194 protein-coding genes, 1 tRNA gene, 2 rRNA genes and 6 pseudogenes (2 of these 203 cut by a window edge) are annotated in these 224807 nt (G+C 63.5%); 109 read left to right on the top strand and 94 right to left on the bottom strand.

Translation table 11 applies throughout. The features are described 5' to 3' along the window. The 4 genes from ACZ1JC_RS03675 to ACZ1JC_RS03660 all read left to right on the top strand — a co-directional run. A 23S ribosomal RNA gene (locus ACZ1JC_RS03675) occupies positions 1 to 241 on the top strand (it extends 2552 nt beyond the left edge of the window). A 139-nt stretch (positions 242 to 380) separates the two neighbouring features. Continuing rightward, positions 381 to 495, top strand: a 5S ribosomal RNA gene (gene rrf, locus ACZ1JC_RS03670). A gap of 204 nt (positions 496 to 699) precedes the next feature. Then, a tRNA-Met gene (locus tag ACZ1JC_RS03665) sits at positions 700 to 776 on the top strand. Positions 777 to 835: 59 nt separating this feature from the next. Further along, complete coding sequence (locus ACZ1JC_RS03660; RefSeq protein ID WP_465139259.1) at positions 836 to 1087, top strand: hypothetical protein; 252 nt, start codon at positions 836 to 838, stop codon at positions 1085 to 1087. Between the two features lie 102 nt (positions 1088 to 1189). Here ACZ1JC_RS03660 and ACZ1JC_RS03655 read toward each other — a convergent pair whose 3' ends face one another. Beyond that, a complete protein-coding gene (locus ACZ1JC_RS03655) occupies positions 1190 to 1531 on the bottom strand; it encodes a metalloregulator ArsR/SmtB family transcription factor (protein ID WP_465139260.1) in 342 nt (113 codons plus the stop codon). Positions 1532 to 1753: 222 nt separating this feature from the next. Here ACZ1JC_RS03655 and ACZ1JC_RS03650 point away from each other — a divergent pair, with 222 nt between their 5' ends. The 5 genes from ACZ1JC_RS03650 to ACZ1JC_RS03630 all read left to right on the top strand — a co-directional run bounded on the left by ACZ1JC_RS03650 (position 1754) and on the right by ACZ1JC_RS03630 (position 7228). Continuing rightward, positions 1754 to 2548 (top strand): acyl-CoA desaturase, encoded by a 795-nt coding sequence (locus ACZ1JC_RS03650; protein ID WP_465139261.1) that lies wholly within the window; start codon positions 1754 to 1756, stop codon positions 2546 to 2548. A gap of 3 nt (positions 2549 to 2551) precedes the next feature. Continuing rightward, positions 2552 to 3883: an SRPBCC family protein gene (locus tag ACZ1JC_RS03645; RefSeq protein ID WP_465139262.1), complete on the top strand. Its 1332-nt coding sequence runs from the start codon at positions 2552 to 2554 to the stop codon at positions 3881 to 3883. A 77-nt stretch (positions 3884 to 3960) separates the two neighbouring features. Beyond that, positions 3961 to 5193, top strand: coding sequence for an FAD-dependent oxidoreductase (locus tag ACZ1JC_RS03640; RefSeq protein ID WP_465139263.1), 1233 nt, complete (start codon positions 3961 to 3963; stop codon positions 5191 to 5193). After that, positions 5190 to 5606 (top strand): thiol-disulfide oxidoreductase DCC family protein, encoded by a 417-nt coding sequence (locus tag ACZ1JC_RS03635; RefSeq protein WP_465139264.1) that lies wholly within the window; start codon positions 5190 to 5192, stop codon positions 5604 to 5606. The genes ACZ1JC_RS03640 and ACZ1JC_RS03635 overlap by 4 nt, the downstream gene beginning before the upstream one ends. Further along, positions 5603 to 7228: a DUF4166 domain-containing protein gene (locus tag ACZ1JC_RS03630; protein WP_465139265.1), complete on the top strand. Its 1626-nt coding sequence runs from the start codon at positions 5603 to 5605 to the stop codon at positions 7226 to 7228. Before ACZ1JC_RS03635 ends, ACZ1JC_RS03630 begins: the two co-directional genes overlap by 4 nt. Positions 7229 to 7367: 139 nt before the next feature. Here the strand turns inward: ACZ1JC_RS03630 and ACZ1JC_RS03625 are convergent, their stop codons facing one another. The 4 genes from ACZ1JC_RS03625 to ACZ1JC_RS03610 form a co-directional block, all read right to left on the bottom strand. Continuing rightward, positions 7368 to 8276 carry an alpha/beta hydrolase gene (locus tag ACZ1JC_RS03625; protein ID WP_465139266.1) on the bottom strand — a complete coding sequence of 303 codons (909 nt, stop codon included), beginning with the start codon at positions 8274 to 8276 and terminating at the stop codon, positions 7368 to 7370. A 617-nt stretch (positions 8277 to 8893) separates the two neighbouring features. After that, positions 8894 to 10486, bottom strand: coding sequence for a sensor histidine kinase (locus ACZ1JC_RS03620; protein WP_465139267.1), 1593 nt, complete (start codon positions 10484 to 10486; stop codon positions 8894 to 8896). After that, on the bottom strand, positions 10483 to 11214 hold the full coding sequence (locus tag ACZ1JC_RS03615) for a response regulator transcription factor (protein WP_465139268.1): 732 nt from the start codon (positions 11212 to 11214) through the stop codon (positions 10483 to 10485). Before ACZ1JC_RS03615 ends, ACZ1JC_RS03620 begins: the two co-directional genes overlap by 4 nt. A 22-nt stretch (positions 11215 to 11236) precedes the next feature. Further along, complete coding sequence (locus ACZ1JC_RS03610) at positions 11237 to 12841, bottom strand: DUF4153 domain-containing protein (protein WP_465139269.1); 1605 nt, start codon at positions 12839 to 12841, stop codon at positions 11237 to 11239. A 256-nt stretch (positions 12842 to 13097) separates the two neighbouring features. Here ACZ1JC_RS03610 and ACZ1JC_RS03605 point away from each other — a divergent pair, with 256 nt between their 5' ends. Then, positions 13098 to 14639 (top strand): vWA domain-containing protein, encoded by a 1542-nt coding sequence (locus ACZ1JC_RS03605; RefSeq protein ID WP_465139270.1) that lies wholly within the window; start codon positions 13098 to 13100, stop codon positions 14637 to 14639. Between the two features lie 118 nt (positions 14640 to 14757). Here ACZ1JC_RS03605 and ACZ1JC_RS03600 read toward each other — a convergent pair whose 3' ends face one another. Then, positions 14758 to 17340 carry a TonB-dependent receptor gene (locus ACZ1JC_RS03600; RefSeq protein ID WP_465139271.1) on the bottom strand — a complete coding sequence of 861 codons (2583 nt, stop codon included), beginning with the start codon at positions 17338 to 17340 and terminating at the stop codon, positions 14758 to 14760. A 211-nt stretch (positions 17341 to 17551) separates the two neighbouring features. Between ACZ1JC_RS03600 and ACZ1JC_RS03595 the strand changes: the two genes are divergently transcribed. Together ACZ1JC_RS03595 and ACZ1JC_RS03590 are read left to right on the top strand one after the other, a co-directional pair. Beyond that, on the top strand, positions 17552 to 18181 hold the full coding sequence (locus ACZ1JC_RS03595; RefSeq protein ID WP_465139272.1) for a M17 family peptidase N-terminal domain-containing protein: 630 nt from the start codon (positions 17552 to 17554) through the stop codon (positions 18179 to 18181). Between the two features lie 111 nt (positions 18182 to 18292). Continuing rightward, positions 18293 to 19825 (top strand): catalase, encoded by a 1533-nt coding sequence (locus ACZ1JC_RS03590; protein WP_465139273.1) that lies wholly within the window; start codon positions 18293 to 18295, stop codon positions 19823 to 19825. Between the two features lie 99 nt (positions 19826 to 19924). Here ACZ1JC_RS03590 and ACZ1JC_RS03585 read toward each other — a convergent pair whose 3' ends face one another. Beyond that, entirely contained in the window at positions 19925 to 20554 is a 630-nt protein-coding gene (locus tag ACZ1JC_RS03585) for a response regulator transcription factor (protein ID WP_465148474.1), read from the bottom strand. A gap of 133 nt (positions 20555 to 20687) precedes the next feature. On the opposite strand from ACZ1JC_RS03585, the gene ACZ1JC_RS03580 reads away from it, so the two are divergent. Continuing rightward, the gene (locus ACZ1JC_RS03580) at positions 20688 to 21320 is read left to right on the top strand and encodes a response regulator transcription factor (RefSeq protein WP_465139275.1); all 633 of its coding nucleotides are present in this window, start codon (positions 20688 to 20690) and stop codon (positions 21318 to 21320) included. Positions 21321 to 21327: 7 nt separating this feature from the next. On the opposite strand, the gene ACZ1JC_RS03575 is transcribed toward ACZ1JC_RS03580, so the two are convergent. The 10 genes and pseudogenes from ACZ1JC_RS03575 to ACZ1JC_RS03530 form a co-directional block, all read right to left on the bottom strand. After that, a complete protein-coding gene (locus tag ACZ1JC_RS03575; protein WP_465139276.1) occupies positions 21328 to 24219 on the bottom strand; it encodes a sensor histidine kinase in 2892 nt (963 codons plus the stop codon). A gap of 120 nt (positions 24220 to 24339) precedes the next feature. Then, positions 24340 to 25056, bottom strand: coding sequence for a YoaK family protein (locus ACZ1JC_RS03570; protein WP_465139277.1), 717 nt, complete (start codon positions 25054 to 25056; stop codon positions 24340 to 24342). A 105-nt stretch (positions 25057 to 25161) separates the two neighbouring features. Beyond that, complete coding sequence (locus tag ACZ1JC_RS03565) at positions 25162 to 26472, bottom strand: alginate export family protein (protein WP_465140306.1); 1311 nt, start codon at positions 26470 to 26472, stop codon at positions 25162 to 25164. A gap of 241 nt (positions 26473 to 26713) precedes the next feature. Next, on the bottom strand, positions 26714 to 27142 hold the full coding sequence (locus tag ACZ1JC_RS03560) for a DoxX family protein (RefSeq protein WP_465139278.1): 429 nt from the start codon (positions 27140 to 27142) through the stop codon (positions 26714 to 26716). Positions 27143 to 27145: 3 nt separating this feature from the next. Further along, positions 27146 to 28066, bottom strand: a complete 921-nt coding sequence (locus tag ACZ1JC_RS03555) for a glyoxalase (protein WP_465139279.1) — start codon at positions 28064 to 28066, stop codon at positions 27146 to 27148. A gap of 220 nt (positions 28067 to 28286) precedes the next feature. Then, positions 28287 to 30134: an amidohydrolase gene (locus ACZ1JC_RS03550; RefSeq protein WP_465139280.1), complete on the bottom strand. Its 1848-nt coding sequence runs from the start codon at positions 30132 to 30134 to the stop codon at positions 28287 to 28289. A 92-nt stretch (positions 30135 to 30226) separates the two neighbouring features. Continuing rightward, entirely contained in the window at positions 30227 to 30496 is a 270-nt protein-coding gene (locus tag ACZ1JC_RS03545) for a DUF1427 family protein (RefSeq protein ID WP_465139281.1), read from the bottom strand. A gap of 26 nt (positions 30497 to 30522) precedes the next feature. After that, positions 30523 to 31359 (bottom strand): alpha/beta fold hydrolase, encoded by an 837-nt coding sequence (locus ACZ1JC_RS03540; RefSeq protein ID WP_465139282.1) that lies wholly within the window; start codon positions 31357 to 31359, stop codon positions 30523 to 30525. A 99-nt stretch (positions 31360 to 31458) separates the two neighbouring features. Next, positions 31459 to 32118 (bottom strand): hydrolase, encoded by a 660-nt coding sequence (locus ACZ1JC_RS03535; protein ID WP_465139283.1) that lies wholly within the window; start codon positions 32116 to 32118, stop codon positions 31459 to 31461. 409 nt (positions 32119 to 32527) lie between these two features. Then, positions 32528 to 32641: pseudogene (locus tag ACZ1JC_RS03530) on the bottom strand (transposase zinc-binding domain-containing protein); the annotation flags it as partial. A gap of 418 nt (positions 32642 to 33059) precedes the next feature. Between ACZ1JC_RS03530 and ACZ1JC_RS03525 the strand changes: the two are divergent. From ACZ1JC_RS03525 to ACZ1JC_RS03510, 4 genes are all read left to right on the top strand, one after another. After that, positions 33060 to 33521 carry an outer membrane lipoprotein gene (locus tag ACZ1JC_RS03525; protein ID WP_465139284.1) on the top strand — a complete coding sequence of 154 codons (462 nt, stop codon included), beginning with the start codon at positions 33060 to 33062 and terminating at the stop codon, positions 33519 to 33521. Positions 33522 to 33590: 69 nt separating this feature from the next. Continuing rightward, positions 33591 to 33953: a hypothetical protein gene (locus tag ACZ1JC_RS03520; RefSeq protein WP_465139285.1), complete on the top strand. Its 363-nt coding sequence runs from the start codon at positions 33591 to 33593 to the stop codon at positions 33951 to 33953. A gap of 91 nt (positions 33954 to 34044) precedes the next feature. Further along, positions 34045 to 34494, top strand: coding sequence for a DUF6491 family protein (locus ACZ1JC_RS03515; RefSeq protein ID WP_465169062.1), 450 nt, complete (start codon positions 34045 to 34047; stop codon positions 34492 to 34494). Positions 34495 to 34719: 225 nt separating this feature from the next. Then, complete coding sequence (locus ACZ1JC_RS03510) at positions 34720 to 36186, top strand: Na+/H+ antiporter NhaC family protein (RefSeq protein WP_465139287.1); 1467 nt, start codon at positions 34720 to 34722, stop codon at positions 36184 to 36186. A 177-nt stretch (positions 36187 to 36363) separates the two neighbouring features. Here ACZ1JC_RS03510 and ACZ1JC_RS03505 read toward each other — a convergent pair whose 3' ends face one another. From ACZ1JC_RS03505 to ACZ1JC_RS03490, 4 genes and pseudogenes are all read right to left on the bottom strand, one after another. Next, on the bottom strand, positions 36364 to 36624 hold the full coding sequence (locus ACZ1JC_RS03505) for a hypothetical protein (RefSeq protein ID WP_465140314.1): 261 nt from the start codon (positions 36622 to 36624) through the stop codon (positions 36364 to 36366). A gap of 264 nt (positions 36625 to 36888) precedes the next feature. Next, positions 36889 to 37245: pseudogene (locus tag ACZ1JC_RS03500) on the bottom strand (DUF3011 domain-containing protein); the annotation flags it as partial. A gap of 174 nt (positions 37246 to 37419) precedes the next feature. Then, the gene (locus ACZ1JC_RS03495; RefSeq protein WP_465139288.1) at positions 37420 to 38661 is read right to left on the bottom strand and encodes a patatin-like phospholipase family protein; all 1242 of its coding nucleotides are present in this window, start codon (positions 38659 to 38661) and stop codon (positions 37420 to 37422) included. 388 nt (positions 38662 to 39049) lie between these two features. After that, positions 39050 to 43720, bottom strand: a complete 4671-nt coding sequence (locus ACZ1JC_RS03490) for an autotransporter outer membrane beta-barrel domain-containing protein (RefSeq protein WP_465169061.1) — start codon at positions 43718 to 43720, stop codon at positions 39050 to 39052. 654 nt (positions 43721 to 44374) lie between these two features. On the opposite strand from ACZ1JC_RS03490, the gene ACZ1JC_RS03485 reads away from it, so the two are divergent. The 5 genes from ACZ1JC_RS03485 to ACZ1JC_RS03465 all read left to right on the top strand — a co-directional run bounded on the left by ACZ1JC_RS03485 (position 44375) and on the right by ACZ1JC_RS03465 (position 47340). Next, positions 44375 to 44914, top strand: coding sequence for a HutD/Ves family protein (locus tag ACZ1JC_RS03485; protein WP_465139290.1), 540 nt, complete (start codon positions 44375 to 44377; stop codon positions 44912 to 44914). A 78-nt stretch (positions 44915 to 44992) separates the two neighbouring features. Next, positions 44993 to 45526: an HlyD family secretion protein gene (locus ACZ1JC_RS03480; protein ID WP_465139291.1), complete on the top strand. Its 534-nt coding sequence runs from the start codon at positions 44993 to 44995 to the stop codon at positions 45524 to 45526. Then, positions 45475 to 45936 carry a hypothetical protein gene (locus ACZ1JC_RS03475; protein WP_465139292.1) on the top strand — a complete coding sequence of 154 codons (462 nt, stop codon included), beginning with the start codon at positions 45475 to 45477 and terminating at the stop codon, positions 45934 to 45936. The genes ACZ1JC_RS03480 and ACZ1JC_RS03475 overlap by 52 nt, the downstream gene beginning before the upstream one ends. A gap of 241 nt (positions 45937 to 46177) precedes the next feature. Beyond that, complete coding sequence (locus ACZ1JC_RS03470) at positions 46178 to 46696, top strand: TolC family protein (RefSeq protein ID WP_465139293.1); 519 nt, start codon at positions 46178 to 46180, stop codon at positions 46694 to 46696. A 38-nt stretch (positions 46697 to 46734) separates the two neighbouring features. Then, a complete protein-coding gene (locus ACZ1JC_RS03465) occupies positions 46735 to 47340 on the top strand; it encodes a TolC family protein (RefSeq protein WP_465139294.1) in 606 nt (201 codons plus the stop codon). A gap of 27 nt (positions 47341 to 47367) precedes the next feature. On the opposite strand, the gene ACZ1JC_RS03460 is transcribed toward ACZ1JC_RS03465, so the two are convergent. Further along, complete coding sequence (locus tag ACZ1JC_RS03460; protein WP_465139295.1) at positions 47368 to 48003, bottom strand: FMN-dependent NADH-azoreductase; 636 nt, start codon at positions 48001 to 48003, stop codon at positions 47368 to 47370. 173 nt (positions 48004 to 48176) lie between these two features. Here ACZ1JC_RS03460 and ACZ1JC_RS03455 point away from each other — a divergent pair, with 173 nt between their 5' ends. Then, on the top strand, positions 48177 to 48611 hold the full coding sequence (locus ACZ1JC_RS03455; RefSeq protein ID WP_465139296.1) for a VOC family protein: 435 nt from the start codon (positions 48177 to 48179) through the stop codon (positions 48609 to 48611). A gap of 51 nt (positions 48612 to 48662) precedes the next feature. Continuing rightward, complete coding sequence (locus ACZ1JC_RS03450; RefSeq protein WP_465169065.1) at positions 48663 to 49586, top strand: LysR family transcriptional regulator; 924 nt, start codon at positions 48663 to 48665, stop codon at positions 49584 to 49586. A gap of 9 nt (positions 49587 to 49595) precedes the next feature. Here ACZ1JC_RS03450 and ACZ1JC_RS03445 read toward each other — a convergent pair whose 3' ends face one another. The 5 genes from ACZ1JC_RS03445 to ACZ1JC_RS03425 all read right to left on the bottom strand — a co-directional run bounded on the left by ACZ1JC_RS03445 (position 49596) and on the right by ACZ1JC_RS03425 (position 52575). Further along, positions 49596 to 50003, bottom strand: coding sequence for an Ohr family peroxiredoxin (locus ACZ1JC_RS03445; protein WP_465139297.1), 408 nt, complete (start codon positions 50001 to 50003; stop codon positions 49596 to 49598). 9 nt (positions 50004 to 50012) lie between these two features. Beyond that, positions 50013 to 50474 carry a carboxymuconolactone decarboxylase family protein gene (locus ACZ1JC_RS03440; protein ID WP_465139298.1) on the bottom strand — a complete coding sequence of 154 codons (462 nt, stop codon included), beginning with the start codon at positions 50472 to 50474 and terminating at the stop codon, positions 50013 to 50015. 146 nt (positions 50475 to 50620) lie between these two features. Further along, positions 50621 to 50842, bottom strand: coding sequence for a cupin domain-containing protein (locus ACZ1JC_RS03435; RefSeq protein WP_465148475.1), 222 nt, complete (start codon positions 50840 to 50842; stop codon positions 50621 to 50623). A gap of 105 nt (positions 50843 to 50947) precedes the next feature. Further along, positions 50948 to 51550 carry an NUDIX domain-containing protein gene (locus tag ACZ1JC_RS03430; RefSeq protein WP_465139300.1) on the bottom strand — a complete coding sequence of 201 codons (603 nt, stop codon included), beginning with the start codon at positions 51548 to 51550 and terminating at the stop codon, positions 50948 to 50950. A gap of 50 nt (positions 51551 to 51600) precedes the next feature. Beyond that, positions 51601 to 52575, bottom strand: coding sequence for a threonine ammonia-lyase (locus tag ACZ1JC_RS03425; protein WP_465139301.1), 975 nt, complete (start codon positions 52573 to 52575; stop codon positions 51601 to 51603). A gap of 52 nt (positions 52576 to 52627) precedes the next feature. Between ACZ1JC_RS03425 and ACZ1JC_RS03420 the strand changes: the two genes are divergently transcribed. Both ACZ1JC_RS03420 and ACZ1JC_RS03415 read left to right on the top strand, forming a co-directional pair. After that, positions 52628 to 52966 (top strand): ArsR/SmtB family transcription factor, encoded by a 339-nt coding sequence (locus tag ACZ1JC_RS03420; protein ID WP_465139302.1) that lies wholly within the window; start codon positions 52628 to 52630, stop codon positions 52964 to 52966. Positions 52967 to 52970: 4 nt separating this feature from the next. Then, positions 52971 to 53627: pseudogene (locus ACZ1JC_RS03415) on the top strand (acetyl-CoA C-acyltransferase); the annotation flags it as partial. A gap of 312 nt (positions 53628 to 53939) precedes the next feature. On the opposite strand, the gene ACZ1JC_RS03410 reads toward ACZ1JC_RS03415, so the two are convergent. The 3 genes from ACZ1JC_RS03410 to ACZ1JC_RS03400 all read right to left on the bottom strand — a co-directional run bounded on the left by ACZ1JC_RS03410 (position 53940) and on the right by ACZ1JC_RS03400 (position 56781). Then, positions 53940 to 55136 (bottom strand): hypothetical protein, encoded by a 1197-nt coding sequence (locus ACZ1JC_RS03410; RefSeq protein WP_465139303.1) that lies wholly within the window; start codon positions 55134 to 55136, stop codon positions 53940 to 53942. Positions 55137 to 55205: 69 nt separating this feature from the next. Beyond that, positions 55206 to 55916 (bottom strand): hypothetical protein, encoded by a 711-nt coding sequence (locus ACZ1JC_RS03405; protein ID WP_465139304.1) that lies wholly within the window; start codon positions 55914 to 55916, stop codon positions 55206 to 55208. 553 nt (positions 55917 to 56469) lie between these two features. Further along, positions 56470 to 56781 (bottom strand): hypothetical protein, encoded by a 312-nt coding sequence (locus ACZ1JC_RS03400; protein ID WP_465139305.1) that lies wholly within the window; start codon positions 56779 to 56781, stop codon positions 56470 to 56472. A gap of 129 nt (positions 56782 to 56910) precedes the next feature. On the opposite strand from ACZ1JC_RS03400, the pseudogene ACZ1JC_RS03395 reads away from it, so the two are divergent. After that, positions 56911 to 57696, top strand: a pseudogene (locus ACZ1JC_RS03395) (IS5 family transposase). A 383-nt stretch (positions 57697 to 58079) separates the two neighbouring features. After that, positions 58080 to 58646, top strand: coding sequence for a sensor histidine kinase (locus tag ACZ1JC_RS03390; RefSeq protein ID WP_465139306.1), 567 nt, complete (start codon positions 58080 to 58082; stop codon positions 58644 to 58646). 5 nt (positions 58647 to 58651) lie between these two features. Here ACZ1JC_RS03390 and ACZ1JC_RS03385 read toward each other — a convergent pair whose 3' ends face one another. Then, positions 58652 to 59125 carry an alpha/beta fold hydrolase gene (locus tag ACZ1JC_RS03385; protein WP_465139307.1) on the bottom strand — a complete coding sequence of 158 codons (474 nt, stop codon included), beginning with the start codon at positions 59123 to 59125 and terminating at the stop codon, positions 58652 to 58654. A 697-nt stretch (positions 59126 to 59822) separates the two neighbouring features. On the opposite strand from ACZ1JC_RS03385, the gene ACZ1JC_RS03380 reads away from it, so the two are divergent. From ACZ1JC_RS03380 to ACZ1JC_RS03370, 3 genes are all read left to right on the top strand, one after another. Continuing rightward, complete coding sequence (locus tag ACZ1JC_RS03380; protein ID WP_465139308.1) at positions 59823 to 60575, top strand: SDR family NAD(P)-dependent oxidoreductase; 753 nt, start codon at positions 59823 to 59825, stop codon at positions 60573 to 60575. Between the two features lie 204 nt (positions 60576 to 60779). Continuing rightward, entirely contained in the window at positions 60780 to 61634 is an 855-nt protein-coding gene (locus ACZ1JC_RS03375; protein WP_465139309.1) for an alpha/beta fold hydrolase, read from the top strand. A 1-nt stretch (position 61635) separates the two neighbouring features. Then, positions 61636 to 61797: a hypothetical protein gene (locus ACZ1JC_RS03370; RefSeq protein WP_465139310.1), complete on the top strand. Its 162-nt coding sequence runs from the start codon at positions 61636 to 61638 to the stop codon at positions 61795 to 61797. 411 nt (positions 61798 to 62208) lie between these two features. Here the strand turns inward: ACZ1JC_RS03370 and ACZ1JC_RS03365 are convergent, their stop codons facing one another. Further along, positions 62209 to 62580: a GNAT family N-acetyltransferase, cg3035/Rv0428c family gene (locus ACZ1JC_RS03365; protein WP_465139311.1), complete on the bottom strand. Its 372-nt coding sequence runs from the start codon at positions 62578 to 62580 to the stop codon at positions 62209 to 62211. 433 nt (positions 62581 to 63013) lie between these two features. Then, positions 63014 to 63895 carry a LysR family transcriptional regulator gene (locus tag ACZ1JC_RS03360; RefSeq protein WP_465139312.1) on the bottom strand — a complete coding sequence of 294 codons (882 nt, stop codon included), beginning with the start codon at positions 63893 to 63895 and terminating at the stop codon, positions 63014 to 63016. A 198-nt stretch (positions 63896 to 64093) separates the two neighbouring features. On the opposite strand from ACZ1JC_RS03360, the gene ACZ1JC_RS03355 reads away from it, so the two are divergent. Continuing rightward, entirely contained in the window at positions 64094 to 66400 is a 2307-nt protein-coding gene (locus tag ACZ1JC_RS03355; protein WP_465139313.1) for an arylsulfatase, read from the top strand. Between the two features lie 401 nt (positions 66401 to 66801). After that, entirely contained in the window at positions 66802 to 68262 is a 1461-nt protein-coding gene (locus ACZ1JC_RS03350; protein ID WP_465139314.1) for a flavin-containing monooxygenase, read from the top strand. Here ACZ1JC_RS03350 and ACZ1JC_RS03345 read toward each other — a convergent pair. Further along, on the bottom strand, positions 68229 to 69788 hold the full coding sequence (locus ACZ1JC_RS03345) for an acyl-CoA synthetase (protein ID WP_465139315.1): 1560 nt from the start codon (positions 69786 to 69788) through the stop codon (positions 68229 to 68231). The two genes, ACZ1JC_RS03350 and ACZ1JC_RS03345, sit on opposite strands and share 34 nt — an antisense overlap. Before the next feature lie 204 nt (positions 69789 to 69992). On the opposite strand from ACZ1JC_RS03345, the gene ACZ1JC_RS03340 reads away from it, so the two are divergent. Beyond that, positions 69993 to 70424 carry a nuclear transport factor 2 family protein gene (locus tag ACZ1JC_RS03340; protein ID WP_465139316.1) on the top strand — a complete coding sequence of 144 codons (432 nt, stop codon included), beginning with the start codon at positions 69993 to 69995 and terminating at the stop codon, positions 70422 to 70424. Here the strand turns inward: ACZ1JC_RS03340 and ACZ1JC_RS03335 are convergent. From ACZ1JC_RS03335 to ACZ1JC_RS03320, 4 genes are read right to left on the bottom strand one after another with little or no spacing between them, the layout of a single operon-like run. Then, complete coding sequence (locus ACZ1JC_RS03335; RefSeq protein WP_465139317.1) at positions 70399 to 70794, bottom strand: MAPEG family protein; 396 nt, start codon at positions 70792 to 70794, stop codon at positions 70399 to 70401. The two genes, ACZ1JC_RS03340 and ACZ1JC_RS03335, sit on opposite strands and share 26 nt — an antisense overlap. 39 nt (positions 70795 to 70833) lie before the next feature. Then, positions 70834 to 71895 carry a phosphotransferase gene (locus ACZ1JC_RS03330; RefSeq protein WP_465139318.1) on the bottom strand — a complete coding sequence of 354 codons (1062 nt, stop codon included), beginning with the start codon at positions 71893 to 71895 and terminating at the stop codon, positions 70834 to 70836. Then, the gene (locus ACZ1JC_RS03325) at positions 71892 to 73067 is read right to left on the bottom strand and encodes an acyl-CoA dehydrogenase family protein (RefSeq protein ID WP_465139319.1); all 1176 of its coding nucleotides are present in this window, start codon (positions 73065 to 73067) and stop codon (positions 71892 to 71894) included. The genes ACZ1JC_RS03330 and ACZ1JC_RS03325 overlap by 4 nt, the downstream gene beginning before the upstream one ends. Then, positions 73064 to 73825, bottom strand: coding sequence for an SDR family NAD(P)-dependent oxidoreductase (locus ACZ1JC_RS03320; RefSeq protein ID WP_465139320.1), 762 nt, complete (start codon positions 73823 to 73825; stop codon positions 73064 to 73066). The genes ACZ1JC_RS03325 and ACZ1JC_RS03320 overlap by 4 nt, the downstream gene beginning before the upstream one ends. A gap of 153 nt (positions 73826 to 73978) precedes the next feature. Here ACZ1JC_RS03320 and ACZ1JC_RS03315 point away from each other — a divergent pair, with 153 nt between their 5' ends. After that, a complete protein-coding gene (locus tag ACZ1JC_RS03315) occupies positions 73979 to 74758 on the top strand; it encodes an SDR family oxidoreductase (RefSeq protein WP_465139321.1) in 780 nt (259 codons plus the stop codon). On the opposite strand, the gene ACZ1JC_RS03310 is transcribed toward ACZ1JC_RS03315, so the two are convergent. Next, positions 74759 to 75619 carry an enoyl-CoA hydratase gene (locus ACZ1JC_RS03310; protein WP_465139322.1) on the bottom strand — a complete coding sequence of 287 codons (861 nt, stop codon included), beginning with the start codon at positions 75617 to 75619 and terminating at the stop codon, positions 74759 to 74761. It lies immediately after the preceding gene. Positions 75620 to 75641: 22 nt separating this feature from the next. Next, a complete protein-coding gene (locus ACZ1JC_RS03305) occupies positions 75642 to 76184 on the bottom strand; it encodes a cupin domain-containing protein (protein WP_465139323.1) in 543 nt (180 codons plus the stop codon). Between the two features lie 259 nt (positions 76185 to 76443). Between ACZ1JC_RS03305 and ACZ1JC_RS03300 the strand changes: the two genes are divergently transcribed. Genes ACZ1JC_RS03300 through ACZ1JC_RS03285 form a run of 4 tightly spaced genes read left to right on the top strand, consistent with a single transcriptional unit; the run spans position 76444 to position 79796 of the window. Continuing rightward, positions 76444 to 77685: a cytochrome P450 gene (locus tag ACZ1JC_RS03300; protein WP_465139324.1), complete on the top strand. Its 1242-nt coding sequence runs from the start codon at positions 76444 to 76446 to the stop codon at positions 77683 to 77685. A gap of 4 nt (positions 77686 to 77689) precedes the next feature. Beyond that, positions 77690 to 78454: a DUF2889 domain-containing protein gene (locus ACZ1JC_RS03295; protein ID WP_465139325.1), complete on the top strand. Its 765-nt coding sequence runs from the start codon at positions 77690 to 77692 to the stop codon at positions 78452 to 78454. A 19-nt stretch (positions 78455 to 78473) separates the two neighbouring features. Next, a complete protein-coding gene (locus ACZ1JC_RS03290; RefSeq protein WP_465139326.1) occupies positions 78474 to 78944 on the top strand; it encodes a hypothetical protein in 471 nt (156 codons plus the stop codon). A 12-nt stretch (positions 78945 to 78956) separates the two neighbouring features. Next, positions 78957 to 79796 carry an amidohydrolase family protein gene (locus ACZ1JC_RS03285; RefSeq protein WP_465139327.1) on the top strand — a complete coding sequence of 280 codons (840 nt, stop codon included), beginning with the start codon at positions 78957 to 78959 and terminating at the stop codon, positions 79794 to 79796. Between the two features lie 55 nt (positions 79797 to 79851). On the opposite strand, the gene ACZ1JC_RS03280 is transcribed toward ACZ1JC_RS03285, so the two are convergent. Then, positions 79852 to 81234, bottom strand: coding sequence for an aromatic ring-hydroxylating oxygenase subunit alpha (locus ACZ1JC_RS03280; RefSeq protein WP_465139328.1), 1383 nt, complete (start codon positions 81232 to 81234; stop codon positions 79852 to 79854). A 198-nt stretch (positions 81235 to 81432) separates the two neighbouring features. After that, complete coding sequence (locus ACZ1JC_RS03275) at positions 81433 to 81783, bottom strand: hypothetical protein (RefSeq protein ID WP_465139329.1); 351 nt, start codon at positions 81781 to 81783, stop codon at positions 81433 to 81435. Between the two features lie 98 nt (positions 81784 to 81881). On the opposite strand from ACZ1JC_RS03275, the gene ACZ1JC_RS03270 reads away from it, so the two are divergent. Then, positions 81882 to 82925, top strand: a complete 1044-nt coding sequence (locus ACZ1JC_RS03270) for a cyclase family protein (protein WP_465139330.1) — start codon at positions 81882 to 81884, stop codon at positions 82923 to 82925. On the opposite strand, the gene ACZ1JC_RS03265 is transcribed toward ACZ1JC_RS03270, so the two are convergent. Next, positions 82922 to 83965: an LLM class F420-dependent oxidoreductase gene (locus ACZ1JC_RS03265; protein WP_465139331.1), complete on the bottom strand. Its 1044-nt coding sequence runs from the start codon at positions 83963 to 83965 to the stop codon at positions 82922 to 82924. The genes ACZ1JC_RS03270 and ACZ1JC_RS03265 overlap by 4 nt on opposite strands. A gap of 202 nt (positions 83966 to 84167) precedes the next feature. Here ACZ1JC_RS03265 and ACZ1JC_RS03260 point away from each other — a divergent pair, with 202 nt between their 5' ends. Together ACZ1JC_RS03260 and ACZ1JC_RS03255 are read left to right on the top strand one after the other, a co-directional pair. Next, on the top strand, positions 84168 to 85898 hold the full coding sequence (locus ACZ1JC_RS03260) for a class I adenylate-forming enzyme family protein (protein WP_465139332.1): 1731 nt from the start codon (positions 84168 to 84170) through the stop codon (positions 85896 to 85898). A gap of 164 nt (positions 85899 to 86062) precedes the next feature. Next, on the top strand, positions 86063 to 87763 hold the full coding sequence (locus ACZ1JC_RS03255; protein ID WP_465139333.1) for an FAD-dependent oxidoreductase: 1701 nt from the start codon (positions 86063 to 86065) through the stop codon (positions 87761 to 87763). A gap of 28 nt (positions 87764 to 87791) precedes the next feature. On the opposite strand, the gene ACZ1JC_RS03250 is transcribed toward ACZ1JC_RS03255, so the two are convergent. The 5 genes from ACZ1JC_RS03250 to ACZ1JC_RS03230 are packed head-to-tail and all read right to left on the bottom strand — an operon-like array spanning position 87792 to position 94954. Continuing rightward, the gene (locus ACZ1JC_RS03250; RefSeq protein ID WP_465139334.1) at positions 87792 to 88826 is read right to left on the bottom strand and encodes an acyl-CoA dehydrogenase family protein; all 1035 of its coding nucleotides are present in this window, start codon (positions 88824 to 88826) and stop codon (positions 87792 to 87794) included. A gap of 8 nt (positions 88827 to 88834) precedes the next feature. Next, the gene (locus ACZ1JC_RS03245) at positions 88835 to 89992 is read right to left on the bottom strand and encodes an acyl-CoA dehydrogenase family protein (protein ID WP_465139335.1); all 1158 of its coding nucleotides are present in this window, start codon (positions 89990 to 89992) and stop codon (positions 88835 to 88837) included. After that, on the bottom strand, positions 89989 to 90909 hold the full coding sequence (locus ACZ1JC_RS03240) for an enoyl-CoA hydratase (protein WP_465139336.1): 921 nt from the start codon (positions 90907 to 90909) through the stop codon (positions 89989 to 89991). Before ACZ1JC_RS03240 ends, ACZ1JC_RS03245 begins: the two co-directional genes overlap by 4 nt. After that, complete coding sequence (locus tag ACZ1JC_RS03235) at positions 90906 to 93002, bottom strand: acetate--CoA ligase family protein (RefSeq protein WP_465139337.1); 2097 nt, start codon at positions 93000 to 93002, stop codon at positions 90906 to 90908. Before ACZ1JC_RS03235 ends, ACZ1JC_RS03240 begins: the two co-directional genes overlap by 4 nt. Next, positions 92999 to 94954 carry a flavin-containing monooxygenase gene (locus tag ACZ1JC_RS03230; RefSeq protein WP_465139338.1) on the bottom strand — a complete coding sequence of 652 codons (1956 nt, stop codon included), beginning with the start codon at positions 94952 to 94954 and terminating at the stop codon, positions 92999 to 93001. The genes ACZ1JC_RS03235 and ACZ1JC_RS03230 overlap by 4 nt, the downstream gene beginning before the upstream one ends. A 299-nt stretch (positions 94955 to 95253) precedes the next feature. Between ACZ1JC_RS03230 and ACZ1JC_RS03225 the strand changes: the two genes are divergently transcribed. After that, positions 95254 to 95982: a TetR/AcrR family transcriptional regulator gene (locus tag ACZ1JC_RS03225; RefSeq protein ID WP_465139339.1), complete on the top strand. Its 729-nt coding sequence runs from the start codon at positions 95254 to 95256 to the stop codon at positions 95980 to 95982. A gap of 24 nt (positions 95983 to 96006) precedes the next feature. Here the strand turns inward: ACZ1JC_RS03225 and ACZ1JC_RS03220 are convergent, their stop codons facing one another. Then, positions 96007 to 96861: an amidohydrolase family protein gene (locus ACZ1JC_RS03220; RefSeq protein WP_465139340.1), complete on the bottom strand. Its 855-nt coding sequence runs from the start codon at positions 96859 to 96861 to the stop codon at positions 96007 to 96009. A 188-nt stretch (positions 96862 to 97049) separates the two neighbouring features. Here ACZ1JC_RS03220 and ACZ1JC_RS03215 point away from each other — a divergent pair, with 188 nt between their 5' ends. The 5 genes from ACZ1JC_RS03215 (at position 97050) to ACZ1JC_RS03195 (ending at position 101878) form a co-directional block, all read left to right on the top strand. Next, entirely contained in the window at positions 97050 to 98033 is a 984-nt protein-coding gene (locus ACZ1JC_RS03215; RefSeq protein WP_465139341.1) for an NAD(P)H-dependent flavin oxidoreductase, read from the top strand. Then, on the top strand, positions 98030 to 99181 hold the full coding sequence (locus tag ACZ1JC_RS03210) for an acyl-CoA dehydrogenase family protein (protein ID WP_465139342.1): 1152 nt from the start codon (positions 98030 to 98032) through the stop codon (positions 99179 to 99181). Before ACZ1JC_RS03215 ends, ACZ1JC_RS03210 begins: the two co-directional genes overlap by 4 nt. Then, positions 99178 to 100404 carry an acyl-CoA dehydrogenase family protein gene (locus ACZ1JC_RS03205; protein WP_465139343.1) on the top strand — a complete coding sequence of 409 codons (1227 nt, stop codon included), beginning with the start codon at positions 99178 to 99180 and terminating at the stop codon, positions 100402 to 100404. The genes ACZ1JC_RS03210 and ACZ1JC_RS03205 overlap by 4 nt, the downstream gene beginning before the upstream one ends. Continuing rightward, positions 100394 to 100747 (top strand): 2Fe-2S iron-sulfur cluster-binding protein, encoded by a 354-nt coding sequence (locus tag ACZ1JC_RS03200; RefSeq protein WP_465139344.1) that lies wholly within the window; start codon positions 100394 to 100396, stop codon positions 100745 to 100747. Before ACZ1JC_RS03205 ends, ACZ1JC_RS03200 begins: the two co-directional genes overlap by 11 nt. 114 nt (positions 100748 to 100861) lie before the next feature. After that, positions 100862 to 101878: an aromatic ring-hydroxylating oxygenase subunit alpha gene (locus tag ACZ1JC_RS03195; protein ID WP_465139345.1), complete on the top strand. Its 1017-nt coding sequence runs from the start codon at positions 100862 to 100864 to the stop codon at positions 101876 to 101878. A gap of 15 nt (positions 101879 to 101893) precedes the next feature. Here the strand turns inward: ACZ1JC_RS03195 and ACZ1JC_RS03190 are convergent, their stop codons facing one another. Together ACZ1JC_RS03190 and ACZ1JC_RS03185 are read right to left on the bottom strand one after the other, a co-directional pair. Next, positions 101894 to 102697, bottom strand: coding sequence for an enoyl-CoA hydratase-related protein (locus tag ACZ1JC_RS03190; RefSeq protein WP_465139346.1), 804 nt, complete (start codon positions 102695 to 102697; stop codon positions 101894 to 101896). Between the two features lie 2 nt (positions 102698 to 102699). Then, a complete protein-coding gene (locus ACZ1JC_RS03185) occupies positions 102700 to 105201 on the bottom strand; it encodes a TonB-dependent receptor (protein WP_465139347.1) in 2502 nt (833 codons plus the stop codon). 198 nt (positions 105202 to 105399) lie between these two features. Here ACZ1JC_RS03185 and ACZ1JC_RS03180 point away from each other — a divergent pair, with 198 nt between their 5' ends. Both ACZ1JC_RS03180 and ACZ1JC_RS03175 read left to right on the top strand, forming a co-directional pair. After that, on the top strand, positions 105400 to 106155 hold the full coding sequence (locus tag ACZ1JC_RS03180; RefSeq protein WP_465139348.1) for an SDR family NAD(P)-dependent oxidoreductase: 756 nt from the start codon (positions 105400 to 105402) through the stop codon (positions 106153 to 106155). Further along, positions 106152 to 107033: a MaoC family dehydratase gene (locus ACZ1JC_RS03175; RefSeq protein WP_465139349.1), complete on the top strand. Its 882-nt coding sequence runs from the start codon at positions 106152 to 106154 to the stop codon at positions 107031 to 107033. Before ACZ1JC_RS03180 ends, ACZ1JC_RS03175 begins: the two co-directional genes overlap by 4 nt. Here the strand turns inward: ACZ1JC_RS03175 and ACZ1JC_RS03170 are convergent, their stop codons facing one another. The 6 genes from ACZ1JC_RS03170 to ACZ1JC_RS03145 form a co-directional block, all read right to left on the bottom strand. Then, the gene (locus tag ACZ1JC_RS03170) at positions 107034 to 108689 is read right to left on the bottom strand and encodes an AMP-binding protein (RefSeq protein ID WP_465139350.1); all 1656 of its coding nucleotides are present in this window, start codon (positions 108687 to 108689) and stop codon (positions 107034 to 107036) included. Between the two features lie 86 nt (positions 108690 to 108775). Continuing rightward, on the bottom strand, positions 108776 to 109954 hold the full coding sequence (locus ACZ1JC_RS03165) for an acyl-CoA dehydrogenase family protein (protein ID WP_465139351.1): 1179 nt from the start codon (positions 109952 to 109954) through the stop codon (positions 108776 to 108778). A 1-nt stretch (position 109955) separates the two neighbouring features. Further along, positions 109956 to 110927, bottom strand: a complete 972-nt coding sequence (locus ACZ1JC_RS03160) for an acyl-CoA dehydrogenase family protein (protein WP_465139352.1) — start codon at positions 110925 to 110927, stop codon at positions 109956 to 109958. Positions 110928 to 111083: 156 nt separating this feature from the next. Further along, entirely contained in the window at positions 111084 to 112001 is a 918-nt protein-coding gene (locus ACZ1JC_RS03155) for an SMP-30/gluconolactonase/LRE family protein (RefSeq protein WP_465139353.1), read from the bottom strand. Beyond that, positions 111998 to 112801, bottom strand: coding sequence for a sugar phosphate isomerase/epimerase family protein (locus ACZ1JC_RS03150; protein WP_465139354.1), 804 nt, complete (start codon positions 112799 to 112801; stop codon positions 111998 to 112000). The genes ACZ1JC_RS03155 and ACZ1JC_RS03150 overlap by 4 nt, the downstream gene beginning before the upstream one ends. A 9-nt stretch (positions 112802 to 112810) precedes the next feature. Then, positions 112811 to 113191, bottom strand: coding sequence for a nuclear transport factor 2 family protein (locus tag ACZ1JC_RS03145; RefSeq protein WP_465139355.1), 381 nt, complete (start codon positions 113189 to 113191; stop codon positions 112811 to 112813). Between the two features lie 103 nt (positions 113192 to 113294). On the opposite strand from ACZ1JC_RS03145, the gene ACZ1JC_RS03140 reads away from it, so the two are divergent. Genes ACZ1JC_RS03140 through ACZ1JC_RS03125 form a run of 4 tightly spaced genes read left to right on the top strand, consistent with a single transcriptional unit; the run spans position 113295 to position 117407 of the window. Beyond that, the gene (locus ACZ1JC_RS03140) at positions 113295 to 114089 is read left to right on the top strand and encodes an SDR family NAD(P)-dependent oxidoreductase (RefSeq protein ID WP_465139356.1); all 795 of its coding nucleotides are present in this window, start codon (positions 113295 to 113297) and stop codon (positions 114087 to 114089) included. Next, complete coding sequence (locus ACZ1JC_RS03135; RefSeq protein WP_465139357.1) at positions 114086 to 115018, top strand: alpha/beta hydrolase; 933 nt, start codon at positions 114086 to 114088, stop codon at positions 115016 to 115018. Before ACZ1JC_RS03140 ends, ACZ1JC_RS03135 begins: the two co-directional genes overlap by 4 nt. 2 nt (positions 115019 to 115020) lie before the next feature. Beyond that, a complete protein-coding gene (locus tag ACZ1JC_RS03130; protein ID WP_465139358.1) occupies positions 115021 to 116568 on the top strand; it encodes an AMP-binding protein in 1548 nt (515 codons plus the stop codon). Between the two features lie 29 nt (positions 116569 to 116597). After that, positions 116598 to 117407, top strand: a complete 810-nt coding sequence (locus tag ACZ1JC_RS03125) for an enoyl-CoA hydratase-related protein (RefSeq protein WP_465139359.1) — start codon at positions 116598 to 116600, stop codon at positions 117405 to 117407. A gap of 6 nt (positions 117408 to 117413) precedes the next feature. Here the strand turns inward: ACZ1JC_RS03125 and ACZ1JC_RS03120 are convergent, their stop codons facing one another. After that, complete coding sequence (locus ACZ1JC_RS03120) at positions 117414 to 117905, bottom strand: acyl-CoA thioesterase (protein WP_465139360.1); 492 nt, start codon at positions 117903 to 117905, stop codon at positions 117414 to 117416. A gap of 134 nt (positions 117906 to 118039) precedes the next feature. Between ACZ1JC_RS03120 and ACZ1JC_RS03115 the strand changes: the two genes are divergently transcribed. The 4 genes from ACZ1JC_RS03115 (at position 118040) to ACZ1JC_RS03100 (ending at position 120908) form a co-directional block, all read left to right on the top strand. Beyond that, a complete protein-coding gene (locus ACZ1JC_RS03115; protein WP_465139361.1) occupies positions 118040 to 118822 on the top strand; it encodes a phytanoyl-CoA dioxygenase family protein in 783 nt (260 codons plus the stop codon). Then, positions 118819 to 119235 (top strand): nuclear transport factor 2 family protein, encoded by a 417-nt coding sequence (locus ACZ1JC_RS03110; RefSeq protein ID WP_465139362.1) that lies wholly within the window; start codon positions 118819 to 118821, stop codon positions 119233 to 119235. Before ACZ1JC_RS03115 ends, ACZ1JC_RS03110 begins: the two co-directional genes overlap by 4 nt. A 126-nt stretch (positions 119236 to 119361) precedes the next feature. Beyond that, positions 119362 to 120159 (top strand): helix-turn-helix domain-containing protein, encoded by a 798-nt coding sequence (locus ACZ1JC_RS03105; RefSeq protein ID WP_465139363.1) that lies wholly within the window; start codon positions 119362 to 119364, stop codon positions 120157 to 120159. A gap of 65 nt (positions 120160 to 120224) precedes the next feature. Beyond that, positions 120225 to 120908, top strand: coding sequence for a TetR/AcrR family transcriptional regulator (locus tag ACZ1JC_RS03100; RefSeq protein WP_465139364.1), 684 nt, complete (start codon positions 120225 to 120227; stop codon positions 120906 to 120908). On the opposite strand, the gene ACZ1JC_RS03095 is transcribed toward ACZ1JC_RS03100, so the two are convergent. Continuing rightward, on the bottom strand, positions 120905 to 121777 hold the full coding sequence (locus ACZ1JC_RS03095; protein ID WP_465139365.1) for an SDR family NAD(P)-dependent oxidoreductase: 873 nt from the start codon (positions 121775 to 121777) through the stop codon (positions 120905 to 120907). The two genes, ACZ1JC_RS03100 and ACZ1JC_RS03095, sit on opposite strands and share 4 nt — an antisense overlap. A gap of 194 nt (positions 121778 to 121971) precedes the next feature. Here ACZ1JC_RS03095 and ACZ1JC_RS03090 point away from each other — a divergent pair, with 194 nt between their 5' ends. Continuing rightward, positions 121972 to 123198 (top strand): CaiB/BaiF CoA transferase family protein, encoded by a 1227-nt coding sequence (locus tag ACZ1JC_RS03090; protein WP_465139366.1) that lies wholly within the window; start codon positions 121972 to 121974, stop codon positions 123196 to 123198. A 138-nt stretch (positions 123199 to 123336) separates the two neighbouring features. After that, complete coding sequence (locus ACZ1JC_RS03085; protein WP_465139367.1) at positions 123337 to 125796, top strand: TonB-dependent receptor; 2460 nt, start codon at positions 123337 to 123339, stop codon at positions 125794 to 125796. 95 nt (positions 125797 to 125891) lie between these two features. On the opposite strand, the gene ACZ1JC_RS03080 is transcribed toward ACZ1JC_RS03085, so the two are convergent. From ACZ1JC_RS03080 to ACZ1JC_RS03050, 7 genes are read right to left on the bottom strand one after another with little or no spacing between them, the layout of a single operon-like run. After that, entirely contained in the window at positions 125892 to 126701 is an 810-nt protein-coding gene (locus tag ACZ1JC_RS03080) for a phytanoyl-CoA dioxygenase family protein (protein WP_465139368.1), read from the bottom strand. 23 nt (positions 126702 to 126724) lie between these two features. Beyond that, positions 126725 to 127162, bottom strand: coding sequence for a hypothetical protein (locus tag ACZ1JC_RS03075; RefSeq protein WP_465139369.1), 438 nt, complete (start codon positions 127160 to 127162; stop codon positions 126725 to 126727). After that, entirely contained in the window at positions 127159 to 128193 is a 1035-nt protein-coding gene (locus tag ACZ1JC_RS03070) for a phosphotransferase family protein (RefSeq protein WP_465139370.1), read from the bottom strand. The genes ACZ1JC_RS03075 and ACZ1JC_RS03070 overlap by 4 nt, the downstream gene beginning before the upstream one ends. A 2-nt stretch (positions 128194 to 128195) precedes the next feature. After that, positions 128196 to 130220, bottom strand: a complete 2025-nt coding sequence (locus ACZ1JC_RS03065) for an oxidoreductase (protein WP_465139371.1) — start codon at positions 130218 to 130220, stop codon at positions 128196 to 128198. Between the two features lie 11 nt (positions 130221 to 130231). Then, positions 130232 to 131020: an SDR family NAD(P)-dependent oxidoreductase gene (locus ACZ1JC_RS03060; protein ID WP_465139372.1), complete on the bottom strand. Its 789-nt coding sequence runs from the start codon at positions 131018 to 131020 to the stop codon at positions 130232 to 130234. Next, on the bottom strand, positions 131017 to 132153 hold the full coding sequence (locus tag ACZ1JC_RS03055; RefSeq protein ID WP_465139373.1) for a thiolase family protein: 1137 nt from the start codon (positions 132151 to 132153) through the stop codon (positions 131017 to 131019). The genes ACZ1JC_RS03060 and ACZ1JC_RS03055 overlap by 4 nt, the downstream gene beginning before the upstream one ends. Next, positions 132150 to 132602: a Zn-ribbon domain-containing OB-fold protein gene (locus ACZ1JC_RS03050; protein ID WP_465139374.1), complete on the bottom strand. Its 453-nt coding sequence runs from the start codon at positions 132600 to 132602 to the stop codon at positions 132150 to 132152. The genes ACZ1JC_RS03055 and ACZ1JC_RS03050 overlap by 4 nt, the downstream gene beginning before the upstream one ends. Positions 132603 to 132875: 273 nt before the next feature. Between ACZ1JC_RS03050 and ACZ1JC_RS03045 the strand changes: the two genes are divergently transcribed. Genes ACZ1JC_RS03045 through ACZ1JC_RS03020 form a run of 6 tightly spaced genes read left to right on the top strand, consistent with a single transcriptional unit; the run spans position 132876 to position 138128 of the window. After that, positions 132876 to 133436 carry a TetR/AcrR family transcriptional regulator gene (locus ACZ1JC_RS03045; protein WP_465139375.1) on the top strand — a complete coding sequence of 187 codons (561 nt, stop codon included), beginning with the start codon at positions 132876 to 132878 and terminating at the stop codon, positions 133434 to 133436. Between the two features lie 20 nt (positions 133437 to 133456). Then, complete coding sequence (locus ACZ1JC_RS03040; protein ID WP_465139376.1) at positions 133457 to 133894, top strand: DUF3237 domain-containing protein; 438 nt, start codon at positions 133457 to 133459, stop codon at positions 133892 to 133894. Between the two features lie 14 nt (positions 133895 to 133908). Continuing rightward, positions 133909 to 135336 carry an aldehyde dehydrogenase family protein gene (locus ACZ1JC_RS03035; RefSeq protein WP_465139377.1) on the top strand — a complete coding sequence of 476 codons (1428 nt, stop codon included), beginning with the start codon at positions 133909 to 133911 and terminating at the stop codon, positions 135334 to 135336. 26 nt (positions 135337 to 135362) lie between these two features. Continuing rightward, positions 135363 to 136631, top strand: coding sequence for a cytochrome P450 (locus tag ACZ1JC_RS03030; RefSeq protein WP_465139378.1), 1269 nt, complete (start codon positions 135363 to 135365; stop codon positions 136629 to 136631). 13 nt (positions 136632 to 136644) lie between these two features. Next, a complete protein-coding gene (locus ACZ1JC_RS03025; RefSeq protein WP_465139379.1) occupies positions 136645 to 137781 on the top strand; it encodes an Rv3169 family protein in 1137 nt (378 codons plus the stop codon). Then, a complete protein-coding gene (locus ACZ1JC_RS03020) occupies positions 137778 to 138128 on the top strand; it encodes a nuclear transport factor 2 family protein (RefSeq protein ID WP_465139380.1) in 351 nt (116 codons plus the stop codon). Before ACZ1JC_RS03025 ends, ACZ1JC_RS03020 begins: the two co-directional genes overlap by 4 nt. A 10-nt stretch (positions 138129 to 138138) precedes the next feature. Here ACZ1JC_RS03020 and ACZ1JC_RS03015 read toward each other — a convergent pair whose 3' ends face one another. The 3 genes from ACZ1JC_RS03015 to ACZ1JC_RS03005 form a co-directional block, all read right to left on the bottom strand. Next, positions 138139 to 138975 carry an SDR family oxidoreductase gene (locus tag ACZ1JC_RS03015; RefSeq protein ID WP_465139381.1) on the bottom strand — a complete coding sequence of 279 codons (837 nt, stop codon included), beginning with the start codon at positions 138973 to 138975 and terminating at the stop codon, positions 138139 to 138141. A gap of 4 nt (positions 138976 to 138979) precedes the next feature. Beyond that, the gene (locus ACZ1JC_RS03010; RefSeq protein WP_465139382.1) at positions 138980 to 139180 is read right to left on the bottom strand and encodes a ferredoxin; all 201 of its coding nucleotides are present in this window, start codon (positions 139178 to 139180) and stop codon (positions 138980 to 138982) included. A 241-nt stretch (positions 139181 to 139421) separates the two neighbouring features. Beyond that, complete coding sequence (locus ACZ1JC_RS03005) at positions 139422 to 139826, bottom strand: MerR family transcriptional regulator (RefSeq protein ID WP_465139383.1); 405 nt, start codon at positions 139824 to 139826, stop codon at positions 139422 to 139424. Between the two features lie 64 nt (positions 139827 to 139890). Here ACZ1JC_RS03005 and ACZ1JC_RS03000 point away from each other — a divergent pair, with 64 nt between their 5' ends. Continuing rightward, entirely contained in the window at positions 139891 to 140544 is a 654-nt protein-coding gene (locus ACZ1JC_RS03000; protein WP_465139384.1) for a cation efflux transmembrane domain-containing protein, read from the top strand. Here ACZ1JC_RS03000 and ACZ1JC_RS02995 read toward each other — a convergent pair. Further along, on the bottom strand, positions 140507 to 142474 hold the full coding sequence (locus ACZ1JC_RS02995) for a TonB-dependent receptor plug domain-containing protein (protein WP_465139385.1): 1968 nt from the start codon (positions 142472 to 142474) through the stop codon (positions 140507 to 140509). The genes ACZ1JC_RS03000 and ACZ1JC_RS02995 overlap by 38 nt on opposite strands. Positions 142475 to 142843: 369 nt before the next feature. Here ACZ1JC_RS02995 and kdpF point away from each other — a divergent pair, with 369 nt between their 5' ends. From kdpF to ACZ1JC_RS02955, 8 genes are all read left to right on the top strand, one after another. Then, a complete protein-coding gene (kdpF, locus tag ACZ1JC_RS02990; RefSeq protein WP_232493295.1) occupies positions 142844 to 142933 on the top strand; it encodes a K(+)-transporting ATPase subunit F in 90 nt (29 codons plus the stop codon). Between the two features lie 10 nt (positions 142934 to 142943). Then, the gene (gene kdpA / locus ACZ1JC_RS02985) at positions 142944 to 144659 is read left to right on the top strand and encodes a potassium-transporting ATPase subunit KdpA (RefSeq protein ID WP_465139386.1); all 1716 of its coding nucleotides are present in this window, start codon (positions 142944 to 142946) and stop codon (positions 144657 to 144659) included. A 12-nt stretch (positions 144660 to 144671) separates the two neighbouring features. Then, positions 144672 to 146732, top strand: a complete 2061-nt coding sequence (gene kdpB, locus ACZ1JC_RS02980) for a potassium-transporting ATPase subunit KdpB (RefSeq protein ID WP_465139387.1) — start codon at positions 144672 to 144674, stop codon at positions 146730 to 146732. Positions 146733 to 146743: 11 nt separating this feature from the next. Beyond that, positions 146744 to 147334: a potassium-transporting ATPase subunit KdpC gene (gene kdpC / locus ACZ1JC_RS02975; protein WP_465139388.1), complete on the top strand. Its 591-nt coding sequence runs from the start codon at positions 146744 to 146746 to the stop codon at positions 147332 to 147334. Then, positions 147331 to 150000, top strand: a complete 2670-nt coding sequence (locus tag ACZ1JC_RS02970; RefSeq protein WP_465139389.1) for a DUF4118 domain-containing protein — start codon at positions 147331 to 147333, stop codon at positions 149998 to 150000. Before kdpC ends, ACZ1JC_RS02970 begins: the two co-directional genes overlap by 4 nt. Next, a complete protein-coding gene (locus ACZ1JC_RS02965; protein ID WP_465139390.1) occupies positions 149997 to 150695 on the top strand; it encodes a response regulator transcription factor in 699 nt (232 codons plus the stop codon). The genes ACZ1JC_RS02970 and ACZ1JC_RS02965 overlap by 4 nt, the downstream gene beginning before the upstream one ends. Before the next feature lie 250 nt (positions 150696 to 150945). Further along, positions 150946 to 151275: a hypothetical protein gene (locus tag ACZ1JC_RS02960; RefSeq protein ID WP_465139391.1), complete on the top strand. Its 330-nt coding sequence runs from the start codon at positions 150946 to 150948 to the stop codon at positions 151273 to 151275. 259 nt (positions 151276 to 151534) lie between these two features. Continuing rightward, the gene (locus tag ACZ1JC_RS02955; RefSeq protein ID WP_465139392.1) at positions 151535 to 152353 is read left to right on the top strand and encodes a TorF family putative porin; all 819 of its coding nucleotides are present in this window, start codon (positions 151535 to 151537) and stop codon (positions 152351 to 152353) included. 256 nt (positions 152354 to 152609) lie between these two features. On the opposite strand, the pseudogene ACZ1JC_RS02950 reads toward ACZ1JC_RS02955, so the two are convergent. Beyond that, positions 152610 to 152735: pseudogene (locus ACZ1JC_RS02950) on the bottom strand (dihydrodipicolinate synthase family protein); the annotation flags it as partial. A gap of 261 nt (positions 152736 to 152996) precedes the next feature. Here ACZ1JC_RS02950 and ACZ1JC_RS02945 point away from each other — a divergent pair. From ACZ1JC_RS02945 to ACZ1JC_RS02930, 4 genes and pseudogenes are all read left to right on the top strand, one after another. Further along, a complete protein-coding gene (locus tag ACZ1JC_RS02945) occupies positions 152997 to 153266 on the top strand; it encodes a hypothetical protein (protein ID WP_465139393.1) in 270 nt (89 codons plus the stop codon). A 15-nt stretch (positions 153267 to 153281) separates the two neighbouring features. Next, the gene (locus ACZ1JC_RS02940; protein ID WP_465139394.1) at positions 153282 to 153791 is read left to right on the top strand and encodes a methyltransferase domain-containing protein; all 510 of its coding nucleotides are present in this window, start codon (positions 153282 to 153284) and stop codon (positions 153789 to 153791) included. Positions 153792 to 154124: 333 nt separating this feature from the next. Next, a pseudogene (lysA, locus tag ACZ1JC_RS02935) lies at positions 154125 to 155398 on the top strand (diaminopimelate decarboxylase). 166 nt (positions 155399 to 155564) lie between these two features. Continuing rightward, positions 155565 to 155750: a hypothetical protein gene (locus tag ACZ1JC_RS02930; RefSeq protein WP_465139395.1), complete on the top strand. Its 186-nt coding sequence runs from the start codon at positions 155565 to 155567 to the stop codon at positions 155748 to 155750. 104 nt (positions 155751 to 155854) lie between these two features. Here the strand turns inward: ACZ1JC_RS02930 and ACZ1JC_RS02925 are convergent, their stop codons facing one another. Both ACZ1JC_RS02925 and ACZ1JC_RS02920 read right to left on the bottom strand, forming a co-directional pair. Beyond that, entirely contained in the window at positions 155855 to 157330 is a 1476-nt protein-coding gene (locus tag ACZ1JC_RS02925; RefSeq protein WP_465139396.1) for an esterase-like activity of phytase family protein, read from the bottom strand. Next, positions 157320 to 159659: a TonB-dependent receptor gene (locus tag ACZ1JC_RS02920; RefSeq protein ID WP_465139397.1), complete on the bottom strand. Its 2340-nt coding sequence runs from the start codon at positions 159657 to 159659 to the stop codon at positions 157320 to 157322. The genes ACZ1JC_RS02925 and ACZ1JC_RS02920 overlap by 11 nt, the downstream gene beginning before the upstream one ends. A gap of 313 nt (positions 159660 to 159972) precedes the next feature. Between ACZ1JC_RS02920 and ACZ1JC_RS02915 the strand changes: the two genes are divergently transcribed. From ACZ1JC_RS02915 to ACZ1JC_RS02905, 3 genes are read left to right on the top strand one after another with little or no spacing between them, the layout of a single operon-like run. After that, complete coding sequence (locus tag ACZ1JC_RS02915; RefSeq protein WP_465139398.1) at positions 159973 to 160467, top strand: nuclear transport factor 2 family protein; 495 nt, start codon at positions 159973 to 159975, stop codon at positions 160465 to 160467. Next, positions 160464 to 161240 (top strand): SDR family NAD(P)-dependent oxidoreductase, encoded by a 777-nt coding sequence (locus ACZ1JC_RS02910; protein WP_465139399.1) that lies wholly within the window; start codon positions 160464 to 160466, stop codon positions 161238 to 161240. Before ACZ1JC_RS02915 ends, ACZ1JC_RS02910 begins: the two co-directional genes overlap by 4 nt. Positions 161241 to 161274: 34 nt before the next feature. Continuing rightward, the gene (locus ACZ1JC_RS02905; protein WP_465139400.1) at positions 161275 to 161709 is read left to right on the top strand and encodes a hypothetical protein; all 435 of its coding nucleotides are present in this window, start codon (positions 161275 to 161277) and stop codon (positions 161707 to 161709) included. Positions 161710 to 161906: 197 nt separating this feature from the next. Here ACZ1JC_RS02905 and ACZ1JC_RS02900 read toward each other — a convergent pair whose 3' ends face one another. Both ACZ1JC_RS02900 and ACZ1JC_RS02895 read right to left on the bottom strand, forming a co-directional pair. Further along, positions 161907 to 163211: a DUF2264 domain-containing protein gene (locus ACZ1JC_RS02900; protein WP_465139401.1), complete on the bottom strand. Its 1305-nt coding sequence runs from the start codon at positions 163209 to 163211 to the stop codon at positions 161907 to 161909. Between the two features lie 2 nt (positions 163212 to 163213). Beyond that, positions 163214 to 164116, bottom strand: a complete 903-nt coding sequence (locus ACZ1JC_RS02895; RefSeq protein WP_465169064.1) for a DUF4861 family protein — start codon at positions 164114 to 164116, stop codon at positions 163214 to 163216. Positions 164117 to 164138: 22 nt separating this feature from the next. Between ACZ1JC_RS02895 and ACZ1JC_RS02890 the strand changes: the two genes are divergently transcribed. The 7 genes from ACZ1JC_RS02890 (at position 164139) to ACZ1JC_RS02860 (ending at position 175344) form a co-directional block, all read left to right on the top strand. After that, on the top strand, positions 164139 to 165029 hold the full coding sequence (locus ACZ1JC_RS02890; RefSeq protein ID WP_465139403.1) for a FadR/GntR family transcriptional regulator: 891 nt from the start codon (positions 164139 to 164141) through the stop codon (positions 165027 to 165029). A gap of 82 nt (positions 165030 to 165111) precedes the next feature. Further along, a complete protein-coding gene (locus ACZ1JC_RS02885) occupies positions 165112 to 167979 on the top strand; it encodes a TonB-dependent receptor (RefSeq protein WP_465139404.1) in 2868 nt (955 codons plus the stop codon). A 73-nt stretch (positions 167980 to 168052) separates the two neighbouring features. Further along, positions 168053 to 169351, top strand: coding sequence for an MFS transporter (locus ACZ1JC_RS02880; RefSeq protein WP_465139405.1), 1299 nt, complete (start codon positions 168053 to 168055; stop codon positions 169349 to 169351). Continuing rightward, the gene (locus ACZ1JC_RS02875) at positions 169348 to 170526 is read left to right on the top strand and encodes a glycoside hydrolase family 88/105 protein (protein WP_465139406.1); all 1179 of its coding nucleotides are present in this window, start codon (positions 169348 to 169350) and stop codon (positions 170524 to 170526) included. Before ACZ1JC_RS02880 ends, ACZ1JC_RS02875 begins: the two co-directional genes overlap by 4 nt. Positions 170527 to 170538: 12 nt before the next feature. After that, positions 170539 to 171375: a 5-dehydro-4-deoxy-D-glucuronate isomerase gene (gene kduI, locus ACZ1JC_RS02870; RefSeq protein WP_465139407.1), complete on the top strand. Its 837-nt coding sequence runs from the start codon at positions 170539 to 170541 to the stop codon at positions 171373 to 171375. A 23-nt stretch (positions 171376 to 171398) separates the two neighbouring features. Further along, positions 171399 to 174623, top strand: a complete 3225-nt coding sequence (locus ACZ1JC_RS02865) for a glycoside hydrolase family 2 TIM barrel-domain containing protein (protein ID WP_465140308.1) — start codon at positions 171399 to 171401, stop codon at positions 174621 to 174623. A 190-nt stretch (positions 174624 to 174813) separates the two neighbouring features. Further along, the gene (locus ACZ1JC_RS02860) at positions 174814 to 175344 is read left to right on the top strand and encodes a hypothetical protein (protein ID WP_465139408.1); all 531 of its coding nucleotides are present in this window, start codon (positions 174814 to 174816) and stop codon (positions 175342 to 175344) included. A 132-nt stretch (positions 175345 to 175476) separates the two neighbouring features. Here ACZ1JC_RS02860 and ACZ1JC_RS02855 read toward each other — a convergent pair whose 3' ends face one another. Continuing rightward, positions 175477 to 176340, bottom strand: a complete 864-nt coding sequence (locus tag ACZ1JC_RS02855) for a helix-turn-helix transcriptional regulator (RefSeq protein WP_465139409.1) — start codon at positions 176338 to 176340, stop codon at positions 175477 to 175479. A 98-nt stretch (positions 176341 to 176438) separates the two neighbouring features. Between ACZ1JC_RS02855 and ACZ1JC_RS02850 the strand changes: the two genes are divergently transcribed. Continuing rightward, positions 176439 to 177335: an SDR family oxidoreductase gene (locus tag ACZ1JC_RS02850; protein ID WP_465139410.1), complete on the top strand. Its 897-nt coding sequence runs from the start codon at positions 176439 to 176441 to the stop codon at positions 177333 to 177335. A gap of 36 nt (positions 177336 to 177371) precedes the next feature. On the opposite strand, the gene ACZ1JC_RS02845 is transcribed toward ACZ1JC_RS02850, so the two are convergent. Further along, positions 177372 to 179582, bottom strand: a complete 2211-nt coding sequence (locus ACZ1JC_RS02845; RefSeq protein WP_465139411.1) for a DUF3772 domain-containing protein — start codon at positions 179580 to 179582, stop codon at positions 177372 to 177374. Between the two features lie 334 nt (positions 179583 to 179916). Beyond that, the gene (locus ACZ1JC_RS02840; RefSeq protein ID WP_465139412.1) at positions 179917 to 181761 is read right to left on the bottom strand and encodes a hypothetical protein; all 1845 of its coding nucleotides are present in this window, start codon (positions 181759 to 181761) and stop codon (positions 179917 to 179919) included. 225 nt (positions 181762 to 181986) lie between these two features. On the opposite strand from ACZ1JC_RS02840, the gene ACZ1JC_RS02835 reads away from it, so the two are divergent. From ACZ1JC_RS02835 to ACZ1JC_RS02825, 3 genes are all read left to right on the top strand, one after another. Continuing rightward, the gene (locus ACZ1JC_RS02835) at positions 181987 to 183048 is read left to right on the top strand and encodes an NAD-dependent epimerase/dehydratase family protein (RefSeq protein ID WP_465139413.1); all 1062 of its coding nucleotides are present in this window, start codon (positions 181987 to 181989) and stop codon (positions 183046 to 183048) included. Between the two features lie 253 nt (positions 183049 to 183301). Further along, positions 183302 to 185320, top strand: a complete 2019-nt coding sequence (locus ACZ1JC_RS02830) for a carbon starvation CstA family protein (protein ID WP_465140309.1) — start codon at positions 183302 to 183304, stop codon at positions 185318 to 185320. After that, positions 185317 to 185502 carry a YbdD/YjiX family protein gene (locus ACZ1JC_RS02825; RefSeq protein WP_465139414.1) on the top strand — a complete coding sequence of 62 codons (186 nt, stop codon included), beginning with the start codon at positions 185317 to 185319 and terminating at the stop codon, positions 185500 to 185502. The genes ACZ1JC_RS02830 and ACZ1JC_RS02825 overlap by 4 nt, the downstream gene beginning before the upstream one ends. A 24-nt stretch (positions 185503 to 185526) precedes the next feature. On the opposite strand, the gene ACZ1JC_RS02820 is transcribed toward ACZ1JC_RS02825, so the two are convergent. From ACZ1JC_RS02820 to ACZ1JC_RS02810, 3 genes are all read right to left on the bottom strand, one after another. Then, positions 185527 to 187179 (bottom strand): DUF6065 family protein, encoded by a 1653-nt coding sequence (locus tag ACZ1JC_RS02820; RefSeq protein WP_465139415.1) that lies wholly within the window; start codon positions 187177 to 187179, stop codon positions 185527 to 185529. Positions 187180 to 187276: 97 nt separating this feature from the next. Then, on the bottom strand, positions 187277 to 190402 hold the full coding sequence (locus ACZ1JC_RS02815; RefSeq protein WP_465139416.1) for an autotransporter family protein: 3126 nt from the start codon (positions 190400 to 190402) through the stop codon (positions 187277 to 187279). A gap of 383 nt (positions 190403 to 190785) precedes the next feature. Beyond that, a complete protein-coding gene (locus ACZ1JC_RS02810; RefSeq protein WP_465139417.1) occupies positions 190786 to 191688 on the bottom strand; it encodes a LysR substrate-binding domain-containing protein in 903 nt (300 codons plus the stop codon). Positions 191689 to 191822: 134 nt separating this feature from the next. Here ACZ1JC_RS02810 and ACZ1JC_RS02805 point away from each other — a divergent pair, with 134 nt between their 5' ends. Continuing rightward, complete coding sequence (locus tag ACZ1JC_RS02805) at positions 191823 to 192575, top strand: SDR family NAD(P)-dependent oxidoreductase (RefSeq protein ID WP_465139418.1); 753 nt, start codon at positions 191823 to 191825, stop codon at positions 192573 to 192575. Between the two features lie 123 nt (positions 192576 to 192698). Here ACZ1JC_RS02805 and ACZ1JC_RS02800 read toward each other — a convergent pair whose 3' ends face one another. The 3 genes from ACZ1JC_RS02800 to ACZ1JC_RS02790 form a co-directional block, all read right to left on the bottom strand. Beyond that, a complete protein-coding gene (locus ACZ1JC_RS02800) occupies positions 192699 to 192929 on the bottom strand; it encodes a hypothetical protein (protein WP_465139419.1) in 231 nt (76 codons plus the stop codon). A gap of 211 nt (positions 192930 to 193140) precedes the next feature. Further along, positions 193141 to 193599, bottom strand: a complete 459-nt coding sequence (locus ACZ1JC_RS02795; protein WP_465139420.1) for a pyridoxamine 5'-phosphate oxidase family protein — start codon at positions 193597 to 193599, stop codon at positions 193141 to 193143. A gap of 149 nt (positions 193600 to 193748) precedes the next feature. After that, positions 193749 to 194588, bottom strand: coding sequence for a LysR family transcriptional regulator (locus tag ACZ1JC_RS02790; protein WP_465139421.1), 840 nt, complete (start codon positions 194586 to 194588; stop codon positions 193749 to 193751). A gap of 96 nt (positions 194589 to 194684) precedes the next feature. On the opposite strand from ACZ1JC_RS02790, the gene ACZ1JC_RS02785 reads away from it, so the two are divergent. Together ACZ1JC_RS02785 and ACZ1JC_RS02780 are read left to right on the top strand one after the other, a co-directional pair. Beyond that, a complete protein-coding gene (locus tag ACZ1JC_RS02785) occupies positions 194685 to 196139 on the top strand; it encodes an amidohydrolase family protein (protein ID WP_465139422.1) in 1455 nt (484 codons plus the stop codon). Continuing rightward, positions 196136 to 197290, top strand: coding sequence for an amidohydrolase family protein (locus ACZ1JC_RS02780; protein WP_465139423.1), 1155 nt, complete (start codon positions 196136 to 196138; stop codon positions 197288 to 197290). The genes ACZ1JC_RS02785 and ACZ1JC_RS02780 overlap by 4 nt, the downstream gene beginning before the upstream one ends. A gap of 5 nt (positions 197291 to 197295) precedes the next feature. Here ACZ1JC_RS02780 and ACZ1JC_RS02775 read toward each other — a convergent pair whose 3' ends face one another. Together ACZ1JC_RS02775 and ACZ1JC_RS02770 are read right to left on the bottom strand one after the other, a co-directional pair. Next, positions 197296 to 198606, bottom strand: a complete 1311-nt coding sequence (locus tag ACZ1JC_RS02775) for a sigma-54-dependent transcriptional regulator (protein ID WP_465139424.1) — start codon at positions 198604 to 198606, stop codon at positions 197296 to 197298. Next, positions 198606 to 200342 carry a sensor histidine kinase gene (locus tag ACZ1JC_RS02770; protein ID WP_465139425.1) on the bottom strand — a complete coding sequence of 579 codons (1737 nt, stop codon included), beginning with the start codon at positions 200340 to 200342 and terminating at the stop codon, positions 198606 to 198608. Before ACZ1JC_RS02770 ends, ACZ1JC_RS02775 begins: the two co-directional genes overlap by 1 nt. A gap of 233 nt (positions 200343 to 200575) precedes the next feature. Between ACZ1JC_RS02770 and ACZ1JC_RS02765 the strand changes: the two genes are divergently transcribed. After that, positions 200576 to 201898, top strand: coding sequence for a dicarboxylate/amino acid:cation symporter (locus tag ACZ1JC_RS02765; RefSeq protein WP_465139426.1), 1323 nt, complete (start codon positions 200576 to 200578; stop codon positions 201896 to 201898). Positions 201899 to 201943: 45 nt separating this feature from the next. Continuing rightward, entirely contained in the window at positions 201944 to 203401 is a 1458-nt protein-coding gene (locus ACZ1JC_RS02760) for an alginate export family protein (RefSeq protein WP_465139427.1), read from the top strand. Here ACZ1JC_RS02760 and ACZ1JC_RS02755 read toward each other — a convergent pair. Continuing rightward, positions 203398 to 204303 carry a LysR family transcriptional regulator gene (locus ACZ1JC_RS02755; RefSeq protein WP_465139428.1) on the bottom strand — a complete coding sequence of 302 codons (906 nt, stop codon included), beginning with the start codon at positions 204301 to 204303 and terminating at the stop codon, positions 203398 to 203400. The two genes, ACZ1JC_RS02760 and ACZ1JC_RS02755, sit on opposite strands and share 4 nt — an antisense overlap. Before the next feature lie 93 nt (positions 204304 to 204396). Here ACZ1JC_RS02755 and ACZ1JC_RS02750 point away from each other — a divergent pair, with 93 nt between their 5' ends. Further along, entirely contained in the window at positions 204397 to 205821 is a 1425-nt protein-coding gene (locus ACZ1JC_RS02750) for an aldehyde dehydrogenase family protein (RefSeq protein WP_465139429.1), read from the top strand. 27 nt (positions 205822 to 205848) lie between these two features. Continuing rightward, a complete protein-coding gene (locus ACZ1JC_RS02745; protein WP_465139430.1) occupies positions 205849 to 206724 on the top strand; it encodes an SDR family NAD(P)-dependent oxidoreductase in 876 nt (291 codons plus the stop codon). Here ACZ1JC_RS02745 and ACZ1JC_RS02740 read toward each other — a convergent pair. Next, the gene (locus ACZ1JC_RS02740) at positions 206699 to 209446 is read right to left on the bottom strand and encodes an ATP-binding protein (RefSeq protein WP_465139431.1); all 2748 of its coding nucleotides are present in this window, start codon (positions 209444 to 209446) and stop codon (positions 206699 to 206701) included. The two genes, ACZ1JC_RS02745 and ACZ1JC_RS02740, sit on opposite strands and share 26 nt — an antisense overlap. 180 nt (positions 209447 to 209626) lie before the next feature. After that, positions 209627 to 210727 carry a redoxin domain-containing protein gene (locus tag ACZ1JC_RS02735; protein ID WP_465139432.1) on the bottom strand — a complete coding sequence of 367 codons (1101 nt, stop codon included), beginning with the start codon at positions 210725 to 210727 and terminating at the stop codon, positions 209627 to 209629. A gap of 205 nt (positions 210728 to 210932) precedes the next feature. Between ACZ1JC_RS02735 and ACZ1JC_RS02730 the strand changes: the two genes are divergently transcribed. From ACZ1JC_RS02730 to ACZ1JC_RS02710, 5 genes are all read left to right on the top strand, one after another. Then, a complete protein-coding gene (locus ACZ1JC_RS02730) occupies positions 210933 to 212216 on the top strand; it encodes an epoxide hydrolase family protein (RefSeq protein ID WP_465139433.1) in 1284 nt (427 codons plus the stop codon). A 26-nt stretch (positions 212217 to 212242) separates the two neighbouring features. Then, the gene (locus ACZ1JC_RS02725) at positions 212243 to 212656 is read left to right on the top strand and encodes an organic hydroperoxide resistance protein (RefSeq protein WP_465139434.1); all 414 of its coding nucleotides are present in this window, start codon (positions 212243 to 212245) and stop codon (positions 212654 to 212656) included. Positions 212657 to 212671: 15 nt separating this feature from the next. Further along, positions 212672 to 213463 (top strand): alpha/beta fold hydrolase, encoded by a 792-nt coding sequence (locus tag ACZ1JC_RS02720; protein ID WP_465139435.1) that lies wholly within the window; start codon positions 212672 to 212674, stop codon positions 213461 to 213463. Positions 213464 to 214582: 1119 nt separating this feature from the next. Next, complete coding sequence (locus ACZ1JC_RS02715; RefSeq protein WP_465139436.1) at positions 214583 to 215278, top strand: hypothetical protein; 696 nt, start codon at positions 214583 to 214585, stop codon at positions 215276 to 215278. A 200-nt stretch (positions 215279 to 215478) separates the two neighbouring features. Next, the gene (locus ACZ1JC_RS02710; protein ID WP_465139437.1) at positions 215479 to 215958 is read left to right on the top strand and encodes a hypothetical protein; all 480 of its coding nucleotides are present in this window, start codon (positions 215479 to 215481) and stop codon (positions 215956 to 215958) included. Positions 215959 to 216039: 81 nt separating this feature from the next. Here the strand turns inward: ACZ1JC_RS02710 and ACZ1JC_RS02705 are convergent, their stop codons facing one another. Together ACZ1JC_RS02705 and ACZ1JC_RS02700 are read right to left on the bottom strand one after the other, a co-directional pair. Further along, on the bottom strand, positions 216040 to 216576 hold the full coding sequence (locus tag ACZ1JC_RS02705) for a cytochrome P460 family protein (protein ID WP_465139438.1): 537 nt from the start codon (positions 216574 to 216576) through the stop codon (positions 216040 to 216042). Next, positions 216573 to 217613, bottom strand: a complete 1041-nt coding sequence (locus ACZ1JC_RS02700) for an alpha/beta fold hydrolase (RefSeq protein ID WP_465139439.1) — start codon at positions 217611 to 217613, stop codon at positions 216573 to 216575. The genes ACZ1JC_RS02705 and ACZ1JC_RS02700 overlap by 4 nt, the downstream gene beginning before the upstream one ends. A gap of 292 nt (positions 217614 to 217905) precedes the next feature. Here ACZ1JC_RS02700 and ACZ1JC_RS02695 point away from each other — a divergent pair, with 292 nt between their 5' ends. Together ACZ1JC_RS02695 and ACZ1JC_RS02690 are read left to right on the top strand one after the other, a co-directional pair. After that, entirely contained in the window at positions 217906 to 218307 is a 402-nt protein-coding gene (locus ACZ1JC_RS02695) for a hypothetical protein (protein ID WP_465139440.1), read from the top strand. A 451-nt stretch (positions 218308 to 218758) separates the two neighbouring features. Beyond that, complete coding sequence (locus tag ACZ1JC_RS02690) at positions 218759 to 219451, top strand: cold-shock protein (protein ID WP_465139441.1); 693 nt, start codon at positions 218759 to 218761, stop codon at positions 219449 to 219451. Positions 219452 to 219490: 39 nt separating this feature from the next. On the opposite strand, the gene ACZ1JC_RS02685 is transcribed toward ACZ1JC_RS02690, so the two are convergent. After that, entirely contained in the window at positions 219491 to 219736 is a 246-nt protein-coding gene (locus ACZ1JC_RS02685; RefSeq protein ID WP_465139442.1) for a hypothetical protein, read from the bottom strand. Between the two features lie 78 nt (positions 219737 to 219814). Between ACZ1JC_RS02685 and rpoD the strand changes: the two genes are divergently transcribed. Then, positions 219815 to 221839 (top strand): RNA polymerase sigma factor RpoD, encoded by a 2025-nt coding sequence (rpoD, locus tag ACZ1JC_RS02680; RefSeq protein WP_465139443.1) that lies wholly within the window; start codon positions 219815 to 219817, stop codon positions 221837 to 221839. A gap of 343 nt (positions 221840 to 222182) precedes the next feature. On the opposite strand, the gene ACZ1JC_RS02675 is transcribed toward rpoD, so the two are convergent. Together ACZ1JC_RS02675 and ACZ1JC_RS02670 are read right to left on the bottom strand one after the other, a co-directional pair. Next, a complete protein-coding gene (locus ACZ1JC_RS02675) occupies positions 222183 to 222458 on the bottom strand; it encodes an HU family DNA-binding protein (protein WP_465139444.1) in 276 nt (91 codons plus the stop codon). 285 nt (positions 222459 to 222743) lie between these two features. Continuing rightward, on the bottom strand, positions 222744 to 224189 hold the full coding sequence (locus tag ACZ1JC_RS02670) for a Ros/MucR family transcriptional regulator (protein WP_465139445.1): 1446 nt from the start codon (positions 224187 to 224189) through the stop codon (positions 222744 to 222746). A 131-nt stretch (positions 224190 to 224320) separates the two neighbouring features. Between ACZ1JC_RS02670 and ACZ1JC_RS02665 the strand changes: the two genes are divergently transcribed. After that, positions 224321 to 224807 carry the 5' portion of a glutathione S-transferase family protein gene (locus ACZ1JC_RS02665; protein WP_465140310.1) on the top strand. 152 nt of this gene lie beyond the right edge of the window, so the window shows 487 of its 639 coding nt (coding positions 1-487); it begins with the start codon at positions 224321 to 224323; its stop codon lies off the right edge, out of view.

Genomic DNA, 224807 nt, shown 5'->3' with positions numbered 1-224807 from the left:
GAGTTGACCCTAGTACGAGAGGACCGGGTTGAACATGCCTCTGGTGTACCTGTCGTGGCGCCAGCCGCGCAGCAGGGTAGCTATGCATGGACGGGATAACCGCTGAAAGCATCTAAGCGGGAAGCCTCCCTCAAGATTAGGTATCTTCGAGTCGTGATAGACCATCACGTTGATAGGCCGGGTGTGGAAGTGCGGTAACGCATGGAGCTAACCGGTCCTAATAACTCTGTTCATGCTTGATGAATCCCACCATCAATGACAGCCCTGCCTAAAAAGCAGCGATGTCTTGATGATCGGACGATCATCCAGCCAGATATCAAGCTCTAACTTAGAGCAGCACGGGATACATCGATTAAAAAATCAGCACGCCGTCTCCATTGCTTGGTGACCATAGCGTCAGTGACCCACCCGATCCCATCTCGAACTCGGCCGTGAAACCTGTCAGCGCCAATGGTACTGTGGCTCAAGCCCCGGAAGAGTAGGACGTCGCCAGGCATTGAAGCCGGCGTGCTAAAAAAACCCATCACAATGACAAAGGGCACAAAGTGCCCCAAAGAGGGCCCTCGAGGCCCTCTTCGCGTCTCTACAAGACGCAAAACAGGCGCACGCGGGGTGGAGCAGCCCGCCGTTCAGGCCGACGCAGTCGGAATGAACACACAAAAACGCTTCCGGGCTGACACTCTCAGCCCTCAATGGTGACGCGGGGTGGAGCAGCCCGGTAGCTCGTCAGGCTCATAACCTGAAGGTCGTAGGTTCAAATCCTACCCCCGCAACCAATCACAAAAAACCCATTCCAATGAAGCGCTGCATTGCAGGTTGAAATGTGCAGTGGGCAATGCCGATTTTGTTCATGTCGGACGCTATCGCTATCGCTATCGCTATCGCTATCGAAGACGCTCTCTACAGCAGGCGCATGAAAGCCTGGTTCCAGCAGCTTGAGGATCAGGCGGACCGACTGCGGGCAACGCTGGAAATCGATCGCGATCGGTTGCAATCCCTGACAGTGAGGGCGGACAATGGCGCAAAAAGCGCCGTCGCCGCAGGGGGTCATTCACGCCCCATGCCGGACACGGCAAATCTCACTTAAGCTGCCGCTCGACGATGTACGGGATGAAACAGCGCCCGACTTCTAAGTCGGCGACTTGCGCTGAGACAGGCAGATCTCAGGATGCGCAAACGTCAATTCGAGTCAGTTTCCTGTTCGTCGCGCTTTCGTACTTCGCTCACCTTTTTTTGCAGCGATTTTGGCACTCTCGGCCTTCAGCGGACGCGAAACCGGGCACACTTCCTGGGCATAGCTGTTGAGCGTGTTGAGCAGGTTGTCCGGGACCAGTCGGTAGAACACGAACTGCCCGCGTTTTTCGCTCGCGACCAGTCCAGCATTTTCCAGCACTGCCAGATGCTGTGATACCGCAGGCTTCGACATTTCGAACCGGGAGGCGATGTCGCCGGCACTGAGTTCGGCGTGGCTGAGGTACGCAAGAATCTTACGACGCGGCGTTGACGCCAGGGCTTCGAACACTTTCTGCATGAGGCCTTATTTAAGGAATGAGCTAATCACTTGACAAGGCCCTTTAGGTATTTAAGCAATGAACTAATTACCTCGGAGGTTGCAATGCCCGATGTGCTCCCCAGCCAAGCCCCATCAGCTTCGCCCGAAACGACGGTGAACAGCTTGGTCGAAATTGCCGGTTGCAACCCGGTCGAGGGGACGGTTCGATGGGATCCGGTCCATTCGACCTGGAATGGGAGCATGATGGCGATCTCGCTGGTGCTGGCGCCGGTCTTCGTCAGTTGGTCGGCTCTGGGCACTTTCCTTGTGTTGACGGGGGCATCGCTTCTGCTGGGCCACAGCATCGGCTTCCATCGTCTGCTGGTGTTCGTCGGCACGCTGGTCGGCATGAGCGGACCATTCTGGATGATCCGCACGCATGACCTGAGAGACTGGGCGCAGCGGCAGAGCGACTGTCACGACTATCTTGCGCATCGACGCCCCATGTTGATCGACGCTTGGTGGCAACTCCATTGCGATCTCGATTTGGTGGCCGCTCCGGCGTTCGACCTTGGGCGGGTCGGGCAGGACCGTTTCTACCGCTTCCTGGAGAAAACCTGGATGGTTCAGCAGGTTCCGGTGGGAATTGCCCTGTATTTCGCCGGAGGTTTGCCGTGGGTGATATGGGGCGTGTGCGTCCGGGTGAGCGTGTGTGTTACCGGTCACTGGTTCGTCGGCCACCTCGCGCACAGGCGCGGGCCGCAATCGTGGCTTGTAGAAACCGCAGGCGTGCAGGCGCACGATGTTCCCTGGGCTGCGATCCCCACCATGGGCGAGGCTTGGCACAACAATCACCATGCTTTCCCGGGCTCGGCGCGGATCGGGCTCTATCCAGGGCAAAGCGACTGGGGCTATCGGGTGATCGAAGGGTTGGAGAAGCTGGGCCTTGCCTGGGACGTTGTCACGCCCGAAACGATGGCCGCGCGCAAGGAACTGCGCCCGGTAACGTCGCAGGACCCGCCCGAAAGACGGTTCTCACAAGCGGCGAGGGCGTGAGCAATGCGCAAGCTGCTTTCCTTCGAGGGGCGAGTCTCACCGCTGGTCTACGTTCTGGCGGCGCCGGTGCTGCTGCTGTCGCAGAACCTCGTGGTGGCGCTCTGCTATCGCTGGCGGGGCGCACCGCTCCAAGCCGATGCCGGGTTTTGGCTCCTTCCGCTGCGCCGTCTGGCACAGATGCCAGGTGTCACGGCCACGCAGGCCGCGACGGTATTCGCACTGGGTTTCGTGGTCGCGTGGGCCTTGGCGGCCCTCTCGTTCCGCCGCGCGAACTGGTCGGGGCGCGGGCACAAGCTGAGCCTGTTTGCCATCTTTCCCGTGCTTCAGATCATCGTTGTTACAATTCTCTGCGCAATGCCGCGCCTGTCCGAAGGTTCGGAGGAGCAACAAGGCGATGAGGCGGATCGGGCCCAGATCCTGCAAGGCGTGCTGGCGGGCGTGGCGATCATCGTCGTTGCCGTGCTGATCTCTGCTTTGACGCTGGGCGCCTATGGCTGGGGCCTCTTCGTCGGAACACCGTTCGTGGTCGGGATGACGACCGGGTATATCGTGAACCGGCGTGTCCCGCAGACCGGCGCGCGGACCTTGGGGCAGGTGCTCGTGGCCGGCGCCTTGGGCGGGCTCGCATTGCTCATGTTCGCCTTGGAGGGCTTCATGTGCATCGTCCTGGTCGCGCCGCTCGGTTTGGCGGCCGCAGCGATTGGCGGCGTCTTTGGCCGGACTATCGCTTTGTTTGGACATGACGGCAACAGACCGCTGATGTCCGTTGCCGTACTTCCGGCCCTGTTCGCGCTCGAAGCAAGCATGCCGCCCGCGGTGCCCATCGATACGGTCGAGAGCATCGACATCGCCGCCCCGCCGAACGCGGTGTGGCAGGCGATCACCAGCGAAGCACCCATCGGCCTGTCGCCAGGGCTTCCCGGACTCGCGGGGCTGGCCTACCCCGTCCGCAGCAGTCTCAAGGGCGAAGGCGTAGGCGCCACGCGCCTCGGCGTGTTCTCGACAGGGACTGCGGTGGAACGTGTGACCGAATGGAAACCCGGCCGCGTTCTGGCCTTCACTGTCCTCTCCCAACCACCGGCGATGGAAGAGATGAGCCCCTACCGTCACCTCAACACGCCGCATCTAAGAGGGTATGTCGTCACCGGCGATACGCGATACGAACTCTCGCCCCTGCGCAACGGCGGCACGAGGCTTACGCTGCAGGCGCAGACCGTGCTGCGCATCGACCCGATCGCCTATTGGGAGCCGATCGCCCGCTTGGCCTTCCATCTGAACGTCCGCCGGGTGCTCGACAGCGCCAAAATTGGCGCTGAGGGGCAGAATTTTCAATGAACGGACGCTTTCGGGGAGGAATGGCCATTTACGCCGGCCCTCTTGGACCGATCCTCATCCTGGGGTAGGCAGCAAGCATGCGGGGGCTGAACATTGCGATTGCCGGCTGTGGGCCGTGCGGACTGGCGGCGGCGCTGCTGCTTCATCGTGCAGGGCATCACGTTACCCTGTTCGAGCGGTTCGAGACACCCCAGCCTATCGGTTCAGGACTGATGATCCAGCCTACGGGGATGGCAGTCCTCGCCAGGCTTGGCTTGCTTGACGCGGTCCTGGCGCGCGGCGCGCGCGTCGATCGGTTGTTCGGGATGGCGGGCAAGCGGGTGGTGCTCGACGTCCATTACGCTGCGCTGCGCCGCCCGGACACTTTCGGCATCGGAATACACCGCGCCAGCTTGTTCGCGGTCCTGCACGAGGCCGTGCTGCGGTCGGGCATTCCTCTTCACTCCGGACGCACTTTGGCCGGAAGTACGCTGCTGGGGACGCATCGCGCGTTGCGCTTTGCCGATGGCCAAACGAGCGGTCTCTACGATCTCGTCGTGGACGCGCTGGGCACGCGGACGCCGCTCGCTCCGCCGACGGGCCGGGAACTGGCTTATGGGGCGCTGTGGGCCAGCCTCGACTGGCCCGACGGTGCCGGCTTCGATCCCCACGCTCTTGCCCAACGCTACTACCGGGCGAGCATCATGGCAGGCGTGCTGCCCATAGGGACACCACCGGGCATGACGGTGCCCAAGGCGGCCTTCTTCTGGTCTCTCCGGGCGGATGGGCTGGACGACTGGCGCGCGGCTGGGCTGCGCGCGTGGAAGGCACGGGTCGCCGCGCTCTGGCCCGATTGTGCTGCGCTGCTCGACCAGATCACCGACCCCGACCAATTGACCTTCGCTCGCTACGCGCATCGAACCCTGTCTTCACCGGCAGAGCCGGCGCTGGTCCATATCGGCGATGCGTGGCATTCCGCCAGTCCGCAACTGGGGCAAGGCGCCAATATGGCGCTGCTCGACGCCTGGGCGCTGGCCCGTGGTCTGGAACAGGCAAGCACCGTCGACGAGGGAGTTCGGCACGGCATCCGGCTGCGTCGCCGCCACGTTCTGACGTATCAATGGCTCACTGCGCTGTTCACGCCTGTCTATCAATCCGACAACCGCCTGTTGCCGCTGATCCGCGACCGTCTTGTCGGCCCCCTGTCGAAGCTATGGCCGGCCACCGCCGTGCAAGCGGCTATGGTGAGTGGACTGGTCGGCAACCCGCTGCGGCCACTGGAGCTGGAAGGCGAGCTTCAGGTGGCTACGCCGGCCGTGGAAGCCGCATGACCCTCACTGTGCACAGCGGCGACCACCCGATCGTCGTGTTCGACGCGATGTGCGTGCTGTGCTCCGCCAATGCCACTTTCATCTTGCGGCATGACCGGGTCGGGCGATTCCGATTGGCGTCGATGCAGGGGGAAGCCGGGGCAGCGCTTTATCGCCGGTTCGGGATCGACCCAGCCAATCCGGAAACGTTAATCGTGGTTGAGGGCGACCGGGCCTTGCGGGATAGCGATGCGGTGCTGGCCATTTGGGCAGGCCTCGATCGTCCATGGAACGCGCTGGCGGTGCTGCGGATCGTACCGCGCTGGGTGCGCGATCCGGTCTATCGCTGGGTTGCGCGGCATCGCTACCGGCTCTTCGGGCGAAGGTCGGCCTGCTGGATACCGACGCCCGAGCAAGCCGGCCGCATTCTGTGACCCGCATCCTGCTCCTTGGCGGCTATGGCGGTTTTGGCGGGCGCATCGCCCGGCGCCTGGCTGCGGCAGGGCATGAGGTGCTGGTCGCGGGGAGGTCTTTGGGCAAGGCGCAGACCTTTTGCGGGGAGACGCCGGGCCTGATACCGCTGGCGCTGGACCGAAGCCGGATCGCCAGAGCACTTGAGCAGCACATGCCTGCCTTAGTGGTGGATGCATCCGGCCCGTTTCAGGCAATGGACTATGCCATTCCCGAGGCCTGCATCGCCGCCGGAGTGCATTATATCGACATCGCCGACAGCCGCGATTTCGTGTGCGGTATCGCGGTACTCGACGCTGCGGCGAAAGAGGTCGGGGTCGTCGTCCTTTCTGGCGCGTCAAGTGTGCCAGCCTTGTCGGGCGCAGCCGTGCGTCATCTCGCCGGCGGCATGGACAGGGTCCGATCGGTCGAAATGGCGATCAGTGCGTCGAACAAGGCGGCGGCGGGGCCGGCCGTGTCTGCGGCGATACTGGGCCAGGTCGGGCAGCCCCTGCGCCTGTGGCGGGGGCAGCGCTGGACGCAAGCCTTCGGATGGCAGGAGGTGCATACCGCGCGGTTCGAATGCGCGGGGGGCGAAGCGATCGCGCGGCGCAGCGTTGCGCTCGTCGATGTGCCTGACCTTGCTCTCCTTCCCTATAGGCTGGCAGGCCGTCCCGCCGTCGCTTTTCGCGCGGGCACGGAGCTGGGGTTTCAGAATTGGGCGCTGTGGTTCGCGAGCTGGCTGGTGCGCACGCGCCTAGTCGCATCTCTTGCGCCGTTCGCATGGCTCCTCAACCCGCTCCAGACACTGACGCGCTCGTTCGGCAGCGATCGCTCCGCCATGATCGTGCGCTTGTTCGGCGATGCGGCCGGACAACGAGTGGAGCGGCGATGGACACTGATTGCGGAACGGGGGGATGGGCCGGAAATACCGACTTTGTCCGTCGCGCCGATCGTCGCGCGCATCCTTTCGGGCAAGGAGGCGGCGGGCGCGCGCGATGCCGGCGAGGCGCTGACGCTCGACGACTATGCCGATGCGTTCAGGCAGTTGACCACTCACTGCTGCACGCAGGAACTGACGGCATCGCCCTCCTTGTATGAGCGCGTGATGGGCGACCGCTTCGCGCAACTGCCGCCGGAACTCCGCGCCATCCACGATGTGCACCGCGATGGCGGCGCGATCGGAGAAGCCCAAGTGACAGGTGCCGCGAACCCCATCGCCGCATTCGTCGCCCGGATCGTGGGTTTTCCAAAACCTGGCCTCCATCGCCTGCACGTCCATTTCCGGGAGAGCGGCGGGCGAGAAACCTGGACGCGCGATTTCAGCGGACGGCGTTTCCACAGCCAGCTCAGTCAGCGCGGTTCCCTGCTTGTCGAGCGGTTCGGTCCCCTGCGCTTTGCCTTTGATCTTCCCAGTAACGCTCAAGGTTTGAGCATGGTGATGCAGCAGTGGTGGATCGGCCCGCTGCCTTTGCCGAAATTCATGGCGCCGCGCTCGGCCGCGAAGGAGTGGAGCGAAGACGGGCGTTTCCATTTCGACGTCCCCATTGCGCTGCCGGTGATAGGACGCCTGATCCATTATCGCGGATGGCTGGAGAGAGCGTAGAGCGCGAGATTTCCAAGCAGTCCGTTTCTTTGTCCGACTGCGACCCATTTCAGTCGCTCAGAGCTAGAATTTTCATCTCCGGCAGCCGAGCGTCGGCTATCCTAAAGACTATTCTCATGATCAATCGGCAGCAGGTACTTCAGTCCAGGGTGAAGCCGCGCGGCGCGGCGCTGACGTGATCTTCGTCATTGAGAACTTCCGTCTGCAAATGCAGGGAAGGATATCTGCGGGATCGCAGGATCTGATCCATGTCTTTGGTATCGGTCACCATGTTGGCGGATTTGGAAAAGCGCGCATCGCCCGGCCGCGTCTCTTCATATTCGCCGATGTACATGTAGACCCGCGCCGGTAAGTCGTCATGGCTAGCCGTGTAGTCACGCGCCTGTTCGGCCATGTAGTGATGATCATACCAGAACGAGGGGCTGCCCAGAATGTAGCCGTCGAACAGGCTTGGTTCGCTTAGCAGGATCTGCATGCCGAGCAGCGAGCCATAGGAATGGCCCAGAAAGATGCGCCGCTTCTCGTCCGTCCGGTAGCGTTGAGCTACGAAGGGCAGCACTTGGTCCCGAACATAGGTTTGATAGGCCTTCGCTTGACCGTGTACTGTCCCCTTGGGCGATCCGGCAGGTCCATTTGCCGTCGGCGTGTAATCGCGGCGGCGGCTTGTCATTCCGCCTTCTCCCTTTGCATAGGAAAGTCCGACGAGGATGAACTCCTCGATGGTCGGCCCCTCGACATTGAGACGCCGCCCGATTTGCTTAAGTAGCGGAAATGCGTAATCGGCGTCCGTCACATAGATCACCGGATATCGCCGCTCAGGCTGCGTGCGATAGGAAGGCGGCAGGGCCACGAACACCTGATAGCCTCGTTGCGATGCGGGTTCGGGTACGTCCCACACTTCGCTGTCGGCTATTTCATACGGTAGCCCATCACCGCGTTGTACTACTAAACCGGGCCTCTCTTCTGCTCGGGCCTGTTCCGTGGCGGCGTCAGTGCAGGCGGCGAGCAGGCTGGCGCAGAGGCCGATAAAAGAGAAATGCCTAAACAACGCTGCCCGCCTTCCTGCCTAGAGCGGTTTCCGATCCGATTGCATCGGATCAACCGCTCTAAGCTTTTGGTTTGTCGCATTTTCCGAGTCATCAGGTGATTCCACCTGATTAGAAAACGCTCTGGACCCCAGTGGCGAACTGACGCCATGGAACATAATGATAACAGTAATTTAGCAGTCTATCAGAGGGCTGTCTTGTTCACACCAACGCTAACGAAAGGCATTCTGTCGCATCCGATCTCAGTGCCTCATGTTTTTCATGGCTAGAAGTCTTGTCGGCTTTCGGCAGTTGGACCTGGACGCGTATTGCGTCGCTTCCGCCGCCGACCCATTCTTGCCGTTCCGCTGCCGAATTTCGACGCCCAAGTACGGGGCCGTCAGCTATTATGGCAGCTCGCGACAAAGGATGGCCGTCCACCGTCGCTAGCGGTCTCGGTGAACGAAGGTCGGCTTTCAGGCCGCGCGAATGAGGCACTGAATGTCGGCTTCGTCGGCGGAAACGATGATTGAGCCGGTTGGTTTAAGCGTGTGCCTAGACGTGCTTGTTGCGAACGTGCGACCTGCAAAGGGGCCTGTAACAAGCGACGCGCGTTTATCGGATCAGGCTTCTGGTTGTTCTAATCATCCGTCAAACGATGCGTTGCGTTAAGGCATGTAATTTGAAAATGTGCGCCATGTGTCGAAGAGACGAGTTCCAGTTCGCCGCCGTAAGCCTGCAATAGTGAACGGGCGATGGGCAACCCCAGTCCCGTGCCGCCAAGTTCGCGTTTGCTGGTGAAAAACGGCTCGAAAATACGTTGGTGGTCCGCCTCGGGAATGCCCGGGCCGTCATCGATCAAGTCGATGGTGACCACGTCCGGCTTGCTCTGCAGAGAGACTTCCAGGTACCTTGCGCCCGCTTGCCGGGCATTCTCGACCAGAGTGGTCAGCACGGCTTCCAGTGCGTCGCCGTCGATGCAAACCTCAGGTTCCTTTTCCGGCAAATTTACGGAAATCGCGAAGTCTTTGCCAGATAGTCCATCGGCGACGGCGAGGAGCAAGGCGCTTGGAAGAATGCTGGCATCGGTCGTTCCCACCAGCACGTCGGCACGGGCAAGTTCCATCAACCGGCTCACAAGGCGCGAGAGGCGCCGGGCATCCGCAGCCATGTTGGCAAGGAACCGTTCGCTCTCCACCGATGACATCTGGGCGCCATGATCCTGGAGTAGCTCGATGGCGCCGGAAATTCCGGCCAGCGGCGTCTTGAACTCGTGGCTGACCGAGGAAGCGAAATCGCGCAAGTAACGTGAGCGTTTTTCGATGGCATCGGCCATTTGCTCGAAATCTTCATAGAGCGCGCGGATCTCGACCACCTGCAAGGTCGGTTGCCGGGCGGAGACGCGCTGGCCCGAGGCGAGTGCGCGCGTGGCGCGGCTCAATCCTTCGATCGGCCGCACGATGGCGCGCGACAGCACCGCCGAAAGCATCAGGAGCATTGCGAAGATCGCTGCCACGCCCAGCGCGATCTTGCCCCGATCCTCGTAGATGCCCAAGGCCAGGGCGCGCGGCGAGCGCGATACCAGCAGCAAGCCCACGACTTTGCCGCCCACCACGATGGGCCGTGCATGATGCAGTCGGATGTTGGCAGCGCGGCTCAGCCAGTCGAGTGCGTGGCTGGCTGGATAACCGGCGTTCTCGCGCAGGACGGTCATAGGCACGCCTTCAAGCGCGGCGTGGACTTCCGGCAGCGTGGCCAGACTACCGCCGGCCTCAGGTCCGTTGAGCAGGATGCCCTGCCGATCCAGCATCAGGATCGAGGCCAGGGTCGTCACCTTGGTCTCCTGAAAAGCCGGCATCATCCGCCAGGCCAGCGCCACGGCAGCGGGATCGGGGTGGCCTTCGACGGAAGCTGCGCGCGGGCGGGGTGGCAGGACCGGGGAGGAACGCAAGTCCACTTCGGTCATCCGGTCGTTATAGCGTTCAGGCACGGCGGGTAGGGCAATCCCGCTGCCGACGACGGCTGCGCTGGCGGCCAGAGCGGCGCTTTGCGCCACCAGTTCCGCCTCGGTCCGCCGGACCAGCGCGTTTTCGTAGATGCGCAGGAAGATCGCGCCAAACCCCGGCAGTGCGGCGACGAACAGCAGCGTTCCCAACAGGATAGTGCGCAGGCGCAGGATCGGCCAGTGCCAGGCAACGATGGCCTTGATTCGTGTCCAGACCCTGCGGATCATCCCTCTGCCGCGGCGCCCATGCAGGCGCCGAGGCGGTATCCGATCCCGGCGCGCGTCTCGACCACGTCGCTGGCACCGACTTCCGCGAATTTCCGGCGCAAATTGCGGACGTGGCTGTCGATCGTACGATCCGTCAGTGCGAAGCCGGGGCCGCGCAGACGGTCGATGATCTGATCGCGGGAGAAGATGCGCGCGGGGCTGGAGAGAAGCGTGCGCAGGATCGTGAACTCGGTCACCGTCAGGGCGACTTCATGGCAGTGCCACTGCGCGGTCCAGCTTTCCGGGTCGAGGCTCAGCAGGCCATGACGCAGCACGGCAACACTGTCGGACGGACCAGCGGGCGCTGCAGTGCGCAAACCGGCGCGGCGCAGGATCGCCATCGACCGGGCAACGACTTCGCGCGGGGAGAATGGCTTCACCACATAGTCGTCGCCGCCCAGTTCGATGCCAAGCACCCGGTCGATCTCGTCATCGCGTGAGGAGAGGAAAAAGATCGGCACCTCGCTCGTTGCCCGAAGGCGGCGGCAGACTTCCAAGCCGTCCATGCGCGGCATGTTGATGTCGAGGATCACCAGATCGGGATCGTGGCGTTCGACTTGCGCCAGCGCTTCCTCACCGTCTCCGGCCTCGATGGTGTCGAGACCCGCCTTGTCGAAGGCGAAGACGAGCAACTGGCGGATATGGGGATCGTCGTCGACGAGAAGGATCGTGCCGGGCATGACGGACATGTTCATTTCCTCAAGGCCCATGTCAACGCGGCGCAGTGGCCTGCGGCGGGGATTGCGGCTGTGGGGCGGGTGATGGCGGCGGAGGGGAAGGAGGCGGCGGAGCAGCCGCCGGGGCAGGCGCCGGGATCAGCGATCCATCGCATCCGCGCTCGCCGTCGCCAAGGTCCACTGGTGGCAGCCTTGCGGCAAGGGCTTCGGTCTGTTCGCGGCGGCGCGCGTGAAGCAGGCTGCCGTACATGCTATAATCGCGTGTCGCTTGCAGACGCACGGCATGCACGCGCTGGCGGAAATCGAAGCCGAGGTCGCGGCGTCGTTCGAGTTCCAGCAGGGGAAGCAGAGCGGACTCGCCCTGTTGGCCGAGATAGCACAAGTCCAGCGCAGCACCGGCACCGCCGACCTCACGGGCATGGCGGACGTTCCAGGAGGCTGCCAGCGAGCCGAGGTCCAGGAAGCAGATCGCTGTCAGCACTATCGTCGTCGCCGCGAGATTGACGTTGACCAGCCAGGCTGAACTGCGATCGCGTAGCAGGCGCCAGCAGATCGTGGCGAGACCGAAGCCGACCAGCAGCATCCATACGAGAGCCGCGATGCGCAGACGGGTGAGCGAATAGGCCTCCACATAGTCGACCGTGCGCTGGACCGACGAGGCGACGAGGACGATGTTCTGGGCGATCCACAAGGTGACGAGCCGCCGGATTGCCGGCGAACGCGCGGTTTCCGAACCCGGGCGCAGCGCTACCAGCACGAACAGCGCTGCCAGCAATGCAGTGGCGATCAGCGGATAGGCGCCGCGATGGGCATAATCGGCCAGCGTCATGCCATCGGGCAAGCTGGCGCTACCCCAGAGATAGGCTGCATCGAGCGCGTTCTGCACGGCAAAGATCGCGTTGAAGACGACCAGCGAGATCGTGATTGATGCCGGTGAAACCCCCGGCAGGGCGATATCACCGCGCCCGTCGAACAATGGCAGGGGGCGTTTGAGCAGGCTGGGGCGCAGCAGGCTCCACAGCATGGCGAAGAACAGCGCCCAGAGCATCGCACGCGGCACCATGACCATGATGGTCGTGTCGATCGACAGCAGCGAGGATACCGCTTGCGCCAATATGGGATTGGCGGCGCAGAACAGTGTCACGATCACCGCGCCGCCGACTAGCGGCAACGTCAGCAGGGAGGCCGCCCGGCGCAGGCCGATGCGTCTGCCGTGCCCGGCGGCACGGACTTTCGCCATGCGTCGCAAGTCGATCAAGGGACCGAACGGTGCGCGCAGGCCTTGCCAGAGCAGACGCTGTATCCAGCGCCAACCGTCGTCGAACCTGCCGGTTTGGGGAAGCAATGTGGCCATTCCCGCGGCAAGCCAGAAAAGCGTCCAGGAGAGCATGCCGGGATCCCAGGCGAGCGCGAGGGCGAAGACCGTCGCGCCAAGGGTCGCCAGCTGGCCGGCCCGGCTTTGCCGTACGGCCGGCCTTCCTGCAAGCAGACCGGCCAGGAGGGCCAGTGCCAGAATGCCCGGCACGCCATTGGGCGGGGCACTTCGATGCACAAGCCAGTCTGCTGCACAGGCGAAGACCAGTCCTACTGCAAGTTTCCATCGGAAGCTTGCGCCCAAGGGGGCGGCGACGAACTGCATTTGCGTATCTCCCTGAATGACGGGAGTTATTATGCGAGGCAGACGGCGCAGTTTATCGTGGCTTCGCGGTCAATTGTTAGCGCAGAGTCTGTGCAGAAACCGTGCAGGGAGTGGAAAGTGCATCGTAGATCCGCCATTTTCTGATTATCGTGCCGGATCAACCGAAGTGCAGGCGATGGATCTGCAGTCCAGGCCCTCTTGTATCGATGCAGTTCCGAGAACTATTTGTTCTCCACCAATACAGTGGAGAAAGCACATGCGTTTTCGTGTGATCCTGTCCCTTCCCTTAATGTCGGGTCTCATGCTTTCGGCCTGCGGTGGTGCGAAGCCAGCAGGCGATGCCGGGTTCGAGGACGTTGCGGCGAACGCCGACAGCGGTGATCGGTACGATGGGAAGGCGGTCAGCCCGATCCACCGCGCCGCGAGCGAGCCCGTTTCAACGTTCGCGGTCGATGTGGATACGGGTTCCTACACCAATGTGCGGCGCATGCTGATGGGCGGCCAACATGTTCCTGCCGAGGCGGTGCGGACCGAGGAGATGATCAACTATTTTCGCTATGACTATCCGCTGCCCGCAGACCGAACCACGCCTTTCAGCGTTACCACCGATGTTTCCACCACGCCGTGGAACCCGCAGACCCGGCTCCTGCGCATCGGCCTGCGCGGTTACGACGTCGCCCGGTCCGAGCGGCCGGCGGCGAACCTCGTGTTCATGGTCGATGTATCCGGCTCCATGGATGAGCCGGACAAGCTGCCGCTGGTCAAGCAGGCGCTATCGGTCCTGGCCGATGGACTTCGGGCGGACGACAGCATTTCCATCATCACCTATTCGGGTTCGGTGGAGACGCTGGTTGAGGGCAGCCACGATCCTGCGGCCATAAAGGCGGCGCTGTCCGGACTGCAGGCTGGGGGCGGCACGGCGGGTGGTCCCGCACTATCGATGGCCTATGACCTTGCCCGCGCGTATCGCATTCCCGGCGGTATCAACCGGATCGTCATGGCGACCGACGGAGACTTCAATGTCGGCCTGTCTGACCAGAAGGGGCTTGAGGACATGGTCCGCCAGAACCGCGAGGACGGCATCACGCTGACCACGCTCGGTTTCGGGCAGGGCAATTACAACGATGCGATGATGGAAGCGGTGGCCGACCTGGGCAACGGGAACCATGCCTACATCGACAATGCCATGGAGGCGCGCAAGGTTCTGGACGAAGAACTCTCCTCTACGCTGTTCACCATCGCCAAGGACGTAAAGGTGCAGGTTGAGTTCAATCCGGCAGTGGTCAGCGAATACCGCCTGATCGGGTACGAGAACCGGGCACTGCGCGAGGAGGATTTCGCAGACGACAGGGTCGATGCGGGTGAGATCGGGGCCGGGCATCAGGTTACGGCGATCTACGAGATCGTGCCGGCCGGTCAGCAGGGCTGGCTGCCCGCGCGCAAGTATGCCGCGAATGCAGCCGCGACGCCCGTACCGACTGGCGATGCATCCGAGGCGGCAACCGTGCGTCTGCGTTACAAGCTTCCCGATGGGACGCAAAGCCGGCTTATCGAGGCGCCGGTGGCCGCCAGCCGTCTCACGATGGCAACGATGCCGACGGGCGACGCTGCATTCGCCATCGCCGTGGCCGCATTCGGGCAGAAACTGCGGGGCGATACTCGGCTTGGAAACTTCGACTACACCGATATCGCGCGTCTTGCCGGCCCCCAGACAAATTATTGGCGAAACGAATTTGTGGAACTGACAAACTTGGCGGCTGGCAGCCAGAAGCAAGTTGCGACTGATCTAGCGCGATGAGAATGAAATAATGTACGTTGACGTCTCTCAAGCGGGTTACCCGATACCGGCTTTCCTGCGATGCGGCAGCGCAGATTAGGACTGCGCTGCCGGTCGTCGCTTTTCGGGACCTCTACGCTCAGTACGCCGCCGACAGTGTCAGGAACCACTGGCGCGGTGCGATTGGATAAGCCGAATAGCTGTTCGTGGCCGATCCGATCGAAAGCGTCGAGACGCCCTTCTTGTCGGTGAGATTGGTGACGTTGAGAGCAAGCTCCACCTTCTGAAGAGGCAACACACCGTCAGGCACTCGTCCCGCAACGCGCAGCGAGGTCAGGAAGTAGGAAGCGACGCTGGCATCGTTGGTGAATGTCGCGAAGCGGCGGCCAACGTAATCACCGATCGCTTGTACCTCGATCGGGCCCACGTCCAGCGTTGCGACCGTCTTGTTCATCCACTTGGGCGTACCGGGCAATTGCTTGCCGCAAGTCGGGACGATGCCGCCGGTGACGACGTAGCCGCCGATGCAGGTGTCCGTAGCTGCGCCGATGCCCAGCGCCGTAGATGTGTAGTCGTTCTGGTATTTGGAGAGATTGTAGGAGACGGCGTTATAGAGCGAGAATATCCGCCCAACCTTCAGCGTAATCGCGGCATCGACGCCATTCGTCTTGACGTCGCCGACATTCACCAGCGTCGAAGTGCCGCCGGTGATCCCGCTTCCCGCGATCCCGCCCGGGTTGGTGGGGATGGCAAGCAGGCGGTTGCTGAAATCGACGTGATAGTAGTTGATCTGCGCCTGGATCGCGAGGCCATTGGAAAACGTGCGGTTCGTGCGTACGCCCGCCTCGTACGTCCAGCTCGTCTCGGGCTTGCCCTCATCGGCGAAGGCGTCGAATGCCGCCTGGCTGCCGGTGAACCAGGGACCGCCACCGCCCGCAAGATAGGCCTGATACTGCCGCAGGTTTTTCTGGACGTTGAAGTAGACCTGCTCGTGCCCGTTGAAGTCATAGGTCGCGCCGAAGGCGGGCAGGAACCAGTTCTTGGTGTTGATCTTGCCTTCGGGAAGCGCCGTCGTGCCGCCCAGCGAGCCGACTCGCGGCTGGACCGGGAACCACCCGTTCGCCCACTGGGCGCTGGTCTTGACGCCGCCCTGGACGAGCAACCGGTCGGTCACCTGCCAAGTGTCCTGAATATGGAGCTGCAACTGCTTGATCCGCGCTTCGCCCTGATACTGCGTGAACAGTGGCTCCATCACGTCACGGGGGCGTATGTAGGGGGTGCTCAGCGAAGGATCGGAAACCGGCACGGCATACCAGCGGCGCCATTGCGTGGTGCTGTTGTGTTCGAACCAGCCGCCGAATTCGATCTTGTGGTTGCCCAGCTCAACGCTTGCTGCCGAAATCACGCCGACGCGATCGATGCGGTATTCGGTGGTGCGGGTGATCATGCCCGAACCGCCGGTAGCAGCCACCAGCGCGGCACCGGAGGCAGCTGCCTGAGCAGCGGTCAGCGCCGTACAGGCGGAAGGACGGATCCCATTGCCATTGGCGCCAAAGCGGCAATTCGTAGGCAGGGTTGCGTAGTTAGGATCGAGATAGGCCTGCGCCGTGGTGATCGACTGGCCGAGCGGTCCCGCGACAACGCCGGCGCCATCGTTGTGGTGGTAGTAACCCGTGGTCGACCAGGTGATCTTGTCGGTCAGGTGGGCATCGTAACGCGCGTAACCGAGATAATCGGTACGCTGTGCATCCGAGTAGTAGTTGCGATAGTTGCTGCCTTCGGCTGCCGGCGTGTTGCCCAGCGGCGTCAGATAGTCCGTGCGGTAACCATCGAAATCCGGATAGAAAAAGGGCTTGGTATAGGGCGTGAAGAGCTGGGCCGGGGTGGCCGTGCCGCCGGCGGAGGGCTTGTAGAAGACAGTCGCGTCCTCGTTCGGCTGCGTCATGTCATTGTAGTCGAAATAGAGCGTCAGCTTGCCGGCGTCGCTTTCATGCACGAACTTTGCGTTGGCCTGCCAGCCCTTCTGGATACCGTCGAAATCCCAGGCGCGCGCTCTCTGACGTACGCCGGAGATATAGGCCGAGTTCCCGCCGCCGATGTCGCCGCTATCGATGCGCAGATACGTGCGCGATGCGCTGTAGCTGCCGAACGTTTGGGCGGCGCGGACGCCGAACTCTTTCTGCGGGTCGGAGGAGAAGGTCTCCACCGTACCGCCAAGGTTGCTGTTCGAAGGCGTCGCCAGGTCGCCGGCACCGGTGGCAACGACAACCCGCCCCACGTTCTCCGAAATGACGGCGCGCTGGGGGGAAAGGCCGTTGTAGTTGCCATAACTTTGATCGCCCAGAGGTATGCCATCCATGGTGTAGCCGAGCTGGTTACTGGCAAAGCCATGGATGAACATCTGCGCGTTCTGTTCGTTATTCCCCCAGGGATCGGCCGTGATGTAAAGAACACCAGGCAGGGTCTGGATCGCCTTCAGGGGGGAAACGCCAGGCAGAATTTTCTGGATTTCGACATCGGAGAGCGCCGTGGCCGAACGGGTCGTCTTGGCTCCCGTAACGATGATCGAGTTGCTGCCGTCGGCGGGATTGGCGTCGACAGAAGCAGCTTCGTCCGCAGCGGCCTCACTGGCCATCGCTTGCGTCGCGGAACACAGAGTAAGCGCGGTGCCAGCGAGCATAGCCCAGCGCGCGGCCTTGGCCGCCGATCGAATTGCCGTCATGCGATTGTATTCCCCAAACCTTGCCAGCGGTGGGTTCACCGCGCGGCACGGTCGGTAGCCAAGCGCTGTGGCGGTTTGACTTAACTTTGATTGCAGTTTGATTTCACAGGCAAAAGTAGTGAAATATTACATTGTGTGCGCACAAGCCGACGTGCAAAGCAGGGGCTTTGGCTGCTAGCGCCCGCATTCCGGCCGCCTCTCAGTCTATGTGATGATCCACATGATGCCGTCAAAGGACATTCTCATGACCAAGGTTGGGTCCGCCTTCCACGTATCGATAGAAGTAGCGGCGTGGGACGCAGCCGGCGCCGATGTCGAGCTTTCCTGTGCGGGCATGTTCAGCAGGGAGGCGGATGACGCACAGGTGAGCGGCGGTCTCGCTCACCTGAATGCAGCTCTCGATGGTCGGCTTCTGGATTTACGCGAACAAGGGATATTCACCGCTGCGATGGGCGAGTGCCTGCTCGTGCCGTGCCCGTCTGGCGGTATCAATGCCAGCAGCTTGCTACTGGTCGGATTGGGAGAGCCAAGCGGCTGGGCGGTGGACACATTGCGGGCGGCGGTCCGCGCCGCCGCCGAATTCGCTTTGGCTATCAACGCCCGAAGCGCGGCGTTCGCTCCTGGAATGCTCGATAGCGGCATTGCCACTAGCGTTACTGCCGGGGCCAGCGGTCTGATGATAGAAGGGCTTTTGGCAGCGCTTCGCGCCAGATCAAAGCTCGTTGACCTTGGCCTTGCTCGAAAGCCTTTACTGGAACGCTGGGTGTTCGATGTTGGAGCGGCAAGGCTCTCCGGCGCGGTTGAGGAATTCGGGGAACAGCTCCGGAAGCGCTCCGATTAATCGCTTCAGTCGATCACAATCATATCATCGTATAGTTTAGGCAATCACTCCCGCTCCGCTAAATCCAGCTCGTAACCCTTTGCGAGACCGATAGATTCAAGGAGTGAAGCAATGAACGGATCGAACCCCAGCGGCGGAAAATGCCCCTTTGGCCATGGCGCCGTCTCTGGCGGCACGCCGCTCACCACCGCGTTCGGTGCGCCCGTCGTTGATAATTCCAATTCGATGACCGCAGGCCCGCGCGGCCCGCTGCTGATGCAGGATGTGTGGCTGCTGGAAAAGCTGGCCAACCTCAACCGCGAAGTGATCCCGGAAAGGCGCATGCACGCCAAGGGTTCCGGCGCCTTTGGTACGTTCACCGTCACCGGCGACGTCTCGAAATATACCCGCGCCAAATTCCTTGCTGAAGCGGGCAAGCAGACCGAACTCTTTGCCCGTTTCACCACCGTTGCCGGCGAGCGCGGCGCGGCCGATGCCGAGCGCGACATTCGCGGCTTCGCGGTGAAATTCTATACCGAGGAAGGCAACTGGGACATGGTCGGCAACAACACGCCGGTGTTCTTCGTGCGCGATCCGCGCAAGTTTGCCGACCTCAACAAGGCCGTGAAGCGCGATCCGCGCACCAACATGCGCAGCGCCACCAACAATTGGGATTTCTGGACCCTGCTGCCCGAAGCCTTCCATCAGATCACCTACGTCATGGGCGATCGCGGCATTCCCAAAAGCTATCGCCACATGAACGGCTATTCCAGCCACACTTATTCGTTCTGGAACGACGAGGGAGAGCGCTTCTGGGTGAAGTTCCACTTCAAGACCCAGCAGGGCGTAGAGTTCCTGACCGATGCAGAAGCGGCCGAAGTCGTCGCCAAGGACCGCGAATCCAACCAGCGCGATCTCTACGATGCCATCGAGCGCGGCGAATTCCCGAAGTGGACGGTGCAGGTGCAGATCATGCCCGAAGTCGAAGCCGCCACCTGCGGTTTCCATCCTTTCGACCTCACCAAGGTCTGGCCGCATGCCGACTATCCCCTGATCGAGATCGGCGTGATGGAACTGAACCGTAATCCGGAGAACTTCTTCGCCGATGTCGAGCAGAGCGCTTTCGCGCCCTCCAACCTCGTCCCCGGCATCGGCGTCTCGCCCGACAAGATGCTGCAGGCGCGCCTGTTCGCCTATTCGGACGCGCAGCGCTATCGCCTTGGTGTGAATCATCACCAGATCCCGGTGAACGCCGCGCGCTGCCCGGTCTTCACCAACCACCGCGACGGTCAGGGCCGCGTGGACGGCAATTATGGCCGCCTTCCGCACTATCACCCGAACTCGTTCGGCCAGTGGCAGGGGCAGCCCGAATATCGTGAGCCGCCCATGAAAATCGACGGGAACGCGGACTTCTGGGACTTCCGCGAGGATGATCATGACTACTACGGCCAGCCCCGCGCGCTGTTCGAACTCTACAACGCGGAGGAGAAGGAGCGTCTCTTCGCGAACACGGCCCGCGCGATGGGCGACGCGCCGGAATTCATCAAGCAGCGGCACATCGACAACTGCACACGCTGCCATCCGGCCTATGGCGAAGGCGTTGCAAAGGCTTTGGGGATGAACATCAATCCCGCACTGTCGCCCGTGCCCGAGACGGCGGACTGATCTTTCCGCCAAGAGGCTGAACGATCCCATGCGCCCATCAGCGGCGGCGCATGGGATCGCATTTCGATTGCGGCTTGGAGCGGGACGGTTGCGCTCGTATCAAGCGCAAAGGGACAAGGAGGCCCGGACCAAATCGGGGACCGATCGCAGGTCCATCTTGCGCATCAGGCTTGAGCGATGAAGCTTCACGGTTATCTCGCTGATCTTCAGTTCCCACGCGATCTGCTTGTTCATCAGCCCGCGCACGACGCCTTCCATCACTTGCCGCTCACGCTCAGTAAGCGTGTCGAAACGCTGGACCACGGCTCGCTGCCGCTGAGCGGTCGAGCGGCGCTCTACGTCGGTCTCCAACGCGTGCTCGACGGCATTGAGCAGGTCGATCTCATCGAAAGGACGGAGCAGGAAATCGGCCGCGCCCGCCTTGATGGCACGGACGGAAAGCCGAACGTCCGCGTGGTCCGAAACGAAGATCACCGGGATCGGTTCGCCCCGGCTCTTGAGGCGCTCAATCAGTTCCAGCCCGTCGGCGGCGGAGGCGCCCACGCTCGCCACGACACAGCAGGGCGCTTCGGGCAACGGCGCATCAAGCAGCGCCCCGGCCCAGGCGAAAGTCTCGGCAGCATAGCCTTCGCCGGTCAGCAGGGCACACAGCCGCGACTGGGCTTCGCTATCGGAATCGACGATCAGGATTCTGCCCTGGCGTGCGCCGTCATTGGCGGAATTTCCCATCGTTTGACGGCTTGAAAAGGACATTCCACTACTCCTGGTGACGGGGCAGGAATGGTCGATAGTGCACACAGCGGGCAATCCCCTCTTTTGGGGGGAATTGCCTAAGCCGGGTCCCGCGGCCTAGAGAGAGGCCATGGAATCCCCGCCTTTACAGTCCTCCATTCGCATCGCCGTCGTTGACGATCACCCCCTGCTGCGCGACGGAATCATCGCCGTGTTCGCCACCCAGCCCGACCTGGAACTGGTCGCGGTGGGCGATGACGGCGAAGCTGCGGTCCGCATCTATCGTGAGGTGCAGCCGGACGTGATGCTGCTGGATCTGCAAATGCCCAATGTCGATGGGGTGGAGGCGATGACGCGCATCCTTGCGGATTTCCCTGAGGCGCGCATCCTGGTGTTGACCACGTACTCGGGCGATGGACGCGCGGCACAGGCTATCAAGGCAGGCGCTTCGGGGTATCTGCTCAAGAACAGCCTGCGCACCGATCTGCTGGACGCAATCCGGTCGATCCACAACGGCGGAACCCACTTCGACACGCAGGTAATGCCTGCCGCGGATCGCGAAGCAAAGCGGCTGACCGCGCGGGAGAGCGACGTGCTGGAGCTGGCAGCGGCAGGCAACTCCAACAAGCAGATCGCCGTGCGCCTTTCCCTCTCGGAAGAAACCGTGAAGGGCTACATGAAGGCCATTTTTGTCCGCCTGGGAGCCATGGATCGAACCCATGCGGTGGCGATCGCCGTGCGCAATGGGCTGATCGAACTCTGATCCTGCCCTAGCGATAGGCGATCTTTGCAGGCAGGGTCAGGCGGATCGACGTGCCTTGGCCGGCGGCATTGGCGATGACGAACGAGCCGCCCAATCGTTCGATGCGTTCCCGCATCCCGGTCAGGCCAAAGTGCCCTTCACGACCGCCTGCGGCACGAACATCGTCGGGCAAGCCGACGCCATCGTCGAACACGCGCAACGACAGGCGATCGCGAGAATGGTGGATTTCGACTTTCACCATCGTCGCCTGCGCATGCTTCACTGCATTGGCGAGCGCCTCACCTACGGCGAGTTCGATTTCCTCGGCCACGGGCGCGCCGATGAGTTGTTCCGGCCCGTCCACGCGGATGTCCCATAGCAGCGCATCGCCCACCACGCGCTGCGCACAGGCGCGCAGGGTTTCGGCGATGCATTTGGGTTCGGCATCCTCGCGCAGGCCGCGTACGCGTTCGCGTCCATGGAGAAGAACGTCGTCAGCCCGTTCCAGCGCTTCTTCGATGGCGGTATGCGCGGGAGTGCCCGGCGTCGTGAGGTGCAGGACCGTCTGGAAGCGCAGCATCAGGCCCTGAAAGCCTTGCAGCAGGGTGTCATGCAGGTCCTGCGCAATGCGCTCACGTTCGGCCACGCGCTCCTCGATACGGTCGCGCAAGGCCTGCATGGCCAGACGTATGCGCCAGCGGAACAGGGCGTAAATGCCCAGTGCCGCCGCCGCGAGTGCCGCAAGCCGGAACCATGCGGTTTGCCAAAAATGGGGGGCGATCACGAAAGTGACATCGGCTTCCCGCCTCGCCCATGGCCCGTCGGCGGTCGCGGCCGTGACGTGAAAGCGGTAGGTGCCGGGCCCCAACCCCGCGTAATCGACGCGGCGGCGGGCCTCGGCATCTACCCAGTCCTCATCGACGCCGTCCAGTCGGTAGCGATAACGGTTTCCTTCCGCATCGGCGAGGCTGAGGCCGACATAGGACAGGCTGACGCGCGTAGTGCCCGCAGGCAGGCGTGCCCTCGCCAGCGGATAGGGGCGCCCGTCCACTTCCAGCCCGGTGACGTGTATCGGCATGTCCGGCCGTTGCGGCCCAATGCGAGCGGGATCGACCTGCACCACACCGGTGCTGGTCACGAACCACAGGCGCCCTTGCGCATCGACGGCGGCGTCATTGGCAGAATAGGGCTCTGTCCGCGCCCGGATGACGCCGTTTTGGCCGTAGCGGGCGCGGGGGATCGGCATTCCGGGGTGCGCGAAGGCCGCATCGAAATCGGTTGCTGCGATGCGGGTAATGCCGCCGGCGGCGATCAGCCAGTAATGGCTGCCCACCCGAACGATACCCATCACCCCCGCCAGCCAGGGGTAGGTCTGCGCGCTCAACTGTTGGACGCGGTGCCCGTCATAGCGGGCAAGGCCCGCCTCGCCGCCGATCCAGGTCTCCCCGTCCATCTGTTTGAGCATGCGCACGAAGCCGACACCGTCCTTGCTTCCCGCGCCATTGTTTCCCGGCCAGATCGGCGTCGTCACGCCGTCATGCACGCGGGCCAGCAGGCGCAGCGGCTGGTTGACGATGAAGGCGTTTGGCCCAGTGGCGATGAAGGTCGTGGCGGGGGGCAGACTCTCGTCCTTCACCCAGCGCGAGCCTTCCAATCGGAACATGCCGGAAGCGGATACCGACTCCCACAAACGCCCCTGCGGATCGGAGGCGCAGGCCTGCCCGAATTGCCGCTCCCGCTCGAGCGGGCCGATGATGCGCGTAACCGTGGAGCCACGCACGAGATATTCATTCTTGAAGGTGAGGACGTAGGCACCCACACCGGACACGGAACAAATATCGGAAAGCAGGCCCGAGCGCATGATAAGCTGCGCTTTGCCATCGACGATGCGGTAGAGTCCCTCGTCGCCGCCGATGTAAAGAGAGCCATCCGGGCCGGTCGCAATGCCGGTGCGAACCCCCTTGATGGCGGTGTAACGGACAACCGGCGTGCGCACGAAGCGGTGCAGCCCATCCGGCCCGCCGCCCCATATCGTGCCTTCCCCGTCGCGCATGAGCGTGGAAATCTGAACCGGATAGATGGCCGAGCGGTCCATCGAGAGATCGCCGGCGGGCACTGTCGCCAATCCGGAGGCGTTACCAGCCACCCACAGCAGGTTGTCGGCGTCGAACAGCAGGTCGCGGACGCCATCGCCGCCGCCCAGCGGCTCGCCAAAGGAAATCCCGGTCTTCTCGTAGCCGCGAGGTGTGAGGCGCTGCAGTCCATCGCTTGAAAAGAACCACATCTGCCCGTCTTTGCTCTCGCGGAAGACGGCGCCAAGGTTCATCAGCCCCGGCACGACCTCGAAGGAGCGGCTGCCCTGCGGCAGGCGGCGCAATTCCGGGTTGGAGGCGATCCACATGGTGCCGTTGCTCTGGCGATACATGCGCACCAGCGGGCCATCCACGTCGATGACGTCCCAGTGGCCGTTCACCAGATGGCGCATCTGCGACCCGAAACCGCTCCAGGCGGATACCCAGACCGAACCGTCGGGGGCAACGTCGATGTCCGTTACGCGCCCGCGCGGCTTTTCCGGGTTGGCGCCGCGCAGCTTGCCGTCCTTCAGATGCGAGATGCCACCAAAGGCATAGCCTACCCACAGGCTGCCATCGGGCGCCGCTGCCAGGGCCGTAACTTGCCGCGCGCGGAAGTTGTCAAAGTCCTCGGGATCGATGCGTTTGAAGTTCAGCCCATCGAAGCGATAAAGACCATCGCCTGATCCCAGCCACAGGAAACCATCGCGTGTTCGGGCGATTGCCCGGATATCAGGCGGCGCGCCGTCCGCCAGCGACCAGTGACGGCTGGCATAACCGGGAATTTCCGTGGCCGGGGAGGCATAGGCAGCAGGAACGCAGATCGCTGCGCTGAGTAGAGCCGCCAAGGATATGTTTCCGCGAACAAGAAGGCCACAAAGGTCAGAACGGAAGCCTCGGTAAGAACGCATTGCGGGCGCATTGCATGGCAATGCGCCCGCGGCAAGCAAGCGATTGTACGGAGTAGTTCATGACCTGTGGGGGAAAGCTGTACCCGGATCACGTGCACACAGGAGGGTTGCGCCGAGGACTATGATGCCGGCAAGGACAAGGGGAACCGCAAGGCCAAAATGGAGCAACAGGAGCGCGCCCACGGCGGCGCCAAGAAAGATCGACACCACGGCAGTGAAGCGGCGCAGGAAGTTGGGCGAAGTACCGCGACCGGTCATGTCAGCGGCGATGCCGGTGATCGTCAGCGTCAGTACGGTGGTGGTGAGATCCGGCACTTTGAGCGATCGTACGGTGGCGTTGCGCAGGCCCATGGCGAAACCCGTTAGGACGATCACCGAGAGTACGGCGATCTCGGGTGCCTGAGCAGCGATGTCGATCTTTGTCGAGACGGCAGCGGCGATCCACAGCAATGCGGCCTCGATCACGGCGGCCCATAACAGCCAGCGACGCATCGGGAGGTCCACGTGCGAGCGAGCGAGCCGGCCCGCACCCCAAGCACCGACCATAAAGGCCAGCAACGCCATGACTGCGGGGATCACCTTGAAGCCTGGCGTTCCTGCCGCCGCGAAACCAAGGAAGACGACATTGCCGGTCATGTTTGCGGTGAAGACCTTGCCAAGTCCGAGCACGGATGCAGCGTCGACGAGCCCAGTCGTTGCGGACAGCAGCAGCAACAGGCGGGGTAAGCTAGACTTTACGGGGGCGGCAGGGCCGGTAGCAGGCGTTGCGGTCATGTCGATCTCCGGTGGGATTGGATTTGTCAGTGGTCTAGGGACGTGGAAGGCCCTCATAAATCCGAATAAAATTGTTCTATTTATTCGATAAATTGGAAATGTTGGTCAGAACCGGAAGTTGGTTTCGAGGCCGAGCATGTGGATGGTTTTCGCAGATCCGGTCTCACGAATGAAGGCGCCCGGCGCGAAGGCGGATAGCGAGGCGGACAGTTCCAGTTCGGCGGTGGCCTGCCAGGCGATGGTCGCTTCGGCTTCCTTGCCGACGAACTTCGCGCGGCTGTCTCCGGCGTCGCGGATCAGGTTGCCGGGGATGTCGTAGATCCCGTCCTCCCGCGAATAGCGCCAGTAGGCCATCGCCGCGAGGCTGGCCGAGATGTCCGGCGCCAGTTGCAGGCCGAGCGAGGAATAGGCGTTGACGATGTTGTAGGGGCCGACCGGAGAGAGTTCGCCAAAATACTTGCCCTTGGGGAACATCGCATTGAACGTGCCGAGGCGGTTGTCGTCCCGCTTGCCATCGCCGCTGACGACGTTGACGCGCATGGTCAGGTCCGGTGCGAGCGGCGCGGCCGGGAAGGCGCGGCCGAGTTCGGTGCCCAGCGTCCAGGCCGAGATCGGGCCATTTGCGAAGCGGCCGAACTGGTAGACGCCCTCGACATTCCAGTGCCAGTCATCCCGCGTGCCGTGCCAGCGCGCGCCGAGGCTGTGGCGGGTTTCGGTGCCCTCGCGGGTGGCCCAGTGCGCGGCATCGTTGCGATAGCCGAGGTAGTAGAGGTCGAGATCGGGCAGCGTGGCATAGGCGCCCCAGAGCGACTTGTCGGGCGAAGTGCGGTCGTTGAAGTCGCCCTTGCGTGCCTGCACGGGCCTTACCGCCAGCAGGCTGACTTTGGCCGCGCCCAGCTTTACGTCCGCGCGCACGCCATCGAAGGCGAGCGGCACGTTGGGGCCATAGCGCGTGCCGATCAGCCGCTCGGTGCCGAGCGAGAGCATCTGCCGCCCGCCGCGCAGGGTCACGGGGCCAAGGTCGGCCTCGGCAAAGCCCTGCAGCAGGTCGACACCGCTTCCGTCCACCGGGCCCGGTGAGGGGGCGACGCCGATCGAGGTGGAGGCGATGGGCTGCACGAAGGCGCGCAGCTTGCCGACGTGGAGGTCTGCATAAGGCAGGGCGCGGAGCCAGACATAGCTGTCGTCCGGCGCTTCGGCACTGCCCCAGAGGTTGTTCTCAAGGTTCTCGTTACGCGCGCGCAGTTCGATGCCGGTGGAGAGCCAGACGTCATCGCTGATGGGCACGTACTTGAACGGCCCGGTCCAGTGGTGGCCGCGCTTTTCGGCGTCGGCAAGATCGGACCAGTCTTCGTCGTAGCGGGTGATGGAGAGCGTGGGGGCTTGCCAGGCTTCGGTGGGTTCGGCGTGGGCCAGTGTGGGGGCTAGTGTGGGGGCAAGGCACGCGGCTAGTAAGGTTGCCGCCGAAAATGCCGTCTTTACGCTTGGCTTTCCGCCGTCATCCCCGCCCTTCGGCTGGCCGGCAGGCCGGCCGCTCAGGGTGAACTGCCCGTAGGGCAGGCGGGGATCCCGCTTTCCTTGCAGGCTTGGCGCAAGGAAGCGGGGCCCCCGCCTTCGCGGGGGCGACGAGGGATTTTGGGTAGACGCAACGGACGCTTCAGGCACGGCTCTTCGCCCGGTGGGCAAGGATCGCCACAAGGATGAACCCGCCGACCAGCCCCATATGCTCGAAGAAGGCATTGGTGGCGCCGAAACGCTCGGGGCCGGCAGGCATGGCCCAGAAGGCATTGGCGACAAGCGCGGCGAAGAAGGTGAACACGCCGAGCATTCCCGCGCCCAGCCAGACCAGACGGCCCGAGAGGATCAAGAGCGGGCCGATCAGTTCCACCGCGATGGTGAGAGCGGCCCAGAGCGCGGGCGGGGTCAGGCCGAAGTGCGCCTGCTCGGCCACCGCGCTGGGCCAGTCGGTCAGCTTGGTGAGCCCGCCGACGAGGTAGGCGCCCACCAAAAGGAGGCGGGCGAGGAACCCCGTCGGCGCGAAGTCCAGCACCGATGCGACGAATTTGGGAGTGCCGGTGCCGGACATGGCTCAGTTCGCCCCGTTCGCGTTGGTTGCGTCGGAGTGGATTTCGGCGATGTAGCCGCCGGGGAAGCGCACGATGGCGGCTTGACGCTTGCCGGTGATGTACGGCGCAACCAGCGTTTCCACGCCTGCGGCCGAAGCCTTGGCGAGCGTCGCCGAAAGGTCGCTGACCGCATAGCCGGTCATGTCGCGGCCGTAGGGCCAGGGGAGTTGGCCGTCCGAAACGTAGACCACCATCTTGCCGTAGCCGCTGGTGATCGCAACGCGGCGGATGGTCTTGCCGGGTTCGCCGATCTCGGCGCCATTGGCGGCCTTGTCGTCGGCGGTGATCTTGGCGTGGGCGAAGCCGGTCCAGCTCTTGATGAAGCTGTCGGCAGCATCGACGGTCAGGTAGATGCGGTTTTCCGGCACGGTTTCGAGCGCGGTGTAGCTGGGCTTGGCGGTGTGCCAGTAGAGTTGCATGTTCACGCCGCCCGGCCACTGGATTACCGAGTCCCGGCCGATCGGATCGGGGAAGGTTTCCAGACGGCGCACCGCGCCATGGCTGACGGCAGACTTCACGGCAGCGTCGAGGTCGGTGACCAGATAGCCGGTGCGCTCATCGCCAAAGGGGTAGGGGATCGGCGTCTTGAAACCGAAAACCGAGACGGTGCCCGCTGGCGTCAGCACCAGTTGCGACTTGGTGAGGCTCTTGGTCGGCGTCACCTGGAATTCGCCCTGCTTGCTGGTGGTGCCGCCGAAGGTGGCAACGAAGCTGGAGACGAAGGTGTCGAATTGGTCCTGCGGTACGTAGACGTGGGTGGTGTCGTACTGTGCGCCGACCGCGTAGTCGGCCGAGGCGGCGGCAGGCTTGGCGATGGCGGCGGGAACCGCGATCGGGCTGGTGGCGATCACGGCAGCGGCGAAGAGGAAGGCAAAGCGCTTCATCGAAAGTCTCCTGGGGGGCGTTTCTCGGGGGCGAGTTTCATCGTCGTCTCGGACTGTTCCTCCCTGTTTTGGCCCCATATTCTGGGGACGGGCGGAGCTTCCGGGATCGGTGTAGGGCGCAGATGAACGGCTATCGATCCGAATAATATCGTTCGATATGTTCGAGATTATGGGAATGTAGCTGATGCGGCCCCTCCTCGCCCGGAGGGGCCGTATCCGATCAGACGGCCCAGCAGCCGCAGCCGAGCGAGCCCCAGAAGGTCTGGACATCGGCGGCAGGAACGTTGGCGCCCAGCGCCGCGGCATGGTCGTGGCCGTGGACGCCGCAGCTGCTGGCGCAGCCGCAGGCAGAGGCCAGCTTTTGCTTGGCTTCGGGCGTCTGGTAATAGCCGCCGAACGTGGCGACCGGCGACCAGTCCGGCATCGGGCGCGGCAGCTGCGGCGCGAGCGGGCGATAATCGCCCTCGCCATGCACCACCTTGCCGCCCAGCAGCGTCAGGATCGAACGGATGTGGACGATCTCATTGTCGGGCACGCTGAAGTAGTCGTCGGAGAGCAGCGCGAGGTCGGCCAACTGGCCTGCCTTGATCTGGCCCTTCTTGCCCACTTCGTTCGAGAACCAGGTGTTCTCGTGCGTCCACATGCGCAGCGCCTTCTCGCGGCTGACGCGGTTGTCGCCGCGATAGAGCGAGAGGCCGCCCACGGTGCGTCCGGTGACGAGCCAGGAGAGCGAGACCCACGGGTTGTAACTGGCAACGCGGGTGGCGTCGGTGCCGCCGCCCACCGGGATACCGGCGGCCAGCATCCGGGCGATCGGCGGCGTGCGCTCGGCGGCCTTGGCGCCGTAGCGCTCGACGAAGTATTCGCCCTGATAGGCCATGCGGTGCTGCACCGCGATGCCGCCGCCAAGCGCGGCGATGCGGTCGATATTGCGGTCCGAAATGGTCTCGGCATGGTCGAAGAACCAGTTGATGCCTTCGAGCGGAATGTCGCGGTTGACCTTCTCGTAGACGTCGAGCGCGCGGCCGATGGTTTCGTCATAGGTGGCGTGAAGGCGCCAGGGCCAGCGGTGCTCGGCAAGCAGGCGGATGACGGGTTCCAGATCGCCTTCCATGCTGGGCGGCATATCGGGGCGTTCGACGCGGAAATCCTCGAAGTCTGCAGCGGAATAGACCAGCATCTCGCCCGCGCCGTTGTGGCGATAGGTGTCGTCGCCCTGTCCGGGGCTGACCTGCTTCACCCAGCCCGAGAAGTCCGCCAGCTCCTCCTTCGGCTTCTGCGTGAAGAGGTTGTAGCTGATGCGCACGGTCAGCTGGTCTTCGGCGTGGAGCTTCTCGATGATGTTGTAGTCGTCGGGATAGTTCTGGAAGCCGCCGCCCGCGTCGATCACGCCGGTCACGCCCAGCGCGTTCACTTCGCGCATGAAGTGGCGGGTGGAATTGAGCTGGTATTCAGGCGGAAGCTTGGGGCCCTTGGCCAGCGTGGAATAGAGGATCGTCGCGTTGGGCTGGGCGAGCAGCAGGCCGGTGGGGTTGCCGGCGGCATCGCGCACGATCTCGCCGCCCGGCGGGTTCGGCGTGTCCTTTGTATAGCCGACGACGCGCAGCGCGGCGGCGTTCAGCAGCGCGCGGTCATAGAGGTGAAGGATGAAGACCGGCGTATCGGGGGCGACGGCGTTCAGTTCCTGAATCGTCGGCAGGCGCTTTTCTGCGAACTGGTGCTCGGTAAAGCCGCCGACGACGCGGACCCACTGCGGAGCCGGGGTGTTGTCCACCTGCTTCTTCAGCATCGCCATCGCTTCCGACAGGCTGGTCACGCCGTCCCAGCGCAGCTCCATGTTGAAGTTCAGTCCGCCGCGAATGATGTGCATGTGGCTGTCGATCAGGCCGGGGATCAGGCGGTGGCCCTTGGCGTCGATCACGGCGGCGCCGGGCGCAGCAGCCTCACGCGCTTCCTGTTCGCTGCCCACGGTCAGGAACTTGCCGTCCCGGATGACCACGGCTTCGGCCTGCGGATTCTCGCGGTCGAGCGTGGTGACCTTGGCGTTGATGATGATCGTGTCGGTCATGGGGGCTTCCTTGGATCGGGCAGTCTGGCTGGTAAGCAGGGATGGCAGGAGCGACGAGGCCGCCGCTCCCAGGAATGTATGGCGGCGGGTGATCACGCCTTGGCCTCGGGGGCCGCGTCACCGGGAGACTTGTCGCCCGGCAGGCGGCCGAGCACATGCTCGCGGCAATCGGTCTGGACGAAGCGGACCACTTCCTCGTGCGTCCAGATTTTCTTCGCCAATGGAACTATCTGTTCGCCGAGCAGGATACCGAGCAGCCCGATCAGGGCAATCATCGGCGGAGCCGGCGAACGAACGCCGAGGAGACTGTAGACCACGCCGACCAGCAACCCGGCAGCGATCGAGAGAAGGTAGGCTTTCACGGTTCAGTCTCCCCGGAGTCTTGAGCTTAGGCCTGCACGAAGGCGAGCAGGTCGGGGTTGATCACGTCGGCGTGGGTGGTCAGCATGCCATGCGGGTAGCCCTCGTAGATCTTGAGCGTCGCATTCGGCAGGATCTCGGCCTGCAGCACGCCGGCATTCTTGTAGGGCACGACCTGATCGTCATCGCCGTGGAGCACCAGCGTGGGGACGGTGATCGCCTTCAGATCGTCAGTCTGGTCGGTTTCCGAGAACGCCTTGATGCCGTCATAGTGGGCCTTGGCACTGCCCATCATGCCCTGACGCCACCAGTTGTCGATCACGGCCGGCTTCACATCGGCGCCATCGCGGTTGAAGCCGTAGAACGGGCCGGCGGCAACGTCGCGGAAGAACTGCGAACGGTTGGCGGCAAGCCCGGCGCGCAGACCGTCGAACACTTCGATAGGCAGGCCGCCCGGATAGCGATCGGTCTTGAGCATGATCGGCGGCACGGCGCTGACCAGCACGGCCTTGGCGACGCGGCCCTGCGGGATGCCATAGCGGGCGACATAGGCCGCGACTTCACCGCCGCCGGTCGAGTGACCGATGTGGACCGCGTTCCTGAGGTCGAGGTGTTCCATCACCGCAGCGGCATCGGCGGCGTAATGGTCCATATCGTGACCCTCGCTCACCTGTTCAGAGCGGCCGTGGCCCCGGCGATCATGGGCGACGACGCGATAGCCCTTGGAGAGGAAGTACAGCATCTGGGCATCCCAGTCGTCCGACGAGAGCGGCCAGCCGTGGTGGAAGACGATCGGCTGGGCATCCTTCGGCCCCCAATCCTTGTAGAAGATTTCGACGCCGTCCTTGGTGGTTACGTATGCCATGATGCTGATCCTTCAGCGGGTTGGGAGATAGATGGGTGGGGACCGGCGGCCTTCGGTGAGGGCCGGATGGGGGGATTGGCTGCCGGTCCCGAGCTGAACTTAGTGAGCGCCTTCGGACGCGCCGAACATGGTCTTGGCGTAGTTGATGCCGATGCCGTAAGCGCCGCCCCACTTCTTCGCGATGCCGGTGGTGCTGTCGTAGGTTTCGGTGCGGGCCCAGTCGCGCTGCAGTTCGAGCAGGTACTGGAGCGAGGTCATCGGCACGGCGCCAAGCTGGATCATCCGCTCTACGGCGCGCTCATGCGCTTCGGTCGAGATGTCGCCGCAGGCATCGGTGATGACATAGGCTTCGAACCCCTGATCGATGGCCGAGGCAACCGGGCCGACGATGCAGACTGAGGTCCACAGGCCGGCGAAGACAATGCGCTGCTTGCCAATGCGGTTGATCTCGCAGATGACGGCTTCATCTTCCCAGGTGTTCATGCTGGTGCGGTCCAGCAGTTCCTGGCCCGGAAAGGCTTCGGTGATCTCGTCGAACATCGGGCCGGAGAAGCTCTTTTCGGCAACCGTGGTGAGAATGGTGGGGACGTTGAAGGACTTGGCGCCGCGCGAGATCAGGGCGGCGTTGTTGCGCAGCAGTTCCGCCGAGATCGACTTTGTGGCGAAGGCCATCTGCGACTGGAAATCGATCAGGACAAGCGCGTGATTGTCGGGCGAAATGAGCGACTTGCCGGGGGTGGCGGTAGCGGTGAGCGTCATTGGTAGTGTCCTCCTGTTGCTGGCCGATTGGCCCGGTGAGAGACTTTTGGAGAGAATTTCTCTTTCCAAAAAGACGTATAAAATCGACCGATAATTTCGATTTTATCGAAAAGCGTGTGGAAGGCTGGTAGCGGCTCGGCGGCTATGGCTGGTTGATGTGCAGCTTATGGCTGCTTTCAGGAGGCGGGCGAAACCAACCATTCGTATACACTCGAATGGGGGGATCGGCCGGAGGACGCGCAGCTGAAAGGCCGGCGGTGTTTGGCCAGACGCAGATCCCTGCCTCATACGGCAAATCCAATTCGAATTGCCGCAATTACCGTTCGGACAGTTATCGGCAACTGATCTACCAGCTTCCGGGATTAAGACGTCATGCCGTACAGGCAGACCATTTTCCGAGAGCAAGGTCAGCACCTATCTCCGCCGGTAGCGTGAACACGAGGTGGAAGTAGCCCACCGGCAGCAGGTCGGCCTCGCGCTCTTCCAGCCAGGCACGCGCGGAGCCTCCGTTGCGATGGCGACAAATTTACACCATCACATGCCGGTACCAAACACTTGATGTATAAGGGACTGCGCACGCCTGACCTTGCGGAATTCAGATCGTAGGATCTGTCGGAAGTAGCCTGAAGGTACGACGCTAGGTGTACGTCTGTAGCAGTTCCGGAACTCCAACCGGCATGAGAACGCTCGATTTGGTGGCGGCAAGGCGATTGGAATTAGGCAAATACCCCGACGCTTACAGGGGTTATTCCCGATAGCTCAGAATAAAATGGACGATAACCTCAAGCAGACGTCGGGCGAAGCGTCACCCGCTCGCAGCCGGAATGCTTCAACTTTCAAAGTGACGGTGCCTTCGGTTCTCAGGTGAGAAAAAGCGCGCCGCATTTTCATGTGCGAAGTGCTTCGGCGCTCGATCGCATTCGTCGAGCGGAGCAAGTTCGATGAAGGAGTTTAAGTTTGTTTTCCTCGCCAGCACAGCATCGATCTTGATGTTGATGGCCTGCACTCCCAAGACCGGCGTGTCGACCTTTTCGCAAAATGAGGTCGGACAAGTCGCGCAGGTCCAGTTTGGGAGCGTTACGGCTATTCGTGAGGTCGAAATTCGGCCGGGCCAGACGAGACTGGGAACGATCGCCGGAGGCGCATTGGGTGCCATTGGCGGCAGCCAGATCGGCCGCAGCACTGCGGCCAATGTTGCGGGCGGGGTTGCTGGAGCCGTTGTAGGCGGCGCAGTCGGTAGCGCGTTGCAAGGCTCATCCCGCACGGCGGGCATCGAACTCACACTCCATCTGGATTCCGGCGACGACGTAGCCATCGTCCAACCCGGCGATCCGCGAGATTTTAGGGTGGGTGACCGCGTTCGGCTTTCCGGCACGTCCGAGAATGCACGCGTCACCCATTGATCGACGTTGAGGCAATCATCTCTTCAAACCCAGTCAGGCCCTTCAGGTCGGCCGGAAAGGAACAGACCAATGTCGTTTAATTTTGCCAAGCTTTCCGCCGCCACATCGATGGCCGTGGCCCTTGCAATGGTGTCACCATCGGCCTTGGCGCAGGCTCCCAATCATTCGAGCTTCGACCGTGCCGTTCTTGCCCAGCTGGATGCGCCCACGCGGGCGGAAGTGGAAAAGAGAGCTGTAAAAGGCAACACGGTAACCGGCGTGGTCGGAACCATTCTGCTCAATAACTACTACGCGGCGGGCGCAAGGAAGCCGGGTCAGGCGTTGACAGTCGTGGCCGTCGATTTCTCCCGTGGGTCAGTCGTATTCAGACGGTCGGCCAATGTGTTTGAAGTGCAGCGCTTCAATCCGCAAAATCTTCGGCTGCAACGATAACGGCAAAGCGTGGGGCGGTGCGATTCCTCGCCGAGTTCATCGATAGCCGTGGATGATCGCGTAATTATAAGCGAGCCGGTGGGCGATACCGATGAATCGGAGGAGCAGGGTACCAAATAGGAAGGATAAATCGATGCCGAGACATCTTGTTCTTGCTGGTGCAAATCTTGCTCTCCTCGTGCTGGCGGGATGTACCAGCACGGGCGATAAAACGACGGCCGCTTCCCGTGAGCCTCGACAGTGTTTCTGGGCAAACGATGTTCGCAACTTCAGGGTTGTCAATTCCACCACGGTCAACATACGTGCTGGCCGTGATGTCTACCGCCTGGATTTGCTGGGGAGCTGCCCCAACATGAACTGGAATCTGCGCCTGGGCCTGGCAACATCTGGCAGTTCATCCATCTGCGCCGGCTCTGGGCTCGGCACCTCGATCGTAACGCGCGGGGCGAGTGGGCAAGGTCAGCAACGCTGTCCAGTCCGCACGATCACAGTGCTGACTCCTGAGCAAGTTGCCGCGCTTCCGGGGCGAGAACGGCCATAAGCATATTTATTTGTTTCGCCTCCCGCAGACAGGGCATGCGTCTTGATCTTGCCTGAACCATGGACGGGTAAATCTCCCTCCGTTAGCTTTCATTCCGACTGCAAATACTTCTGCCCGAACAGGGGATCCTATTCGTCGGCGCAAATTTGTTCGCTATTGAAGGCATCGCACCAAGCTTGAAGTAGACGGCTCCAATCCCGCCATCGCTGCACAAGGCAGACAGGCATGTCGATCAAACCCCCCGATCTCGTTCGGCCGCCATCCTATCTCGACGCACTGACACCGCTGATCGTGCTCACTGTGATGATCACGAGCTCGGTCGCTCTGTTCGGTCTTGAAGCCATCAACGGCCCTATCCAGGTGGGCCTCTTCCTTTCGGCCATGATTACGGCCCTAATCGTCGCGAAGAATGGCCATCCCTGGGAAGCCATCGCCCACGCCGGGCGGCAGGGGATTTCCTCAGTCGTCGATGCGATCTTCATTCTGTTCGCCGTGGGGGCCCTGATCGGCGCCTGGAACATGTCCGGGACGATTCCGACTCTGGTCTACTACGGCATCCTGATGATCCACCCCAACTGGTTCTACCTCGCGGCAATCCTGGTCTCGGCAGGCATTTCGCTGGGGATCGGCAGTTCGTGGACCACTGCGGGAACGATCGGCGTCGGCCTTGTGGGGCTTGCCATAATGGTCGGCGTATCCCCTGCCATTACAGCCGGCGCTGTGATTTCGGGATGCTATGTCGGCGAAAAGATGTCGCCCCTTTCGGAAACCGCAATCCTCAGCGCGCAGATCACCGGATCGGATACTTATGCGCACTTGCGGCAGCAGGCCTGGACATCGCTGCCAGCCCTGGCGATCGCCGTGCTCCTGTTCCTCGCACTGGGTTTCACCGATGGCACGCGTGGTCTCGATGAAACGGTGATCTCCTCTGAACTCGGCGCCCTCAACGGGTTGTTCTGGATCACCCCGTTAAACCTCCTGCCCTTGTTGATGCTGGTGTTCCTTTCCGTCCGCAGGGCGCCGGCTTCATTGGCCATCATGCTCTCCGCCCTGTTTGCTGTGGCGATGGCCCCCTTCACACAGCCTGATGCCATACTTCGCTTCCTGGCCGATTCCAGCATCAGCACACCCGTCGCTTTCGTGAAGGGGGGCTGGCTGGCCCTTGCCAACGGCTATCAGGCAAACTCCGGCATTCCGATGGTCGACGATTTACTGTCCCGCGGTGGGATGTCTTCGATGCTGACCACCATCTGGCTGATCCTGGGCGCGCTGGTTTTCGGAACGCTGCTCGATGAATTCGGGCTCATGGCCAAGCTTATCACTCCGGTGCTGACGCGTGCGAAATCGACCGGCAGCCTTATTGCCACAGTGGTGGGCACCGCGCTGGGGCTGAATCTGGTTTCCGGGGACCAATATGTCGCCGTCGTTCTTCCGGCGCGCCTGTTCCGGGAAGAATTTGAGCGGCGCAATCTGGCCAGCACCAACCTGTCGCGCGCGGTGTGCGACGCTGGCAGCGTAACATCGCCGCTAATCCCCTGGAATTCCTGTGGCGCATATATGGCTGCGGTACTTGGCGTCCCGACGATGCTTTATCTGCCGTACTGCTTCTTCAACATAGCCAGCCCTCTGCTTACGCTTTGCCTGGGATATTCGGGGTTCAGAATTCTCCGAAATCGCGCGGCCATGGAATGATATGATTTAGGCAAACTGGCGATAAAGCGGATCAGGCCTGGCGCGCCGCCGACTGGCGGATTTGCCACCGATCCCGCACTTGCCAAACGGCGCCCGCGAGGGGGGCTGCGCATCCTCTCCGAGGCGCAAATGGGCATAGTCAGCGCAAACGCTGCAGCAGCTTAATGTCGTCATGGATCAATTTCGAAAATCCAGTTCCACTACCCGTGTCGGAGTGGCGCGGCAAAACAGCGGCAGAATCCGTTCTGAGTCGGGGTAGGTTGCGATCAGTTGGGCACGGAAGCGCCAGCCGCCATTGCCCGGCTCGATATGATTCAATCGATCGAAGCGTACTTGGGACCCACCGGTAATGCCCACCTGGCGTGCGGCCTCCAACAGGCAGGTATTCATCGACGGGCGGGCATCGGGCGGCAGCGCCCCCAGATCCGCAACGACCACTGCGGGCGGGCCCGGTGGGAACGGCCCAGACGGAGGCTGAGGCTGAGGCTCTGCCGGGGGTGGCGTCGGTGCGGGTGGGACCGGCGTAGTCGGCTGCGGAGGTGGAGGCGCGCTGCCGGTGGACGATCGGTTTCGATTGTTGAGCAAGGCCACAAGCCCGGCGGCGACAGCCACGCCGCCAACGACCGCGCCTGTGCTCAGCCCCCCACTGCTGTTATTGTTTCCGCTGCCCGGTCGGTCGTTCCAATAATTGTTGCCGCGGCCATAACCGAAAGTGCCGCGACAGTTATGGGAAACCCAGATTTGGCGCTGGTCGTACCCCCAACTTCGTCCCCGCGTACATGCCGATGAGTTGCTCAGCAGTTCGACGCGATTTTCCGTTCTTGCGTTGCATCGTTGGATCCGGTTGTTCCGGGATTCGCAGGTCAGGCGTCCCGCGAAGCCATCCGGCCGGTTCGGTGGGCGCGACGGAGGGCTGGGTAGGGGTTCAGGCAAGGGAACCGGCCTCTGCGTTCCGGGAGGGCGCGTGGCTGGACGGTCCACTTGCGCCGGAAGCGTCTGGACCGGCACGTCCGGCGACGATTGAGCGGTTAGTGAACTCGTTGGCTGCGCGGTCAGCATTGCCGTTGCCGCGATCACCGTAACCTTACCCCTCATCGCATTTCTCTCAGGAAAGGAGGCGGAATCGGAAGTGATCTGTCTGGCGACCATAATCCTACAACCAAACACAAACAATACGAATTGACGGCGATCAAAAGGCGGGGGGAATGACCACCGCAGGTACCTAACTTGTACTCACGGTAGCCCATCAAAACCCGGGGGCGATCTTTGCCATGGATACCCTGCGAGCCCCATTTTCTCGCCCGTCGTATAGAGGGCTTGCATATACGCCTTGTCGAATTCCTCCGCGTGGGGGTGATCGAAGCTCTTGGGTATGTAGGCCAGGTTGAACGCGACGTCGTCGCGCTGAGTAGTCGTGTAAATTCGATAGAGATCACCGATGCCTTGCGTCTGGGTCAATGAGGACAATGCCCGCATTGCGATCGACATTGTCTTGCGCTCTACCTCTGCCCAATCCGGATCGAGGCGCGCGTTGCGGATGATATACAGGGTCCTTTGACGGTGCTGCAGTTCGTTGCCGGCCACTGATCGCAACGAAGGCGGGTAGAAAAAGACCTGCGCGACCGTGCCACCGTCCGCGTGCATTTCCTGATGGGCTACACCGTTGACGGTGACATTGATCATCACCGGCGGGAATACCCCGGGAATGGACGCCGAGGCCACAAGAACACGGCGGAAAAGCTCCGATGCGCCAGGATCGGGGCTGGCCGCAATCGCAGTCATGTTCCAGACGACTGGCTCGAGGGTGTCGAGATCTGTTGTTGCAACCAACAGCAGCCGACCCTTGGCGTACTCGGCGGCAATGGCATCCAGTAGCGGCTTGTTAACGAAGCGTTTGACGAGCTGCATCAGAGGGGTTGTATCTGCCATCCCATCGCTGAAAAAGCCCTTGATCAGTCCGCGCTTCTTCATGATGTCGGCCTGCGTTATGGTCGTATAGACCTCCGTCAATTGCTTGTCGTAGTCCGGGCCCAGGAAAGCGAAGGGCGCCGTAAGGGCGCCGGTGCTGATCCCGGTTACGACCTTAAAGGATGGCCGTGTTCCCGACGCGCTCCAACCATTGAGCAGGCCGGCACCAAAGGCGCCATTGTCCCCACCGCCAGAGATTGCCAGATATGAGGCTGGGGGCAGTGGGCCGGTGCCGCCCTGAGATGCGAGGTAAGCTATCTCCTTCTTTTGAGCGGAGATCGCTTCTTCGGCAAATGGCGCAACATCCCGTGTCACCATGAACCGGATCTTGCCAAAGCCCGGATCAGCAAGTGTGGTTTGCGCCTGAGGAACCGCAGCCTCGCGCTTTAGCGAGGCGCATCCTGACACGCTGATTGGCAGTGCCAAGGCGACGAGCATCACCCGCAGCCAACGGATAAACTGCCTGTGGTTTCGGGTCCGGGCTTGGCTCTCGATATGTTGGGTCACGCGTCACGCCATCTTGGGGACTGATTATGTAACGTTACCTAAGTTTGCCGTGCAGGGGGATCGATGGAAACCCTCAGAAGGGCCAGCACTTACCCGATTTGATCGATGTTAGCCGATGTTGCGATGACCGTTTGAACTCACCGGCGCTTGCCGACCGGTAGCTCGGGACATGATCTGCCCAGCTGCTCTGGGCGAAGGAGAGACCGGTATCCAAATACGCGGCGGTGATCCTTTATAATCATGGCGTTTGCCCGGTTCGGCGCCGAACGCCAGTTTGGCATCGGATCAGAATTGGCGGAATCCTAGCCGTCGATCAGGTCGCAGTTTCCCCGGCAATCCGGGAAACGTGCGCGACCCCAGCTTTCCTAACGCTGGATCACTCAGGAGCTTACCGCCAATTCACACGAACGCCGACTTTGCCTGTCCAGGCATGGCTGTCCGCGTTGAATGCCTCTTCGTAACTGCCCTGTCCGAACAAGGTGAGTTGCGGATGGAGGAGGAAACTGATTCCAGCGCCCACCTGCCACCAAGTGACGGGTGGGTGGGTTTCGAAGGGTACATAACCGTCTGCGGAGGAGAATTCCGTGCTGAACCCACCCAGGAACTCGTGCCAGATATTACCGCGCAGCCATCCTTCGAGATCGCCTTCATGCGCCAATCGGAAGCCGGCGCGGCCAGTCAGCGAATCGAGGTCCCGGAAGCGGACATTTGCGGCCGGATCATCAAAGGCGTCGATGTCGAAGGTCTGGTAGATCAGCTGAACCTGAGGTTCCAGCCTCCAGTCATCGTCGATCGGGACTGGGTAGCCACCCTCTGCAGAAAGCGCCAGGCCGAAGCCGTTGGTCTTTACCCTTTGCAATCTGAGTGAGCGCATTCGGATGTCGTGCCAGCTGGCTTGTCCTACGAGGTCAAGGTAAGCGCCGTTCGGTTCAAAGTGCGTCCAGAACACCCCGATCGACCAGCTTTGCATATCCACCTTTCCGGCCCGGAATTTGAAATCGATCAGATTGTGGTCGATTTCTGCATCCATCGTTCCCCAACTGCCGATGATGCCGGCGTGGTCGCGGTCTCCTTCACTGCCGTCATCGCGCTTTTCGGTATGACGATAGACGTCAAGACCGAGTTGAAATGCGATCATGTCCGATTTGTAGGAAGGGCCATTGTCACCGTAAATGCCGAGTGCATCGCCGCTCGTATGGCCATGCCGAATAATCGTGCGGCCCCATATTCCGTTGGTCCACTTGTCTGAATCGGCGAGCGCGGGATTGTCTCGGATCTGCTCTTCATCGCCAACCCGTTCGTGCAAGGTATCGAGAATCTGCCTGCCGTAAATCGCGAGCATCGCCGGCACCGCCGAATAGACCGAGGTTTCCTGGCGGTAATATGGCCTGGGCGCTGGGGCGGGGGTTGGTGTCGGAGTTGGTGTCGGAGTTGGTGTCGGAGTTGGTGTCGGAGTTGGTGTCGGAGTTGGTGTCGGAGTTGGTGTCGGAGTTGGTGTCGGAGTTGGTGTCGGAGTTGGTGTCGGAGTTGGTGTCGGAGTTGGTGTCGGTGTCGGAGTTGGTGTCGGTGTCGGTGTCGGTGTCGGTGTTGGCGTCGGTGTTGGTGTTGGCGTTGGGGTCGGAGTTGGAGTGGGCAGTGTGTTCCTGAGGAACCAGCTATCGGCTGCCGAGGCATCTACGCTTCCGCGATAGAGCTGATATTCGTACGGCCCTGCGATAGCGGGGCCGGCCAATGCAAATGCTCCTCCTGTCGTGGTTGCGGCGTTTATCGCATCGACAACCAGTATCCCGTTCTCCAGCGTCAGTGCACCGCCACCTCCGGAGTTGGTGATCTGCAGCCGGCTCGAACCCGTCCCCGTGCCACCATCGATTACCAATAGGTCCGACGGCGAGCCATCACCGGCGAGGTAGGTGTGAAGGCCGATCACCCCGGCGTTGCCGGAATAGTTAACGGTAGTCAGTGTCTTGTAGCTCGCGGCGCTGGTCGGCTCACCGATGGGCGGCGTGTAGAAAATACCGCTTTGCGCGTTCGATAGGTTGGTGAGGTTCGAACTGCCGCTCATGTCCCAGCGCGTCTGGTCGTTCAGCGAGACGTTGGAAATACTGCCCGGAAGAGTGATCGCTGCTCCCGTAACCGTGGAGGCCCGGATATCGATGTCGGCCGCGCCCGGCACGCTGACTGCTGCCGGGGATGCGATGCTGGCGAGTGTAAAGGCGGCCACGGGTGGATCGTCATCGACGTCACCCAGAATCCCGGGTTCGGCAAGCAGGGAGGGGAAGTCCGCGGCGGAGCCCACGAGTAACCATTGCGCATTTCCACCCTGCGCCAGCGGTCTGCCAATGGTGGACTGCGCGAACGATAGCCGAGCGGTGCCTGCAACGCCGATTGTTGGCCCCTGCGCATTTACCAGCCTGCTGCCGCTAAAGTCGACCGTGGTGGAGGCCAGTTCACCGATCGAATAAAGCGCCATCGCCGCAGGTCCGCCTGCGGAAATATCGACGTTGTCGCCGGTGAGCAGAGCGCCGTTCTGGACCAGCGCACCATGCGCTGCCGTTCCGCCGGTTGAGATCGTCATATCGGCGAGTGCGACCGAGGTTGGCTCGCTGCGAGGGTCGGCCACTACTGCATCGACAAAGTAGCGCGCCTGAACGCCGTAAGCCTGTGCGCCGCTCGTGGTAACGCTGCCCTGCCGTGCCGACAGAGTTCCGCCGCCTATTGCCCGCAGGCCCGTTGCGCTGTCGCCCTGAGTGGATATCGAGCCACCGGTGAGGTCCATTGTCGCGGTTGCGGTCAGGAAATTGCGCGAGACATAGGCGCCGTAAGCGCGCTCGCCCAGCGTTTCGACGACCTGATTGGTGCCGATCAGGCTCACGAGGAATTGGGCACCGTCCTGATCGATTCCCGCGTAAAGGCCGATCGCGGCGAGGCCAGACGTCGCAATGTGGTTGTCCACAAGCGTGATGATGCCGCCGTCGTCGGCAACCACGCCGAACCCTTCGACACCACTGGTTGCGACGGACACGCCCGATGCGCTCAATAGCCCGCCGGGGTTGGTGGCGACCAGACCCTGGGGCCTGCGCGCGTTTGCGGTGAAGGGGTTTTCAGGCTCACCTGCGGTCGTAATCGAGCCGCCGGTTACGGTCACGCTGCTGTTTCCGCCGGAAAGGACGCCGTACGAGCGACCATTGCCGGTCGTATGGATCGCCACATCCGCGGCGATGATCGTTGCGCCGCCCGTTTGCAACGCGGGCGAGTTGATCCCGTTGGATGAGACCGAGCCACCCGTGAGGCGGGCGGTCGCCCCTCCGACGGCGTTCAGCCCGGGGGCTGTCGGCCCGGTTGCCGTAATTTGGGTGTCGGTCGCAGTGAAGGTGGCCGGCGTTGCATCCGCCGCTAGGCCGACGTTGACGGCGGTAACGACCGCAGTCAGCTGGCTACTTTCCAAAACGACGGTCCCGCCGTTCTGGACATCGACGGCATTGGCCGCGGCGTTGCCCTGGGTCCAAGTCGTCGAGACGACAAGATTACTGCCGTGAATTTGTGATCCTGGGCCTTCGGCATGGAGCCCGTCGGCTCTTCCTCCGGTGGTGGCGATCGTGACGCCGGACAGTTCCATAGTGCCGGCTGACCGTACATCGGCGGCAGCAGCGTTGAGCGCTTCGGAGGGCCCCGAGCCGGTGGTGCGCAGCGAGCCGCCAGTCAACGAGACGCTCGCTCCGTTTTCCGCGCGTGCCGCATTGGCAGATGCCCCGCCCACGGCTGCTAGCGTTCCGGTGCCGACGATTTGGCTCCCCGTTCCCGAAGCGATCAAGCCATGACTGCTTGCGGCAGCGGTGCTGAGGCTGCTGCCATCGAGCAAAGTGATGGAAGCACCGCCTTCCGCTCGCGCCGCGCTCGACGCCGCACCGGTGGTGGTAACCGTAAGGGCGGAGCCGGAGATGGCGCTGCCGCTGCCAAGGGCAGACAGGCCAAGCGCAGTGCTTCCGCTGGTCCCGATCGTGGCCTGGGCTAACGACACTGTTCCGCCATTTTCGGCGCGTGCGGCATCGGCAAACGCGCCGGATGTCGTCACCGAAGCGTCCTGCGCCTCAATATGGCTGCCGGCTCCGGTTGATGACAGGGCGTAACTTCCGGTGTTGAGCACCAGCGGCGCCACCGACGAACTCGTGCCTGTCGTGGCGCCGCTGGCGCCGCCAGCGATCGCGATCAGAGCGCCATTTTCCGCGCGTGCGCCGAACGATGCGCGCGATGTTGTGGTGATCGATCCGCCGTTTACGGTTATGGAACTCCCTGTGCCAGTTGCGAAAAGGGCGTGATCTGAAAAGCTGGTTGTCGCGCTGTTTCCGCCTTGGACAAGTACCGTAGTCCCGGAGAGGGTTATGTCGCCGCCATCGTTGGCATAGGCCGCGACCATTTCGCTGGCAGCTGTCGTGCCTGACCCCATCGTCAAGGTCCCGCCGGTCATCGTGACTTTACTGCCGACGGCTGCGCTGTCACGTCCGGTAGCGACCAACCCACGTTGGGTGTTCGCGCTGGCCGCAGTGGAAGCCGTCACGTTGTTCAGCCGGATTTCTCCGCCTCCCTCCGCTCGCGCCACCGTAGAGGCGCGGGAAAGAGTGCTGGCCGACCCGCCGGACATGTCGATCACGCTATTTTCCCCGGTCGCGACAAGGGCGTCGTTTCCGACGCCAGTTGCCCCACCGCGCGTGGAAATCGCACTGCTTGTCAGCGTCACCAATCCGCCGTCGACGGCGTGAACCGCCAGCAGGTTGTTGATGACCGTCGTTCCGGTTTGTGGGCCCATGGCGACTGAACCGCTCAGGAAGCTGAGCTGGCTGCCTGCTCCGGTGGACAACAGGCCGGTCTGCCCTGTGCTCGCCGCAGCGGTGGTAGACGATGTCCTTACCGCGCCTCCGGTCAGGAAGATGGTTCCGTGAGAGGTTGCCGCTTCGCCGGTCGTGCTGGCCGCGGCGAGGTTGATCGTCACGGTGTCTCCGTTGATCCGTCCGGTCGTGCCGGCCACCGTGACGCCCGTTGCATTGGCGGTTGCCACTGTCACTGTGGTTCCAGCCGGTAAAGTGCAGCTCGTGTCGGTGACCGAAATAGGGGTGGGGCAGGTTTGAGCGTCAGCGGTAGAAAAGATAAATCCGGTCCCGGCGCCTGTGGCGAGCATTGAGGTGCAAAGCAGGAGCTGCGCATAGCGGAGCTTTGCTTGCCGGGGCATAGACACGGCGCATCGAATTGAGAATTCGCACCTCTCGGACATCAACGTCTCCGCGTTGCGTCTCCGTATTTTGTCAGTAAGGATATTTGCCCTTCAACAGGTGGATAATACCTAGTAAATTACCCTCGGAAATGCAGCTATATTGCGGGATTTAGTTTACAGAATTGATTTTTATGTGAGCGACGTTGGCTGGTAACGTGACCGCATTTGCCAAATTCACAGTATTCGTTCCTGTAAATGACGTATTTCATATGTCGGTTATCTGGCAGGGGGCGATAATTGTGAGGATGTGCACAAATGGCCGGCTTAAGGTTCGGTGACGATTGCGATGGATGGCTGGAATCGGGCGCTTGCCGCCCCGAGGTCGGCACCAGTCTGCCGGAACGTCCGCTCCAGACGCACATTCCCGGACAGCCGACTGAGGGGAATTAAAATCACGCCATGGCACTTCAGGTAGGTGCCGTCGTCTTTTTGCGCTAGCAGCAGTCTATGAGCATCGTTCAGATTATCCGAACACGTGATTGCCCCGAAGTGCCGTGGAAGAACGGTGGCGGAACGACGCGAGAAATCGCGGTTTTTCCACCCGGCGCCGGCATGGACGATTTCCTCTGGCGCCTCAGCATGGCAAGAGTGGCGGATGGCGGCGCATTCTCGACTTTCCTTGGGATCGATAGGACACTTGCGGTGCTGGAAGGCACCTTGCAACTTGAAGCCGATGGATTGGACATCCGGCTTGATCCGCAGAGCGCACCCTTTTCCTTTGATGGCGGCGCACCGATATACGGCGAACCCGTCGGCGGGCCGGTGCTTGATCTCAATGCCATGACCCGACGCGGCGGGCGTACCGCAAAGATGGCCCGCCAAGGACCTGGAACAGTCACGGCGAACTCGAGAGTTTCCTTCCTTGTCATGCTGCATTCGCAGGATTTGGAGGGCTCGCCAATGGAAGCGTTCGACTGCGCTGTATTCACTGGCAACACGGTACTTGAGGGCGGCGCAATCCAAATTGATTTCATCAGCGAATGCTGAGCGGACAGACCGTAACTCCGAAACCTGGCGACGTGGCGCCTATTTTCCAGGTCCAGTCTTTCACCTGGGCGGCGTCAAGTGAAGCCGAAGGTCAGCTTTCGGGCACATCGGCCCTATGTTCGCGGCAAGGTCACCGTAATCAGCCCACAGGTGAACGGGTACATCACCGCCGTCCCCGTGCGCGACTTTGTCCATGTACGTGCCGGGGAGGTCTTGGCGACGATCGACCGGCGAATCTACGAGGCACGGGTAGAGCAGGCCAAGGCCAATCTTGCCGGCCAACTCGCTGCGCTGGCAAACTCCGAGCAGAGCCAGCGTTCGCGGGAGGCGGCGCTGCTCGGGCAGGAAGCCGGTATCGCCAGCGCCCGGGCTCAACTCGTCCGTGCGCGATCCGACATGAAGCGCGCCGACGCTCTTGTAGCAGATGGCTCGATCTCGGCGCGCGAACGTGACCAGACGCTGGCAGTTCTGCTGGCGGCGGAGGCCACGGTGCGGCAGGCTGGCGCTTCGCGCGCAATAGGCCAGCAGGATGTGCGATTTGTCCTGGTAGGGCGGGGGGCTTGCAGGCTTCGGTCGAGGCGGCAAGGGCGCAGTTGCACCTTGCGCAGATAGATCTCGACAATACGGTGATCAGTGCGCCGGTTGATGGCCGCCTTTCGGAAATTGGCGTGCGCAGCGGTGCCAACGTGGCGGCAGCGACTCAGCTTATGTTTCTCGTGTCTGATGACATGTGGGTGATCGCCAATTTCAAGGAAGCGCAGACCCGCGATATGCGCGTGGGACAGAAAGCCCACTTCAAGGTCGATGCGCTGGGTGGTGCCCGTCTGACTGGACATGTCGAAGATATTGCACCTGCCACCGGCTCCGAATTTGCCGTGCTGAAGGCAGACAATGCTACTGGCAATTTCGTAAAGGTCGCACAGCGGATTTCTGTGCGCATCAAAGTCGATCCCGGGCAGGAGATGGCGCAGCGGCTACGCCCGGGAATGTCGGTCGAAATGACCGTGTCGACGAGGGACTGATGCGCGGCTTGCCGGATTGCAGCGGGCATATTGGCCCTGACTGTCGGGTGCGCCGGGCCGCAGGTGGCCTTAGCGCCGGTCGATCCAGTCGTCGCGCCGACGGCATGGCGAACCGATGCCGGGCCGACCGCTCCGCTCGATCGGATCTGGTGGCAAGCCTTCGGCGATCCCGCCCTTTCCGCGCTGGTCGATCGCGCACTGGAACGCAACATCGACATCGCCCAGGCCGGCGCCCGCATCCGTGACGCGCGCGCAGGAAAGTCTTGCTCGCGCGCAACTCCTGCCCACGCTCGATGCATCGGTGTCGGCGGCGGATTCCCGCAGCATAAATGCATTCGGTGTACCGATTATCCAGCAGACCGGGCAGCCCGCCGTGCAGATCGGATGGGAGGTAGATCTGTTCGGACGGCTGAGCGATCAACAAGCGGCCGCCCACGATGCGTGGCTTGCCAGTCAGGCGACGCGGGACTCAGTGCGCCTCTCCGTCGCAGGAGCCGCCGCCAGCGGCTATATCGCGTTGCTGAGTCTTGATGCGCGGCTCGCCATCGCTCGCGAAACCCTCGATGCTCGCGACAAGGCATTGCAACTCGCGGAGCGGCGCACAGACTCCGGATATTCGTCGAAACTCGAACTTGCGCAGGCACAGGCCGAGTATCAGGCGCACCGCGCAACTGATCCCGCCTCTGCGCGAGGCGATTGCTCGGCAGGAGAACGCGCTGCGTTTGCTCACCGGGGATGTCCCCGGGCCCGTCGAACGTGAGGGGACGCTGGAACGATTAAGGGAACCGGACATTCCCGATGGCCTCCCATCTTCGTTGTTGGCGCGGCGTCCGGACGTGGCGCAAGCCGAACTCCAGCTTGCCGCTGCGGACCACTCGCTTGGCGGCCGCGCGCAAGCGGTTCTTGCCACAATTCCGCCGTACCAGCTCGGCGGGGCTGGCCTGGTCGTCGCTACTGGTCAACGACCCTATCAGCCTGTGGTCGCTGGGCGGGAATATTCTGGCGCCGCTCTTCGAAGGCGGACGTCTTCGGGCCAGTGCCGAAAGCGCAGGCGCGCAGAGAGACCTTGCCGCGCTCGCCTACCGCAAGACAGCGCTGACGGCATTTCGCGAGGTAGAGGACGGCCTTGTCTCCGCTCAGCAGGCGGACGAGCAGGTCTTTATCCTTATCGCACAAAGGGCTGCGCAGGCAGACAGCTTCCGTTATGCCAGTAATCGTTACCGTGCTGGCTATTCGTCCTACCTCGAACAACTCGACGCCCAGCGCGGTTTGCTCAACGTCGAGCTCAGCCTTGTTCAGGCACGAACCAGTGCGCTGTTGAGCCGGATTTCACTCTATCTTGCGATGGGCGGCGGGTGGAGCCGCCTGTCCATCGACGAGGAACAACGCCATAGTGGGGAATAAAGGCCAGTCTCTCACCGTCGATCCGGGTCAGGAAACTTCAAGGGTCAGATCGCGCGTCTGAGCCAAGGGCAGAGCGTCTATGGCTGCTTCGGCGGCCGGGATCACGGAACCGCGCGCTTCCGGCGACAGGGCAAGGCCTTCCGCGTGGACCACGGTAACATCGGTGATGCCGACGAAGCCGAGCACAGCCTTCAGGTAAGGGGCCTGGAAATCCATTCCATCAACCGGCGAACCAGCGACGAATGCACTGCCCCGGCCAGCGACGATATAAACGGGCTTGTCGGCGACGAGACCCTGGGGCCCTTGTTCGGTATAGCCGAAAGTGACGCCGGCTACGGCAATGCGGTCGATCCAGGCCTTGAGCTGGCTGGATACGCTGAAGTTATACATGGGCGAGGCGATGACGATGGCGTCGGCGCGGAGGAATTCGGCCATGACTTCGTCGCTCTGCGCGATTTCGGCGGCGAATTCCTCGCTGGAGCCGGAGCCCTTGGCGGCCAGATAGGCACCCGACAGATGCGGGATAGGGTCGGCGGCGAGATCGCGGTAGGTCACCGTGGCGCCGAGGTTGGCGGCAAGCAGGCGATCGACGAGGCGGCGGCCGAGCGGGCGGGTTACGGAAGCCGCGCCGAGGATGCTGGAATCGATGTGCAGAATGTTCATGGCGTTTATCCCTGTTGATGCTGGTGTGTTGGTGTCTGATGACGCTGTTCTATGCCTGCGGCGGCCCATCGATTAGCCGGCGGCGCGGCACCTGATTGTTGCCTTCGGAGGGCATAATCCTCGGCGATTGCGCGGCGTAGAAGTGACCCTCACTTCGATGAGGAGATCTTGCCATGCCTACGCCACTTCCTTTTACCGGCCTTCGTGCCGCGCAATTTGCGCTCGCCGTCTCCGACCTTCCGGCCATCACGCGCTGGTACGGAGATGCGCTGGAGTTCGAACTTGTGGGTCACGGGCGCTTCGACGCGGTCGGCGCGGACTATGCGCTGGTCAGCGGGGCCGGCGTGACGCTGGAACTGATCACGCTTGGCCACCCGGAACCGGTCCCGGTGGACCGCGCGGCACCTCCGCATCACCTCTCCCGGCTCGGCTGGAAGGCGCTCGTCCTCTATTCGGATGCCCTGACGGCGCTGACGCGGCATCTGGAAAGTTATGGTGCGGACATGGTGTGGTGTGAAATCGAGGTGGCACCGGGTGTCTGTTCGACGATGGTGCGCGATCCCGAAGGCAACCTGATCCACGTGATTGCCGCGCCCGCTTCCGCTTGAGGGTGCCGGCGTGCTAGCCTCCCGTCGGTGCACGGGAAATAGGGGGCTACCATACCGCATCTGCCGGATTTCGAGGCCTGGGCGGTTTTCGCCAAAGTGGCGGAAAAGGGTTCGTTCAGCCAGGCGGCCGAAGATCTGGGCCTTGCCAAGACCACTGTGTCAAAGACGGTGACGCGGCTGGAGGAGCGGATGCGCACGACGCTGCTCCACCGCACGACGCGCAAGCTGTCGCTTACCGAAACCGGGCGGCTTTCACTGGAACGCGCCATGCGCATTCTTGCCGACGGCGCGGCGATCGAGGCCGATATCCTGGAGGAAGCGGCGATCCCGCGCGGGACGATCCGGCTGGCATCGATGGCGGGCTTCGGCATCGACGCACTGGCCTGCGCGCTGCCGGAATTCCTGACGCAATATCCCGAGGTTCGCGTCGATCTGTCGCTGCGGGAAGGACACGTCGATCTTGTGGGAGAGGGCTTCGATGCGGCGATCCACGTCGGCGCGGGCGCGGATTCCAGCCTTCGAAGCAGCCGACTGTTCTCGTTCAGGCGGCCGCTGATCGCTGCGCCATCACTCATCGAAAGGCATGGCACGCCCGCCCACCCATCGGAACTGCCCGGCTATCCCGCCGTGATCCCCACGCACGTGGCCTGGGGGCGGGACTGGGTGTTCGAACGTGAGGGGCATGAAGCCACCGCGCTGCGCATGGATGGCAGCTTCCTGGTCAACAATCCGATTGCGATGGTGCCGGCGCTGGTGGCCGGCATCGGCCTGGCAATCCTGCCGGAGTTCTACGTCTGGCGGCAACTGGCCGAAGGATCGTTGGTGGAACTGCTGCCGGAGTGGCGACCGCCGCCGGGCCCCGTGTTCCTGGTGACGCCGCCGGGCCGTGCTCGCCCGGCGCGCGTGCGTGTTCTGCTCGAATTCCTGCGCGAGCATTTCGCGCAGCAGCCCTGGGCGCAGGGCATCGAACGCTAAGGCGCCAGGTCAGGTCACGCGGATGCGGACTTCCGCCTCACCGCGCAGCGCTCGCGAGTATGGGCAGCGCAAGTGCGCCATGTCCGCCAGTTTTCCGGCCAGCACCGCATCCAGATCCGGGAGGTCGAGCGAGAGGCAGACTGCCAGCTTTCCCCCGGCCTGCAAGCGCACCGTTGCGGTGACGTTGCTGTCGCGAGCGAGCGCGATGCCTTGCGCCTCCGCTTCCTGCCGCAGCGTCGTCAGGAAACAGGCCGCGTAGCCTGCGGCGAAGAGCTGTTCCGGGTTGGTGCCGCGCCCGTCATCACCGCCGAGCGCGGCCGGGGTCGAAAGATCGACCCGCAACCGCCCGTCGCAGCTCTGTGCGCGCCCGGATCGTCCGCCAAGGACGGTTGCCTGCGCAGTGTATGTCTGGTTCATCGCCAAGGCTCAGGCTGCCAGCTTGGACACGGCCGCAGGCGCCGCGCGGAAGGAGATGGCGAGGCGGTTGTAGGTGTTCATCAGTCCGATCGCGATGGTAAGGTCGGCAAGCTGCTTGGCATCGAAAACGCGCGCGGCGGCTTCGTAAGCGGCATCGGGCACGGCGGTGTCGGCAACGCGCGTCACGGTTTCCGCCCAGGCCAGCGCCGCCTGCTCGGTTTCGCTGAACAGGGCCCCGGCTTCGTGCCAGACGGGAACGAGCACCAGCTTCTCGATCTCTACTCCCTTTGCCAGCAGGTCGCGGCTGTGCATGTCGATGCAATAGGCGCAGCCGTTGATCAGGCTGACGCGCAGGTAGACGAGATCGACCAGAGCGGGATCGAGGCCGCTGGTCATGATGTAGCCGTAGACTTGCCCGAGCGCCTTCATTCCGGCGGGCGCGGCGGTGTTGTGATCGATGCGATGGGTCATGGGATGGATCCTTGATCTGGATTGCACCGGCGCTTTTGCCCGGCCCATCGCCTTGTTACGCCCCTCGATTGCCGTCGATTAGATGCCCTATCGTCACCTGATTGTTGTGTCGAAAGTGCATAATTGGTGATGCGCGCCGGGCGCAGTCAATCGTTGGAGCACGAACGTCGGCTTCTAGGTTCCCAAAAAATCACCGCTGAACGACCGGGAGCGATCTCGATGCCGGAGATGGCGGGCACGGTATAGCTTCGACCCTCAATTTCCATCACCAACTCGCCGGCCAGTACATAGAAGAACTGCCGGGCGCGTGTGTGGAAGTGTCGTGTCTCGGCGGTTCCGGCCGGCATTCGCTCCTGAATGACCATCATGTCGCACGATGGTGCCAGTATCCATCCATCGCAGTTGTCACCCCACTTGTAGTGCTCAGAATTTTCGGTGTTTCGTATCAATTCCAGGGTTCTGATGACGCGTGATTATTCGGGAACGTGCGGGCGCGTTGCCGATGCGCGCGTGAGGGCGAGGTGTTGCAGCAGGATAATTGTCTTGGCATCGCAGATTTTGCCGCTGGCAATCATGTCCAGGGCATCTTCGAACGGCAGGTGCAGCACTTCGATATCCTCGCCTTCATCGACCTTGCCACCCCCTTGAGAGATCTGATCCGAGGCGGAATAGGTGCCGATGAAAAACGCGAGATACTCAGTAACCGACCCAGGACTCATGTAGAGGTCGTAAAGGTGGCTGAGCGCTTCGATACGATATCCGGTTTCTTCCATCAACTCGGCGCGCATTCGTTCGGCGGCATCGGCGCCGTCGAGCAGTCCGGCCGGTGTTTCGATGAGGGCCGTGACGCGTCCGTTGACGTAGATGGGCAGCCGGAATTGCCGCGTCAGCAGAACGGTATCATTGATGGGATCGTGCAACAGGCAGGTGGCGCCGTTTCCGCGATCATAGACTTCCCTTGTCTGACGCTGGCGATTGCCATCGCGGCGCAGCAGATCGAATTCGTACTTCTTGAGTGTGCCCCAATCGTTGGAAAGTACGCGACTAGCGACGATGTCGATCGTATTCGCAGGCATTTGTTGCACCTCTTCGATGTCTGTGTTTCATGGACGGGGTTCGGCGCCGGCTAGAGCAGGGCGCGATAGCGCTGTCCGGAGACGTTGCCGCCCGTCACGACCGCCGCGACTTTGCGGCCCGCGAGTTGGCCTGCGTAGCGGATGACTCCCGCCACGGCGGCTATTCCGGAAGGTTCGACGATCTGCCGATGATTGTCGAGCATCCAGCCCATGGCCGCCGCGATTTCCGCGTCCGATACCGGCAGCACACGGTCTACCCGGTCGCGGATCAAGGGCCATGTCATTGTATCCGGTTCGATAGGGCCGCTGATACCTTCGGCGATCGACGTTGATAGTTCGACGGCAACGGGAGAGCCGGCTTCGCGCCAGCGGATGAAAGTGGGGCTCGCTTCACTCTGTATCCCCCAGACCTCAATGTCAGGGTTAATCGCCTTTGCCACCGTCGCAATTCCAGACGCGAGCCCGCCACCACCAATGCAGACGAGAATGACGTCGGCGTCGATCCATTCGGTCAGGATTTCGAGGCCGACCGTGCCCCCGCCCGCAATCATGAAGGGGTTGTTATAGGCCGAGACGAAAGTCGCGCCGGTCTCCGCCGCCATCGTCGTCGCCGCTTGTCGCGCTTGCTCGATGTCACGGAAGAATTCGACCCGGGCGCCACTGGCTTCCATAGCCGCGATTTTCATCGGGTCCGCTGTCTCCGGCAAGCAGATTGTCACAGGCACGCGCGCTGCCTTTCCGGCGTGGGCCAACGCCAATCCGTGGTTGCCGGCGGTCGGTGCAATCACCCCGATTTCGCGCTCGTTCTGTCCGAGATTCGCAATGACGTTGGCCGCTCCGCGCAGCTTGAAACTGCCGGTGTTCTGCTGGTTTTCGAGTTTGAGGCGAATTTCCACTCCCGTCATGCGCGTTAGCGCCTCGGACCGCTCCAAAGGCGTGATCCGTATCAGCGGATTTATGGATTGCGCCGCCTTGAAAACGTCTTTGGCCGAGACGACGCGATCGGCGCTTTTGTTCTTGTCCATGATGCCCTATCGAAGATTACATAGCCAGAAGGCTATATAGGGGTTTGACTATATGGATTCGACGCACGCGTCAATGGCGGACTTGCTGCGCGCACTCGGGAATGAGCATCGTCTCACGATCCTGGGCTGGCTATCCGATCCCCGGGCGCACTTTCCCGAACAAAGGGACGGCGATCTGGTGGAGGATGGCGTGTGCGTTGGCTTCATCACGGACAAGATAGGGCTCAGCCAGCCAACCGTAACCAATCACCTGCAATATCTGTCGAAAGCGGGGGTCGTGACCTCGAAGCGCATCAAGAACTGGGCCTTCTACAAGCTTGTTCCGGGCCGTATCGAGGATGCTAAATCTGCGCTGACCAAGATTACGGAGCAGTCAGTCGTTCTCAGGTGAGCTATCCGCCATAAGGGTGGCGATCGATTACGGCGTAAGCCGTGCCGATCAGGATGCCTTTGCCCTGCGCGGTCAGCAGCGCGCCGTCGCCGCCCAGCGCAGTGGTTTCTTCGCGGAAGAGATCGTGCCGGTACACGTGCCGGGCAAGAAGCGGGGCGAAACGGTCGAGGTGAGTCAGGACGAGCACCCCCGTGCGGATACCACGCTTGAGGCGCTGGGCAGGCTCAAGCCGCTGTTCGGTCCTGACGGTACCGTCACGGCGGGCAATGCCTCGGGCATCAGCGACGGTGCTGCTGCCATGATCATCGCCAGCGAAGCCGCCGCCAGAGCGCACGGACTGACGCCGCGGGCGCGCATCGTCGGCATGGCATCGGCGGGTGTGGAGCCGCGGGTGATGGGTATCGGACCGCTACCGGCGACACAGAAGCTGCTCGCCCGCCTTGGCATGGGCATTTCGCAGTTCGATGCCATCGAACTCAATGAGGCTTTTGCCAGTCAGGGGCTCGCGGATGACGCGCAGCGCGTCAATGCCAACGGCGGTGCGATTGCGCTCGGCCATCCCTTGGGAATGTCGGGCGCGCGGATCACGATGACACTGGTGCATCAACTGGAAAAGTCCGGTGGCAGATACGGCCTGGCGACCTTGTGCATGACGTCCTAATACTAGCCGTTCACCGTCACTAGCAGATGGGTGAGCGCGATTTTCAGGGTCCCCAAATGAGGCGTCGAACAGTAGCTCTGTCGGCGAAATCCTTGGCGGGGCGGGGCGGTGCTGGCAGGTCGCGACCAACTCACGGAGGAGCTGGGCAGCGCGCTAGCGGCGAGGCACGTCCCATTGCCACCAATAGTTATGGCGGCCCGAGCGTCGGCTCGCGGCAACAGTGGACGGACTTCGGCTTTCACAATTTTCATCCGAATGCAGACCGAAGTCGCCACCGTTTCAGCCGTAGGCGTGAATTCTTTCAAGCTGGGGTTACTGGTTGCTCAAAACGAATTCGTCCATCTCGGCGGTCACGATGTTCATGTCTGGTATGACCCGTTTGCCGGGCTTCCGATGGCGCTCCATCTCCGCAGTCCAAAAATCTATCGCTGCATGCCGGAGCTTGCTCAAATCAGGGTCTACCGAGCCATGCAGGTAGCGCTCCCGGCTGTCGAGAAAGTCGGCGTAGCCGTCCGATGGGAAACCTGCATTCGCGCCGACATACACGGTCAACAATAATGTTGGATCTCTGTACCACACACGCGTGACGCCGGCGGCCTTTTCGGAAGCGATCCCCAGCTTTTTGCCCAAACTCATCAGGAAAGGCTTGAGAGAGTTTACAAATCGCGTCCGCTTTTCCGGCGTTAAAAACACGAAGGCGACATCCGTGGCGAAATGATCGGCTAGCATCCATTGCAATTCCTGCTCGGAAAATGCCTGCTGGACGCCATCATAATAACTTACGTATGATTTTGTAACTATTTCACCTCCTTGGAGATAGTGTTGCGGGAAATGGAAATACTCTCTATCTCCAACCGCTTTTGAAAAAATATTCGTCAAACCGCCGCTGGCCAGCAATCCACCTCCAATCGTGCCCGCATGCCCATTGCATATGAGAGGTTGTTCAATAGGTTTTTCAATTTTTGGTAGAACAGTAAATTTCTCACCATCATACGAAACTAACCCAACATCAATGTCATTCTGAGCCAGTATATTTGCATCTACCTCAGGAAGGCCCGTGATTGCCGTCCGTCTGGGATAGACATCGACTGCCACTTCATTGCCCGCGCCCAGATATCGCCTGCCGATGGGGGGCTTTGAAGAGTCGTAAGCCCGGTATTCAAAAACCACCTCCCCGCGGCGAAGCGATGATGCAATCAAGGGGTCAACCCATACTATATCGGCTACCGTGTACGGTGCGTTTCCGGCTGCCTTGTAAGGCGTCTTCGACGCGGCCCGGCTCGCAATGATCATTCCGTCGGGCCCGTCAGAGATGAAGGGAGAGGTGTGGGCACCACACATTTCGCTCGACGAATACCGGATCGCCCTATCGATCGCGGAAAGCCACAATGCGAAACCGGTCTTTTGGATCGCCTTATCCTGTTGTTCTTGCCACGTCGGCGGAACATTCTGCAATCGCTGCTCGATGGGAACGGTCTGACCTTGTGCGGTGGAGGCAGCAGCGGGCATGAATGTACACCCAGCAATTGCGCCCGTCCTGAGCGCGGCCGACCTTAAAATACCCTTCATATGAGATCTTTACAGCTTGGTAGCGTTCGGGAGATCAGATGTGATCTTAACCCGCTCAGCCTGCAGCACGTGAAGGAATGCAATCGCCTCGGACCGAAACAAGAGGTTTTGGCCACCGTCGATTTTCGCCGCTTTCTTGGCGTCGTTGACATTGCTGAATGTGATGTGATCGACCGGATCATTTGCGCTTTCCGAAAAATGCTCAAGGAAGGAAAGTGGAATTTCCGCTTCATTCCAAACGGTGTAAGTTGTGCCTCCGCCTGAGAGAACATTCTGGCATCCGGTGAACTTGTTGCATGACTGTACCCACTTCGTGGGCTCGATTGTAGCGGTCCTGTTTACTTCCGTCACCAGAACGGCAAGCGTTTCGTCCTTTGAAAAGAGGTAAATATTTTCCAAAGGAGTTTTGCCATTGGTTTCGAAGCGGTATACTACCTTGACCGAACCGTCGGATTTGGAAACGTGCGCCCTTATTCCGGAATTCGCGGCATTCACTTCCTCCGCATGTAGGCCCAACAAACTCTTTACAGTTTCCATATACCGTACAGGAACGGTATCGATCTGAACATCTTTGTCATTCAATATAATATTTTTTGCGATAGCAGATTCCATGTCTTCTATTGGTGCGCTAACCATAGGATTTTTCGAGAATTTACCTGAACTGGCCGCCGCAATCGGATTAGAACTCACTGCCAGCGAAGCGAGAATAGCCAGGACCACCGGCCGCATCCGAGCGCCAGAAGCGTATGGGTTCCGTATCATTCAAATGACCCTTCCTAGAGTTAATCGAGCCGCCTCGTTGGCGAAATCCGGGCTTCTCGTCTCTATTATATGTCATAAGCCTAAATTTTGATTCCGGGCCGCTGACGCAAATGATCAGGGTGCCATGGTTATGTCTAGCAGCGTTATAAATTTTCGACTATACAGATAAATAATCCAAATGGTCGGCGTGAAAATATTTTGCTGATTTTCAATATTTATATATCTGCATTGAAATGTCATCGGTGATGGCGGCTGGGGATGGGTAATCTAATATGATTTTATTTACCGTTTGAGTGTTTTAATATTTAATATTTATTGTCTAGAAAAAATTATATCTGTTGATCTGTCTTCAGCGACATGAAATGAAATTATGTTGCCCATGTAAATCGTGAGCGATGCCACTTTGAAGGCGCATAGAGTTCGACGATGTTGAGATTAAATCATTGAAAGGCTGTCGGATCGTTTGACCTCGGCTGCACCCTAGGCGGCGTGGACAAATTGGGATTGGGAGTTACTCGGTCACAACGACGGCTTCACCGATGATGCGCCCTTCCCACAGGTAGAATTTTCCGGCTTTCTTCATCGTGGATGCGGCCTGCTCGCCAGATAGGAACATCCAGCAGAAGCGACCGGTTTCGCCGTGCCGTAATTCCACCTCCCCCAGAATTGGCCAGCCATCCCAAGCGGGTTCTTCAGGATTAAGGGTCGTCTTGCAGGGGCAGCCCCATCCCGAGAAGACGGACTGCGATTTGCCACCTTGATCGGTTGGATACAGCCAAACGTCTGCGATTAGGTCTTGGCGTGCTCGACGCATATCGTGCATGGAATTTCCTCCGCTGCCATAGTGCCGCGAGAAGAAAGCGGGGGCAACGTCCGGGCGGGCTAAGGGCGGGAAAGCCAAACGTCATTGACGAAGCGCGGACGGATTGATTCAAGGCTGCCTTTTGGAGGCATGTTTGAGCAGGGCGATCTCACTGAAGCAGAATGGCGCATTCTGAAGGGCTTGCTGCCAATTGAGCCTGAAAACCGTGGCCGGGGTAAGGCGGCCCGAGCAAAACCGCTCGATCATCAACGGCATACTTTGGCGGCTTCGGTGCGGCGCTCCATGGCGAGACGTGCCGCCCAAATACGGTAGCTGGAACACCATCTATCGGCGGTTCCGGCGTTGGAGTGAAGCCGGGGTCTGGGAGACGGTCGCGGTTACGCCGGCCGAGGTCATGGTGGGCAGCGGCCATTACAGCATCGACAGCACCACAGTCCGCGCCCACGTCTCGGCAGCGGGCGGAAAAGGGGGACTCATCGACGCGCTCTTGGCCGCTCGCGGGGCGGGTTCACCAGTAAGCTTCACTGCCTGGCTGATGCCCTCGGGCGACCGCTCGCCTTCATTCTGACCGGTGGCGAAGGAGCGGATTGCAAAGCGTATGATGCCCTGATCGATCTGCCCGAACGCGCACCGGATGCCTTCCTTGCAGACAAGGGCTATGATGCCGATGCTATCCGCGCCGACCTCGCAGAAAGACGATCAAAGCCGTCATTCCGGGCAGATCAAATCGCCGCGTGACAATCGATTATGATCGGGCCCTCTACCGGCAGCGCAATCGTATCGAGCGCATGTTTGGACAGCTCAAAATCAACCGTGCCATAGCCCACCCGATACGATCAACTCGCCAACAGCTTCCTCGGCATGGTCCATCTTGCCACCGCCAGACTCTGGCTCAAATTTGTCCACGCCGCCTAGGCAGCATTCCGGTCTTCGGTGGTCATTACGGCCCCTCGAGAGCAGGCTTTCCTCGATACGATCACCAGCATGAACAGACGAGGTTGGTGCTAACCGAGTGGCGCCGCGGAGCCTCGAGCCACGCAGCCTGCAGTCATGACGAGAGCTAAGACAGTTCGACGCTGACAAGTAGTGGAAGATCGTTCCACCCGTCGTTAGATGAACTTAGGTCACGTTGACAAAGTGCTTCAGCCATAACCTTGCGGCAGCAAGGTTGAGGAAGCTGATGTAGGAAAATGCGGTTTTCTCAAAGCGGAGTTGCGATGCGGCGCTAATGCTTGAGGAAGTCATGCGCATTCAGGCGATTACGTCCAGGATGCAGACTCCCGATCCCCATCGAGGAATTGGAGCAAAGCCTCGACAGGGCCGATGCGCTCATTGCCGAGGGCAAACTGCGCGTTCACAACCTGCATCTGGAGGACAGCCCAGTCGACCTTGATGCCATGCTGCAGCAGGTCATGATGGAAATGCCCTTCGCGGCCGATGTAGACAGGTCGGTCTCGGTAAATGGGCACGTTCGACCGGTCGATGTCGTGGTTATTCGCGAAGTTCGCGAGATCGTGGCAGAGGCGCTGTTCAATGCGGCGCGCGATGCGCGAGCGCAGACCGTCACTGTCGAGGTGACGTTCGGTAGGCGCGCTCTGGAGGTCGTGGTGGCCGATAATGGTTCGGGTTTTGAGAGCCCTGGAGATTCGGGATCCGGCTTTGGCCTCCTGGGGATGCAGAAGCGTGCGGAAAGCATCGGGGCCAGGCTGACGGTCGAATCCCGAGCGGGAGCCGGTACTTCGATCCGGATGCGGGTTCCGGGGCGCAAGGCCTATGCGGACCGCGTTGGCTTTCCGACTTGGCTGGCGAGCCGGTTTACCGGCCGATCAGATCGTCAGTCTGGTCGGTTTCGGAGAAGGCCTTGATGCCGTCATAGTGGGCCTTGGCGCTGCCCATCATGCCCTGGCGCCACCGGTTGTCGATCACGGCAGGCTTCACATCGGCACCATCGCGGTTGAATCCGTAGAACGGCCGGCGGCAACGTCGCGGAAGAACTGCGAGCGGTTGGCGGCAAGCCGGCGCGCAGGCCATCAAACACTTCGATCGGCAAGCCGCCCGGATAGGCTTCCGTCTTGAGCATGATCGGCGGTACGGCGCTGACCAGCACGGCCTTGGCTACGCGGCCCTGCGGGATGCCGTAGCGGGCGACATAGGCCGCGACTTCACCGCCACCGGTTGAATGGCCGATGTGGACCGCGTTCTTGAGGTCGAGGTGTTCCATCACCGCAGCGGCATCGGCGGCATAGTGGTCCATGTCATGACCCTCGCTCACCTGCTGTGAGCGGCCGTGGCCCCGGCGGTCATGAGCGACGACGCGAAAGCCCTTGGATAGGAAGTACAGCATCTGCGCGTCCCATTCGTCCGACGAGAGCGGCCAGCCGTGGTGGAAAACGATGGGCTGGGCATCCTTCGGGCCCCAGTCCTTGTAGAAGATTTCGACGCCGTCCTTGGTGGTGACATAACCGATGATGCTGGTCCTTCGGTGTGTGTGGTCGGGCGGATTAGGGGCGAAGCCGTTTTTCCTCAGCCGGCGAGGTGACTTCTGGCGAAGACCGGTTTTTCGGAAAAGTCAGATAAAATCAGATCATTGTTTCGAAGTACTGGAACATTTGCCTTTCCGGGTGGGTTTGTCTTGGCTTGATTTCACCAGAAAGACGTTCGATCCGAAATCATCCCTGAGTATGCCTGACGTAACATCTGAGGAGGAGGCTTTCGGCTTTTGCCACCTATGGTGTGAGGGTTGTCGGCAGTCGGTCGATGGCGGCGGTGATGAAGCCTGAGCATCTCGCCAAGTGGTCGGCATCATGGTTGCGATCTGGCGAGTGCACGCACAGCCTGGCGATCACCTGAGGCATCCTCGGCAAGATTGGGCAGGCGGAATTCGGATCTGCGACGATGACGCATCGCAGGTCCTACTCATCGTTCCATTGATAGAACGATGAGTAGCGATTTTGCTGTCTACAGCCAAGATCGTTCCGGATGCATTTGTTCTCCAGCGGCAGGGAAACGGTTTCCCACCGAATGCACGAATGGAGAATGACATGGCTAACAGGTTCGAAAACAAGGTTGTCGTGGTCACCGGTGGCACGACGGGGATTGGTCTTGCAACGGCCAAGGCCTTCGCGGACGAAGGCGCATCGGTGTTCGTCACCGGACGGCGACAGGAAGCCCTCGACGCGGCGGTCAAGGCGATCGGCGGCGAGGTCACCGGCGTACGCGGCGACATGAGCAAGCTGGCCGATGTCGACCGCCTCTACGATGCGGTCCAGCAGCAGCACTCCACGATCGACGTGATCTTCGCCAATGCCGGCGGCGGCGAGTTCGCGCCGCTCGGCGCGATCACCGAGGAACACTACGAAAAGACCTTCGACACCAATGTGAAGGGCGTGCTGTTCACCGTGCAGAAGGCTCTCCCGCTGTTGCGTGACGGTGCTTCAGTGGTGCTGACCGCCTCGACCGTGAGCATCTCGGGCACGCCGGCGCTCAGCGTCTACAGCGCCAGCAAGGCGGCCGTGCGCAACTTTGCGCGCAACTGGATCCTCGATCTGAAGGATCGCCGCATCCGCGTGAACGCCGTCAGCCCCGGCGTCACCGATACCCCGGGTGTCGACGAGTTGTTCGGCGGCGGCGAGGATGCCGAGAATACCAAGGCCTATCTTGCCGGGCTGATCCCGGCCGGCCGTATCGGCCAGCCCTCGGAAATCGCCAAGGCCGTGCTGTTCCTCAGCTCGGAAGAGGCAAGCTTCATCAACGGTGTGGAACTCTTCGTCGATGGCGGTCAGGTCCAGATCTGACCAAGGTTCCTGTGGTCCCCAAGCGCCCGCCCGCCGTGATCCGGCGGCGGGCGCTAGTAACAAGCATCTCATACCCAGGAATGAGTGAAGCAGCCGTGTGGACGAGGTCAGTAACCACGCGTCTGGCAGCGCGCGCATCGTGCGCTGCGCTATGCGAATATCCGACCGACGCCGCAGCCATTCTGGCTCAGGGAGCAGTACAACATGATCCGGAACTTCACTTTGCGAATTGCACTCATGGTGCTTTCGGCTAGCCCCGTAATGGTAGCAGGCTCGGCCTTGGCAGCTTCGCCCAGTGCGATCACGACGCCCGCAACATCCGATGAAGCGTTGCTCAGGCATTTGCCGGGATTCCGCCAAGGCTTCGTTGAAGTCGGCGGCGTGCGTCTTCATTACGTTGAAGGAGGCGCGGCAAACAGCGCAAACCCTCCTTTGATATTGCTTCCGGCGTGGCCTCAGACTTGGTGGTCTTATCACAAGGTCATGCCGGCACTTGCGCGAGATCGGCGGGTGATCGCGGTCGATCTGCGCGGTATGGGTTCTTCTGACAAGCCTGCCGGTGGCTATGACAAGAAAACCATGGTTGCCGATATTGCGGGGCTCGTACGCCAGCTTAACCTCGGTAAAGTCGATATAGTCGGTCATGATATCGGTTCGATGGTCGCCTACAGCTTTGCGGCCAATCATCCAGACCTGACGAGCAAGCTGGTACTTCTCGACGTCGCTCCGCCGGATGCAGGACTTGCGACATGGCCGATGCTGCCGGCGCTGGGCACATTTGGTGACAAAGTTGGCGACGGTTCACACGCCTATGTCTGGTGGTTCGCTTATCACCAGGTTCCCGAGCTGCACGAAAAGATGGCGGGCGATGGGCGTATCCGGATGGAGCAGGACTGGTTCTTCCACTACCTGACCCAAGACGAACGCTCGATCGATGCGCTCGACCGGGACGTCTATGCTGCAGCCTACGGCATCACGAGATGCCATCCGGGCGGGCGATGGATGGTATCAGGCCTTTCCCCAGGACATCGTCGACGACGATGGCTATGCGCCGCTTAAGATGCCGGTGCTCGCACTTGGCGGGCCGGGTTATGCGTGGCTGAAAGGCGTCCTGGCAACCAAGGCGCCCGATGCCGAAGTGGTCAGGGTCGACAGCGGGCATTTCATTCCCGACGAAATTCCTCAAACGCTGGTTGAGAAGATCGAAGGCTTTGTCCGCTGATGTTGAGCTAGCCGATTAATAGATCCAATCTAGCACATTAACGTATAGCCGCTATGAGGGAGGACGCTTGACCTCGTGTACGGCCGCTATGTCGGCGGAATCTAGAGTAAGCTGGGCAGGTGCTTGTGGTGGATCCCACCCTTCCTAGTCGCTCAGGATCCAATTTTTCGTTCTCAATTGCGGCCTGTCCGCTTTCCCATTCTGGATGCTCAAGACTGGCCGGGAAGAGACCGGCCGGTTTCAGGCGAGAAATGCAGAGTAGCGGCCATTCCGTAGTGATCGCTATGGCTCGTCACGCTGAGGCGTTGGTCTGCTTCCAGAACATTATTTGGCAAGAAGTCTGATGGTATGTGTCGCAGTGAGCAGCTTCGAGCACCCCTAAGGCAAACGCTACAGCATCCCCATCCTGCCCTACATGACCACCGAGGGCTCTGCCACATCATAGCCGCGCCTTTTGAGCTCGTTCTCGGCATCAGGCGAAGCGAGCGCCGAAATTCTGAAGATAGGAGGAAGCCCGCGCGCACGATAATATCCTTCTGCACGAGCAAAAACCTCACTGAAGTCAGTATCGGGCTTTAAGGCATTGATAGAATTGGCCCGCTTCGTGCAGCCGCCTGCGGTGCGAAACAGCCTTCCTGCGAACTCCGCGGTTTCCAGGGAAGGCCACCCATTCAGCGCCAATCTCTCAAGGGTTGGAATGCTCTGCACGAATGCCTCGTGGATGCTGGCCGATATCATTTCTGTCCACCGGCTGCCATTTTGTTGGGAAATTAAGGCACGCATCGAGCAGTCCTGAAATCATATTGACAACTTAAACCCGAATGGCGGGGCAAGGGCCTTTCGCGGCTGATTTACGAGACTCGAATAGCTTGGGCGCGTGCTCGCGGCATGAACCAGGTCAGGGTGAGCCATCGTGGATGGTAACATCCCCTCACAACGGGCTATGACCTCGCACGGCTTCAAATGTGTTGGCCGAACATCGCTTGAATGGCCCGACGGGCAAGTGGCGGATGAAATCCATTACGAGTTGGTCCTGAAAGAAGAGCCTTGCGAAGGACTACCGCGGTGACAGGGGCCTGCCTTGGCCGTTTCTGTTGTATTCTAGACTGATCGGTCTTGAAGGCCGGAAGGAGCCGCTGCGGCACGGCGAAGGTGCCAATTTGACAGAACTTTTCCGTTTGAGCGTGATGACGGTGGGCATCATCAACAAAGGCTCTCAGCTTTGGGCCGAAGGGCAATTCGCTCCGGACAGCCGCTTCAGTTCATCGATCACAAATGTCAGCGCGGGGGAAGGTGCTCCGTGGGTTCGGCGCACGAGTACCGCCGAAAGAGTGCCATGCACGAGGTCGTCCAGTTCCAGCGCCACGATGTGACCGCGCGCGATCTCGCTTTCGACAACCTTGGGCGACGCGAACCACACAAGGTCGGATTGCTTCACCACTTCACCAACGATGTGATCGTTGTTGCAGACGAACAGGCCTGCGTGGCGTGCGGGCATGGGAATGTGCGATCCGCAGGCGACCGGGAAACGATATAGATCTTCGGCCGATGGCACGCGGCCGGCCAATGGATGATCCCGCCGCACCAGAATGCCGCGATCAAGCTTGCAAAGAGATTCCACTATCAAGCCGGCGGCGTCCATGTTGAAGTCGGTGATCAGGGCTGCGTCCACGCGATCTGCGCGGACATCTTCCAAAAGCTGTTCGGATGAGCGGATCTCTACCTGCAAATCCAGCCGTGGCCGGGAATTAATGACGGATGCTGCCAGCTTCGCAAGAAAGATGCTGGCAGGCTGCGGACCGATGCCAAGCTTGACCCTGCCGGCCTCGCCACGGCCGTAGATACGAAGATTGGTTTCCAGTTCGCGGGCGTGGGCGATCAGATCGCGCATTTCCGCAAGGATGGTCGCACCTTGACCGGTTACCGATACGCCGCTGCGCCCACGGTCGAAAATCGTCACGCCGAACTGCTGTTCCGTGCGGGCAATGCTGCGGCTGAGCGCGGGTTGCGTCAGCCGCAGTGCCTGGGCGGCCTTCGAAAAGCTGAGGTAATCGGCAACGGCAATGACATGCCGAAGTTTGGTCAGATCGATATCCATTACCCAGAGTTATCAATTTGGCATTCGTTATGCATTAGATATTGCCTCCCACTCTGCTAGGTCTGGGGCACGGCGCACCGGTCCACCGGAGACGCATTTACCATTTTTGCGATCTAGTTCCGGCCTTTCCGGCAGCGCCTTCGCGCGTGAGCCGTCATGGCCATGCGCCGGAACTGGAGCGTCTTCAGGGGAGCAACCATGATCTTTCGCCGCCGCCTCTTGCTAACCGCTTCGCTAACCGTTGCGGGGCTGACACCCATAACGGGTGCATTGGCGCAATCGGTGCCGCCTCCCGCCCCATCGCTGGCGCCGGTTGCTGCCTCGCCCCTTATCCAGAAGCCGGCGCCAAAGGGTGCTCCCAACATCCTGATCGTGCTGCTGGACGATGTCGGATTCGGGGCATCCTCCACATTCGGCGGGCCGGCCCAGACCACCGCGCTCGATGCGCTTGCGCAGGACGGGCTGCGGTTCAATCGGTTCCATACCGCCGGCATCTGCTCGCCCAGCCGCGCGGCGCTGCTGACCGGCCGAAATCCACATGCAACCGGGATCGGCGCGGTCATGAACACGGCCGACGCCCGCCCCGGCTACAGCGGCTATCACGGCAAGGATACCGCGACGATCGCCGAGATCCTGCGTGAGAACGGCTATAGTACGGCGGCGTTCGGCAAATGGCATCAGACCCCGGATTGGGAAATGTCGCCCTCCGGCCCCTTCGATCGTTGGCCGACCGGCGAGGGGTTCGAATCCTTCTATGGTTTCATCGGCGGCGAGACGAGCGAGTTCGAACCCACGCTGTTCAACGGGACCACGCCCACTATGCGACCGGCAGGTGCCGGCTATCACCTGAGCGAAGACCTTGCCGCGCACTCCGTCGACTGGCTGCGCCGCCAGCATTCGGTGACGCCGGACAAGCCGTTTTTCCTCTATCTGGCAACGGGCGGCATCCATGCCCCGATCCAGGTGCCGAAGGCGTGGATCGATCGCTATCGCGGCCAGTTCGATCAGGGTTGGGACAAACTGCGTGAAGAAATCTTCGCGCGTGAAAAGCGTCTTGGCGTCATCCCGAAAGACGCCAAGCTGACGCCGCGCCCTGCCGAACTTCCCGCGTGGGAAAGCCTGAGTGCAGAGGAGAAGAAATTCTCCTCACGGCTGATGGAAGCCTATGCCGCCTACCTTGCCCATACCGATGCACAAGTCGGCAAAGTGGTTCAGGCACTGAAGGACAGCGGCCAGTACGACAACACCGTCATCGTCTATCTCGTGGGCGATAACGGTGCGAGCATGGAGGGCGGAACCGCGGGATCGCTCAGCTATCTGCGCGGCCTTATCGGCTTTCCCGCGCCGCCGGTCACCGATGCCCGACTGGACGATATCGGCACGCGCAACGCCTATGCCCACGTCAACGCGGCATGGGCCTGGGCGACGGACACGCCGTTTCCATGGGGCAAGTCGATGGCAGGGCACCTTGGTGCCATTCGCAATCCGATGGTGATCACCTGGCCCAACGGCATCAAGGACAAGGGGGGGCTCCGCAGCCAGTTCGGGCACATCAACGATGTGGTTCCGACCCTGCTGGACATCGTCGGTATCGCAGCGCCTGCGGGTGTGGATGGCATCGCGCAAAAGCCGATGAATGGCGTCAGCCTCAGGTATACCTTCGATGCGCCCAAGGCCGCGGAGCGGCATACAACGCAGTACTTCGAGGTGTTCGGGCGTCGTTCGATCTATCATGACGGGTGGTTTGCCATGGCCAATCACGGGCCCGTGCCCTGGAAGGTGGCGCTGCAGGATACCGATCCGGCCAAGGACGTGTGGCAACTCTACGATCTGCGTAGCGACTTTTCGGAATCGACCGATCTTGCCGCGAAAGAACCGGGCAGACTGGAGGAGATGAAGCGCCTGTTCGAACAGGAGGCGGCTGCCAACCAGGTTCTTCCCATCTCCGGGCCAAGGCTGTTCGGGCGCGGCCTTCCCGATCTTGCGGCGGGCGTCAAACAGGCAACCTTCCACGCCGGCGCCGCAGGAATACCGGAAACGGCCTTGCCCAAAGTGCAGAACCGCTCTTGGGGCATTTCAGCAACTTTGCGGACGGATCCCACTGCTCGGGGCGTGATCGCCGCGGTGGGCGGCGAGTCCGCCGGTTGGACGATCTTCCTCGACGCGGACCACCATGCGGTGTTCCGCTATCGGGCCTATGACGTGCAGGCGCTTGATCTTCGTAGCGCCGCGCCGCTCTCCGCCGGTGCGCATAAGATCGCTGTCGATGTGGCCTATCAGGGGCCGGGCTTCGCGAGCGGGGCGGCCGTCACCTTGAATATCGACGGGCAAAGGGTGGATGCGGGCAAGCTGACAATGACCTTGCCGACCTATTTTACAATCGATGAGACATTCGATGTCGGGATCGATCGCGGATCACCGGTAGGCGATTATCCTGGAGATGCCGCGCCTGGCTATGCTTTCGTGGGAGGTGATATTGGCGAAGTGACGATCTCGCAAAAGTGATGTTTTGCCTTCCATTGCGAGGCAAAGCATAATGTCCGGATCGGCCAGATAGTCCCCGCAACCACAGTCGTAGAACTCGATACGCCGCCCTTCTGGGCGGCGTAGGGCTCCCCGCTCTCGACAATGCGGCCATGGGCAACGCGTACGTCTGCCTTGCAGGCGGATGCGCCGGAGCCGGGGCGTTCCCTCCGCAGCGTTAATGGGAAGAATACGTGAGCGATGGAATGTGCGGCCAGCCGTAGTGCATTGTATCGTGGGGCCGGAAAAATGGCGGAAAAGCTCCGCATAACCCGCATTTTCGGTGGCTTCTATCCCAGTTTCGAGTTTGTTACGAATCACATGCAATACAATAATTGCCGGACTTGCGACTCTGCGAGCCGCCGACGCGGGAGAGCGTGCGCGTGCGATACATCATCATTGGCGCGGGTATGGCGGGTCTGCTGGCGGGAATTCGCCTGAAACAGGCAGGCGAGGAGGATTTTGTGATCCTCGAAAAAGGCCAAGGCGTTGGCGGTACCTGGCGGGAGAACACTTATCCCGGTCTCACCTGCGACGTGCCGGCGCATTCCTACACTTACTCCTTTGCGCCCAACCCCGAATGGAGTGCGTACTTCGCGCCGGGCTCGGAAATCCGCGCTTATTTCGAGGACATGGCGCAGCGTCATGACGTCTATTCCCACGTCCGCTTCGGCAGCGAGGTCGACGGCTGTGAATGGCAGGGCGACCGCTGGCACGTCTCCGCCCGTGACGGCTATCGCGATGCAGCCGAAGTGCTGGTGGCGGCGACCGGCGTGCTCCACCATCCGCGATATCCCACGATCGAGGGGATCGATCGCTTTGCCGGCCCCTGCTTCCATTCGGCACGCTGGGATCATTCCGTGCCGATGGAGGGCAAGCGCATTGGCGTGATCGGCAATGGATCGACCGGCGTGCAGATCGTTTCGGCACTGGCAGGGCGCGCGGCGCATGTCGTGCAGTTCCAGCGCACCCCACAGTGGATCATGCCCTGTCCGGATACCCGTTATTCCGAGGAGGACCGCGCCGCCTTTCGTGCCGATCCTGCGCTGATCGAGGATGTGCGCAATGGTCCCGAAGCCCGCGCCCGGCGCGCTCGCTTTACATCTGCGATCATCGACGTGGCTTCCCCCGCGCTTGCGGAGATCCAGGCGATCGTCGAGCGCAATCTGGAAGAGGGCGTTGCCGATCCGGTGTTGCGCGCGAAACTCCGGCCGGACTATCGCGTCGCCTGCAAGCGGCTGGTCTATTCTTTCAGCTATTATCGGGCGATCCAGCATCCCGATGTGACGTTGGAAACCGGCGCTATCGCGCGCGTGGAACCGGACGGCGTCAGGCTTGCGGATGGCACTTTCCACGCTTTGGATGTGCTGGTGCTGGCAACCGGCTTTCACGTCGACCGTTTCGTGCGGCCGATGCGCCTGCAGGGGGAGGGCGGGCGCGATATCGAGGATCTCTGGCGCGAGCGTGCACGCGCCTACTACGCGGTTACCGTGCCGGGATTTCCCAATCTGGCGCTGCTGAACGGGCCGACCGGGCCAGTCGGCAACTTCTCTTTGATCGACATTGCCGAAAAGCAGTGGGACTATTTCCAGCAAGTGCTGGAGCCGGTGCGGCAAGGTCGCTGCGCCGGGATCGCGCCGAGCATGGCCGCGCTGGAAGACTACGAGCGGCGCAGGGCGGAAGCGGCCAGAGGAACGGTCTTCGCTTCCGGATGCAGCAGCTGGTATCTCGACGCCAGTGGCGCGCCGCAAGTCTGGCCATGGAGTTACGCCTATTTCCTGGAAGCGATGGCGCGCCCCCGTTTCGAGGATTACGAACTGGTGGAAGCAGCCGCGACGGCCTGATCCCAGTACTTCGCCCGCAATCCCGCTTTGTATAGCTTCCCGGTAGGCAGGCGCGGCATCTCGGCGATGAAATCGACGCTGCGCGGCGTCATCTGCCGGCCCAGTCTGTCGCGCACGAAGGCGAGGATTTCCTCCGCCAGCGCGGGTGAGGGCGGGTAGCCGGCGGCCGGTTCGACGATCGCCTTCACTTCTTCGCCCAGATCCTCGTTCGGCACGCCGATCACGGCAACGTCGGCGACTTTGGGGTGGAGCGCCAGCGCATCCTCGATCTGCTGGGGGTAGATGTTCACCCCCCCGGAGATGATCATGAACGCCTTGCGATCGGTGAGGTAGAGGTAGCCTTCGGCATCGAGATAACCGATGTCGCCCACCGTCATCCAGTCGCCATGGCGCGGATGGACGGCGCTGCCGGTCTTGCCTTCATCCTTGTAATAGCTGACGCGGCCGCCTTCGGGCATTTCGGCGTAGATCAGGCCGGGGTCGCCCACGGGTAACTCATCCCCCTGCTCATCGCAGATGTGGAACGGGCGCCCTTGCGAGCGGCCGACGGAGCCGGGATGGGCCAGCCATTCGGCACTGGTGATGCGGGCGAAGCCGGCGGTTTCGGTGGAGGAATAGAACTCCTCGATCACCGGGCCCCACCAGTCGATCATCCGGCGCTTGACCTCCACCGGGCAGGGCGCCCCGGCATGGATCACGCAGGAGAGGCTGGAAAGATCGAAGCGCGCGCGCGTTTCGGGTGGCAGTTTCAGCATGCGGACGAACATGGTCGGCACCCAGAGGCCGTGCGTGACGCGGTGCGCCTCGATCAGCGAAAGCGCTTCTTCGGCATCGAACTTGTCCATCAGTACGACCGTGCCGCCGGCCTGGATGGCGGCGGCGGTATAGCCGGCCGGGGCGGAATGGTAGAGCGGGGCGGGGCATAGATAGACGGTGCCGGCGTCCATTCCGTAAGCAGCGGCGGTCGCTTTCATGTGGGGATTGCCGTCGCGCGCCGAAACGCGCGGCAGGGCGCGCTTGATGCCCTTGGGTTTGCCGGTGGTGCCGGAGGAATAGAGCATGAATGTGCCCAACCATTCCTCATCCAGCGGTTCGGCCGGTGCCTCTGCCATTGCGCTTTCCAACTCGTCAAAACCGTCCAGCGCGCCGCCGATGGAGAGCTTGACCGGGCAACGTGCGGTCAGCCTTCCCAGTTCCTCCGAGGTTTCGAGCCTTGCGGACGCGAACAGGGCGTGGGCGTCGCAGTCGTTGACGATGTAGGCCGCTTCTGCGGCGGGCAAATAGCGGTTGATCGGTGTGAAGTGGAAGCCCGATCGCATGCAGGCGGCCAGCACGTCGAAGAACACCAGCGAGTTTTCCATGAAGGCCGCCACATGGTCGCCATGACGCAGGCCGCGAGCATGGAGGTACTGCGCAATCCGGCAGGAGCGGTGCTCCAGTTCGCGATAGCTGCGTGTCTCCCCCGTGGCCGGGCGGATCGCGGCGATCTTGTCGGGCTGGGTGCGGGCGAATTCGGCGATGTACAAGCGCGGCTATCCTCTCGATCCGCCGCCCACGCGGGCGCGTTTACGGATTATTGCAACGATGGAGGCGCATTCGTCAATTGCGCTTTTCCGCGGGGGTTGCGGTAGCGTGGGGGCGACCTTTACGATGTTATGCCATTGAGGCGTTGCATAATCGGCGGGCGCGGGATCATAGTCCTGCGAAAGCAAGATAGGGAGACGGGGCTGATGGATGGTCTGCAAAAGCTGGCGGACGAACTGGCGGTCCGCGCGGTGCTCGATGAATATTGCCTGCGGCTGGAAGTCGATCGTTTCGAGGACTGGCTGGAGCTGTTCACGCCCGATACGACTTACGAGGTGTTCCGTAGGACGCTAAACGGGCGCGAGGAACTGTCGGCCATGCTCTCGCAGGCGCCGCACGGGGTTCATATCGGCGGCCCGATGCGGATCGCGATCGACGGCGACAGTGCCGAGACGGTGCAGAACTACCTGTTCATCGGCAGCGAGGATGCCGCCTGGAACATGGGTTGGTACTTCCGCCGGCTGGTGCGTACCGATGCCGGCTGGAAGATCGCCCACACCCGCGTGAACATGCAGAAGATCGGCGCGGGTACGCCGCCGCTTCTGGAGGTCGCTACCCCGCCAGCAGCGGCCAGATGACCATGCCCAGCCCGACAAGGCTGGCAAGAAAGACCAGCGTGCGCACGCCCGGAACGCCGAAGCCGTATAGCGGCAGGTAGACTGCGCGTGCGCCCAGCCAGATCCAGCCGCCCAGCGCGGTGTGCCCGCTGGTCCGTCCGGCGATGACCACGCCCAGCAGCGCGACTATGGCGATGGGAAACGTCTCCAGAAAGTTCGCCTGCGCGCGCACCAGTCGCCCGGCCACAGGCTGCAGCGGTGGCAGGGCTTCGTCCCGCGCACCCATGTTCCACTTCGGGCCGTACTGCTTCGTCTTGAAATGTGCGGCAGTGAAGATGTGGACGAGCAGCAATAGGCAGCCCCATGCCAGTATCCTGATCTCGATGGACATGCCGGTTTCTCCCCTTGATTGCCCAGATCGTTACGAAGCCTATTCCTCCGTGGCGGCAAGCGCCAGTCGGGCAAGTTCCGGAAATGCCTCTGCCCGTTCGCGCGCCTGCGCATTGGCGGCGGTGCCGCGCAGAACGCGGCCGCGGATGCCGTGGAAGATGGCGGCAAGGCGGAACAGGTTGAAGGCCATGTAGTAGCGGTAGTCGGGCAGGTTTTGCCGTCCGGTGCGCGCGCAGTAGGCCGCGACGTAATCCGCCTCCGCCGGAATGCCCAGCGCGCCGATTTCCGCGCCCGCAAGGCCTGCGACAATATGCGGAGGCATCCGGTACATCATCGTGTGATAGGCAAAGTCCGCCAGCGGGTGGCCCAGCGTCGATAGCTCCCAATCCAGCACGGCAAGCACGCGCGGCTGGGCGGGGTGGAAGATCATGTTGTCGATGCGGAAGTCGCCGTGGATCACGCGGGCTTCGCCATCGTCGGCGGGCATGTTCGCTTCCAGCCATGTGATCACTGCGTCCATGGCCGGATCGCGTCCGGCCGCTTCGTCTTCGCGGTATTGCCGGGACCAGCGGGCGACTTGCCGGCCGAAATAGTTGCCGGGCTTGCCATAGTCGCCAAGGCCCAGTGCTTCCGGAACGTACTGGTGCAATTGCGCGATGGTCGCGTTCATCGCGTCGTAGATTTCGCCGCGCTCGTTGGCGTTCATGGCGGGCAGGGCGGCATCCCAGAAGATGCGTCCCTCCACCATGTCCATCACATAGAAGGCCGTGCTGATCACATTCTCGTCAAGGCAGAGGCCGTGAATCCGTGCGACCGGAAAGCCGGCCGCGTGCAGCGCCGCCTGTACCCGCGCCTCCCGGTCCACCGCGTGCGCGCCTTTGAGGATCGGACCGGGTGGCTTGCGTCGCAGGACGTAGTTCCCCGATTCCGCCCGCAGCTTGTAGGTCGGGTTCGACTGCCCGCCCCTGAACTGTTCGACCGTGAGCGGCCCCGCAAACCCGGCGACATTGGCCACCATCCAGCGCGCCAGTGCAGGGACGTCGATCTCGTACCCGGCGCGGATCGCTGTGGTGCCCGAATTGGCGTCAGCCAGATCGTTCATGCCGGTTCCTGCGCCTCGCGCCATTCGCGGCGGATCGCTTTGGCAAGGCTCCATTTGTGGACTTCGGTGGGGCCGTCGTAGATGCGGAAGGCGCGGATCTCGCGGAACACCTGCTCGACGATGGAGGTGCCGGTCACGCCGCTGCCGCCCATCACCTGCACGCAATTGTCGGCGATTTTCATCAGCGCCTCGCTCACCGAGACTTTGGCCATGGAGCTTTCCTGCGTGCCCGGCGCGCCGCTGTCGAGCACGTCGGCGCACCAGTCGATCATCACTTCGCACTGTTTCAGCAGGATGCGGTTTTCGGCGAGGAGGAAGCCGACGCCTTCGTGCTCGATCAAGGTCTTGCCGAAGGCCTGTCGGCGGCAGGCATAGTCGGTGGCGATCTCCTGCGCGCGCAGACATGCGCCCAACCAGCGCATGCAATGCGAAAGGCGGGCGGGGGCAAGGCGCACTTGCGCGTAGCGAAAGCCTTCGCCGGGTTCGCCCAGCATCTGGCTGGCCGGCACGCGCAGGCCATCTATCGTGATGGTCGCGTGTCCGCCGGGCATGGAGCTGTCGATAGTGTTGGGCACGTTTTCGATGCGGATCGCCGGGTCGGGCAAGTCGACAAGGAACATGCAGGCGCCCTCATCTGAGCGGGCCATGACGATCCCCACGCGCGCGCCCTGCGCGCCGGTGATGAAGCATTTGCGCCCCTCGATCACCCATTCGTCGCCCTCACGGCGGCAGGTGGTCTTCATCATCGAAGGGTCGGAGCCAGCGCCCTGCCACTCGGCGGGTTCGGTCATGAAGAAGGCGGAGCGGCACTGTCCGGCAACCAGCGGATCAAGGAAGCGCCGCTTGTGTTCGGCCGAGCCGACTTTGCCGATCAGGAACATGTTTCCCTCGTCCGGCGCCATCGTGTTGCAGGCAAGCGGGCCGAGCGGGGAGAGGCCGCTGCGGATAAGCACCAGCGCGGTGTCGCGCTGCGAAAGGTGGCTGCCATCGGCGCGGATATGCGGGGTGAGCACGCCGGTGGCGCGGGCGTGTTCGCGCATTTCCATGACCAGTTCATCGGTCGGTGCGCCGTGGTGATCGCGGCGCGGATCGCTTTCGTAAGGCACGATCCGGTCGCGGACGAAAGCCTTTACACGGGCGGCGAGGGCGGTGGCTTCGGCGGAATGGGTCACAGTGCTTGTCCGTCGTCGATGGTGAGAACGGCCCCGGTCGTCTGGGCCGAAGCGTCGGAACAGAGATAGAGCAGCGGCCAGTCGAGCGACCCGATCGGCTGCAGGCGCTTACGGTGAAAACCGGCGACTTGCGCCTTGCCGGCATCGGTATCGAACCACTCGCCGGAAAGCTCCGTGCGGATATAGCCGGGCTGGATCACGTTCACGTTGATCCCCTGCCGCACCCATTCGCGCGCCAGATTGCGGCCGAGATGCGCCACGGCGGCCTTGCTGGCGGAATAGATCGTCTCGCCCTGTCCGGTCATTTCGGCGGTGATGGAGCCGATCAGCACGATCCTGCCGCGCCCGCTCTCACGGCTGCCCGCCGCGATCATGCGCCGGGCGCCTTCGCGCGCGGTGAGCAGGCAGCCCAGCACATTGGTATCGAGCACCGCGCGGGCCTTGGCTTCGGGCGTTTCGGTCGCGCGGCCGGGCGCGGAGACGCCGGCATTGGCGATCACGGTATCGATGGGGCCGAGTTCCTGCGCGGCACGCTCGAAAGCGGCCATGGTGGAGCCCTCGTCGGTAACGTCCATCGCCACTGCCAGCGCGGAGCTTCCATGGGCCCTGAGATCGCTTGCCAGCGCCTCTACCCGATCCAGCCTGCGTGCTGCCAGAACGACCCGGGCACCGGCCTCGGCCAACCTTGCGGCGAAATGCGCGCCAAGGCCGGACGAGGCGCCGGTGATCAGGCATGTGCGGCCGGTTAGATCGGGCATGAACGCACTTTCTCAGGTGTGTCCGTCGCGGGATCGCGCGGACGAAGCTTCCCTGCCTTGTTTGCAATGACTCGCGTCATTTGCAATATCGCCTAGGCTATTCCGCAGCCACGATACTCTCATTTCGTGGCGTGGGCAGGAGGGGAACAGACGATGAGGATCGATTCCACCATCTCGGCCGTGGTCACCGGTGGCGCTTCAGGGCTGGCGCTGGCCAGCGTCAAGGCGCTGCGGGCGGCCGGTGCCAAAGTCGCCATCTTCGACATCAACGAAGACGTGGGCGCCGAGGCGGCTGCGCAGACCGGTGCGGTGTTCTGCCGCGCCGATGTGCTTTCGGACGACAGCCTTGACGAAGCCTTTGCCAAGGCGCGCGCGGCGCAAGGGCAGGAGCGGATCCTGATCTCCTGCGCGGGCACCGGCAATGCCATGACCACGATCCGCAAGGATCGCGAGACGGGCGAGATAAGCCTGTTCCCCACGGCCGATTTCGCGAAATTCGTCATGCTCAACGCCGTCGGCACTTTCGCGACGATCACGCGCTTTGCGCAAGGCTGCGCGGCGCTCGATCCGATCGATGGCGAGCGCGGTGCGATAGTGACGACATCCTCGGTCGCCGCGCAGGACGGGCAATCGGGGCAGGCGGCCTATGCCGCGGGCAAGGCCGCGATTTCGGGCATGACGCTGCCGATCGCGCGGGACCTGTCCCGGTTCGGTATCCGCATCAACAGCGTGCTGCCCGGCGTCTTCTCCACCCCGATGATGAACCGCGCGCCGCAGGAAATGCGCGACCGGCTGGCGGCAATGAACGCCTATCCGATCCGGCTGGGCGAGCCGGAGGAATTTGCCAGCCTCGCCCTCGAACTGTGCCGCAACACTTTCATGAACGCACAGTCGATCCGGCTGGACGCGGGCGTGCGCTTCGCCGCCCGCTGATCATTCCGCCTGCTGCTTCGGCACTGTCGCCAGTGCCGGGGCATGGGTGGGGTCCATGCCCCAGCCGTGTACGCGGAAATTCTGCGTGTGGCACAAGTGATGGAGCGAGAAGGCTTGGTCTATCGCATTCATCTGGCCCTGGATGTCCAGCGTCTTGTTCACCGCTTCCTTCGCCAGTTTGAGGGCAAAGGCGGGCTTGGCCGCGATGCGGATGGCCATGTTCAGCGTGAAGTCTTCCAGTTCCGCGCGCGGCACCACGTGGTTCACCATGCCCAGCCGATGCGCCTCGGCCGCGTCCCACATGTCGGACGTGAACAGGAACTCCTTGGCCTTTCGCGGGCCCAGTTCCCACGGATGGGCCAGCCATTCCACGCCGGAAACGCCGAACGTCACCACCGGATCGGAAAACCGCGCATCGTCCGCCGCGACGATCAGGTCGCAGACCCAGGCGAAGATCAGGGCGCCGGCGATGCACTTGCCCTGCACCGCGCAGATCGTGGGTTTGGACAAGTTGCGCCAGCGCCGGGCACTTTCCAGATAGCCTTCCTTCTCCGCAGCGTACCAGCCGTGCGTGGCCGGCTCCTGAAACCCGCTCCACGTCGATACGCGGGGGGAGCGTTCCTGCATGTCCGCCTGATAGTTCTCGACCGTATCGGCAATGTCATGCCCGGCCGAGAAATTGCGGCCGTCGGCGGCAAGGATCACCACTTTCACTAGGTCGTCGGCCAGCGCGCGATCGAACGCGGCGTTGACCTCGAATATCATCTGCGGGTTGATGGCATTGTGCTTGTCGGCCCGGTCCAGCACGATGCGCGCGACGCCGGGGGCAGGGATTTCGTAGCGGACCAGCGCTTCGCTCATGGCTTGGATCTTCCTGTCGGTGTCAGTTCAGCCGCGGGCGTTCGGCGGACTTCCACGCCTCGCGCCGTTCGGCCACTTGCGCTGCCGCCTTTTCCCAGAAGCTTTCGCCCTTCGCGTGGTTCACGAAGTTGAAGTGGCCCTGATGGCGGATTTCCAGCAATTCCACGCCCTGCGGCCCGGGCTTGTAAGTATAGGGGACGGAGGCTGGCACGAAGAAGCTGTCGCGCGGGCCCAGCACTTCAGTGCCAAGGCGGATCGAGCCGGCGATGATATAGTAAAGGCAATCGACGTCGTGGCTGTGGAGCGGCAGCGGATAGCCCTCCTTGAACCAGACGTGGGTAAGGCTGAAACCTGGCAGGTCTACCAGTACGCGCACGTCGTCCCCCTCCATGAACCCGGCGGCGACGACGCTGTCCATGCCTGCGCGCTGGATGGCGGTGAAGGGTTCCACCGTCATGCACTTCGCCTCCATCAGATCGGGCGCGTTCTTGGCCTTGAAGATCTGGAAGCCGCCCGCGCCAGCCGGTGTAGGCGCCTGTTCCTGCCCGTCCGATTTCTTGTCCATCGTCCTTGCTCCCTGGCCGTGCCGCCTGTTTGGAGGCGGCCTTGTTCCGGCGCGATCTTGTGCCGCGAAGGGCGCCGCGATCAACGCCATCTCGCCCAAATCGTCCCCACGATCCTTGCGGAAAATCCCGCTTTTGTGCGGCTTACATGCACATGATCGCTAGGAATTGCATCAGGTGCTTTCTATTAATCGCGGCGAGGCGTGGGAACAAGCGGAAATGGTCCGCCCACGCGGCCAGACCTATCGAGGAGAAGACCTGATGGCGACGTTGAGCCCGCTGGCTCCCCGGCCCGACCACGTGCCCGAAGAGGCGGTGTACGACTTCGACATGTATCTCGATCCCGCGCTGCTGATCGATCCGCACGAACGCGTGCGCGAGATCGTTCGCGATGCGCCGCCGCTGTTCTGGACGCCGCGCAACGGTGGCCACTGGGTCGCTGCAGGGCACAAGGCGGTCTACGAGGCTTCGCGCGATACCGAGGCATTTTCCAGCGAACTGGTCCCCGCCGCGATGATCGAGATGGCGCGGCCGATGCTGCCCGCGCATATCAAGCACATTCCGCTGCCGACGCCGATCAATCTCGATCCGCCGCAGCATACGATCTACCGCCAGCCTTTGCAGGCGGCGTTTTCTCCGCGTGCGATGATGAAGCGCAAGGAGGAGATTCGCGCGCTGGCCAATTCGCTGATCGATGCGGTGATCGATCATGGGCACTGCGACTTTATCGAGGCGATCGCAGAGCCGCTGCCGGTGCAGGTGTTCCTGAAGATGTTGGGGTTGCCGCTTGAGCGATTGGCGGAATTCCGCGCGCTCGTGCACGAATTCCTGGCGCCGCCGGCCACCCCGCTCGACCCGATCTTGCGCATGCGCAAGGTGGCCGATGCCATGAAGGATGAGATCGAGGCGCGCCGCACCGATCCGCAGGACGATCTGTTCAGCCTGCTCTGGGCGTCGGAGATCGACGGCAAGCCGATGACGTTCGAACTGATGGAAGACTTCGGCGTGCTGCTGTTCATCGCCGGGCTGGATACGGTGATCAACGGCATGGGTTACGGCATCCGCCATTTGGCCACGCATCCCGAATTCCAGGCAGAACTGCGCGCCGATCCTTCCCGCGTTGTTGAGGCGGCGGAGGAATTGCTGCGCCGCTATACTTTTACCGTGCCGATGCGCCGCGTTGCCCGCGATGTGGAATTCACCGGAGTCGCGCTGAAGCGTGACGAGCGGCTGGTGTTGTTCCTGCCCGGGGCCGATCTCGACCCGGGCGAATTCGCCAATCCCGAAGTCTTCGACATGGAGCGGGAGAACAACGTCCACATCGCTTTCGGCGTCGGCCCGCATCGCTGCCTCGGCTCGCATCTGGCGCGCATCGAGCTTCAGGTGATCTACGAGCAGATGCTGGCGCGGCTGCCCGAATTCCGGCTCGATCCCGATCGGCCCGCGAAGTTCCACGCGGGCAACATCATCGCCATCGACTCGCTGCCGATCCGCTGGGACTGAGCGCATGGCGGTTCCTTCCCCTATCGACGGCCCCGGCTATCGGCGGCGCATCCTGATCGAGCCCGGACCGGGCAAAGTCACGGCGGAACTGGAGGACGACTATCACCGCATGGTCGTCTCGCTGATCCATGCGGGCGGCGTCGTCACCGGGGTGGAGAGTGCAATGAAGCGCGCGCCATGGACGGGCTGCCCCGGTGCGATGGCGCGTATCCGCGAGACGTTCGTGGGCACGCCGCTGGCCGATTGTGCACGGCGGGGTGAGCGGGCGACGAATTGTACCCATCTGCACGATCTGGCCGTCTTCGCCGCCGCGCATGCAGACACGGAGAGCGCAGCCATCGCCTATGACGTGCATTGCGGCGATGTGGAGCCTTCCGGCCAGCGCCGCGTCCGGCTCTGGCGCAATGGAACATTGCTGCTCGACTGGACGCTGGCGGGGATGGAGCTGGTCCAGCCTGCAGCGCTTGCCGGCCGGGCGCTGCGCGATCTCGGCGATGTGATTGCCGCGCAGGAGCGGGGCATGGCGGAAGCGATGCGCGTGCTGCGCTGGGCGGCGATCGTCGCCAATGGCCGCACGATGGATATTCCGGAGGGGCTTTCCGCCACGCATTTCCCGCAGGGCAGTTGCTTCAATTTCCAGCCGGACATCGCCCGGACTTCTGCGCGAATGCCCGATGCCGACCGCGATTTCACCGGCGATCATCCTGGCCCGATGGCCGACCGCGAAGCCGATTTTCCGCCGCTTGCCGCGGCGGCGCATGAAACATGAACGATTGGGAGAAGCGCAGATGAAGATGGAAGACATGGTGCTCGTCAGCGTTGACGATCACATCACCGAACCGGGCGACATCTACGACAACCAGCTTTCCGGAGACGCGCTTGCCACAGCGCCCAAGCTGCGGGAGAAGGCGGACGGCACCAATTACTGGGAATATCAGGGGATGAAGATCCCCTCCGTCGCGCTCAATGCCGTGGTCGGCCGCCCACGCGAGGAATATGGCATGGAGCCGACTTCGCTCGATCAGCTGCGCAAGGGGTGCTGGGACGCGCGGGCGCGGGTCGACGACATGGACGTGAACGGCATCGCCGCCTCGCTCAACTTTCCCAGCTTCGCCGGGATCGATGGCAGCCTGTTCACTCATGCACCGGACAAGGCGCAGTCGCTCACGCATCTGCGCGCCTATAACGACTGGCATGTCGACGAGTGGTGCGGCACGGCGCCGGATCGCTTCATCCCCTGCGGCATCCTGCCGCTCTAGGATGCAGACCTGATGGCGGCGGAAGTGCGCCGTCTGGCGGACAAGGGTTGCCACGCGGTCTCCTTCAACGACAACCCCACCAAGCGCGGCCTTCCCAGCGTCCACAGCGACTTCTGGGAGCCGTTCTGGAAGGCGGTGACCGATTGCGGCACGACGATCTGCCTGCACATCGGCGTGGGCAACGTCTCCCCCCATCCGTCGATGGAATCCCCGATTGAGGTGAACATCGCGACGATGCCGATGGCAGTCGCCTTCGGCGCGGCCGACTGGCTCAACCTTGCGGCCTTGGCCCGCTATCCGGACATGCGCATCGCGCTGTCGGAAAGCGGTATCGGCTGGATTCCCTATCTGCTCGAACGTGCCGATTACTCGAATGAGCAGCACCGCGCCTGGACCCATTCGGACAGCTACTTCAAGGGGCAGAAGCCCAGCGAGGTGTTCCGCAAGCACTTCTCAAGCTGCTTCATCGACGATGCCTATGGCCTGCGGAATCTGGACCTGATCGGCGAGGATTCGGTGTGTTACGAGGTGGATTATCCGCATTCCGACACGCCCTGGCCGAATGCACCGGAAGTGCTGTGGAAGTCTGTCCAGCACTTGTCCGACGCGCAGATCGACAAGATCACCCACCTCAATGCCATGCGCGATTACAAGTTCGATCTGTTCGGCCATGGCCCGCGTGAGAACTACACGGTGGGCGCGCTGCGGGCGCAGGCGCGGGCCAAAGGCGTCGATACGTCGGTAAAGTCGGTGGCGGGCGGTGCCGCGCCGCTGGCGGCAGGCGAAGTGCAGCGCCCGGTGACGTCCGGCGACGTGATTGCGATGTTCTCGCGCCATTCGGAAGCGGCTTGAAGCAAAGAAAGGCGGCCCCCGGGAGTTTCCGGGGGCCGCATGATCTCGAAGTGAACTAGAACCCGATATCGAGCACCGGGCAATTGTATCCGCTGTTGACCGTGCGAGAGGCCTGCGCCAGCACTTGCGGATCAAGCCCGGCAAGGTAGCCGTCCACCAGCCGCTGGTAGTTGCTGATCATCCCCTCGTTCTGCTTCGACAGGCGCATTGCGGCGAACTTTCCGGCGTGCAGTCCCTGCTGCTGAAGCGGCAGGTTGGCATAGTCCTGCTGCGGGATCTCCGGGAACTGGTCGGAATCGTAGGGCAATACGGTGGGATGCTTCGGCGTATCGTATTCCTCGCCTTCGGGACGCAGGGCCAGTGACCAGATCTCGAAGTAGCAGGTTTCCGCCGTCAGCGGCCGGATGCGATAGGCGCTCATCGCCGCGAACATCGGCAGCACGAAGAAGTGCGGGAACATGTATTCCACATCGCTGGCCGGCGTCTCGGCGCTGACTTTGGCAACATCGAACATCGGGGCGCCGCGTTCCAACCCGTCGCGGGTGATCTCCTCGCGCGCCTTGGTGTAGAAGGCGATCAGCGCGCCCATGGTATCGTCCGGCACTTCGATATCGCGCAGTTTTTCGATCACGGCCACTTCGGTTTCGTGGACCATGCCGGCCATGCCCGAACTCAGCCGCTTCATGAATTCGACCTGCAGGTTCACCGTCTCTCGCGGGGAGAGGTTGCGGTTGGGCAGCATTCCGGCGGCATCCTCGCCCCAAGGCATGCCGATCGACAGTTCGTGAAGCTGCGGGTGCGTCCGCATGACGTGATAGCCTTCCTGGAAAGCCTCCATCGCCAGCTTCCAGTTGGTGGGCAGCACGGTGGCATACCACCAGTCCATCTTCAGCCGATCGATATGGCGCGCGTCCAGCCGCTCCACCACGGGCCCCAGGCTTTCACGCAGCGAGGGGGCATCGTCGTCGAAATTGATGAAGGCACAGCCGCCCCATGTCTCGACCCGGCAGGGCGCCAGATCGATCTCTGCATGGTCCAGCAGTTCTTCGGAGAAGATCTGGCGGCCGAACACGAAAGTGTTCTCCCCTTCCGCATTCCATCGCCAGCCGTGGAACGGGCAGATGAATCCGGTCTTCGCGCAGTTCCCCGGTCCGGTGGCCAGCCGCACGCCGCGATGGCGGCAGGCATTGTGGAATGCCTTGATGCCGTTCTTGGTGTTCACGACGATCACCGAGCGGTCGAGGATCGTGTACTCGGTGAAATCGCCTACTTCGGGGATTTCTTCCAGCCGGCAGGCCATCTGCCAGACGTGGGGCCAGAGGCGTTCCTTCTCCAGTTGGAAGAAGGCTTCATCGTAATAGCGTTCGGCCGGGATCAGTTCGGGATTGGTAACCCGGTGCGGCACGTGCGCCAGCCTTGCAGCGGTGTCCTCGGCCATGCTCTCGTCTCCCTTGCTGCCGTCGCCTTGCCGTCTTCCCACATCGCGGGTGCGGCCTGTCGGAGAGGGTCTAGCAAAATGAAACGGGCTGTGTGAATTTCCTTTTTGAAGCGAGTGCAATGCATCGTCGGCACGACCGATGAACGGCGCGCATCGCAGGAGGGACGGGGAGGGTGCTCGATGGAAAAAGGCGAAAAATCAGGCCGGTTGCACGCTTTCCTCAGCAGCGAGCAGATGGCCGGCGGCCTGGATCATACCGGCCTTGGACAGCGCATCGTTCATCGGCATGCCATCGCTGCCAGCAGCCGCGCGGATCGAGTCGATGATCGGCGCGGGATCGTCGCCTTCCAGTTCGTAGATCGTCATCAGCGTCCATTGCGGCGCGTCGAGATCGTAGACGCGCTGGAAGTCCAGCCGGAACAGCTTGCCGGATACGACGCCCGGCATGCGCACCACGTCGACAAGGTGGCGAGTCCGATACCAGGCGACGAATTCGTCCTCCCGTCCCGGATGCGCGCGCGAAAGGATCGTGTAGGTGAAGCGTGCCAAGCTCTGTCTCCCTTTGAGTATGTTTCTGCCCCGTTTGTAGGCCGCTTCCTAGGACAAGGTGGCTTGATCGTGCCCACGATTGCCATGGAGTTGGGGCGATGAGCGCGGACGTGACGGATCGCTGGCAGGTTCGCCCGGAAGGCTCCAACTGGGGCGAGTTCGGGCCGGACGACCAGATCGGCAGGCTCAACCTGATCACGCCCGAACGCCGCCGCGCCGCTGCCGCCGAAGTGCGCGAAGGGTTGGCGTTCTGCCTTTCGCTGCCGCTCGATTGTCCGCGCCAGCAGTTCAACCCGCGCCGTTTCCCGCCGCAGATGGCGTGGTCGATGCGCGGGGAGGACCCGGTCGTGAACTATCCCTACGACCGCGCCTTTCCGGGCATGAAGGAGACGGTCTGCGACGATCGCGCCACGCTCAGCCTGCAATACTCCACGCAGTGGGATGCGCTCTGCCACATGGGCTGCCTGTTCGATGCGGGCGAGGGGGCGGATGTGACCTATTACAACGGCTTTCGCGCGGGCCGGGATGTATGCGGGCCGTTCGACTACGTTCACGGACGCAGCCCGATAGAGGGTCGCGAAGGCGCGCAGGCGCTGGGGATAGAGCGGATCGCGGAGACGGCCCTGCAAGCGCGCGGGGTGATGGTGGACCTTGCCGCCCATGTCAGGCCCGGGCGCGTGGCGGTGGGCTACGAAGCACTGATGCGCATCATGGAGCAGGACGACGTCTGCGTGGAGCCGGGCGATGTGCTGTGTCTGCGCACCGGCTTCGACAGGCGGCTGCTGGAGCAGTATCGCGATCCGTCGATCCTGCTCGATCCGCACGATTGCGCCGGGCTCGACGGTTTCGACGAGCGCCTGCTGCGCTGGATCGACGATAGCGGCGTGGCGGCGCTGGTTTCGGATAACGAGGCAGTCGAAGTCTCTCCGGATTTCCAGCGGCAGGATCCGCACGGCATTCGCGTGCCGCTGCATCATCTCTGCCTGTTCAAGCTGGGCATTCCGCTCGGCGAATTCTTCCTGCTGTCCGACCTTGCCGACTGGCTGCGTGCGCATGGCCGCAGCCGCTTCCTGTTCACCGCGCCGCCGCTACGACTGCCGGGCGCGGTGGGTTCGCCGGTTACCGGTGTGGGAACCGTCTAGCCGCTGCTTTTCGCCGCGATCCGGGCGATGGCCTCCATCGCCGGGCGGTCCGGGTCAATCAGCCGCAGCAGCGTGAAGCCGGCACCGCGCCAGCGTGCGAAGCGTTCGGCGATGCGCGCTTCCGGGCCGATCAGGGAGGCATCGTCGATATATTCGTCGGGGACGGCGGCAATGGCTTCGTCCTTGTGCCTGGCGCGATAGAGTTCGGCGATGCGTTCGGCCTCTGCGGCATAGCCGCGCTCCGCCATGGCATCCTTGTGGAAGTTCTTCTGCGCCGCGCCCATGCCGCCGACATAGAGCGCAATTGCGGGGCGCGCCGCGTCGAGGGCGGCGCGGATGTCGTTCGTCAGGACCAGTCGCGCGTTACCCACGCGTTCCAGATCGCCTAGCCGTCGCCCATCCCCGCGCCGCGCCAGTCCTTCCTCCAGCAAGGCGAACTTGGCGCGCGCGGTGTCCGGGGTGACGTGCATCGACAGCCAACCGTCGGCGATTTCGCCGGTGAGGCGGATATTGCCGGGCGTGGAAGTGCCGAGCAGGATCGGAATGTCCGGATTGCCGTGCAGAATGCTGCGCAGCGGCTTGGCAAGGCCGGTTGCATCGGGGCCTGCGTAGGGCAGTTCGATTTCCCGGCCATCGTGGGTGACGGGCTCCTCCCGGTGCCAGACCTTGCGCAGGATCGCGACATAATCGCGTAGGCGCGTGGCCGGCTTTCCCCAGGGTTGGCCATACCATCCTTCGACGATCTGCGGCCCGGAGACGCCGAGGCCCAGGATCATTCGCCCCCGCCCGGCCAGTTCCTCGATCGTCTGCGCCGTCATGGCGCAGGCTGCGGGCGTGCGCGCGGCAAGCTGGGCAACGCCGGTGCCAAGGCGGATTTTGCGGGTTTGTCCGGCGATCCAGGCCAGCGGGCTGAACGCATCCGATCCGTAGGATTCGGCGGTCCAGACGGAATCGAAGCCCAGTTCCTCCGCCAGCCGGATACGGTCGATCGGCAGCGCGATCCGGGCGCCGCTATAGCCAAGGTCCAACCCGAGTTTCACGGCTTGGCCACGCCGTTGCAGTGGATTGCTTTCATGCCATTCCCCTCCCGCTGCTCCGGCTATCGCTCCGCCGTTGTCTTTGTCGTCGGGGTTGCCTGCCGGATGAGAATTGCGCAAGACGTATTGTAATAATGCAATTCACTGCAAGCACCTTCGCGCCCGTCTCATACTCGGCGCAAAATGCGGATGAAGGGAGAGGGGCGTGATCGAGGCAGATATCCGGACGGGCGCGCCCTGGCTTGGCAATCGGCGCGATCCCCTGGTCGAACGGCTGATCGGGCCGGGCAAGCGCTTCGAACTCGATACCGTGGAGATCGGCGGGCAGCAGCATCAGGTGTTCCACGGCGCGCCGCGCAATCTTGCGGGGCTGTACAGGCAGGGCATGGCCTACGGCGAACGGCCGATGATCGTGCAGGGCAACCTTCGGATCACGTATGAAGAGGGTTTCGCCCGCGCTGCTGCTTTGGCGCAGGCCCTGCACGACGATTTCGGAGTGGAGCGGGGCACCGTGGTGGCCGTCGTCACCGGCAACCGCGCCGAATGGGTCATCGCCACGCTTGCGATCACCGCGCTGGGCGGGATCGCCGCGCTGGTCAACAGCCGCGGCGTGGCCGAGGAGATGTTGCGGGCGATGAAGCAAGTCGATTGCCGCCTTGCCATTCTGGATGCCGAGCGGGACGATGTGATCAGCGCCGCCGCGCCGGACCCACTGTGGCCGCGCGTGGTTATTGGGGCGCCACGCGTGCCCTTGCGGCCGGGCCGGGATGCCGATTTCAATGCTCTGTCCGCGCCGCGCGCCGGTGTGACGTTCCAGCCCCTGGACATGGCACCCGAAGAGGGCGCGATCATCCTTTTCACGTCCGGCACCACCGGTTTTCCCAAGGGTGCGCTGCTCAGCCATGGCGCGCTGGCGCATTCGGTCTCGCTTGCCTGCTTCATGGGCACCTTGCAGGACGTGCGGTACGAGGAGGAAAGCGGAGAGGCGCTGCCGGAGCATCAGCAATCGATGCGCACGCCTGCGGTGATCCTGGGGCCGATGTTCCACCTGTCCGGGATCATGCCGGTGCTGCGCGCGATCAGCCTTGGCACCACCATCCACATCCTTGGCAAATGGAACGCCGAAGTCGCGTTCGACATGATCGAAAACGTTGGGATGACGCGGCTTTCCTTCGTTTCGGCGATGATCTTCGACATGTTCGCCAGTCCGCGCGCCACGCCCGAACTGCTCGCCAATGTGCGCTACATGGTCAATGGCGCGGCGCCGCTGGACTTGCGGCTGGTTGAGCAGATCCGGCAGCGGATGCCGCATTGCCAGCTCTCCAACGGCTATGGCCAGACGGAGGGCAGCGCCTGGACTTGCGCGATCAGCGGCGACATCTATCTCCAGCACCCCGCCGCCTGCGGCTGGGCGGCGCCGACCGTGAAAGTGCAACTGCGCCGCGACGACGGTTCGGAACCTGCACCGGGCGAGCCCGGCGAACTCTGGCTGTCCAGCCCGATGCTGATGAACGGCTATGTCGGCGATCCGGCTGCGACGGCCGAGGCGCTGCAGGACGGCTGGCTGGCCTCTGGCGACATCGCGACGGTGGACGGCAACGGCATCTACACCATCGTCGATCGCAAGAAGAACATGGTCATTTCCGGCGGCGAGAACATCTATTGCGCCGAGGTCGAGCGGGTTGCGGTGACTCTGCCGGGCGTTCTGGAGGCCATCGCCTATGGCCGCCCCGATGTGCGGCTGGGTGAGCGACTGGTGCTCCACGCCGTGGCCCGCCCGGGTGCCGATCTGGATGGTGAGGCGCTGAAGGCCCACTGCCGCGCGCATCTGGCGATCTACAAAGTGCCGCGCGAGGTGGAAGTAACGACGCAGTCGCTGCCGCGAACCGCCTCAGGGAAAGTCGATCGCGGGACATTCCTGCGCTCGATTGCTTAGCTTGCCCTCGGGTCGCGCCGCGGGTCAGGAAAATCCGTTTGTGTCTCAACGTCGGTGTTCGGTGGCACGATGCCGATCGCTTCGTGACTATAATAGATTGCACGGAGAGCATTTCTGAATTCAACTGCCTGCCAAAACCCGCAAACGGGGCAGAGGAGCAGGCGATGGACGCGAACGGGTTCGATGAGAGTTTCGATTTCGTCGTAGTGGGCAGCGGGGGCGGATCGATGTGCGCGGCGCTGGTCATGCGCGCGGAAGACAAGTCGGTCGTGGTGCTGGAGAAGACCGACCTCGTCGGCGGGACGACCTCGCGATCGGGCGGGGTCATGTGGATTCCAGGCAACCGCTTCATGAAGCAGGCCGGAGTTGCCGACAGTTTCGAGGATGCGGTGGCCTATATGGAGGCGACTGCCGGCACGTCCGACGATGCGCCGGGCACCACGCGTTTGCGGCGCGAAGCCTATGTGCGGGAGGCGCCGCACATGGTCGACTTTCTGGTGGAGCAGGGAATCCGCCTGCGCCGCGCACCGTCCTGGCCGGACTACTACGACGAGCGGCCCGGCGGTTCGGTGCCCGGGCGCACGGTGCTGGCGGACCTGTTCAACCTCAACGAACTGGGCGAGTGGAAGGCGCGGTTGCGACCGAACTTCATGGCGGTGCCGGCCTACCACGCCGAAGGGTTCGAGATGGCGACCTTCAAGTCCTCTCTGAAGGGCAAGCTCACCATGCTCAAGGTGGGCTTGCGTGTGGGGCTGGCGAAGCTGACGGGCAAGCAGTGGACGACGGCGGGCGGGGCCCTGCAAGGGCGGATGCTGCAGGCATCGCTGCGGGCGGGCGTGGATGTGCGAACGAACAGCGCGGTGGCCGAATTCGTGATCGAGGGCGGGCGCGTGACCGGCGTGGTGGTGCGCACCGAAGCGGGAGAGAAGCGGATCGGGGCGCGACTGGGCGTGCTCGTCAATGCAGGCGGCTTTGCGCAAAATCAGGCGATGCGCGACCAGTACATGCCCGATACTTCGGCGCGGTGGACTGCCACCGCGCCGGGCGACACCGGAGAGATGATCCGGGCAATGATGGTCCTGGGCGCAGCCACCGGGCAGATGCGCGAATGCGTGGGCAACCAGATGTCGATCCCGCCGGGGCGCGAGAACCGCGATGGCAACGGCGTCGATCTCGGCGGCGTATCCGGGCAGATGAACATCGCCAAGCCGCACTCGATCCTCGTCGACCAGTCCGGCCGGCGCTACATGAATGAGGGAGGCTCCTACATGGCGTTCTGCAACGGGATGCGGGAGCGCAATCGCAGCGTCCCGGCCATCCCGAGCTGGTGGATCGTCGATGAGCAGCACATGCGGCAATACATGTTCTCGGGCACGATGCCGGGGGCGAAGAAGCCGCAGGAATGGTACGATGCGGGCTATCTGAGGCGGGCGGACAGCCTTGCCGAACTCGCCGGGGAGATCGGCGTAGACGCGGCGACGTTCGGCGAGACGGTCGAACGCTTCAATACCGGGGCGCGCACCGGACGGGACGAGGAGTTCGGACGCGGCGCGCGGGCTTACGACGAGTGGCTTGGCGATCACTATCACAAGCCGTCGAACACGCTAGGCACGATCGAAAAGGGGCCGTTCTATGCCGCGCCGGTGGTGCCGGGCGATGTCGGCACCTTTGGCGGCGTGGTGACGGATGTGGATGGGTGCGTGCTGCGCGAGGACGGGTCGGTGATAGAGGGGCTCTATGCCACGGGCGTTTCCACCGCCTCGGTCATGGGGCGGTTCTATCCCGGCGCGGGATCGAGCGTGGGGCCTTCGTTCGTGTTCGGCTATATCGCTGCAAGACACGCGGTGGCGGCGTCCCGGAACTGATCCGGGGCGCCTGTGCCCTAAGGCGCGATCATGCCTCGGATAATTCGCTGGCGAATGTCGCGTCGGGGCCGGTGGGCAGGCCGGTCATGCGGGCTATCACGGTTTCCATGTGCTCGGCCCCGGTGCCCCAAGCGAAGCGCAGGGCAAGCGCACGCTTGACGAAGAAGTGCAGGTCCACTTCCCAGGTAATGCCCATGGCGCCGTGGATCTGCACGGCATTGCGGGTGGCAAGGTCTGCCGCCTCCGCCGCGACGATCTTGGCATGGGCGACCCGCGCGCGCGAGGCGAGGCTATCCAGTTCCAGTTCGGCGGCAGCGGCGTGGACCACCGGGCGCGCGAATTCGACGGCGACCTGGGCGTTGGCGGCAAGGTGCTTCACGGCCTGATAGCTGCCGATCGGCTTGCCGAACTGCTGACGGTCTCGGGCATAGGCGACGGCCATGTCGATGGCGCGCTGGCCGATGCCGACAAGTTGCGCAGCCGCCAGCAGCGCCCCGCGCTCGGCCGTGAGGCCCCAGCCATGGCCGACGTGCGTGGCCGCAGAGGGCGCCCAGTCTACACGGAACAGCCGGCGGAACGGGTCGAAGCTTTCCTCGCGCGTCAGCCGTACCTGGCTGGCTTCGACAAGATGGACTTCCTCGCCATGGCCTAATAGCAGGGCCTCGGCACTGTCGGCATCGGCCACGAAGGGATTGGCGGGATGGCCCACGGCAACGACGGAGCCCGCCGCCGCGCGTGCCAGCCAGCCGCGATCGTCTTCCAGCGAGGCGAGCAGCGGCACGGCCACACCGGCGAGTTCGATCAATGGTTCCGGTAGACCGACATAGCCTGCCGCCTCGGCAATGCCGATCAGATCGACCATTCCCAGCCCCAGACCGCCCGCCGTTTCGGGCGCGCAGATGCCGGGCAAGCCCATTTCGCAGATCGTCGCCCAGCGCGCCGCGTCCATTGCCGCGCCCTCGGCAAGTTGGCGGCGCAAGTCCGCGGGTGTGCAGCACTCCACCAGCATGGTGCGCGCGGCATCGGTGATGGTCTGCTGATCTTCGGTGAACGCGAATTGCATGGATGGGCCTACTTCGGCAGGCCGAGCATCCGCTCGGCAATGATGTTGCGCTGGATTTCGTTGGACCCGGCGTAGATCGGCCCTGCGAGCGCGAAGATCGCCCCGTCCAGCCAGCCGTCGATATCGCCGGCATCGGGCGCGCGCGCCATAAGCTCCGCGCGCGGGCCGAGGATATCGAGCGCGGTCTGATGCAGCACCACGTCGAGTTCGGACCAGAATATCTTGTTGGTCGAGGATTCCGGCCCGATCTTGCCGCCATCGGCCAGCCGGGAACACATGGCATAGATCGCCAGCGCATAGGCATCGGCGTCCATCCAGCTTTTCGCGACCCGTTCCGCCATCGATGCGGGCAGGGCCTGACGGTGCCGCTGGTAGAGCGCGATCAGCTTGCGCGCTGCCGCCTGATAGCGTGCGGGGCTGCGCAGCAGCAGGCCGCGCTCGAACCCGGCGGTGGCCATGCAGACCTGCCAGCCCTGACCTTCCTCCCCCAAGCGGTCGACCACGGGCACGCGCACATTGTCCAAGAAGATCTCGGCAAAGACTTTCTCTCCATCCATGCGCTCGATCGGGCGGCGGGTGACGCCCGGCGTATCGAGCGGAAAGAGGATCAGGCTCAATCCTTTGTGACGTTCGCTGCCCGGCGTGCGGAACAGGCCGAAGGCCCAATCGGCAAAGACGGCGCGGCTGGACCAGATCTTCTGGCCGTTCAGTACGTAACTGTCGCCTTCGCGCGTGCAGGTCGATCGCACACCGGCCAGATCGCTGCCTGCGCCGGGTTCTGACCATGCTTGTGCCCAGATCATGTCCCCCGCCGCCATCGCCGGCAGGAACCGCGCTTTCTGCTCCGGCGTGCCGAATTCCATCAGCGTGGGGCCGAGCAGGAAAATGCCGTTCTGGTTCACCCGCGTCGGCGCGCCGGCGCGGTAGTATTCTTCCTCGAAGATCAGCCAGCGGATGAGATCGAGGCCGCGTCCGCCGAATTCCTCCGGCCAGGTGACCATGCCCCAGCGGCCCCGGTTCAGCGCGCGTTCCCAGTCGCGATGCGCCTCGAACCCTTCGCGCGTCAGATCGAACGAGGGCAGGGGAGCAGGCGGCACGTTGGCCTCCAGCCATGCGCGCACTTCCATGCGGAAGGCCCGCTGTTCGGTCGTGTAGGAGAGGTTCATTCGCCCTCTTGCTCTTTGGCCTGTTCCCCCGCCTGCTTCTTGTTCGCGGCGGCCATGGCGCGGCCGTCGAGGCCGGCGATGGAATTGCCCTGCACCAGATCGTTCTGGGCATGGGCGAAGTGGTGCATGTGGAACACCGCATCCATCGCCGTGCGCTTGCCGCGCAGTTCCTCGACATGGTTGACTGCCTGCTTGGTCAGCCAGTTGCCCAGGCGCGGCTGCGCGGCCAGTTTCGCCGCCATTGCCGCCGCTTCCTCGCGCAGTTTCTCACGCGGGACGATCTTGTTGACCATGCCGAACTGCTCGGCACGCTGCGCGCTCATCCGCTCGCCCAGCAGCAGGAATTCCTTGGCGACGCGCGGCGGCAGTTCGAAAGCGTGGGCGAAGTATTCGACGCCGGGAATGCCCATGCGGTTGACCGGATCCTGGAAGAACGCATCTTCCGAAGCGACGATCAGGTCGCAGACCCAGGCCAGCATCAGCCCGCCGGCAATGCAGGCGCCCTGCACCATGGCGACGGTGGGCTTGGGAATATCCCGCCAGCGGCGACACATGCCCAGATACTGCTCCTGCTCGCGGGTATAGAGCAGCTCCGCCGCCGGCTTGTTGACATGGCCCGGCACCATCAGCCGGTTGTCGAACGCCTTGTGGAGATCGCGGCCCGGCGTGCCGATGTCGTGCCCGGCGGAGAAGTGCTTGCCATTGCCCGCCAGCACGATGACCTTCACCGCATCGTCCTGCACGGCGCGGTTGAAGGCATCGTCCAGCGCATAAGTCATCTGGCCGTTCTGCGCGTTGTTGAAGTCCGGCCGGTTGAGCGTCACCCAGGCGACCGCTCCGTGCACCTCGTAAAGTACGGGGCTGTCGGTCTCGTACGTGATCTCGACCTTTTTCGGTTCGACCAGATCGTCGCTCATGCCGGTTCCTCCACTCGCGCAGCGCCGGGTTCGGCCAGCAGCACCAGCGCGTCCACCGCCACCGCGCCCTGTCCTTCGGGCAGGACCAGCAGCGGGTTCACTTCCACTTCGCGCAAGGTCTCGCCTCCGGCAAGGACGGCTTGGCCCAGCGCGGCGATTGCGCGGGCCGCTGCAGGAACATCGGACTTCGGCGCGCCGCGATAGCCGTCGAGCAGTCTAAACCCTTTCAGGCTGCGCAGCATCGTTTCCGCCTGCGCGGCATCGACCGGCAGCAGCGCATGGGCGGCATCGTGCATCAGTTCGGTCCAGACGCCGCCAAGCCCCACCGTCAGCATCCAGCCGAACACCGGATCGCGCGTGGCGCCGACGAGGATTTCCACGCCGCCCGCCAGCATCGGCTCCAGCGTCACGCCCTCGATGGAGACGCCCATTCCGCCCGCCTTGGCCATCATCGCGCGGAATGCTTCGGCCACGGCATCGCCGCTATCGAGGCCGAGGCGGATCAGGCCGTGTTCGGTCTTGTGCGCAACCTCGGGGCTGACCAGCTTGGCGACGAGAGGGAAGCCGATCCTTGCCGCCGCTTCCCGCGCTTCGGCCGCGCTCTGGACAAGCGCGTCATGAACCACCGGCACGCCGAACCTAGCGAGCGCCTCCTTGGCCTCGGTCTCGGACAGCGCGGTGCGGCCTGCCGGGATGTCAGGCCAGACGGCGGCGGTGCGGCTTTCGGATGGCCGCGCAGGAGCGGCCTTCTTCCACCGTCCATAAGCGCTGATCGCGCGCGCAGCGCGGTCGAAATCGTCGAAACAGGCGATGCCACTGCGCGCCAGCCGCTCGCGATCCGCCATGGCGAAAGTGTCGATGACGACGATGGCCTTTTCGCTTGCGGTGGCGGCTTTTTCGACCTGTTCGAAGGCCTGCGAAAGAAACGCACCGGGCAAGTAAAGCACCAGCACGTCGATAGTGTCGGGGCTCAGCGCAAGGCGGATGCATTCCGACAGGAAATCGTTGGAATTGACCATGTTGCCGGTCAGGTCGACCGGGTTGGATACCATCGCATGGCCCGGGATCTGCGCGGCGATGCCCTGCTGCACGGCTTCGGGAAAGCCCGGAACTTCCGCCCCGGCCAGTGCCAACGCATCGGCCAAGATGGCCCCGGCCGCGCCGGAAATGCTGAGGATGGCGCAATTGCTGCCGCTTATGCGATCCCCGAAGGCGTGGAGGTAGGCCAGATCGGCCAGCCCCGCCAGTTCGCCGCTGCGGATCACGCCGGCGCGGGCGAAGGCGGCGTCATAGGCGGCATTGTTCCCGGCCAGTGCCGCCGTGTGGGAACGGGTGGCCTCGGCGCCTTTTTCCGATGCGCCGACCTTGAACACGGCCAGCATCTTGCCCGCCGCGCGAAACCGGTCGGCGGCGGCCAGAAAGCGCGCGCCATCGCGCAGTTCCTCGACATAGCAAAGCGCGGAACGGGTGGCCGGATCGCCGGCCAGATGGTCCAGATAGTCGGCCAGTTCGACATCGGCCTCGTTGCCGGTGTTGATCACCTGACTGAAGGCCACCCCGGCACGGCGGGCGATGCGGAACAGCGTTGCGCACATGTTGCCGCTCTGGGTGACGAGTGCGCAGTCGCCGGCAGGCTCGCCGGGCTGGAACGACTGGCCGAAGCTGGTGAACACGCCTTGCGTGAAGTTGGCATTGCCCATCGCATTGGGTCCGGCGATCCGCATTCCCGTGCGCCGAGCGAAATCGACCAGCTCGGCCTGCCGCGCGATCCCTTCAGCTTCGTTGGTTTCGGCATAGCCGGATGCATAGACCAGCGCTGCCGGAATGCCGATCGCGTGGCAGCGCTCCAGCATCGGCAGCACCTGATCGGCCGAGAGTGCGACCACGGCCAGATCCACCGGCCCCGGCACATCCTCGATACGGGCATAGGCCCTGAGGCCCTGCACCGTCTCGTTCTTGGGATTGACCGGATAGAGCCGTTCGAACCCGGCGCGTTTCAGCAGGTCCACCGGAACGCCGCCGATCCGCGTCTTGTTGTCGCTGGCGCCGATCACCGCGATGGAGCGGGGCGAAAGCAGCTTGTCCAGGCTCATGCCGCGTGCTCCCGCGCGGGCACGAAGGTATATTCGCTGGTGTCGAACACTTCCGTCATGTTGCGGTAATCGACCAGCCGCCAGGGTGAGTTGGCGTGGACCCGGCCCTTGCCGTTCTTGTACCAACTGGTGACGCCGGGGTGTGACCAGACGAGGTTGCGGTGCGCCTCGTCCACTTTGTCCTGATAGGCCCAGAACGGTTCTGGCCGCACTTCCAGCGCGCCGCTGCCGGTCTCGATAAGTTCGCGCAGCGCCTGCATGATGTAGCGGATCTGGCATTCCGAATGGAACACCGCGCTGCCGCCATGGGCCAGATTGGTGTTGGGACCATAGATCACGAAGAAGTTCGGGAACTTGGGCACGGTGATGCCAAGGTGGGCGCGCGGATCCTCGTCACCCCATTCGTCGCGGATCGTGGTGCCGTCGCGGCCTTCGATATGGATCGGCCAGAGCATCCGGCGCGTTTCGAACCCGGTAGCGAGGACGAGGATGTCCAGTTCATGCAGGGTGCCGTCCCGCATCACCACGCCGCGCGGTTCGATATGGTCGATCGCATCGGTGACGAGATCGACGTTCGGCCGCGTCAGCATCCGGTACCAATGATTGTCGCGCAGCATCCGCTTGCCATAGGGCGGATAGTCCGGCGTGGCCTTGCGGATCAGTTCGGGGTCATGACCCACTTCCCGGGCGATGTGCGCTTCCAGCATCTTGCGCACTTCGGCATTGGCGGCGTTGAGCGAATGGGCCGGGTCGGGCCAGTCCCAATCGATCCGCAGGTTGTGGTGGAAGGTGTCGGAAGACGACCAGAACAGCTGGAAACGGAACCACTTGGTGTAGAACGGGATATGTTCCAGCACCCACTTCTTGGCCGGGCTGACCGTTTCGAAATAGAGCGGATTGAGCATCGCCCAGTGAGGCGATCGCTGGAAGATCGTAAGGTTGTCCACCACCGGCGCAATGGCCGGACCCACCTGCATGCCCGAAGCGCCGGTGCCGATCATGCCCACCCGCTTGCCTTCGTAGCGCACCGAATGATCCCAGCGGGCGGTGTGAAACTTGGGGCCGGCGAAGTTTTCGAGGCCCTTGATCGCGGGCAGCTTGGGGCGGTTGAGCTGGCCCATCGCGCTCACCAGCGCGTTGGCGTCGATCGTATAGGTCGTGCCGTCCTTGCGGCGCACTTCGATGCGCCAGAGCAGGGCGGCTTCGTCCCAATGCGCGGAGAGTACTTCCTCCTCGAAACGGATATCTTCGCGAATGCCGCCGCGCGCGGCGTTGCGCTGGATATAGGCCTCGATCTCGTCGCCCTTGGCGAAGAAGTGGTTCCAGTCCGCATTGTTGTCGAAGGAATAGGAGTAGAAGTGGTTGGCGGTATCGACGCCGACGCCGGGATAGGTGTTTTCATACCAGGTGCCGCCAACTTCGTCATTCTTCTCGATCACCACGAAGGGGATGCCGGCTTCCTTCAGCTTGATCGCCATGCCGACCCCGGAAAAGCCCGCGCCGATCACCACGACCTGGAATGCTGCCAGCGTGCGCGGATCCGGCTGCCGGCGCCAGCGCACCGTCTTGGGGTCGCAGTCCGCCAGATCCATCTCCTCGATGACCAACGGGTGGTATTCGCGGGGGACTGGCTGGCCGGTGCAGGCATCGAGCATGCGCGCCAGCAGGTCCATCGGCGGCGTTACCGGCAGCGGACGCGGATCGGCGGCGTAAGTCGCCAGCACATCGGCCACCGCCTCGCGCAATTCCGCCTTCAGCGCGGGCGGGGTTTCGTCATGGAAGCTCCACGGCCCCTTGATCCACGGCGCAATGCGGTCGAGCCACGCCGGGTCTCCACCAAGGTGCACCAGCACCATCAGCAACGGCGCGGTGTCTGCCGCCTCCAGATGCTTCAGCAGCGCGGGGCGATCCTGAACCAGCAAGCGCAGGGCTTCTTGCGAAGTGTCGATCATGGGCAAGCTCTCGCGGCAAAATCGGTCTTGTTCTCGGGCGACTTTCACGGCCCGCCATTTCCGACCTATCGGCTGGATCATATATTGCAATACGTCATGCGCATTAATCGTTTTGCATCGCCCCGCCGGTTTGGTGCGATTGCCCGCGAATGATGCTTCATTGCGCCGCGATTGAGGATAATTATGTGAAAATCTTGTCACGCGTTGCATTTTCGCACATGCCTGACTGCAAGAGGCTCATGACCTCGGCAGGCTGCCCCCGCGACACTGCGCGCAAGGCCGGTGAAAGGAGACGTTTCTTGACTGCACGCGTGACCAGGCCGCAGGGCCGCGCTTTGGGCGCTTCGGCCTCGACCAAGACGCGCAGCCCCCGCAAGCGCAATCGCGCCGGGCGGCCGACTGCCGACGAACTTGAACGCCGCAAGCTGCGCGTGATGGACGTGGCGACGGAGATGTTCGTCGAACAGGGCTATGCCGCCACCACCCTGCTGGACATTGCCAAGCGCGCCGGTGTTGCCACGCGCACACTCTACCAGCACTTCGGCGACAAGGAGGCGATCTTCCATGAAGTGATCTTCGCGCGCGACAATGCCGTGGTGGAAAAGCCGGAACTTGCAGAGGGGGACAGCCTTTCGGCCGCCCTCCACCGCAGCGCGCAATATTGCTTCGAAGTGGCGCTGCGCCCGCGCTCGATCGCGCTGATGCGGTTGATGATCGCCGAAAGCGCGCGCTTTCCCGAACTGATGAGCAAGGTCGCCACCACGATCTTCGCGCGCTTCAAGGGCAATCTGGCCACGTTCTTCAAGGAACTGGCCGAGGCCGGCCTGATCCCCGCGGGCGATCACGACGAATCCGCCTCGCTCTTCGTAGACCTGATGCTGGGCAACCAAACGGTGATGATCTACTTCGGCTGGCTGCAATCGCCGCCGTCCGAGAAGGACGTGGAGAACAAGATCGACCTGTTCATTCGCGGCCGCTTCGGCGCCGATTATGCCGTGGCCTCAACCGGCAAGCGCAAAGCAGGTTGATGCAGGATCTGACGCAGGCCGGGGTCAGCCGACCGGAAGGTTGAGCACCCTGGCTGCGTTTTCGTAAAGGAACTTGCGCCAGACGCCGTCCCTGAAGGGCACGTCGTCCATCTCCGCGAAAATGCGCGAAAGTTCCAGGCCCATCGGGAAGTATCCGCCGTACATCACCTTATCCGCGCCGCGCGAATTGGCGAAGCGGATGATCGCATCGGGCCAGTAGCGTGGGGCGAAGGCGCTGGTCGAATAATAGAGGTTCGGCCACTTCAGCAGCAGTTTCACCGCAAGGTCTTCCCACGGTTCGGCGCCGTGGCGCATCACGATCTTGAGTTCGGGCAGGTCGTAGCAGACCTCGTCCAGATGGCCGACGTATTGCGGCATCATCGGCACGCGCGGGCCGGGTACGCCCACATTGATGAAGATCGGCAGGTCCAGTTCGATGCACTTGGCATAGATCGGATAGGCGCGCCGATCGTTGATCGGCACCGGCGGCTGCTGGCCGGAGGGAAAGAACGACACGCCCCGAATGTGCCCGGCGTCGAAGTCGCTCTGGATCAGCCGCACGGCATCCATGCCCTTGTTGGGATCGACCGGGCGCAGCGCCACGAAGCGATCGGGAAAGCGGCGCAGCGCTTCCGCCGCGCGATCGTCGGACATGTGGATCACACCGGTGCGGACATTGTGCGCGTCCATCGCGCGCAAGGTCTCCTCGATCGCCGCGACCCGGTCGTCCGCCTCGGTCAGTTCCTCCGGAATGTCCTTGAACATGTATTCGGCCGGGTGCCGCGTCCAGTCGCCCTTGGTGCTGGCGACGCCCATCTGATGCGTGTCGCGAAAGCCGATCAGGGTGTCGATCACCGGTATGTCGCGCGGGCGGGGCATGGGCGCTTCCTTATGGCTGCCAGCGCTTTCGCAGGCTGTCCCGACTGGTATTGCAACATGCAAGGAGTATTGTAAAGCTGACCTCAAGAAGGGCGGACGGGCTTGGTGTATTACCCACCGATCCGCCTGAAAACCCGAGGGAATCTGCCGAAACCGCAAGGTTTGACCGGCGGGATTTGAGGAGTGGAATGGCAAGCGAAAGGGCCGCCTTGATGGACCGTAAGGTGCTTCCGGCATGGAACAAGGACTTGCGCGCGCCAATCATCGCGGCACCGATGTTCCTTGTCTCGACGCCCGCGTTGGTGATCGCCCAGTGCACGGCAGGGATCGTCGGAACGCTGCCCGCGCTCAATGCGCGGCCTGTCTCGCTCTTCGCCGAATGGCTGGCGCAGATTACCAAGGCGCTCGCGCAGTGGAATGCCGTCCATCCGGATCGGCCGGCGGCGCCGTTCGGCGTCAATCTGGTAGTTCACCGCAGCAATCCCCGGCTGGAGGAAGACCTTGCGCTCTGCGAGCAATTTCGCGTGCCGCTGGTGATCAGTTCGATGGGCGCGCGGGAGGATGTGAACGCACGGGTTCAGGCCTATGGCGGGATGACGCTGCACGACGTGACCAGCAATGCCCATGCCCGCAAGGCGATGGACAAGGGCGCGAACGGGCTGGTCGCCGTGGCGGCGGGCGCAGGCGGTCATGCGGGCACGCTGTCCCCTTTCGCGCTGGTGGAGGAAATTCGCCAGTGGTTCGATGGCCCGCTGGCGTTGGCCGGGGCAATCGCCACCGGGCGCGGCGTGGCGGCGGCGGAGACGATGGGGGCGGATTTCGCCTATCTCGGCTCGGTCTTCATCGCCACCGAGGAATCGAGCGCGCCGCTCGCGCAGAAGCAGGCGATGCTGACCGCTCAAGCGGCAGACGTGGTCTACACGCCGGCGTTCAGCGGCACGCCTGCCAATTATTTGCGCGCCTCCATCGCCGGGGCCGGGTTCGATCCCGACGCGCTGCCGGCTACCCGGCGGGAACTGGAAGTGGGCAATCAGGGGCGCGCGGCGAAGACCTGGAGCGAAATCTGGGGCTGCGGGCAGGGCGTGGGCGCGGTGCGGGCGATCGAACGCGCCTCCACCGTCATCGATCGACTCGTCGGCGAATATCGCGCGGCACGGGGGGAACGGATGTGAATTTCGATTATACCGACGAGCAGAAGGCGCTGAAGGATGAAGCCCGGCGCTTTCTCGCCGCCGTCTCTCCGCTGACGGTGGTGCGCGCGGTGCTCGATGCGCCGCAAGCGGGATACGATCCCACGCTCTGGGCGCGGATCGGCGAGCAGGGCTGGTGTGCGGCGGCAATCCCGGAAGAGTTCGGCGGTCTTGGCATGGGCCATGTCGAACTCTGCGCGCTGGCGGAGGAACTGGGGCGTGCATTGGCGCCGGTGCCGTTCGCCTCCACCGTCTACCTGTTTGCGGAGGCACTGCTGATCGGCGGCTCGCGCGCCCAGCAGGAGGCTCTGTTGCCGCGCATCTGCACGGGCGATCTGATCGGGGCAATGGCGCTGAGCGAAGGGCCGGGCGTGTTGCGGCCCAAGGCGCTGACGACGCGCTTCGAGGATGGATGCCTTACGGGCACCAAGCTGCCGGTTACCGATGGCCTCTCGGCAAGCCATGCGGTGGTCCTGGCGCAAGGGAATGACGGGCCGGTACTGTGCATCGTCGATCTGGCGGCGGATGGCGTCACGCGCACCGGGCTGGACAGTATCGACCCGACACGGGGGGAGGCGCGTCTGGTGTTCGACCGCGCGCCCGCAGAATTGCTTGGTCGAGCCTCCGACGCACTTTCGCTGCTATCCCGCATCGAAGACCGGGCGGCGGTCCTGCTCGCGTTCGAGGCGCTGGGGGGAGCGGACCGCGCTCTCGAAATGGCGCGCGACTATGCGCTGGAACGCTATGCTTTCGGCCGGCCTATCGGCAGCTATCAGGCGATCAAGCACAAGCTGGCGGATGTCTTCGTGGCCAACGAAGTGGCGCGGGCCAATGCCTATTATGGGGCTTGGGCGCTGTCCACCGATGCGCCGGAATTGCCGGTGGCCGCTGCCGCCGCGCGCGTCGCCGCCTCGCGCGCTTATTGGCTTGCCGCCAAGGAGAACATCCAGACGCACGGCGGCATCGGCTTCACGTGGGAGGCGGACTGCCATTTCTTCTATCGCCGCGCCCGCCATCTGGCGCTGACGCTGGGCGCGCCGCGCGACTGGAAACGGCGACTGGTCGACCGGCTGGAACAACGACTGGCGCAGGAACAGGCCGCCGAAGCCGCGAAGGAGATGGCCGCATGAACTTCGACGACAGCACCGAAGAGGCCGCCTACCGCCACAAGGTTCGCGCGTGGATCGCCGCCAATGCGCCGGACATGCGCGGCCTTTCGCCCGAGGAGCGCCGCAACTGGCATCCCCGGCACAAGGAAATCGCCCGCGAATGGCAGGCGACCAAGGCGGCAGCGGGCTATGCCTGCATCTCCTGGCCGCGTGAGCGCGGCGGCGCGGGTGGCACCACGATCGAGGAAGCGATCTTCAATCAGGAAGAGGCGCGCGCCGGCGTTCAGTTCAGCTACTTCATGACCGGGTTGCACATGCTGCTGCCCGCCTTGATGGAGCATGGGGCGGAGGAGGCTGCGCGCGATCTGGTGCCCCCGGCGGTGCGCGGCGAGACGATCTGGTGCCAGCTCTTTTCGGAACCTTCCAGTGGGTCGGATTCCGCCGGTGTGCGCTGCGCGGCAGTGCGTGATGGCGATCATTGGGTGATCAACGGCCAGAAAGTCTGGAATAGCGGCGCTCAGGCGGCCGATTACGGGTTGCTGGTCGCGCGCACCAACCCCGACGCGCCCAAGCACAAGGGGCTGACCGTGTTCTGGCTAAACATGCGCGAGCCCGGCGTTGAAGTCCGCCCGATCCGCATGATGTCGGGCGATGCCGAATTGAACGAGGTGTTCCTGACCGAAGTGCGCATTCCGGACAGCCAGCGCGTCGGCACGGTCGACGGCGGCTGGAAAGTGGTGATCTCCACGCTGATGAACGAACGCGCGGCGCTGGGTTCTGGCACCGGGCTCAACTGGCGGGACGTGATGAAGCTGGCGGGCAAAATCCCCTCGTTCGACGGCACCGCGCTCGACGATCCGGCGTTCCGCGAATGGCTGGCGGACTACTACGTCCAGTCGGAGGCGATCCGGCTGACCAGTTTCCGCACGCTGACCTCGCTTTCGAAAGGCCATGCGCCGGGGCCGGAAAGCTCGGCCGGGAAGCTGCTGTGGTCCGGCACCACGCAGGAGATGGCGGGCGTGGCGCTCGATCTCATGGACCATTACGGGCTGATCGACGATCCGGAACTGGCGCCCGCGCTGGGGGCGTTCCAGCACCGTTTCCTCTGGGCGCCGGGGCTTCGGCTCGGCGGCGGCACGGACGAGATCATGAAGAACATCATCGCCGAACGCGTGCTGGGCCTGCCGCAGGACATCCGTGTCGACAAGGACGTGCCGTTCCGGGAGATTCCTCGTGGGCGCTGAGATCGGGGAGGACCGGCTGGCTGTGGCCGATGTGAAGCTGAACGTGATCGACCGCAATGGCGCCTCTCACGACTTATCTGCCGCAAGCGGGGCCGTGCTGATGCATGTGCTGCGTGAACGGGTGGACCTGACGCTGGGCACATGCGGGGGGGCGATATCGTGCGGCACCTGCCTCGTGCGGATCGATCCCGCATGGTCGGCCCGGCTCGACACGCCGGGCGAGGATGAGGCTGAAATGCTCGAAGCGTTGGGGGCGGAAGGGCCGGAGCAGCGGCTATCCTGCCAGATCGTGCTGGACGGCGCGGCGGACGGTGCGGCGCTGACGATATCGCCGGAAGAATGAATCGGGTGAATGTCATTTTGACTCGCGCCGGGTGCATTTGGTATGATCGGCTGAAAGGGCAGCAAGGCGCGCGAACAGGATCGCGCCGGGCCCGCTGGAGATGAGGAGCAGGACATGATGGCAGCGTCGCAAGCCAGAACGCCGGGCGCGACTTCGCGCGGATATGCGGATCTGCCGATCCCTTTCGGCTGGTTCGCCGTTGCCATGTCGCACGAGCTGGTCGCCGGGCAGATCGAAACGCTGCACTATTTCGGCACCGAACTTGTGCTCTGGCGCGGTGAGGACGGCGTCGCCCGCGCGGTCGATCCCTATTGTCCGCATCTGGGCGCGCATCTTGGCGTCAAGAGCGAGGTGATCGGCAACGACTTGCGCTGCGCGTTCCACCACTGGAGCTTCAACGGGCAGGGCGGGGTGACCGACATTCCCTATACCAAGCTGGTCCCTCCCAAGCTGAAGCGCGGCTGCCTGCCGGCCTGGCATGTGACCGAGGCCGATGGAGTGATTTACGCCTGGTTCCACCCGCGCAAGGCCGCGCCCAAGTGGGACGTGGCGCGCCTGCCCGAATGCCCGGACGGCGAATGGGTGCTGGCCGAAACGCACGAATGGGTGATCGACATCCATTGTCAGGAAATCACCGAAAACGGGCAGGATCATGCACATTTCAGCGCGGTCCACGGCGTGCCCAAGGCGCCGGCGGGTGAGTTCCAGCTCGATGGCTGGGTGCGCCACAATCGCGTCACGGCAGAGATGAACACGCCGCGCGGGCCGATGACCGGGATCATCGATGTGCGCGCCACCGGGCCGGGCCAGTCGATCGCCGAATATATCGACGTCACCCATGTCGTGCAGTCGCAGCAGGTGACGCCGATCGATTCCGAACGCACGCACTTGCGCTGGCAGATGTACCATATCCCCGGCCTCAGCGAGGGGCGGCTGCGCGTCACCAAGGCGCGCATGCGCGATCTCGTGAAGCAGGTGCACGAGGATATTCCGATCTGGAATGCCAAGATCTTCCGGGAGCGTCCGCTGCTGGTGGAAGGTGACGGGCCGATGCTGGCCTATCGCGAGCAGTACAAGCGGTTCTATCGCTTCGACGAGGACGAACCGCAGCCCGAAACCGCCGCCGCCTGAGAAGGCAGGCGGCGATCAGTCGAGGAAGGCGAGGCCCTCCGCCAGCGGCGGAAACTGCGGCGCTCGCCCCTCGCGCCAACTGGCCACGCCTTCACGGAAGTCGGCCTGCCCGGAGGCTTGTTCCAGCAGCGTTTCGGATCGGGCGTAGCTTCCGGCGAAGTCTTCGGAAAGATCGGCGCGTAGCTGCCCCTTGATCGCTTGCATCGACCATGGCGAGCATAGCCGCGCCAGTTCGCGCGCGTAATCGAGCGCGGCGGGCATCAGTTCGTGGGGTTCCACCACGCGGTTCACCAGCCCGATCGCCCCGGCTTCCTCCGCGCGCACCAGCCGGGCCGAGAGCAGCATATCCGCCGCGTTTCCAGTGCCAACAAGGCGGGGGAGCAGCCAGCTCATCCCGAATTCGGCCGAAAGGCCGCGCCGGGCATAGGCGGTCGAGAACTTGGCTTCGGTCGAAGCGAAGCGCAGGTCGCAGCACAGCACCTGTTGCAGGCCGATCCCGAAACAGGCGCCGTTCACCGCCGCGATCACGGGTTTCGCAAGGCGCAGCGGCAGCGCATAGTCGGGCGATGCGGTGATGGCGGCATCGCTGGCGGCGGCTTCCGCCAGCTTCTCTCCATCGCCGCCCACGCAGAATGCCTTGCCGGCGCCGGTCACCACGATCACCCGCACATCGGGCGATCGGGCGGCCGCCTCCAGATGGGTGAAATAGGCGGCACCCACTGCGCGGTTCCAGGCATTGCCCTTGTCCGGCCGGTTGAGCGTCAGGGTAAGAATGCCGTCCTCAAGATGGGCGAGGACGGCATCGTCTGTTTCGCTCATGGTCAGAACTCGAACGTCAGGTCCGCGCCATATGTCCGCGCGGACTGATAGTTGGCGGAAGCTTCGAAGCCGGCATTCAGCAGTTCGAACGTGCGCGAGCGGTCGTTGGTCAGGTTCTTCGCCCAGATCGCGAACTGCGCCTTCGGCCCGCCAAGATCGATATCGCGCAGGGCGATGCGCCCATTCAGGATCCAGGTGGACGGCGCATACATGATGTCCTTGAAGACCGGCACCAGTTCCCCGTATTCGGGGTTGCCGTACATCGCCATGCGCGACCGCCAGGTGGCGTCCACGCGCAGCATCAGCGTGGCATCGCCCATGATCGGATCGGTTTCTGCCTGCCCCCAGAGGCTGCTGGTCCACTTCGGGCGCAGCGTCGGCACATAATCGCCGAAATTGGCGGCCACCAGCACCGGATCCGGGTTCTTGAACTTGGTATCCGAATAGCCAAGGCTGCCGCCGAGCGTCAGGAACCGAACGGGGCGGGCGGTGGTCTCGAACTCTACGCCGCTGTTCTTCACTTTGCCGCCCTGCGGATAGATGAAGGTGCCGATCAGGTTCGAAAAGCCCGGAATGCCCACCACATTGTCGATCAGCGATCCGAAGCTGTTGCCGCCCTGCGCCGTCTGATAATTCTTGTAGGTGACGGTGTAGACGGCAAGGTTCGCCTGCAGGTGCCGGTCGAACAGCGTGGCCTTCACGCCGCCTTCCCATGATGCGGCGGTTTCCGGCTTGAAGGCGATGCCGGCCACCGACCCGCCCGAAACGAAGGCGTTGGAGAACTTGCCGTAGACCAGCAGGTCCCGGTTCGGCTGATAGTTCAGTCCCAGCAGGAAGTTGGGCTTGGTCTTCTTGTAATCGAAGGACAGCGTTTGCTCGGCCCCGCCGGCGTTGGGATTGTTGAACAGGAAATCGCCCCACTTGTGATCGCGCGTGATGCGTGCGCCGCCCACCACGTCAAGCGTATCGGTCACGTGGAGTTCGGCCTGGACATAAGCCGCCAGCGACGTCGCCAGGTTGGTGGACTGGCCCTGATTGCCCAATGGCAGCACGCCATAGGGAAACACGCTGAAAGATACGGTGTTCTGCATCCCCAGCGGGCCGCCGTTGCGATCCTTCGAATGGAACCACAGGGCGCCTGCCGTCAGCGTGACCAGATCGGAATTGTAGTTGACCTGAAGCTCGTCGCTCCACTGGCGGGCGACCGCCTCGGGCGCGGTGGCCAGGATCACGAAAGGCTGCCCGACCAGCGGCGCCACCTGAGCGGCCACTGTCGGGATCAGGCCGATCTTCTGCGCGGTGGTCAGCCCGGCAAAGGCCGGGTTCGAGAACACCGCGAACGTCGCATAGGGCACGATCGCTTCCGACGTGAACGGCAGCGAGGAAACGCCGTCGAGCGGGCTGGCGGAAAAGACGTAGGACTTGCGATAGGCGAAGATGTTCTTGATCGTCAGATTGTCGGCCGCGAGGAAGGTGCTGGTCAGGTTATGCCCGGTAACGCGCTGTTTGGTGCCCACCGCAAAGGCGTTGTTGACCACTTTGGGCCGCTTGCCGTCCGGGTAGGTGTAGACCGGGAAATCCTGGTTGTTGACGATGGCGCCGATCAGATCGCCGATCAGCGGGTAGGCGGCGTTGTAGCCGATGAAGCCGGTGCCTTCAGGCGTGGCGTCGTCGCGGAAATGGTCGAACTTGTAAACGGTGCTGACACGGTCGCTCGGTTCGAACTTCACCGCCGCGAAGTACGACTGCCCGTTGTGGCTGCCCAGATACTTGGGCGAACGGTCGATCCCGAAGTCCGATGCGGAGGCACTGCGGTCCCACAGTTGCCCGGCGTTGGCATTGCGGATGTCGCCGCGCCGCTGGGAGTGCAGGAATGTGAAATAGCCGCTGAACGGCCCGATCTGCGGCGTATTGACGCTGACGCGCATCCGGTACTGGTCATAGTTGCCGACGGTGAATTCGCCCTTCACGCCCATTTCCCCTGTGGGATCGCGCGTGGTGATGGAGATGGCCCCCGCCGTGGCATTGCGTCCGAACAGCGTGCCCTGCGGGCCGCGCAGCACTTCGATGCGCTGAACGTCCGGCAGTTCGAAGATCGTGCCGCGCGGCGAACTGAGGTAGACCCCGTCGAGATACATGGAGACTTGCTTGTCCGATCCCGGAACCACGCCGTAGCTGACCGCACCGCGGATCGTGAACGAGGGGAGCTGCGATCCGCCCGCCGACGTGCGCACGGTAACGCCCGGGGCAAGGCCGGAAAGGTCGGTCACCGTCACCACACGATTGGCCTGAAGCGTCGATTCCGACAGCGCGGTGACGGCAATCGGCACGTCCTGAAGGCTCTGTTCGCGCTTTTGCGCGGTAACGATGATCTCTTCCAGCCGTGTTTCCGGCGGACTTGTGGTTTGCGCTTTCGCGGCCACCGGAACGGCCAGCGCCGTGGTGATCGCGGCCACCGATACGGTATCCGCCAGCAGTCGTCCGCCAAATCGACGTTGAGCCATGATCGCATTCTCCCAGACCGGGCGCCCCGCTGTTTTCGCGAGTTCGCCTCCCCCAAAAAAAGGCTTACGCATCGGCCGGATGAAGCCATCAACCGGTCCTGCGATATTTGAAATGCACAAGCAGAAATCTATTAATAGGCATAGCCGAGTCTGGGTTTATTGCAATGACATTCTGATGATGCAATTTAGGTGTCTAGAATGAAGGGAGAAGGCGCGGTGAAGCCGAAAATGGAAGGGCGTCGGGTGCTGGTCACCGGCGCCTCGGGCGGTATGGGGCGGGCGATTGCGGAGCTGTTCGCTGCGGAAGGCGCGGCGCTTGCCTTGCTGGACCGCGATGGCGCACGGTTGGAAGAGGTGGCGGCTGCGCTGGGCGGGAAGGCGCTGGTCTGCGATGTTACCGACCGCGCCGGCGTCCTGCGCGCCGGAGCAGAAGCGGCGGAGGCGATGGGCGGGATCGACGGCGTGGTGAATGGCGCCGGCATTCTGGATATCACGCCGTTCGAACAGCTCGATCCGGATAGCTGGGACCGGATGCTGGCGGTGAACACGACCGGGCCCTTCAATGTCGTGCGCGCGGCGCTGCCGTTCCTGCGTGCGGCGGATCGGGCGACGATCGTGACGATAGCCTCCGTCAGTGCACTGATGCCGATGCCGGGGACGGCGGGTTACTCGGCCAGCAAGGCAGCCGCGGCGATGTTTACCAAGTCCATCGCCATGGATCTGGGCCCGAATATCCGTGCCAATTCGATCTGCCCCGGGGTGATCCGCACGGAAATGACGCGCTATCTTTGGGAAAATCCGGAACATTCCGCCCGCGCGGCGGAGCGTGTGGCGTTGAACCGGCTTGGCGAATGCGCGGATGTGGCGCGTGCGGCGCTGTTTCTCTCTTGCGAGGATTCGGGTTTCACCACCGGCACAGAACTGCCGGTGGACGGTGGGTTCTCCTGGCGATGACGGATCCTTGTCCTCTTGACCCACGGCCGCTGGATGCCCGTGTCACGCTGGAGATGGTGGGCGCGCGCGCCGAACCGCGCCGCGTGCACTGGAATGCGCGAGACACGATGCTCTATGCGCTGGCAGTGGGGGCCGGCGTAGAGGATCTGGCGCTGACGACCGAGAACTCCCACGGCAAACCGCTGCGCGCGGTGCCCAGCCTGCTGACGGTTCTGTCGCAGGGCAATCGTCCTGCGGTGATGGGTGCGTTGGACCCCGGCCGTATGCTTCACGCCGATGAGCGGATCGAACTCCTCCGCGAACTGCCGCCCGAAGGGGAGGGCATGCTCGACACGCGGATAGAGGCGGTGCTGGACAAGGGCGAAAACGCCATCGTCGTCACGGTCTCGACGCTCACTCTGGACGAGGCGGGGCGAGATGTTCTCGGCCGAGTGCGTATGGGCACGTTCATTCGCGGCGGCGGCGGTTTTGGCGGACCGCGTGGGACTTCGACGCCTGAGCCGGACCCGAGGCGCACACCGGATGTCACCGTGATCCAGCAGACCCGGCCCGAACAAGCGCTGTTCTATCGGCTCACTGGCGACCGCCATCCGCTCCATAGCGATCCGGCATTTGCGCAGGAGCGTGGCTTTCCCCGGCCGATTCTGCACGGCCTCTGCACGTTCGGCTTTGCGTGCCGCGCGCTTGTCGAAGCTGCCGGTGGCGGCGATGTCGGGCGTCTGCGCATGCTTGAGGGCCGCTTCAGCCGCCCGGTGTTTCCCGGGGACCGGCTTTCCACGCAAGTTTGGCTGGAGGAGGGGAACCGTGCCCTGTTCCGAACGCTGGGCGGCACCGACGAGCCGGTGATCGCGCGCGGATACGCCGAATTCTCCGCCTGATCAGCTCGCCAGTTCGGCGGCGAGTTCCCGGGCCCGGATACGCAGAACGTCCTTGCGAACCTTGCCGGAGGGCACGCGGGGCAGATCGTCGACAAGGACGAGATGCTCCGGAAATTTCTGCCGCGCGAGCCCCGCCTGATCGAGGAAGCGGGCGATTGCGGGCAGATCGATCGCAGCTTCTTCGCGCGGGATCACGAAAGCGCAGCCGATTTCGCCGGTCTTGGCGCTGGGCATGGCGACGATCGCGACTTCGGCCACGGCAGGGTGCCGGGTGAGCACATCCTCCACTTCCTTGGGGCTGATGTTCTCGCCGGAGCGGATGATGATGTCCTTCTTGCGCCCGGTGATGACGATGTAGCGCCCGTCGATCACGCGGCCGAGGTCGCCCATGCGGAAGAAACCGTCGGGCAAGAAAGCGCCCTCGTTATCGGCGGGGTCGATGTAGCCGGCGAACAGGCCGGGCCCCAGCGCCAGGATTTCGCCTTCCTCGCCCTCCGCCACCGGCTCATCGGCCACGGCATCGACGATGCGCATTTCCACGGGCGGGACGATCTCGCCATCCGTCTCCGCACCCATTTCCGCCTGCGCGGCCTCGCGAATGCCCAATGTCGCGGTGAGCATTTCGGTGGAGCCATAGGCGCGGAAGAACAGGCACTGCGGGCAGGTGGCGGAAGCGCGGCGGATAAGGTCTGGCGCGACTGTCGTGCCGCCGCAGAAGAACAGGCGCAGGCTGGCCAGCAGTTCGGGCCGGTCGCCCGAAAGGTCCAGCATCTGCTGCAGGAACGGCGTCGCCCCGCCGGTGACGGTGCAGCCGTTGCGGGCGATGCAGGCCAGCCCTTCCTCGGCGGACCAGACATCCATCAGCACGCTGACGTTGCCCGCGATCCACGGCATGTCGAACGCCCAGATCGCGCCGGTTATGTGCGTGACGGGGGAGGGCATGAACACCACGTCGGCCCCACCGATCGCCCATGCCTCCGCCATCGCGCGCACGCGGTGGTCATAGGAATAATGCGTGTGCAGCACCCCTTTGGGCCGTCCGGTCGTGCCGGAGGTATACATGGCGATCAGCACGGAGGCGGGATCGACCACGGGCAGGTCCGCCGGATCGAGCGGCTGCCGAGAGATCGCATCTTCCCAGACGCATTCCCCTTCGCCGCGCACCACCACCACGTCGCGCAGGGCCGGCAGCGTGGAGCGCAGGCTTTCCACCATCGCCTTGTGGTCGTGTTTGCGGAACAGGCCCGGCACGAAGATCAGTTTCGCGCCGCAATCGGCAAGGATATGGGCAAGCTCCGCCTCGCGGTAGATCGGCGGGATCGGGTTGATGACCAGACCGCACATTCGCGCAGCAAGCGCGATTACCGCCGTTTCCATCCAGTTCGGCAGTTGGAAGGATACGACATCGCCCACCGTCAGCCCGCGTTCTCCGAAGAAGCGGGAAAGCCGCAGGGCCTGATCCCAGACCTGCCCGCGCGTCATGCGCCGTTCGCCCTCGATCTGGAACGTATGCGCGGGCGCCGCCTCCACCGCGCGGCGTGCGGCGGAAACCATTGTGGTTTCCTGCCAGCTTCCGTCTTTACGATAGCGGCGGGCCAGATCGTCGCTCCAGCGTATGTCGAAGCCGCTGGGATCGCGTCGCATGGTCCAATCCATTCCAGCTTCTCCCCGATGCAAGGGTTCGGTCCCGAAGGGCGCAACGTCAAGTCGGCGCGCGGATATCCGGGGCGCGATATCGCGTCTCAGCGGGCTTTCGGCAGGTTCAGCACGCGGTCGGCCGTGATCTCGCGCTGGATCTCGTTGGTGCCGCCCGAAATCGAGAAGACCCAGCTCCACAGGTATTCGTAGGTCCAGCGATGGGCGGCCCGGTCGCCGTCGAATTCCAGGAATTCCCAACCCAGCATCTGGCCCACCAGCTCGCTGAGCGCCTTGTGCGTCTGCGTGACCATCAGCTTCATCATCGAACCCTTGGGGCCGGGCTCGCCGGTGCGGTCGGTCTCCGCAATGTCGGCCAGCGTCATCGCGCGGATCGCCATGGTGTCGGCTTTCAGCGAGGCGAGGCCGAGGGCCACTTCCGAATCCTCGATCGCGCGCCGTCCGTCCGCCAGCCGCACGCGCTCCGCCAGTTCGATGGCGCGGCAGACGCGTTCGTAGAGTTCCAGCTGATCGCCGATGAAACCCAGCCCCCGTTCGAACGAGAGCGTGGTCAGCGCGGTTCCCCAACCGCCGCCGACTTCGCCCACCACGTTTTCGAGGGGGATGCGCACTTCGTCATAGAACACGGTGTTGACGTGCTCGTCCTGCAGCATAGTGCGGATCGGGCGGATCTCGATGCCCGGGCTGGCCATGTCGCAGATCACCCAGGTCAGCCCCTTGTGCCGTTCGGACAGCGGATCGGTGCGGATCAGCAGTTCCTGATAATCGGCGTACTGAGCATCGGTGGTCCACATCTTTGCGCCTTCGACGATCAGGGTGTCGCCTTCGATGCGGCCCCGCGTTTTCAGCGCGGCAAGGTCGGATCCGGCATTGGGTTCCGAAAAGCCCTGGCACCACAATGCCTCGCCCGAAAGGATGCGCGGCAGGTGAAAGGCCTTCTGCGCCTCCGTCCCGCGCGCGATCAGTGTGGGGCCGGCATGCATTAGCGCGACGTAAGTGGTGTTGATGTGATGCGGCGCGCCGGATCGGGCCAGTTCCTCGTACCAGATCACCTGTTGCAGGCCGCTCAGGCCAAGTCCGCCATATTCCTTGGGCCAGGAGATGCCCGCCCAGCCATGATCGAACAGTTTGCGCTGCCAGTCCCGGTCAAACTGTGCGCCGGCAAGGCCATTGGGCGGGCGCGTGGTCGCGGGAATGTTCCGGCGGAGCCATTCGCGCGCGCGGCGGCGGAATTCGCGATCGGCTTCGGAATAGGAAAGGTCCATCTCAGTCCTCCAGCCGCGCGTGGAGCAGGCGGCCCAGCACGCTGCGCCGGCAGCCGAACACGCGCGTGAGCAGCAGCGCATGTTTGAGCAGCAGGTGGCAGTCATGCTCGTCGGTCACGCCGATGCCGCCATGAAGCTGGATGCTGGTGTCCGTGCAGGCGAGCGCGGCCTTGTTGGCCATGTGCTTGGCAGCATCGACATGGGCATCGGCATCGCCGCGCCCCGCCTTGATGGCGGCCGCCGCATACCAGAGCTGCGCCCGCGCCGCCTCCGTGCAGACCGCCATGTCCGCGCAGGGATGGCGAACGGCCTGCCACGATCCGATCTTTCGGCCGAATGTCTCGCGCACTTGCGCATAATCGACTGTGCGTTCCAGCGCGACTTCGGCAATGCCCACCAGCATGGCCGCGGCTGCCAACGATCCCAGTCGCCAACTGGCCCCGCCTTCCAGACTTTCCAGCGCCTTGGGCAAGTGGGCGATGCAGCCAAGCGAATTGGCCGGATCGAGCGCGCTGCGCGGCGAGATTTCGGCAGTGTGCAGGTCATGCAGGCTGGCCCGCTCTTTGGTTACCAGCAATCCGTATTCGGCGCCGGGCAGGCCGACCAGTCGCCAGCCCAGACCATCGGGTTCGATCAGAGCGACGCCGCAGGAACCGTCGAGGATCGCAGTACGCAGTTCTCCTTGCGGCGCCACTGAGGCAGCAAGGCATTGGGCGACAAGGTCCAGCGGTGCGCATTGGCGTCCCGCCTCGCGGAAGAACAGCGCGTGTTCCACCGCGCCAAGGCCGCTGCCACCGCTCGCTTCGGAAATGGTCAGGCCGAACCAGCCCATGGCACCGACAGTGCGGCGCATGGCCGGTGTCAGGTCGCCCGACTCCGGCCTGTGCAGACGCGCCAGCGGCATTTCCTGAGAGAGGAAGTGCGCAGCCGCACCGGCAATTTCCAGTTCCTCCCCCTCAGGCGCCAGATACACGCCCAGCCTCCCATTCTTTTGCCGCCGGCCCAGTCGCTCGGAATTGGGCCGTTTCGGATTTGGCCGCCCCGGATTGGGCGGATGGTCCTTCGATCGCTGTCATTCCAGTGGTGATAGGCCAGTCGCGTTTAATTGCAACACGCCAATGTCATTGCACTAAATAGACGGGCCGTGATCGGCGTGAATCTGCGGGTCTCCATCCGCGAACAGCGTGTCCACGATGCCTGTGAAACCGGGTTCGAGGGCGAACAGGGGGCCGCCCGCCATTTGCGCGGCGTCGGCTCCGGGCATCGTCATGCGCGTGGAGGTGACGTAGATCGTGGCGAGATCCCGCCCGCCGAACGCGGGCTTGGTGGGGTTGGCGAACGGGAGCTGGACGATCCGGTCCAGCGTGCCGTCGGAGCGATAGCGTCGTAGCGCGGCGGCGCCGACATTGGCTAGCCAGTAGCCACCCTCGGCATCGACGGTCGCGCCGTCCAGAAAGCCTTCGCCGGGGGCTAGCTCCATAAAGATGCGGCGGTTCGAAAGGTCGCCCGTCGCGGGATCGAGATCCCAGGCCTCGACCCGGCGCGTGGGCGAATCGGCGAAGTAAAGCGTTCGCCCGTCCGGGCTGAACGCCAGCCCATTGGCGACGGCGATGCCTTCCACCACCGGCACCAGCCTGTCTCCGTCGAGGCGGCAGAGTGCCGCCCCCTTGGCACTGCGGTCGGCCGGGAAGTGATGGTCGTAGCCGCCGATCCAGAACCGCCCCTGCCGGTCGCAGCCGCTTTCGTGCAGCTTCACGTGCGGCGGGAAGGGGGACGGCGCGCGCAGGGTAAGCGTGGCGGTTTCGGGATCGAAGTCGTAGATGCCGTCTGCCAGTGCGACGATCATGCTGCCAGTGCCACGATGGGCAAAGCCTCCGATCCGCTGCGGCATCGGCCATTCGCGATGCGCGCAGCTCTCGGGATGCCAGCGATGCAGCGCGCTCGGTTCCTCGCAGTTGACCCACCAGAGCGACTGGTCCGCGGGTTGCCAGACCGGCGTTTCGCCAAGGTAATTGCCGGCATCGAAGGCCACGCGGGTTTCGGTCATGCGGTTATCCTTTCGCCAAGCCAGCGGCGCATGGTGGAGAGAGCGCGGCGCAGGCCAGGTTCGTGGCCTTCGGCCGCTAGCCGGGACCCGATCACTTCCAGATCGTACCAGCCGTTGAAACCGGCTGCACGCAGGGCGGAGACGATGCGGGGAAGCGGGATCATCCCGTCGCCGGGGACCGCGCGGCAGGGCAGGGCGCGGTCCCCGGCGACATAATCGCTGACCTGGACGACCTTTGCCAGCGGCGCGGCCATGGCCAGTCCTCGCTCGATGTCCGCATCGACCCAACACGCGAAAAGATCGATGGTGATTCCGATGCCAGCTTTCTGCGCCAGCGCGGCCGTGTCGGTAAGGCGGTGGACGATCGAGGCATCGGCATAGAGGTGCGAGGTCGGCTCGATCCCCAGCGTCACGCCTGCTTCGCGAGCGATCTGGGCACAAGGCGCGATGGCGTCGGCAAAGCGCTCGGCAGCATCGCGCCATGCCAGCGATCCGCGACTGCCGGTGGTGAGCGTGATCGATGCGGCATCAAGGTCTTGCGCAATGCCGATCGTGCGCAGCAGGCGCTCGCGCCCCTGATCAGCTTCCTCCGGCGTCGCAAAGGCGAAGGCGCGGTGGGTCAATGTCGCCAGTGCCAGCCCATTGTCGCGGAGCAGGCGCCGGGCGAGGGCCGCGCCGATGGCGTCGATCTGCGGCAAGTCCGGACTGATCCCCTCCGCGCCCAGCCGCGCGACGATCTCCATCTGCGCAGGCAGCGGTGCCGGGGCGAGGCTCAGGGTGTTGATCGAGAGCACAGCCACGATCCAGGTTCAGCCGGCGAGCGGCGTCGACTGGAAGGCGACCAAGCGCCAGATATCGTCCCGCCGGTTCCAGACGGTCAGCACCCGGTTGCAGAGTCGTTTGGCCGTTCCGTCCACACTGACGTCGGTGATCATCCGCCCGCTAAGCGTGGCCGCGTCCGGGGCGAGCGCGATCACCACCTCTTCGTCCCAGACAATGCCGGTGTAGCGGATGCGGCCCCCGGCCACTTTGGCGAGATAGGCGGCCCTGTCGTCCACTGCGCCGGTCGCATGATGGAACTGCAGACGGGTATCGAGCACCGCCTCCAGCGCGCCCATATCTCCGGCCAGCATGGCGGCGCAGCGTGTCATTTCGGCGGCGCGAACTTCGTCGTGCAACGACTCTGCCATGATCTCCATGCCGCTTCCCGCCTCTCCGCATTAATGCAACGTGCATTGACTAATACAATATTGCGGTCAAGTCTCGCCGGCGAAAAGGGGAGAGAATCGCGCCATGGCACGACTGTCTGGAAAGGTCGCTCTGGTGACCGGCGGAGCACGCGGGATCGGCGCGGCGACGGTGCGCCGGCTTCACGCGGAAGGGGCGAAAGTGTTGGTGGCGGACCTTATCGATCCGCTCGCCGTGCCGGATGGAACCGCCTTCGTGCGATGCGATGCCACCCGCTCAGCCGAGGTCGCGGCAGCGGTTGAGGCTTGCACGAAGCGCCTCGGGCGTCTCGACATTCTGGTCAACAATGCCGGGATCGGCGCGCTGGCGCCGACCGAGACGATGGAGGAGGACCTGTGGGACCGCGTCTTCGCCATCAACATGCGCGCGGTGTTCCTGTTCTGCCGCGCGGCGATCCCGGTTCTGCGCGGCTCCGGCGGCGGGGGCATCATCAATGTCGCGTCGATCTCCGGCCTTGCCGGCGATCATGCGATGGACGCCTACAACGCGTCGAAAGCGGCGGTGATCAACTATACGCGCAGCCTGGCGCTCACTTGTGCGCGCGATGGCATCCGCGTGAATGCGCTCTGCCCAGGGCTGATCGAAACCGAGATGGCCTCTGCCGCGATCGCCGACCCGGTGGACCGGGACTTCTGGCTTCGCCGCATCCCGATGGCACGGCCCGGTCGGCCGGAGGAAATGGCCTCCACAATCGCCTTCCTCGCTTCGGATGACGCCAGTTACATGACCGGTTCGGTGCTGGTGGCCGATGGCGGCATCACCGCGCACACCGGCCAGCCGGACGCGCCGGACCGCATTGCCCGGCGCAAGCAGCGCGCGAGCGTCGCTGCCGACGCATGAGCCCGCATCCCTATTATCAGGCGATCATCGATCTCTATCGGGAGACGGACCGGCCGTTCTTCCACCAGTTGAGCCCGGCCGAGGCGCGCGCGATGTTCAATGCCGCCATCGCCGCCGCCCCGCCGCCGACCGACCTGTCCGGCCTCGACCGCGTGGAGAATCTCAGCATCGACGGCCCTAATGGCCCGATCGGCCTGCGCGTTTACCGGCCGCGTGAGGCCGTGCGCGGCGCGCTGGTCTACTTCCATTCGGGCGGTTGGGTGATCGGCGATCTTGCCTCCGCCGATGCCACCTGCCGCCGCCTTGCCGAGCGAAGCGACGCCTGTGTCGTCAGCGTCGATTACCGCCTTGCGCCCGAACATCCCTACCCGGCACCGCTGGAGGACGCCTGGACCGCCTTGGAATGGGCGGCCGCCGCATTCGAGGGGCCGCTGATCGTTGGCGGCGAAAGCGCTGGCGGCAATCTGGCCGCCGCCTGCGCAATCCGTGCGCGCGACAGCGGTGGACCCCGTCTGGCCGGGCAATGGCTGGCCTATGCGGTGACCGACCATGGCTTCGACACGGCATCCTATCGCGATCTGGGTGCGCGGAACTGGCTGCTGTCGCAGGCCGACATGCGCTGGTTCTGGGATCACTATTGCCCGCCGGAAATCGACCGAGGCGATCCCCTGGTGTCGCCGCTGCGCATCGTAGATGCCGCGGGCCTGCCGCCGGCGATGATCCTCGTGGCTGAACTCGATCCGCTTCGGGACGAAGGTATCGCCTTCGCCGCAAAGCTGGCGCGCGATGGGGTGCCGGTCACGCTGCGATGCGATGCGCGGATGGTCCACGGCTACCTCGGCGCGGCAGGCGCGATCGACGAGGCCGCTGCTGCCATGAGCGATTCCGCCCGCTGGATCCGCGCCGTGCTCGAATGCGAAGGAGCCTGACCGTGCCCGATCTCTATCGCCCCATCCTGGGCACCGATCTTGTGGTCAACGCGCTCGACCACGATCTCGACCGCCCGGTCATCATCCTGAGCGAGAGCGAGGCGATCACCGCCGGTGCGCTTCGCGATGCGATCAGCCGCTACCAGCAGGTGTTCGAAGCGCTGGAGCCGCGTCCGCGGCGGGCCGCGCTGCTTTCCCGCAACCGCGTCGAAGTGCCCGGGCTGATCTATGCCTTCAGCTTTGCCGGCATCGTTTCCACCGCGCTCCACCCGCTCGGCGCGGTGGAGGACTACCTCTACGTGCTGGACGATGCGGAAATCGATCTGCTGGTCTATGACGAATTTTACGAGGACGTCGTGGCCGAACTGCGCCGCCGCGCGCCCGGCCTGCGCAACACGGTCCCCATCGGCGGACCCGGCGCGCATGCGCTGACGGCTCTGGCCGAAGGCCGCATCCCGGCCGCGCTGGTATCGCCCCGTGCCGATCCGGAAGACATGGCGCGCATCGCCTATTCGGGCGGCACGACCGGCAAGCCCAAGGGCATCGTCGTTACCCATCGCGGCATCGTCACCTCGGCGATGATCCAGCAGGCGGAGTGGGAATGGCCGCGCACGATCCGCCATCTGATCTGCGCGCCGATGAGCCATTCGGGCGCGGCGGTGCTGACGACGATCTTGCTGAAAGGCGGTTCGCTGGTCGTCTTGCCCGGCTTCGATCCGGTCTCGTTCATGCAGGCGGTGGAGCAGCATCGCATCACTTCCGCGCTAATGGTGCCGACGATGGTGCTGGCGCTGATCGACCATCCGCGCTTCGGCGAGTTCGATCTCTCAAGTCTGGAGGTCGTGTTCTACGGCGCCTCAGCGTTTCCGGCCGCGCGGCTGAAGGACGCCATCGACCGGCTGGGCCCGATCTTCTTCCAGTTCTATGGACAGGCCGAAGCGCCGATGTCGATCACGGTCATGCGCCGCGATGAGCATCGGACCGACGATCCCCTTCGCATGGCTTCTTGCGGGCGGCCGACGCCCTGGGTTCATTGCGCGCTGCTGGACGATGCCGGGCAGCCGGTGCCCGATGGCGTTCCGGGCGAGATCTGCGTGCGCGGGCCGCTGCTGATGCGCGGTTACCTCAACAAACCGGACGAGACGGCCGAGGCGTTCGCAGGCGGCTGGCTGCATACCGGGGACGTTGCGATCCGCGCGCCGGACGGGTTTCTGCGCATTGTCGATCGCAAGAAGGACATGATCGTCACCGGCGGCTTCAACGTCTACGCGCGCGAGGTGGAGGACGTGATCGCCGCCCATCCCGCCGTGCGGCAGGTAGCGGTGATCGGCGTGCTGGACCCGAAGTGGGGGGAGGCGGTGAAGGCGCTGGTGGTCGCCGATCCCGCAGAGGTCTCTGCCGAGGAACTAATCGCGCTGGTGCGCGCCGAAAAGGGGCCGGTTCAGGCCCCCAAGTCGGTCGCGTTTCTGGACGAAATCCCGCTGTCGCCGCTCGGAAAGCCGGACAAGAAAGCCTTGCGCGCGCGCTTCGCGGTGCCAGTCTCCGCCTGATGCCTCCATCGCTTGGAAAAGAGTTCACGATGACGCAAACAGTCCCCGTTGCTGCCCCCGCCGAGCAGCCTGCCGTTCTGTTCGAGATGATCGGTGCGCACATCGCGCTGGTCACGCTCAACCGTCCGGACAAGCGCAATGCCGTCAACGGCGACGTCGCGACCGGACTGGAAGCCGCGGTCAAGCGGACCGAGGCCGATCCCGAAGTGCGCGTGGTGATCCTGACATCGAGCCAGGACAAGGTGTTCTGCGCCGGCGCCGATCTTGCCGCCATCGCGGCAGGGCGCGGTGCGGAGACCGAGACGGCGCTCGGCGGTTTTGCGGGCTTCGTCTACGCCACGCGCACCAAGCCGTGGATCGCGGCGGTGGAGGGGCTGGCGCTGGGCGGCGGCTTCGAGATTTGCCTTGCCTGCGACATGATGGTGGCCGGGCATGGCGCGCGCTTCGGGCTGCCGGAAACCAAGCGCGGCCTCATGGCCGGGGCGGGGGGCGTTCATCGACTGGCGAGCCGTGTGCCTGCCGCTATCGCGTTCGAGATCATCGCCAGCGGTGAGCCTGTCGATGCCGGGCGCGCCTTTTCGCTGGGCATCGTCAACCGGCTGGCCGATCCCGGCACGGCGCTGGCTGCCGCGCGCGATCTGGCCGAACGGATCGTGCCCAATGCGCCGCTCGCCGTGCAGTACGCGCTGGCGGCCGCGCGCCATTCGATCGGGCAGACGGACGGGGCGGGGCGGGCGATCGCTTCCGACTGGTTCGCGCTGCTGCGCAAGACCGAGGATTATCACGAGGGGCCCCGCGCCTTCGTGGAAAAGCGCGATCCCGTATGGACGGGCCGCTGAGGGGGATCACCCGATCAGCGCGCGCTCCGACCAAACGGCGCGCCAGTCTTCCGGCGGCACCTGCGGGCCATCGGGGCCGATCACCACCATCGTCACTTGCGTGAATATGCAAGGCGCACCGTTCTGGCGCACCACTTGGGCGAATGTCAGCGACGTGCGGCCGATGCGGCGCAGGCCGGACGAAATCTCTACATCGCCGGGGTACTTGATCTCGGCCGCGTATTCGACGGTCATCGCCCCCACGAACATGCGCAGCGGCTCGGGTAAGGGCGGCAGGCCAAGTCGCTTCAAGAATCCGACCCGCGCTTCCTGAAGCAGCACGATCGCCGCCGCGTTGTTGACGTGCCACATGATATCGAGATCGGCGAAACGTACGGGCACGACTTGCGCATCGGGATAGCGCGCAGCGGCCAGAAAAGCGCGGTCCAGACGACCGGCCTCCGCCGTATCCCCCGCCGTTTCCCCCGGTGCTGCCTGAACGGCGTCATGCGTGCTCATTGCCGGTATTTCCTTCCCGATAGCGAAGCCCTGATGGCGCATGGGTGATTGCATCGGAAGAAATGCACAAGTACCATGTCATTAATGATCGCGGGCGCGCATTTCGATGCGGCGGAACGGGCGGGAGAATGGGGATGAGCAAGGCCGGATGGCAGGATCAACTGCGTGAGGAGGGGGCCTGCGTGCTGCCCGGCATGCTCTCTGCAGAGGCGCTCGATAGGGCGCGCAATGTGCTCGATCGCGCCTTTGCCGATCAGGAACGGCGAACGGGAACCAGTCACGATCCCCGGCTCGATCCCAATGCCGCGAACCGCCGGCTCTACAACCTTCCGGCGATCGATCCGCTGTTCATCGACCTGCTGCTGCATGAGAAGGCGCTGGAAGCGGCGCGCACGGCCTGCAACGGCAATGTGCTCGTCTCCAACTTCACCGCCAACGATGCCTTGCCGGGTTCCGGCTCCATGCGGCTGCATTCGGATCAGGCGCTGGTGGTGCCCGCACCGTGGCTGCATTGCTGGGCGGTCAACGTGATCTGGTGTCTGGACGATGTGGACGAGGAGAACGGCGCCACCCGCTATCTGCCGGGCAGCCATCGTTTCCGCGACCATGCCGATGTGCCGGCCGACGCGATGGAGCGCACGGTGGCCTTTTCGGCCCCGGCGGGATCGTTCGTGGTGATGGAAGGCAGGCTCTGGCACACGTCCGGCGCCAATGTCAGCCGTGACCGCCGCCGCCGTATGCTGTTCGCCTACTACTCCAGCGACTTCATCCGCCAGCAGGCCAACTGGAACCGCGCCCTGCCGCAAGGGGTGCAGGATGGCCTGAGTGCGGAGGGGCGGGACCTTTTCGGGCTGGGCCCGGCGGGCAATATCCGCCTTGGCAGCGCGCTTACCCGCTTGAACGAGCCCGCCGCGTGACCGGCAGGCAGGCCGCAGACGGCGGCGCGGTGATCGATCGGATGTTCGCCGCATTGGCGCTGGGCGACCTTGACGCGGCTCGGGCGTGCTTCGTGCCCGACGGCCGCGTCTGGCACGGCTTCGATGGGTTGGCGCTCGATCTGGAGCAAGTGACAGAAGGATGGCGCGGCCTTGTCGCCGGCTTTCCCGATAGGTCTTTCGTCGACGTGCGGCGCCAGCCGACGCCTCAGGGTTTCGTGCAGCAGCATCTGATGGTTGCCCGTGACTCGTCCGGCACAAGCCGCGCTTGGCCAGTGTGCATCGTGGTCCGCATCGAGAACGGACTGATCGCGAGGCTGGATGAGTATATCGATCGAGCCGGCTTCTTCTCTCCGAGCGGCCAGGGTGAGGCAGTCACGCCGGGCCTGGATTGACGGAAATCCGCCAGTTTTCGGTCACGGCTCACTCTCGTTGATAACAGATTATAAGCAGGTTCATTTTTTCGATTGACGACCCTCTCGCTTGCGCGAATAAATGCAACACGCGAGAGGAGATACAAAATGGCAATAGCCCTTGAGTCGAACAAGACCAAGATCGCCAGGCGCGTTATCGAGGTCATGGAATACTTCGCTTCCGAGGATCGCCGCGCCACCGTGATGGACATCGTGCGCTGCTACGGACGGCCGCAATCGAGCACGTCGGAACTGATGGGATCGATGGTCGAACTCGGCCTGCTGTACCGCGATCCGCATTCGCGCACTTATGCGCCGACGCCGCGCCTGGCCGCGCTGGGCGCTGCCGCGCAGCCCGAAACGATCCGCAGCGGGCGCCTGTTCACGACGATGGACCGCCTTGCGCAGACATCGCGCTGCGGCATCGGCCTGTTCGGATCGGTAGGGCTGCACGCGCAAGTGTTCCGCTGGTCGTGCGGAGCCGATCTGCCCAATGTGAAGTTGCAATGCGGGGCGGCCTCCATGCTGTCGTCCGGCGCGGCGGGGATGATGCTCTTGGCCTCGCAAGGGCTGGGGCAGGCAAGCCGGCTGCTGTGGCGCCTTCATGCCGAGGCGGGGCGGGACGAGACGTTCAACCTCAACGAGATGAAGGAGCGGATCGCTCGCATTGCCGCCACCGGCCACGCTCTGGGCGCGTCGGGTTTTCATGACGATACGCGGATGGTCGCGGTCATGCTGCCCGAGGATATGGCCGAAAACCGGCTGGCGCTTGGCGCTGTGTTCCGCACCGGAGCGCGGGTCGATCCCGAAGCGCTGGCGGCGACGCTGCAGCACGCGGTGGCTCAGCTTGCCGATGAGCAGATCGAAGTGGGCGCCGTTCACCGGCCCAGCCTTATCGCCGTCTGACACCTGTCCGTTCTGGCGCGCGCCGGCTATCATGCCGGCGGTGCGCACCGGGAGCTTTTCGAACATTGACCGATTTTGTCGAGGTGGGCGGCGCGCTTGCGCTTGCCCCCATGGATGCGAACGGGCGCAAGCTGGGCCGCAAGGGGCAGGAAACGCGCGAGCGCATTCTGAGCGCCATGCTCAAGCTGGTACGGGGTTCGGACGGTCCGCGCGTGACGCTGACCAGCGTCGCCAGCGAGGCCGCCGTCCGCCTGCCGAACCTCTACCTCTACTTCCCCGATTTCGGCGACTTGCTGCTATGCGCGCTGGAACGGGTGATGGCGGGGGCCGAAGAGGGCTTCGTTGCCCTGCTGCGCCGCCGCTGGCCGGACGAGGGGCTTGAGGCGGCCTGTCATCGCTTTCTGGAAGCGCACTATGCCTTCTGGAAGGACAATGCGCGCATCCTGCATCTGCGGAACGAGCTGGCCGATGCGCAGGACTTGCGCCTGCTGGCCTATCGCAATGAAGTGACGCGGCCGCTGATCGACCTGCTGGTGCTGCAGATGGGCGGCGATCCCGCCGACCATGCGCGCAACCTCAACCTCGCGACCGTGCTGATCACCGGCATCGAACGCGTCGCGACGGTTTCGACCAATCCGTACCGCGATGTGTTCGAGGATGATCACCGCACCCACGGCGCGGTCTCCCTGCCTTCGATGATCGAGGCGGAAGCGAAGCTTCTGGCACTGGCGATCGCCAGCCGGCGCTAGGGCGTTTCACGCGCCTTCTCCATGCGGTGGAAGGCATCGAGCACCAGGTGTTGCCGCGCCTCCACCTGACCGCGATAGTCGCCATGGGTGATGATGTAGGGGTGGCCGCCGTCCAGTTCGGCGAGCAGGTTGCTCACCGCTTCCTCGGCACTGGCGACATGCGCGGCGCGGTCGATCCCGGCGCTTTCGATCATCGCGGCGACATCGCCCATGTCGAAACGCGAGGCGCCAAGTTCTGCCGGGCGGGCGGCCATGCTGCTTTCGATGTGGCGCGTCGCCATACCGGCCGGGAATAGCAGCGCGACATTGATACCTTCCGCCGCAAGCTCCTGACGCAGCACTTCGCCGTAGCCGACCACCGCGAATTTCGATGCGACGTAAGCGGCCATGCGCGCGCCGATCTGGAAGAAGCTGGCCGAACTGGTGATGACGATATGGCGCTGCCCGTCTTCTCCCGCCCCGTTGATGCGCTCATTCGCGCGGAGCAGGGGCAGGAAAGCGTCCACGGTATGGATCACGCCGTGGAAGTTGACGGACATCACCCATTCCCAGTCCTGTGCGGTCAGCCGGTCGATCGCGCCGAACTGCTGCACGCCGACATTGGCGCAAAGCACGTGGCATCCGCCGAAACGCGCACGGACGCCATCCGCCGCCGCCTTGAGGGACTGCGCGGAGGCAACATCGACCTGCAGCGCCATGGCCTCGGTGCCTCCCGCGCGCAGTTCCGTGGCCACGGCCTCCGCGCGCCGGCCGTCGATGTCGAGCAGGGCCAGCCGCGCACCCTCGCTTGCGAAAAGCTTCGCCATGGCGGCGCCAAGCCCCGATCCCGCGCCGGTCACCACGACCGTCTTGCCCCGATAGCGGTCCATCCATCCTCTCCCATGCCTGCTTCTTCGGGAGTGATGATCGGGGGAGGGGAGGGCTTGCGACAAGCGCCGCGCCGCCATCATCGCGGCCACGATCAACACGCCTCTATATACGCAATGCATCGATAGCGATGTATTAGATGCGCAGGCGGCGATCGACCGCAGGACAAGAGGTTAACGGGGAAGGCTGCACCGGTATGACCAGGGTGATGGAAGGCGTCAGGATACTCGAAGTTGCCCAGTTCACCTTCGTGCCGGCGGCGGGTGCCGTGCTGGCCGACTGGGGGGCGGACGTCATCAAGATCGAGCATCCGGTGCGCGGCGATACGCAGCGCGGCTTCCTCAATGCCGGGGGCATTCCGGTCAATCCGCAGCGCCACACGTTGATCGAGCATCCCAATCGCGGCAAGCGCAGTCTGGGCCTGGATATCGCGACGGCCGAGGGGCAGGCCCTGCTCTACGAGATCGCGAAGACCTGTGACGTGTTCCTCACCAATTACCTGCCGGCGGCCCGGCAAAAGCTGAAGATCGACGTGGAGCACATCCGCGCGGCCAACCCGAACATCGTCTATGCGCGCGGCTCTGCCTTCGGTGACAAAGGGCCGGAGCGCGAGGCGGGCGGGTTCGACGGCACCGCATTCTGGACGCGCGGCGGCGCGGCGGCGGCCGTCACGCCGGAAGGGCTGGAGGGCGTGCTGATGCAGCCGATCCCGGCCTGGGGCGATTCGATGGGCGGCATGAACATCGCCGGCGGCATCGCGGGGGCCTTGTTCCACCGTGAACGTACCGGCAAGCCTAGCGAGATCGACGTCTCCCTGCTCAGCACTGCATGGTGGGCGGCGGGAGCGGCCATCGACGCGGCGATCGAGACCGGGATTAATCCCAAGGCACGGATGCCGCAATCGGGCGCGGCGCCGGGCAATCCCTTTCTGGGCAATTTCCTCTGCGCGGATGGCGGCACGATCAACCTTTGCACGCTGGCACCGGGCCCGCATATCGCCAGCCTTTTCGCGCATATCGGTCAGCCCGAACTGGCCGATGACCCGCGCTTTTTCGATGCGCGGGCGCTGATGGCCAACTGGCAAGATGCGGGCACGATCATCACCCGGGCCTTCGCCGAAAAGCCGTTCGAGTACTGGCGCGAACATCTCAAGACTTTCACTGGCCAGTGGGCGCCCGCGCAGACGATGCTGGAACTCGCCGGTGACGAACAGGCGCTTGCCAATGACATGCTGGTGGAGGTGGAGGCCATCGACGACGGCCCGCCGATGAAGCTGGTGCGCAATCCGGTGCAGTTCGATCACGCGCCGGTCCGCACCACCCGCGCGCCACAGGCCGGCGAACATACCGAAACGTTCCTGCTCGAACTGGGCGTGGAATGGGACCGGATCGAGGCGCTGAAAGCCTCGGGAACGATTGCGTGATGGGCCCGCGCTTTCCCGCCGGGAAGGCGCAGGTTTTTGCAATGAGCACGCTCGAACGAGCGAGGCCCGGAATGGCGGGAAGATGCAATGGCATCGCCGCCGCAGGACGTCCGGCGCCTTTTGGGGAGGACTGATAGGATGAAGACGATTCAAGCCCGGCGCAGCGCATGGCTGGCCTGCACGACGGCATTGCCGCTTTGCGTGCTTTCGGCGCCGGCCATGGCGCAATCGGCGCAGACCGACGACAACGGCGGCCTGCAGGAAATCATCGTGACCGCCCAGAAGCGCGAACAGAGCCTTCAGGACGTGCCGGTGGCGATCACCGCGCTGACCAGCGATGCCATCCAGTCCAACCGCGTCACCAATGTCAGCGATCTCTCCGGTCTGGCGCCGGGCGTTACCGTGCGCGAGACGGCCGGTTCGGTGGGCGTGCCTTCGTTCTCCATGCGCGGCGCGGTCAGCTACGGTGTGGTTCCGGGATCGGACAAGCAGGTTTCGATCTATCTCGACGGGGTCTACATCTCGTCCCCGCGCGGTTCGATCTTCGATCTGCCCGATGTGGAGCGGATCGAGGTGCTGCGCGGCCCGCAGGGCACGCTGTTCGGCCGCAACGCGACCGCCGGCGCGGTCAGCGTGACCACGCGCGATCCCACCGGGGTTCCGCAAGTGAAGGCGCGCTTTACCGTGGGCAATTACGACCAATACGGCATGCGGGTGAGCGCGGACCTGCCGCAGATGGGGCCGTTCAGCGCCTATTTCAGCTTCCAGCATGACTATCGCCGCGGCGACATCCGCAACCTTGGCGCCGGCGCGGTGTGGGATCGCAGTGCTTCCACTTCCAACCTCGGCGTCTCGCGCTCGCCGACATGGCTGGGGACTTCGGATACGATGTCCTACTTCGCGGCCGTGAAGTTCGAGCCGGTCGATGGCTTCTCGATGGTCTACAAGTTCGACCACAGCACGGAGGACGGCACGCCCGACGGCAGCGCGCTGGTCAACTACGATCCGTCCTATCCGCTGATCGGCAGCCTGCTTTCCGCACTGATCGAGAACCAGCCGAGCGGCTTCGACACGGTGACCGACGCCAAGCGGCCGAAGGAAGTGAACAACTCCTTCGCCAGCGACCGTTATCAGCATGTTACCGGCCACAACCTGACCGCCACCTGGCAGGCGACCGACGACATCGTGGTGAAGAACATCTTCGGCTATCGCCGCTCGAAAGTCTTCGCGGCCAGTTCGATTGACGGTTTCTCGGGCATTCCGTTCACGGCGCAGGCGATTGTGCCCTATGCGACGCTGATCGCCTTCACCAACCCGGCGTTCAACGGGCTGACTACCCAGCAGCGCATCGCCATGATCCCCAGCCTGGCGGGCAGCCTTGCTCCGCTGGTAGGCCAGCCCTTCGTAGGCCTTGCCTCACAGTCTTACGGCGTCAGCAAGCAGTATAGTGATGAACTTCAGGCTACCTACAACTCGTCGTTTCTGACGCTGACGGTGGGTGCATTGTGGTTCCATGGCAACGATGTCTCGGGAAGTCCCGAGGGGATGGACAATACACTGCAATTCACGCTGGTGCCGGGCGGCGTGCTTTCGCTGGGCAATCAGGGCATCTCGTATAACAAGGCAACCTCGATCGCCGCTTATGCGCAGGCGGAATTCCATGTGACCACGGGGCTCGATCTCGTGGCGGGCGGCCGTGTCACCAAGGACAAGAAGTGGGGCGAATATGTGTTCGGCGATCCCGGCGCACTGCAATCGCTGCCCTTCACCTACAAGAAGACCAAACCGAACTTCATGCTGGGCGTGAACTACAAGCCTACGCAGGAAAGTCTGCTGTATGCGAAGTATTCGACCGCGTTCGTCTCGGGCGGGTCGACGGCGGGCATCGCGTTCAAGCCGGAAACCGCGGAATCGTGGGAAGCCGGCGCCAAGGCGGACTTCTTCGGGCGGCGCCTGCGCACCAACCTGGCGCTGTACACGGTCACCTACAAGAACTTCCAGACGTCTCAATCGGGCACCAGCTTCATCGGCGTGATCCCGGATGCGGAGAATATCCCAGTCTTCGTCTATTCGCAGGGCGGGCCGGTGAAGGCCAAGGGCGTCGAACTGGACGTGACTGCCGCACCGGTACACGGCCTGACCGTGGGCGGCAGTGCCGGTTACACGCATACGAAGTTCGAGGATGTCGATCCGATCCTGATCGCGGCCAATGGCGGCGAATACCTGCCCACGCTGCGCCCGAAGTGGAGCGGCACGCTCTGGGGCCAGTACGTGACGCCGCCGGTGATCGGGGATGCGGTGCTGTCGATCCGTGCGGACGGCAACTGGCGCACCTCCATGGCGCTGGATTCGAACCGACATCGCACGTTTACCGGCTATGACGCGTTGGCGAACGTGCCGGGGACGTGGATCGTCAATGGCCGCGTGGCGCTGGAAGGGATCAAGATCGGCGGGATCGACACGACGTTGGCGGCCTGGGTCAAGAACCTTACCGATGACCGTTCGCCGGTCTTCGCGCTGGTCAACAGCGGGATCGAAGCCTCCGCCACATTCCAGCGCGCGCGGACCTGGGGCGTGGATCTCAGCGTGGAGTTCTGAAGGGCGAGTCTGCAGGAGCCTCCAGAATTATAAGCGCGGGTCGAAGGGCGTCCGGACATGGTCCGGGCGCCTTTTTCGGTATTCACGATGCTGGATTAGATCCGCTCGCGCCCGTTGACGCGTCCCAGCACCTGCGGGCGAAAACCGAACAGCGTCTGCAAGGTCTCGGATCCGAACTGGCGGACGGAGGGATTGAGGCTGAGCGACCAGTTCTCCTGCGGCATCAGCCAGGGCAGGGTGTAGACGGTGAAGGCCCCGGCGCGGCTGGTGCCGCAGGTATTGACCCCGTTGGTGTGCCAGAGGCGACCGTCGATGGCGAACAGCGATCCCGCCGGCGCCACCGCCGGGATCAGCCGCGATCTGGCCTCTTCGGGCAAGGGCGCGCCAGCCAGCCGGTGCGAACCCGGTGCAATCAGCGTGGCGCCATTGGTCACGGTGAAATCGTCCAGGCACCAGGCGATGTTGATCACCCAGGCGCGGTCCAGCGGGCCGGGCAGATAACCCTGATCGGTGTGCAGCAACATGCTGGCGCCGCCGCCATGGGTGATATTGGCGGACATGCTGGAGAGCGAGGCCGGCCAGCCGAGTACGCGGCGCACCAGTTCCATCGCGACCGGATGCTCGGCCAGTTCGCAGAACACCGGATCGTGGCTGGGCAGGTTCCAGATCCGCTGGTTCACGTGATCGTCCTGACCGTATTGATAGTCCTCGGTCAGGCCATAGCGGCGATCGCTGCGCGCGGCGCGGTAGACCGCCTCACGCGCTTCGGCCAGAAGCTCGGCCGAAAGCGCGCCGCCAATGATGCAGGCGCCGTGCCGCTCGAAATCGGCCAGTGCCGTTTCGATATTCGGGGTGACGTCCGGCCCCTCTGTCATCCAGTCGAGCATGGCGGTATCCTGGGTCATGACGCTTCCTTGGTGTTGGCCATTCAGGCTCTGGGTGCGCGGGGCATCTCCACATCGCGCAACAGGCGCCAGATCGCGTGGTCGAGCGTGCGTGCGTCCTCGCCGGGCTGATCCTCGGCCCATGCGTGAAGGCGGATCAGCAGGCCGCGCAGATGGACGCTTTCCCGGTCCAGTTCGCTGATGCGAAGGCCGGGTTCGGCGGCGGAGGCAGCGGCCTTGAGCTGATCGGCCAATTCCCGCTCGGCGACCTGCGGCGCGGCGTCGGCGAACAGCGCACGCAGGCTGCGATGCTCGGCCACGCGCAGCGCTACTTCATCCTCCCGCGCAAGGCGCACGATGGCGAGCAGCGATCCCGCCATGCGCAGGGCATTGGCCGCATAGTCGTCCGCAAGCTGCGGCGCGATCCGTTCCCGCAGCATCTGCTCGACGCCCGAGAGCACGCCTTCTGCCGTCAGTTTCATGCCATGGCTCCATGGCGTTCCATGTGCGCGAGGATCACCTTACGGTGAAAGTGCCCCGCGCGCATTCCGGTGAGCGCCACGATCATCTCCCGGCTTTCGCCTTCCTCGAAGCTCTTCTCGGCACTGGTCCAGAGCGTGCAGGCCTTGACCGCCGCGAACAGGCGCCACCATTCCAGCGCGGCACGATCCAGCCGCCGCCCGCTTGCGGCCTCCCACAGCGCCAACCCCTCGTCCAGCGGCAGATGGCGCTCCATCGACCACATCGGGTCGAGCGCCCAGGCCACATCCTCCAGCGGATCGCCAAGGTGGCACATTTCCCAGTCGAGGATCGCGCTGATCGTGCCGTCCGGCAGGAACAGGAAATTGCCGGAGCGATAGTCGCCGTGCACGATCGCGGTCGCTTCCGGCTCGCGCGGTGGATTGCGGCGCAGCCAGCGGATCGCGCCGTGGACGATGGGTTCGGGAACCGCTTCGCCAGCCGTCAGGATCGCTTCCCAATGCGCCAGTTCGCGCCGCCAGTGCCCACCGGCTTCGCCCGCGCCGCGCAGGGACGAGAGCTGCGGCGCGCTCACCGGCTGGGCCGTCAAGGTGCCGAGATGGGTCCAGAAAGCGCGCGCGACTTCGGTGGACTTGCCCTGATAGGGATCATCGCTGCCGAAGAAATGCCCGGCATCGCCCGGCGCCATGTCCATGACGAAGAAGGGCCGGTCCAGCCACTGCGGATCGAGTTCGAGGAATCGCGCACGCGGCACCGGCAGGGGCGCTTCGGACAGTGCCGAATAGACCCGGTATTCCAGATCGTTCTCGCCGTTGACGAGGCCGGAGACCGGCGCGCGGCGCAGCACGAAGCGCCCGTAATGCTCGCCGCCGGCATCGCGCCAGCGGGCAGCGTAGCGGAAAGTCTCCTGGCTCGATCCGCCGTGGATGCGCGCCAGATCGCTGATCTCCAGCCCCTCCACCCCCGGCTCGCGCTGGGCGAGGTAAGCGGCCAGCCGCTGCTCCAGCCCGGCTTCGATGGCGTTCCCGCTCATCGTCACACCTGCCGGGCGAGGTAGGCAGCCTCGTGGATCGCATTGCCGTAGGAGCGCGGCGCGCGGGCATCGCCGATCACATGGACACGGATGCCCGACCCGGCGAGCGCCTGGCTGAACGGATCGTGCGCCACGCGGCCCGGCGCCAGCACCAGCGCTGTGCAGGCGATCGTCTCGCCGCGCCCGTCCGCGTGGGTGATCGTCACCGCTCCGGTATCGACGGCGTCCAGCGTAACGCCGCATTCCGGTGCTAAGCCCACTTCGCCCGCCCAGCGCAGCACCAGCCGCGCGCGCGAACCGATGTAGGGGGCAGGCGCAAAGTCCGCGCGCGGGTCCAGCAGGCGCACCTTGCGGCCCATCCGCACAAGGTCGAGCGCGAGTTCGATGCCTTCGCTCGCCCCCCAGACCACTACCGGCCCCTCCGGCAGTTCCGCCGGGTAGTCGGCCAGTACCCGATCGATGCTGCGGGCAAAGCCGCCTTCCAGTGCGGCGCCAAGTCCCGGCACATCGGGCAGGGCAGGGCGCGCGCCGGTGGCGACGACCAGTACGTCCGGCCTTTCGGCCAGCACCGTCTCCACGCTCAGCCTCTCGCCCAGCCGCACGGATACGCCCTGCCGCTCCAGCATCAGGCGGTGCCATTCGGGCTGATAGGCGATCTGCTCCATGTTGGGCAGCGTGCGATAGTTCCCCGCCCAGGCCATGGCGCCGCCAAGCCGATCGCCCGCCTCCACGACGGTCACTTCATGGCCGCGACTATGGGCGGTCAGCGCATATTCCATGCCGCCCGATCCGCCCCCGGCCACCAGGATACGGCGCGGGGGCAGCGCCGGGCGCAGGCGATATTCGCGGTCCCGCCCGAAAGCGGCGTTCTGCGCCGAACCGGCCACGCCCTTGCCGAAGATATTGCCCTGAAGCAGCGAGGCGCCGGTGCGGGTGGACTTGCGGATCTCATCCTCGCGCCCGTCCGCGATCTTGTTGGGAAAATCCGGATCGTCGAGCGAGAGACGGCAGAAACCCACGATATCGGCGGCGTCGTCCCCCACCATCTCGCGCATCTGGGCGTGCGTGTTGATGTTGCATGATCCGATCAGCGGCATGGCCACGCCGCGCTCGGCCAGTCCCCGGCGCAACTTGCGCACGCTGGGCAGGGTGACGAGGTTGGGCACATAGAACCCGCCGCCGATGAACTCGCCCGAAGTCACTTCCGGATCGCGGCTCTTCGCCGGCAGCATCGAACCGAACGTGGCGTCCAGCGCATCGATCCCCAGCGCATGAAGGCGCGGCGCATAGTGTTCGACGAAGTAGTCGATATCGAACCCGCCCTCATAATTCTCGTCGCAGCAGAGGCGCGGGATCAGCGGATAGTCCTTGCCGCATAGCGCTTGCGTGCGCTGCAGGATCTGCTCGCAGAACAGGAAGCGGTCGGCATATTCGTCGTTGCGCCCGGCATTCTCCAGCAGCGACAGCGTCACATGCGGCAGCGAGCCGTGGCAGAAATGGAACGAGACATAGTCGTACCCCGCTTCCCGCGCGCGGCGCGCCGCCTGGGCATAGTCTTCCACCAGTTCGCGATAGACTTCGGTGGGCACCACGCCGGGTTCGCGGTTGCCGATCGGATAGCGGCCGCTTGGCCCCCATGACACCGTGCCGGGAATCCAGCCGGTGCCGGGTTCCAGCGGGAACGTGGCGCCCACGCCCGGGATCAGCCCGCCGTAGAACAGCTGCACGCCCGCCAGCGCGCCGTTGTTGTGGATCACTTCCACCAGTTCGCGGTGGCTGATGATGTAGGTATCATCGTAGAACCCCAGCATCCGTTCGTTGATCAGACCGTCCCAGCGCACGCAGGTGGCGCCCACGCAGACGGCGGAGAAGCCGCCCGCCGCCAGCGCCTCGTAAGCGCCGACCGTCTGCTGGGTGACATAGCCGCGATCGTCCGACATGTTCATCGTCGTCGGCGCGTGCATCATGCGGTTCGCGAAAGTCAGCCCGCGCGTCTGCAAGGGGCGGAGAAGCGGATCGTCGGTCATTTGCAGTTCCCTCACGCGCCCTGTCCGCGATCGACGCTGACGATGGAGCCGGAAACGAAGCTGGCGCGGTCGGAGACGAGGAACAGGATCACGTCGGCAATCTCTTCCGGCCGCGCCGGGCGGCCGGCGGCGAAGACCTTCAGCGTTTCCTCGCGCCCACCCAGCGCGGTGTCGAAGCGATCATGCACGGCCTCTGCCATCGGCGTGTCGGTAAAGCCGGGCAGCACCGCGTTGACGCGGATGTCCAGCCCGGCGCGCATGGTTTCCAGCGCGGCGCTGCGCGTGAAATGCGAAATCGCCGCCTTGCTTGCGCCATAGGATGCCATGGCCGGATTGCCCTTCAGCGATGCGGTGGAGGATACGTTGACGATCGCCCCGCGCCCGGCCGCGCGCATGAAGTCCAGCGCCATGGCCATGCCGAACAGCGAACCGTCCAGATTGACGGCAAAAGTCTCGCGGAAAGTGGGCCCGATGGCACTGTCCACGCGGTCGAACCGGGCGATGCCGGCGGAGTTGACCAGCACGTCCAGCCCGCCCCAGCGTTCCCCCACCCATGCGCCCAGCGTGCGCCATGCCGCCTCGTCGGTAACGTCGATCTGGCGGGCCATGGCATCGCCCCCGGCCGAGCAGATTTCGCGCGCCGCTTCCGCAGCCGCATCGCCATCGCGGTCGAGCAGCACCGTCACTGCACCACTGGCGGCAATGGCGCGGGCGGCGGCGCGGCCGATGCCCGATGCCGCGCCGGTCACCAGCGCGATCCGCCCGGTCAGGTCGATCCAGCCTTCAGCGGAGCCGCTCATGCCTTTTCCAGTACATGCACGCCCGCGGCGGCACCGAAGCCAAGGACATGGGCAAGGCCGATCCGCGCGCCGGACACCTGCCGCGCCCCCGCTTCGCCGCGCAGATGCTCGACGATCTCGACGATGTTGGCGACGCCGGTGGCGCCGATGGGGTGTCCCTTGGACAGCAGTCCGCCGGATGGATTTACCGGAATGCGGCCGCCCAGCGCCGTCTCGCCCCGGTCGATCAGCCCGCCGGCTTCCCCATCGCCGCAGAGGCCGAGGTTTTCGTAATGGAGCAGTTCGGCCGTGGCGAAGCAGTCATGCAGTTCGACCAGATCGAGGTCTTCCGGCCCCAGTCCGGCCATTTCATAGGCCTGCCGCGCGGCCAGCCGGGTGACCGAATTGGGATCGAACATCACCGGGTTGCGCGCCTCCCACGGGTCGCTGACCAGCACCGATCCGCGCAGGCGTACAGAGCGGGCAAGCCCCAGTTCGCGGGCCTTGCGTTCGGACACCAGCACCATCGCCGCCGCGCCGTCGACATTGGCCGAACACATCAGTTTGGTCAGCGGATAGGCGATCATCTCGGACGCGAGCACTTCGTCCAGCGGGGTTTCGCGGCGATAGGCGGCCTTGGGGTTCATCGTCGCGTGATGGTGGTTCTTGACCGCCACTTTCGCGAACTGTTCGATGGTGGTGCCATAGGCATTGGCGTGGACCATGCCCGCCTCGGCAAAGACCGCCGGCATGGATTCCGATCCGAACAGGCCTTCGGGCGGCGGCCCGTCATGTGGTGCGCCGCCCAGCATTCCGCGCGGATTCTTCTCCGCACCCAGCGCCAGCACGACATCGTAGATGCCGCTTTTCACGCCGATCCACGCCTCCCGCACCGCCGTCGCGCCCGATGCGCAGGCGTTGGAAACGTTGATGCAGGGCACGCCGGTCTGGCCCAGTTCCTTCAGCACCCGCTGCCCCAGCATCGACTGGGCATTGAAGCAGGAAGAGGCGTAGACCGCCTGCACGTCGCGGATCGACAGCCCGGCATCGTCCAGCGCCAGCAGCGCGGCTTCGGCGCCCAGCCGGTAGTAAGTCTTGTCGGGATAGCGGCCGAAGGCGATCATGCCGGCGCCCTGGATGTGGATGGTGCTCATTGCGCGCCTCCGGCCGTTTGTGCGGGTTCGAAATGGAAGCCGACATAGGCGGCGCCCTCGGCATCGCGCGCCCCGCCGGCATCGTCGAACACTACGCTGACCGGCAGGCCCTGCCGCAATGTTTCGGGCGCGGCGCGCAGCGTGCCTTTCAGCGTAGGGCCGCCGTCGAGATCGACGATCGCCGATACGAAAGGCACCGCCACGCCGGGATAGCTGCGCGCCACGACCGACCACGTGTGCAGGGTGCCGGTCCGCGCCGGTTCGAATGGTTCCAGCGCATCGCGCGCGGCACAGCGGCGGCAGGCAAGGCCCGCTTCGCCGGCGGCGGTGCCGCAGGCGCGGCAGCGATAGGCGGTGATATGCGGCACGCCTTGCGGGTCCAGCCGGATCGCGCCGGACGCCGGGCGGGCCGCAGCGGTTTGGGCGGCGGCGGATTGCGGGATGCTCACGAAATGCCTCTCCTCTCCTGCGGGTGGCCACGCGTCCGGCGCCGGCTTTTCTTCCCGAGTCACCGCTACACATAAACAATGAACAACGACTATTGCAATAATGCCCGGTGCGTGTTTGTTTGTTGGCCAACAAGAACGAGTCGAGGGGATCGGATGCCGGCGGGCCAAAGAACCGGCCAGGATGCGGGCCAAGAAACAGGCCACGCAGCTGGCCATGGGGCAGGCGCGCGGCCGACGCAGGCGCAGCGGCGCGCGGGCTCCGAGCGGGCGCTGGTGGACGCGACGATCGACGTGGTCGCCAGCCAGGGCGTCGGCGCGCTGACGTTCGAGGCGATAGGCCGCGCGGGCGGCTTCAGCCGGGGGCTGGCCAGTTCGCGTTTCGGCAGCAAGGCGGGGCTGATCGCCTCGGTTCTGGAAGACCTTCACCGCCGGCAGGAAGCGATGCTGGCGGACCATGGGCTTGAGGCGATGGGCGGGCTGGACGCGGTGCTGACCTATTTCGACGTCGCCATCGGGGAGATGACCCGCAGCCGCGAGGCGCGCGCCTATCACATGCTGCTCTGCGCCGCGATCGCCGGGGAAAACGGCTTTGGCGGCCAGTTCGCCGATACGCATGAGATCGTGCGTGCCCGGCTGGAACGCTGGATCAGGCGCGGTCAGGCGGAAGGCGCGATCCGCGCCGAAATCGATCCCGCCGCCGGTGCGCTGATGGTCGGCTGCCTGATGCTGGGGATCGCGATGCAATGGCTGGTCGATCCCGGCGTTGCATTCGACGGACTGCGCGCGGCGAGCCTGGAAAACCTGCGCATGGGGCTGGCGAAACACACCGGATAGATCACGAGGAGAGGGCGGCAATGCACGAATTGAAACTGGAGCCGCTCTGCGCGGTGGAGGTCAGGGTCGGTACTTCGCTGGACATTGGCGAGGGCGCGCTGGGCCGCCGCTCCATCGGTGTGATCAGCGGGTGCGACGTGCGGGGCGAGCGTCTGTCGGGCACGCTGGAAGGGCCGGCGGCTGCGGACTGGATGCTGCTGCACGGAACCGTGGGGGCGATCGATGTCAGGATGACGATCCGCACCGACGACGGCGCGCTCGTCTACATGAGCTATACGGGCAAGCTCGACCTTGCCGATCGCGAGGGCGGGCTGAAGACGTTCGTGGCGCCCGTGTTCGAGAGCGGGGACGAGCGGTATCGCTGGCTCAATGCCGTTCAAGGTGTCGGCAAGGGCATCATAGGTGCCGCTCCGGATGGGGGCAGCACGATCTCCTACCAGTTCTTCGTGATGCGTTGACGGGGGCGGATCGGATGACGGGCCTTACCCTCACGATCGGCGGCGAAGCGGTGGACCTGCCCGCACGGCTGGCCGTTCGCAATCCCGCGACGGGCGCGGTCTTTGCCGATGTTCCGGGGGCCGGATCGGCAGAACTCGACCGCGCCGTGGCGGCTGCCAGAGCCGCGTTTCCGGCCTGGCGCGCCCGGCCGTGGAGCGAACGTCAGGCGGCGCTTCTCAGCATCGGTGATGTGATAGAGGCAAACCTTGGCGAACTGGCGGCCATGCTTACCGCAGAACAGGGCAAGCCGCTGGCGCAGGCGCAGGGCGAGATTGCCGGTGCCGCCGGGTGGTGCCGCGCCACCGCCAGCTTCGAACTGCCCGACCGCGTGATCGAGGATACAGAGGCGCGCTACTGCGTGGTGCGGCGGGAGCCGATCGGCGTGGTCGCTGCGATTTCGCCGTGGAATTTCCCGCTGTTGCTCTCGGTCTGGAAGATCGCGCCTACGCTGCTGGCGGGCAATACCATGGTGCTCAAGCCGTCGCCGTTCACGCCGATGACGGTGCTGCGGCTGGGCGAATTGCTGCGCGATGTGCTGCCGGCCGGCGTGCTTAGCGTGATTGCTGGAGACGATGCGCTGGGCCCGTTGATGACCGCGCATCCGGGCTTCGACAAGATCAGCTTCACCGGCTCCACCGCGACCGGGCGCAAGGTGATGGAAAGCGCGGCGGCCGGGCTGCGGCACGTCACGCTGGAACTGGGTGGCAACGATGCGGCGATCGTCTTTCCGGATATCGATGTCGCGGAAGTCGCGCAAAAGCTGTTCTGGTCGGCCTTCACCAACAGCGGTCAGGTCTGCATCGCCACCAAGCGCGCCTATATTCATGAAGACGTGTTCGAGCCGATGGTGGCCGCGCTTTCCGCCATGGCGCAGGCCATGCCGATGGGGGACGGCAGCGCACAGGGCACCGCGCTGGGCCCGATCCAGAACGCCCCGCAGCGCGAACGCGTGCGCGAACTCGTTGCCGCCAGCGAGGCGGTGGGCGACCGCGTGGTGCGCGGGCCGGAGCCCGAAGGGGAGGGCTATTTCGAACCGCTGACGCTGGTGATCGACCCCGCCGACGATGCACCGGTGGTCGTGCGCGAGCAGTTCGGCCCGGTGCTGCCGCTGCTGCGTTTTCGGGATGAGGACGATGTGATCGCCCGTGCCAATGCCGGCGACATGGGGCTGGCCGCCACGGTCTGGACCCGCGACACCGATCGCGCGCTGCGCGTGGCCGCCCGGCTTGAGGCGGGCAGTGTGTGGATCAACGAATTTCTCGCTGCCTCGCCCTTCGCGCCCTTTGGCGGGCGCAAACAATCGGGGCTGGGCGTGGAGAACGGGATCGAGGGCCTGATGGCCTGCACCGTCCCCAAGACCATCAGTATCAACCGGGCGGGCAGCATCAACCGAGCCGGTTGATGCCCAACCACTTCCAGGAGAGAGCAATGTCGGTTCCTGCGGATATCGCCGAAATGATCGTCAATCCCGCCGCCTATGCCGACGGGCGCATCTACGATGCCTACAAATGGCTGCGCGCGAATGCGCCGATGGCGCATATGACCGCGCCGGGATATGATAATTTCCGCGTCGTCACCCGCTACGCGGACATCATGGACATCGGCCGCAACAACCGGGTGTTCCACAATGGCCCGCAGCCGATCCTGACGACGCAAGTGGCCATGCGCAAATCGGCGGAGCTGATGGGCGACGGGCCGGTGGTCAATTCGCTGATCCACATGGACCAGCCCGATCACGAGCGGTATCGCGCGTTGACGGCATCCTGGTTCCAGCCGGCCAATCTGCGCAACCTGGAAGGGCGCATCCGCGAACTGGCGCGGGCATCGGTGGACCGCATGGCGCAATCGGGCGGGCGCTGCGATTTCGTGAACGAGATCGCGCTGCATTTCCCCTTGCTGGTCATCATGGAGATCCTTGGCCTTCCGCAAGAGGATGAGCCGTTCATGCTGAAGCTGACGCAGGAGATGTTCGGCGCGTCCGACCCCGATCTCAACGAACGCGGCGCCAATTCGCTGAGCCTGACCGATGAAACCCAGTCGCTGGACATGAGCGCGTTCATGGCGATGGCCGGCTATTTCATGAAGCTGACGGCGGAGCGCCGGGCCAATCCCACCGACGATCTGGCGTCGGTCATCGCCAATGCGCGGATCGATGGCGAACCGCTGCCGGATACGGCCAGCATGGGCTATTACATCATCACCGCCACGGCCGGGCACGACACCACATCCTCCTCCACCGGCGGCGCGATGTGGGCGCTGGCCGAACGTCCGGAGGAATTCGCCAAGCTGAAGGCGAACCCCGCGCTGATCCCCAGCATGGTGGATGAGGCGGTGCGCTGGACCACACCGGTGAAACACTTCATGCGCCGCGCGACGGAGGATACCGAAGTGGGCGGGCAGGCCATCGCCAAGGATGATTGGCTGATGCTCTGCTTCGCCTCTGCCAGTCGCGACGAGGCGGCTTTCGAGAACCCGGACGCATTCCAGGTCGATCGCAAGCGCAATCGGCACATTTCCTTCGGCTACGGCGCCCACGTGTGTCTTGGCCAGTACCTTGCCAAGATGGAAATGCGCATCCTGTTCGAGGAACTGATGGCGCGGCTGGAATCGGTGGAGCTGGATGGCGAACCGGCCATGAGCCAGGCGCTGTTCGTCAACGGCCCCAAGCGGCTGCCGATCCGCTTCACGATGAACTGAGCGGGCAAGGGGCATGCTCAATCGGCTGGACGATTATCCCATCCACCAGACGGTGGAGCCCGTCGCGCACCTTTCGACGACCGATCGCAATGCTTACGACCGGTCGTGGTTCAATGGCTTTTCCATCGACGGCGAATGGTATTTCGGCGCGGCGATGGGGCTCTACCCGCATCGCGGTGTGCTGGACTGCGCCTTCAGCGTGGTGCGCAAGGACGGGCTGCAACATTGCTTCTACGCATCGCGCCGCGCGCCGCTGGAGCGCACGGAGATGCAGGCCGGGCCGTTTCGCATCGAAATCGTGGAACCGATGCGGCGCACGCGGCTGGTGCTGGAAGACAATGCCAGCGGGCTTGCCTGCGATCTGGTGTTCTCCAGCCGCACGGCGGCGATCGAGGAAGGGCGGCAGACGCTCTGGTCCGGCGCGCGGCGGATCATGGATTGCACGCGGTTCGATCTGTTCGGCCGCTGGTCGGGCACGATCCGCACGCCCGATGGCGATATCGCGGTTCGTGAGGAGAGCTGCCTCGGCGTCAAGGACAGGTCATGGGGCGTGCGCAAGGTGGGCGAACCGGACACCGGCGGCGCGCCGCAAACGGTGCCATGGGGCGCCTTCTTCCTGTGGGCGCCGCTGTTCTGGGGCGATCACGTGACGCAGGGCATTTTCTACGACGGTATCGACGGCACACCGCTGATCCGGCAGGCCATCATCGCGCCGCTTTACGGGCAGGAACCCGATGGCGGCGAAGCGGGCGACGGCCGTGATCGCAGGCTGGCGACGGCACGGCACCGGATCGATTGGGCACCGGACACGCGCCTTGCCCGCCGCGCCGAGATCGACCTGATCGGGCATGACGACACGGTGCGGACGATCGCGCTCGATCCCGTGCTGCGTTTCCAGATGAAGGGCATCGGTTATGGCCATCCCGTCTGGGGGCATGGCCGCTGGCATGACGACCTTGCCATCGGGCACGAGAGTTTCGACCCCGCGCAGATCGATCCGCACGCGCCTGAGAATTTCCACGTCCAGCAGGTCGTGCGGGCCAGCGACGGTGCGGAGCAGGGGATCGGCGTGCTCGAACAAGTGACGTACGGGCCTTATGCCCCGGCCGGACTTGTGGGCCATACCGATGGTTTCGGAGATGCATCATGACGTCGATCGAGGATCTGCAAGCCTTCAATGCCGCCTGGCTCCGGCACTGGACCGATAAGGACATTCCCGCGATCCTGGCCATGTATGCCGAAGATTGCCTGTTTATGGACGCAGCAACGGCGGGTGGCCTGACGGGCAGGGCGGCACTGGGCGGCTATCTGGAAAAGCTGTTCCCGATGATGCCCGGCTGGACCTACCGCGCCGATGAACTCTGGCCGATAGCAGGTGGATTCTGCGCGCGCTGGTATTGCGAGATGGAGGGCGGCCGCAGCCTGCGCGGGTTCGACTTCGTGCAGATGAAGCAGGGTCTGATCGCCCGCAACGAAGTCTACACGCACCAGATCTGATGCGCGCGGCTCAGGGTACGTAATAGTCTGCCGAGGCGCGCACGGTCACGTCGCTGATCGCCACGCCCCAAGGCTGGTCGATCACATGGACAAGGGCATCGGCGATGTGTTCCGGGCCGAGGAAGGCGTATTCGACGCTTTCCGGATCGCTCCATTCGGCCGGGGCATCGCCTGACGCGTGGCGCATGTAGTCGGCATAGAAGGCGGCGGCATTGTGGCCGACGATGCCCGCGCCCGCTTCCGGATTGACCACCGTGCCGGCAAGGCCCGTGGCCATGACGCCGGTGGGCTTGACCACGGTTACCTTGATCTTTCCGCGCGCTTCCTGCCGCAGCGCGTGCGAGAAATAGTCGACCGCCGCCTTGGTCGCGCCATAGACCGCCGCGCCCGCGCTGGGGCGGTTGCCGTAGATCGATGAGAGGTTGACGATGTGGCCGCGCCCCTGCCGCATCATCTGGTCGTAGACGGCGACGCAGCCGTTCATCGTTCCCTTGAAATTGATGTCGATACAGCGATCCCACGCCGCCAAGGCCCGTTCGTGGTCGGCGATGAAGGCCAGCGGCATGACGCCCGCATTGTTGACCATCACGTCGACCGCGCCGAATGCCTCTACCGCCCTGGCGACGGCGGCGTGCAGGTCGTCCACGCGGCTCACGTCCCCGGCGATCGCGATCGCCTTGCCGCCTTGATCGGCAATGGCCGCAACCGTGGCCTCGGCCGCTTCGGCGCGGACATCGAGGCAGGCTACATGCGCGCCCTGGGCCGCCAATGCCTTGGCCGCCAACATGCCGAAGCCGCTGCCGGCGCCGGTGATGAGGATCGATTTTCCGGCGATGTGGCGCGACATCGGCTCAGTCTCCCTCCTCTACCACGAAGATGATCCGCTCCGGACAGGCCCGCGCGCCGCGCCGGGCGCGCAATTCCTCGCCGGGTGGAACATCGAAGCCTTCGGTGGCGACATAGCCTTCATCGTCCAGCGGATAGAGATCCTCGGCAACGGCATGGCACCGGGCATTGCCGACGCACTGGGCCTTTTCGATTCTGATCTTCACGTCCCTACTCCCGTCGCTGTCCCGATCCGGTTAGAGCATGGAATGAGTCATGCGCAATGCAATCCATCAATATCCGTAACGGCGATGCTCTGCGGGATTGGACTTGGGCGGGATGATCGGCAGGATGCCCTGTATCAGCAGGTTGCTGCATCGGCACTTGCCACGACCGGGTTACAGCACGGCTGGTTTTTCGGCTGCAATGCCCGCCTGCGTCCGATCAACTCCTGCGCACCGTTCGGTCTCAAGTCTGCGCTACCGGTCCCAGCGCCTCGATGATCCGGCAGTCTGCAACGATGCCGCCATCGCAGGAATCGACCACGGCTTTCAGTTCCTTGCGGAGTGCCGCAAGGTCGGCCAGCTTGCGGTCCACTTCCATCAAGTGTTCCTTGGCAATCCGGTCGATGCCGGCGCAGTCGCAGCCGCGATTGCCAGAGATGCTCAGCAGCGCGCGGACCTGATCGAGCGAGAAGCCCAGATCGCGTGCGCGGCGGATGAAGGAGAGGCGGCCCAATTCCGCTTCTCCATAAGCGCGATAATTGCCCGATGTGCGCGCGGGCTTGGGGAGAAGGCCGATCCGTTCATAGTAGCGGATCGTCTCGATCTTGGTGCCGGTGGCCTTGCCCATGTCGCCGATCGTGAATGCCATCTCTTGACCCTGTAGTTGCTACAGCCCCTATATAGCCGGCCGTCACCGAAACGGGAGATGGCATATGGCCGGAGGATGCTGCGGCGGATCGCAGGACGCGCAGAAGTCGAACGATGGCGCATGGCGGCGGGTGCTGTGGATCGCGCTGGCCATCAATGCGGTAATGTTCGCCGTCGAGATCGTCGCCGGTGTCGCTGCCGGATCCGCCTCGCTCAAGGCCGATGCGCTCGATTTTCTGGGCGATGCGGCCAACTATGCAATCAGCCTTGGCGTTGCAGGCATGGCACTCGTCTGGCGGGCACGGGCAGCGCTGGTGAAGGGGGTGTCGATCCTGATGTTTGGCCTCTGGGTTCTGGGCAGCGCGGTGCGGATGGCCTTCGAGGGCGCGGTGCCGGCGGCGGAAACCATGGGCATCGTCGGGGTGGTCGCGCTCTCCGCCAATCTTGCTTGCGCGGCGATGCTGTGGCGCCACCGGGACGGCGACGCCAACCGGCGCTCGGTATGGATCTGCTCGCGCAATGACGCCATCGGCAACGTCGCCGTGGTCGCAGCCGCGCTGGGCGTGTTCGGCACCGGGACCGGATGGCCCGACATCGCGGTTGCGGCGATCATGGCCGCGCTTGCAATATCGGGCGGATGGCAGATCATTCGGCAGGCACGGGGCGAACTCGGCAGTGCGCCTATTCTCCCCCGAAGCGGATCCGCACACCCCCGTTGAGCGTGAAGCCATCGGTCGGCGCCCAGGCATCGACCGTCCATGCCCCGGTCGCCGCACGGCGTGGCAACACTAGTGGATCGTACTTCGTCTGCCGCACGTTCAGCAGGTTTTCGGCGTTGAGGAACAGGCTCACTTTGCCCAGCACCAGTTCACCCATGGCGCCGAGCTGGACGTAAGGCTTGCTGCGCGTCCGATAGGGATTGTCGTCCAGAGACTGACGCCCGGTATAGTAAGCCTCTATGCCAAAACGGCCGCGCCCTTCCTTCTCCCACATGCCCACAAGGCCGGCGCTGTCGCGCGGCGTCAGTGGTACGGTGCGGCGGTGCGCTGCGTCATCGGGATCCGGCTCGCTGGCCGCGATGTGGACATAGCTTCCGGTCAGAGAGAACGCCTGCCAGCGATAGCGCAGCAGCACTTCCGCCCCGCGCGTTCGCGTGGTGCCGTCGGCGTTGATCAGGGTGACGTGATCGGCGTCCACCGTCTGCAATTGCTGGGCATGATCGATGTTCGAGGCAAACAGGCTGAGGTTCGCCTCGAACGGTCCCTTCGCATAGCCGAAGTCGACCGAGCCGCTGTCGGCAATCTCGGCCCTGAGCTTGCCGTAAGGCAGCAGGCGCGAAAGCCCGTTGGCTTCGGTTTCCTCGACGAACGGCGTCGGCGCATAGAACCCGCGGCCCAGCGACGCACGGATCGTCCATGGGCCGGGGCGATAGAGGGCGGAAAGGCGCGGACTGACGTGCGAGCCATATTCGCTGTGTCCATCCCAGCGCAGGCTTCCCGCCAGTGTCAGCGCGTCCGCCAGGTCCTGCTCGCCCTGCACGAACAGGGCCGGCACGGTGTAGCTGTAATCGAAGGCCGGGAAGGCTTTCGAGCGATAGTCGTCCAATTGGATCGCGGCGCCGGCAAGCCAGGTCGTGGCGCCCGCCTTGCCGCCGAGCGAGGCTTCGGCCAGCGCGGTGCGGTGGCGGTCGTTCTCCACCGTCTCACCGAAGACATGGCGGTGCAATTGGGTGACGCCCGATGCGCGCACGTGCAGCGTGCCGATCCCGTCCAGCGGTGTCTCGGCGGTCATGCCCAGATCGTAGCGGCGGCTGCGCTGCGTTTGCGGGAACGGGTTTCCATCCGGAGCATCGGCGCGGGGGATGGTCCCGCCATCGCGCTGTTCGGCCATGGCGCCGAACGTCAGCAGCGCCTTGGTGCCCTGCGCGCTGTCCAGAAAGAGCCGGGGGCGCACCGTGAAGCGTTCGTAGCCGGGTATGTCGGCCCAGCCGTCGTTGTCGAGGTCCTGTCGGCTCTGGCGGTCGTAGCCCGCCGTCACCGAAGCACTGAGCGCTCCGCCGAGCGGGGTGGCGACGTAACCCGTCGCGTCCTGCCCGTTACGGTTGGTGGTGTTGAGCAGCAGTTCCCCCTGCGGTTCGCTTGCCGGGCGCCGCGATACCAGATTGATGACGCCGCCCAGCGCCGAGGGTCCATAGAGCGCCGAAGCGGCGCCCTTGATGATCTCCACCTGCCCAAGATCGGTCGGCGGGATCTGCAACAGCCCGATGGAGGGCGTCTGTCCGCCATAGAGCGGCAGTCCATCGGCCAGGATCTGGGTGTATCGCCCCTTCAGGCCCTGAATGCGGACATTCGCCGCGCCCAGCGCGGATGACGTGGTCTGCACGCGAACACCCGGCGTTTCGCTCACCAGCATGGCGATATTGCCGGGCCGCATGAGGAGCTTTTCCTCGATCTCCTCGCGGTTGATCACCTCGACGCGGATCGGTTCGTCTTGAACCCGGCTGCCGGTTCGCGTGGCCTGCACGACGATTTCGGTATCTTCGGTAGCGTCCCCTTCGGCGCTTTCCTGCGCATGCACCGCGTGCGGCACGGCCATGCAGATCATCACTGCAAGCGCACCGAACCGCTGCGCATTCCTGTCGGTAGTCAATTTCAGTCGCCCCGTCTGCGCAGCCTCCATGCTGCGCTTCGGAAAGGCCGATAGGGCCTGTAGTAGCTACAGGGTTAAGCCAAAAATCTGGCGCAGCCCCCCGGCCGCCGCAGTTTTTGCGCTCAACTGCAAATGCCGGGGCAATTCATATGAAAATACTATGTGTTCCGGATGATCATCGTCTCGAATTTTAACGGCAAGTTGTCCTAGTGGGTCTGCTGCATTCGACTCATATCGCATTTCTCGCGACGTGAGCTTGCAGGAGCAATACCATGCAGGACATCCTCTGGATCGGCCTGACCCTCGCGTTGCTAGCGGGTAGCCTTGGCTACGTCGCGCTGTGCAACAAGGCATGAGGGGCGCCCGATCATGACCATCGATCTCTGGCTGGCGGCAATCACCGCGCTTGGCCTTCTCGTCTATCTCGTAGCCGTGCTCGCGCGGCCCGAACGCTTCTAGGAGCGCCTCCATGACCGTTCAGGGATGGCTGCTGATCGCAGCCTTCGTCGGCATTCTGCTGGCGCTTACCAAGCCGATGGGGATGTGGCTCCACGCGCTTTACGAAGGGCGCCGTACGCCGCTCCATGCCGTTCTCGGCCCCGTCGAGCGCGGGTTCTACAAGCTTTCGGGCATCGATCCCGATGAGGATCAGTCCTGGCGCCGTTATGCGGTGCATATGCTGGTGTTCAACGCCGCTCTGCTGCTGTTGACCTATGTTCTGCTGCGCGCGCAGGGCCTGCTGCCGCTCAATGACCTGGGCTATGCCGGTATAGGTGCGGACGGCGCGTTCAATACTGCCGTCAGCTTCACCACCAATACCAATTGGCAGTGGTATTCGGGCGAGGCGGCGATGAGCAATCTTTCGCAGATGCTCGCGCTGACCATTCACAACTTCCTTTCGGCTGCGACCGGCATTGCCCTGGCTTTCGCGTTCTTCCGCGGCTTTGCGCGGCGCAGCGCCACCGGCATCGGCAACTTCTGGGCCGACATGACGCGCGTCACGCTCTATCTGCTGCTGCCGATCTGCGTCGTCTATGGCCTCTATCTGATCGCCAGCGGCGTGCCGCAGACGCTTGCCGCCTCGGTCGACGTATCGACGCTGGAAGGCGTCAAGCAGACGTTGGCGTTGGGCCCGGTGGCTTCGCAGGAAGCGATCAAGATGCTCGGCACCAATGGTGGCGGCTTCTTCAATGCCAACTCGGCCCATCCGTTCGAAAACCCGACTGCGCTGACCAATCTGGTGCAGATGCTCTCGATCTTCGCGATCGGCGTCGGCCTCACCTGGTGCTTCGGCAAGGCCGTGGGCAATACCCGCCAGGGCTGGGCGATCCTTGCTGCGATGCTGACGATCTTCCTCGTCGGCGTGGGCGTGGTCTACTGGCAGGAATCCGCAGGCAATCCGATCCTTCACAGCCTCGGCGTCGGCGCCAATGGCATGGGGGGCAACATGGAAGGCAAGGAAGTCCGCTTCGGCATCGTCGGCTCCTCGCTCTTCGCGGCGGTGACCACGGCCGCCTCGTGCGGCGCGGTCAATGCCATGCATGACAGCTTCACGGCGCTGGGCGGCATGATCCCGCTGTTCAACATCCAGCTGGGCGAAGTCGTGGTCGGCGGCGTTGGCGCGGGCATCTACGGCTTCCTGCTGTTCGCGATCCTGGCCGTCTTCGTGGCCGGCCTGATGGTGGGCCGTACTCCCGAATACGTCGGCAAGAAGATCGAGAGCCGCGAGGTCAAGCTGGCCGTTCTGGCGATTGCGGTGCTGCCGCTGATCATCCTGGGCGGAACGACGATCGCCTCGGTGCTGCCGGCTGGTCTGGCAGGCCCTTTGAACAAGGGCCCGCACGGGTTCTCCGAGATCCTCTACGGTTTCACCAGCGCGGTGGGCAATAACGGCTCGGCCTTTGCGGGTCTGACTGCGGGCACGCCGTTCTACAACGGCATGCTGGGCGTCGCCATGTGGCTCGGCCGCTTCTTCGTCATCATCCCGATGCTGGCGATCGCGGGCAGCCTTGCCGCCAAGAAGTACACGCCCGAGACTGCAGGCAGCTTCCCCACCACGGGTCTGCTGTGGACCGGCCTGCTGATCGGCATCGTGCTGATCGTTGGCGGGCTGACCTTCCTGCCCAGCCTCGCGCTTGGTCCCATCGCCGATCATCTCGCGATGATCCGTGGCCAGCTTTTCTAAGGACTTACCGATATGGCTCGGTCCGCAAAGACTTCAGAAAACAAATCCCTGTTCACGGCTGACCTGATTGCCCCGGCGATCGGTGATGCCTTCCGCAAACTCAACCCCAAGGAACTGATCCGTAACCCGGTGATGTTCACCACTGCCGTGGTGGCCACGCTGCTGACCGTGCTGCTGATCGTCGGGCATGACGGCCTTGCCGCCGGCTTCAAGATCCAGCTGGTGCTGTGGCTTTGGCTCACCGTGCTGTTCGGCACTTTTGCCGAAGCGCTGGCGGAAGGGCGCGGCAAGGCGCAGGCCGCTTCGCTGCGCGCCACCAAGGCGGAACTGACCGCCAAGCGCCTGAAAGGTGACGGTTCCCGCTTCGACAGCGTGGCCGCCAGCCAGCTCAAGAAGGGCGACGTGGTGCTGGTGCAGACGGGCGACCTGATCCCTTCGGACGGCGAAGTCATCCTTGGCGTCGCCTCCGTCAACGAGGCCGCGATCACCGGCGAGTCCGCGCCGGTGATCCGCGAGGCGGGCGGCGACCGCTCGGCGGTGACGGCAGGTACCCGCGTCATCTCGGACGAGATCCGCGTGCGCGTTACCGTCAATCCGGGGCAGGGCTTCCTCGACCGCATGATCGCGCTGGTCGAAGGGGCAGAGCGCCAGAAGACGCCCAACGAGATCGCCCTGACCCTGCTGCTCGTCGGTCTGACGATCATCTTCCTGATCGCCGTCGCGACCATTCCGGGCTTTGCCAGCTATGCGGGCGGCTCCGTGCCGGTCTCGATCCTGGCGGCGCTGCTGATCACCCTGATCCCGACGACCATCGCGGCGCTGCTCTCGGCCATCGGCATTGCCGGCATGGACCGTCTGGTGCGCTTCAACGTGCTCGCCAAGTCGGGCCGCGCGGTGGAAGCGGCGGGCGATATCGACGTGCTGCTGCTGGACAAGACGGGCACGATCACCATCGGTGACCGTCAGGCCACCGAGTTCCGCCCGGTCGGTGGAGCAAGCGTGAGCGAACTGGCCGAAGCGGCGCTGCTGGCCAGCCTTGCCGACGAGACGCCGGAAGGCCGCTCGATCGTCGTACTGGCGCGCGAGAAGTTCGGCTTTGCCGGCACCCGTCTGCCGGAAGGGACCGAGATCATCCCGTTCACCGCGCAGACCCGCATTTCCGGTGTCGATACCGGTGCCAAAAACGGACGGCGCGTGATCCAGAAGGGCGCGGTGCAAGCGATCCTGCGGGCAAACCCGGATGCGGGCAGCACCGCAGCCGCAACCGAACTGCGCCGGATTACCGACGAGATCGGCCGCGCCGGCGGCACCCCGCTTGCTGTTGCCGCCGATGGCCGCCTGCTGGGCGCGATCTTCCTGAAGGACATCGTCAAGGCGGGCATCCGCGAACGCTTCGGCGAACTGCGCACCATGGGCATCCGCACGGTGATGATCACCGGCGATAACCCGCTGACCGCCGCCTCCATCGCGGCCGAGGCGGGCGTGGACGACTTCCTTGCCGAAGCCACGCCGGAGGACAAGCTGGCGCTGATCCGCAAGGAACAGCAGGGCGGCCGCTTAGTCGCCATGTGCGGGGACGGTACCAACGACGCTCCTGCCCTTGCGCAGGCGGACGTGGGCGTGGCCATGAACACCGGAACGCAGGCCGCGCGCGAGGCGGGCAACATGGTCGATCTCGATAGCGATCCGACCAAGCTGATCGAGGTCGTCGGCCTCGGCAAGCAGCTCTTGATGACGCGCGGCGCGCTGACCACGTTCTCGGTCGCCAATGACGTTGCCAAGTACTTCGCGATCATCCCGGCCATGTTCATCGTGCTCTATCCGGGGCTGGCGGTGCTCAACGTCATGCATCTGGGCACGCCGCAGAGCGCGATCCTGTCCGCCATCATCTTCAACGCGCTGATCATTCCCTGCCTGGTACCGCTGGCGCTGAAGGGCGTGAAGTACAAGCCGATGGGGGCAGGCCCGCTGCTGGCGCGCAACCTGGCAGTCTACGGCCTTGGTGGCATCGTCGCACCGTTCATCGGCATCAAGCTTATCGACCTGGCCGTCAACGGCCTGGGTCTCGCCTGAGGAGGCGAACCATGAACAACGATATTGTATCCTCGCTACGCCCCGCATTCGTCATGACCGGCCTTTTTGCCGTGCTGCTGGGCATCGCCTACCCGCTGGCAATGACCGGCATCGGGCAAGCGGTGTTCCCCAGTCAGGCAAATGGCAGCCTTGTCCGGGAAAACGGCAAGGTGATCGGTTCGACGGTAGTCGGGCAGGCCTTCACCTCCGACCGCTATTTCCAAACCCGCCCCTCGGCAGCGGGCAAGGGCTATGACGGGCTGGCATCCTCCGGCTCGAACCTTGGCCCGGCCTCGCAGGCGCTGCATGACCGTGTGAAGGAGCAGGTCGCCACGATGAAGGCGGCTGAGCCGGGCAAGCCCGTCCCCGCAGACCTCGTAACCACATCCGGCTCGGGCCTCGATCCCGACATCACGCCCGAGGCGGCCTACTATCAGGTTGATCGTGTCGCGCGCGTGCGCGGCATCGATCCGGGGACGCTTCGGCATATGGTGGACGAGAGCGTAGAGCAGCCGCTGCTCGGCTTCATTGGCGAGCCCCATGTCAACGTGTTCGAACTTAATCGACGACTGGACGGAATCGGCATTAAGCAAAGCAAGTGACCGATAACGACAGACCATCTCCAGAGGCCCTCCTGCGCGCTGCCGCGCAGGAGGGCCGCGGCCGACTCAAGATATTCCTGGGCGCCGCTCCCGGCGTCGGCAAGACCTGGGAAATGCTTACCGAAGGACACCAGAGGCGCAATGCCGGGGTGGACGTGGTCGTGGGCGTTGTGGAAACGCATGGCCGGCGCGAGACCGAGGCGCTGGTGCAGGGCCACGAAGTGATCCCGCGTCGCGAAGTCGATCACATGGGCCACAGCCTTGACGAGATGGACATCGACGCCATCCTCGCGCGGCACCCCGGACTGGTGCTGGTGGACGAACTGGCCCACTCCAATGCCCCCGGCAGCCGTCATCCCAAGCGGTATCAGGATGTCGAGGAACTGCTCGATGCCGGGATAGACGTCTATTCCACGATCAATATTCAGCACATCGAGAGCCTGAACGATGTCGTCGCCTCGTTCACGCGGGTGCGGGTGCGCGAGACGGTGCCCGATTCCATCCTCGAACAGGCCGAGATCGAGGTCGTCGACATTCCGCCCGATGAGCTGATCGAGCGGCTGAAGGACGGCAAGGTCTATATCCCGCATGAAGCGACGCGGGCGCTGGGCCACTTTTTCTCCAAATCCAATCTTACCGCCTTGCGCGAACTGGCGCTGCGCCGCGCGGCACAGGCGGTGGATGCGCAAATGCTGGAGCATGTGCGCGCCAATGCCCTGGCCGGCACCTTCGCGGCGGGCGAGCGCATCGTCGTTGCCATCAGCGAATATCCCCATGCCGCCGGATTGGTGCGTGCGGGAAAGCGCATGGCCGATGCCCTTAAGGCGCCATGGACCGTGGTGCATATCGAAACCCAGCGCGACCAGCATTTCAGCGAGGCCGAGAGGCGCCAACTGGCCGATACGCTGGCGCTTGCATCGAGATTGGGGGCGTCGACCGCCAGCATTCCGGCCACCACGGTCGTCGAAGGCCTTGGCATTTTTGCGCGCGATGCGCGTGCGACTCAAATCATCATCGGAAAATCGAACCGCTCGTGGTGGTTCGAGCAACGCCACGGTTCGGTTGTGGACCGACTGGTGCGCTCGGTCGGCGATATCGCCATTCATGTCCTGCCCTCCGGTCCCGAGCAGGGCGCTACCGTGCAGAAGCGCGAGGCGCCGCGCGGTCATTGGGGGCAGCCCAGCGACTATGTCTGGTCCTTGTTGATGGTGGCCGGCATCACCATTCTCGGGCGGCTGCTCATAGAGGCGATCGCGCTTGGCAATATCGCGTTGCTGTTCCTGATCCCGGTCATGTTCGCGGCAGCGACATTCGGATTGCGGGCAGGGCTCTTCGCCGGCCTCGTGGCCAGCCTTGCCTATAACTTCTTTTTCCTGCCGCCTACGGGCACGCTGACCGTCAACAATCCCGAGAACGTGATCTCGATTCTGGTGCTGCTGGGGGTTGCGATCGTCACCAGCCAGTTCGCCGCGCGCGTTCGGGCGCAAGCGGATTTGGCAGGTTCCAGCGCGCGACAGAATGCTGCGCTGGCCAGTTTTTCGCGCCAGCTTACGACTGCGCCCACGCGTGATGAACTGATGCAGGCAATCTGCGCGGAAGTCGCGCGCCTGCTGGACGTGCGCGCGGTGGTCCTGCTGCCTTCGGCCAACGGACCCGACCTTCGGGCCGCCTACCCACCGGAAGACAAGCTGGACCAGATCGAAATGGCGGCAGCCCAGTGGGTGATCGACAACGAACAGCCGGCGGGCCGCGGCTCCGCCACGCTGACCGCTTCGGACTGGCTGTTCCATCCGCTGGGAACGACCCGCGGCGTGCTGGGGGTTCTGGGCATTGCGCGCAGTGACGCGCGCGATCCTCTGCGTTCCGATCAGGTGCCGCTGCTGATGAGTTTGCTCGATCAGGCCTCGATCGCGTTCGACCGGATGACGCTGGAAGAAGAGAACATGCGCGCCCGCCAGATCGACGAGCGGGACCGCCTGCGCTCTGCGTTGCTCTCCTCGGTCAGCCACGATCTGCGCACGCCGCTCACCACCATCATGACCGCTGCACAGGAAATGAAGCGCCATCCCTCCGCCGCTCTGGCCGATGCGATCGAGACGGAGGCACAGCGGCTCAACCGTTTCGTCGCCAACCTGCTCGACATGGCCCGGGTCGAAGCGGGGGCGCTGCCACTGAAAGTGGAGGCGACCGACTTGTTCGATGCGGTGGCAGGTGCGGTTCACGATACGCGTGCGTCGCTGCAAGATCACGGTGTGAACGTGGATATCGTTCCGGACATTCCGCTCGTCCGGGTCGATCCCGTGTTGCTGCACCACTGCCTGATCAACCTGCTCGACAATGCGGGCCGTTACGCCGATTCGGGCACCCCGATCCTCATCCGCTGCCGCCGCCTGCCGGATGCCCTTGCGCTTTCGGTGATCGACCAGGGGCCCGGCATTCCGCCGGGTCAGGAAAAGCGCGTCTTCGAGACATTCACACGGCTCGAAGGCTCCGACCGGGTCCGCCACGGCACCGGGCTCGGCCTCGCGATCGTCAAGGGTTTTGCCGAGGCGATGGGGCTCTCGGTGGAGGCCAGCAACAATGACGATCCATTGGGGGCCTGCTTTACCATTCGCATTCCCGAGGCGCTGGTCGTACCGCACTTCGACAATAAGGAAGTCCTATGAAAATCCGCCACAAGGTTCTCATCGTCGATGATGAACCCCACATCCGGCGCCTGATCCAGACCGCGCTCGCCCGTGCCGATTACGCGACGCTGGAGGCAGAGAATGCGCGAGAGGCGCTGGATCGGTTGCGGCAGGAACGACCGGAGATCGTGTTGCTAGACCTTGGCCTTCCCGATCGCGACGGGCTGGAACTGGTTCCGATCATCAAGCAGAATGCCGAAACCACGCTGATCATCGTTTCCGCGCGTGACGCGATCGAAGAAAAGGTGACCGCGCTGGATCTGGGCGCGGACGACTATTTGACCAAGCCTTTCGATACGGCCGAGCTTCTCGCCCGGGTGCGCGTGGCGCTGCGCAACCGCATGACCCGCGATGGCGGGGTGCCGGCGATCGAGGTTGGCGATCTTTCCATCAACCTGCTTGAGCGCAAGATCATGAAGGCGGGCAAGGAAGTGCATCTGACGCCCAAGGAATATGCCGTGCTGGCCCAGCTCGCAAAGTATCCCGGGCGCGTCATCACGCATGATCAGATCATGCAGCATGTCTGGCCTAACGAATCCGAACGCCATGTCGAGTATCTGCGCGTTCTGGTGCGGACATTGCGGCAGAAGCTCGAAGTGGATCCCCAGCGTCCCCAGATCATCAGCAACGACGTTGGCATCGGCTACCGCCTTCGCCTGCCGGAAGACGAATGACCGGCGGAAATCGCAACTGACAATCCTATGCAATCTCTACGCCGGGAGCAGCTTTCGACAGTTACATATGAATTACATATGATTGCAGCGTACTTGCGCGTAGACGGCGCCCGAGTAATGAAATCTCTATGGCGAGCGGCGTTCCTCGCTCTCGAATTGCTATGCGTTGCCGATTAATTGGAGAGCCTCTTTTGGGAGGCGCTCGATGGCCAGATGGCATGAAACTTGGGCTGCGCGGATCGGTTTGCGCTTGGGCGGTGCTGCCGTTCTGGGGGCGGGTTATTGGATCGGATCGGTGCTTTACGCCCGCGTCCATCTGCATCCGCCGCAGCAAGCGAGCGCCGCAGAGCTTGGCCTTTGCCTAGTTCTGGTCATGCTGCTGGTAGTCGGCAATGCCCTGTTCTTCGTGGGCCCCGGACTGTGGAAGCAGGTCGAGATTCCGGCACGGTGGCATGCGGCGCTCACGGAGTCGCGGGAATTTGAAATCTTCCCCTACCGCGATTCAGCGGATGCCGGCGGAATCCTGACCATGAAACGTGAACGTGAGATCAAGGCGGGCAAGATGAACTCGCCGGCCTGAATGCCCTATGTGCCGATCGGGAAAGCCAGAAAGCTTCGTCCGACACTTCGGGTCGCAAACATACCTCAATAGAATCTCGAAACCTTTTCTGTCGCTCAGGTCGGTTTTTTTCCTGCCATAAATATTCATCTGAGAGTGGCGGAATTATAAAATTACTATGCGATTGCCGCTTGCTCGCTCTCGATATCAAATGCGGTACCGATCTACTTGGGCATCCTCGAATCGCCGCGCCAAATGGCGGGCAATCCATGAGGACATAATGAAATCTATCGCTATTGCTGCCGCCCTTGTCGCCGGTCTTGCTCCGTTCGCCGCTCAGGCTCAGGAAGAGGCGCCCAGCGCCATAACCGTCTCCGGATCGGCGACCATCGCTTCGGACTATCGCTTTCGCGGCGTTTCGCAGTCAGACAAGAACATGGCTATTCAGGGCGGACTTACCGTAAGCCATGACAGCGGCGTCTATGTCGGCACCTGGGCCTCGAACCTTTCCGGCTGGGGCGCTTTCGGCGGCGCCAACATGGAACTGGACCTGATCGGCGGCTACAAGGCCAAGCTGAGCGATCATGCGACACTGGACGTTGGCCTGACCTGGTACATGTATCCGGGCGGTGCCGACAATACCGACTTCGCCGAACCTTATGTGAAGCTGTCGGGCACGACTGGCCCGGCAACACTGACCGCCGGCGTCGCCTATGCACCGAAGCAGTACGCGCTTGCCAACGTGTCGAACGCGCCGAACAGTCGCGGTCAGAAGGAGGACAATCTGTACCTCTGGGGTGACGGTGCATTTGCGATCGCAGGCACGCCGCTGACGGCCAAGGCGCATGTCGGCTATTCGGACGGTAATCCCGGTCTTGGCCCCAATGGGACCAGCGTGGCGCCGACCGGCACGTATTGGGACTGGTCGATCGGCATGGATGCCGCGTGGCGGAACCTCACCTTCAACCTCTCCTATGTCGATACGGACATTACCCGTGCTGAATCGGCCGCCTTGCAGCCGAACTTCAGCAAGGGCCAGGATGGTACCGGTTCCATCGCCGATGCCGCCGTCGTCGCCTCTCTGACGGCAGCATTCTAAAGCAGTTTTCCACCCGACTACGTCGGATGGACTGCTCTAAGATTCTGGTTTGGCGCATTTTCCGAGTCATCAGGTGATCCCACCTGATTAGAAAATGCCCTAACGGGGGAGAGCCCGGCATAGGAGGAGTGCCGGGCTCTTTTTCCGTACTGGGGCATGGCGCCAGCCTGCTCGAAGCGTCCTTCCTGGACCATGATCGCAATCGTCGCCAGTTTACGGCCTAGTCCAACATTAAGCGTCAGGGGCGCAGCGCTCTGCCGCATGCGGCCAATCCGGATGAGCCTTGTTCGATCAGCCAGCCAACGTGATCGCGAAGCGCCGCTTCGTCGATTCTGTCGTCCCGAAAAGGTGTGGGGATCGCGGGAATAGAGCCAGAGAACATGAATGCGTCTCCTGAGGGTCAAGGAGACGGGTAAATACGAAAGGAAGGATATGAATTCGAGACAGGCTTCCAATTGGGACCGTATGATTTTCATTGAATTTTATAGATGGCGGCAGTCTGGGCAGTTCTGTCTTGGCATATGAAAAATTCAATGGATTTTCATGGGTGTCGATCTGGAATTGAAACGGAGAGACTTATAACTTCGCTACCTCGGTCGCTAAGTTGCAGGCCGAACAATTGCGTAGCTTTAAGGAGCTCTTCGTGATCGAATCCGCAAACTCTCCGGAGCCTGACCGACGCGCGTCGGTGATTTACGTCGGTCAGGATCAAGCCGGGCATTGGCTCGTGCAGGAAAACCACGGTCTTCTAGAAGGCCGTTTCATTTCACGCCACGCTGCATGGCGATTTGCGCGTGACGAGGTTCATGCCTTTCCTGGCGCCGTCATCGTCTTCACGACGGACTGGATCGTGCCGGCCATTCCATTCGAACCTGTGCCGGCATCGGCTCAGAACCTAGAATGCGCGGCGTGAAGGGTGGGAAAGGCAATGCACTATTCTCTATCTCTGCCGACCGGATCGCCGTGGCCGATCGTTTCGATCGGAGTCAGCGTGCTAGATCCCCGCGCGACCCTTTCCGCCGAGAGCGATCCGCGTTGGAGATCGATTCTGGGTCGTTTGAAATCGCTGCGCAAGCGCGGGCGCCGATCTGTGCGCATCGTCGATATCAATTGCGGGAACGGCGCCCTGCTTATCGCGGCGGCCAGGAAGGCTCGCTCATTGGGATTTCTCGCGATCGAGTGCCTCGGTATCGATCGGGACTGCAATGCCATAGAGGAGGCGTGCCAGCGCGCGCTTCGATCGGTTGATTCTGCAATCGGCTTGAGCTTTGAGGTTCGTGAGCCGCTTGCCCAGCTTGAAATGGAGGCAGAATTTCCGGCTGATATCCTGCTGTACGAAGCGTCGGCGCATCCCGGCAAACACCTGCGAGAGGCTGTAAGGCGGGCAGGTGACCTGACGCTGCGCGTCGCGCCTTCGCCAAAGAGGGGCTGCGCATGACGCGCCGGGATTTGCTGTGGCGCGGGCTGGGTGGGCTCCTCTTTATCGGAGCGCCGTCCATCGTGTGGTCCACTGCAACCGATGGTGAGGGGGCAGGCACGGCTGTTACCATGATTTGCATGGCGATGATGATTTTCGGCCTTGTGCTGCTTGTACAAGGGAAAAAGGTCGCTCTTGCATGGCGGGTCGAAAGCAGTCCGCACCGAATGCTCCCGGCGATGATCAGGTCGCGTCGCCGCGAACGGCGCATGAGGCGACGGCCTTAGAGACCGTTTGAAAATTCGCGAAATGCGAATTTTGCGGCACCGGCCCTCTCCCCTTCAGGATATTTCCATGAAATCCTTTCATTTCGAGGCCGGCGTCATGCACGCCGAAGGTGTGCCGCTGGCAGCAATTGCAGAGGCAGTTGGCACGCCCGCTTACGTCTATTCCGCTGGCACGCTGCGGGGTGCTGCGCGCCGGTTCCGCTCTGCGTTGGCGGCCCTCCCGCGGAAGCGTCTTGCGTTCGCGGTAAAGGCAAACCCGAACCCGGCCATCCTTCGTTTGCTGGCGGACGAAGGTTATGGGGCGGACATCGTATCCGGCGGGGAACTGGCTGCGGCGCTTGATGCCGGAATACCGGCGGATGCGATCATCTATTCAGGCACTGGGAAAACCCGCCGGAAGATCGCCGCCGCGCTCGATGCCGGTATCGGCCAGTTCAACTTGGAACTTGAGGCAGAGGGGCACCTTATATCGAGGCTGGCAAGCGAACGGGGGCTTCGCGCGCCGGTCACCTTGCGGGTTAACCCGGACATTGATGCCGGCACGCATGCCAGATCACAACAGGGCGGCGGGCCAGCAAGTTCGGAGTTCCGATCGATGAGGCGCTTGAGATATTCGATCGGCTTGCGCCGCTCGGCGGGCTCGATCTGCGGGGCATCGCGGTACATATCGGCAGCCAGATCGTCGACCTTGCTCCGCTGGAAGCCGCCTACGAGCGGGTGGGGGAATTGCTTTTTGTGCTGCGGGAGCATGGCCATTGCGTGACCCACGTCGACCTTGGAGGCGGCTTGGGCGTTGGCTATCGCCGCGGTGAGGCAGGTGCCGACATCGAAGGATATGGAGCGATGGTTGCGCGGGTTACGCAGCGCTGGGACGTTGTCTTGATGTTCGAACCCGGACGGTCTGTTGTCGCTGAGGCCGGCGTATTGCTGACCAGCGTAATCTGGACGAAACCCGGCGCAAATCGCCGGTTCGTCATTGTCGATGCCGCAATGAACGATCTTATGCGCCCGGCGCTTTACGATGCGCTGCACGAATTTTCCGCCGTGCAACCCAGTGGGCGGCGGATCGTCGCCGACATAGTCGGGCCTATTTGCGAAACGGGAGACACTTTTGCCATCGGTCGAGAAATCGACAGGGTTGAAACGGGCGATCTTGCGGTGTTTCACACCGTCGGCGCCTACGGCGCTACCATGGCCTCGACGTATAATTGCCGGGCGTTGCCTCCAGAGGTGCTCGTGGAAGGCGACCAATTCGCGATAGTTGCCGAACGGATGGAGGCCAGTGAAATTGCCCGGTTTCGCGCCAGGCGTGACACCGTTTCTGCCGCTCCGGCTGTTTAAGAGGGCAGTGGGTACGCTGAGGAATGGTCGGCATCGGCAGCCGCGCACGATTTCGAGCTAGAGCCCGAACCCCGCAAAACAGCGTATATCTGATTAAATCGCTGGAAGTTTCCCGGCGATATCTTTCGGCTTGGACTCAATTTTGTCGATGCCAAGGCCGCAAGCAATGGATGCTACCTCGATCCGCTCGACGTCCGAATATGTCGCGGCAATGGAGCGGCTGGTAACCGCCGTCCAGGATCTCTCCCGGGCGCGTGATATCAACGCGGTCACGGCCGTCGTGCGGGATCCTGCCCGCAACCTGACCGGGGCCGATGGGGCTACTTCGTTCTGCGCGATGGCGATCTTATAATTGTCGATAGGCGAAGTGCGGCAGGGGTTCCCCCAGGACGGCCTCCATGCATACGCGAGAAATGCGAACGGCGTCGGTTGGTGCTCCGCAACCACGACTGCCCATCAAAGCAAGGGTTCCGGCAGCCTGACCCGATAGGCGAGGATCCGGTTGTCATTGTCGATGTCGGAATCGCAAGGCTGGCCGGACATCCGGCAATGCCGGGCAATGAAATCGTTGTCGTTGCCGACGAACAGGAAATAGTCGGCCGGGTGGTCCGGATCCATCACGGGCGCAAAATCCATCGCTTCCCATTTCTCGGAAAGCGCCGTGATGCTCAATCCGAAGCGGCCCAGTTGCGCCGGATTGAGCAAGTTCACGAACTCGGCCCGCTCGGCAGGCACGATGCCCGGCCGCAGGACGGTGCTGTCCGGTTTCTGCAGAACCGATGCCACGCCGGTTTCGTACTCGGAGCCGGCGATGTTCGTCGCGCCTGCAAGGTCCACCAGCAGGATGGACTTGTAGACGATCGGCCGGTCTCCGTCCGCCCCGCGCCCGGCGGCATCGCGCGCAAGCATCAGGAACCGGTGATCGTCCAGCGCGCGGATCTCGCTCTGCGCAGCGGTGCGATTGGGCGCGCCGCCATCGCCCGTGTCGTTGTAGGCAGGCAGTTGCACCACATAGTGCGCGGCCGGGCGTGACGGCGTAGGCGATGCATGCACATCGTAGGCCAGCACGCGGATGGCGGTGCGGCCGGCCGCATTGCCGGCGGCGCTGTCCTGCATCAGGGCGCTCTGAAGCGTTACCAATAGAGTGCGGCCGTCTGGAGAGAGCGACATACCCTCCGGCCCCTGGTTGTTGCGGCGGCCCGTCTCGGGCGGTTCCAGCGAACCGAAATCGGCCGCGCCGCCCCGCTTCGGTGCCACCGCCGGCGGCGGCTGGATCACGCCGCGCAGTCTGCCGTGCTGATCGAAGTAATAGACATTCGCGGTATATTCGTCGCCGACGTAGAAGCTGCCATCGCGCGTGAACTGCAGGGATTCCGCGTCGAGAGACACCTTCCCGCTGCCGGTCCCGCCAGCCGGAGCCGGCAACAACACGCCGCGCTCGGTCAAAGTACCCGTGCCCGGATCGGCCCCGGTGAACGGTCGCCCGCGAAAGTCCCGCAGTTCAAGACCGCCATCGGGCACGATATCCAGCCGCCCGTCACCCGGCGTAAAACGGATGCGGAAGCGCTCCAGCCGCGCCGGATAATCGAAGAAGAGACGCCCGGCGGGGTCGTTGCGCCCGCGATCCGGCAGCGTCCAGAGCACGCCTTCGTAGTGATCGCCAACCCGCTTCCAACTCCCCGGCGCGATCTGCAGCGAGGAGAAGGAGCCGAGCGTATCGCCCAGGAAATCGATCGTGCCCGCCGGAACCGTGCCGGTGCCTGCCAACCCCAGGTTGGCATATGTCCGCCCGCGCAGCGTCACCTCTTGCGCGCCGGTAGCCTGATCGAGATGCGGCCGCGTAATGACCTCCTCCCCGCTCGCAAGGGCGGGGAGGGCCATGAACAGGCCTGCCGATGCGGCAAGCCCGATCGTCAGTGCCTTAGAAATCAACGCTGAGCGTTCCGAAGAACTGGCGCGGTGCCGAGGAGTGGAACACCACGATAGTGCCCGCCGCATCGTCCGGCGCGAAAACGCTGTTGTCGAGGTTCGCCGCATAGCGCTTGTTGGTAAGGTTGGTGACGTTCAGCGCCAGCTTCGCGCCCTTCACCGCGCCGATCGAGCCGAAATCATAGGTAAGGCCAAGGTCGAAAGTGGTGTAGCCGCCGAAGCTCTGGTCGTTGGTGTAGGTGTAGTAACGGCGGCCGGTATACTTGCCCTGCACCATGGCCGAAACCGCGCCTTGCGTCAGCGTCAGCACGCTGGCCAGCATTTCCTTCGGCGTATCCACTTGCTGCTTGCCCGCGGTCGCCTTCACGACGCAAGTGGTGGTGCACCAGTTCAGGTCATCGTCGTAGGTGGACTTGTTGTAGGATGCCGAGTTGTACCAGCTCATCCACGGCGCCGGCTTCCACAGCACGCCCAGTTCCACGCCGCGGCTGGTGACACTGCCGGCGTTGTGGAAGGAGTTGCCGCAGCCCGGGTTCTGCTGCTGGTTGGTCGGGCAGGGATTGTATTGCAGCAGGCGATTGTCGAACTTCACCCAGTAACCGCTCAGCGCAACCTGCAAAGGACCGCTGACATAGCGATAGCCGCCTTCGACGCTCTTCGACGTTTCCGGCTTCAGCGTCTTGCCTTGCGCGTCCCACACGGTCTGCGTGACCGACTGCGGGCCGAGCTTGAAGCCGCCCTGATACATGGCCATGTTCTCGGCATAGCTGGCGTAGAGTTCGTGGTGCGGGGCGACCTGCCAGTGCACGCCCACTTCCGGCAGGAAGTAGTCCTTGGCGGTCAGCGAACCCGTGGCAAACTGCGTGGTTGCCGGCGGTGCAGCCTTGGCGATGCCGTTCTGTGCCTCTGCGTCCGAACGCGAATAAGTGCCCTTGAAGCCGAAATCGACGGTCAGCGCATCATCCAGCAGCTTCACCGTGTCCTGCACGTAGAACTGGCGCGTTTTCCACTTGGTTTCCTGCACCCACTGCGCGGTATCGGGCTGACCCTTCAGGAACTGCCCGATGTCGAACGGACCGGTGACATTGGCCCAGATGTAGCGGGCGGCGCTGCTCTTGTTCTCCTCAAGCCAGAAGCCCGCCTGAAAGTGGTTGAAGGCCAGATCCCAGCTAAGGCTGCCCAGTGCGCCGGTGCGGTTGATGGTATACCGCGTGTCGCGGATCTGCACCGGCACGTCGTCAGCCGTGGTCGTCGTGCCCTGCTTGGACCAACCGACGATCCAGTTGTTGCCCGCGCCCTTGTCGGTGTGGTGATAGACCTGTGCGTGCGCCTTCAGCGTGCTGGTCACGTCGAAATCGCCGGCGAGATAGAACAGGTTATCGTTGCGGAGGATCTGGCCGTTGGTGAAGGTAACGTCCGAATTCTTCTGCGGCTTCGGCGCGTTGACGCACTTCGTCGGTGCGGTCGGCCCGGTCACCGAGCAATAGGCGACGCCAAGGTAGGAATCCCAGTCCGGCGCATAGCCGCCCCAGTCCCAGCCCAGACGGCTCTGCATGTCCTTGGACAGATAGGCATCGTCCGCCTGATTGGTGCGCGAAAGGTCTGCAAAGGCGGTGATCGTGCCGCCGGTGAATTCGTACTTCGCCTTGGCGTTCAGCTGCTTGCCGGTGGAGCGGTTGTAGTCGCGCTGGTGCACGAACAGGTCCTGCTCGCTGTACTGGCCGGAAACATAGGCCGAAAAGCCGCCATGTTCGCCGGTATCCAGGCGCACGAACGTGCGCAGGCTGTCCGCGCTGCCGAAGCTCTGACTGAACGATGCGCCCATGTCCTTGCGCGGATCGCTGCTGACGTAGATCAGCGCGCCGCCAAGGTTGCTGGTGGAGGCGATGCCAAGCCCGGCAATGCCGGTTGCCAGATCGGCCCGGCCAAGGTTTTCGGAGATCAGCGCGCGGCTGATCGAAAGGCCGTTGTAGTTGTTGTAGGCACCGTCGCCCAGCGGCATGCCGTCCAGCGTATAGCCCAGATGCGTGGTGCTGAAGCCGCGCACTTGCAGCGAGAGCGACTGTTCGTTGACACCCAGCGCGTCGATCGACTGTGCACTGACGCCCGGCAGGAAGTTCAGTGCCTTCTGCACGCTGGTGCCCGGCGGCAGCACGTCGAGGTTCGCCGGCAGCAGGGTGGAGACGGAGCGGGTCTGCCCGCTGCCGATCACGACGATGTCGTGAGTTTCGCCGCCGTCCGTGGCGCCCGGCTCCGCATCTTGCGCCTGCGCCTGAACGGATACCGTGAAACTGGCGGCGACCGCCAGCGCGACAACGGACTTCTGCAACATTCATGCCCCCATGTTTTTCGAAAATGCCGATGGATTCCACGGATCGTGGCGGCTGCTTTTCCGGGGCGGGCCTATTCCACGCGTTGATGACGCTTTCGCTACAATCTGGAAACATAAGAGAAAAATCTGCTTCGGGAGGCGTGCTCGTCCCTTGCATCGCCGATCTCCGCAAGCTCGCTTCACTCTGTCCTTACCGCCCCGGTGAAGTTTTCGACGTTTGGCGCGCCGTGCTGGACGGTTTGCGGATGGCGACATAGGCTGCGGGCAAGCCTCGATACGAAACCGGCAAAATCAAACGGGGAGAGGAATGGGAATGGACGTCGAAGCCCGTCTGGCCGCGCTTGAGGCGCGCTGCCGCAAGGCAGAGGATCACCTGGAAATCCTAAACCTGCTAAACACTTACGGTCCGCTGGTGGACAGTGCCACGGCAGGACCGGCCGCCGATCTGTGGCAGGAGGGCGGCGGCTACAGCTTCACTTTGCCCGATGGCGGCACCCGGCGCCTTTCCGCCCCCGAAGAGATCGCAGACATGTACAGCTGGCCGGGGCATCTTGAACTGGTGAACACTGGTTGTGCCCATCTTACCGCCACGCCCAAGATCACCGTGGATGGCGATGCGGCGCAGGCCGTCGGCTACTCCGTGGTCGTGCTGAAGGAGGAGGATCGCTGGTTCCTCTGGCGCGCGGCGGTGAACCACTGGACTCTGGTGCGGACAGAGGACGGCTGGCGCATCGCCGAACGCGTCAACCGCGCATTGGACGGTTCGCCGGACAGCCACGAGATCATGCAGAAGGTGGCGCGGATATGAGCCGCTTCGAGGGCAAAGTGGCGATCATCACCGGCGCCAGCACCGGGTTGGGTCCAGTCATGGCCACGATGATGGCCGCGGAAGGCGCCCGATTGGTGCTTGCGGCAAGGCGCCTTGAACTCGTGGAGGAAGTCGCCGCCGCCATCGGCCCCGCCGCGATCGCGGTGCGCGCCGACGTCACCGACGAGGCGGACGTTGCCGCTATGGTAGAGGCGGCGATGGACCGCTGGGGCCAGGTAGACGTGATGATGAACAACGCCGCGGTTCCCGGCACCGACAAGTGGATCTGGGAGCAGACGGTCGACAATTTCCTGGACACCTATCGCACCGACTGCATGGCCGCGATGCTTTGCACGCGTGAGGTGCTCAACCGGTCGATGCTGGAACGGCGGACCGGATCGATCGTCAATTTCTCATCCAGTGCGGGGTGGGACGGGATGGTGCGGAAGAGCCATTATTCCGCCGCCAAGGGCGCGCTGCGCATTCTAACCAAGACCATCGCGCGCGAGGTGGGAGAGTTCGGCATTCGCTGCAATTGCGTGGTGCCCGGCGCGATAGGCACGGACCTGATGGTCAACTACATGAAGCGCGTCGCGGGCGAGCAGGGAAAGACCTACGAAGAAGTGGAGGCAGGTCTGGTGGCCGGGCTGCCGCTGAAGACTTTCTCCAGCCCGGAGGATGTGGCGCGCATGGCGCTGTTTCTGGCGTCTGACGAAGCGCGGACGATCACCGGGCAGTCGATCAATGTCGATGGCGGTCTGGTGATGTCGTAACCGCATGAAAAATCGGAAAAAAAGGGAGAGGAACATGGCGAACGAAATGCCCGGGGCGAGCGAATTTTCCGGCCTTACCCGCAAGGTGATCGAATATAGCGAGGCGTTCTCTGCGCTGGTCGAGAAATCCAAGACGCAACCCCTTGAGGACGCCGATTGGGCCGCCATCGAGCGCCTAGTCGATGTGGACAGCTACGTCCGCATGGGCGTGTTCCTGGGCCCGCAGGCCGAAGTGATCGATTGGGCCCAGTACAAGTACTATATCACCCAATATGCGGCCGGAACGTCCTGGGAGGGAACGCTGCGGCACGTTACCGAGCAGCCGGGCCGGGTGATCCTGGAACTGGAGGAGCGCAATGCGCGCGGCGACGTAACCGATGTGTCGAACACGGTGACGATCTACGAATTCGACGATGCCGAGCGGATCCGCCATCTGGACGTCTACGTCATGCCGCTCGAAAAGCGGTGAACCTCACGCCATCGCGTGCCCCTGCGCTCCTCTAAGAGTCCGTTTGAAAAATGCCCGCAGGGGCATTTTTGAGGCGGCACCGGCCCTCTCCCCCACCCTACCACCCATCGGTAGTATCCTGCGGGTGGTAGGGTGGGGGAGAGGGCCGGTGCCGCAAAATTCGCATTTCGCGAATTTTCAAACGGTCTCTAAGGATTTCAGAAGTCCACGTAATAATCCTTTGGAAAATCTGCTCCGCCATAGGCCTTGCGCATGGTCCAGGGCTGTCCCTCGGCTTGCCAATAGCTGTTGCTGGCTGGCAGCCCGAGCGCGAGCAGGCTTTCGGCGGCGATATACATGCTGCCGGCATTCGAATAGACGTCGCCCAGGCTGGGCTGATGACGGGCGAAGCCGATCGTCAGGAACCCCTGGGCATTGAAATTGCTGGGATCGGCAAAGATGCGGCGCTGTGTGGCCAGTGTGGCGGCGCGAACCTGACCTTCGGGCAGTTTGGCATGAAGCTGTTTCTTCCATGCCAGATAGGCTAGCGGCTGGTGCACCGCGGTGCGGTAGGTCAACGATCGCCCGACCGGCGGAAACGCGCCGTCCGGGCCGATCATGCGTTCCAGGGCTTCGCCGAAGCGCTGCATCCGCTTGATCTGCGTGGCCAGCCTCTCCTCGGGGTTCAGCTTGTTGAACTTGACCCCGGTGCGGACGAGTACGTCCAGTATCTGCGTCAACATCGGGTGGATGACATAGCTGTTGTACATGTCGAAGTGGAAATGTTCGCCATCGCCGTACCAGCCATCGCCAACGTACCACTCGCCGAACTTGCGGATGGCAAGGTCGATCCGAATGGGGTCCCACTGCGCGCCGACCGATAGCAGGAAGGCCTCGTTCATGGCAGCGAACAGCAGCCAGTTCGTATAGGGCGGGGTTACCCGGCGCAGGCCCTGGATTTCGGCGATGATCCGCGCCTTGGTGGTTGCGTCCAGCGGTTCCCACAGGATCTGCGGCGCGCGCAGCAGCGCACTGGTGAAATAGGCGGAGTCCACCAGCGGCTGGCCCTCCGCGCTCCACAGCAGGTAGTCCGGGCTCTTGGGGTCGACGCTGTGGACGTAGCTGGCCAGCGCCTGTTCGCGCAGTCCGGCACGCAGGCGTGATTCCGCGCTGCCATCGTCCGGCAGCGTCAGCCACGGCGCCAGCCCGTCGATCAACCGGCCGAATGCCTCCAGATAGGCGACCTTGGGATTGCGGCCGTCCCAGGTGGGGCTGAGTTCCGGCGTCCATTCCTGCTGAAGCCGCCCGTTCGCCATGCGTGAGAGCACCGGCGTTGCCATGCGTTCCAACAGGCTCAGCATATAGGCGCGATCTTCGGCACCCGAATGAAGACCGGCCTGGCCGAACGGTTTTTGCCCTGCGACGCGGGCAGTGGCGCGGGCAGTCGCCGCGCCGGTCGAAAGCGCCGCAGTGCCGGCCACGGCGCCGGCCAGCATCGCGCGGCGATCCAGATTCATGGTCATGTTCAGTCCTTCGGAATCGAGAAGTCGAGCGTTTGAGAGGCGGCGTAGGCGTCCCACGCCTCCCGCGTCGTGAAGCTGTCCTGCCCTTTGCTCCACGCGCTGCCCGAATAGTAGACGAAGGGCTTGCCGGGCTGAACGTTGAGCAGGACGAGGTAATTGTCCGCATCCTGCCTGATGTCGGCGATCATGCCGGGATCCACGCGCACCGCGATCGCCATGCGGCCATGCGCGCCGTCTTCCGGGCCCCACCAGGAAATCAGGCCCTTGGCGCGGTCCACGGTCACTTCGCCGTCACGCGCGCCGGTCGTGCGCTTGCCTAGACCGATCCCGACCACCAGCGGGGCAGGGGAGTCCGATTGCAGCGTCGATACCAGCCGTGTGAAATGCGTGCCCAGCGGCAGCGTGAAGCGCCGCGTTTCCCATACCTTGCGATCCACATCCACTGGCCAGGGGGCGTAATCCACGCTGAAATCGGCTTCTTTTCCGCCGGATTTCAGGATGCGGGCACGCACGTAATTGCGTGAGGTCCACAGCTTGTTGTCCTGCCAGATGCCCAGCCCACCGGCGCCGCGCGCAGTGCCGACGTTGTAGAAATCCAGACCCTCGCCGTGATAGCCGTGCTGGTCGCCGCTGCGCAGTTGCCGGTCTGCGAACGGCCAGGGCACGTTCTTGCCCCAGCTATCGATGCCCGATCCGGACGGCGGCTCCGCCGCTTCCAGAGCGCGGCCATAAATCCGGTGTGCGGTCTTGTCGTTTTCCCAGAGCAGGTCGTCATAGCGATAGGGGGCGAACTGGGCCACTGCCGCCGGAGTCTTGCTCTCAGGCGCGGGAAGCGGCTTATCCATTTTCAGCTGCGTGTCAGCCTGCTGCTGTTGGGCGAGTGCACCACTCGATGCCCAGCCCATCGCCAGCCCCGCTGCAACCAGGGTGCGCGCCGATCTTCGAATTTGCCGCATGTCCTCTCCAAGACTATGTGCGAAAGTTGTATGCCAACCTGATAAATTGCTATCTGTCGTTTGCCAAGAGCTTCGTGTAGGAATGGGCAGTGCGGGAGGTTCTTCTTCCGCCGGTGACGAAAGACTTCCCATGGTAAAAGCCGCCTCCCTGGCCGATATCCTCTATGCGAAACTGGAGGAGGAAATCATCTCCGGGGTCATACCTGCCGGATCCAAGCTGCCTTCGCAGAAGGATATTGCCGAGCGCGAGGAAGTGAGCCGGACCGTTGTGCGGGAGGCGGTGGCGCGGCTTGAAGCGCAAGGGTTCGCGGTGGCGCGGCAGGGGTCAGGCGTTTATGTGTCTGAAAACGCCCAATATCGCGCCTTTCAGGTGACGAAAGAAGAGCTTACGGAGCTTTCCGACGTTATCAAGCTGCTGGAAATGCGGCAGGCGATCGAGGCTGAAATGGCCGGTCTGGCCGCCGCCCGGCGCACTCAGGCTGATATCACCGAAATGCGTGCGGCGCTGCGTCGCATGCGTGACGTTGGGGACGATCCCACGGCTTCCGCGCAAGCGGACACCGAGTTCCATTTGGCGATCGCACGGGCCACGCAGAACGATTATTTCGTAAGATTCATACAGTTCCTGGGTGTGCGGCTGGTCCCGCCGCGTAGCCTCTATCTGCGCGACCAGTCGGAGGATGCGCACCAGGCCTATGTCGGCAAAGTTCGTGACGAGCACGAGGCGCTGCTGGAGGCGATCATCCGGATGGACATAGAGGGCGCACGCACTTCGGCGCGGCTGCACATGCAGGAGAGCCTTATCCGCCATTCCGAACTAAGCGATGCCATCACCGGTGTGGACACACGCGAAAGGCCCTAAGTAGTCCGACAATTGACAAATAGATATGGTTGTATGACAACTTTCTCATCACGCGGCGAATCGCGGATGAGGGAGGATGTTCATGAGGGTGGTTACTGCCGCAGCATTGACGGCGAGCGCTTTGGCAATCCTGGCGGCGAGCAACGCAGCCCATGCGCAAGAGGCAACGGCGTCGGGTGATCCGGCTGCCGGGGCATCGGCGGACGCATCGACGCCGACGACCGAGGACATCGTCGTCACCGGGTTTCGCAAGAGCCTTCAGCAAGGCATCGAACTGAAACGCGAAGCCGTGGGCGTGCGCGATTCCATTGTGGCTGAGGATATCGGCAAGTTCCCCGAGGCGAACGTCGCGGACTCGCTCCAGCGCATTCCCGGCGTGTTCCTGTCCCGCGATGGCGCGTCGAACGAAGGGCAGCGCATCAGCATCCGCGGTCTGGGTTCGGAATTCACCGTTACCACCATCAATGGGGCGCCGGTCCACACCACGTCATCGCAGAACGTCGGATCGTCCACACGCGATTTCAACTATGACGTCTTCCCGTCGGAGTTGTTCGGCCGGGTGGACGTCTACAAGTCGCCGCTGGCCAATCTTGAGGAAGGCGGTATCGGCGGCAATGTCGACCTGCAAACGCCGCGTCCGTTCGACAGCGCGGGCCGGGTGATCCGCTATACCGCGCAGGCCAACTACAACACCCAGTCGAAGAAGTGGCAGCCGCGCGGATCGCTGTTGTTCAGCGATACCTGGGGCGATTTCGGCGTCCTGCTGGGCGCGGCCTATGCCAAGAACGTCAACGAGCGTTCGGGCTTCCAGTCGACCGGCGGCTACAACTCGTCCGCGATTGGTTCCCTCGCCTATCAGGGGCCAACCACTGTGGGCGGTCCGTTCCAGTTCCAGATGGACCTGGACAATCCGCTGGCGAACTTTGGCGATCTGATCCGTGATGAGATCAATAACGCCTACTTGCCGCGCTTCTACCGCGTGTTCACATCGAACAATACACGCGAACGCATAGGCCTCGTCGGATCGATCCAGTACAAGACCGATCGGCTGGACGTCAGCGTGGACGGTATCTTCTCCGAACTGAAGGATCAGGCGGACGAATTCACCTTCGGCGCTGCGGTACGCAATTCGCGCACGGTGCCGGGCACCACCAATGCGCCCGGCGTCGGTACGAATTCGGGCATCATCCCGCTCGATGTGCATATCGACGAATTCAACAATCTCTACGGCACGTTCGGCAACACCAGCTTTATCCAGGAAAGCTTCTTCCGCAACGCGCGGACCCGGTTCAAGTATGGAATCGTGCGCGCCGTTTACGACCTGACCGACAATCTGAAACTGTCGGCGCAGGGCAATCTCAGCGACAGCAATGCCCGCTACACCGCCAATCGCATCACCAGCAATATCTACGGCATTACCAGCACGTTCGACCCGACGGTGAACGTCACGTATCCGACGATCAGTTCGCCGGTCGATTTTACCGACCCCGCCAACTTTACCGCGCCGGGGCTGGGCTTCTCGCTCAATCGCGAGATCGACAGGGAGAAGACCGCCCGCGCCGTGCTCGACTGGACGCCGGTGGACGATGGCGATCGTACGTTCGCGATCAAGCTGGGCGGCAGCTATGTGGATACGGGCAAGGAAATCTCGCAGCAGGACGGAAGCAGCATTGCCTCTGCCCAGCTCGCCGGGCTCGATGTGTTCTCGTACATGGATCCGTACATCCAGTTCGGCCGAATCCGTGACGGCGGCAATTCGGGCTATCCTTCTCAGTTCGCGACGTTTCCGCGCTCTTTCGTGATGGACGATCTGGACGCCAATGCCGCCAACGCGGCGGCGCCGGTCAATCTCAATGGCGCGTTCAAAGCCAATGAGATCGTCAAGACCGGCTTCTTCGAAGCCAACTTCACGCTGCCGGTCTTCGGGCGCGAGTTGCGCGGCAACGTGGGCATGCGTTATTCCAACACGCGGACGATCATTCACAATTACCAGAGTGCAGGCTCAGGCGTGTTTCTGCCGCAGCGGCGGGAGGGCGGCTATGATAACTGGCTACCCTCCGCGAGCCTTGCCTATGATGTTACCGACAAGGTGGTCGTGCGCGCTTCCGCGGGCAAGACGATTACCCGCGCGGCGCTGACTGCGATTGCCGGCGGCACCATCGTGCCCAATGTGTTCAACGCCGACGTGACGGTGGGCAATCCGAACCTGCGGCCGCAGATGGCCACGCAGTTCGACGCCGGCGTTGAATGGTACTTCGCGCCGGGCGGCCTGCTCAGCATCGGCGCGTTCAAGAAGGACATCGTCGATCGCGCCATGGCGGTGCAGGACTTCGTTACCTTCGGCTCGCTCGGCCTGCCGGACAGCGCCTTCAACGCGGTTGCGCTGGGCTTTCCCGACGGCGACATTCCCGACGATTTCCTGATCCGCCGGACGCAGTACGTCAATCAGGGCGAACTGAAGCTGAAGGGCCTGGAATTCGCCTATCAGCAGAACTTCACCTTCCTGCCAAAGCCGTTCGATGGACTGGGCTTCACCGGAAGCCTGACGCTGATCGACCAGAAGGGCGACGACTTCGTGACGATGGAGGGCACGCGTGTACCGATCCAGTTCGTGCCGAAGTATTCGTACAGCGCCACCGCGTTCTACGAAAAGGGCCCCTTCGCCGTGCGCGCTTCCTACAACTACCGCGCCAAGACCGGCATCACTTCGCAGAATACCGGCAACGACCAAATTCCCTACACGGCGCCGCAAGGCTTCCTGGACGGGACGGTCAGCTATAAGCTGAACGACATGATCGAGCTGCGGATCGATGCGCTGAATATCACCAACGAGAACGTCTACATCTTCTACTCCGATCCGGACGGCCCGAAGGGCAACGGCAAGTCGCGGCGCGACAATTCGTTCTTCAACGGCACCACTGTCTCGTTCGGGGTTCGCGGCAAATTCTGAGCCACTCCCAACTGGGCGCCCGGGTCCATGGTTCGGGCGTCCTCTCTTTCGCGAGGGGATGATAATGCAGCAAATGCCGCGGGAAATCTTGGAACAGCCTGTCGTCGAACGGGCCGCGGGCAGGGCCGGGCGCTATCGCTGGGCGATCTGCGGCCTGCTGTTCGCGGCGACTGCGATCAACTATGTCGACCGCCAGATGATCGGCGTGCTGAAGCCGGTGCTGCAAGCCGATCTGGGCTGGAGCGAACGCGAATATGCAGACATCGTGTTCTGGTTCCAGTGCGCCTATGCGCTGGGCTTTCTGGCGATGGGGCGCTTCATCGATGCGGTGGGCGCGCGGCTGGGCTATGCCGTGGCCTTCACGTTTTGGACGCTGGCGCATGCCGCGCATGGCCTGGTGGGCAGCGTCACCCAGTTCATCGTGGTTCGCTTCGCATTAGGCGTGGGTGAGGCGGGGAACTTCCCGGCCGGCCTGAAGGTCGTGGCGGACTGGTTCCCGCAGCGCGAGCGCGCCTTTGCGATCGGCCTGTTCAACGCCGGCGCCAATGTGGGCGCGATCGCCACACCGCTGATCGTGCCGGCCATCGCGATCGCATACGGCTGGCGGGCGGCGTTCATCGCCACGGGGCTGGCCAGTCTGATATGGGTGGCGGCATGGCTGGCGATCTATCGCCGGCCGGAAGAGCATCGACGCGTCTCGCCGGAGGAACTGGCCTATATCCGCAGCGATCCCGTCCAACCGGCAGAGCGGCTGCCCTGGGGGCGGCTGTTCGCGGTGCGGCAAACCTGGGCCTATGCTATCCCGAAGTTCTGCATCGATCCCATCTGGTGGATGTTCCTGTTCTGGCTGCCGGACTTCCTGGGCAAACGCTATGGGCTGGATCTCAAGAGCTTCGGCCCGCCGCTGGTCGTCATCTACCTGATGTCGGACCTTGGCAGCGTGGCGGGCGGCTGGATATCCTCGCGCCTGATCGCGCGGGGCTGGAGCGTCAATGCCGCCCGCAAGCTGACCCTGCTGGGTTGCGCGCTGGCGGTGATGCCGGTGATGACCGTCCAGTCGGTGAACAATCTCTGGCTGGCCGTGTTGCTGATCGGCTTGGCGACTGCCGGGCATCAGGCCTTCTCCGCGAATATCCTGACGCTGCCGTCAGACCTGTTCCCGCGCGCGGCCGTGGGCTCGGTCGTCGGCATCGGCGGTACGGCCGGTGCGATAGGCGGTATGCTGATCGCCAAGTTCGTCGGCACCGTTCTGCAGTTGACCGGCAGCTATGCACCGATCTTCATGGTTGCCGGATGCGCCTACCTTGTCGCCTTAGTGGCGCTTCACCTCATCAGCCCCCGCCTGATCCCGACAGGAGAGCTTGCCTCGTGACTATCCGAAACCTGATCCCCGCCGCGATCGTCTGTGCGGCCATGGCGACACCTGCTTTTGCCGCGCAAGCGCCCCAATCTGCTGCTAAGCCTGTTGCGGCCCAGCCTGCAAAGTCGCCGCTGGCCGCAGCGGTGAAGCTCGCCGATTGGCAGCTCGCCCATCTCGACGATCTCTCGCACATCCCCCGCGCCACGGACGAGACGCGCAAGACCCGCGGGTGGGAGCAGGCGGTATTCTGGGTCGGCATGACTGCGCTCGCCGATGCCGGCGCGCCGCCCCGGATTACCGAAGCGGTGCTGGCGATGGGCCGCCGCAACGCATGGCGTCCGGGCGACAACCTCTACTTCGCCGACGATCAGGCTATCGCGCAGGCCTATGTCTGGGCTGCCGCGCACGGCGGCGGAGAGGCGGCGCTGGCACCGACCAGGGCCGCCTTCGACACGGTGGTGGACAAGCCCGCGATCACCACCCTGGCCTTCGCCATCCCGCCCGAAGGCTATGGGGCGACCGAGTGCCTCAAGCGCTGGTGCTGGTGCGACGCGCTGTTCATGGCGCCGCCCGCCTTTGTGGAACTGTCCCGCCAGACCGGCGACAACCGCTACCTGACCTTCGCGATGAAGGAGTTCTGGGCGACCACCGACTTCCTCTATGACCCGGTCGAACATCTCTACTACCGCGACAGCCGCTTCTTCGAACGGCGCGACAAGGGCCGAAAGGTGTTCTGGAGCCGTGGCAACGGCTGGGTGTTCGGCGGCATGGCGCGGGTGATCCCGCAACTCGATGCCGGCAGCGCCGACCGCGCGCGGATGGAGGCGCTGTTCAAGGACATGGCGGCCAAAGTGAAGACCTTGCAGAAGCCGGACGGCTACTGGGCACCCTCGCTCCTTGCCCCGGAAAACTCTCCGCCCGAAACCAGCGGCACGGCGTTCTACACGTATGGCATCGCCTGGGGCATCAATCAGGGACTGCTGCCGAGGACCGAGTACGAACCGGTTGTGCGCAAGGGCTGGGCGGCGCTGGAACGCGCGATCCAGCCGGACGGCCGCCTTGGCTGGGTGCAGCAAGTGGGCGATCGCCCCGATCAGGTTCTGCCCAGCGACACCCAGTACTTCGGCGTTGGCGCCTTCCTGCTTGCCGCGACGGCGGTGGCGGAACTCGACCGCAAGCCGCGCTGACGGAGACGATCCTTGTTCGAAAAGACCTACTACGGGATCCATCCCGGCATGATGCAGGGCGCCAGCAACGAGGACTTGCGGGAACGGCATCTCGTTTCGGGCCTGTTCCGCGCGGGTGAGATCGTGCTGACCTATTCGCACGGCGAACGCTTCATCATCGGCGGCGCCGTGCCGGGGGGCGAGCCGCTGGTGCTGCCGCGCCAGACCGAACCGGAAAGCGCCGCCGGGCACTCACTGCTGGAACGACGCGAACTGACGGTGATCAACATTGGCGCGGGCGAGGGGACGGTCACAGCCGATGGACAGGCGTTTTCGCTGGCAAAGTACGAGGCGCTCTATGTGCCGATAGGCACCGAAACGCTCAGCTTCGCGGGCGAGGGTGCGCGCTTCTATTTGCTGAGCGTGCCTGCGCACACCGCGTTCCCCTTGCGCAAGGTGGGCATGGCGGAGGCCAACGTCATGCAGCGCGGCAGTCTGGAAAATTCCAATGCGCGCACGATCTATCAACTGATCCTGCCGCACACGTGCCAGAGCGCCTCTATCTGCCTGGGGCTGACCCGGCTGGAACCGGGAAGCGTGTGGAACACGATGCCCCCGCACGTTCATGAGCGGCGCTCGGAAATCTACCTCTACTTTGATCTGGAGCAGGACGACCGGGTCTTTCACTACATGGGCCGGCCGGACGACTTGCGCCACATCGTCATGGAAAACGAGGATGTGGTGATCTCTCCCCCATGGTCAGTGCACATGGGCGCGGGCACGCGCAACTACAGCTTCATCTGGGCCATGGCGGGCGAGAACCTGGATTATGAGGACATGGACGTCCTCGACATCTGCCAGCTGCGATAACGGGAGAGAATTAGGTGTCTCGCATGGGAAAATGGCGCGCGGCGGCAGCCGGTATCGCATTGACGGCTGCAACCACGGCGCAGGCCCAGCCGCCGCAAGTGCAGCCGGTGCAGGTCGATCCGTCCCGTCCGGATTGGGAAAATCCTGCCGTCAACGCGATCGGCAAGCTGCCCCCTCGTGCGACCGGGTTCCCGTTCGAAAGCCGCGAACGTGCGATGGCTGGCCATCGTACGCACTCATCCCGGTTCCTGCTGTTGAACGGCGAGTGGAAGTTCGCACTTTCGCCCAGCGCCGACGCACTGCCGGCCGGCTTCGAAAAGCCCGAATACGACGTATCGGGCTGGAAATCGATCAAAGTCCCCGCCGACTGGCAGGCCGAAGGGTTCGACCAGCCGCGCTACAACAACATCACTTATCCCTTTCCGGCCAATCGCCCGCTGATCCCCCACGCAACCAATCCGGTCGGCTCATACCGCCGCGACGTCGACGTGCCGGCGGGATGGAGCGGAGAAGACGTGATCCTGCACATCGGCGCGGCGGGATCGGCTTACTATGTCTGGGTGAACGGTCAGAAGGTCGGCTACTCCGAAGACAGCAAGCTGCCGTCCGAATTCGATGTGACGCGCTTCGTCCATGCGGGCCGCAATACGGTGGCCATCCAGGTGTTCCGCTGGTCCGATGGGTCCTATCTCGAAGATCAGGATTTCTGGCGCGTTTCGGGCATCGAGCGTGAGGTCTTCCTGATGGCGGCGCCGAAAACCCGTATCCGAGACTTCTTCGTCCATGCCGGGCTGGACGACGGCTTTACCACCGGAACGCTGGCGATCGACGTCGCTGTGACGCCCGGCGCGGCGACGAGCGCGCGCTATGTCCTGATGGACGGAGACCGCGCGGTTCTGGAAGGGAGGCAACAGGTCTCTGCCGGACAGGCCGAACGTACCGTGACGCTCAACGGCCGTCTGCCGGGCGTGAAGCCGTGGACTGCGGAAACCCCCAACCTCTATTTCCTGCTGGTCGAACTCTACGACGCCAAGGGGCGCATCATCCAATCGACTTACGCGCGCATCGGCTTCCGTAATGTCGCGATCAGGAACGGCCTGGTCACCGTGAACGGCAAACCGATCACCATTCGCGGCGTCAATCGGCACGAGCACGATCCGGAAACCTTTCATGTGATCTCGCTGGAGTCGATGGAGCGCGACATCCGGTTGATGAAGCAGAACAATATCAACGCGATCCGCACATCGCACTATCCGAACGATCCACGCCTCTATGAGCTTGCCGATCGCTATGGCCTCTATGTCATGGATGAGGCGAACCTCGAGAGCCATGCCTACATGGACTATGCCAACAAGCATCCGGAACATCGGGCGGAATTCCAGCTGGGCTTCGATCCGGCGTGGAAGGACGCGCATGTCAGCCGTGCGGTGAACATGGTTGAGCGGGACAAGAACCACCCCTCCGTCATCTTCTGGTCGCTGGGCAACGAGGCGGGCATCGGTCCGAACTTCGCCGCTGCTGCCGCTGCGGTGAAGGCGCGCGATCCGGACCGGCTGGTAAGCTATCTGGGGTGGGGCACATGGGACGGGATCAGCGACCATCGCCCCAACTGGTACGCGGATATCTACGCGCCGATGTATGATCCGGTAGAAAAGATGGTCGACTATGCCACGAACTGGAACTTCAAGCAGCCGATGATCCAGTGCGAATATGCCCACATGATGGGCAATTCGGGCGGCAATCTGAAGGAATACTGGGACACGATCTACGCTTATCCTAACAAGCTGCAGGGCGGCTTCGTCTGGGATTGGGTGGACCAGTCGATGTACCGATATACCAAGGACGGGCGCCGATATTGGGGCGATGGCGGCGAATATGGCCCCAATCCGGGCGGGGATATCGAATTCGGCGACGGGCTGTTGCAATCGGATCGTACCCCGAACCCGGCGCTGTTCGAAGTGCGCAAGGTCTATGCGCCGATCCAGTTCGACGGATTCGATCCGGCGACAGGCCGTGTCACCGCGCGCAACAGGCACGATTTCATCGACCTTTCGGGCTTTACGTTCGATTGGGAACTGCTGGAGAACGGCATTGCCGTGGCGCAAGGCGTGCTGCCAGCTCCAGGCGTGACCGCTCATCAGGCGGGCACGCTGACGCTACCGATCGGGACGTTCCCCCTCCGCGCCGGGGCGGAGTATTTCGTGACCATCCGGGCTCACGCCAAGGCACTAGCCGTGCCGGCGGTGGAGGATGGGCGCGTGATCGGCTGGGAGCAGTTCGCGCTTAATCCGGGGGCACGTGTCCTTGCGCCGGCGGTCGCAGGGCCGGTATCGACTTCGGAAAAGGGCGGAGTAATCGAACTCTCGGCAGGCGGTGTCAGCTTGACGGTGGACCGCAAGACGGGGTTGCTCAAGTCTTACGCCCGCAATGGCCAGCTGTTGTCGTCTGGAGGCACGCCCAACTTCTGGCGTGCGGTGACGGACAACGACATTGGCATCGGAACAGAGCGCCAACTGGCGGTGTGGAAGACCTTGAGCCACGAACGCAAGGTCACGGCCGTCACGGCGCGCGCGGTCGATGGCGGCGCGCGGGAGATCGCGGTCACCTACGATCTGGGCAAGGGCGACGCGCGTTTTGCGCTCAGCTACCGCATGGAGGGTGACGGTTCCGTTACGGTTTCGGGCGAACTCACACCGCTCAATCCCCAATTACCGCCGCCGTTCCGGGTGGGGCTGGAATTCAATCTGCCAATCGATCTGGATACGGTCGAATGGTACGGACGCGGGCCGCACGAAAGCTATGTCGACCGCAAGACATCGGCGCCCATCGGCCTCTGGCGGGGGCCTTTGGCGGGGCAGAACCACGACTACATCCGGCCGCAGGAGACCGGCAACAAGGTGGACGTGCGCTGGATCGAGGTATCGGGCGGGGGCCGGGGCCTACGTGTCGAAGGGGGCGTCCCTTTGATGGCGAATGCGCTGGCCTTCCCTTATGAGGATCTTGACCGGCACGCGCCCGGCACGTGGAAGTCCACCGACATCCGGCCGCATGACCACGGCACTTTGCTGATCGACGGTGCCCAATGGGGTGTAGGCGGCGATACGCAATGGAGCGAATTCGGCAAGCCCATGCCCCAATACCGCACCCGCCTCGAACCCACGCGTTTTGCATTCCGGATTAGCGCTTTCGACGGCACGGGGACCTCTCCGGAAAAGGCGAAGCCCGCCAACGAAGCGGAAAGCGAATGATGCGATCGGGAGAAGAAATGCAGGCGTTGCTTGTCGAGGCGAGAGGAGGCTGATCCCCTCCGGACGGATAGTAGCCTTCGGCATTCACACCGTCTTGGCCTGAGGAGCGCTCAGTCAATCTCAGACCGCTTTCGGTCTCTCCAAAGGCGCCTATTCGCTTTAGCGGGAGCATGGAAAAGCGGAGACGACTATGAGCACCTCTTCACCGGAGCGCCGGGATCACGATATTCCCTGCACTGACGAGGCCGCTCTCCATAAGGATGTTCATCTCGGATTGCAGATCTGCCGGGCCAACAGTCTGTCGCTCACGCGGCTTCAGCTTGCTCTGAGAAAGGGCGACAGGCGCGGCGTGCTGGAAGCGATCGACCGGCTGCATGACCTGGATGCCCAGATCGGCCGTCTTCTGCAACGACTGCCCATCTCCGCCAACGATGATCTGGAAGCCCAAGCGATCTGCAAATACATCGACGAGCAAAGGATGGCGGTCGCGTTTGAAAGGCTTGCGCTTGTAAGTCAGGTAAGCGGTCCGGATATGCTATCTCCCACCGATGACTGGAGCGCTCCAAATCGGGCGAAAATATCTGGCGGGGGTTCCTCCGACCAGGCTGGCTCACCGATCACGATGCATCGACAGTTCTCTCCGATAGCGCTGGGCCTCGTTCTGGCGCTTTTGGCGCTTGCGGCTGTGGTTGGCGTGATCTTTTTTACTTCAGGGGCTTAGGGCACAGCCCCAAAGTGGGTTGTTAACGCCGCACCCGTGAACGACGACGGCTGCTATCCGGAAACCGAGATGAGGTGGTCAACGACCGCTCTGTCGGCGGTTGTTGCCGAGCTGGACATGGACCGGCGGGTTTCAAACAGAAAGTGTTGGTCCAGCTTCCGCAGTTTCCTGAATCAATCTCTTCAGTCGGCCGGCAGTTTCCGCCGTTGCCGGATTGTAGACCATCATGGTGAGATCGGGGCGTCCCTCCACCGCGAAAGTCGAGAATTCCAGCTCAATGGGGCCGATCATATGATGGGAAAGACGCTTGACGCCGTCGCCGTGCCCCACGACTTCATTGTCCCGCCACAGCGCCGCAAATTCGGGGCTCTGACGGGAAAGTTCCTCCACCAGTTGCGTGATCTCCGAGCCCGCGCCGGCGCGCGCGGCATCGGCCCGAAACGCGCCGACGACGTATCGGGCCACCGTTCGCCAGTCTTCCTGGGCGGCCTGAATGCGTTCGTTCGAGAACATCAGCCGCAGGATATTGCGTCCTTCGCGGGGGAGCGTGGAATAATCGGTCAGCACGGCTGCCGCCGCCACGTTCCAGGCCAGTACGTCCCAGGTCGCCGTGCGGATGATGGCCGGGCTAAATGGAAAGGCGTCCAGCACGCGTTGCAGGCGCGGAGTAATCCCCTCCGCCTGGCGGTAACGGGCTTCGGGTGGATGACCGAAAGCCAGGATGAAAAGGTGTTCTCGCTCCGGCTCGGTCAGCATCATGCCGGCAGCCAGGCGGTCTAGCACGTCCGCAGAAGGCGCGCCGCCGCGGCCCTGTTCAAGCCAGGTGTACCAGGTGGCGCTGATGTTGGAGCGCTGCGCCACTTCCTCGCGCCGTAAGCCCGGCGTGCGCCGGCGTTCGGCAGGAAAGCCGAAAGTTGCCGGGTCGAGGCGCATCCGGCGATCGCGCAGAAAAGTCCCAAGAGCGTTGTCTTCAGCGGTGGCGGACTTTTGCGGCACGGGCGATCCTGTTGACGGCTATACCATGATAACGTCACTACTTTAACAGGAAGATGCGAAAGCCGAAAGAGCAACTCCCCCAATCGGAGTTTCCATTCATGCGCGTATTCCTGACAGGTGCCACCGGCTTCATCGGCTCTCGCATCGTGCCCGAACTGCTGGCCGCCGGCCACCAGGTTGTCGGCCTCACGCGGTCCGACGCGGGCGCTGCTTCCCTAAAGGCTACGGGTGCCGAAGTGCATCTCGGATCGCTGGAGGATCCGGAGCAACTTGCCGCCGGTGCGGCCGATGCCGACGCCGTGATCCACACCGCTTTCGACCACGACTTTTCCAACTTCGTGGCCAATTGCGAAAAGGACGGCCGGGTAATCGCGGCGCTCGGCACCGTGCTGAAAGGCACGGACCGTCCGCTGATCATCACCTCCGGCACCGGCATGGGCACGCGCGCAGATGGCGGGCTGGCGCGGGAGGATGTGTTCAATCTGGACCATCCCAACCCCCGCACGATATCGGAACGCACCGCACAGGACCTGCTCGACGCCGGCGTGAACCTCTCGGCCATGCGGCTGCCGCAGGTCCATGACACGGTGCGGCAGGGGTTGATCTCCCCCTATATCGACATCGCCCGCCAAAAGGGCGTCGTCGCTTATGTCGGGGAGGGGGCGAACCGCTGGCCGGCGGCACATGTTCTGGATGTGGCGAAGCTCTATGTATCGGCTGTGGAGCGCGGAGAGGCCGGCGCCCGCTACCACGCGGTGGCAGAGGAAGGCATCTCAGCACGGTCGATCGCCGAAGTGGTCGCGACGGGGTTGGGCCTGCCGCTCGTTGCGCTGAAGCCGGAGGATGCGGCTGCGCACTTCGGCTGGTTCGCGATGTTCGCCAGCCTCGACATGCCGGCATCCAGTGCGTGGACGCGCCAAGTGCTTCGCTGGCAGCCGACCGGGCCAGATATCCTCAGTGACTTGCGAGCCATGGATTATGCCCCGGTGGCATAAAAGTGAGGACAAGTAAGCGGCAGGAATGGGGCGCATTTAGACGGATTGCTCATTTGTCAGTGCGCCCACAAGCTCCAGCCGCTGCGGGACTGTACCGATCTGGATTCCTTCCTGGCGAAAGCGGCGCAGGAGAGTTGCAAAGGAGTTGCTCCGGGCACTGTAGGCGGCGCGCGGCGTGGCCACATGGGCGAAGCTGTTGAAGAATATACGCCCGTCGGCGATGGAATCGATGAAGACCGATGGGGCGGGTTCACTGAGCACGCTCTCTTCGCCCGCATAGGTTTCGAGCACGATCTTGCGAATTTCGTCGGCATCGACGTCGATGGGCACTGAAAACTGGATCTGCAGGCGGCCCAGTGGACTGGCGAGCGTTTTGTTGAGGACTGTCTTCGTGATGAGTTCCGAATTCGGAACGATCAGGGTGGAGTGATCGCCCAGTTCGATCTCGGTCGATCGGACGCTGATGCGCTTCACGTCGCCTTCGTCCGTGCCCACGCGCACGAGATCTCCGATCTTGATGGGCCGTTCGGCGAGGAGAATGAGGCCGGATACGAAATTCTGGGTAATCGCCTGAAGACCGAAGCCGATGCCGACGGAGAGTGCCGATAGGAGAATGGCTATGCGTTCAATGCCGATCCCGAGCGACGCCAATCCCCAGATCACGGCCAGCGCGACGCCGACGTAGCGCGCGACGAGACTGACCGAATTGCGCCCGCTGCCGTCGAGGTCGGTGGCAGGCAAGTAGCGATGATCGAGCCAGCGCATGAAGGCTTTGACCAGGGTAAGGCCCATGAAGAGGACCAGTCCCCCTCGTACCAGCGCACCGGGCGACACGCTGACGCCGCCTACCTCGAACCCTTGTGCCAGGAGGCCAAGGCGGCCGAACAGGCTGTCCACGTTTCCTGCGCCGAACGGGGAGAGCAGCATGCCGAGTGCCAGTATCGCAACCGTAACGCGCAGGACGCCCGAGAGCAGGACGCCAAATTGGTCGATCGCACTGCCGCGCAGCCCCAGGCTGCGGACCAGCGCATTTCCGAAAGGGCTGGAGCGGTCAAAAACCGTAGACGCGACATCGTCGATGGCTGTCATCAGCAGGTAGACGCCGGCGGCGAGGACGACAGCCCAGGCGATCATCTGAAGCACGAAAAGGCTGAGGCTGAAGTATCCGGCAAGCAGTGCCAGAAAAGCGCCGCTCACCGCCAGCCAGGCCAGCAGGTTGACCAGCCCGAGCCCGGCATTGACTTGTTCGCTGGCCCCGCTTGACTTCGCGGAGCGCAGGCGACCGAGGGTGATCAGTGTCGCGCCGATCAGGAGAATATGGCCAAGGGCGAGAATGGCCTGAGTGCAGGCCGTGGCCGTCGCACTGGTCCCCATTGCCTGATTCAACGCGCCCAGCATGATCGCGCAAAACGCAAGGCATCCCAGAACGATCGTATAGGGCCGCAGACGGGAGGCGGCCTCATCGCTGAGCCGCGCAATTCGCCAGGAGGGCTGGCTGCGCATCAGCAGCGCCCCCAGCACCGACATGGTGAAGCCGGAGGATGCAGAAGCGGCAACGAACGTGCCCGCCAGCCTATCCCAGCCCTCGGGTACCATCGAGGCCCACCGCAGACCCTGAATGAGCGACAGAGCGGCAAGGAGCGGCGTAAGCGTGCCGACCAGAACTCGCCACAAGGCATTGGCAGACCGGCGGACGGAGCGCGCGGGAAACCCTTCGGTCAACATCTTTCGCCCGGCGCGCCGCACTATCGCGCGAAGCGGAACCAGAATGAGAAAACCGACTGCAAGGCCGAGCAGGGCGAGCCAGGGCATGCCCTTCTCGAAACTGTACGCCAGTTGCGCTTGGCCCTGATGGACGAACAGGGCTACTCGCCTGCTGTCTCTGGGCCAGGCATGGGCAAGGGCGTTCCAGAAACCCGGCGCAAGCGGGGAGGGGGAGCGTGCGGAAAGCTTCTCACCCAGTTGCTGCGCCTGGCTCTCCGAAATCTCGTCGGCCAACTGTTGGGCCTCAACGGCCAGCAAGTTGCCGCGCTTGATAGCGGAATCGATGGCCGAGCGCTGTTTTGCAAGGCTTGCCCGCTGGCGCTGAATGTCAGGCGCTTCTCCGCTGCTCGACTGGGGACCAAGGCCCTCCAGCTTCGCGTCGAGCAGCGTGAGCTGTTCCTGCAGCTTGGCACTGGTGTCGGCTGCCGAAGATTTGGCGGCCAGAACCTTGGCCAAAGCCAGCTTCCGGTCGCTGTCGCTCATCCGCGCGTCCATCGATTGATCGACCGACCGGATATCGGTTTCTGCCTTCGCAAGGTCCGAGGATAGGGATGTCAGCGGAGACGATTGCGCGAACGTCGCGCTCGGCACGCAAACCGCCATCAGCATCAAGGCCATGAACTTCAGCGCCAGCCTTTTAGCGAGCATTCGGGCGATCTCCATTTCTTGCAGACCCGGCGGGACGTGTGCCGGCGATGCGAGCGCCTTTTAGGGGCCGGTCGATCTGATACAATCGCAGAGCGGGGAAAAGAGCGGGATGATCGGCAGGCAGACGCTGCGTTCGCGCTTCATCGCCCTATCGAGCCTTCGTCTGGTTTCAATTGGCCGGACGAGAGGCGACGGGTTGAGCGGGCGATCCTGCTGCGTTGCGAATGATCGCCATTAGAGCGAAGCTCGCTAATGCAAGGAGGCTGAGGACCAGCGCAGCGAGACTGACGTACGCCGCCACATACTGGCGCACCGGCCAGGCGTGTTCGAACGGGCGATAGCTTCGGAATGCCTCTGCCTGTTGGCGCTGATTGGATGTGAATTCGTCGCCGGGGCGGCAGCTGTTTTCTTCTGGATAAGTATAGCAGGCGGGGTTCTTGAGATTGAGCCATTGGCCGTGCGTTTCAAGCACAGGACCGGTCGTAAGCTGCGCCTTTCGGAACACCTCCATGCGATACCCGAACATCGGCTCATAGCAGGGGAAGCTACTCGTCCCATCGACCATGGCGGCATTTCTGCCAGCGTCATTGGAACGGATCTTTCCAGCGACCATCCATGGGTCCGCAATCCGTTCGATTTGTGGCACCGCGGCGCCGACCGCGACGCGCGAATAGGCGGCCAGTAGCGGCGCGGGATCATAGCCCTGGGCCTCGTAGTAAGTCATATCGGTGGCGGCGGCTTGTGCGATCGTCAAGGCGATCGCGGCGGTGACCCACCAGGCGCGCCGGTCCGGATCGGCGATGAGGTAGTCCATCAACAATGCCGTCAGAACGCACAGAAAAGGGATGTAGACGAACCAGAAGCGCAGCAGAACCGACATCATCTTGACAACCGGAAGATGCAGAACCAGCCAGCGCAAACCCAAGGCATCCCAGTTCAGCAAGATCGGTATGGTCAAGACCAGCGCCAGCGTGACGATCAGCGGCCAGGACCTGAACGCGGTGCGCGCTGTCAGATCTCCGCAACGGACTGCAGCCCAGATGGCGGCGCCCAGAACCAGCAGTGGGACGATGCCGACCCCATATTCAAACTCCACGCGATCAAGCACGAGCTTGTCGGCGGGGAAAAAGGCTAATGCTTGGGGCACAAACAGCGACATGATGGCCCCGCCTGCCAAGGCAACGAGATTTCCCGTCATGCGCAGGCTCACCGGCCGCGTGACGTGGCTGGCAAAGGCGAGGGCAGGCAGCAGCTTGTAGGCGCACAAGGCAAGGCAAAGCAGCGCGGCGATCACGGCCACTGGAGCAATACCGCGATGCCAGCCTCCCCGGTAAATAAGCAGCAACGCCAATGTGACCATGGCAAGCATCATCGGAAGAATGGTGTTGGTCCCTCCGCTGTAGAAGAGGTAGGCCAATAGTAACCCGGCCAGAATACAGCGCGCGGCAGGGCCGATCATGCGCTCTGCATTGGCCCGCAATCCCTTGTCAGGAGAACTACTGGCAGGCCGGGCAAAGACCAGCAGGGCGATTAGCGGTAGAAGCATGACGCCATGGAAGGTCACGTGGCCGATGATCATGCGCGTGGTGTAAAAACCATTCAGCAGAAAGAGCGCGGAGCCCAAAAGCGCAGAGGCCGTCGAGACGGCATAGACACGCCGCAAAAGCGCATACATGCCGCCGGCTCCGGCAAGGCCGAAGAATATCCAGGAAATGACAAGGCTGGTAAGGGGCGTGAATATCGCCATCAGCGCTTGCGGCAGTGACCAGAATACCGATTGTGGGTTGAAAAGGAACGGTACACCGCCGCAGAATGATGGAATGTACTCAGCCGGTGTCAGCGGGCCATTCACTGTCTGCCAGAAATATCCAGCGGTGAACCACGGCATGAACAGGCCGTAGTCGTACCCTAATCGACCTGCTCCGTTCGGGAAGAAGCGTGCGATGTTCCAGGTGAAGTATGCCAGCGCGCCTATCGCAGCGGCCCAAGGCGCCAGGTTGAAAGTGCGGCGCATCACTTTTCAGGTCCGGCTTGGGCGATGGTGGTTTGCGGCGGGCTCAGTAGATAGCTGATAATACGCCGCTTCCTGATCTTCACGTCCCCACCCCCGTCGCTGTCCCGATCCGGTTAGAGCATGGAATGAGTCATGCAATCCATCAATATCCGTAACGGCGATGCGCCGCCCGGGAGTGTGGGGAATTTGCGGTGCTAAACTGCATCGTCGCACCGATGGTTCGCCATGGTCCATTGCATTGGCCGCCAACGTGAAGAGGAATTCCGCGAAACGATCGGGGATGCGACGATGGGCGAAGTGGGCGAAAGGCCGGTACTGGTGGCGGGTGCCAGCGGCTTTGTGGGCAGTCATATCGTGCGCCTGCTGACGCAGCGCGGTCGCAAGGTGCGGGTGCTGCTGCGCAAGTCCAGCCGGACTGACGCACTGGAAGGCTTGCCGGTGGAGATCGTCCACGGCGATGTGCTCGATCCTGCATCCCTGCGCGCTGCGATGACGGGCTGCGCCACGGTGTTCTACAGCGTGGTGGACCCGCGCTTCTGGCTGACCGACCAGACGCCGATCTACCGCAACAATGTGGAGGGGCTGGTGAACGGCATGGACGCCGCGCTGGCCTGCGGGGTGGAGCGCTTCATCTTCACCAGCACGATGGGCACGCTGGGGCTCAACCCCGATGGCCCGGTGACAGAAGATATCCCCTTCAACTGGCGCGACCGGGCGCCGCCCTACATCCGTGCCCGTCTGGAGGCGGAAGAGCGTTTCCTGGCCTATTGCCGCGAAAAGGAGCTGCCCGGCGTGGCTCTGTGCGTCGCCAATACTTACGGGCCGCAGGACTATCAGCCGACGCCGCACAATGGCGCGCTGTGGCAGGTGGCGTCGGGCAAGCACAAGCTTGTGGTCAGTTGCAGCCAGCCGACGGTCGATATCCGCGACGTGGCCGAAGCGGCGCTGCTGGCGGAAACCCGGGGCCGGGTGGGCGAACGGTACATCATCGCCAACGAATACGTCCACGCGCGCGAATTCTATGGGCTGGCTGTGGCCCAGCGCGGGCTGCCGATGCCGCGCATCCTCCCCTATCGCGCGGCCTATGCCATTGCGTGGATCGGAGAGACCCTGATGAAGCTGACGCGCCGCAAGGACTATGTGATCAGCACCGATGCCGTCTATCTTTCCGACGCGTTCCGGGAACTCAGCCACGAGAAAGCGCAGAGGGAACTCGGCTGGAAACCGCGGCCCTTGTCCGAAACGGTGCGCGACGCGGTGGCCTGGTTTTCCGCCGCCACAGTTTGAAACGGGGAGAGTCCCGCCGCCGTCCGGGCGCCGATGGCCGGACTACATTCTGGTGACCCGGTTTGAGGTGAAGAAGACGAATTGGCGGCCCGAGCGGGGCCTTTCGATCCCGTTCCTGGAAAAGCGCACGGACGGATGAACTGACCATTCCGCGTCACAAGCACTTGCAGGCGCGGTGCATTCCTGCGCAAACCCGAGGTTCAAGAGGCAAGGGAAGAGGTAAGGCGCCGTGCACAGGATCGGCTGGATAGTCATGGCCTTGGTGGCCACGGTTTCGCTGGCAGTGGTCGGCCTGTCGCGCGGGGAGCCGATCAATGCCTTGTGGATCCTGATCGCGGCGGTCTGCTCCTTCCTTGTCGCCTACCGCTTTTATGCGCGCTTCATTGCCAGCAAGGTCATGCGGATAGATCCCGCGCGGCCTACCCCGGCGATCTACCGCGCGGACGGGCTGGACTATGTGGCGACGGACCGGCGCGTGCTGTTCGGCCACCACTTTGCCGCGATTGCCGGTGCCGGCCCGCTGGTGGGGCCGGTATTGGCCGCGCAGATGGGCTATCTGCCGGGGACGCTCTGGATCATCGTCGGCGTCGTGCTGGCAGGCGCGGTGCAGGACTTCATGGTGCTGTTCGTCTCCATGCGGCGCGACGGGCGTTCGCTGGGCGAACTCGTGCGCATGGAGATGGGGCAGGCGGCCGGGGTGATCGCGCTGTTCGGTGCGTTCCTCATCATGATCATCATTCTTGCGGTGCTGGCGCTGATCGTCGTCAAGGCGCTGGCGGCCAGCCCGTGGGGCCTGTTCACGGTCGCCGCGACAGTGCCGCTGGCGCTGCTGATGGGCGGCTATACCCGCTGGATCCGGCCGGGGCGGATCGGCGAAGTCTCCGTGCTGGGACTGATCGGCCTGATTTTCGCGCTGATTTGCGGCCAGTGGGTCGCGCAGTCGCCGTTCTGGGGTCCGCTGTTCACGCTGACACCGATACAGCTTTGCTGGATCCTCATCGGCTACGGCGCGATTGCCTCGGTACTGCCGGTCTGGCTGCTGCTGGCCCCGCGCGACTATCTCTCGACGTTCCTGAAGATCGGCGCGATCTGTGCGCTGGCCGTGGGCATCGTCATCATGGCGCCGCCGCTGCGCATGCCCGCGCTGACCGCTTTCGCCGCTAACGGCGGGCCGGTATGGTCCGGCGCACTGTTTCCGTTCCTGTTCATCACCATTGCCTGCGGTGCGGTTTCCGGATTTCACGCGCTGATCGCCAGTGGTACCACGCCGAAGCTGATCGCCACCGAGGCGGATGCGCCAATGATCGGCTATGGCGCGATGCTGATGGAAGCCTTCGTGGCGATCATGGCGCTGATCGGTGCCTCCATCCTCGATCCCGGCATCTATTTCGCCATGAACAGCCCGGCCGCCGTGATCGGCACGGAACCGCATCAGGTGGCGCAGGCCGTCACCGCCATGGGCTATCCGCTGTCCGCCGATACGCTGGTGCAGACCGCGCGCGATCTGGGCGAGCACACGATCATCTCCCGCGCGGGCGGCGCGCCGACTTTGGCCGTCGCCATGGCCGAAATCTTCTCCCACGTGGTCGGCGGGCCGGCGATGAAGGCGTTCTGGTATCACTTCGCCATCCTGTTCGAAGCGCTGTTCATCCTAACGGCAGTCGATGCCGGTACGCGTGCCGGGCGGTTCATGCTGCAGGACCTGATCGCCATCGCGGTTCCGCGCTTCGGCAAGAATGAGGGGATGGTTCCGGGCCTTGTCGCAACGGGCCTGTGCGTTGCGGCCTGGGGCTTCTTCCTGCATCAGGGCGTGTCCGACCCATTGGGCGGGGTGAACACGCTATGGCCGGTGTTCGGCATCGCCAACCAGATGCTGGCGGCGATCGCGCTGATGCTGGGAACCGTGGTGCTGTTCCGCATGAAGCAGGATCGCTACGTCTGGGTGACGGCACTGCCGGCGGCATGGCTGCTGCTCTGCACTGGCACGGCCGGATGGCTGAAACTGTTCGCTGCCGACCCGAAAGTCGGCTTCCTTGCCCACGCGGCGAAGTTCGAGGCGGCGGCCGATGCCGGGCAGGTGCTGGCGCCGGCCAAGTCGCTCGCCGAAATGCGGCAGGTGATCTTCAACGACCGCATCGACGCCGCGCTCGTCGGCGTGTTTCTGGCGGTAGTGTTGGCGCTGCTGGTGTTCAGCCTGCGCACCTGCATCGCCTCCCGGCGGAGCGCCGTGCCGACCACAAGCGAAGTCGTGGGAACGGTGGTAACGGCATGAGCGGCCTGTTCGCCACGCTGCGCCGGTCGCTTCACCTGATGGTCGGTCTGCCCGATTACGAGGATTACCTCGCCCATATGCGCGCGCACCATCCCGAGCAGCCGGTGATGGACCGCGTGGCATTCTTCCGCGATCGGCAAGAGGCGCGCTATGGCGGCAAGAACGGCGGACGCTGCTGCTGAGCGGGGGTAGTGCGCCTATCCGCTCTAGCCCTGCGGATAATTGCGATAGAAGTCGTTCGGCCAGAGAAAATTGGTGTGGGTGATGGTCACGCTGAAATCGGTGGAGGTGACCTGGTGCCACCAGCCCAGCGGGATGAACAGCGTTTCCCCGGCCATCAGATCGACCTGATGGACGCGCATCCCCTTTAGCGAAGGGAAGCGGTCGATCACGTCCGGCTCCATCAAGTCCCTGATCTCGCTGTAGACGTGAAAGTCGTTGTGGATGCGCGGCCCTTCCAGCGGGCTGGCGAGCAGGATCCGCTTGCTGCCAGCCAGTTGCAGCAGCAGGTTGTTGGTCAGATCGTGGTGGAGCGGGGTGAAGGTTCCCAGCGGCCCGATCCAGGTCATGCCATGCGGCCGTTCGACGTCCCGCGTCAGGAACTTGTCCAGAAAGCCCAGATCGGCGGTTAGCGGTGCCAGTGCCGCCGCATTCGCCCCGGCATTGTAGGCGGTGAGATAGAGATCGTTGCCCGCGCCCGGCGCGCAGATGCGATCTATGAACATGTCGAACGGCATGGTGGTCTTGTGCGCATCCATGTTGCGTTCGAAGTCGGCGTTGCCGCTGCGTCCGGCCTGCACTTCGACCGGGGCGGCGCCGATCTTCGCTTTCAGGTAGTCCGGCGTCCAGCGCTGCAGGGCCGGCCAATCGGCAAGCTCGCCGGTCAGCAGGGCCGGCCAGTTGGCGGCATAGTGGCGATCGAGAAAGGCCTGCCTGTCGATCGCGTCGTAGCGCGGGATCTGGCGATTATCGGAAAGAGCGCCCAGCCGCTGGATCGATTCCATGATCCATTCCAGCTTGCCGGCCGGCTGTCGCGACACTTGCTGCGTACCATTGCCGGCGGCGTGCGGGCATTTCGAAGGCAGCGGCGTATCGGCATGAGCCGGCCCTGCGTGAAACGCTTCCGCCCCCTTGAATTCGGCAAGCCGCAGCTTGGTCTTGTGATCGGCAGGGCCCGGCGCGCCGGAGGCGTAAGTGCCGCGAAAATAATACTTCTGCCACTTGTCCGCCGGCGCAGAGGGTGGATCGGCCGCCATTCGGGCGTGAAAGGCATCGCGGCCGGCGCTCCACCTCTCGAATTGCGCTTTGAGTTCGGGCACTTCCTCGATCGGGCGGATTTCCGGCTCCACTTGTTCGATTGCGGCACGGCCGATCGGGAAGATGAAGCAGAACGGTTCGTTTTCCTCGAAGCGGATTACGTGATTGGGCCGTGTGAAGCGCCAGTTCATGGTGAAACTGTAGGGCGACCAATCCGTCTCGATCAGGCCGGAAAGCGGCGCAATACCGTCCTTGGCGGCGTTGGGCGGGCCGCCGGCCCAGAGGTTGATGCCCGGTTCGGTGCGGAACAGTCCCTCCACATGGAAGGTGAGCACGCCTGCACCGAACAGGGCGACCGGCAATGCCTCCCGCGCGTATCCAGGATCGGGGCGGATGACCACGTCTTCGGGGGCGCTGCCGCCGTTCCACTCGGCTTCGAAGCCGACCGGGCTCAAGATCTCCCAGCCATGGGAATTGGCGATGTCCAGCGGCAGGCAGCGATAGGCGAAGCGTTCGGGCGTGGCATCCATCCAGCCACGCGTCTGGGAAGCGGCGCGAATACGCGGCTTCCACCCCGAATAGACGTAACACGTAAGCTTCATTGCAGGCGACGACCCCCAAATAGGCACGGCGGCGAGTTCAGCCGGCGCCATGGTAATCCGGTGAACGGTAAACGAAAGGGCTGTGCCCTCTCACTCCCTACCAGACGATACGTAAGCCGATATTGCCGCCGATGGCATCGTATTTCCCCTGCGCCAGCCCCTTGGCCCAATCGACACCGGCGTGCAGCCCGATGCCGGGCCGGAGCATGGTGGTGAAGCCCGTTCCCAGTTTCAGCGTCGTGCTCTCGCTCTGTAGCTCCAGGACGTTGGTGTTGAACAGAATGTCGTTCTTCCCTGCGAAGTTGTGCCAGAGATCGACGTGGAGGAACGGCTGGAAAAACGCCGTTTCGGTGGTCGCCACATGCTCGATCCGCGCGGTGAGGCGGCCGGTGTAGGTGGTAACATCGTCGAAATTGATGGCCGCGAAGAGGTCTGCGGTCGGGTCGATCGAGACATTCTGGACGATGAACTGGCCCTGCGCCTCCAGCGTCCAGTCATCCGCCAGCTTGAACGGATAGCCCGCCTCTGCGGAGAACAGATAGGAGTGGCCCTTGAACCGGGCATTCACATCGCGATACGATCCGCCGTGGCCGGACAGCCAGGAATACATCCCGACGAGGTCCACATACCACTGGTTGCTGCCGATGTAGGTGGCATAGCCGCCCGCATTCTCCGATTTCAGGTTCAGGCTGCCGGCCAGCGCGTCCTGTACGCCCAGCACGTTGCCGCGCGTGGTTCCGGATGCCTCGCTATGAGCATAGAACGCGCCGAAGCGCACCTGTTGGCCATCGGCGTAGTTGCGCGAATAAATATCGAAACCGGCCTGGATGCCCCAGACGTGGCCATCGAACGTTGGCGCCAGCTGGTAGTCGGCGCGCACGACGGTCTGGTCGGCGGTCTGCTTGCGACTGTCTCCATAGAGGCGGCCCCAGACCGACGGAGCAATGCCGTCGCCCGACTTGATCAACTGGTCGCCCTGCCGCTCATGGAAAGTTCCCAGCACGCCGAGGCCCAATTCCTGCGCAATCGCCGGGACGAGCGAAATGGACGGGATCTCCGGTCGGATTGTCGGAATCGGCGTTGGCACCGGCGTTGGCGGCGGCGTTCCGCCTCCCGTGGGAGGCGTGGGCGTTGGAGTGGGCGTGGGAACCGGCGTTGGCGTTGGGGTGGGTGGCGGAGTGGGTGTTGGCGTAGGCGTTGGTGTGGGGACCGGTGTCGGTGTAGGCGTCGGTGTCGGTGTCGGTGTCGGTGTGGGAGTAGGAGTTGGAACCGGCGTCGGTGTCGGTGTGGGAGTAGGGGTTGGCACCGGCACGGGCGTCGGGGTCGGTACCGGCACGGGCGTCGGGGTTGGCACCGGCACGGGCGTCGGGGTTGGCACCGGTACAGGCGTTGGGGTTGGCACCGGTACCGGCGTTGGAGTTGGAACCGGTACAGGCGTTGGGGTTGGCACCGGTACAGGCGTCGGAGTTGGGACCGGCACAGGCGTCGGTGTGGTCGTGATGATCTCCGAGCGCAGGAACCAGCTGTTTTCAGTGCCGGCCGTCACCCCGCCGCGGTAGAGTTCGTATTCGTAAACGCCCGCTGCAACCGGGCCGGCCAGCGAAAAAGCGCCGGTGGTGGTTTGCGCGCCGTTGGCGGCGTCCACCACCCGAATGCCGTCCGCCGTCGTCAGATCGCCCGGGCCGTTGACGTTGGTGACGCTGATGGCTGTGGTGCCATAGCCCTGCGCGCCCTGGCCGCTGATCACCAGCCGATCGGACGGTGAATTGTCGTCCCCCAGTTGCGTTTGCAACGCCAGCCGTCCGCCGCCGCCATAGTAATTGCCGTAGACGGCAAAGCGGTCGGTCACGCTGTCGCCGGCGTTGGTCAGGTCGATCAGTCCGTAATTGGCCACCGTCACCAGACTCTGCGACTGGTAGGGCATCACATTGTGCGTGCCTCCGCCCGCATAGACCGTGCTGGTCGCATCGATATAGAGCCGCCCCGTGCTGGTGCCGGAATCGCCCAGCCGCAAAGTCGCATAGTTGGAAAAGGTCAGCGACGATCCGCTGATCAGGTCGATCTCTTCCCAGTTGTAGAAGCGGGAAACGCTGTCCCCGGCCGTCTGGTCGAAAATCAGCCGGTCGTCGCCCAAGCCGCCGTCGATCGGCATGTTGTTGGCCATGTTGGTGGGGGTAAGCTGGAAGAACAGGGCCGTGTCGTTGTCATTGCCCATGTCGATGGCGTTCATCGTGCCGCCCGACCAGTAGAGGAGATCGTCCCCGTCCTGCGTTTGCAGCGGATTGGTCAGCGTGCCGCCCGTCATGACGGCAAAATCCTGCCCGGCGCCCAGCATGACGGCGCCGTTTATCTCACCGCCCAGCATCATGAACACATCGTCGCCGGCGCCGGTGTTGACCCCGGTGCTGATGCCGCGCTGCGGACCAAGGAGCGTGTTGACCGTCCCCACGCGGTTGATCACCACATCGTTGCCGTCGCCTGTTTCCACCGCTCCGCTGATATTGCCGGCATTGTCGATAAAGTCCGCCGAAGTGCCGATGCTTCGGACGCTGTTGGAGATCAGCCCGGTATTCTGGACGAACACGCTGCCGTTGCTGTTGAAGTTCACCGTGCCGTTGATCGTGGCGATATTGAACAGCGTGTTCTGCCCGTCACCATCGATTTCGACCGCGTTGAGGACGGACCGATTGACCACGAGGTTCGCACTGGTCCCGTCCAGCAGCAACTGGCCGTTGATGACGCCGGAATTGTCCAGCGCATTGTCGCTGCCGGCGATGTCTACCGATTGAATGCTGTGGCCGGTTCCGATTGCGATATCGTTGATGCCGGTACCGTCGATCTGGACGGAGCCGTTCATGTCCCCATTCTGGTTGAACACGATTCGCCCGGCCCCGGCGCCAACCAGATTGCCGTTGATGACGCCGTTGTTGTTCAGCGTCTTGGTAAATCCGGCGGTGCCGTCCAGAGTGACGGCGGCCGGGAAATTCAGGATCGATCCGGCGTTGTTGATCTGCACATCGCCGGTTCCTTGCGCGATCAGCGGGCCGTTCAGCGTGGCGCCGGCAAGGATCTCCTCGATAAGATCCATGTTGCTTGACGAATATCCGCCGGAGACCGAGCCGGAGCAGGTCACCACGCCGGAGGCATCGGTCACGCATTGTTGTGCGAAGGCTTCCTGTGCGGCGACGGGCAGCAGCACCGTGGTGGCTGCGGCGCCCAGCAAGGCTTGCCGCAATTTCGTGCGCGATCGGAAAGCGGGTTCTGGTCCGGATAACCGCACATGCGGAGTTCTGCGTCGACCTGTCGAATGCGAAATCGATTCGGCCACGTTGCCTCCTGCGATTAACATCGGAAATGCCGGATCGGATCGCCCTGAGTCGATCACGCCTTTTCATAGGAGTAAAACGACAATCTATTCAATGGAATATCGACGACCTGTTTGAAATGCCGAGCGGATCTATTGAATCGAGTATGTTGATTTAGATAACATTGCACGTTCGTGGCGTGCGGCCATACCGCGACCAGGAATGGTTTACTGCACCTTCATTATGGCCGCGGGCATTAGTGGGATCGGCAGAGCTACCGATTGCCAGTGATCGACGCTTCTCAGCTTACGGCATCCAGGGTGCGGAATGTCGCTGCGAGGTGGTCGATGAAGGCACGCACGGCCGGAGGAAGGCCGCGGCGCGTGGTGAAGACCAGATGGACGATGCCGAGCTGGCCTCCCCATTCTGGCAATATCCGCACCAGCCTACCGGAGGCGAGATCTTCGCGGCAGGAATGGTCGGGCAGCAGTGCAACGCCCAGGTTCGCCATGGCCGCCTCGCGCAGGGCGGCAAAATCCTCGCAGGTCATGCGCGGCTCGTGGCGGTAATCGAGCGTCGCGCCATCGGGGCCGGAGAGGTGCCAGGTCACTTCGCCGATATGGTCACTCGACCCCAGCGTGGGCAGCGTTTCAAGGCGGTTGATCGTCACATCGCGAAGGCTTCCGGCGAGGGCAGGGCCGGCGACGAGGATACGCCGGGACTGACCGAGCGTGCGCATCGTGAGCGAAGCGTCGGTATCGAGCGTCACGCGCACCCGCAACGCGACATCGATACGCTCGGCGATGAGGTCTACGGCACGATCCGTGGCGATAAGTTGCAGCGCCACTTTGGGATAAGACGCCAGAAAGGCGGGAATATGGGACGAGAGCACTTCCACCATACCGCGCGGGCAACTGAAACGGACCCTGCCTTGCGGTTCGGCCTGGGCCTGCGCGACGAGCGCCTCTGCCTGTTCCGCCTCTTCCAGCATGGCGCGGCAGCGCGCGTAAAAGGCCTCGCCGACTTCGGTGACGCGAAAGCGGCGCGATGATCGTTCGATGAGTCGGGTGCCGAGGCGCTCTTCCAGCGCGGCGACGCGCCGGCTGAGCTTCGATTTCGGAGTGCGCAACGCCCGTCCGGCTGGCGCAAAACCCCCGTGTTTCACCACTTCGGCGAAATAGGCGTAATCGTTGAAGTCGGCCATATGCCTTCGCTCATCGTTCTTCTAGTGGAACGATGAGTAGCGATTTTGCTGTCTACAGCCAAGATCGTTCCGGATGCATTTGTTCTCCAGCGGCAGGGAAACGGTTCCCACCGAATGCATGAATGGAGAATGACATGGCTAACAGGTTCGAAAACAAGGTCGTCGTGGTCACCGGTGGCACGACGGGGATTGGTCTGGCGACGGCAAAGGCCTTCGCAGACGAAGGCGCATCGGTGTTCATCACCGGACGGCGGCAGGAAGCCCTCGACGCAGCGGTCAAAGTGATCGGCGGCAAGATCACCGGCGTACGCGGCGACATGAGCAAGCTGGCCGATGTCGACCGCCTTTACGATGCGGTTCAGCAGCAGCACTCCGCCATCGACGTGATCTTCGCCAATGCTGGCGGCGGCGAGTTCGCACCGCTCGGCGCGATTACCGAGGAACACTACGAAAAGACTTTCGACACCAATGTGAAGGGTGTGCTGTTTACCGTGCAGAAGGCCCTGCCGCTGTTGCGTGACGGTGCCTCGGTTGTCCTGACCGCCTCGACCGTGAGCATCTCGGGCACACCTGCGCTGAGCGTCTACAGCGCCAGCAAGGCGGCCGTGCGCAACTTTGCGCGTAACTGGATCCTCGATCTGAAGGATCGCCGCATCCGCGTGAACGCCGTCAGCCCCGGCGTCACCGATACCCCGGGTGTCGATGAACTGTTCGGCGGCGGCGAGGATGCCGAGAATACCAAGGCCTATCTTGCCGGGCTGATCCCCGCCGGCCGTATCGGCCAGCCCTCGGAAATCGCCAAGGCCGTGCTGTTCCTCAGCTCGGAAGAGGCAAGCTTCATCAACGGAGTGGAACTCTTCGTCGATGGCGGTCAGGTCCAGATCTGACCAAGGTTCCTGTGGCCTTCAAGCGCCCGCCCGCCGTCATCCGACGGCGGGCACTGCGCGTTGCGATCATAAGATCGCATGAAGCTGCGGCCGTTACGTCGGCGAGAGCAGCCTATTGGGTGTTCAACCGGCTGACACGATGGAATATTCAAGTCGCACATCGTCGAGCAGTCGCTCAATCGCAGCGCGCTGGGCATCGGTGCCACCAAGCCTGACATCCCAATTGCAATGAGCATGCGTCTGTGTGTCGCGCACGATGATCTTGCCGAGCGCCCGCCGCCATGTCTGCGATGTGCCGCCTCTCTCCCGGATAAGGCGGGTGATAAGCAGAAGTTCGAGGTCGGAGGAAGTCATCCCCACCGCTTAGCCGTTGTTGGCGGCTAAGCAAGCTGCAAGCGTTGCGGGCTTTTCTGCCGATTGCTTCCAGATGCCTGCCGGGATCAAACACCCCGCGTCTGCAGCTTAGAGCAGTTTCCGATCCGATTGCATCGGATCAACTGCTCTAAGTTATTGGTTGGCCGCATTTTCCGAGTCATCAGATGATTCCATCTGATTGGAAAATGCTCTAAGCCCCAGCAGTAGGAGCGGACTGGGCAAGCATGACCTCGCCTTCTTCCTCTCCGTCCCAGTAGTGCGCGCGTTCGCCGCTGACCTTGATCAGCACGAGGCCGGGCGTTTCCACACCGTCCGGCCACCATCGGTTGAGGCCGTCAGTCCAGTGTTCGGCAAGTGCAGACCTTTCGCGGATCAGGCTGGCCCGGCCTTCGACCGCGAGAAAGAAAGGACGGTGGCCAAGAATTCCGGACTTGCCCTGATAGCTGAGCGTGACGGCCGCATTGCTTGCGATATCGGAAACCATCCGGGTCTTCTCTTCGGTGAAGAACCAGGCATCGCCATCGTATTCGACTTCGCGGTTGTTGCTCATGGGCCGCGCGGCGATCGCGCCGTTCTGGGTATGCGTGGCCAGCATCGCGAAATCGATGTCCTTCATCTTCTCGGAAAGATCCTTGAGCGTCTTCGTCATGAGTGCGTTCCTCTGAAATCGGATACGCATGTCAAACGCACAAGGCGCGAACTCTGCTCTCGCCACCTTCTGAAATATCGCTCTGCCCGTCGCATCGATGATCCGGATCAGCGTTCTGCCGGCGTAGCATTGCCGGCACCGGGTGAAGCCTATGTCCGCCGTTCCAGCACGGCCTGCGTCATGTGGATGAGTTCGGCAACGGGCTCCGCATTCTCGCGCGCATAGAGCGAGACGACCATCGGCGCCGCGTCGCCCAATCCGGCCAATTGGCGCAATGTCCTGCCTTTCACCACCGAGCGCGGCAGCAGCGATAGCCCCATGCCGGCCTCCGTCGCGGCCAGAACGCTCTGCAGACTGCTGCCGGAAAAGGCGACATACCATCGCTGCCCTGCTGCTTCGAGCGCGCGGAACATCGTCTCGCGATAGAGGCCGCCGGGCGGGAAGGTTACCAGCGGCACCGGATCGCGGTCCTCCACCGTCTGATCGTGCGGGGCGAACCAGCCAAGCGGTTCCGGGTAGCTGGCGCGGCAATCGGCCGCCGGGCGGTCCTCTTTCACGACGACAAGGTCGAACTCACCCTGCCGATAGCGCGCGGCCAGATCGCGGCTGAGGCCGGTGACGACATCCAGGCGGATGCGGCTGTGGGCCGCCGCGAAGCCGGCAAGGCGCTGCGCCATCGCTGGCGTCGCCAAATCTTCGGGCAGGCCGATGGAAACGCTTGCCGTTCCCGCCGGATCACGCAGGAGGTTGCGTGCCTCCTCATCGAGTTGAAGGATGCGCCGCGCATGGCCAAGCAGCCGCTCCCCCATGGCCGTGGGGCACACCGGGCGCGCTGCCCTGTCGATCAGCGGATGGCCTGTTGCCTCCTCCAGCCGCCCCAGTTGCTGGCTGATCGTCGACTGCGTCATTCCCAGTTGCTCCGCCGCGCGGGTGAAGTGACCGGTGTCGACGATGGTCACGAAACTGCGCAGAAGTCTGGGATCGAGCATGACGAGTATTCACATATCGAATGATATGCATTTTGACATCTAATTTGTGAATGAAGTCGCAGTCTCCTATTACAGCGACAAAGGAGACAGGTGCCCATGAAGTTTCTCGCCCCGTTGATCGCCGGCCTCATGGCCTCCGCATCGCCCGCGCTGGCGGCAAGCGAAGGCGACGTAATGATCCGCCACGTCACCGTGATCGATGTCGAGCACGCGCGCGAGGTGAAGGATCAGGCCGTGGTGCTGCGCGGCGCGGACATCGTTGCCGTGGGCGGCGATGCCGCAGTCTCCCGCCAATGGCACGCGCAGGACGTGGTGGAGGGCAAGGGGCGCTTCCTGATTCCTGGGCTGTGGGACATGCATGTCCACTTCGGCGGCGGGCCGGACCTGATCGAAGAGAACAAGGCGCTGCTGCCGCTCTATGTCGCGCATGGCATCACCACGATCCGCGACTGTTCGGGTGACCTTCCCGACCAGGTGCTCGCCTGGCGCGGCGAGATCGCCAATGGCACGCTGTTCGGCCCGCGCCTGCTGACGTCCGGCGCCAAGATCGAAGGCATCAAGCCGGTGTGGAAGGGCACTATCGAGGTGGGCAGCAAGGCCGACGTCGATGCGGCGCTCGCCCGCCTGCAGGACCGTGACAAGGTGGACTTCGTGAAGATCACCGATAGCACGCTGGATCCGCAGCTGTTCCTCTATGCCGTATCGCAGGCGAAGGCGCGCGGGCTGCGCACCTCCGGCCACATACCGATGGCCCTGACCGTCGGGCAGGCGGTAGACGCGGGGATCAGCTCGATCGAGCATATCGACTATGCCTACAAGGCCGGCGTCAAGGACGAGGCGGCCATCGCGGCGGACTTCGCGGCCGGCCGCATCGACCGGGCGGAAGCGAACCGGCGGCTCGATAAGGGGTTCGACCCCGCCACGGCCATGGCGTCCTACCGCAACTTTGCGCAGAAGGGCGTCTTCGTCACGCCGACGCTGAACGGCGGCCGCGTGCTCGCGTGGCTGGACGCGGACGATCATGCCCACGACCCTTACCTCGCCTATATCGGCCCGAAACTGCGCAAGACCTATGATTGGCGCATCCAGCGCGCGGCGCAGGCGGATGCGGCGGCGATCGAGGCGCGCCACGCCCATTTCGAGCATGAGGCTGCCGTGCTGCCGATGCTGGAAAAGGCCGGCGTGACGGTGATCGCGGGCACCGACGCGGGCTTCCTCAATTCCTTCAACTATCCCGGCATCGGCCTGCATGACGAGCTTTCGCTGTTCGTGAAGGAAGGACTCACCCCCGCGCAGGCACTTTCCGCCGCGACCCGCGCCGGGCCGGCATGGTTCGGCCTGCTCGACCGCTATGGCGCGGTGAAGAGCGGCATGGCGGCCGATCTGGTGCTGCTGGACCGCGATCCGCTGAAGGACATTTCCGCGACGCGCGCGATCCGGGCAGTGGTGATGCGGGGCAAGCTGCACGACCGCGCCGCGCTCGACGCGATGCTGGCCGATACCCGCGCCAAGGTTGCCGCCTGGAACGCCGCCGAAGGGGAGGCTCAATGATCGATCGCCTCTTCACCAATGCCTTGCTGCCGGACGGCCGCTCGGTCGATCTTGCAGTAGGCGATGGACGCTTCGCCGCCGTCGCGCCCAACCTGCCCGCAGCGGTGGAAACGGTTGATCTGGGCGGCAGGCTGGTCCTGCCCGGCTTCGTCGACGGGCATATCCATCTCGACAAGAGCTTCGTGGGTGAGCCCTGGCAACCCCATCGCCCTGTCGAGAGCCTGCGGGAGCGACTGGCCGCGGAGAAAGCGCTGCTGGCCGGGATGCGCCCCACCGCCCAGCGCGCCGATGCACTGATCGCGCAAGTCGCGGCCTTCGGCACCGTTGCCATGCGCAGCCACGTCGATGTCGACGCCACCACCGGCCTCTCCCACCTCCACGCCGTGATGGAGGCGCGCGAAAAGTGGCGCGATCGGGTGGACATCCAACTGGTAGCCTTTCCTCAGGCCGGCATCCTGACCTGCCCGGGCACGGCAGAAATTCTTGAGGCGGCGATCGCTGACGGCGTCGAGGTGGTGGGCGGGATCGATCCGCAGGGCATGGACGGCGATTCCGACGGGCATCTCGATGTGGTGTTCGGCCTTGCCGACCGGCGCGGCGCCAGGATCGACATCCACCTCCACGAAGGTGGCGCCGATGGGATCGCGCAATTGCATCGCATCGCCGCGCGCACGAAGGCGCTGGGTCTAGCCGGGCGCGTCGTGGTCAGCCACGCCTATGCGCTGGGGGATGTGGACGGTCCGATGCTCGACGGCGTCGCTCGCGCGCTTGCCGACGCAGGCGTGGCGATCATGACCAACGCACCGGGAGACCGCGCTTTCCCGCCGGTTCTTCACTTGCGCCAAAACGGCGTGCGGGTCTTTACCGGTAGCGACAACATCCGCGACGCCTGGTGGCCCTACGGCAATGGCGACATGCTCCAGCGGGCCATGCTGATCGGCTACCGTTCAGGCTTCTACCGCGACGAAGACCTTGCCGTCGCCTTGGCCATGGCAACCGATGAGGCGGCGAGCGCGATCGGACTGGAAGTGCCCCAGCTGGAAGTGGGGATGCCGGCCAGCTTTGTCGCCGTGAACGCCGATGCGCTGCCGGCCGCCGTTGCAGCCCCGCCCGCCGATCGCGTGGTCGTCCACCGCGGCCGGGTATTCTGACGCGGTCAGTCTTTTCGCCGCAAGGCTCCAAGATCGATCGCGTGCTTGTTCACCTTGTAATAGAATGTCTTGCGCGGCAGATCGAGTGCGCGAATGGCCGCACCGATCTCGCCGCCAGCCGCTTGTACGGCTGCGATGATTTCCTCGCGCTCGAAGGCATCGACCCGCTCGGTAAGGCCTTTGGTAGCACCCGGTGACGGTGCGGGTGAGGGATCGCCAAGGCCGAGCACGAACTGCTCTGCAAAATTTGCGAGTTCACGCAAGTTGCCCGGCCAGTCATGGCGTTCCAGCATCGCGCGCACCGGGGCGGTAACGGCCGGCAAGTCACGGCCGAAGCGACTTGCCGCATCGCCCGCAAAGCGGGCAAAGAGTGCCGGGATGTCCTCCCGGCGGTCGCGCAGCGGTGGAACGCTCAGGCGCATGGCGGCAAGGCGATAGAACAGCGGGGGCAGAAGCGCAGGGGGCGGGCCTTCGGCGGCGTTCTGGCTGGTGGAAATGATCCGGACGTCGATCGGCAGCGCTTCGTCCCGGCGGCGCAGCACGCGCTGTTCGGCGAATGGCAGCAGGCGCTCCTGCAAATGGGGTGGGGCGCGATCGACGTCGTCGAGGTACAGCGTGCCGCGATGCGCGGCTGCAAGGCCGGGTTCGGCATGCCCGCTGGAGGCGAACAGTGGATCGACCAGCGCCTCGGGAACACCGGCACAGGCCAGCGGCAGAAAGCGGTGGCGCGCACGCTTGCCCGCGCGATGGATCAGGCGGGCGAGGAGATCCTTGCCGGTGCCCGTTTCGCCTTCGATGAAAAGGTCGATATCGGCATTGGCCAGAACCGGAATCATTTCGCGCAGGCGGCGGATTGCAGGGCTTTCGCCCAGAAAGACGGGCGCGTCGTCGGCCTCAGCCAGACTGCGCAAGCGGCGATTTTCCAGCGTGAGCGCGCGCGCGGTGGCCGCACGGTTGACGGCGGCGATCAGGGCGTCAGGCGCGAAGGGCTTGGTCAGGAAATCCCACACGCCGGCCTTGAGCATCTGCACAGCCATTTCGATATCGCCGTGACCGGTCACGAGGATCACGGGCAGTTCGGGATCGCGTTCGTGAAGCTGGTGGAACAGGTCGATACCCGAAACGAGCGGCATCCGCACATCGGTAACGACTACGCCCGGCCAGTCCGGCGTGATCGCGGCCAGCGCCGGGACGGCGGCGGGAAAGTGCTCCACCTCGAAACCGGCAAGGCGCAGGAGCTGCGCGGTCGAGCGCGCCAGATCGTCATCGTCTTCCACGAGTGCGATGCGTGGGGCAAGATGCGGCGTATCGGTCATCAGGCAAGTCTCAGGCGGAGTTCGAAGGTCGCGCCGGTTTGACCGGGCGCTGTATCGCGCGGCATCAGGCGCAGGGAACCGCCGAATTCCTGCGCAATGTCCTGCGCGATTACGAGGCCGAGACCCAACCCTTCGGTGCGGCTGGTGGCGAAGGGGGTGAAGAGGCGGTCGGCGATGTCCGGCGCGATGCCGGGGCCGTTGTCGGCAATGGTGAGCAGCAGGGTATCGCGCTCGGTTGCCAGGGACAGCACAATAAGCGGATCGGGCCTCCCGGCGAGCGCCTCGGTGGCGTTCTGGAGCAGATTGACCAGAATTTGTTCCAGCCGGACCTTGTCACCCCGGACCTTGAGATCTTCAGGTATTGCAGGCGTTTCGAAGGTCACTGCCGTGAGGCGTTCCTTGAGCAGCAGGCGGGCGCCTTCTAGCACTTCCGCAAACGAGACGATCCCCGTGCTGCCGTTGCCGCCGGCACTGCCTTTCCGCGCAAATCCCCGAAGCTGGGCGGTGATGACGCCGATGCGCTCGGCCAGTCGGTCTATCGCCGAGAGGTTCTCACGGACTTCCACGGCTGCTCCGAGATCCAGCAACTGGCCCGCCGACGCCGCATAGTTGCGAATGGCGGCGACCGGCTGTGCGGTTTCGTGCGCCACACTGGCGGTCACCTGCCCGAGTGTGGCCAGACGGTTGGCCAGACGCAGTTCCTCGCGCAGCAGGGCAGCGCGCTGTTCGAGCGTGGCGCGCTCGTCCATCTCCCGCCGCAATTCGGCGGTGCGTTCGGTGACGGCGGCTTCCAGCACGGCGGTGCGTTCGCGGCTCTGACGGTTACGCTGGACAAGCCAGCGGAGCGCACCGATCGCCACCAGCGCGAGAAGCGCGGCCACGATCTGGGCACTGCGCATCGGCGTCGTCACCGCGACCCGGATCGGCAGTGCAAGGTTGACTTGCCATCCGTCGCGATTGGGTGGGCTGGCGGCAGGCAAAAGCGCGCCGGTCCGCTCCGGCATCCGAAGCAGGCCGTCGCGGTCGATCGCAAAGGGCCTGGGCTTCAGTTCCGGTGCGCCGATGTCGCTGGCGACTGCCTTTCGTTCCATGGCTCCGATCGGGCGGGTCATGGCGAAGCGCCAGGCCGAACGACTGGCGACGAGGATCACGCCGTCGGAATTGGTCACGAAAGTCTCGCCGCCGGCGACGCGCCACTGAGCCTCGATCCTGTCGAAGTCCAACTTGATGATGATCACGCAGTTCCCGGCCGCTCTGCGGGCGAGGTAGAGGCCGGGAAGATGGCTGACCGTGCCGAGCGCAAATTGGGAACCGTCGCCGGTCCTGAGCGCATCGCGGTAGTAGCGACGAAACCGGTAATCGCGGCCCACGAAGCTGTCGGGGCGGTTCCAGTTGCTGGCGGAGATGGCGAAGCCGTCCGCACCGACAAGGTAGATCGCAGAAGCGCCGATGCGATTGGCGAAAGCTTCGAACTTGGCGTTCAGCCGCTTGACCGCGCCGGGCTCGGCATGGGCGGCAGCGATCACGTCGCGGTCGTCGGCCAGAGCCTGCGGTAGCAGGCGGAACCGGGCGATCTCGCTGTCGAGCAAGGCCTGCCGCAAGCGGGCATCGGCCTCTACCGAGGATGTGAAAGCGGCCGTGGAACTGCGGCGCACGATTTCCCCCGCGACGCCGCCTGCGATCAGGGCAGCAGCAAGTGCGGCAAGAAGCCAATAGAGGCCAGGGCTGCGAGTCACGGGGGCAGGTTAGACGGCAGTGCAGCGATGTGCAAATTTCTGCACATCGCTGCACTGCAATGTGCCGATTTCAGCCCAGACCCAAAGGCCTCACGCCGCGGAAATGGCCAGAAATCCGTCATTTAAAAGGATTGCAAAAATGTCTTTGGCCGCAGCGTGAAAGCGAACAGTTTCTGCCCAGCCCGCGATAAGCATAAGTCTTGCGCGTGCAGAGAGAGGAAGAAAGGCCTGCCATGCACACCCCATTGCCCGATACGCACGAGTCGTCTGCGCCCACGCGCTGGTACGGCCATCTCTACGTGCAGGTGCTTATCGCCATCGCGGCGGGTGTCACGATCGGACACTTCGCGCCCGCCACGGGTGAGGCGCTGAAGCCGCTGGGCGATGCCTTCATCAAACTGGTCAAGATGGTGATCGCCCCCGTCATCTTCCTGACCATCGTGACCGGCATCGCCTCTATGCGCGACTTGCGCTCGGTCGGGCGCGTGGCAGGCAAGGCGTTCGGCTATTTCTTCTTCTTCTCGACCCTGGCGCTGATCGTCGGGCTGGTCGTGGCGAATGTGGTTCGCCCCGGCCACGGCCTGAACATCGACCCCGCCACGCTCGATGCCTCGAAGGTCGCACTCTTCTCCGAGAAGGCACACGAAACGACGATCACCGGGTTCCTGATGGGTATGATCCCGGATACGTTCCTGTCCTCCATGACCGAGGGGAATATCCTTCAGGTCCTGGTGATCGCCATCCTCTTCGGCATTTCACTGGCCATGCTGGGCGATCGCGGCGCCCCTGCGCTCTCGCTGCTGGAGACCATTTCGCTGGTTTTCTTCAAGCTGGTGTCGATCGTCATGAAGGCGGCCCCCGTCGGAGCGTTCGGCGCGATGGCCTTTACCATCGGCAAGTATGGCGTCGGCAGCCTTGCCAATCTGGCCGGGCTGGTGGCGACGTTCTACCTCACCTCGGCGCTGTTCGTGGTGGTGGTGCTCGGCGTGGTCGCCCGGCTGGCAGGGTTCTCGATCTTCTCGCTGATCTCCTACCTCAAGGCCGAATTGCTGCTGGTGCTGGGCACGTCGTCTTCTGAAAGCGCGCTGCCCTCGCTCATGGAGAAGATGGAGCGCGCCGGCTGCCCCAAGAGCATCGTCGGCCTTGTCGTGCCGACCGGCTACAGCTTCAACCTGGACGGCACCAATATCTACATGACGCTTGCCGCACTGTTCATCGCGCAGGCCTGCAACGTGGAACTGACACTGGGCCAGCAGGTCCTGCTGCTGGGCGTGGCCATGCTTTCGTCCAAGGGCGCGGCGGGCGTTACCGGCGCCGGCTTCATCACGCTGGCCGCCACGCTGTCCATCGTGCCGTCGGTGCCGGTGGCGGGCATGGCGCTGATCCTGGGCGTGGACCGCTTCATGTCCGAATGCCGCAGCCTGACCAACTTCATCGGCAATGCCGTGGCGACGGTGGTGGTCTCGCGCTGGGAAGGCAAGCTCGACACCGAGCGGTTCAAGGCCGTGCTCGCCAATCGCGAGCCTGCCGCCGAGATGAGCCCCGCGCTCGTCTGACCTGACCGGATCGGGGGGCTAAGACCCCCCACAGGAACCACAGACATGAAGACAGTGCCTGCGCGGCTGCTTGCCGCCACCCTTTGCTGCGCCCCGGTTATAGGGCCGCTGCCAGCCCATGCCGAAGAAGTGAAAGCCCCGGTTTACCCGGTTTCCGCCAACGGCGACGGCGCGCTTAACAATGGCTACAGCATTTCCCGTTGGGCCGAGGACTGGCGGGTCATGGCCGACAAGTCCAAGCGCAACGACCCGCTCGACCGCTTGAAATTCCTGCCGCTGAACGGTGACGGTGACATCTACCTCACGCTTTCGGGCGAACTGCGTCTGCGCATCAACCAGACCACCAATCCCAACTTGCGCGAGGCAGAGGCGCAGCGGCAGGACATCTCCCGCGTGGTGGCCGGCGCGGACTTGCACGTGGGCCCGCACTTGCGCTTCTACGGAGAGCTGGCGCATGGCGGGCTTGGCGGCGAAAATCTTGGCGTCCCGTCCAGCAATTTTCGCAACGGCCTGGTCGCCCAGCAGTATTTCGCCGAAGCCACCGCGCAACTAGCCGGGCTGGACGTGGGCGTTCGTTACGGCCGGCAGGAGTTCGTCGACGGACCCAACCTGCTGACCTCGCAGCGCGACAACAACACGATCCACTACACGCTGAATGGCGTGCGGGCCTGGGTGCGCGGCAAATCCGTGCGTGCCGATGTGTTCGACCTTCGCCCCACCGCCTATGGCGAGGACGGTCTGGCCGACGACAAGAGCGATCCGGAGCGCCGCTTTTCCGGGGTGACGCTGGGCTTTGCCGTACCCAAGACGTTCCTTGGCGATTCCAAGCTTTTCGTCGATCCCTTCCTCTGGCGACGTCGGAACGGCGTTGGCACTTGGGGAGGGCGGATCGGCCCTGCGACGCGCTATTACGGCGGCGTGCATGTCTATGGCGATGCCGGGCCGATCAACCTCGACTGGACGGTGAACCACCAGTGGGGCGAGTTCAAGGACCAGAAAATCGACGCATGGCAGGTTCTGCTCGCCCAGTCCTTGCGCCTCGGTTCGGACAAGGCCGCCCCGCGTATCGGCGTGAGCGCGGACTATGCCAGCGGCGGTGGCGGCTATGGCGACGGCAAGCTGCGCGATGCCTATTCGCCGTTCGGCAATAACGTCTACTTCAGCTATCAGCTCTATCTGACGCCCACGAACATTCGTTCCGTCGCCCCCACTTTCAGCTTTTCGCCGCTCAAGTCCGTGAAGGTGAGCGCGGAATACCGCTTTGCGTGGCGCGACAGTGTCACCGATGCCGTCTATCGCGCCAATGGTCAGCCGTTTGCCGGCACCCAGAACGGCCGGGCCCGCAAAATCGCCGAACTCGCGCGGCTGCAGGCCGTCTGGACGATCTCACCGCGCGTTTCGTTCACCGGCCGCTACGAGCATCTTCAGGCCGGCCCCGCGCTAACCGATGCCGGATACAGGAGTTCGGATTTTCTCGCGGGCTGGTTGAGCCTGCGCTTCTAGGGGCCGGACCGCCGGGCATGGAGGCGGGCAAGGTCAATGAACGCCCGCAGCTTGGCGGGAACGTGGCGCCGCCCGGAATAGTAGAGGCAGAGCGGCGGCTCTTCCGGCATCCAGTCCCTGAGCAGCGGCGTCAGGCGTCCCTCCCGCACATGCGGCGCTGCCGTCTCTTCCGCCAGATAGGCGAGGCCCATCCCGTCCAGCGCTGCGTCGAGCATAAGCCCGCTGTCGTCGAGGATCAGACGACCGGGAACGTCCAGTTCCAATCGCTGGTCATCCCGCGCGAATTCCCAATGATAGATACGTCCGTTCCCCATGCGGTAGCGGATGCATTCGTGCCCAAGCAGGTCCCGTGGCTCGACCGGAATCGGACGATCGCGCAGGTAGTCCGGTGAGCCGAGGACGACGAGGCGTATCTCCGGCACGATGGGCACGGCGATCATGTCGGGCGGAACGCTGTCCCGCAAACGTATCCCGGCGTCGAAACCTTTGCCGATGACGTCGACCAGTGCCGCTTCGCTGACGATCTCCACTTGCATGCGCGGATAGCGGGCAAGATAGTCGCGGATCAACGGGGCCATGACGAAGCGTGCCGCGCCCGCCGCCATGTTGAGCCGCAACAGGCCCGAAGGTTCGCCCAGATGTTCCCCTGCGTTCTCGATCGCGCTGTCGATCGCGGCGAGCGCCGGAAGGACGTCTTCCAGAAACTGCGCGCCCGCCGCGGTCAGTGCGACACTGCGCGTGGTTCGGTTGAACAGGCGCACGTTCATGCGCTCTTCCAACGCGGCGATGGCATGGCTGAGGCCGGAGGAAGATACCCCCAGTTCGCGCCCGGCAGCGCGAAAGCCGCCCCGGCGAGCGACGGTGGCGAAGGCTTCCAGTTCGGCCAGGCTTGCCTTGGGCATTGCGCGATATTCCTTATCAACCTGTCTCTTATTGTCCTTCTAATCGGAACAGCGTGCCGGTTCCATATCGCCAACGAGCAATGGAGACCGACAATGCGGAATATCGACAAGATCTACATCGACGGCGCTTTCGTGACGCCGCACGGCGATGAACGCTTCGACCTCTTCAATCCCGCCACCGAAGACAGGATCGGTTCCGTGCGGCTGGGCGACGCGGAGGATGTCCGGTTGGCGGTCGCGGCAGCCAAGCGGGCGTTCCCCGGCATGGCCCGCACCACGAAGGCGGAGCGGATAGCGATGCTTCATCGTTTGCGGGACGCCGTGACGGCCCGGACCGGCGATCTGATCGCCGCGATGACCGAAGAATATGGCGCGCCGGCCTACTTCACCGGGTTTTCGGTGCAGAACACCGCCTCGGTCTTCGAAGTCATGGCAGCGTCGGTGGAGGACTATGCCTTCGATCGGATGGCAGGCTCCAGCGCGGTGACGATGCTGCCGCTCGGCGTTATCGGGGCGATCACCCCGTGGAACAGCAATTTCGGCTTCATCGCCACCAAGCTGGCCCATGCCATCGGCTCGGGATCGACGATCGTCATCAAGCCCGCCGAGCAGAGCGCGATCCAGACGCAGGTTCTGCTCGAATGTCTGCATGAGGTGGGGTTGCCGAAGGGCGTGCTCAATGTCGTGAACGGCACTGGCCCGGAAGTCGGCGCGGCGTTGACGGCGCATCCCGATGTGGCGCTGATCACCTTCACCGGATCGACGCCGGCGGCGAAGATCATCCAGCGTTCGGCGCTGGAGACGATGAAGCGGCTGGTGCTGGAACTGGGCGGCAAGAGCCCGACGATTATCCTGGACGATGCCGATCTCGACACGGCAATCCCGATCGCGCTGATGAGCGGCTTTGCCAACAGCGGCCAGGCCTGCGTCGCCGGATCGCGCATTCTGGTGCCGCGCGCGCGCCGGGAAGAGATCGTCGCGCGGCTGAAGCATGAGGCGGAACGGCTTAAGGTCGGCATCCCCACCGATCCGGAAGTGCGCATCGGCCCGCTCGCCAATGCCGCGCATTGGGAGCGTGTGCAGGGCTGGATCCGCCTTGGTCTGGAGGAAGGCGCAAGCTTGCTGACCGGCGGTGAGGGGAGGCCTGCCGGGCTCGACAAAGGCTGGTTCGCAAGGCCGACGATCTTCACCGATGTCACCAATTCCATGCGCATCGCTCGCGAGGAGATATTCGGCCCGGTCCTGAGCGTCATCACGTACGAGGATGAGGCCGAAGCCATCGCGATCGCCAACGATTCCGACTTCGGGCTTCAGGCCTATGTTCTCTCTGCGGACGAAGGCCGTGCCCTTCGTGTTGCGCGGCAATTGATTGCCGGGCGCGTCGTCATCAACGGCGCGCCGCACGATCCCCGCGCTCCGTTCGGGGGCTTCCGCCAATCCGGCCTTGGGCGCGAGATTGGCGCCTATGGTCTCGACGCCTTTCTCGAACCGCGCGCGATCCTGAAGCCCGCCGCCTGAACCCTCCTCCGATAGAAAGCAGAAGACATGCAAAAGACCTGGATCATCACCGGAAGTGCGCGCGGGCTTGGCCGCGCCATCCTGACAGCCGTGCTGGAAAGCGGCGACAACGTGCTCGCCACCGCCCGCAACCCGGCGCGGCTTGCCGACCTCAAGGCGCTTTACGGCCGCCGCCTGGAACCCTTCGCACTGGATGTGACGGACGAGGGCCGCGCCGACGTTGCCGCCGCTGCCGCAATCGCGGCCTTCGGGCAGATAGACGTGCTGGTGAACAATGCCGGCTACGGCCATTTCGAAGCGTTCGAACAGAAATCCTCCGCCGATTTCCGCGCCGAAGTGGAGACCAACCTGTTCGGCGTCGTCAACCTGACGCGCGCGGTGCTGCCTTACATGCGGGAGCGCCGCTCGGGGCATATCCTCAATGTGTCCTCGGTGGGCGGACGCGTCGGCACGCCGGGGCTTTCGGCCTATCAGGCCGCGAAATGGGCAGTCGGCGGCTTCACCGAAGTGCTGCGCGGCGAAGTCGCGCATCTGGGCATCCGCATCGTCTCGCTGGAACCGGGCGGGATGCGCACGGACTGGGCCGATATCGCGGGCAATGCCGCTGCAAGCACCGTGCTGCCGGACTATGAGGAAACGGTCGGCGCGACGCTGGCGCGGATCAGGGCCTATGCGGGCAACGAAGTGGGCGACCCGGCGCGTATCGCGCAGGTCATCCTCCAGCTTGCCCGCCGCGATGATGTGCCCGCCCATCTGGTGCTGGGCACGGATGCGCTCGCCTCGTTCGATGCCGCCGAAACCGAGCGCCGCGAGGCGCATGCACGATGGCTCGGCGTCAGCCGCGCCACCGTGTTCGGCGGCCCCGAAGGTGAGGCGCTCAGCGCGCTCTTGGCTCCGGACTGACGGCGTGGGCGATCAGCCCCGCCCGATCGGCGCCTACGCGCATTTCCCAGGCGCGCGCGCCCTGCTGGCGGGCGACTGACCCCGCCTGTTCCAGTGCGGCAAGCGCTTCCTCCACCGCACCTCCGGCACCGGCGATGGCCGCCTTGACCCTGAGCAGTTCGGGCAAGGCGATCAATTCGCCGGTATCGGTGCACCGGGCGATCGTGGTTTCCACCAGTCGGCGCGCTTCGGCCGGCCGGCCGGCTGCCGCCAGCCCGCGCGCAAGCGCGATCGAGAACGGGGTCGTCAGCAGTTCGTAGCGCGCACCGCGTAACTGCGAGAGGCTGTCCTCCAGCGCTTCGACGGCTTCGGCATAGCGTCCCTGTTCGATGGCCAATTCGCCCCCGAAGCCTTGTGCCGCCGCGATATAGGGCCCCAGGGCATCGGTCTGCGCGCATTCGCGGAATGTGCCGAGCGCCATTTCCGCCCGCGCGATGTCGCCCATCCAGAAGTGAACCGACAGCGACCAGATCAGCGCGATGCAATGCGTGACCGGGTGATCCAGCGCCGCGGCTTCCGCCACGGTCTGCTCGGCCAGACGCTGCGCTGCATCGGGCTCACCCGTCAGCCACAGTACGCGCGCCAGCGCGATCGCGGACCGGTTGCGATGATCGAAGCCGTAAGCGATCGTGCGATTGCGCTGTGAGGGGGCGCTGTTCTCCAACGCGCGCTCCAGATCGGCGCGCGCGCGGATCTGGTTTCCGGCCAAGTGATGGGAAATCCCCGAAAGCGAGCAGGCGACGGCCAGCGCTTCCGGTTCGCCGATATCTTCCGCCACGGCAATCGCCTGCTCGGCATGGGCCGTGGCGACGGCATATTCGCCGATCCGCTCATGAAAGATATGCAGACGGCCCAACATGCACAGGCGGCTCCAGCGGTCTTCCACCAGAGTGGCGACTTCCAGCGCGCGGGCCAGCGCCTTGCCGGCTTCGGGGCTGTTCCCCCGCGTGAACATCAGGGCGATGCCAAGCGCACCCTGCAATTCCAGTTCCATCGCCGTGCCGCGCTGTTCGGGTTCCAGCGCCGCGATGGCCCGGGCGGCCCAAGTGCGGCATTCGATCAAGTGCGAAAGATTGAGGAATACTCGCATACTCGCCGTCGCCAGGCGCACGGCAAGGCGGATATCGCCATCCGGCCCGAACGCCCAGTCGAGCGCGCTGCGGATATTGCCCAGTTGCGGGCGCAGCGAACGCGTGTCCTGAAAGGCGGCGCTATCCTGCGCGGCGATGGCTTCCAGTTCCGAGAGAAAGAACATGGCGTGCCTGCGCGTCGCGGCTCGGTGTGCCTCGTTGCCGGATGCCGCCAGTTTTTCGCGGGCATAGGCACGGGTCATTTCCAACAGGCGATAGGTGCCAGACCCGCGCGCACGGTTCGCCGTTATCAGCGACTTGGCGGCCAGATCGTCGAGCGCAATCGCCGCCTCGTCATACCCCAGCGCCGCGTCGGTCACGACATCGAGTGCCGCGTCGACGGAAAACGGCCCGACGAACACGCCCAGCCGGTCCAATACCGTGCGCTCTGTCGGGGAAAGCAGGTCGTAGCTCCAGTCCAACGTCGCGCGCAGGGTCTGCTGGCGTGGCTGCGCGGTGCGGCGGCCGGACCAGGCCAGGCTGAAACGCTCCCCGATCTGGCGCGCGGTTGCCGCGATTCCGTGCGTGGCGACGCGCACGGCGGCCAGTTCCATGGGCAGCGCCATCCCGTCCAGCCTTTGGCACATGTCCGCGATCAGGCGGGCGTCGTCATCGCCGATTTCCAGCGTGCTGTCGGCGGCGTGCGCACGTTCCCAAAACAGCTCCACCGCCGGGTAGGCGAGCAGTTCCTCGCGCGACAGCCCTTTCACCTCCTGCGGATAGTCCAGCGCATCAAGGCGGTGGACATGTTCGCCTAGCGCCCGCAGCGGCTCGCGCGAGGTGGTGACGATGCGGGCCTCAGGCGCCGCTTCGATGATGCGCTCGACGATTTCCGCCGCCTGTTCGATCACATGCTCGCAATTGTCGAGCAGGAGCAGGAAAGGCCCGCCGCGCAAGTGGCCGAGGATGACGGCGGCAGGATCGCCGCTCTGCACCGAAATGCCCATGGCGCCGGCGATCATCGGCGGCACCAGGGCAGGGTTTTCCAGCATGCCGAAGTCGACGAAAGCCGCTTGCCCGGCGAAATGCGCGGTCAAGCGGTGGCCGATCTCGATCATCAGAGAGGTCTTGCCCACCCCCGCCGGGCCGGCGATCGTGAACAGCGGGGTATCGACCACACGCGCCAGCAGCAGATCGAGGTCCCGCTCGCGGCCGATCAGATGCGGCAGCGGCGGGGGGATATTGGTGGCAAAAGCCGCCGGAGCGGGAACTGCTTGGGCAACCGCGACGACATGCTCCTGCCGTTCCCCTTCAAGCCGCTCCACGGGGGCGACAAACGCGTAACCCACGCCGACTTGCGTGGCGATGAAACGGCTGCCGTCACCTTCGCCCAGCAGCTTGCGGAGGCCCGCCATATGGAAACGCAGGCTGCCATCTTCGACGACGACGTCGGACCAGACCCGCTTCAGCAGTTCGCGCTTTGACAGCACGCGGCCCGGCTGTTCAGCCAGTGCCACGAGCAAGTCGAACGAGCGCCCGCCGATTTCGACCGGTTGCCCGTCGCGCGTGAGCAGGCGCTTGGCCGGATGGAGGCAGAAACGGCCGAAGACCATTCGCTCGCCCAGGTCCGGCCTGTCCGGGATTTGACTTTCGCCCTGCGCCACGATGCCGTTTTACCCCTACCTCATTAAAATACCGCACTTTATCATACCGCAGAGCGGCATGTTCCGGCTACCTATACGATGGTTGCCGGTCGTGGGAGGGGCTTTATTGGGATCGGCGACGGGATCAATTCATCCGAAAGTGAACGAGTAGGCGCGCACCCCAGGACGCGAGAACTCTATACGCACGGTGCGGTCGGAAACGGACCCGCGCTGGCGGACCAATTGATAGAGCCGGTCCTGCCGCAACTCACCCCATCCGGCGGCGTCGGTGTCGGTGCCGTGATCGGCGCCGGGGGCCTTGCCGTCGATCGTCACCCGAAAGCGCACCGGCTGTCCATCGGCCGGCGCGCCGAGCACGGCATGGGCATCGCGCGCATGGAAATGAAAACGGATCGCGCCGCCGGGCTGGTCGAGCCGGGCGAACTCGCGCGAGACGGTCCAGCTTCCGGTCAGATCCCAGCGGTTCAACGGAAGTGATGACGCGGGGGCGTAGGCGGCTGAACCATCGCGGCGCAGTCCGCCAGGGGAGGCGAAAGCCTGCGCCTTGGCATAGCCGAGATAGGCTTCGGGCGATTGCAGGTTGGACCAGTCCGCCTGCGCCTCCACGCCCGCCGCGTCGATCGGAGCTACGGGTAGGCCAGACATGTCATGCCCGGCTTCGACAAGGAGCTTGCGGATCAGTCGCTCCGCCTCGGCATAATTGCCTTCGCCCACGGTATAACCGCGCACGCGGCCATGGGCGTCGATGATGTAGAACCCCGGCCAGCCCTCGTTCCCGAACGCGCGCCAAACGGCATAGTCGTTGTCCTGAAGGTTGGGGTAGCCGACGCCGAGCGCCTGCGTGGCGGCGCGCACTTTGCCGGGATCGTGCTCGAAATCGAACTCGGGCGCGTGAACGCCGATGACGGTCAGGCCCTTGTCGCCGTATCGCGCGTTCCAGGCGCGCAGGTAGGGTAGGGCGCGCAGCGAGTTGATGCACGAATAGGTCCAGAAATTGACCACCACCACTTTGCCGCGCAGCGAAGGCGCGACCCCGCCCAGCCATGGGCGTGCCCCGTGCTGCGCTTGCAGTACTTGCAGTGGGCGCGGCGTTGCATCGATTGGCGCAGAAGCAATGGCATCGTCGTCCGCCGGAGCGCGCGCCAGCGCCTCCCGCCAGCACGTCGCGGTGGTGGTGCCCGCCGCCATCAGGGCAGCGGCGATGAAGCCTATCGAGCGGTTCGTGGTCATGGCGGATATCCTCTGTTGATCCGGAAACGGATCTACGACGCCCGCCGGCGCGCCTCACGCCAGTTGCTGATGGCCAGCGTTAGCAGGTGACTGAAAGGCACCTAAGCACACCCTAACAGCACATTACGCCACCTAACGGGCGTCTGGACCACACCTCTTCTATCTTCCCTCCATCGGATCGGATGATCGCTGGAAGGACCAGAAAATGTTTGCAGGATACTCCCCATCGCGGCGCGATTTCGTCGCCCGGATCGGTGAGGGCGCGGCGCTCGCCGGGATGATGACCGCCATGCCCGATCTCGCCCGCGCGGCGGTTGCTCAAGCCGGCGTCCGCCCGTTCCGCATCGCCATTCCCACCGCCAATATCGCCGCCATGAAACGCCGCATCGCCGAGACCCGCTGGGCCGATCCGCAGCCGGTCAGCGACGACAACCAGGGCGTACGCCGACAGACCTTGCAGCCGCTGATGCAGTACTGGGCCGGCGCCTACGACTGGCGCAAGGTGGAAGCCCGGCTCAATGCCCTACCGATGTTCATGACCGAGATCGACGGGTTGGACATCCACTTCATCCACGTCCGCTCTCGCCATGAAAACGCCATGCCGCTGATCCTGACGCACGGCTGGCCCGGCTCGGTGCTGGAGTTCCTGAACGTGATCGCCCCGCTTACCGATCCCACCGCGCATGGCGGGCGGGCGGAGGACGCCTTCCACCTCGTCATCCCCTCGATCCCCGGCTTCGGCTTTTCCGCGAAACCGACGGTGCCGGGCTGGGGTTCGGACCGGATCGGGCGGGCATGGTCCACGCTGATGCTGCGCCTTGGCTATGACCGCTATGTCAGCCAGGGCGGCGACTGCGGATCGGTGATCTCGCAGCGCATGGCCTTGCAGAAAGTGCCAGGATTGCTCGGCATCCACCTCAACATGCCCGCCGTCGTGCCCGCCGATGTGGCCCGCACGCTTGCCGCCGGCGATCCCGCCCCGGCCAGCCTCTCCCCCAAGGAACGCGCCGCTTTCGACCAGCTGGAAGTCTTCTACCGCGACAATTCCGCCTATGCCGCGATGATGAACACGCGGCCCCAGACCATCGGCTATTCGCTGGTGGACTCGCCGGTCGGCATGGCCGCGTGGATGTACGAGAAGATCGCGCAGTGGACCTATAGCGACGGCCAGCCCGAACGCGTGCTGGGCCGCGACGCGATCCTGGACGACATCTCGCTCTACTGGCTGACTGCCACCGGCGCCTCGGCCGCACGGATCTACTGGGAAGACCACAGCAACAACTTCAACGCGCGCGGGGTGATCGACCTGCCGGTCGCCGTCAGCGTCTTCCCCGGCGAGATCTTCCGCGCACCCAAGAGCTGGGCCGAGCGCTGCTACACGCAGCTCTACTACTTCAACGAAGCGCGCGATGGCGGCCACTTCGCCGCCTGGGAACAGCCCGCGCTCTTCGCACAGGAAGTGCGCGCCGCCTTCCGCCCGCTCCGCTGATCCCCCCACAAGACAGGAGACAATCCATGTCCGACACCAAGACCCTCTACACCGCCCATGTCCACGTGACCGGAGGCCGCGAAGGCACCGCCCGCAGTTCCGACGGTCACCTTGACGTGAAGCTGTCCACCCCCGGCACATCCGGCGCGGGCACCAATCCGGAGCAACTGTTCGCCGCCGGCTGGTCCGCCTGCTTCGAAGGCGCAATGGCCATCGCCGCGAAGTCCAGAGGCGTTGACCTGCCCGAAACGCTGGCGATCGACGCACAAGTGGAACTGCGCCACGGGGGCGATGGCTATGCACTGGCCGCAAGGCTCGACGTCAGCGTGCCCGGTCTGGACCCGGACCTCGCCCGCCAGATCATCGAGGCCGCCCATCGCACTTGCCCCTATTCGAAGGCGGTGAAGGGCAACATCGACACTGTCGTCACACTCGCCTGAATTGGAGAACAGCCCATGAAGAAAACGCTTATCGCTGGCGGGCTGATACTCGCCGCCGGCCTGCTCGCACCCATGGCTCAGGCCCAGCCCGCCCCGCCGAGTGCAAAGCCCACCGTGGTTCTCGTCCACGGCGCTTTCGCGGATTCCTCCAGCTGGAACGGCGTCATCGCCGCGCTCCAGCATGACGGCTACACCGTCGTCGCCGCGCCGGACAACTTGCGCGGAGTGCGCGCCGACGCCGATGTCGTGGCGCACGTGGTGAAGGGCATCGCCGGCCCGGTCGTGCTGGTCGGCCATTCCTATGGCGGATCGGTGATCAGCGAGGCGGCCGAAGGCGCGGCCAACGTCAAGGCGCTGGTCTATGTCGCCGCCTTCGCGCCGGAGGCGGGCGAGACCGCGCTTGGCCTGACTGGCAAGTTCCCCGGCAGCACGCTGGGGCCGACGCTCGCCCCGCCGGTGCCGCTGGCCGGTGGCGGGAACGACCTCTACATCCAGCAGAGCCGCTTCCCCGCTCAGTTCGCCGCGGACGTTCCGGAGGCGGAGGCGCGGCTGATGGCCGCCGGCCAACGCCCGATTGCCGATGCCGCACTTTCGGAAGCCTCGACCGCTCCGGCGTGGAAGCACGTGCCTTCGTGGTTCGTCTATGGCGACGCCGACCGCAACATTCCCCCGGCGGCGATGCAGTTCATGGCGCAGCGGGCCGGCGCGCGCGAGACGGTGGTGGTGAAGGGCGCCTCGCACGTCGTCATGGTCTCGCACCCGGTTCAGGTGGCGCAACTGATCGAGCGCGCGGCCAAAGCGTCATAAGCCAAAGCCGCGCGCCGACAACGCCCCCCGTCCCCCTGCGGCGCGCAGCTGCCCCCGGTCAGTCCATAAGGCTGGCCGGGGGTTTACATGAGGTGTGGGTACGCGGCGATCAGTGTGCAGATGACCGAGAGAACTGGTAGCGGCCGACAGCCCCGCCCACGTCCCTCCCGCTCAGGCGAGGCTTTGGAACTTTGCACGGCAGCAACCGCTCCCCGTGAATAACAGACCTTCATCGTTGGGTTAGGTCGCGCCCACATTCCGAGCAAATCTTCTCGGGCCAATCTCTTTTCCAAGTTCGATATCGTGCGTACTGGCTGGCCGACGCCCTTGGAGCCACAAAACTTCGGAGCGGAGTTTTCTTGCATTGGGGGCAAACCGCGATCACCCTTGTTATGACTAGCGGAAAGATGCCGAGAACTAAGACCAATGGCGTCAGCCAATTCGCGCGCCCGGTCGCAAATATCAGAACCATACTGCCACATGCAACATAGAAGGCGAGGCAGGCCAGTACGTTGATACGATAGTTGCTCATGTCTACATAATGCGGCCGCCAATGGCGCAGGGCAAGCCTGCTAACTTTTTCTTCGAACTCAAAAGCCGCCGGTCCGCTCACCACCGAAGCCGGTCATAGAAATGGCATCACGGTCGCCTCGAACCCGGAACGGCAGGATTACGCGATTTTAATCCGAAAGCGGCTGTTCCGGATACGCCGACATTGCAGTCGTTTTGATGACATGCCAATGCGAGCCTTCAGACAACTCTGCTGAGCTTAATTGATGATTTTTTGGACTCGAATTCTCAGCGGGCTATTGGGTGCTTTGTTGTTAGGTGCCATTGCTGTAAAGCATTTTGCGAGCCCGCAAATTCCTGATTTTAAAGAAATTCTTTGGCCTATATTTCTGTGCACCATAATTCTTCAGCTTGTCGTGAAGGAATTCAAAAGGCTTTAGGCGACGCTCAGGTTGATATCGAATGCCGAATGGCAGATTTTCAGGATTTTTAATCTGGTACCTGCCGTTCCGGACACGCCGACATTGCAGGCATTACGCCGAGGCGGAGGGCGGAAAATAAACTCAAATAGGTGCAGCCTACCCAGGCATTTCTGGAAAGGAGGTATTGATGGCCGATTTGAACGACAAGAATATAACGCGCTCCAGGTGCGGGAGAGAATGTACAGCGTCCTTGTTCCACGCTTTAACATTAGCGGTATGTGCGTCATTATGCACGAATTCAGCGATTGCCCGCACCTACGAAAATTCTGTTCCAGCCGAAGATGCTGCTATTTATGCATTGTTGCGCAGCGACACCATCGGCAGAGAAATGAAATCATTCTGTCTCGATGCACATCTGCCTGCGGTGGATGAAAATACTCCTGGGATGTTTGCGAAGCCCATCAATGACACAGGATCACCCGAGTCTCGCGGCTTCCGGCGAGATCTAAAGACGTTGACTGCGAAGAGAGCGGATCTTCGAACCCGCAATCTTGATGAAGCAAGCTTGCGTGGCGCCGGTTTCAATGTCCGGGAAGCGACCGATGCCGAGTGTGGGGAAACTCTAACAGTGCGGCTTCATCGACCTATGGCTAGTCGGGCAATTGTGATCGTGTTTGCAAGTTTATTCACGAAATGTACAAATATCCCGCTTGGGGTGAGTTTCCATCTCAATAAGAAAGCGTGGGTGCAGAAACATGTTGCTTACTATTACCCCGTCGTAGGCCCACCAGGTTGTTCGTCCAACCCGCAGGTTGTGCCGGTCAATCCAACTGTTAAGCTCTACATGCTGGAGAGGGGCGCGCGTCAGGCGCAGCTTCCGTAGGTCACCAACCAAAAGCGGGCAGGAAGAAAGCGGCATTAGCCCACACGAAAGGCGTTAGGCAGCAAACCCCGACCTTTCCGACTTTGAGGGCACCTGATCCGGGACCCAAGAGCGGTCACTCATTCAGCTGAAGGGCGGTCTTCCAAGATTTTAACCTGAACAGTGTCTGTTTGGAGCCGCCAACATTGCGGACATGTGCTGTGGACGCTAATTTGCGCCAAATGGCCGTTCAACTTCCCAGCTCTGAATTGAGGAACAAGTTGGGCGGTTTCCTATCCGGCTATTTCTCAGCTGCTTTCTGCATCTTTATCGTCTTAGTGCAGAGGTGGGCGCATATGGCACCCACGGCCCCAGACAAAGCACTGGGCCAGCTATATCAGCATAACGAGCACGGCTGGATCACCTTTTTCTCTGCATTCCAAGCAACGAGCAGCGCTCTGATGTTTTGGAGCAATTTCATAGTAATTGGGCTGGCAATCGCCATTTTGCCCAAACGGGGCGTGACAGTCAGGCAATGGGGCCGTGTGCCATTTGGAGCAAGTTGGCAGAACGATGACAATAAAGGCTATGCCAAGAAATATGCGGTTTTCGGAGCGGTTGCTGCTCCGGCGGTGATATTCCTACTTGGCCCAGTGATGGTCAGTTGGCTCAACAGCCACAATATCGTGCTGAACCTTTGAAGGTTTGTCCGCTCCCGCTGACCTTATAGCCTTTCGGCGCCTCCTCGATACCCACTGACAACCGCCGGATACACACCCCTTCTAACGCGAATAGGCGGTGAAGACCTGGTCGTCCGCAGGCTCCAGATTCGCATGGCAGGCGGCGCAGGATCGGGTCAGTGCCTCGTCCGGGTTGGGTTTGCCGTTGTCGAACTGGCCATAGCCCCAGCCTCCGCTGGCGGCGTAGCGGCGCGCGTTCTTGACGCTTACTTGCACATTGGTCGGATCGCCTGCCACGAAGGACTGCGGCGCGGGAAACACCGCATCGTTGCGGGCAGAGGATTCGTAGCGCCACGCCAGCCGGACGATCACCGCTCCGTCGGGAAACGGGCGAGTGCCGTCGCGATAGGCCCGCACTGCGATATCGTTGCCAAGAATGGCGCGGATATCGTTGTTCCTGCCCGCCTCGTGCGCGACGCTGATCAGTTTCCAGTCCCGGTATCCGGCGGGAAGCCTCACGCCGTAGACGGGTGCCGCCTCCGGCTCCCGTCCCCGCGCCGCGACGACGGTGGAGAGGCCCAGCACTGCCCCCAACACTGGCGTCGCCAACAAGAGGCAGCAGGTCGAGATGCGGATCATGCGCTCATCTTTCCGGCATCGAGCACGGCCTTGGCGAAGGCGGCTGGTGCTTCCTGCGGCAGGTTGTGGCCGATGCCGCCGGTGATCAGGCGGTGCTCGTAGGCGCTGGCGAACTTCGCTCGGTAGGCAGAGGGATCGGGATGCGGCGCGCCGTTGGCATCGCCCTCCATGGTGATCGCCGGGATCGTGACCGGCGGCCCGGCGGCCAGCTGCGCTTCGGCCGCATCGAACTGGCGCTCGCCTTCCGCGAGGCCCAGCCGCCAGCGATAGTTGTGGATCACGATGGCGACGTGGTCCGGGTTGGCGAAGGACGCGGCCGACAGGTCGTAAGTCGCATCGTCGAAGGCCCAGCGGGGCGAGGCCTGCTCCCAGATCAGGCGGTTGAACGCCTTGGTGTTCGCGGCATAGCCCTCCCGGCCACGCTCGGTGGCGAAGTAGAACTGATACCACCACTGCAGTTCGGCCTTGGGCGGCAGCGGTTTGGCATTGGCGGCCTGGCTGCCGATCAGATAACCGCTGACCGAAACCAGCGCCTTGCACCGCTGCGGCCAGAGCACTGCCATGATATCCGCCGTGCGCGCGCCCCAGTCGAACCCGGCGACGATCGCCTGCCGGATGCCCAGCGCGTCCATCAGTGCAATGCCATCCGCCGCCAGCGCGGCCTGCTGCCCGTTGCGCGCCGCATCGGCGGAGCGGAAGGTCGTCGTGCCATAGCCGCGCAAATGGGGCACGATCACGCGGTAGCCCTGCGCCGCCAGCAGCGGGGCGACTTCGGCGAAGCTGTGAATGTCGTAAGGCCAGCCGTGGAACAGCAGCACGGCCGGGCCGGCGGACGGTCCCACCTCCACATAACCGATATTCAGCGCGCCTGCGGCAATCTGCCGGACCGGCCCGAAGGAACGTGTTGTCGGCGTTCGCACTGCTGCGGAGGCTTCCGCCGGCACCAGGCCTGCCATCATGGCGGAGGCCAGCGTCGCCGCTCCCGCAATAAATTCACGGCGGCGGGGCCGGGCGACGACGGGCGATTGTTCGGTCATGACGCATCTCCTTGCTATGAGACGGATCATAGAGCGCTTTCGCCGCGCCGCATGTTAGTTGGCGTGATCAGGTGTGAGCAGGGCCGGTCATCTGGGGCGGAAAATCGATATTCGCCGATGGCCATTGAAAAATTGCGAACTTGCGGCTATATGGGCAGCACTGCGTCGTCACTGACGGACGATTAGGCCTGATAAATGGGCCTTTTTCATCTCTCGACAGAACTCCTGATTGCCGCATCGCAATGCGGCTCGCCCGGTATTCTGAGGATATCGCGGACTGGTCAGGGAATTGTTGGCGGCGGACGAGCCTATCGAGGACATTGCTCCAGATAGGCGTTTCGCCGCTCTCATCGACACGGATCGTTGGCTGGGCTGCCGGGAAAATGCGCAAGTTTCGCATTCGGCAGGTCTTTGGCGGCAGGTCTTTGGCGGCAGGTCCTTGGCGGCAGGTCCATGGGGCAATGATGCCTTACGGGTGGTCCGCCGCGACGCGCAGCTGTTTAAAACGATAAAGGACGCGGCGTTTTGCCGCACGATACAGGTTAGAATGCATATTTACAGAACCGGGGCGCAGGAGCCCCACAAGACCCGTCCGCAAAATTCCACGCGGACTGCTGCGCTGCAGACGGTGCAGGCCACGGGCCTGCTGAGCAAGCGGCACTTGCAGCACCTCGTTGCTGCGATGGTGGACTGAGACAATCAGGTAAGGCGCGGGCAGGGGGTGGGCCCGCCCCGCCCCGCCCCGGATGGGGCGGTGGTGTTCCCGGATAGCCGCGGCGATGAGTTGGTGCTATGGGCCTGCCAGACAAGCGCCAACTGGCGCGCAAATTACGGTGCGACCCTCCAGGACTGTTCACGATAACAAGGCGATGATTGCCGGCGCTGAAGAGGCGCCGCAGGTGCGGGAAATTTTTCCGCCTTATGAAACGGTATGGCCGAGGTTGCATTTCCCAAGAAAATTCGACGTCACGATCGCCAGATGCTGGTGAGATATCACAGCCTTTGAACATGACGTCTTTATGAGATACACTGAATCCAGTCAGGGCATATTTAAATGCCTGGGCTGATTGTCCTGACGCCCTGCGTGCTGCGTTCACGCGCACGGGTCAATTTTCTCCGAGCGCAGTGAAGGTACGTTTTTATTCATGTCTTTTGACAGAGGAAACCGCGGTAACGGCCGCGACAGGTTCGGAGGCGGCAATGGCCGTTTCGGTGGCGGCGACGATCGCTTCGGCGGTGACGATCGATTCGGCGGCGGTGACCGATTCGGCGGCGGCGGTTCGCGCGGCGGCTTCGGCGGCGGCGGCGGCGGGCGTGGCGGCTTCGGCGGCCCGCGTGGCGGCGGCGCGCCGGCCCAGGTCATCGGCGAAGGCAGCGGTGTGGTTAAGTTCTTCAATCCGGATAAGGGCTTCGGCTTCATCCAGCGCGAAGACGGCGGTGACGATGCGTTCGTGCACATCAGCGCTGTCCAGGATGCCGGCCTGACGACCCTGGCCGAAGGTCAGCAGCTGGAATTCCAGCTGGTCGATCGCGGCGGCAAGGTTTCGGCCACCAACCTGTCGATCGTCGGCGAAGTTATCGTTGCCACGCGTCGCGAATCGGCTCCGGCCCAGCGCCAGCTGACCGGCGAACGCGCCAACGGCACGGTCAAGTTCTTCAACGCGACCAAGGGCTTCGGCTTCATCACCCGCGATGACGGCCAGCCCGACGCATTCGTGCACATCAGCGCTGTCGAGCGTTCGGGCCTGTCCGGCCTCTACGAAGGCGATCAGATCGAATTCGAAATCGAGATCGATCGTCGTGGCAAGTCTTCGGCGGTGAATCTGGTTCAGCGCTAAGGGTTTCCGGCCTTGGCTCGCTTTTGTGAGCCAAGGCCTTCATCCTAAACGAAAATCAGAGCCGAAATCCATCGCCGTAGACAACGAAGGATCGTTGCCGGCGATGCACGAGCGAGCCGCAAGGTCGGTTTGGCTTCGCTGCGCTGTGCAGGGCGAGCCGACTACGCGCAATATCGGTAACGGCAGGTTTTGCTGGCGCACGTCGGAAGCGAAGTTCGTAAGATGGGCAAGGTATGCCCAATTCATCGGGCAAAGCGGCTGGCGCTTTTTGATTCTGTCAGGCAAGGGCACTTTTCCGCCCCTCGTCCTTTATGCCGATGGAGCGAACGTGACGGCAGAGACGCATCCGACAAAGGTGAATGAATGAGCAACGACGATCACAGCGCGGACAACGACGCACCGCTGATCGACAATAGCCGAGGTTCGGTCCAGCGTCTGATCGCTCGGGCCAAGCGTCTTGGCGTCATATCCATCAACGAGTTGAACGCTGCGCTGCCGCAGGATCAGATGTCCACCGACCAGATCGAGGACATCATGGCGGCCATCTCGGAAATGGGCGTCAAGATCGTCGAGAACGAGGACGACGACGACACCGCCGAGTCCGACGCTGAGCGCGATGCCGACGAAGATATTGATGGCGACGGTGAATTCGGGGAGAGCCCCGAAGCGCCGCGGCGCCGCGTGGCCGAAAAGAATGCCGATGCGCTTGGCCGCAGCGACGATCCGGTGCGCCTCTATCTGCGCGAAATGGGCGCTGCGGAAATGCTCAGCCGCGAGGGCGAAGCGGCGATTTCCAAGCGTATCGAAGCCGGACGGGACATGATGATCCTGGGCCTCTGCGAAAGCCCGATCACTTTCCACGCGATCATCCAGTGGTCCGAAGCGCTCAACAATGGCGAAATGCAGCTGCGCGAGATCCTCGATCTCGACGCCATGCTGTCCAAGGAACCCGCGCCCGAAAGCCTCAATGAGGACGGCGAGGGCGACGATGCCGAGATCAGCGAAGCCACTGCCGGCCCCTCGTTCAAGGACGAGGACGATTCCGACGAGGACAACTCAGAGGAAGTGGACGAGGACGGCAACCCGATCCCCAAGCGCCGGGCCGAGGAAGAGGAAGAGGACAACACTCTCAGCCTCGCCCAGATGGAAGCTGCCCTCAAGCCCGAAGCCCTTGAGAAGTTCACGCTCATCACCGAGCTGTTCCAGACCTTCGAGCGCCTGCAGTCGGAGCGTCTCGAAGCATTGGCGCTGGGCATCGATTTCCCGGCCGCCAAGGAAGAGCAGTACCAGTCGCTGCGCGAGGAACTGACCGCGCAAGTGGAATCGGTGAAGTTCCACGCGGCAAAGATCGAATACCTCGTCGACAACCTCTATGCCTTCAACCGCCGCCTGACCGCCCTTGGCGGCCAGATGCTGCGTCTGGCAGAGCGTCACAAGGTCAAGCGCGCCGACTTCCTCGATTCCTACATGGGACGCGAGCTCGACGACACCTGGCTGTCGGACATGGCGAAGAAGGACAAGAAGTGGGCCGCCTTTGCGGAGGCTGAGGCCAATGGGGTGGAGCGTATCCGCCTGGAGGTCTCGGACATTGCCGCAGCCACCGGCATGCAGCTGGCCGAGTTCCGCCGCATCGTCAACATGGTCCAGAAGGGCGAGCGCGAGGCGCGCATCGCCAAGAAGGAGATGGTCGAGGCGAACCTGCGTCTGGTGATCTCGATCGCCAAGAAATACACGAACCGGGGCCTGCAGTTCCTGGACTTGATCCAGGAAGGCAACATCGGCCTGATGAAGGCGGTCGACAAGTTCGAGTACCGTCGCGGCTACAAGTTCTCGACTTATGCGACCTGGTGGATCAGGCAGGCGATCACGCGTTCGATTGCGGATCAGGCCCGCACGATCCGCATCCCGGTGCACATGATCGAGACGATCAATAAGCTGGTCCGCACCAGCCGCCAGTTCCTGCACGAGCAGGGCCGCGAGCCCACGCCCGAGGAAATGGCCGAGCGTCTGTCGATGCCGCTCGAAAAGGTGAAGCGGGTTCTCAAGATCGCGAAGGAGCCGATCTCCCTCGAAACGCCGATCGGCGACGAGGAAGACAGCAGCCTGGGCGATTTCATTCAGGATTCGAACGCGGTCATCCCGGTGGATGCGGCGATTCAGGCGAACCTGAAGGAAATGATTACCCGCACGCTGTCGTCGCTCACCCCGCGTGAGGAACGCGTGCTGCGTATGCGCTTCGGCATCGGCATGCATACCGATCACACGCTGGAAGAAGTCGGCCAGCAGTTCTCGGTTACCCGCGAACGTATCCGCCAGATCGAGGCGAAGGCGCTGCGCAAGCTCAAGCACCCGAGCCGATCGCGCATCATGCGCGCTTTTCTGGATTAAGCTGAGACTCAGCTACGAAAGGGCAACCGTTCAGCGGTTTTGCCCTTTCGTAAGCGTGCAAAGGCCCGGATCTGGGACGGCGGGTTTCGCTTTCGGAACGCCATGATTGGGGCGAACGCGATGTACCGAACCCGCGTTCCCGTAGGGAAATCGAGCGCTAGAGCAGCTTCGGATCCGATTGCATCGGCTCGGCCGCTCTAAGTTTCTGGTTTGTTGAATTTTCCGAGCCATCAGGTGATTTCACCTGATGGGAAAACGCTCCCGGCGATCGGAACAGGTCGCGATGCGGAAGGAAAGAGGGGTGAGCGGCGGGCACTGCGCGTGCCGCGCCGCATCCCATGGATCAGCCGTTGAGCTTGTCTTTGACGGCCTTGGCAGGCGTGAAGCTCAGCTTGCGGGCTGCCTTGATCGTCATCGCCTCACCGGTCGCGGGATTGCGACCTTCGCGCTCGGGCGTGTCCTTGACCTTGAACTTGCCGAAGCCGTTGAGCGAGATTTCTTCGCCCTTGGCGGCGGCATCGCCGATTGCTGCGAACACGGTATCGACGATCTTGCGCGCATCGGCCTTGGTGAGGCCGCTGTCGGTGGCGATGACGTCTGCGATATCATTGTTGTTCATACGTGTTTCCTATCGAATTGAACTTCGAGGGATGGGGGCCTTACCCCCAATCGGAGGTCGCGTCACGCCGCTATCGACGGGTTTTGCCGGCGGCGCGTCAGAGGCAAATTGGTCCGCAGGATGGCGGTCGAAATTACCGAATCCGGTCAAAGACGGTCAGGTTCGGAGATCCGGACCCGGGCAGATTGCTTCTGCCCGGGTTACGACGATACGCAGCTGCTGCTTTCCGGCGCCGATTGACCGGCACCGCAAGAGCTGGCCCTTCGGACACTGTTTCTGCGTAGTCTACTCCTTCGCAAGTTCGCTGGCCGAAGCCGGCTGCGGAGATGCGGTAGTAGCCGGCGCCGGCGTCTCGGCAGCGGGGACCTTGATCCCCAGCTTAGAACGGCTTTTCCCGGAAGCCGAAGACTTGGTCTTGGCCGCCGCCTTGGCTTTCGGCTTCACCGCTGTGGGCTTTGCCGTCTGCCCGGCCTTCTTTGCAGCAGGCTCGGCAGTCGCAGGCTTCGGCGTGGTGGTTGCCGCCGCGTCTGGCACTTTCTTGGCAGCCTGACGGGTACGCGGCTTCGCAACCGCCTGAGGGGCGGGGCTGGGCTCGGTCTTGACCGCAGCTGCGGGGGCCGATCCCGGCGTACGCGCCATGCGGCGGGCCGGCTTTTTGGCGGGTTCCACGATGCCGGTCGATGCGCTCTTCGCTACAGCCGGCTTTTCGGTTTCCCGTTTCGCGGGGCTGGAGACGGCAGCGCCGACGGACACCTTGGGAGCCGGCTTGCGGGCGGACCGGGGCGCCGCTTTACCGGCCGTTTTGGGCTTGGCAGCGAGAGATTTGGCGGTTTGAGGCTTTGGGGCCGCAGAAGTTGTGCCCGCAGACTTGGTAATCGGTGCGGCGTCGGAAGTTGAAGCCGAAATCGACGTTTCGCGTACCCGCGATGCCTTGCCCGGCCGCTTGCTGGAAGCCTTTGCGGCCGGCTTGGTTGCCGCCGCGACGCTTGCGGGCGTTTTCTTCGCAGCTGCCTTGCCCGTTTTCACGTCAGTTGGCGGCGCAGTTTCCGCAGCCTTGGCCGGAGCCACCGCGACCGAACTGGCAGCCATCCTGCTGCCGCCCAGCCCTGCTGCTTTCGCGAAGGCCCGCCGCTGCTCGGAATAACTTTTCGAAACCATCGGATAAGTGGCCGGAAGATTGTACCGCGCGCGATACTCTTCTGGGGTAAGACCGTTATTGGCCAAGTGCCGCTTGAGCGCCTTGTACGGCTTTCCATCGATCAGGCTGAGAATGTGATCGGGTGAGGCCAGGCTCTCTTCGGCCGAAACCGCGGGTTTGAACACCGGGGCTTCATCCGCATCTGCGGAAGACTTTCCAGCCAGCGCGGTGCGCGTCGCCTCGATCAACCCGGGAAGCGCGTCGCTCGATACGGCGTTGTTCGAGACGAATGCACTCAACAGTTCAACTGTCAGGCGGGTGAGCTCTGTCTGCTCGGTGTCTGGCATGGAAGGTCCCTCTTGAAGGGGTTTGTTGGACGAAGCCGTTGTCTTCCCAATTTCTTGGCAAGTAAAGCTGATTTTCGCGCGGCCTGCGGGATAGGTACAGCAGGCATTGGCCAGCATCGTCGGGCGGGTGATTTCGGTTTGTTTGACAAGGGATCGAACAAGCAGCCGCAACCTCCCACTATCCCTCTTGCAGAGCGCGTCTTTGTCTTGAACGACTACGCGAAACTCCGGATTGTGCTCGCGCAAGCTCACCGATCCTGGAGCAGCGGAGTTTCCGCTTGCCGCGCCGACAAATCGTTGGCGTGCAACCATGCGCAGGGCCGGTCGTTGGTTTGATCGTGGCCCGACAATGGAACCCAATGGGGAACCCCATGGCGATGATTACCGTGCATCATCTGGAGAATTCGCGGTCGCAGCGGGTGCTGTGGCTGCTTGAGGAGCTTGGTCTTCGCTACACAGTCAAGCGCTATGAGCGCGATCGCAAAACCATGCTGGCGCCGCCGGAACTGCGCGCGGTGCACCCGCTCGGGAAATCGCCGGTATTGGTCGACCGCGATCCGTCAGGCGCGAACCGTATCATCGTGGAAACCGGAGCAATCGTCGAGTATCTCGTCGACAAGGCGGACGGACTGCTTGGCAAACCCTATGGTGAGGATGCGGCGATGCGCTACCGCCAATTCCTGCATTATGCGGAAGGATCGCTGATGCCGCCGCTGCTGGTCAATCTTGTCCTCGGCCGGATACCGGTGGTGGGCAAGGCGGCGCAGAAGCGTCTTCAGCCCATGATCGACGTACATCTGGACTTTGTCGAGCGGGAATTGAGCGCAAGGCCCTGGTTTGCCGGAGATACTTTCACGGCCGCCG

Source organism: Sphingomonas sp. BL-S-28 (genome assembly GCF_055521515.1).
Note: the sequence above shows the minus strand (reverse complement) of the source record. Positions and strands in the feature narration are given on the sequence as shown.

What these genes read in the sequence shown, in the direction of transcription:
- ACZ1JC_RS03280 (WP_465139328.1), bottom strand. Translation starts at nt 81,234, where the DNA reads ATGGCCGAGGACACCGCTGCAAGGCTGGCGCACGTGCCGCACCGGGTT.
- ACZ1JC_RS03255 (WP_465139333.1), top strand. Translation starts at nt 86,063, where the DNA reads ATGGACGCGAACGGGTTCGATGAGAGTTTCGATTTCGTCGTAGTGGGC.
- ACZ1JC_RS03580 (WP_465139275.1), top strand. Translation starts at nt 20,688, where the DNA reads ATGGAATCCCCGCCTTTACAGTCCTCCATTCGCATCGCCGTCGTTGAC.
- ACZ1JC_RS03510 (WP_465139287.1), top strand. Translation starts at nt 34,720, where the DNA reads ATGTCGATCAAACCCCCCGATCTCGTTCGGCCGCCATCCTATCTCGAC.
- ACZ1JC_RS03155 (WP_465139353.1), bottom strand. Translation starts at nt 112,001, where the DNA reads ATGACCGAAACCCGCGTGGCCTTCGATGCCGGCAATTACCTTGGCGAA.
- ACZ1JC_RS03425 (WP_465139301.1), bottom strand. Translation starts at nt 52,575, where the DNA reads ATGGACAAGAACAAAAGCGCCGATCGCGTCGTCTCGGCCAAAGACGTT.
- ACZ1JC_RS03615 (WP_465139268.1), bottom strand. Translation starts at nt 11,214, where the DNA reads ATGTCCGTCATGCCCGGCACGATCCTTCTCGTCGACGACGATCCCCAT.
- ACZ1JC_RS03175 (WP_465139349.1), top strand. Translation starts at nt 106,152, where the DNA reads ATGACGGATCCTTGTCCTCTTGACCCACGGCCGCTGGATGCCCGTGTC.
- ACZ1JC_RS02740 (WP_465139431.1), bottom strand. Translation starts at nt 209,446, where the DNA reads ATGGTCTTCGGCCGTTTCTGCCTCCATCCGGCCAAGCGCCTGCTCACG.
- ACZ1JC_RS02800 (WP_465139419.1), bottom strand. Translation starts at nt 192,929, where the DNA reads ATGACTTCCTCCGACCTCGAACTTCTGCTTATCACCCGCCTTATCCGG.
- ACZ1JC_RS03040 (WP_465139376.1), top strand. Translation starts at nt 133,457, where the DNA reads ATGCACGAATTGAAACTGGAGCCGCTCTGCGCGGTGGAGGTCAGGGTC.
- ACZ1JC_RS03245 (WP_465139335.1), bottom strand. Translation starts at nt 89,992, where the DNA reads ATGAACCTCTCCTACACGACCGAACAGCGGGCCTTCCGCATGGAAGTG.
- ACZ1JC_RS02675 (WP_465139444.1), bottom strand. Translation starts at nt 222,458, where the DNA reads ATGAACAACAATGATATCGCAGACGTCATCGCCACCGACAGCGGCCTC.
- ACZ1JC_RS02745 (WP_465139430.1), top strand. Translation starts at nt 205,849, where the DNA reads ATGCAAAAGACCTGGATCATCACCGGAAGTGCGCGCGGGCTTGGCCGC.
- ACZ1JC_RS02955 (WP_465139392.1), top strand. Translation starts at nt 151,535, where the DNA reads ATGAAATCTATCGCTATTGCTGCCGCCCTTGTCGCCGGTCTTGCTCCG.
- ACZ1JC_RS02905 (WP_465139400.1), top strand. Translation starts at nt 161,275, where the DNA reads ATGGCGAACGAAATGCCCGGGGCGAGCGAATTTTCCGGCCTTACCCGC.
- ACZ1JC_RS03380 (WP_465139308.1), top strand. Translation starts at nt 59,823, where the DNA reads ATGGCTAACAGGTTCGAAAACAAGGTTGTCGTGGTCACCGGTGGCACG.
- ACZ1JC_RS03005 (WP_465139383.1), bottom strand. Translation starts at nt 139,826, where the DNA reads ATGGCATTCACGATCGGCGACATGGGCAAGGCCACCGGCACCAAGATC.
- ACZ1JC_RS03355 (WP_465139313.1), top strand. Translation starts at nt 64,094, where the DNA reads ATGATCTTTCGCCGCCGCCTCTTGCTAACCGCTTCGCTAACCGTTGCG.
- ACZ1JC_RS02735 (WP_465139432.1), bottom strand. Translation starts at nt 210,727, where the DNA reads ATGACCACGAACCGCTCGATAGGCTTCATCGCCGCTGCCCTGATGGCG.
- ACZ1JC_RS02755 (WP_465139428.1), bottom strand. Translation starts at nt 204,303, where the DNA reads ATGCCCAAGGCAAGCCTGGCCGAACTGGAAGCCTTCGCCACCGTCGCT.
- ACZ1JC_RS03270 (WP_465139330.1), top strand. Translation starts at nt 81,882, where the DNA reads ATGAGCGCGGACGTGACGGATCGCTGGCAGGTTCGCCCGGAAGGCTCC.
- ACZ1JC_RS03070 (WP_465139370.1), bottom strand. Translation starts at nt 128,193, where the DNA reads ATGAGCGGGAACGCCATCGAAGCCGGGCTGGAGCAGCGGCTGGCCGCT.
- ACZ1JC_RS02775 (WP_465139424.1), bottom strand. Translation starts at nt 198,606, where the DNA reads ATGACCGATACGCCGCATCTTGCCCCACGCATCGCACTCGTGGAAGAC.
- ACZ1JC_RS03435 (WP_465148475.1), bottom strand. Translation starts at nt 50,842, where the DNA reads ATGATGGTCATTCAGGAGCGAATGCCGGCCGGAACCGCCGAGACACGA.
- ACZ1JC_RS02940 (WP_465139394.1), top strand. Translation starts at nt 153,282, where the DNA reads ATGCACTATTCTCTATCTCTGCCGACCGGATCGCCGTGGCCGATCGTT.
- ACZ1JC_RS02720 (WP_465139435.1), top strand. Translation starts at nt 212,672, where the DNA reads ATGAAGAAAACGCTTATCGCTGGCGGGCTGATACTCGCCGCCGGCCTG.
- ACZ1JC_RS03120 (WP_465139360.1), bottom strand. Translation starts at nt 117,905, where the DNA reads ATGAGCACGCATGACGCCGTTCAGGCAGCACCGGGGGAAACGGCGGGG.
- ACZ1JC_RS02880 (WP_465139405.1), top strand. Translation starts at nt 168,053, where the DNA reads ATGCCGCGGGAAATCTTGGAACAGCCTGTCGTCGAACGGGCCGCGGGC.
- ACZ1JC_RS03635 (WP_465139264.1), top strand. Translation starts at nt 5,190, where the DNA reads ATGACCCTCACTGTGCACAGCGGCGACCACCCGATCGTCGTGTTCGAC.
- ACZ1JC_RS03595 (WP_465139272.1), top strand. Translation starts at nt 17,552, where the DNA reads ATGATCCACATGATGCCGTCAAAGGACATTCTCATGACCAAGGTTGGG.
- ACZ1JC_RS03205 (WP_465139343.1), top strand. Translation starts at nt 99,178, where the DNA reads ATGAACTTCGACGACAGCACCGAAGAGGCCGCCTACCGCCACAAGGTT.
- ACZ1JC_RS02845 (WP_465139411.1), bottom strand. Translation starts at nt 179,582, where the DNA reads ATGAGCGACAGCGACCGGAAGCTGGCTTTGGCCAAGGTTCTGGCCGCC.
- kdpA (WP_465139386.1), top strand. Translation starts at nt 142,944, where the DNA reads ATGACCGTTCAGGGATGGCTGCTGATCGCAGCCTTCGTCGGCATTCTG.
- ACZ1JC_RS02915 (WP_465139398.1), top strand. Translation starts at nt 159,973, where the DNA reads ATGGACGTCGAAGCCCGTCTGGCCGCGCTTGAGGCGCGCTGCCGCAAG.
- ACZ1JC_RS03620 (WP_465139267.1), bottom strand. Translation starts at nt 10,486, where the DNA reads ATGATCCGCAGGGTCTGGACACGAATCAAGGCCATCGTTGCCTGGCAC.
- ACZ1JC_RS03000 (WP_465139384.1), top strand. Translation starts at nt 139,891, where the DNA reads ATGGCCGGAGGATGCTGCGGCGGATCGCAGGACGCGCAGAAGTCGAAC.
- ACZ1JC_RS03340 (WP_465139316.1), top strand. Translation starts at nt 69,993, where the DNA reads ATGGATGGTCTGCAAAAGCTGGCGGACGAACTGGCGGTCCGCGCGGTG.
- ACZ1JC_RS02705 (WP_465139438.1), bottom strand. Translation starts at nt 216,576, where the DNA reads ATGATCCGCATCTCGACCTGCTGCCTCTTGTTGGCGACGCCAGTGTTG.
- ACZ1JC_RS03030 (WP_465139378.1), top strand. Translation starts at nt 135,363, where the DNA reads ATGTCGGTTCCTGCGGATATCGCCGAAATGATCGTCAATCCCGCCGCC.
- ACZ1JC_RS03180 (WP_465139348.1), top strand. Translation starts at nt 105,400, where the DNA reads ATGAAGGGAGAAGGCGCGGTGAAGCCGAAAATGGAAGGGCGTCGGGTG.
- ACZ1JC_RS03330 (WP_465139318.1), bottom strand. Translation starts at nt 71,895, where the DNA reads ATGAACGATCTGGCTGACGCCAATTCGGGCACCACAGCGATCCGCGCC.
- ACZ1JC_RS03220 (WP_465139340.1), bottom strand. Translation starts at nt 96,861, where the DNA reads ATGCCCCGCCCGCGCGACATACCGGTGATCGACACCCTGATCGGCTTT.
- ACZ1JC_RS02885 (WP_465139404.1), top strand. Translation starts at nt 165,112, where the DNA reads ATGAGGGTGGTTACTGCCGCAGCATTGACGGCGAGCGCTTTGGCAATC.
- ACZ1JC_RS02920 (WP_465139397.1), bottom strand. Translation starts at nt 159,659, where the DNA reads ATGTTGCAGAAGTCCGTTGTCGCGCTGGCGGTCGCCGCCAGTTTCACG.
- ACZ1JC_RS03065 (WP_465139371.1), bottom strand. Translation starts at nt 130,220, where the DNA reads ATGACCGACGATCCGCTTCTCCGCCCCTTGCAGACGCGCGGGCTGACT.
- ACZ1JC_RS03445 (WP_465139297.1), bottom strand. Translation starts at nt 50,003, where the DNA reads ATGAACCAGACATACACTGCGCAGGCAACCGTCCTTGGCGGACGATCC.
- ACZ1JC_RS02835 (WP_465139413.1), top strand. Translation starts at nt 181,987, where the DNA reads ATGGTCCATTGCATTGGCCGCCAACGTGAAGAGGAATTCCGCGAAACG.
- ACZ1JC_RS02780 (WP_465139423.1), top strand. Translation starts at nt 196,136, where the DNA reads ATGATCGATCGCCTCTTCACCAATGCCTTGCTGCCGGACGGCCGCTCG.
- ACZ1JC_RS03365 (WP_465139311.1), bottom strand. Translation starts at nt 62,580, where the DNA reads ATGCGTGCCTTAATTTCCCAACAAAATGGCAGCCGGTGGACAGAAATG.
- ACZ1JC_RS03590 (WP_465139273.1), top strand. Translation starts at nt 18,293, where the DNA reads ATGAACGGATCGAACCCCAGCGGCGGAAAATGCCCCTTTGGCCATGGC.
- ACZ1JC_RS03095 (WP_465139365.1), bottom strand. Translation starts at nt 121,777, where the DNA reads ATGGACCGCTATCGGGGCAAGACGGTCGTGGTGACCGGCGCGGGATCG.
- ACZ1JC_RS03215 (WP_465139341.1), top strand. Translation starts at nt 97,050, where the DNA reads ATGGCAAGCGAAAGGGCCGCCTTGATGGACCGTAAGGTGCTTCCGGCA.
- ACZ1JC_RS03285 (WP_465139327.1), top strand. Translation starts at nt 78,957, where the DNA reads ATGGCGGCGGAAGTGCGCCGTCTGGCGGACAAGGGTTGCCACGCGGTC.
- ACZ1JC_RS03535 (WP_465139283.1), bottom strand. Translation starts at nt 32,118, where the DNA reads ATGACGCTCACCGCTACCGCCACCCCCGGCAAGTCGCTCATTTCGCCC.
- ACZ1JC_RS02725 (WP_465139434.1), top strand. Translation starts at nt 212,243, where the DNA reads ATGTCCGACACCAAGACCCTCTACACCGCCCATGTCCACGTGACCGGA.
- ACZ1JC_RS03430 (WP_465139300.1), bottom strand. Translation starts at nt 51,550, where the DNA reads ATGCCTGCGAATACGATCGACATCGTCGCTAGTCGCGTACTTTCCAAC.
- ACZ1JC_RS02830 (WP_465140309.1), top strand. Translation starts at nt 183,302, where the DNA reads ATGGCCTTGGTGGCCACGGTTTCGCTGGCAGTGGTCGGCCTGTCGCGC.
- ACZ1JC_RS03550 (WP_465139280.1), bottom strand. Translation starts at nt 30,134, where the DNA reads ATGACCGACACGATCATCATCAACGCCAAGGTCACCACGCTCGACCGC.
- ACZ1JC_RS03465 (WP_465139294.1), top strand. Translation starts at nt 46,735, where the DNA reads ATGGCCTCCCATCTTCGTTGTTGGCGCGGCGTCCGGACGTGGCGCAAG.
- ACZ1JC_RS03420 (WP_465139302.1), top strand. Translation starts at nt 52,628, where the DNA reads ATGGATTCGACGCACGCGTCAATGGCGGACTTGCTGCGCGCACTCGGG.
- ACZ1JC_RS02805 (WP_465139418.1), top strand. Translation starts at nt 191,823, where the DNA reads ATGGCTAACAGGTTCGAAAACAAGGTCGTCGTGGTCACCGGTGGCACG.
- ACZ1JC_RS03600 (WP_465139271.1), bottom strand. Translation starts at nt 17,340, where the DNA reads ATGACGGCAATTCGATCGGCGGCCAAGGCCGCGCGCTGGGCTATGCTC.
- ACZ1JC_RS03410 (WP_465139303.1), bottom strand. Translation starts at nt 55,136, where the DNA reads ATGCCCGCTGCTGCCTCCACCGCACAAGGTCAGACCGTTCCCATCGAG.
- ACZ1JC_RS03060 (WP_465139372.1), bottom strand. Translation starts at nt 131,020, where the DNA reads ATGAGCGGCTCCGCTGAAGGCTGGATCGACCTGACCGGGCGGATCGCG.
- ACZ1JC_RS03360 (WP_465139312.1), bottom strand. Translation starts at nt 63,895, where the DNA reads ATGGATATCGATCTGACCAAACTTCGGCATGTCATTGCCGTTGCCGAT.
- rpoD (WP_465139443.1), top strand. Translation starts at nt 219,815, where the DNA reads ATGAGCAACGACGATCACAGCGCGGACAACGACGCACCGCTGATCGAC.
- ACZ1JC_RS03525 (WP_465139284.1), top strand. Translation starts at nt 33,060, where the DNA reads ATGAAGGAGTTTAAGTTTGTTTTCCTCGCCAGCACAGCATCGATCTTG.
- ACZ1JC_RS03300 (WP_465139324.1), top strand. Translation starts at nt 76,444, where the DNA reads ATGGCGACGTTGAGCCCGCTGGCTCCCCGGCCCGACCACGTGCCCGAA.
- ACZ1JC_RS03195 (WP_465139345.1), top strand. Translation starts at nt 100,862, where the DNA reads ATGATGGCAGCGTCGCAAGCCAGAACGCCGGGCGCGACTTCGCGCGGA.
- ACZ1JC_RS03315 (WP_465139321.1), top strand. Translation starts at nt 73,979, where the DNA reads ATGAGGATCGATTCCACCATCTCGGCCGTGGTCACCGGTGGCGCTTCA.
- kdpB (WP_465139387.1), top strand. Translation starts at nt 144,672, where the DNA reads ATGGCTCGGTCCGCAAAGACTTCAGAAAACAAATCCCTGTTCACGGCT.
- ACZ1JC_RS03235 (WP_465139337.1), bottom strand. Translation starts at nt 93,002, where the DNA reads ATGAGCCTGGACAAGCTGCTTTCGCCCCGCTCCATCGCGGTGATCGGC.
- ACZ1JC_RS03520 (WP_465139285.1), top strand. Translation starts at nt 33,591, where the DNA reads ATGTCGTTTAATTTTGCCAAGCTTTCCGCCGCCACATCGATGGCCGTG.
- ACZ1JC_RS03250 (WP_465139334.1), bottom strand. Translation starts at nt 88,826, where the DNA reads ATGCAATTCGCGTTCACCGAAGATCAGCAGACCATCACCGATGCCGCG.
- ACZ1JC_RS03460 (WP_465139295.1), bottom strand. Translation starts at nt 48,003, where the DNA reads ATGAACATTCTGCACATCGATTCCAGCATCCTCGGCGCGGCTTCCGTA.
- ACZ1JC_RS02895 (WP_465169064.1), bottom strand. Translation starts at nt 164,116, where the DNA reads ATGGGCTGGGCATCGAGTGGTGCACTCGCCCAACAGCAGCAGGCTGAC.
- ACZ1JC_RS03585 (WP_465148474.1), bottom strand. Translation starts at nt 20,554, where the DNA reads ATGGGAAATTCCGCCAATGACGGCGCACGCCAGGGCAGAATCCTGATC.
- ACZ1JC_RS02690 (WP_465139441.1), top strand. Translation starts at nt 218,759, where the DNA reads ATGTCTTTTGACAGAGGAAACCGCGGTAACGGCCGCGACAGGTTCGGA.
- ACZ1JC_RS02930 (WP_465139395.1), top strand. Translation starts at nt 155,565, where the DNA reads ATGGATGCTACCTCGATCCGCTCGACGTCCGAATATGTCGCGGCAATG.
- ACZ1JC_RS02840 (WP_465139412.1), bottom strand. Translation starts at nt 181,761, where the DNA reads ATGCGCCGCACTTTCAACCTGGCGCCTTGGGCCGCTGCGATAGGCGCG.
- ACZ1JC_RS03135 (WP_465139357.1), top strand. Translation starts at nt 114,086, where the DNA reads ATGAGCCCGCATCCCTATTATCAGGCGATCATCGATCTCTATCGGGAG.
- ACZ1JC_RS02825 (WP_465139414.1), top strand. Translation starts at nt 185,317, where the DNA reads ATGAGCGGCCTGTTCGCCACGCTGCGCCGGTCGCTTCACCTGATGGTC.
- ACZ1JC_RS03485 (WP_465139290.1), top strand. Translation starts at nt 44,375, where the DNA reads ATGAGCATCGTTCAGATTATCCGAACACGTGATTGCCCCGAAGTGCCG.
- ACZ1JC_RS02850 (WP_465139410.1), top strand. Translation starts at nt 176,439, where the DNA reads ATGCGCGTATTCCTGACAGGTGCCACCGGCTTCATCGGCTCTCGCATC.
- ACZ1JC_RS03080 (WP_465139368.1), bottom strand. Translation starts at nt 126,701, where the DNA reads ATGACCCAGGATACCGCCATGCTCGACTGGATGACAGAGGGGCCGGAC.
- ACZ1JC_RS02750 (WP_465139429.1), top strand. Translation starts at nt 204,397, where the DNA reads ATGCGGAATATCGACAAGATCTACATCGACGGCGCTTTCGTGACGCCG.
- ACZ1JC_RS03295 (WP_465139325.1), top strand. Translation starts at nt 77,690, where the DNA reads ATGGCGGTTCCTTCCCCTATCGACGGCCCCGGCTATCGGCGGCGCATC.
- ACZ1JC_RS03190 (WP_465139346.1), bottom strand. Translation starts at nt 102,697, where the DNA reads ATGAGCGAAACAGACGATGCCGTCCTCGCCCATCTTGAGGACGGCATT.
- ACZ1JC_RS03335 (WP_465139317.1), bottom strand. Translation starts at nt 70,794, where the DNA reads ATGTCCATCGAGATCAGGATACTGGCATGGGGCTGCCTATTGCTGCTC.
- ACZ1JC_RS03655 (WP_465139260.1), bottom strand. Translation starts at nt 1,531, where the DNA reads ATGCAGAAAGTGTTCGAAGCCCTGGCGTCAACGCCGCGTCGTAAGATT.
- ACZ1JC_RS03370 (WP_465139310.1), top strand. Translation starts at nt 61,636, where the DNA reads ATGCCGGTGCTCGCACTTGGCGGGCCGGGTTATGCGTGGCTGAAAGGC.
- ACZ1JC_RS03055 (WP_465139373.1), bottom strand. Translation starts at nt 132,153, where the DNA reads ATGAGCACCATCCACATCCAGGGCGCCGGCATGATCGCCTTCGGCCGC.
- ACZ1JC_RS03310 (WP_465139322.1), bottom strand. Translation starts at nt 75,619, where the DNA reads ATGAGCGAAGCGCTGGTCCGCTACGAAATCCCTGCCCCCGGCGTCGCG.
- ACZ1JC_RS03125 (WP_465139359.1), top strand. Translation starts at nt 116,598, where the DNA reads ATGACGCAAACAGTCCCCGTTGCTGCCCCCGCCGAGCAGCCTGCCGTT.
- ACZ1JC_RS03455 (WP_465139296.1), top strand. Translation starts at nt 48,177, where the DNA reads ATGCCTACGCCACTTCCTTTTACCGGCCTTCGTGCCGCGCAATTTGCG.
- ACZ1JC_RS03560 (WP_465139278.1), bottom strand. Translation starts at nt 27,142, where the DNA reads ATGTCCGGCACCGGCACTCCCAAATTCGTCGCATCGGTGCTGGACTTC.
- ACZ1JC_RS03605 (WP_465139270.1), top strand. Translation starts at nt 13,098, where the DNA reads ATGCGTTTTCGTGTGATCCTGTCCCTTCCCTTAATGTCGGGTCTCATG.
- ACZ1JC_RS03400 (WP_465139305.1), bottom strand. Translation starts at nt 56,781, where the DNA reads ATGCACGATATGCGTCGAGCACGCCAAGACCTAATCGCAGACGTTTGG.
- ACZ1JC_RS03640 (WP_465139263.1), top strand. Translation starts at nt 3,961, where the DNA reads ATGCGGGGGCTGAACATTGCGATTGCCGGCTGTGGGCCGTGCGGACTG.
- ACZ1JC_RS03240 (WP_465139336.1), bottom strand. Translation starts at nt 90,909, where the DNA reads ATGAGCGACGATCTGGTCGAACCGAAAAAGGTCGAGATCACGTACGAG.
- ACZ1JC_RS02765 (WP_465139426.1), top strand. Translation starts at nt 200,576, where the DNA reads ATGCACACCCCATTGCCCGATACGCACGAGTCGTCTGCGCCCACGCGC.
- ACZ1JC_RS03025 (WP_465139379.1), top strand. Translation starts at nt 136,645, where the DNA reads ATGCTCAATCGGCTGGACGATTATCCCATCCACCAGACGGTGGAGCCC.
- ACZ1JC_RS03660 (WP_465139259.1), top strand. Translation starts at nt 836, where the DNA reads ATGCCGATTTTGTTCATGTCGGACGCTATCGCTATCGCTATCGCTATC.
- ACZ1JC_RS03170 (WP_465139350.1), bottom strand. Translation starts at nt 108,689, where the DNA reads ATGGATTGGACCATGCGACGCGATCCCAGCGGCTTCGACATACGCTGG.
- ACZ1JC_RS03230 (WP_465139338.1), bottom strand. Translation starts at nt 94,954, where the DNA reads ATGATCGACACTTCGCAAGAAGCCCTGCGCTTGCTGGTTCAGGATCGC.
- ACZ1JC_RS02865 (WP_465140308.1), top strand. Translation starts at nt 171,399, where the DNA reads ATGGGAAAATGGCGCGCGGCGGCAGCCGGTATCGCATTGACGGCTGCA.
- ACZ1JC_RS03115 (WP_465139361.1), top strand. Translation starts at nt 118,040, where the DNA reads ATGAGCAAGGCCGGATGGCAGGATCAACTGCGTGAGGAGGGGGCCTGC.
- ACZ1JC_RS03650 (WP_465139261.1), top strand. Translation starts at nt 1,754, where the DNA reads ATGATGGCGATCTCGCTGGTGCTGGCGCCGGTCTTCGTCAGTTGGTCG.
- ACZ1JC_RS03440 (WP_465139298.1), bottom strand. Translation starts at nt 50,474, where the DNA reads ATGACCCATCGCATCGATCACAACACCGCCGCGCCCGCCGGAATGAAG.
- ACZ1JC_RS03555 (WP_465139279.1), bottom strand. Translation starts at nt 28,066, where the DNA reads ATGAAGCGCTTTGCCTTCCTCTTCGCCGCTGCCGTGATCGCCACCAGC.
- ACZ1JC_RS03185 (WP_465139347.1), bottom strand. Translation starts at nt 105,201, where the DNA reads ATGGCTCAACGTCGATTTGGCGGACGACTGCTGGCGGATACCGTATCG.
- ACZ1JC_RS03540 (WP_465139282.1), bottom strand. Translation starts at nt 31,359, where the DNA reads ATGGCATACGTAACCACCAAGGACGGCGTCGAAATCTTCTACAAGGAT.
- ACZ1JC_RS03015 (WP_465139381.1), bottom strand. Translation starts at nt 138,975, where the DNA reads ATGTCGCGCCACATCGCCGGAAAATCGATCCTCATCACCGGCGCCGGC.
- ACZ1JC_RS03570 (WP_465139277.1), bottom strand. Translation starts at nt 25,056, where the DNA reads ATGACCGCAACGCCTGCTACCGGCCCTGCCGCCCCCGTAAAGTCTAGC.
- ACZ1JC_RS03035 (WP_465139377.1), top strand. Translation starts at nt 133,909, where the DNA reads ATGACGGGCCTTACCCTCACGATCGGCGGCGAAGCGGTGGACCTGCCC.
- ACZ1JC_RS02790 (WP_465139421.1), bottom strand. Translation starts at nt 194,588, where the DNA reads ATGCTCGATCCCAGACTTCTGCGCAGTTTCGTGACCATCGTCGACACC.
- ACZ1JC_RS03645 (WP_465139262.1), top strand. Translation starts at nt 2,552, where the DNA reads ATGCGCAAGCTGCTTTCCTTCGAGGGGCGAGTCTCACCGCTGGTCTAC.
- ACZ1JC_RS02795 (WP_465139420.1), bottom strand. Translation starts at nt 193,599, where the DNA reads ATGACGAAGACGCTCAAGGATCTTTCCGAGAAGATGAAGGACATCGAT.
- kdpC (WP_465139388.1), top strand. Translation starts at nt 146,744, where the DNA reads ATGAACAACGATATTGTATCCTCGCTACGCCCCGCATTCGTCATGACC.
- ACZ1JC_RS02820 (WP_465139415.1), bottom strand. Translation starts at nt 187,179, where the DNA reads ATGAAGCTTACGTGTTACGTCTATTCGGGGTGGAAGCCGCGTATTCGC.
- ACZ1JC_RS02965 (WP_465139390.1), top strand. Translation starts at nt 149,997, where the DNA reads ATGAAAATCCGCCACAAGGTTCTCATCGTCGATGATGAACCCCACATC.
- ACZ1JC_RS03085 (WP_465139367.1), top strand. Translation starts at nt 123,337, where the DNA reads ATGAAGACGATTCAAGCCCGGCGCAGCGCATGGCTGGCCTGCACGACG.
- kdpF (WP_232493295.1), top strand. Translation starts at nt 142,844, where the DNA reads ATGACCATCGATCTCTGGCTGGCGGCAATCACCGCGCTTGGCCTTCTC.
- ACZ1JC_RS03385 (WP_465139307.1), bottom strand. Translation starts at nt 59,125, where the DNA reads ATGCTGTACTTCCTATCCAAGGGCTTTCGCGTCGTCGCTCATGACCGC.
- ACZ1JC_RS03305 (WP_465139323.1), bottom strand. Translation starts at nt 76,184, where the DNA reads ATGGACAAGAAATCGGACGGGCAGGAACAGGCGCCTACACCGGCTGGC.
- ACZ1JC_RS03090 (WP_465139366.1), top strand. Translation starts at nt 121,972, where the DNA reads ATGACCAGGGTGATGGAAGGCGTCAGGATACTCGAAGTTGCCCAGTTC.
- ACZ1JC_RS02785 (WP_465139422.1), top strand. Translation starts at nt 194,685, where the DNA reads ATGAAGTTTCTCGCCCCGTTGATCGCCGGCCTCATGGCCTCCGCATCG.
- ACZ1JC_RS02700 (WP_465139439.1), bottom strand. Translation starts at nt 217,613, where the DNA reads ATGACCGAACAATCGCCCGTCGTCGCCCGGCCCCGCCGCCGTGAATTT.
- ACZ1JC_RS02715 (WP_465139436.1), top strand. Translation starts at nt 214,583, where the DNA reads ATGGCCGATTTGAACGACAAGAATATAACGCGCTCCAGGTGCGGGAGA.
- ACZ1JC_RS03020 (WP_465139380.1), top strand. Translation starts at nt 137,778, where the DNA reads ATGACGTCGATCGAGGATCTGCAAGCCTTCAATGCCGCCTGGCTCCGG.
- ACZ1JC_RS03320 (WP_465139320.1), bottom strand. Translation starts at nt 73,825, where the DNA reads ATGCCCGATCTAACCGGCCGCACATGCCTGATCACCGGCGCCTCGTCC.
- ACZ1JC_RS03610 (WP_465139269.1), bottom strand. Translation starts at nt 12,841, where the DNA reads ATGCAGTTCGTCGCCGCCCCCTTGGGCGCAAGCTTCCGATGGAAACTT.
- ACZ1JC_RS03290 (WP_465139326.1), top strand. Translation starts at nt 78,474, where the DNA reads ATGAAGATGGAAGACATGGTGCTCGTCAGCGTTGACGATCACATCACC.
- ACZ1JC_RS02730 (WP_465139433.1), top strand. Translation starts at nt 210,933, where the DNA reads ATGTTTGCAGGATACTCCCCATCGCGGCGCGATTTCGTCGCCCGGATC.
- ACZ1JC_RS02760 (WP_465139427.1), top strand. Translation starts at nt 201,944, where the DNA reads ATGAAGACAGTGCCTGCGCGGCTGCTTGCCGCCACCCTTTGCTGCGCC.
- ACZ1JC_RS02860 (WP_465139408.1), top strand. Translation starts at nt 174,814, where the DNA reads ATGAGCACCTCTTCACCGGAGCGCCGGGATCACGATATTCCCTGCACT.
- ACZ1JC_RS03105 (WP_465139363.1), top strand. Translation starts at nt 119,362, where the DNA reads ATGGCAATAGCCCTTGAGTCGAACAAGACCAAGATCGCCAGGCGCGTT.
- ACZ1JC_RS03375 (WP_465139309.1), top strand. Translation starts at nt 60,780, where the DNA reads ATGATCCGGAACTTCACTTTGCGAATTGCACTCATGGTGCTTTCGGCT.
- ACZ1JC_RS02810 (WP_465139417.1), bottom strand. Translation starts at nt 191,688, where the DNA reads ATGGCCGACTTCAACGATTACGCCTATTTCGCCGAAGTGGTGAAACAC.
- ACZ1JC_RS03165 (WP_465139351.1), bottom strand. Translation starts at nt 109,954, where the DNA reads ATGGACCTTTCCTATTCCGAAGCCGATCGCGAATTCCGCCGCCGCGCG.
- ACZ1JC_RS03145 (WP_465139355.1), bottom strand. Translation starts at nt 113,191, where the DNA reads ATGGCAGAGTCGTTGCACGACGAAGTTCGCGCCGCCGAAATGACACGC.
- ACZ1JC_RS03140 (WP_465139356.1), top strand. Translation starts at nt 113,295, where the DNA reads ATGGCACGACTGTCTGGAAAGGTCGCTCTGGTGACCGGCGGAGCACGC.
- ACZ1JC_RS03515 (WP_465169062.1), top strand. Translation starts at nt 34,045, where the DNA reads ATGAATCGGAGGAGCAGGGTACCAAATAGGAAGGATAAATCGATGCCG.
- ACZ1JC_RS03075 (WP_465139369.1), bottom strand. Translation starts at nt 127,162, where the DNA reads ATGAAACTGACGGCAGAAGGCGTGCTCTCGGGCGTCGAGCAGATGCTG.
- ACZ1JC_RS02910 (WP_465139399.1), top strand. Translation starts at nt 160,464, where the DNA reads ATGAGCCGCTTCGAGGGCAAAGTGGCGATCATCACCGGCGCCAGCACC.
- ACZ1JC_RS02900 (WP_465139401.1), bottom strand. Translation starts at nt 163,211, where the DNA reads ATGACCATGAATCTGGATCGCCGCGCGATGCTGGCCGGCGCCGTGGCC.